This is a genomic window from Actinomadura mexicana (assembly GCF_900188105.1).
Classification (GTDB): domain Bacteria; phylum Actinomycetota; class Actinomycetes; order Streptosporangiales; family Streptosporangiaceae; genus Spirillospora; species Spirillospora mexicana.
In genome coordinates, this window is record NZ_FZNP01000011.1 from 55,980 (window position 1) to 276,092 (window position 220,113).

Sequence of the window (220,113 nt, forward strand, 5' to 3'; positions counted from 1 at the left end):
ACGGGCGGGCGTCCTCGGCGTCAGCGGTCACTGAACCTTCTGGACCGCGTCGCCGATCGCCTTGACGAACTCCGCCAGGCGCGGCCCCCAGCGGGAGGCGATGTCGTCGTCGAGCTCCACCACGCCGCCGTGCCCGACCGCGTCCAGGTCCGACCAGCCGGGGCGCTTGGTGAGGGCGGCGGCGTTCTGCCCGCAGCACTTGGTGTCGGCCAGGAAGATCAGGTCGGGGTCCTGCTTGAGGAGGTACTCGCGGGACAGCTGCGGGTAGTCGCCGGACGCCTTGTTCGCCTTGTCGGCGATGTTCTGCAGGCCGAAGAGCCCGTACACCTGGCCCACGAAGGTCTTGGACGTCACCGAGTGGAGCTGGTTGTCCAGCTCGTGGTAGTACGTGAGGCCCTTGCCCTTGGACGACGCGGCGACCGTCTTCCGGATGTCCGCGCGCATGCCGTCGGTGACCTTCTTGGCCTCGGCCTGGTGCCCGGTGGCCTGCCCGAGGTCGCCGATCTCGTCGTAGGCCTGGTCCAGGTTCGTCGCCGCCGGCTCCAGCAGGACGGGGACCTTCACCTTCTCCAGCGACTTGACGATGCCGTCCAGGTCGTCGGACAGCACGACGAGGTCCGGCTTGTAGGCGATGATCGCCTCGGCGTTCGGCTTGAAGCCCGACAGCTTCGTCCGCGGGGCGCCGGCCGGGTGGTTGGAGTAGTCGTCCACCGCGACCACCTGCGGCCCGGCGCCGATGGCGAAGAGCGTCTCGGTGTGCGTGGGGGACAGGGAGACGATGCGCTTCGGCTTGGCGGGGACGGACACGGCCCCGTTGGCGGCCTGGACGGTGACGGTCTTCCCGTCCGGCGTGCCGCCGGTCTTGCCGTCGTCGCCGCCGCCGCATGCGGCGGCCAACGTGACGATGCCGATCGCCATCACCGCGCCCAAGGTGCGTACGGGTCTCACAGGAGCCTCCTGGCTGCAGGGAAGCCGCGGCCCGTCATGACGGATCGCCCTTCCACGAGGTCGACAAGCGTCGGCGCGCGAGGAGGCGACCTGGCTCGGCCACTTCGAGAGAGGCACCACAGTTGCGGGACAGCGCCGGATTTTCCACCGGACTTCGCTCCTGGCGCGCAGCATCGCAACGGTATCAGCCACCGAATGCTGATCTGTCGGTTTGTGCGGAGTGAGTACTCACTTCGGTCTTGACGGAGTGAGTACTCACTCCGTATCGTGGCGGGCATGGAGGAGAAGAGCCGCCGGCGCGCCCCGGGAATGAGCCCGGAGCAGCGCCGCGAAATGATCATCCGGACCGCGCTTCCGCTCGTCGCCGAGCACGGCATGGCCGTCACCACCGCGCAGATCGCCCGCGCCGCCGGCATCGGCGAGGCGACGATCTTCCGTGTGTTCGCCGACAAGGACGAGCTGCTGGACGCCTGCGTCGCCGAGGCGCTGCGGACCGACCACGTCCTCGCCGAGATCGGCGCGATCCCGCTCGACCAGCCGCTGCCCGCGCGGCTCGCCGAGGCCGCCGCCGCGATCGACGCCTACCTCGCCCGCATGGGCCTGGTGATCGGGGCTCTGCACGCCACCGGCCGGCGCGAGCGCCGCGTGCCCGGCGACGGCGAGCCCGGCCCCGACCGCGCCGCCGCGATGACCCGCACCCGCGAGGCGCTCGCCGAGCTGTTCGAACCCGAACGGGACCGGCTGCGCCTGCCCGTCGAGCAGATCGCGAGCCTGTTCATGGGCTTCGTGTTCAGCCGCGCCCGGCCCGCCGCCGGCCCCGACGCGCAGCCCCTCTCCGTCGAGGAGTACCTGGACGTCTTCCTGCACGGCGCTCTCAAGGAAGGAACCGCCGCATGACGATCACCCTGAACCACGCGATCGTGACGGCCGCCGACAACGACGAGGCCGCCCGGTTCTTCGCCGCCGTCATGGGCCTGGAGTACACGGGCCCGCACCCGCACGCGCGGCACTTCGTCCCGATCCGCGTGAACGAGCGCCTCACCCTCGACTTCCTGACCGTCGCCTACCCGCAGGGCCACCACCTGGCCTTCGACGTGGACGCGGTCACCTTCGACACGGTCGTGGACCGCCTCGACGCCCGCGAGATCCCCTACGGCGACGACCCCGCCCACGCCGACAACGGCCGCGTCGACGACGACCACCCGCTCGGCGGCCGCGGGCTCTACTTCTCCGACTCCAGCGGCAACCTCTACGAGCTCATTTCGCCGTGACCGTCTTCAGGAACTCCCGGGTGCGCCGGTCGCCCGGCATGTACTCGGCGGCGACGAAGTCGGTGACGCCCGCCTCGGCCAGCTCCTCCAGCTTCGCCGCGACCGCGTCCTCGTCCCCGACGAGGGCCAGGTCCTTCGGCCCGTCCACGCCTTCCCGGTCCATCATCGCCCGGTAGGACGGCAGCATCCCGTACACCTCGAACGTCTTCCCGGCCTGCTCCCGCGCGCGCTCCACGTCACCGGTGACGCACACGGGCAGGACGCACACGACGCGCGGCGCGTCCCGCCCGGCCGCCTCGGCCGCCGCCGCGATGGTCGGCGTGATGTGCTCGCGGACGGTGACGGGACCGGTCATCCACAGCACGGTCCCGTCCGCCCGTTCCGCCGCCAGCTTCAGCATCTTCGGGCCGAGCGCCGCCAGCAGCAGCGGCACCCGCCCCTCGTTCGGCACGCTCAACCCGATGGCGCCCCGAAGCGTCTCGCCCGTGAAGGAGGCGTTCTCCCCTTCGAGCAGCGGTGCCAGCACCGACAGGTACTCGTCCATGTGCCGCAGCGGCCTGCCGAAGTCGTACCCGTACATGTCCTCGATGACGATCTTGTGGGACAGCCCGACGCCGAGTGTGAGCCGCCCTTGCAGCGCCAGCGCGGTCGTCCTCGCCTGCTGCGCCAGCACGGCCGGATGCCGCGGATAGGTGGGCACCACCGCCGTCCCCAGCTCGATGCCCGGGACCCCGCTGCCCGCCACGGCCAGCGCGGTCAGCGCGTCCACCCCGAAGATCTGCGACATCCACGCCGAGGAGAACCCGTCGTCGACCGCACGGCGCACATCGTCCGCCAGCTTCCCCAGCGCCTCGACACCGCCGCGCTCGTTGAGCAGAACCCCAACCCGCACTAGGACCTCCCAGATCGATAATCAGATGCTTACATGACCTCCCTACCTAAGCGCCCCGCCCCCGCCCGCCACAAGGCGGACCCCGGCGGGCCCGGCATCGCGGGAGATGCCGGGCCCGCCGCGTGCGGTCAGGACCGGGTGGGAAGACGGTCGGCGACCTCGACCTGGAGGACGGTGGTCTTCACCTCTCCCGCGCCGCTCTCGGCCGTGCCGATCCAGTCCCCGCCGTCGGGGCGGGGGGTCCGGTCGAGGCAGCGGCTGCCCAGGAAGCGGTAGGTGGAGCGGTCGAACATCAGCTCCAGCCGGCCGCCGTCGGAGTCCTGGGACAGGGCGACGGCGGGCCGGCCGATGGCGTCGGCGGCGTGCTCGTCCACCTTCACCCGAGGGACGTCGCTGAGGAACTCGAAGACCTGGGCGCGAACCTTGGGGGGGCAGGTAGCCACCGACGAGCTCGCCCACGCCGTACCAGTTCCACGCCCCGAAGGGCCTGTCGCGACCCGCGGTGGCGAAGGGGGTGGGTGTAGGCGCCGTGACCTGGGACTTCCAATGCTTGAGCAGGCCCGGCATCGTACGCACGAGCCAGAGCTGGCTGCCCGGGCGGGGGACGGGCGCGCTCTTGTCCTCGATGGGGACGGGGGAGTCGCAGACCTCGGCCCCCCCCGCCGGTGGCACGGGGCGCGCAGCAGCCCCGGCTTGGAGCCGTCGACCGACACCCAGCGCTCCCGCGTCTCCTGGCCCCGGGCCTTGTCCGGGGCGGACTTCCCCGGCCCCCACGCGACGACGGACCGGATGTAGAGGTACTGGCCGGGGCGTGGGTGCAGCTCGGGCTCCAGACGGGCGGCCGCCGCGGCCCGGGTCAGCACCTCGTGGGCGCTGACCGGCATCACCTCGCGGGGGCCGCCGTCCGAGCCCTGCGTAGCGACCACCACGGCGCCGGCGGCCGCCACCCCGCCGGCCAGCGCGACCGCCAGCATTCCCCGGTGGCGCCGGAGCCGCGGGTCGCGCCGCCCGCCGTCCCGGGCGAGGGCGACCAGCCGTGTCCGGCCCTCGGCCAGAACCTCCGGGCTGGGCGGGGGCACCTCGTCGTGCATGCGCTGAAGTTCACCCATCGAACTGTTCCTCTCCCATGTCAAGGGGGTCGGTTCCGCCGAGCGCCTCGCGCATTTCGGCGCGGGCGCGGCTGAGCCGGGAATGGACGGTGCCGGTGGCGATGCCGAGATCGCTTGGTCGCCCTCCTGGTAGACCTCGGCGGTCACCGTGGCGTCATCCTCGTCATCCTCTTCATCGCGGACCTTTCACAGCGTGGACATCGGTCACCCGTCTTTGACCGCATCCCCGCCCCTGCTTCCCCAGGTCACAAACCCAATGCAGCGGGACGACCCGCCCATCACCCCCAACGGCCCGGCCCTCCACCGCCCTCGCCGGCGAAAGGCGTGCTTCCGAGACCCTCCAGCGAGCCCTGCAGGTCGACCGGGGAGTTCGTGGCCGGGCGCCGCCGGGTGCGCTGGGTCGTGGTGCGCCCTACCGCGTCGGCGTCGTCCCGTTGCCCGGGTCTCGTCGGCGACGTCTGCCATCGCCCGGATCGGCGTGCCGTTGACCGGAGAGTTCGTGGTCAGGTGGTGTCGGGCTCGCCGCCGCGTGGTGCGTGTTGCCGGGCCAGTCTTCTGTCGTTGTCGGCCCATCGGCGGTGGCGTGCGGCGGACTGGAGGTGCAAGTCGGCCTCTTCGGGGTGGACTGTGGCCATCTCCTCCAGGAGCAACGCGGCGCGGTCGTGGGCTCGCGCCGATGAGACCATCGCTTGCCGCGCGTACTCTCCGGCCTCGGGCCTGCACTCCGAGGCCGTCGCAGGGGCCTCGGGACCGTCCGGCGGCCGCGCTGTCGCTCCGCGCTCGCCGGCTCGCCGCGCACGGCGTGCCTTTACCCGAAGCGCACGGTCTTCGCTGTCCATACCAGCCAATCCGACGCCAAAGCCCGTCGACCAACCAGCCCACCAGACATGTTCGACTTCTACCCAGCACCCTGTTCTTTCAGCCCACTCCGACGGACACATACCTAACCCGTCATTTCCCTATGGACTGCCATGGGGTCGCAGAGGCTCGGGACCCCGCGCCGGGCGCGAGACGGGACAGGACGCCGGTGAAAAGGGCGTTGGCGTTCGTGGCGTCCGGATGACCGTGGTTGGGGAAGAAAGAAATCGCGATGGGTCTTAGATGTCAGTGCCGGCCCAGGTAAAAGCGGCTTCCTTGGTCGTCGGTGCACTCGGAGGTGACTCCGTAGGGCTGTCGGGCCGGGTCGGTCGCGGTGCCGCCGGCCTCGCGGACGCGGGCGACGGCGGGCTCGTGGACAGTGGTCGGTGTAGGCGCGCCGGAAGGCCTTGCGAGCCCGTGTCAGCAGTGCCTCGGTCGCGTGAAGCGTCCGGCCCAGATGCTCGGCGACCTGCGGGACGGGCAGCCCGTCGAGGTAGCGCAGCGTCAGGGCGGCCCTGTGGTGAGGCGCCAGCGTGCCGAGGACGTCTCGGGCGACGAGCGCGTCGAGGCGTTCGTCCCACGGGTCCTCAGCGGGGTCCAGGACGCCCCCGCCCAGGGCCTGGAGACCGCGTTGCTCCCGCGCCGCCCGCCGCCAGCGGTCGGCCAGTTTGTGCCGCGCCACGCCGACGAGCCACGCGACCGACAGCACCGGGGGCGGTTCCTTGCGCAGCGCCTCCACGGCGGCCAGGAAGGTCTCGGCCGTAAGGTCCTCGGCCAGGGCGCGCCGACCGCACCGGGGCAGGAGGTAGCCGTAGACCTCGGGCAAGGCCGTGTCGTAGGGATCGAGCAGGGCCGGCCCCGGGTCGGGCTCCAGCTGTCCCGGGTGGTTCATACCCCTCCATCGCTCGGCGGGCCGCTCTTCCGACGCGCCCGGCCAGGTTTTTTCCGAGCCGCCGCAGCCGGTGCGCGATCTTCGTCCTGACGGGGTTCTCCGTGGGCGGTGCCATCGCCGTCAGGGCCGTGGCCCTGCATGGTCTCCGCCGCGTCGGCGCCACCGGCCTTCGACGAAGAGCCGCCAGGCCGCGAGGCCCCGCGGGTAACGCGCTGACCTGGGACGACTTGAAGTTATCCACATTCTCGCGGCTGCCTGTCCGGAACCGCCGGGCGAGGCAACATCAGTCCCATGGACGGAATCACCCTCACCTGGAAACGAACGGCCGCCGACTCGATCATCCCGATCGGTCCAGACGCCTGTGTCGTCCCCGTCAAAGGGGCCGGCCTCGCCGAACGCGCAGCATCGTTGAGCAGCCTCCTTCCCCAGAAGGTCGTCATCGCGCGCCGCACGGCTGCATGGATATGGGGCCTGGACGTATTACCTCCGGGAGTGAGCGAGCTCGACTGGGACGTCGAACTCGTCACCCCCCGAACCCCCGAGGCTCCACCAGACGCGGTCCCCATCACCGCCGACAACGTCGAATTGCCACCCGAACACGTAGTGGAGGAATCCGATGTACGCCTCACCTGCCCGACCCGCACCGCTCTTGACTGCGCCCGCTGGCTCCCTCGCTATGAGGCGGTCGCGGCCCTTGACCAGTTCCTGCGGCGAGGCGTCGACGTCGAGGAACTCACCGCGATGGCCCGGACGCTGCGGGGGTACCGCGGCAACGAACGGCTGCGCCGGATCCTCCGACTCGGTGACCGCGGCGCGGCCTCCCCCGGCGAGAGTTGGATTCGCGTCGCCGTTGTGAACACCGGCTTCCCGCTCCCCGAGACACAGATCCCGGTGCTGGGCGCGCAAGGTCGTTGGCTCTACATCGACCTCGGCTACCGCGAATTCCGCGTCGGCCTCGAATACGACGGCGAACGCCACCACACCGGTCGAGACGCCAGGACCCACGACGCGCGCCGCCGTGGCTGGCTCGCCAAGGAGATGGGCTGGGAGGTCATCCCGTCACCAAGAACTTCCTGACCCGCCCCGCCCCTTACCTGGGCGCTCTGCTGACAGCGCTGCTCCAGCGCGGCTGGCAACCCGACAACGCCACGATGGAGCACTCGCCTGCCTGGCGCACCTGGAACGCCGACCGCGCTGAACGTCAGGAGTTGCGGCGATCATGTCAGCGGAGGTGGGGGCTGTCCCTTGTCGAGGAGATCGGCCAGGCGCTTGGGGGCTATGAGGCGGTAACTGTCCTCGATCAGCTCGGCCACCTCGTCCCAGTCGTGCTCGACGTCGAGTCGTGCGCCGATCCAGCCCTTGGAGCCCACGTACTTCGGGACGAAGAAACGCTCGGGTGCCTCCGCGACCAGAGCTTCCTGCACACCGGGCCCGGCCTTGAACGTCAGAGACAGGCCGTCCTCGGAGGTCATCGCGAAGAGCTTGTCGCGAACCCGGTAGGAGGGTGCTGTGTGACCGCCGAAAGGTTTCTCTGTCACCTCTGGCAACGGCATACAGATTTCTCGGATCCGATTCAGGGCATCAAAGTCGTTCATCGTCATTTTCTCTTTCTGTGGGCGGAAAGCTATTCGATGAGGGAGGAGTGAGGCCGCAGCACGCAGAACTCGTTGTTTCCGGGATCCGCAAGCATGACCCACGGCACGTCGGCGGACCGGCCGGCGCCGGTGCGGCGAGCACCTAGGGAGAAGATGCGCCGTGCCTCGGCCCCTTGGCCGTCCTGGTCAAGGTCTGTGTGCAGCCGGTTCTTCGCGGTCTTCGTGCGGTCGTCAGGGATGAAGCACAGCCGGGGATAAGCGTCAGGGGCCGTGCCGACGAAGACCTCGTCGTCCGAGCGGTAGGGGACCGGCTGGTCAAGGACGGTCGGCCAGGATCCGGGGAGCGCGGACGTCTCCGGAGAGTCGATGACCAGGTGGTAGAGGCGCGATGCCATGCCCAGAGGCTAGCCGCAGGGTGCGACGCTGCGGGGTGAAGCAAGCGGCCGCGTCCCTCCCACGAGCCGGTACCAAAGCGCGGCCTCAAAGTCCCCGCGCCCCGCGCAACGGGCGACCAAACGCCATGCCTGTGTCTGCCGTGGGCATGTGGCCGGTTCAGGGGTGGGCCGGGTTTCGGGGGGCCGGGGATGGGCGCGGCCCTGGGAAGCGGAGGGCCGCGTCCATCCCGGGGTTCGGGGCGGGGCCTGGTACCTGTCGCGCTTGACGCTTTGTCGGAGGGGACGGGGCGTCCGCGGCGTGTTGCGGTGCGTGGATCGATTCGGGGTTCCGAAGGCTGAGCTTCGGCTGGGTGCGGTGCGGGGGGCGGAGTGTTAATCCTTGCGGGTTGGTCTGGCAGGAGAACTGGATTCTTCCGCTCATCGGAAGGTGGGGTGCCGGCCGGCCGGGGGGAGGAGTTCGTTGTCTCCGCACGCGTGTCGAGGGGGATGCGGCTTGTGGAGCGGGCCCCGAGGTGGGGCGCTTGGGAAGGGCGTATCTCGGCATGCCGGCGAACAAGTCCTTCTCCCGGCGGGTCTGCTCGATGTCGGCGATCGACAGGCGCGGGATCCGCGCGATCCACGGGAGGAGTTCCGGGTCGTGGGCGTAGGGCATCTCGGGTTTCTTTGAAGGGGTGTCGTTAGTGTCGGACGGTTGGTGGCATCTGCCCAGCTGCGTGATGGGGCTGGTTCTGCGGGGGGTCGGAGGGGAGAGCGCCCGGTGTGGACTGCCTGGTCCGGCTGGGTCTGGGGTCAGATCGTGCGCATCTCCTGATGCTCCCCGTCAACCGGGCCGGGCTGGCCGGAGGCCGGCGGATCGAAGGGCGGCCGGCGTAGCGCTCGCCGAGGGCGGTGGGGGCCGTCGATGGGCGGGTGCCGGGGTGGCAGAGCGTTCGGTCTCACCGATCTGTTATTGCCAGACTGATCATCCGTAGGCAGCCTCTGAGGTATGGGAGACGCGAAACCCGCCGTCCTTGCCCGGGCTCCCGCCGCCGCGCGCGGTGACGGGAGGCGGCGATGACCTTTTCCGAGTACCTCTCCGAACGCTGGCCCACGATCGCCCGGATGATGGGCGAGCACGCCGAGGTCGTCCTGATCGCCGTCGCGATCGCGGCCGTGGTCGGGATCGGGCTCGGCGTCGCCGTGGAAGGGCGGCCGAGGGCGAGGGGGCTGGCCCTCGGCGTCACCGGCACCATGCTGACCGTCCCGTCGCTCGCGCTGTTCGGCTTGCTCATCCCGCTGTTCGGGCTGGGCCTGGCCCCCACCATCACCGCCCTCGCGCTGTACGCGGTGTTCCCGATCCTGCGCAACACCATCACCGGGCTGGACGGCGTGCCGAGCGCGGTGGAGGAGGCGGCGCGGGGGATGGGGATGAGCCCGCTGAGCCGGATGCTGCGGGTCAGGCTGCCGCTGGCCTGGCCGGTCGTGCTCACCGGCGTCCGGGTCGCCACGATCATGACGGTGGCGATCGCGGCGATCGCCGCCGCCGTGGCCGGTCCGGGGCTGGGCGAGCTGATCTTCGGGGGGCTGTCCCGCATCGGCGGAGCCAACGCGCTGAACGACACCCTCGCCGGAACGCTCGGCGTCGCCGTCCTGGCACTCGTCCTGGACGCGCTGTTCGTCCTGCTGTCCCGGCTCACCACCTCCAGGGGGCTGAGATGACCGAATCCGCCGCGACCGAGACCACGCAGGCCGCCCCGCCCGGACGGGAGATGATCCGGCTGGAGGGCGTCACCAAGCGATATCCCGGGCAGGACGCCCCGGCCGTCGGCGATCTCACGCTCAGCGTCCGGGACGGGGAGATCGTCGTGCTGCTGGGCCCGTCGGGCTGCGGTAAGACGACCACGCTGCGCCTGGTCAACCGGCTGATCGAACCGACCTCGGGCCGTATCCTCCTCGACGGGGAGGACGTCACGCGGGTCGACGCCGACCGGCTGCGCCGCCGCATCGGCTACGTGATCCAGCAGGTCGGGCTGTTTCCGCACATGACGATCGCCGCGAACATCGGGCTCATCCCGCGGACGCTCGGCTGGAACGGCGAACGCGTCCGCGCCCGCGTCGACGAGCTGCTCGACATGGTCGGCCTCGACCCCGGCACGTACCGCGGCCGGTACCCGAAGGAGCTGTCCGGCGGGCAGCAGCAGCGCGTCGGGGTCGCCCGCGCCCTCGCCGCCGACCCGCCCGCGATGCTGATGGACGAGCCGTTCGGCGCACTCGACCCCATCACGCGCGAGCGGCTGCAGGACGCGTTCCTGGAGATCCAGGCCCGGATCGGCAAGACGATCGTTCTGGTCACCCACGACCTCACGGAGGCGCTGAAGCTCGGCGACCGGATCGCGATCCTCGGACAGGGCGCGAGGCTCGTGCAGTACGACACGCCCGCGGCGATCCTCGCCGAGCCGGCCGACGGGTTCGTCGCGGAGTTCGTCGGGGCGGGGGCCGCGATGCGGCGGCTGCGGCTCGTCGAGGTCGGCTCGATCGAGTTGCTGCCCGCCGCGGAAGGCGCTCCGGCCGCGACCGTCCGCGCGGACCAGTCCCTGTACGAGGCCCTCGACGCGATGCTCCGTGCCGGGGCGGAGACCGCCACGGTCCTGGACGAGAACGGACGCCCCGCGGGCGCGGTCTCGTGGTCGGCGATCGTCCGGCGGACGCCGGAGACGCGGTCATGACCGTCACGGCGGTGCCGGAGCGGACGAGGCCCGGCGACGAGGCCGCCGGGCGCTCCCTCCCCGGGCTCCTGGTCACCCCCGTCTTCCTCGTCGCCGTGTCGGCGGCCCTCTACCTGTACGTGCGCGGCCTGGACCTCGACGCGATCGAGCGCAGATCCCTCGACCGGTCCGAGATCGCCCACCAGTTCCTCCAGCACATCAGGCTGGTCGCGGTGTCCACGGCGCTCGTCCTCGCGATCGCGATCCCGCTCGGCGTGCTGCTGACCCGGCCGCGGCTGAGCCGGCTGTCGGCGCCGTTCCTCGCGCTCGCCAACGTGGGCCAGGCCGTCCCCTCCATCGGGGTGCTCGTCCTGCTCGCCGTCACGGTCGGCATCGGCTTCCAGAAGGCGGTGGTCGCGCTCATCCTCGTGTCGGCCCTGCCGGTGCTGCGCAACACGATGGTCGGCCTGCAGGGCGTCGACCGGTCGCTCATCGAGGCGGGGCGCGGTATCGGCCTGTCCAGGGCGGCGGTCCTGTTCCGCGTCGAGCTGCCGCTCGCCGTTCCGGTGATCCTCGCCAGCGTCCGGGTCGCGGTGATCCTCAACGTGGGCAGCGCGACGCTGGCCGCGTTCACCAACGCGGGCGGGCTCGGCGAGCTCATCAACACGGGCATCTCCCTCAACCGGACCCCGATCCTGCTCACCGGAAGCGTCCTGACCGCCGTGCTCGCGATGGCCGCCGACTGGCTGATCGGCATCGTCGAGTTCGTCCTGCGCCCCCGCGGCCTCTGAAAACCCCGAGGAGAGTCACCATGCGCAAGCTTCCCGCCGCCGCGTCCCTCGCCGCCGTCGCCCTGACCGCCGGATGCTTCAGCTCCACCGGCACCGACGCCAAGGCCGGGAGCCTGGCCGAGGGCAACTCGCTGAAGGGCGTCACCCTCACCGTCGGTTCCAAGGAGTTCACCGAGCAGCTCGTCCTCTGCCAGGTCACCGCCCTCGCGCTGCGCTCGGCGGGCGCGGCCGTCAAGGAGAAGTGCGGGCTCCAGGGCAGCAACACCACGCGGGCCGCGCTGACGTCCGGCAGCATCGACCTCTACTGGGAGTACACGGGCACCGCCTGGGTCAACTACCTCAAGCAGACCGAGCCGATCGGCGACCCGGGCCGGCAGTACGCGGCCGTCGCGGAGCAGGACCTCGCGAAGAACAAGGTGAAGTGGCTGGCCGCCGCGCCCGCCAACAACACCTACGCACTCGCGGTGAAGACGACGACCATGCGGCGGCTCGGCATCGCGGACCTGTCGGGCTACGCGCGGCTGGCGAAGAGCGACCCGTCGAAGGCGTCCACGTGCGTGGCGAGCGAGTTCGCGGGACGCAGCGACGGGTGGCCCGGCCTGCAGAAGGCCTACGGGTTCAGCCTGCCGAAGTCGGACGTGGCGACGCTGGCCGAGGGCGCCATCTACGACGCCGTCGGCAAGGGCGAGCCGTGCGCCTTCGGCGAGGTCGCCACCACCGACGGGCGCATCAAGGCGCTCGGCCTGACCCCGGTACCGGACGACAGGAAGTTCTTCCCCGTCTACAACCCCGCCCTGACCGTCCGCGAGTCCGTCTACAGGGACGATCCCGCCATCGGGAGGATCGCGAACCCGATCGCCGCGGCGCTCACCGACTCGGTCCTGCGGGAGCTCAACGGCGAGGTCGACATCAAGGGCAAGCAGCCCGAGGAGGTCGCCGAGACGTGGCTGAAGTCCAGGGGCTTCATCGGCGGGTAGCCGCCGGAGGAGCGCGGCGGGCGGACGGTCCGGGCGGTGCCCGAGCCGCCCGGACCGGCGTCACACCATGTACTGGTCGTGGCGCCGGTACAGGTCCGTCCACTCCTCGTCGGTGAGCCGCCGCCCGGTCGCGGCGATCTCGGCGAGCTCCTCGAAGTAGGCCTCGCGGGGAGCGCCCGGCGTGAAGAGCAGGAGCATCGCCGCCGGCTCTCCCGACTCGTTGCGGAATCCGTGGACGCCGCCCTCGGGGACGAAGAGGAAGTCGCCCGCCGAGGTGTCCTTCCAGCCCGTGCCGTCGTGCAGCCGGACCGTCCCGGACAGGATGTAGAACGACTCGGTGATCGTCCGGTGGAAGTGCGGCATCGGACCGGAGGGCTTCGGCCCCATCTCCCAGCGGTAGAGGCCGAACGCGCCGTTCGTCGAGCCGCCGGTGCCCAGGTAGTGCACCCGGGTCCCGCGGTGGACGCGGTCGCTGTCGGCCGCGCCGATGAGCAGGTCGGGCGCCGCCCCGGCGGGACGGAACGTCCCGCTGCTCTCGCCGCCGTCCCCGAAGTAGCGGGCGTCGGGATAGGTCATGGCTACACCACCAGGTTCAGAAGGAGGACGAACACCAGGCCGCACACCGAGATCACGGTCTCCATCAAAGACCATGTCCTGATGTTCTGCCCGACGCTGAGCCCGAAGTACTCCTTGACCAGCCAGAAGCCCGCGTCGTTGACATGGGAGAAGAACAGCGAGCCCGCCCCGATCGCGAGGACGAGCAGCGACGTCTGACCGCTGTCGAGCGTGGTGGCCACCGGCGCGAGGATCCCGGCCGCGGTGACCGTGGCGACGGTCGCCGAGCCGGTGGCGAGCCGGATGAGGACGGCGACCAGCCACGCCAGGAACAGCACCGACAGGTCGCTGTCCTTGACCCAGTCGGCGACCAGATCGCCGATCCCGGTGTCGACGAGCGTCTGCTTGAAGCCGCCGCCGGCGGCCACGATCAGCAGCGGGCCGGCGATGGGCGGCAGCGACCCGGCCAGCGAGGAGGCGATCGCCTCCCGGTCCATGCCGGAGCCGCGACCGAAGGTGAACATGGCGACGACGACCGCGATGATCAGCGCCACCAGCGGGGTGCCGAGGTTGTCCAGGACGGTGCGTACCCGGCCGCCCTCGTCCAGGGCGATGTCGGCGACGGCCTTGCCCAGCATCAGCGCGACCGGGAGCAGCACGGTGAACAGGGTGACGGGGAAGGACGGGCGCCGCCGCGGCTCGGCGTCCACGGCGGCGTCGTCCCCGCTGTCCCGCTCGTCCGCGCCGGTGACGTAGAGCTCCGGCGCCGGGACGTCCACCCAGCGGGACGCGAACCGGGCGAAGACCGGGCCGGACAGGGCGATCGTGGGGAGCGCGACGGCGATGCCGAGGGCGAGCGTGAGGCCGAGGTCGGCCTTGAGGTTGTCGATCGCGACGAGCGGCCCCGGGTGCGGCGGGACCAGCCCGTGCATCGCCGACAGGCCCGCCAGCGCGGGGATCCCGACCGCGATGATCGACATCTGGGCGCGGCGCGCCACCAGCAGGATGACCGGCACCAGCAGGACGAGCCCGATCTCGAAGAACATCGGCAGCCCGATCAGCGCCCCGACGAGGGCCATCGCCCACGGCAGGAACCGGCGCCCGGTGCGCCCGATGATCGTGTCGACGATCTGGTCGGCGCCGCCGGAGTCCGCCAGGAGCTTGCCGAACATCGCGCCGAACGCGATCAGCGCGCCGACCCCGGCGGCGGTGTCGCCGAACCCCTTGACGAAGGCGTCGACGGTGTCGGCGACCGGCAGCCCCGCGACGATCCCGACCAGCAGCGAGCCGAGGGTCAGGCTCAGGAACGGATGCACCTTGAAGTAGGTGATCAGTATGACGATCAGGGCGATGCCGGCGAGCGCGGCCGGCACGAGCCTCCCGCTCGACGCCGCCGGCGCCGCGGCCAGCACGATCGGGTGCATGCGTCATCCTCCTGGGAGCCGGAGCGAACGATGATGTCGCCCGAGTGTGGCCGCTATAACCTGCCGTTAACAAGGGATAGCTCCGTAAAATCATATCTTTGTCCGAAGTTGTCCGGCTTCGTGTGATGATTGGCGCATGGTGGGGACCTCCTCGGCGGGCCTGCACGGCAGCGTCCTCGATCGGCTCGGCATGCTGATCACGTCCGGCGCGCTGCCCGCGGGCGAGGTACTGCGGATCGAGCAGCTGGAGGCGCGGTTCGAGGTGTCCCGGTCGGTGATCCGGGAGGCGATCCGCGTCCTGGAGTCCATGGGCATGGTCAGGAGCCGGCGCAGGGTCGGCGTCACGGTCGCCGCCCGCCCGGACTGGAACGTCTTCGACCCGCAGATCATCGGCTGGCGGCTCGAGGGCGACGGCCGGGAGGAGCAGCTGCGCTCCCTCGGCGAGCTGCGCCGCGGGCTGGAGCCGGTGGCCGCCGCGCTGGCGGCCCGGAACGCGACGCCGGAGCAGTGCGGCGCGCTGACCGGCGCGGTCATGGAGATGGCGGTGCACGGCAGGTCCGGTGACCTGGAGGCCTACCTGGCCGCGGACATCCGCTTCCACCGGACGCTCCTGGAGGCGTCCGGCAACGAGATGATGGGCGCGCTGAGCGGCGTGGTCGCCGCCGTCCTGGCCGGCCGCACCCACCACGAGCTGATGCCGGCGCACCCCGAGCCGGCCGCGATCCGCTGGCACGCCGAGGTGGCGCAGGCCGTGCAGGCCGGCGACGCCGAGGCCGCCGAACGCGCCATGCGCGACATCGTCGAGGAGGCGACCCGGGCGATGCTGGAGCCAGGCTGACCGGTCAGAACAGCGTCGGGGGTTCCGCGGGGACGGGCTCCGGCAACGGCTCCAGCCCGGGCACGCGGGCCCTTACCTCGTCGTGGAAGCGCCGGGCGAGCCCGGGCGCGTCGGCGTTGTCCGGCGTGTGGACGAACACGGTCGGCGAGCGTCCCTCGGCCAGCCATCCGGCGACGCGGCCGACCCAGAACCCCCAGCCCTCGACGGTGCGCTCGGTGTCGTCCCGTCCGAGGTAGCGGACGATCGGCAGGTCCGTGAGCGCCTCCGCCCTGCGGGGCACCCGCGGCTTCTTCGTCCAGGCGTCCCGTTCGGCGTCGCTGGTCGGACGGCTCTGGAAGAACGCGGTCGTATCGAACGGGACCCACTCGGCCCCGGCGCGGGACAGGACCCGCTCAAGGTCGCGCACGGATCCCGCGTCCTCGAAGAACGCGCGGTGACGCACTTCGACGGCGTACCTGTGCGCCGCGGGCAGCCCGTGCAGGAACGCCGCCAGCGTCCCGAGGTCACCGGGGCCGAAGGAGCCGGGGAGCTGCACCCACAGCGCGTGCGCCCGCGACTGGAGCGGCTCGATCGCGCGCAGGAACGCCCGCAGTTCCTCCCCGCCCCCGGCGAGCCGCCGCTCGTGCGTGATCGTCTTCGGGAGCTTGGTCACGAACCGGAAGCCGGGCCCGGTCTGCTCCGCCCACGACTCCACGGTGCTCCGCGGGGGCGTCGCGTAGAAGGTGGTGTTGCCCTCGACCGCGTTGCACCAGCTCGCATAGGCCCGCAGCCGTTCGCCCGGAGGCAGCGCCGGAGGGACGAACCGCCCCTGCCACCGCGCGTGAGCCCACATCGCGCACCCCACGTGAAGCCGCATGCCCCGACGCTACCGGTGATCCGGTCCCCTCCGGGCCTGGCGGACCGGCAGGGCGGCGGCCGTCGCGATCAGGTCGTTCGGCAGGCCGTCGGAACGTTTTCCGATCGGCCTCGAACTGCGCGAAGCGGCTTCAGGCAGGGGCAGGCTGCCACCGGCAAACGGAGACCATCATTCCACTTAGTCTTGTGCGAACGCTCCTCGACATGCCATGATTAAACGGAGGAAATACCACCGGTTAGAGTCGAACGTGGAGGTGGGCGATGCGTGCGGAGACGGTGAGCCGCAGACCGAGCCGGGCGTCCCGGCGGAGCGGAGGGGCGCAGGGGCGGCCGGGCGGCGTCGCGGCGGCTCGGGAGCGATCATGACCGGCGCCGACCTTCCGCCGCGGCTGGCGCGGATGAACCGGGTGCCCTTCCGGCTGCTGACCTGGGGCCTTCCGATGGGCCCCCTCGTCCTGCTGCGCACTCGCGGCCGTCGCAGCGGCCTGTCTCGCACCGCTCCGGTGGCGCTTCTGGAACTCGACGGCCGGCAGTGGCTCGTCTCGCCCTTCGGCGAGACCCACTGGGTCCGCAACGCCCGCTCCGACGGCCGGGCCGAACTCGGCCGCGGGCGACGCTTCCGCCAGGTGCGCCTCACAGAGATCGACGACGACCGCAGGCACCGGATCGTCAGTGCCTACCGCCGCAAGTACCGGGTCGTGCCGTTCGTCCGCGCCGCCTTCGACACCGGCCCGAACGCGACCGCGCCCCCAGACTCCGACCGCCCGGTCTTCCTGGTCGAACCGGCCTGACTGCTCAGCCGTCTGCGGGCGCACGCCGGGTTCCGCGGATCGCCGTATGGATCAGCGAGCGGGAGCGGCGAACTCGTAGGATCCGACACGTGAGCGAGGAGGAGACCCCGGTGGCGTCGCCGGCCGCGGCCCACCCCCGGCCCGGCATCACCCCAGCGGAGTTCGAGGAGTTCGTCGCCGATCGGCTGCTCGGGTCGGCCGCCCCGCACGTGAGCGGGCTGAGCGTCACGCTGCATGAGAAGGTGGCCGGCTCCGACGGGACCTACGACCTCGACGCGACGGTCCGCTACCGGTTCGCTGGCATGGACTTCCTGGTCGTGGTCGAGGCCAAGCACCACCGGAACCCGATCAAGCGCGAGCTGGTGCAGGTGCTCCACCAGAAGGTCCAGAGCGTCGGCGCGCACAAGGGCGTCATGGTGTCCACCGCCACGTACCAGAGCGGTGCCGTGGCCTTCGCGCGAGCGCACGGCATCGCTCTCGTGACGGTCACGGACGGCCGGTTCCTCTTCGAGACGAGGGATGCCGTGCCGGTCGAGGGGGGCGCCGGTACCGGCCCGTCGCCTTTCATCGCCCACTGCCATGGCCTTCCCGGCAGAAGACCGGGCACGTCACGTGACCTGCTCCTGGTGCCGGACGACGACGACTACCCGCGGCAGGCGGCGGAGATCCTGCTGGGCTGCCCCTTCGAGAGGCTCACTCCGTAGTACGGGCGGCCCGGTCAGGCACCGACGTGGACGTGCGACGCCCACACCGAGGGGTAGCCCGGCCACCGGTCCCGCATCCGGCGGGTCGCGGCGTGGACCGCGCCGGCGACGTCTCCGCCGTCGGCGACGGCCGTGTAGACGAGGTCGGCGATGTCGACGGCGTGCCGGTCCCCGATGGGCCACAGGGTGCCGATCACGTTCCGGTAGCCGGCGAGCTGGAACGCCGACGCCAGGTGGATCGCCTCGTCCGCGAGGCGTGCCCCCGGCCGGGCGGTCGAGCAGGCCGACAGGAAGGCGAGTTCGGCGCCGTCCATGCGCAGCCCGGCGAGGTCCGTCACCGCCAGCGGCCGGGTCTGGTGGTCGGCCAGCAGCAGGTGGCTGGACGACGGGTCGGCCAGGTCGCTGTGCCCATGGCAGGCGAAGTGCGCCCATCGGGCCTTCGGCAGCGCCGCGAGCACCGCCTCGCGGGTGGCGGACGAGCCGGTGAGGACGTCCACCGCGCCCGGGAAGCGCCGGCCGATCAGGGCCGCCTCGGCCTCCGCCCCCGGCAGGTCGGACCGGGCGCCGGGCGTGCGGGGCATCGCCACGGCGACCGCCGGGCCACCGCCGGGCCGCACCGCGTCCGCCGCGCCGCGGCGCGCGTGGGCCAGGGCCCGGACGGTCGGGGTCGTCGAGCACACGACCCGGTCGACGACCGTTTCCGGGGCCGCGTCGGCCATGGTGCCGTGGTACCCCGCCGCATGCACCGGGAGGAACGACATCAGCCCTGACAGGCACCACCACAGCCTCGGCCACGGGGCGCCGTCCTGGGGCGGCCCGCCGACACCGACGTGGTCGAGCACCGGACCGGCCACCGCGTCCCACAGCCATTCGAGCGTCCGCGACATCCGGCGCTGCCCGGCCGCCCACGACCTGGCCTCCTTGGCGCCGATCTCCTCGACCGCCGCCAGGAACGCGCCGACCTCCGCCACCACCGCGTCAGGGGTGAGCGCGGGCAGCGGCACGGCCGTGGCGCCGGCGTCGGCGTCCAGGACCAGCGCGTGCGACCCGAGGCCCGACACGTTGACGATCACGATGTGACCGCGGGCCGGCGCGAGGTCGCGGACGGCGGGCGGGCGCAGGAAGCGATCGAATCCGGGCAGTTCCCGGATCTCCGCGACGAGCCGGTCGAACGCCGCGGCCGTGGCGCGGCGCTCCACCGATGCCTGGGGTACCGGGACGGCGCCGCTGCCAGGGACTCCCGCCGCGGGCGCGGGACGGTCGAGCTCCGCGCAGAGGGCGGTGAACCGTCCGGCCTCGTCCGGGTGCCGCTCCGAGAGCGCGGTGAGGTCGGTGCGGGTGTCGAGCGCCTGGCCGAGCAGCAGCCCGCGTCCCTGCTCGAACAGCTCGACCCCGTACTCGACCTGCCCGGCGCGCACGCAGCAGGCGGCGGCGTCCGACCCGATCCCGCCCATGTCGCCGAGGAGGATCTCCTGGTCGCGGCGATCGAGGCCCCGCGGGACCGTGCGGCCCATCAGGTCCACGACCGCCGCGTAACCGCGCACGGCCTCCTCCCACCGCCCGGCCTCGGCGGCGAGCCTGGCCCAGCGGGCGGCCGCGACCGCGCGGACGCGGGGAGGGGCGGCTTCGGCCGCCGATCCCTCCCGGCACGCCGCGAGTGCCTCGTCCAGGTCCGGTCCGGCGCCCGTGCGGGTGAACCGGGCGCCGAGCGCCTGGCCCAGATTGGCCAGGTACCCGGCGCGGTCGGGATGGTCGGGGGTGATGGCGGCGACCGCGGCGCGGGCGGCGCCGACCGCGGCGTCCAGGTCCGCCGCCTCGCCGGTGTGCTCGTACCGCCGGAGCAGGACGAGGGCGCGGTTCGACAGGACCCCGGCACGGCGCGGGTGGCCGTGCGGGACGGCCGCGGCGGCGGCCTGGACGGACTCGGCCGCCTCGTCGATGTCGGCCCGCTCCCCGCCGAGCGAGAACCGGGACTGCAGGGCCGCGCCGAGGTTGGCCAGGCGCACGCCCCTGCTGGAGTGGTCCGCCGGGGTGGCGAGAACCGCCTCCCGGCAGGTGTCGATCGCCTCGTCGAGGTCCTCGCGGCGCTGCAGGGAGTCGAACCGGATCTGCAGCGCGCCGCCCAGGTTCGCCAGCATCGTCCCGCGGTGGGGGCTCGCGTCCGGCGCGGCGGCCACCGCCATCCGGAGCGCTTCGACCGCCTCGTCCAGGTCCGCCTGGCCGCCGGTGCCGCGGAACCGGGACAGCGAGGCCGCTCCGAGGTTGCCGAGATGGGCCGGGAGGTGCGGATGGCCGGGCGGCGCGGCGGCGACCCCGGCGCGGCCGGCCTCGACCGCGGCGTCGATGTCGGCCTCGTCCCCGGTGAGCTCGAACCGCATGCGGAGGATGTCGCACAGGTTCGACAGGCACGAGGGACGTTCGGGATCATCCGCCGGAGTGGCGGCCGCGGCCCGCCGGGCGAGCGCGACCGCCTCGTCCAGCTCCTTCCGGCCGCCGGTCCGCCGGTGCAGCTCGCACAGGGCGTTGGCGAGGTTGGACTGGCGTCCGCACAGATCGGGGTCGTCGGGGCGGGGCGCCGCCACCCCGGCTCGTCCCGCCTCGACCGCGTCGGCCAGGTCCAGCTCATCACCGGTCTGGACGAACCGGATCCGGAGGACGTCGCTGAGCTCGGACAGGTAGGCGTGACGCTCGGCGTCCTGCGGTGCGGCGACGGCCACCGCCTCCCGATGGGCCTCGACCGCCTCGTCCAGATCCGCCGGATCCCCGGCGCGTTCGAACCGGGCCAGCAGCGCGTGGCCGAGCTGCGAAAGCTGCCCGGCGTGCGCGGGGTGGTCGGGCGAGGTCGTGATCACCGCGTCCCGCGCCAGGTCGATCAGCTCGTCCATGCCGGTCACCCGGTGGAGCAGGGCCTCCCTGGTCCGTAAGGCGAGATCGAGGTTGGACGCCATGGCGGCGCGGTCAGGGTGGTCGGGCCAGTAGGTGACCGCGGCCCGTCCGGCCTCGATCGCGGCGTCGAGGTCGGGCTCACCGCCGAGGTACTCGAACCGGGTCAGCAGGGCGTTGCCGAGGTTGGAGAGGTAGAGGGCGCCGTCGGGCTCGCCCGCTACGGCGCACTCGGCCGCCGCCCGGCCGAACGCGATCGACTCCTCCAGGTCCTGCGGCGCACCCGTCCGCTCGAACCGGGTCAGCAGCGCGCTGCTGAGGTTGGTCCGGCAGCGGCCGTGCTCGGCGTGGTCCGGCCCGGTGGCCCCGGCCGCCAGCCGGAACAGCTCGACGGCCCGGTCCAGGGCGCCGGCGTCCTCCGAAGCGAGCGTGTCCCGGTAGAGCATGCGGCCGAGGCGGGCCAGCAGCCCGCCGCCGTCCGGGGCGGACGGGGGCTCGCCGTCGAACAGTTCGCCGATCAACGGGGGGATCCCGGCCGGAACCAGCCGGTACACCGGATTGAGCAGCTCCAGGGCGACGCTGAGGTCCGGCTCGCCCTCGGCCGAACCGCGGGCGGCGAAGCGCAGCCAGAACAGCCATCCCGCCGCCTGCGCGACCTCGACGTCGTCCACAGGGTCCGGGACCGAGCAGATCAGATCCACCGCGTCGGCGACCGCTCGGGGGGACAGGACCAGTGTCGCGTCACGTTCGGCGTTGAACCGGTTGACCCGATCCCGTACCTGGGCGAGCAGACGCGTTCGCACCAGCGATGCTCCAACCATCTCGACAGCCGGAAGTGCAGCGGTGAGGACCCTATCGTTCAGGCGACGGGAGGGCGGCGGCCAGGCGGGTGCGCAAGCCGGGCATGCGCTCGGAGGCGGTGGCGAGGGTCGTGGGCACATCCCGCTCGGCCAGGATTTCCAGAAGGATCGCGAGATCCCTCGGGTCCTCCTCCGCCAGGAGCTCGTCGGCGCGCGCCACGGTGAGGACGGGACGGTCGAGGTCGCGCAGGCAGTCCAGGAAAGCGTCCCAGTTGTGTCCGAAGTAGTCCGGGAAGCCGAGGGCCCGTGCCGCCTCGTGGAACAAGGCGGCGCGGGTCCGGCACGCGTGCCCGTCGACGGCCGCCCGCACCGGATCGCTGGTCAGCGTCAACCAGGGTGGCAGCGAGGTCATCGGACGGGTCCCGTCCCTAGGAGAGCTTGTAGAAGTTGGAGTAGTGGTCCGGCGAGAAGTAGACGGTGCCGGTGCTGCTGTGGACGATCCGGTAGGCGTCGCGCGAGGAGCCCCTCGTCCGCGAGTACACGTCGTACTCGTGGTAGGACGTTCCGGCCGGGAGCTGGCCGTCGTAGTTGTGGTAGACGCCGCCGGTGTAGTTGTACAGGCCGTCCGGCCAGGAGTACCAGCCTGAGCTGGACGGCCATCCCTTCCCACCCCACACCGAGGCGGCGTACCGGCCGTCGGAGCAGCGTGAGATCGTGCAGGAGCCGTAGACCGTCGCGCTCGCCGGGACGTTGGCGGTGACGCCCGTCGCGCATGTCGCGGCCACCGCGGTGACGGCGGCTCGTTTCGTCCAGGACGGCCGGGAGCGCTGCTTGAGCACAGGTACCTCCTACGAACGAATGCGTCCCGAAGGGGACGATTTCCCCCTGACCCGGACCGCGCCCGGATCGAGGGCGACCAGCCGCCATGATGACCTTGCGGATAGGCGTAGTCGATACAAAGCCGCCAAGTTTCTATGAACAGGCCTCAACCACCCGACTCGGACTCAGCACTGCCGAGCGCGCAGGAACTGCGCGGGACCGGACGACGCACCCGGTCCGAAGCCGCGAGCCCCCAGGGATCAGCGCAGTTCCTGGATGCGGATCAGGTTGCCCGCGGGATCGCGGAACGCGCAGTCGCGCACCCCGTACGGCTGCTCGATCGGCTCCTGGACGACCTCGGCCCCCGCGGCCTGCACCCTGTCGAAGGTGTCGTCGAGGTCGGGGGAGGCGAGCAGGATCCAGCCGTAGGTCCCCTTGGCCATCATCTCGGCGATGGTGCGGCGCTCGTCGTCGGTGATGCCGGGATCGGTGGCCGGCGGCGCCAGCAGGATCGCGGTGTCGGGCTGCTTGGGCGGACCGACCGTGATCCAGCGCATCCTGCCGCCGCCGACGTCGTTGCGGACCTCGAAGCCGAGCGTGTCGCGGTAGAAGGCCAGCGAGGCGTCCGGGTCGTCGTGCGGGAGGAAGCTCGTGTGAATGGTGATGTCCATGCCGATCACGCTAGCCGCGGCTTCTTCACCCGCGCTTCTCGATTCCTGACCGGTCTCGCCCACGGGCCGCAAGCACATCGCAATGCGCCGCGCGACGGCGCGGTCAAGCCGTCGAAGAACATCGGTGCGCACCACCCCCGCCGCGCCCCGCCGACCACCCGGCGGTGCGGCGACGGAGCGGGGGCGGGGTCAGTGGCGGGTGGGGAGGCGGACGACGGTGACGAAGAAGTCGTCGATCTGCCGGATGGCCTGGATGAACTGGTCGAAGTCGACGGGCTTGGTGACGTAGGCGTTGGCGTGCAGCTTGTAGCTGCGCAGGATGTCCTCCTCCGCCGACGACGTGGTCAGCACCACCACCGGGATGGAGGCCAGCTCCGGGTCGGACTTGATCTCCTCCAGGACCTCGCGGCCGTCGCGCTTTGGCAGGTTGAGGTCGAGGAGGACCAGGTCCGGGCGGGGCGCGCCGACGTGGTCCGCCCGCTTGTACAGGAAGTCCAGGGCCTCCGCGCCGTCGCGGACGACCTGCAGCGTGTTGCCGACCTTGTTGTGCTCGAAGGCTTCGCGGGTCATCAGCTCGTCACCGGGGTCGTCTTCGACCAGCAGGACGGTGATGGGCTGGACGGCAGTGCTGGTCACGAACTGGCTCCTTGGAGGTCGGTGGTCGAGGAGGGAACGTCGCCGTCGGGCGTGCCCGCGGCGGATGCGCCGGCGCCGTCCGAGATCGGGCCGGTCGGGGCTTCATCGGAGGCCGCCGCGCCGGCGGGCGTGGCGGACTGCTCTTCGGCCGAGAGGGTGAAGTGGAAGCGGGAGCCTTCCTCGCGGTCGGGGTCGAGCCAGATCCGGCCGCCGTGGTACTCGACGATCTTCTTGCACAGGGCCAGGCCGATGCCGGTGCCGGCGTAGGCGTCGCGGCTGTGCAGCCGCTGGAAGATGACGAAGATCTTGTCGGCGTACTCGGCGGGGATGCCGATCCCGTTGTCGGTGACGGTCAGGTGCCAGTGCCCGTCCTCCCGCTCGCAGGTGACGCGGACGACCACGTCGCGGTCGGGGGAGCGGAACTTGACCGCGTTGCCGATCAGGTTCTGCCACAGCATCACCATGAGCGTGGCGTCCGCGGTGAGCTCCGGCAGGTCGTCGGGCCGCTCGATGCGGGCGCCGGCCTCGGTGACGGCGTCGTCGAGGTTGGCCAGCGCCTGGTCCAGCGGCTCACCCAGCGAGAGCGTCCGCTGGTGCTGGTGCAGGCGGCCGACCCGGGAGAAGGTCAGCAGATCGTTGATCAGCACCTGCATGCGCTTGGCGCCGTCCACCGCGAAGGCGATGTACTGGCGGCCGCGGTCGTCGAGCTGGTCGGCGCAGCGGCGCTCCAGCATCTGGCAGAACGAGGCGACCTTGCGCAGCGGCTCCTGCAGGTCGTGGCTGGCGACGTAGGCGAACTGCTCCAGCTCGGCGTTGGAGCGGCGCAGCTCGACGGTCTGCGCGTCCAGCTCAGCGGTCTGGCTCTGGAGCAGGCGCTCGCGTTCGGTGGACTGCTCCAGCGCCATCGTGATCCGGCCGCGCATCGCCTCCACGGCGTGGGCCACGTCGCGCACGTCGGCGGGGCCGTGCGCACCGATGACATGGGTGAAGTCGCCGTCGGCGACCCGGCGTGAAGCGGAGCGGAGCATGCGCAGCGGCCGGTCCACGGTGTAGTGCAGCAGGATCGCCAGCAGCGCCGCGGTCACCAGCAGCGCGATGAAAAGGGCGGTCAGCGTCCAGTCCCGCATGGTGCGGGTGTGGCGCAGGTCGGCGCGGCTCTCGGCGCGGACCTCGGCCAGGTGGCGGTTCTGGATCGCCCAGGTGGCGCGGACCTGGTCGAAGGCGGGCTTGCCCCGGGCCGCGGTGGCGGCCGCCTCGCCGCCGGGCCCCTGCTCGCGGACCTTGTCGATGACGACTGCGCCGTAGTCGCGGCGCCACGCCCCGATCGTCCGCTGGATCGCGTCGAGGTCGGCCCGCAGTTCGGGCTCGTCGGCCAGCAGCCGCTGCAGCCGCGCGAAAGACTCCTGCTCGGTGGCCAGCCCGTCGGTGTAGGGCTGCAGGAACTGCCGGTCGCCCGCCAGGGCGTAGCCCCGCACGCCGGTCTCCTGGTTGAGCATGGCCATCTGCATCCGGCTCGCCTCGACCTGCACCGGCGCGATCCTGTCCACCAGCCGGTCCGAGGCCCGCGCGGTGTCCTCCAGCAGGCTCTGGACCGCCACCGCGCCGGTGACGGTGAGTACGACGATCAGCAGCGCGGCCAGCATGAACCAGGTCCGGACGGTCAGTCCCCGCCGTCGCGGGGGGCCGCTCGCCGGGGCCGGTGCGGGGAGACCGGCGGATTCGGCCGTCTCGGTGTCCCGCGCCGTCAGGGGCGGTGTGCTCATGTGGGGGTCCATCCAAGGTGAATGACGGCGACGTCGTCGTCCAGGCCGCCGTGCTGGAGCGAGGCCGCCTCGACGTCGGTGATGAGTGTGTCGACGAAGTCGTCGGGGGAGAGCGTGCGGTGCCCCTGGGCGAGCTGGAGCAGGCCGGTCAGGTCCAGGCGCCGGCCTTCGGCGTTGATCTGGCCCTCGAACAGGCCGTCGGTGAACAGGACGAGCGAGGCCCCCGCCGGCAGCGGGACGTCGTGCTCGCGCCAGCCGGCCAGCCCGGGCACCATGCCCACGCCCAGCCCGCCCGGCGGCTCGACCAGCCGGACCTCGCCGTTCCCGTGCAGCAGGAACCCGGGGTGCCCGGCGCGCACGACCCGCGCCACGGGCCGGTCGGGGAACAGCGTCGCCGTGATGAGGGTGACGAACATCTCGGAGCCGCCGTGCTCCCCGGCCAGCAGCTCCTCCAGGAGTTCGACCACCCGCGCTCCACGGGCTCCGGCCAGCACGAACGATCGCCACGCCACCCGCAGGCTGACGCCGAGGGCCGCCGAGGCGGGACCGTGCCCGGCCACGTCCCCGATCACCGCGTGCACCAGCCCGTCGCCGGTCTCCACCACGTCGTAGAAGTCCCCGCCCAGCAGGGAGTGCGCCCGGCCCGGCCGGTACCGCGAGACGACCCGCAGGCGCGGATTGGACACCCTCGGGCGCGGCAGCAGCCCGCGCTCCAGCCGGGCGTTCTCCTGGGCCCGCATCCGCTGGACCTGCAGCGCCGCGACCGCCTGCTGGACCTGGCGCCGCTGCACCGCGTACCGGATCGCCCGCCCGAGCCGATCCGCCTCCAGGTGGTCCTTGGACAGATAGTCCTGCGCGCCGGCGGCCATCGCCGCGGTGCCCGCCTGCGACTCGGCGAGCCCGGTCAGCACCACCACCGCGGCGCCCGGCGCCCACTCCAGCACCTGCCGGAGCACCGTCAGGCCCTGCGACTCGCCCAGGTGCAGGTCCAGCAGCACGCAGTCGGGCACGGGGTTCGCCGACAACGGGCCCCGCGCTTCGGGAAGCGAACGCACCCACTGCAGCGACGCGCGCAGCCCGGTGTCGGCGAGCGTGTCCTCCACCAGGAGCGCGTCGGCGGAATCGTCCTCCACCAGCAGCACCCGCAGCGGCCCGAGATCAGGCCCGCCGTCGGCGGCGCCGGTGATCGCGACCGGCATGCGCGGTCCGGGCGGCGCGGAAGAGGTCGCCTCGAGGCCGGTCGTCTCAAGACCGTGCGACATCAGTCCGTCCACCACCCTTCCCCCTCCGCCCCGCAGGTGCCGCGCCGATAGTAGTTGCCTTATGGCAACTATGCATCAGCGGCGCACTGCTCCGTGACGCATCCGAGTCCTGTGTGACCTGCCCGACCGCGACCGTAACGCACCGGCGCCCGTGGCCCGTCCGGCCGGCTCTCCCGCCGCGCCGCACCTTCTACCGGCCCCGCGCCGGCGCGGGAGCGCCGGTGGCGCCGGGCGCAGACCGGGCCGGGCCGGGCGGTGCGTCACGACCTGCGAACAGTTCGATGAGGGCCTGGACGTCGTGGTCGGCTTCGGCGGGGTGCCGGAAGGGGCGGTCGGCGTTGACGGTGTAGCGGTTGCGGCGTCCGATCCGGGTGCGGGTGAGGTAGCCCGCCTCCTCCAGATCCGTGATGATCAGCTGGGCCGCGCGCTCGGTGATCCCGGTGTCCTGGGCGACGTCGCGGACCCGCAGGTCGGGGTCGCGCGCGATGACGATCAGAACCCGCGCGTGGTTGGTCAGGAACTTCCACGGCTTGTCGTCGCGCCGTCTCGGTGCGCTCTCCATCCGCCCGCCTCGCCTTCCCGCGTCCGCCTTCCCCGCCGCGGGGGCGCGGTGACCGCCGGTCGGCGGGGTCCGCCGCCGGGTGGGAGGAGGCCGTGCTCAGAGCGTCATCATACGAGCATTCTTTGAGGAATAGTATTTCCTGTAACGACCTTGGTGCATGGCCGTTCCCGGCGTCCGAGTCGCGGACTCAGCCGTCCCGCGGCCCGGCGCCCGGCGGCGGCGACCCGGCCAGCGCGGCGTCGAGGGTCGGATGGATGGTCAGGCGCTCGTCGACGTGCGTGATCTGCAGGACGCGGCGCACCGCGTCCTGCAGCGGGCCGGCCAGCACGGCGCTGCCGCCGCGCCCCTCGGCCGCCAGGTAGAACCGCATCAGCAGGCTGAGGCCCACCGAGTCCAGGTACCGCAGGCCGCTCAGGTCGAGGACCAGGTGCTCGCCGTGCTCGCTGCGCAGCCGGCGCATCCGCTGCTCGACCTGCTGCGCGGTGTCCAGTGCCAGATCCCCGGTCATCGTGATCACTGTCCAGCCGTCCCGCGCGTGGCCGGTCACCTCGGCCATGGCGTTGCCTCCACGTCGTTCCGCTTCCTGTGGGTCGGGGCCCGGCGCCGCCGGTGCGCCGTGGACGTCAGTTGTGCTCGGTCCTGCGCGGTGCGGCGTCGGGCGGGGTGAGGTGGACGGTGGCCAGCTCCGGGAACCCGGAGAGGGTCAGCACCGGTTCCAGGAGCGGCGGAGCGACCAGTTCGAGATGGTCCGCATGGTCGAACAGGACGCTCAGGCCCGCGCTATCAAGGTACTCGACCGCGCTGAGGTCCAGGACGACTTTGCCCGCGTCCCCGTGCGCGGTGTCCAGTGCGGCGGCGAGGTTCCCGCTGTTGCTCATGTCGATCTCGCCGACGGCCGTCACGAGCGCCCTCCCGTCCGGGCGCCGGGCGGTCGTGAGGGTCAGGGGTGTGCTCATGAGCCAATCCTGGTGTGCATGTGAACGGTGGTGCCGTCCGGTCCGGGCGTGATCGTGAGCTTGTTCATCAGCGCGCGCATCAGCCCGGTGCCGCGCCCGCGGTTGTGGTCGGCGCCGGCGCGGGGCGGCTTCCACCGGCCGGTGTCGGCGATGGTCAGGTGCACCTGGTCGACGAAGGCCTCGGCCCGCAGCCGGACGGTGTGCACGCCGGCGGCGGGCCGGCCGTGCTCGACGGCGTTCGCGCAGGCCTCGCCGGCGGCCACCAGCACGCCCTGGGCGGTGCGGCGGGGGAGCTGGCACTGGGCGAGCCAGCCGCGCAGCGCCTCCCGGAGCGGGGCGAGTTGCGAGGACTCGGCGGGGAAGCTCACGTCCAGCGGCGCGGGATGCCGGTACAGCATCAGCGCGACGTCGTCGTCGTAGCCGTCCGGCGGGGCCAGGCTCGTCATGATGTGGGTGGCGAGCTCGTCCACTCCCCGCTTGCCGCCGTCCTGGACGGCGTGGCCGACCCGCTCGATGCCCTCGTGCAGGGAGCGGCGGCGGCGTTCGACGAGGCCGTCGGTGTACAGCAGCACGGTGCCCCGGGCGGGGACGACGGCCGCGGCGTCGGGCCGGGGCCGGGGCGAGCCGACGGCGATCGGGACGGACCTGCCGCCTTCCAGCAGCCGGGTGGTGCCGTCGGGTCCGGCGAGGATGGCGGGCGGGTGCCCGGCGCTCGAGTAGGTGAGGTCGCCGGTCGCGGGGTTCAGGACGCCGCAGAAGACGGTGGAGCACCGGGCTCCGGGAATGCCGGCGGCGAAGCGGTCGAGGGCCGTGAGGGTCCGCGCGGGGCCGGCGTCCTGGAGCAGGAGGGCCCGGCAGGCACTGCGCAGCTGGCCCATGACGGTGGCCGCCTCCAGTCCGCGGCCGACGCAGTCGCCCACGATGATGCCGATGCGGCCGTCGGGGAGAGCGAAGATGTCGTACCAGTCGCCGCCGACCTCCAGCGGCCGCGCCGCGGGCTCGTACCGGACGGCGAACCCGACGGGCAGCTCGGACGGGCCGAGGATGGAGCGCTGCAGGGCGAGGGCCGTCTCGCGCTGCTGGTCGATGAGGTTGGCGCGGGACAGCCCCTGGGCGAGGCGTCCGGCGAGCAGGGACAGCAGCAGCCGGTCCTGGTCGGTGAAGGGTCGCCGCTCGTTCAGGTCGATCCAGAGGACGAGGATGCCGTGGGGGTGTTCGAGCGTGATCGCGGCTGGGTGCTCGGCGACGGGGGTGAGGGTCGGGTGCTCGCGCAGCGCCGCCAGGTCCCGGCGGCGCTCCTCGGGCAGGTCCTGCCAGGTCAGCCCCGGCTCGGTGGAGGTCAGCGCGGGCGGTCCGCCGTCGAAGACGGCCGCCAGCACCCGCTCGGCGTACCAGAGGTCCCGCAGCTCCTCCAGTGCGCCGGCCAGGGTGTCGCGCAGGTTCACGGCCTCGGTGAGGCGCATGCTGAGGGCCGCGAGGGCGCTCTCGCGCTGGATGGCGTAGTGGTCGGCGGTGATGTCCCGGAAGGTGCCGACGATGACCCGGCGCCCGGTCTCGGGGTCGTGGACGTGGTTGAAGGCGACGCTGACCCAGACCCGGTGGCCGTCGCGGTGCCTGACGGGTACGTCGAAGGTGCCGCGCTCCCTCCCCAGCATGCCGCCGAAGGCTTTGGCGACCTCCCGGTGCGCTTCGAGGTCGGTCCTCCCGTCCGGCCACCAGGGAGGCCGCGGGGGGTAGGGGAGCCCGGCGGGACCGTAGCCGAGGATGTCGGTGAAGGCCGTGTTGAACTCGATGACGGCGCCGTCCTCGTCGCAGACGAAGAACGCCTCCTGCAGGGAGTCGACCAGCGCGCTGCGCCACCGGGCGTGGTGCCCGCGCAGCCGGGCCAGCTCCACGTTGGCCCGCACGCGGGCCAGGAGCTCGGCGGCGGCGAAGGGCTTGAGCAGGTAGTCGTCGGCGCCCGCCCGCAAACCCTCGATCGAGGCCTCCTGCCCCGCGCGGGCCGACAGCAGCAGCACCGGCAGGGCGGCGGTGCGCGGGTCGCCGCGCAGCGCGGCGACCAGCTCCAGCCCGTCCACGTACGGCATCATCACGTCGCTGACCACCATGTCGACCGCGGTCTCGCGGACCGCGTCGAGGGCGGCCCGGCCGTCGCCGACGGCGTCGACCTCGTAGCCGGCGCCGCGCAGCAGCCGGGTGAGGTACTCGCGCATGTCGGCGTTGTCGTCGGCGACCAGCACCCGCGCCGGCGCCTCGGGCGCGAGCGCCGCGACCGGCCCGGCCGGCGTCGGGTCGGTCGAGTTCGGGTCCCCGCCGCCGGGATGCTCGGCGGGGAGCCAGCGCAGCGCCTCCTGGACGTAGGGGTCGGCGGTGACCGACGCCGCCGTGGAGGGGCGCGCCGGGGCGACCGCGCCGGCGGGCAGGTGGTCGGCCCCGAACGGCAGCCGGACGGTGAAGCGGGTGCCCTCGCCCTCGCTGCTGGTGGCGGTGATGGTCCCGCCGTGCAGGCCGACGAGCTCCTTGACCAGGGCCAGACCGATGCCGCTGCCCTCGTTGGAGCGGGCCCGGGTGTTCTCGACCCGGTGGAAGCGCTCGAACAGCCGTGGCAGCTCGTCCTCGGCGACCCCGACCCCGGTGTCGGCCACCGTCACCTGCGCCAGCCCGTCCTCGACCCCCACCCGGACGTGGATCGCCCCGTCGAAGGTGAACTTCAGCGCGTTGCTGAGCAGGTTCAGGACCACCTTCTCCCACATGTCGCGGTCGACGTACACCGGCTCGGGGAGCGGGTCGCACTCGACGTCGAACTCCAGGCCCGCCCTGTCCACGGCGGAACGGAAGACGCTGGCCAGCTCGGCGGTGACCTCGGGCAGGTCGACCGGCTCGTAGCGCGCCTGCATCCGGCCGGCCTCGATGCGGGAGAAGTCCAGCAGGGAGTTGACGAGCCTGCCGAGGCGCAGCCCGTTGCGGTGGATGACGTCCAGCTCCTGCCGCGCCTGCTCGTCGGTGTCGTCCAGGCGGGCGCGCAGCTCCTGCACCGGACCCATGATCAGGGTCAGCGGGGTGCGGAACTCGTGGCTGATGTTGGAGAAGAACGTCGTCTTGGCGCGGTCGAGCTCGGCGAGCTCCTCGGCGCGCCGCCGCTGGGCCTGGTAACTGCGGGCGCTGCCGATCCCCGCCGCGATGTGCCCGGCGGTCAGTTCCACGAAGCCGCGGTAGGCCTCGTCCAGCTGGCGGTACGGGTTCAGGGCGGCCACCAGGAACCCGTACGGCGCGCGGCCCTGCCGCAGCAGCGGCACCGCCAGCGCCTGGGCCGCCGGCTGGGGCCAGTCCCCGGAGGGCAGGACCCCGAACTGAGGATCATCGAGCTGCATCAGCACCGATTCTCCCCGCGCAAGTGCCGCTGCGGGCCAGACTTCGTGTGGTTCGTCCACAGCCAGCTCGGCGGGCGCGGCCGGATGGTCGCGGGAGACCCCGGTCGCTCCCGCGAGCCGTGCCGTCCGGCCGTCCTCGAACAGGTAGGTCAGCGTGAAAGGAAGATCCTTCCGGTTGCGGTCGAGTTGCCGGTCGGCGAAGGCGAGCGTCTCCTCCTCCGTCCGGATCACGCTGGGGTCGGACCCCAGCTCCCGCAGGGTCGCCATCCGCCGCTCGCCGATGACCCGTTCGGTCTCCTCGTTGACCACGCAGAGCATGCCGACCACGTCGCCGGTGTCGTCGCGCAGCGGGCTGTAGGAGAAGGTGTGGTAGGTCTCCTCGGGATATCCCGATCGTTCGAGGAACAGAAGCAGCGCCTCGTCCCAGGTCGCCTTCCCCGTGCTGAGCACCGTGTCGATCCTCGGCCCGATGTCGTCCCAGATCTCGCTCCACACCTCGCCGGCCGGCCGGCCCAGCGCCCACGGGTACTTTCGCCCGAGGGTGTCGCGTCGGTAGGCGGCGTTGCAGAAGAACGTCAGCTCGGGCCCCCAGGCCATCCACATCGAGAACCTGGACGACAGCAGGATGTCGACCGCCGTCCGCAGGCTCTGCGGCCAGCCGTCCGGGGTCCCGAGCGGCGTCGCCGCCCAGTCGACCGCGGCGAGATCCGGGCCGATCTCCCCGTCGCCGGAGAACAGGCCGGCCCCCGCCCGCGGCTCGCGTCCGGCCTCCTCAGGACGCCCGGCGTCCTCCGAAAGCGCCACCACACCCCTCTTTCACTCAGGTGATCACCAACCGCGTCCCCCGGACCTCGCACGCGCCCGCACGCGGATGGCCAAGCCTTTACCCCGGAAAACGCGGAGGCAACAACCATTTCTCCGGCCCTGGACGCCCGTCGCGCCGCGCGGCCCGTGGCGTCCCGCCTCCCCCCGCACCGCGGGCCGTCCAGGTCATGACTGAAGTGATAAGCAGTACAAAGAGGGTAAAGCCCTTTTTCTGGCGGGACTGCCGCCGCCCGGTCCCGACCAGAGGAGGTGACGGTGACGGAGCCTGCCCGCCACCTCGTACCCGTGTCCGCCCCCGCCGCAGAACGGGAGCGGCTCGCGGCCGTCCGCCGCTACCGGATACTCGACACCCCGCCCGACGGCACGTTCGACACCATCGCCTCCCTCGCCGCTCGCAGCTGCGACGCGCCGATCGCCACGGTGGCCATCGTGGACAGCGACCGTATCTGGTTCAAGGCGGCCCACGGCCTGCACGCGGTGTCGCAGATCGACCGCGACCCCGGACTGTGCGCCTCCGCCATCCTGCACGACACCCCCTATGTCGTCACGGACGCGCTCACCGACCCGAGGACGGCCGCCAACCCGCTCGTCCACGGCGAGATGGGGGTGCGCTTCTACGCGGCCGCCCCCATCACCACCGCGGACGGCCACCGCCTCGGCACCGTCAACGTGCTGGACACCCGCCCCCGCGACGCGTCCGAGGGGCAACTGGCCATCCTGGGCGACCTCGCGGCCCTGGTCGCCCAGGAGCTGGAACGGCGGCTGTCGTCGATCTGCGCCATCACGGCCGAGCGGACCATGCGCACCAGAGCCGAGCGCCTGGTGCGCACCCTGCAGCGCACCCTTCTGCCGCCCGCCCTGCCCGAGGTGCCCGGCCTCGACGCCGCCGCCGCGTACCACCCGGTCTCCGAGGACGAGGTCGGCGGCGACTTCTACGACCTGTTCCCCCTGGACGACGGCCGCTGGGCGTTCTTCCTCGGCGACGTGTGCGGCAAGGGCGCCGAGGCCGCCGCCCTGACCTCCCTCACCCGCTACACCCTGCGCGCCGCCGCCGTATACGCGCCCGACCCCTGCGCCGCGCTCGGCAACCTCGACGCCGTCCTCAAGGGGGAGTACCAGAGCGACCCCCGCTACTGCACCGCGCTGTTCGGAGTCCTCGCCTCCGAACCGGACGGCTCCTTCGCCGTCACGCTGGCCGGGGGCGGCCATCCGCCCGCCCTGGCGGTCCGCGCGGACGGCACGGTCGAAACCGTCGAGATACCGGGCGGGCAGCTCATCGGGATACTGCCCGAACCGCGCTTCGCGCAGGCGGACGTGCGCCTCGCCCCCGGCGACGCCCTCCTGATGTACACCGACGGCCTCACCGAGGCCCGCGCCCCGGACGGGGCGATGCTCGGCGACGAGGGCCTCATCGCCCGTCTGACCAGCACGCCCTCTGATGGAGCGGATAATCTGCTGGCGAACGTCCATAAACTGCTCACGGAACTGGGCGCGGGAGTCAGCGACGACACGGCGCTGCTGGCTCTCTCCGTGCCCTGCCGTCTCGAACCGTCCGGACAGGAGCCTCTTCGGTGACCGACCACACCTTCACCGTCAACCTCCCGTCCGCGGGGGCGGAGGTCCCCGTCCTGCGCGTCGCGGGAGACCTCGACTACCACACGGCGCCCCGCCTGCGGGAGGCCCTGGAGGCCCTGCCGCTGGCCTCGGGCGGCGGCGCCGTGCTCGACGTGACGGACCTGAACTACTGCGACTCCACCGGCATCACCGTGCTCATCGCCGGCTACCGCCGGGCGCAGGCGGCCCAGAGCAGGATCGTGCTCGCCGGGCTGAACCCCGACCTCACCCGGGTCTTCGAGATCACCGGACTCGACCAGGTCTTCGTCTTCCACCCCACCGCCGAAGAGGCCGTCAGGTCCCTGCGCGGGGAATGAGGCCGCCGGGCGGGGTCAGCCGCGCCGCGGGCTGACGAGGCCGGACTCGTAGGCGAACACGACGAGCTGGGCGCGGTCCCTGACGTGCAGCTTGGCCAGCACCCTGCTGACGTGCGTCTTCACGGTGGCCGGGCTGATCACCATATGGGCGGCGATCTCGTCGTTGGACAGGCCCCGAGCCACCAGCAGGGTGACCTCGCGCTCCCTCCTGGTGAGCATGTCGAGCCCTTCGGGGGCGGGCTCGGGGCGGCGCGCGACGTACTCGCCGATCAGGCGGCGGGTGATCGCGGGGGACAGCAGCGCGTCGCCGCGGGCCGCGACCCGGACGCCCTGCACCAGGTCCTCGGGCTCGGTGTCCTTGACCATGAACCCGCAGGCGCCGGCGCGCAGCGCGTTGAAGACGTACTCGTCGAGGCCGTAGTTGGTGAGGATCACGACGTGGACCCCGGCCAGGCGGGGGTCGGCAGCGATCAGCCGGGTCGCCTCGATGCCGTCCATCACCGGCATCTGGACGTCGACGAGGGCGACGTCGGGCCGGTGCTCGGCGGCGAGCGCGACGCCCCGCTCGCCGTTCGCGGCCTCGGCCACCACCTCGATGTCGTCCTCGATCTCCAGCAGGGCCCGGAAGCCGCCGCGGATGAGCGCCTGGTCGTCCACGAGCAGCACCCGGATCACGAGCGATCTCCCAGGGGAAGCTCGGCGCGCACGGTGAAGCCTCCTTCGGGCCGGGGCCCGGCCCGCAGCCGCCCGCCGAGCGCGGCGACGCGCTCGCGCATGCCGAGCAGGCCCGTGCCGGGCACGGGCGGCGTGTCCGGGTCGGCCCCGCCGTCGTCGTCGACCTGCACGACCAGTTCCTCGCCCGCGTACTCGACGCGCACCGCCGCGGCCGCGCCGCCCGCGTGCCTGGAGACGTTCGTGAGCGCCTCCTGGACGATCCGGTACGCGGCCCGGTCCACTTCGGCGGGCAGGTCGCGCCGGGTGCCGGAGATCGCCATCGTGGCCGGCAGCCCGATCGAGCGGGCCCGCTCCACCAGGTCGTCGAGCCGGTCGAGGCCGCTGGCGAGGGACTCGCCGTCGGAGTCGCCTGCGTCGCGCAGCACCTCCAGGGTGGCGCGCAGCTCGCGCATGGCGTCGCCGCTGGCCTCCTGGATCGCGAGCAGGGCGGGCGGCACGTCCTCGCCGCGCCTGCGCGCCAGGTGGACGGCCACCCCCGCCTGGACCTTGATGATCGAGATGCTGTGCGTGAGGGAGTCGTGCAGCTCCCTGGCGATGCGCAGGCGCTCCTCGCCGGCGCGGCGCAGGGCCGCCTCCTCGCGGGTGCGCTCGGCCTCGGCGGCCCTCCGCTCGGCCTCTTCGAGGTAGGCCTGCCTGTGCCGGGTCACCGTCGCCGTCACGCCCGCCGCCACGAACCATCCGACCAGCAGCGAGAGGCTCTGGAGATCGCGCAGGGACCCGTCGGCGCTGGGCAGCCGCACCATCAGGCCGGCGCCCAGGAAGGCCGCGCCCACCAGCGCCGTGGCGAGCCGGTGGCCCGCCCTGAACGCGGCGAACACGGCCACGATGACGGGGAAGGCGGCGGCGGGGCCCGGCCGGACGTGCGCGGCGAGCGCGAGCATGCAGCCCGCGCTGACGACCAGTGTCACCAGGGGCGCCCGCCGCCAGGCGACGAGCGCGAGGGAGCCGGCCAGGGCGGCGGCGAGGTCGAGCGCGCCCGCGTGCGGGGTGATGGCCACGACGACCGACAGGAAGAGGGCCATCGCCACGGCGAGCAGGCCGTCCTGAGCGACCGGCCGCCACCGGTTCATGGAGCTCATTCGTGCAGATTAGGGCTGTTTCCGCCGAGATGCCTCGGCGGAACGGCGGAGAAATTTCTCCATCCTGCGGTGTAGTGGCACCGATCGTACGCCCCGGGCGTCAGGACAAAAGGCCATCTCCCGTGCGATGTGCGCTGACCTCCTCGAAGACCACGATGTCAGGCATGCACTCGATCGAAGACAAGGGCGGGATCCGCCCCGGGCTCACGCTCGCCGCGGTGGCCGTCGTGCAGTTCATGGTGTCGCTGGACCTGTCGGTGGTGAACGTCGGGCTCCCGCAGATCGCCGCCGGCCTCGGGTTCGGCGCGGTCGGCCTGACCTGGGTGATCCACGCCTATGCGCTCTCCTTCGGCGGGTTGCTCCTGCTGGGCGGCAAGGCCGCCGACCGGTACGGCCGCAGACCCGTCCTCCTGCTCGGGCTCGGCCTGTTCGGCCTGGCGTCCCTCGCCGGCGGGCTGGCCCAGGAACCGGGCCATCTCGTCGCCGCCCGCGCCGCCCAGGGCGTCGGCGCGGCGGCACTGGCGCCGGCCGCGCTGGCGCTGCTGACCGCGACGTTCCCCTCGGGCCGGGAGCGGGTCCGGGCCTTCGGGATCTGGAGCGCGGCGAACGCCGCCGGAGGCGCGCTCGGCGTCCTGATCGGCGGCGTGCTCACCGAGTACGCCGGCTGGCGCTGGGTGATGCTGGTGAACGTGCCGATGGCCGCGGGCGCGCTGGCACTGGCCTGGCGCGGGGTCGCCGCCGGTCCGCCCCCGGACCGCAGCGGGCGCCCGGACGTCCTCGGCGCCGTCCTGGCCACCGCGGGCATGAGCCTGCTGGTGTTCGGGATCGTGCGCACCGACCGGCACGGATGGACCTCGCCCGTCACCCTGACGACCCTGGCCGTCGCCGCCGCGCTGCTGGCCGCGTTCCTCCACCTGGAGCGGACCACCGCCCGCGACCCGCTGGTCAGGCTGGGCCTGTTCTCCAACCGCTCGGTGGCCGGAGCCAACGCCTTCAACCTCCTGGTCGGCGCCGCGATGGCCTCGTCCTTCTACTTCATGTCCCTCTACCTGCAACGCGTCCTCGGCCACGGAGCGGCGCTGACCGGCAGCATGTTCCTGCCGTTCGCGCTGGGAGTGCTCGCCGGATCGGTCCTGGCCGTCAAACTGGGCTACCGGTTGGCCCCCCGGACCCTGCTGGTCGCCGGCGGGCTGCTCACGGCGACGGGGTTCACCTGGTTCGGCATGATCAGCGCGGACGGCGCCTACGCCACCGACGTGCTGGGGCCCTCGATCGTCGCCAGCGTGGGCTTCGGGCTCTGCCTGGCGCCCGTCGTGTCCATCGCCACCGCCGGCGTCGCGGCCCGGGAGACCGGCACCGCCTCGGCGCTGCTCAACAGCTCGCGGCAGATCGGCGCCTCCCTCGGACTGGCCGCCCTCGGCACCGCCGCGCAGCACCGCACCAACGGCGTCGCCACACCCCAGGCCCTCAACGACGGTTACGCGCTCGGCCTCTCCCTCGGCGCCGCACTCCTGGCCGCCGCCGCCCTCATCGCCCTCACCGTGCTGCGCCGGACCGCGTCGCCGTCGCAGAGCGAGCAGACCGACGGCAGCGAGCTGGTGACCGTCCGGGACTGACCGGCGGTGCCCCCTCGCCCTCAGCAGACCGCCACGGAAAGGACGTCCCGGAATGACCGTCACTCCGATCGATCTCTTCTCCTGCTCCCTCCACCTCCACCGCGGCGGCGAGATCCAGGCCGGACCGCGCGCGCTCGATCCCGAGCGGGACGGATGGCGGCTGACGGCCTTCCACGCGAAGACCGACGCCGACGTCCACGCCGACCACTGGGAGGTCCACCCCGAGGCCGAGGAGGTCGTGTCCTGCCTCATCGGGATGATCCGCCTCTACCTCCGTCCGGAGGAACCTGGGCAGCGGGAGGAGGAGATCAGGCTGACGGCCGGGACCGCCGCCATCGTCCCGCGCGGACGCTGGCACCGCCTGGAGCTGGACACGCCGAGCAACGTCCTGGCCGTCACCCTGCCCCGCGGCAGCCGCCTGGAGAAGCGGACCGTCAGCCGGCCTCGTGGCCCGGTTCCAGGTCGGGCAGGCCCCGGAAGGTGAGCGGGGCCGCCTCGGCCCCGATCGTCACGTCGATCGGGGCCAGGAGGAACCCGACGTGGTCGCCGAGGTCGGCGCGCTCCACGATGCGGCCGACCATGCGGCGGGGGGCGCCGCTGAGCAGGGGCACGCCTTCGGGGCCCGGACGCCAGGAGCAGCGGGCGAACTTGTCGATCTCGTCGCCGGTCCGCTCTCCGAAGAGGGCCGCCAGCTCCTGCTGGTCCTCACCGCGTCCGAGGACGTGCACGGCGAGGACCGTCGCCGCCTCCGCCGTGCGGTAGGTCCGGTTGCGCCGGGAGAGGCACACCAGGAACCTGAACGGCTCGATGCTGGTCTGCGTGGTGAAACCGACCAGGCAGCCCGCCCGCGCCCCGGTGCCGGGATCGGCGGTGGTCACCACGAACATCGGGTAGTCGAATCCGGCGACGAACCTATCGCTGTCCACCGCGCCACCCTACGGTGATGAACCTGCACAAGGCGGGAAGGAGGCATCGCGATGGGCACGTACGTCGTCGTCGGGGCCGGCCTCGTCGGGGCCGCGACCGCCTGGCAGCTGGCCCGGCGCGGGTACGAGGTGATGGTGCTGGAGCGCGGCACGCCGGCCAACGCCGAGGGCAGCTCCCACGGATCCGCGCGGATCCTCCGGTACGGCTACGCCGACCCGTTCTACGTCCAGATGGTCGTCGACGCACGGCGCGAGTGGCGGGAGCTGGAGCGTCTGTCCGGCGAGCGGCTCGTCACCCGCACGGGCTCCCTGGACGCCGGGGCGGCCCGGGACCCGGCGGCGCTGGCCGCGGTGTTCGCGAGGCTCGGCGTCGATCATGAGCTGCTCACCGCCGCCGAGACGGCGGCGCGCTGGCCGCAGTTCCGCTTCGGCGACGGCGGGGGCGACGTGCTGTGGCACCCGGCCGCCGGGGTGGTCGACGCGGAGGCCGCGGTGGGGGCCATGCTCCGGCTGGCGCGGGCCGAAGGTGCCCGGGTCGAGACCGGCCGCCCGGTGGTGTCGGTCGAGCGGGTGGGCACCGGTCACCGGGTGGTGGGCTTGGACGGGCGGGCGGAGCAGGCCGAGAAGGTGGTCGTCGCCGCCGGCGGCTGGCTGCCCGACCTGCTCGGCGAGCTCGCGTTGCCGGACTCGCTGCTGGCGGCGTTCCCGCCACTCCAGGTGATGCAGGAGAACGCCTACCACTTCCCCTACCGCGACGTCCCAGGGGAACCGTGGCCGACGTTCATCCATAAGGAATCGGACCGGTTGGTCTACGGCCTGCCGGGTGGCCGCGACGCCGCCCTCCCGGACGGCCGGAGCGGCCAGAAGGTGGCCGAGTTCAACGGCGGACGGCCGATCCGGAGCGCGGCCGCCCAGACCGGTGCGATCGACCCGGCCAACCGTGAACGGATCGTCGACTACGTCCGGCGGGCCCTGCCCGGCGTCGTCCCCGAGCCGTACGCGGAGGCGACCTGCCTGTTCACCAACACCCCCACCGAGGACTTCGTGGTCGACGGCGCCGGCGGGATCACGGTCGCCTCGCCGTGCTCCGGGCACGGCGCCAAGTTCGCACCGCTCCTCGGCCGGATCATCGCCGAAGCGGCGTCGGGCGAGCGCCCGGCCCCGGAGCGGTTCCGGGCGCGTGCCGGCCGCGCGGCCCCGCCTTCCCGCTGACCCTCGGCTCCGGCCCCGCGGGCGGCGAGGATCGCCTAATCTGCCGGGGTGACGGACATGCCTGAGGACCTCGCGCTGCCCGCCGCCCTCGCCGAGGCGGCCGCGGTCGGCTTCGCATGGGAGTGGGACGAGGAGACCGACGAGGCGCGCGGCTGCGACTTCGAACCGTACGACCGCTTCGAGGACCCCGCGAAGACGGCGTGGTGGTTCCGCCTCTGGACCGGCAACCCGGACGCCGACGGCGGCGAGTTCCGCTTCTTCGGCTCGACCGGATCCGGCGACTACGCCGGGTTCTGGCTGGTGCGCCCCGGCGTTCCAATCGCCGGCCAGCCCGTGGTCCATCTCGGCTCCGAGGGCGACCGCGGCGTGATCGCGCGCGATCTCGGCGACCTGCTCTGGCTGTTCGCCGCCGGCCTCGGGCCGGCGGAGGCCTTCGACGACCCCGCCTCCCCGGGGGAGCCGAACGACGCCTTCCGCGCGATCGCCGAACGCCACGCCCCGGGGCGCCGTTCGCCCACCGAGATCGTGACCGCCGCGCGGGCGGAGTTCCCGCATTTCTCGGACCTCATCGACGCGATGTGCCGCTGAGCGATCGTCGCCGAGCGCGCCGCCGCGACGGCGGCCGCCGGAGACCTGCCCGCCCTGCGGCGCCCGCTCCACCAGTTCCACGCGCTGCCCGAGGCCATGGGGAAGGTCCAGCTGGGCTTGGGGCCCCGGCGCCGGACGCGCCGGGACGTTGGGCCCGCGCCCCGGGACGTTAGGCCCTGCCACCGCCGTCGCCCTCGTTCGACCCTGGTAGCGAACCTTGAGGACCGACGAGGGAGGCTCGCCATCCGAGCGCTGTCGCGCCGGCGCGCCCCGGCGGCCGGGTCGCCCGGCCCGCCGAACCCGTGCGGCCGTCCGCGGCCGCCGCGGCATTCGGGCGACCGGCGGGAAGAGCCGGAGGGGAAGGGCCATGCCGACCCAGATCATCGTTGGCATCGACGGCTCCGCCCACGCCTGGCGGGCCCTCGACTGGGCCGCCGACCACGCCGTCCGGCACCCCGCGCACTGCCCCGTGGTCGTGGTGCCCATCGACCGATGACCGGTGCCGCCCCGGCGGGACGTCCGCCGGGGGCAAGCGAGAGGAGTCCACCATGTCCGATCCGATCATCGTCGGAGCCGACGGCTCCGTCCCGTCCGACCGGGCCGTGGCCTGGGCCGCCGACGAGGCCGCCCGGTACGGGCGCCCCCTGAAGGTCTTGCACGCGGTGGAGCGGTGGGGATTCGACGTCCCGCTCAACACCGCCCCCGGCGAGGTGGTCTCGCTGTCGCGGGAGGGCGAGGAGGTGCTGACCGCCGCCGAGCGCGTCGCGCACGCCCGGCGCCCGGAGCTGCCGGTGCGCGCGGAACTGGCGTCCGCGCGCACCGTCCGGGCGCTGGCCGACCATTCCGAGGAGGCGTTCGAGCTGGTGGTGGGCTGCCGCGGTCTGGGCGGGTTCGCGGGCCTGGTCCTCGGCTCGGTCGGGCTGGGCGCGGTCCGCCACGCCGCCTGCCCGGTCGTGGTGGTGCGAGGCGAACCCGCCGCCGAGCGCCGCGAGATCGCCGTGGGCGTCGGCCTCGGCGACGACTCCGCAGCCCTGGAGTACGCGTTCCGGGCCGCCGCGGCGCGGGAGGCCAGGCTCCGCGTCGTGCACGCCTGGCCGTTCGGGGCGCGGCGGGACGAGCCCGGAGAGGGCCTCGACGCCCGCGGCGCCGAGGAGCGGGCCCGGTGGCGCGTCATCGATGCGCACGCGCCGATGCGCAAGCGCTTCCCCGGCGTGGAGGTGGTGGAGGACATCGTCCAGGACAACCCCGCCGCCGCGCTCGTCGCCACGTCCCGCGAGGTCGACCTGGTGGTCGCCGGCTCGCACCCGCGCGAGGGGCTGACCGTGCCGCGCAGGCGCGCGGTGACGCACGGGCTCCTCCACCATGCGCACTGCCCGGTCGCCGTCGTCCCCGCCGCAGGCGTCCCCGCACCATGAGCGGACACCGACATGGACCGACATAGACCGACATGAACCGACATGGACGCCGCATCGCCAGGGCCCGGCAGTCGCCGGGCCTTTCGCGCTAGTCGGGCGGGTGCCGGGCGATGGACGGGCGGCGAGGACCGCCCCCGGCGCTGTTCAGGCGGCGGTCTCGCGGTCGCCGGCAGGGACCGCCCCGACGCGCTGGCCGGTGACCCGCCGGCAGGAGACGAGGATGAACTCCGCCCCCGTTCCGGCCGTCCAGGACCGGAGGGCTTCGCGGGCGCGTTCTCCGGGGTCGCGGACGATCCGGGCCCGTCCGATGACGGTGACCGACCATCCGGTGCGGCCGGCGGCGTCCAGGTCGTCGGCCTGGAAGGCCACGATCGCGCCGCGGGTCGCGGTGACCAGCCCGGAACCGCGCGGCACCGGGATGACCACGTCCTCGCCGTCGACGACGAAACCGACCGGCGCCACGGCGGGCAGCGCCTGTTCGGTGAAGACGATCCGGCCGACGGCGGCCGTGCGCATGAGGCGCAGGCACTCCGCCCGGGTGAGGCCCGCCGCCCCGTCCGCGCTCCTCATGGCTTCCTCCCTCATGACTCCATGCTCCGCGCCGCCCGCGCCGGGCGGGAGAGGGCCAAGGTCACATCGCCGGGCGCCGTCCGTCCCGTCCGGGCAGGGCCCTTCGAACGGTCCGGCTCAGCGATCGCCGAGGGCGGGCGCGGCTCCAGCCGCGGCGCGCCGCCCAGCCCGGCAGTACCGGACGACCCGGCGCGGGGGGACCTTCGGCCCCTGCCCCGCGGGTTCCGACCGGCCGAAACTGAAGTCGGGACCTCTGTTCGAGGAAGGGGCCGGACGGATGGCGGCGCTGACGAGGGCTCAGAGGTCGAACGTCTTGTTCGGCTATGACGGGACCGAGGAGAACGAGCCCGCGCTGCGCTGGGCGGCGGAGGACGCGCGGCTGCGCGGGCTCGACCTGATGCTGTGCTACTGCTGGCACTGGCCGTACCCGAGCGGTCACGTGGACGCCGGCGTGCAGGCGGTGCTCCAGCGGGCGGGGGAGAACCTCCTGCGCAAGGGGGCGCGCCGCGCACGCGATCTGGGCGCGCGGGGGAAGGTGCGCACGCTGCTGAGGCGGGAGCCCGCCTGCGACACGCTGGTGGACGAGTCCAACGACGCGGAGCTGATCGTGGTCGGCTCGCCCGAGCGGCACCGGCTGCCCGCGGGCTCGACGGCGATGGAGCTCCCGGCGCGGACCCGCCGTCCCGTCGTCGCCGTCCGCGCCGCGGACGCCGGCCACGGCCTGGTGGTGGCCGGCGTCGACGCATCGGTGCACGCGGACGCGACGGTCGGCTTCGCCATCGAGGAGGCCGCGCTGCGCGAGTGCGACCTGCGCATCGTGCACGGGGCGTGGGAGCCGGGCGCCGTGCCCGAGAGCGACCTGCCCCTGTTCGCCGACAAGGCCAGGCTGTTCCAGGCGCGGGCCGCGATGCTGGAGCGGGTCGTCCATCCCTGGCGGCGGCGGTACCCCGAGGTCCATGTGGACGTCTCGCTGCTGCTGGAGCGTCCCCGCGAGACGCTGCTGACCGCCGCCGACGGCGCCGACCTGCTCGTGGTCGGCGACCGCGGCACCGGAAACCTGGATCCGCTGCTGCTGGGGGCGACCAGTTCGGCGCTGCTGCACCACGCCCCCTGCTCGGTCGCGATCGTCCCGTCGCCTGGGCACACCGCCCTGAGCGCCGCCTGAGGGGGTGCCCCCCACCGGCCGTTCGGGCGTCGCCCGCCAGGATCAGTCGGGGCCGATGTTGCTCCGGCCCGGGTGCGGTGGCGGCGTCTCGCGGGGGAGGACTGGCTCGATCCGGTACAGGGACGGCATGCCCCCGGTCCGCGCCGGGATCTCGCGGTGCACCCCGGCGAGGGCGCAGATCAGGTCCCGTGCGGTGACGAGGCCCGCCAGGGCGCCGTGCTCGTCCGTCACCGCCACGTAGTCCCTGTCGCACTCCAGCATGGCCAGGGCCGCCTCGGCGACGGTGGCCGACGGGCGGACCGTCGCGGGCGGCGGGGACGGCAGGAGGGTCGTGACGGGGCGGCGGGCCTCGCGGGGAACGGCGGCGTTCCAGGACGAGGTGAGGGTCTGGGCGTCCAGGACCCCGAGGAAGCCGCCCTCGACGTCCGCGACGGGCAGGTGGTGGATCTCGGCCCGGCACATCAGCTCCCAGGCCATGATCACCGACTCGTCCGCGGCGATGGTGAGCAGGTCGCGGCTCATCAGCTCGGCGACGGCGCGCTGCTCCAGCGGTGGGCTCGACGTCATGGCTCCTCCTCCGGGCCGGGCGGCCCGCCTTCGGCTCCGGACTCCTGCCGGGAGCCGGCCGCCGGCCGGGGCGAACGTCCCCCGCCTCCGTGCCGGAGGGCCGGATCGGCGCGCCGCTGGACGTACTTGAGAATTTCGATCACCACGTAGGAGACGGCGGCGATGACGACGATGCGCGCCCAGGCGCCGGCGCCGAGCGGGGCGGAGTGGAACAGCTCGTTCATGAACGGGGCGTAGGTGTAGAGCGCCTGGATGGCGATGAGGGCCAGGACGCCGGCGCCGACCCAGTGGTTGCGGCGGACGCCGTGCCACAGCAGCGGCCGGTCCAGCGACAGGCAGTTGAAGAGGTAGGTGAGCAGCGTCAGCGCGAAGACGTTGACGACGATCGTCTGCGCGACCTGCGGGGCGGCGCCGTGGGCGCGTTCCCAGTGCTGGAGGCCGAACGCGCCGGCGAGCAGGATCGCCGAGACCACCAGGATGCGCAGCGTCATCGCGCGGGTGAGCAGCGGCAGGGACGGGTCGCGGGGCGGGCGGCGCATGATGTGCTCGTCCTTCGGCTCGACGGAGAACGGCAGGCCGAGCACGAGCACCGCGGTCATGTTCAGCCAGAGGACCTGCAGCGGCAGGACGGGCAGCGCCGTGCCCGCGACGATCGCGGCGACCAGCACGAGCCCGAGCCCGATGTTGGACGGCAGCGCCCAGACGATGAACTTCACCAGGTTGTCGAAGACGCCGCGCCCCTCCTCGACGGCCTTCTCGATCGAGGCGAAGTCGTCGCCGGTGAGGACCATGTCGGCCGACTCCTTGGCGGCGTCGGTGCCGGAGCGCCCCATGGCGACGCCGATGTCGGCCTGCTTGAGGGCGGGCGCGTCGTTGACCCCGTCCCCGGTCATCGCGATGACGTGCCCGCGGTCCTGCAGGATCCGCACGAGGCGGAGCTTCTGCTCGGGGGAGACGCGGGCGAAGACGGTGGTGGCCTGGACGCGTTCGGCGGAGACGCCGCCGGTGAGCTCGGCTCCCGTCATCACCTCGCCGTGCAGCCCGACGCGGGTTCCGACGGCGCGCGCGGTGGCGGCGTGGTCACCCGTGATCATCTTGACGTTGACGCCGGCGTCGTGGCAGGTCCGGACGGCCCGGGCGGCGTCCTCGCGGGGAGGGTCGAGCATGGCCTGCAGGCCGAGGAAGGTCAGCGGGGGCGGCTCGTCCAGACCGGGGCCGCCGGCGCGTCCCCGGGCGAAGGCCAGCACGCGCAGCGCCTGGCCGCCGTAGTCCTCGGCGCGCGCGGTGACCGCCGCACGGTCGAGCGGGACGGGCGCGCCGTCCGGACCGGCGGCGTCCTCGCACAGCTCCAGGATCCGCTCGACGGGGCCCTTGACGTAGACGGCGCCGTCCTGGTGAAGGGTGGCCATGTAGCGGCGTTCGGCGGTGAACGGCAGCGTGGCCACGCGGTCCGAAACGCCGTCGAGGCCGGCCTTGGCCGCGCTGGTCAGCAGGGCTCCTTCGGTCGGGTCCCCGGTGATGTGCCAGCCGTCCCCCCGGTGCAGCTGCGCGTCGTTGCAGCCGAGGCCGGCCAGCAGCGTCTCCGTGAGCGCGGGGTGGGCCGCGGGGTCGACCTCCCGGCCGTCCTGCCGGATCGTCCCGGTGGGCGCGTAGCCGGTGCCGGTGACGGTGTAGTCGCGCCCGCCGGCGGTGACGGCGGTGACGGTCATCTGGTTCTGGGTGAGGGTGCCGGTCTTGTCGGTGCAGATGACGGTGGTGCTTCCCAGCGTCTCGACCGCGGGCAGGTGCCGGACGATCGCGCCGCGGCCGACCATGCGGGAGACGCCGAGCGCGAGGGTGATCGTGACGACCGCGGGCAGCCCCTCGGGGATCGCGCCGACCGCGAGGGCGACCGCCGCGGTGAGCATCTCGCTCGCGCCGCGCCCGCGGAGCACGCCGATGAGGAAGGTCAGCACGGCCAGCGCCAGGATCGCCACCGTCACGATCTTGCTGAAGTGGGTGATCTTGCGGGTGAGGGGCGTCTGGACCGTGCCGGTGCCCTGCACCAGCCGGTGGATGCCGCCGAGCTCGGTGTCCGCGCCGGTCGCCACCACCAGCCCCGCGGCGCTTCCGGCCGTCGCCAGCGTGCCGGAGAAGGCCATGCCGGTGCGGTCGGCGAGGGCGGCCTCGTCCTGCGCCGCGGTGTCCTTGGCGACGGGCACCGACTCGCCGGTGAGCGCCGACTCGTCCGCGGCGAACTCGTCGGCGCGCAGCAGCCGCAGGTCGGCCGGGACCTTGTCGCCGGCCTCCAGCCTGACCAGGTCGCCGCGCACCAGCCCGGCCGACGGCACGCGCCGGGCCGCGCCGTCCCGGACGACGAGCGCCGCGGTCTGGGCCATGGCGGCCAGGGCGCCCAGCGCCTTCTCCGCGCGCGACTCCTGCACGAATCCGACGACGGCGTTGACGACGACCACACCGAGGATCACCAGCGCGTCAACGTGCTCGCCGAGCAGTCCGGTCACCGCCGCCGACACCAGCAGCACGTAGATCAGCGGACTGTTGAACTGCAGGAGGAACCGCACGACGGGGCTGCGCCCGCGCGCGGCGGGCAGCGTGTTGGGCCCGTCCCGCTCCAGCCGTCGCGCCGCCTCGTCGGAGGCCAGTCCGTCGGCGGCGTCGCCGCCGAACTCGCGCACGACGTCCTCGGCCGTCCTGCGGTAGGGCGCCGGAGCCGTCGTCATCGCGGCCCGCGGCCCCGGCCGCCGGGGTCGGCGACCGCGGGGTCGGCGACCGCGGGGTCGCAGCGAACGTTCATCGTCGCACCTCCTGCCGCACCAGCTTGGCCGCACGCGGCGGTCGGGGTCAGGGCCGAAGGTCCCGGTGTCGGCGGACCCGCGCCTCTGACATCCCGGCCGTGGCGGACGCGAGCCCGTGGGCGCGGGTGGCCTCGTCCGTGGTGCGAGAAGCCTGGCCCGACCGCCCCCCCAGGGACCCGGCCGGGCCAGGGTTCAGTCGCGCCCTTGCCTGGACTGGGCGCCGTCGGCCTTGAGCTGCGCTGCCAGCGCGGCGGCCTGGGTGCGGCGGCTCATGCCGAGCTTGGCGAAGATGTTCGAGATGTAGTTCTTGACCGTCTTCTCGGCCAGGAAGAGGCGCTCACCGATCTGCCGGTTGGTCAGGCCCTCCCCGATGAGCTCCAGGATGTGGCGCTCCTGCTCGGTCAGGCCCTTGAGCGGGTCGCTCCTCTCCTGGCGGGTGCGGAGCCGCTGGAGCATGCGGGCCGTGCTGCGGGGATCGAGCAGGGACTGCCCGGTCGCGACGGTGCGGACGGCGCCGACGAGGTCCGAGCCGTGGATCTGCTTGAGGACGTAGCCGGCCGCTCCCGCCATGACCGCCTCGAACAGGGCGTCGTCATCGTCGAAGGAGGTCAGCATCAGGCAGGCCAGCTCCGGCAGCCGGGAGCGCAGTTCGCGGCAGACGCTCACACCGTCCCCGTCGGGCAGCCGGACGTCCAGGACGGCCACGTCGGGCCGGACTGCCGGGATCCGCGCCAGCGCCTCGGCCGCGGTGCCGGCCTCGCCGATGACGTCGATGTCGTCCTCGGCGGACAGCAGCGCGGCGACGCCGCGGCGGACGACCTCGTGGTCGTCCATCAGAAAGACCCGGATCGTCCCCGCGTTCCCTGGCGTCTGGGCGGTCATGGCTCTCGTTTCCTCGGTCCGGTGGCGACGGAATGGACGCTACCCCGCCGCGGGGCCTCCCCCCAGCCAGCGGACGTCCCCCGCGGGCGGGACCAACGTCCCGGACCGACGCGTCCCCGTGCCCCCAGGGACGGACCTTCGGCCCTGCCGCGGGTGCGGGGATCGCTGGTGGGGTGGAGGACGAGGGAAGGAGCGTTCATGCAAACCAGGTACAGGACTTCCGCGGACATCGCGGACGACATGCGGCGTGCCGTCGAGGACGCCCTGTGGGCGCCGTCGGTGCACAACACCCAGCCGTGGCGGTTCGGCGTGCGCGGCTCGCGCGTCAGCCTGCGCGCCGACCCGGACCGCCGCCTGGGCGTCGCGGACCCGATGGGCCGGGAGATGCTGATCAGCTGCGGCGCAGCGCTGTACAACCTCCGGCTGTCGCTGCGGGCGCAGGGCTACGACCCCGTCCTTCGGCTGCTGCCCGATCCGGACCGGCCGCACCTGCTCGCCGACGTGGTCCTGGAACCCGACGAGCCGGCGGACGGGCATACCCTGCGGGAGCACACGCAGATCCGGCGCCGGCGCAGCCATCGGGGCGCGTTCCGTCCCGAGACCGTCCCCGCCGGGGTCCTCACGGCCATGCGGTACGACGTCGAGCGCGAGGGGGCCCGGCTGATCGAGGCGGTCGACTCCCACGTCAAGGGCGCCCTGGCGGCCCTGACCGACGCGGCCGAGCACCTCCAGCGCCGCACCCCCGCGTACTCCACGGAGATCGGCCGCTGGGCGCCCTCGCCGAGGACGGCCCGGAAGGACGGCGTCCAGGAAGGCGCCTACCCCAGGCGGACTTCCGAGACCAGCCCGCACTTCCCCGCCCGCGACTTCGCGCGCGGCCAGGGCTGGGGCGCCGAGCCCGTGCACCCGGAGGGGACGGCGGCGGGGGTGGCGCTGCTCCTGGTCTCCGACGGCGACGGGCCCGCCGACTGGCTGCGCACGGGCCAGGCGCTGCAACGGGCGCTGCTGAGGGCGGCCGAGAGCGACCTGGCGGCCGCCTTCCACACCCAGGCGCTCGAAGTGCCGGAACTGCGCGCCTTCATCCGCACCCACTTCTGCCGGGACGCCTACCCGCAGATGCTCCTGCGCGTCGGCGCACCGGAGGGCGAGGGGCTGGACACGGTCCGCCGGGCCGTCGCCGACGTCATGATCGTGGAGCCCTGACCGGGACACGGTCGGGGATGCGGCGGCCGGTGACGAGCCGGGGCCGCACGACGATGAACTGGTCGTGCTCGCCCGGCGCCCAGCTGCGCAGCGGGAGCGCGGAGAGCCGGGCGATCTCGCCGGGCTCGGTGACACGGTGGGCGGGACCGACGGTGACCACCGACCAGCCCCGGCCGGCGTCCGCGTCGATGTCGTCGATCTCGAAGGCGACGATCGTGTCGGAGGCGGCGGTGGCCAGGCGCGAGGCCGATGAGGTCTTCACCACGATGAACTCGCCGTCGAAGACGAAGTTGACCGGTTGCACGGTGGGCAGCGCCTGAAGGGTGAACACGATCCGGCCGATCGTCGATCGGCGGAGCAGGGCCCGGCATTCCCCGTCGTCGAGGATCTCCATGCCGCTGTGATCGAGGTGCATGCCCCCCAGCGTGAGGCACAGGTGATCCGGCCCACAGGGTCTAAGGTCCCTGACCTGACTTCTCCCCCCGGGCAGGGGTAATACTGGGTCTGTGGCTCATGATTCGGGCGCCGGCCAAGACCGGGCACGGCTGATCCTGCCGCAGCTGCAGCTGGACGATCTGCTGTCGGAGCTGCAGTCGAGGCTGGAGGCGGCGCGGTCCACGCGCGACCGGGTCCACGCGCTGCTGGAGGCCGTGGTCTCGATCGGCAGCGAACTGGACCTGGAGTCGGTGCTGCGGCGGATCACCGAGGCGGCCACCACCCTCGTCGACGCCCGGTACGGCGCGCTCGGCGTCATCGGCGAGGAGGGCGAGCACCTGGCGCAGTTCGTCACCGTGGGCGTCGGCGACGAGGAGATCGAGGCGATCGGCCACTGGCCGCACGGGCACGGGATCCTGGGCCTGCTGATCCGGGATCCGCGCTCGCTGCGGCTCCCGGACCTCGGGGACCATCCCGCCTCCAGCGGCTTCCCCGCCAACCATCCGCCGATGCGGACGTTCCTGGGCGTCCCGATCCGCGTGCGGGACGAGGTGTTCGGCAACCTCTACCTGACCGAGAAGGCCGGCGGCGGCCAGTTCGAGGAGGAGGACGAGGTCGTGGTGATCGCGCTGGCCACGGCCGCCGGCGTCGCGATCGAGAACGCCCGCCTGTACCAGGAGGCGCGCCGGCGCGAGCGCTGGCTGGAGGCGTCGGCCGAGGTCTCCACCGCGCTGCTGTCGGGCACTGACCCGCACGAGGTGACCACGCTGGTGGCGCAGCGGGCGCAGGAGATCGCCGAGGCCGACCTGGCGACGGTCGCGCTGGTGGAGGAGGGCAGCCCGCACTTCGTGGTCGAGGCGGCCCGCGGGCAGGGCGCCGAGCAGTTGGAGGGGCTGCGGGTGCCGCTGGAGCACTCGGTGGCCGGGCCGGTGTTCGCCGACGGGGTCGCCCTGCGGCTGGCCGACGGGGAGAAGGCGGCGCGCGAGGCGGACGTGCCCGCGCGGCTGCCGATCGGTCCGCTGCTGATCGTCCCGCTGGGGCTCGGTTCGGCGGCGCGCGGTGTCATCGCGGTGGTCAACCGGCCCGAGGGCGCGCTTTTCTCGGAGGGGACGCAGCGGCTGCTGGAGGCGTTCGCGGGGCAGGCGGCGGTGGCCCTGGAACTGGCCGAGCGGCGCCGGGACGCCGAGCGGCTGGCGCTGCTGGAGGACCGCGACCGGATCGCCAAGGACCTGCACGACACCGTCATCCAGCGGCTGTTCGCGACCGCGATGGGGCTGATGGCGGCGATCAAGATCACGCAGAAGCGGGAGGTCGCCGTCCGGGTGCAGCGGGCGGTGGACGACCTGGACGACACCATCCGGCAGATCCGCTCGTCCATCTTCGCGCTGCAGGGCCCCGAGACCGACGAGACGTCGCTGCGCAGCCGGGTGCACGCCCTGGCCGACAGGGCGGCGGAGCACCTGGGGTTCGCTCCCTCGGTGCGGCTGGACGGGCTGCTGGACACCTCGGTCGACGAGGAGATCGGCGAGCAGCTCCTCGCGGTCGTGCGGGAGGCCCTGTCGAACGTCGCCCGGCACGCTCACGCCACCGAGGCGGCCCTGAACATCGAGGTCGGGGACGACGTCACGGTGCGGGTGGAGGACAACGGCGTCGGGATCGCCGAAGGCGGCCGCCGCAGCGGGCTCCGCAACATGGAGGCCCGCGCCGGGGGCCTGGGCGGCACGTGCACCGCCGGACGCCGTCCGGAGGGCGGCACGGTGCTGGTCTGGTGCGTTCCGCTCAAGCCCGTCTGACCTGCCGCCCGGCCCGGCCTCACCGAGGTCAGGGACCGATACGGTGGTTGTCGAGGCGTGCCCACTCGGCGTCCCACAGCCGGTAGCGGCGCCGGTCGTACCGCACCCGGACGAGCCAGTAGAGGCAGAGCACGGGCAGTCCCGTGGCAAGGGCCACGCCCGCCCCGGCCACCGTGGTGTGGATGACCGTCTGCGCGTGCCGGCGGGGCGGCGTGATCGAGACGCCGTCGGGTCCGGCCCACAGGAGGAGGCGCTCCCCGACGTCGGCTCCCCGCCACGTCGTGTAGTCGCCGGTCCGCCGCGTCCCGTCGGGGTCGGTCCAGGCGACCGTGACCGTGCGCCGGCCCCCCGGATCCCGCACCTTCACGATGGTGGCCTCGACGCGGTGCCTGGTGGCGGCCTGCTGGCGCTCGGCCCTCACCCCCGAGCCGTAGGCGGACTGGACGGCATGGGAGAGCAGCGGCGGTGTCGCGCTGAGGAAGACGACGAGCAGCAGCAGCCCGAGCCGCCACTGGACCCGGTCCACATCGCGCCGCAGGTCGTTGCGGTCGAAGCCGCAACTGCGACGTCGGCGGTCGATCCGTGCTGTCCAGCGGCCGGTCCGTGTTCGCATGGTCGTCGCTCCCATGACGCCGTCCCTTCACCTTCCTTCCATCACGACGCTACACATCGGGCCCCGGACGGACGCAGAGGCGGAAAGCCCCTCCCGGCAGGGACCTCCCGGGTCCTCCTGCCCGCCCCACGCGGGACCTTGGTCCCGCCGATCGTGCGCCGAACGTACCTACAGGCCAAGGGCGGTCCGGGATTGAGTCATGGGTGACGAGATCATCGATGCGATGGAAGGTGAGTGGCGATGGCACTCTCCGAGCACGAGCCCCGCGTGGGACGGAACACTCGGATTCGGGAGGTGACCCCCGAGCCGCTGACCGAGTCGCCCGCCGCCCGTTACACGTGGGCCGCCGCGCGCTTCGCGCTCGGCTGGGTCTTCCTGTGGGCGTTCCTGGACAAGACCTTCGGACTGGGCCACGAGACCCCCGCCGCCAAGGCGTGGATCGACGGCGGCAGCCCGACCGAGGGGTTCCTGGCGCACTCGCCCGCCGGCCCGTTCGCCGGGTTCTACCACGACATCGCGGGAGCGGGCTGGGCCGACTGGCTGTTCATGATCGGTCTGGGCGGCATCGGCGCCGCCCTCATCCTGGGCGTGGGCATGCGGATCGCCGTCGCAGCGGGAGCCGCCCTGCTGGTGATGATGTGGTCGGCGGTCCTGCCTCCGGAGAACAACCCCTTCATGGACGACCACCTGGTCTACGCCATCCTGATCGTCGGACTGGCCCTGGTCGGCGCCGGCGACACCCTGGGTCTCGGCCGCTGGTGGGGCGGAAGCCGCCTGGTCGAGCGCCTCCCCTTCCTCAAGTGACCTGATCCGCGACCACGAGGGGCGCTCCCCGCGAGCGCCCCTCGCAGGCATGTCGATGCATTGGGCGGCAAGGCGGGTCGGGAGGGGTGCGGCGCCGGAGATCGGTCCGGCGGCCCCACGGGCTGGATCGCGGCAAGGGCCTGTTCGACGGCGCGGTGAGTTTCGGCCCGCGGGCCTCAGAGGTTCTCGCCGGCGGCGGCCCTCTGGTCCGCGCAGATCACTACCTCGCACCGCGCCCGCTCCCGCACGACCGGGACGGTGTCGCCGCCGAGCGGGTTGCCGTGCTCGGAGTGCGCCCGGGCGCCGACCACCAGCAGTTCGGCGCGCCCGGCCGCTTCGGCCAGTACCACGCCCGGCTCCCCGTGCAGGACGCGCAGCCGGGTGGTCAGGTGCCGGGAGCGGGGGATCAGGCGGGCGACCAGGCGGCGCAGCCGCAGCCACTCCTTGACCGCGCGGAACGGGCGCCGCGCGGGGGCGTCGCCGGGCTCCATGACGCGGATGACGTCCAGGCGCGCGCGGCGTTCGGCGGCCTCGCGGGCGGCCCGGCGCAACGCGGCCATGGAGTTGGGGGAACCGTCCACCCCGACGACGACGGACCGTTGTTCCGGCACGACCCACATCAGCGACCTCCCTCAGTCATCCCCCACCCTGCCGTCCGGGACATTCCGCGAGTTAGTGCCGACCGTCCCACCAAATCGGGACTTTCGGCCCGATCCGGGCACCGCTCGGCGGGCGGCACGGCGGGATCTGGTGGCTCCCGGATGGAGGCACGTTGCAGGAGCCGGGGATGTGGCCGGTGTCGAACTCGCCTGGCGTCCGGACCTCACCCGTACCGGGGACTTCCGGCAGGACCTTTGGCTCTACCTGCGAAGACTTCCGAAATCGAGACTTGGGGTCCAATGCGAGGAACCGTCAGCAGAGGAGGTGGCACCGATGAGCGAGATGCTGGTCGTCCACCGGGAGGACGACGCCTTCGCGGTGATCGTCCGTGACCACGTGATCCACGTGGACCAGCCCTACACGGGGGGAGGGATGGACGCCGGGCCGACCCCGGTCGAGTTGTTCGTGGCGTCCCTGGCCGCGTGCACCGCGCACCACGCCCGGCTCTACCTGAAGGCGCGCTGCCTGCCCGCGAACGGGCTTGAGGTCGCCGCCGAGTACGCGATGACCCCGGAGGGTCCCGCCCGGGTGACGCGTGTCGAGCTGCGCCTGCGCCCTCCCGTCCGGCTGCCCGACCGGGACGTGGGGGGTCTGATGGCGGCCGTCATGGCCGGCACGGTCCACAACTCGATCTTTGACACCCCCCGTGTCGGCGTGCGCCTGGAGAGCGAGGTCACTGCCGCCTGAACGGGCGCCAGAGGTCCCGCCTCCGGGGGCCGTTCGACCCTGGAGAGGGGTTGCGACGGGCGCTGGAATGAAGGCGACCGATGAGGAGGGCGTCATGAGCCACGTGGTCGTCGGATACGACGCGACCAGTGCGAGCGGGCGTGCCCTGCGCTGGGCGGTGGAGGAGGCCCGGCTCCGGTGGGTGCCGCTCACGGTGTGCCACGCCTGGCAGCGGCCGTACTCGATCGGCTCCATCGACCACGAGGGCGTCGCCCTCGTCCGCCGGATGGGGGAGCACGTGCTCGACCAGGGCGTGGCGCTGGCGCATGAGCTGGCCCCCGGCCTGCAGGTGCGCAAGCGGCTGGAGACCGGGGGGCCTTACGAGGCGCTGCTGAACCAGGGGCCGGACGCCGAGCTCATCGTCGTCGGATCGCATCCGCCGGAGGAGACGCCCGTCGGGTCCACGGCGCTGCGGGTCCCGGCCCGGGCAGGTCGCCCCGTCGCGGTCGTGCGCTCGGCCGCCTCGCGCGACGGCCTGGTGGTCGTCGGCGTCGACGGTTCCTCGGGCGCCGACGCGGCACTGGCGTTCGGGTTCGAGGAGGCGGCCCTGCGCGGCTGGCGGCTGCGCGCGGTCTACGGCTGCTGGGAGCCCGGCGCCGCGCCCGACGGCGACCTGTCGCTGTTCGGCGATGAGGACAAGCTCCGCCACGCGTGCGGGGCGGTGCTGGAACGGGCGGTCGCGCCCTGGCTGGTCAAGTACTCCGCCGTCCAGGCGACGACGTCGCTGGTGCTCAGGCCGCCCCGCGAGGCCCTGCTGGAGGCGGCGGAGGGTGCGACGCTGACGGTGGTGGGCGCGCGCGGCACCGGCGCGGTCGAGCCTCTGACGCTCGGCGCGACGAGCGACGCGCTGCTCAAGCACGCGCCCCTCACGCTCACGATCGTCCCGCAGCGGGTCGGATGACGCCGGGCGGCGGAGAACACCGGAGGTAGGCGAGCCAAGTGAGCATGGTGACCGCGGCCGATCTGGCCGGCGAGCCGTTCTTCGACGGTATGCGGAGCCCGGATCTGACCAGGCTTGCGAAGGCGGCCCGGCACACCGACATCTCCGCGGGGCGGCGCATGTTCGCGGAGTCCGCCGCGGCGGAGCGGTTCTGGCTCCTCCTTGACGGGAGCGTGGCCGTCGACATGCGCGTCCCCGAAGGCGGGACGCTCGTCATCGACACCTTCGGGCCCGGATCGGTGGTGGGCTGGTCATGGCTGTTCCGTCCGCACCGCGGGCGGTTCGGCGCGTTCGCGAGCACGCCGGTCCAGGCGATCGAGTTCGACGGCCGGCTGGTCCGGACGCTGAGCGCGGTGGACCCCTCGCTCGGCTACGAGCTGACGCGCCGCTTCGCCGAGCAGGTCGTGGGCCGCCTGGAGGCGACCCAGACCCGGCTCGCCGAAGTCGCCCCCGAAACCCTGGGCCGGGCGGTGTAACCCCTCGCGGGCCGCCCCGCCCCTGCCGGTGGGGGCGTACGAGGGCCCGCGGACGACGATCACCGGGCCCGGGTCAAGCGCCCGGCGGCGGGCGTCAGCGGTGGGAGCAGGAGCAGTTCCTGCGCCCGCCGTGGGCCGGCGGCGCCGGTTCGCCGGGGTCGGGGGTGTCCGGGGAAGTGCTCTCCACGGCGGCGGCCAGCAGCCGGGCCGCTTCGGCGAGCGCGGCCACCTGCCGCTCCAGCACCGCGACGCGATGCTCCAGAGCCGGGACGGACGAACCATGGGAGATCTGCCTCGCCATCGCGAAGTTCCTTAAAGCTCGGGGAGCCGCCCCGGTGGCGGCCACGGTGCCGACTCCAGCGTCGGTCGCGCGCCCGCTCCACCGTAGGGACCTTCGTCCCCGTTTCGACGGCGACGGTCCTTTCGTCCCCGAACGTGAACCTCAAGCGCGATGGTGCCTCTCACCGGGGACGCCCGGCGCGCTTCGGCACTGGATCACCGCGGCGCGGGCTCAGCCGACGGCCAGGATCCGCGCCACCAGGCGAGCGGTCCGGCCGCCCTCCTGCTCCGCCACAGCGAGCGCCGTCCCGACGTCGAGTTCGTCGAGGAGGGCCCGCGTCACGGCGGTCTCCGCCGCGGGGGAGGAGCGGCCGCGGCCCGCCGCGCCGAGGAGGCGGTCCAGGCCGGCCGCGGCGCGGTCAAGGGCGTCGGGCGTGTAGTCGCACTCCTGCGCCCAGGGCTCGGCGAGGAGCATGAACCGGACGGCCGAGGACGGGTGGTCCTGGACGAGATCGGAGACCAGCACCAGGTTGCCGGTGGACTTGGCCATCTTGGTACCGTCCCGGCAGACCATCCCGACGTGCAGCCAGGCCCGGGAGAACGGCCGCACGCCGGTCAGCGCCTCGGCCATGGCGGCCTCGTAGGCGTGGTGGGGGAACCGCAGGTCGACGCCGCCGGCGTGCAGGTCCAGTGCCGGGCCGAAGGTCGTCATGGCCATCGCGGAGCACTCGGCGTGCCAGCCGGGCCGTCCCGCGCTCCAGGGACTGGGCCAGGCCGGCTCGCCCGACCGCGACGGCCGCCAGAGCGCGACGTCGAACGGGTCCGCCTTGCCGGGATCATCGGGCGCGTCGCCGTACTCGGCGAGGAGCTCGCGTGCTCGGCCGACGTCGAGGCCGGCCCGCCGCGGGACCTCGCCGCCGCGGAAGTAGACCGCGCCGTCGCGGAGGTAGGCGTGGCCGGAGGCGAGGAGGCCCTGGGCGAGCGCGACGACCTCGCTGACATGGTTGTGCGCGCGGGGCTGGTGGTCGACGGCGTGGACGCCGAGAGCCTCCAGGTCGCGTTCGAAGTAGAACTGCTGGACGGCGGCGAAGCTGTCGTACGGGCTGCCCGCACGGTGCGCGGCCTGGTCCAGCACGTCGTCGACATCGGTGACGTTGCGGCACACTCGCACCTCTCCGCCGGCGTGCCGCAGGACCCGCGCGGCGACGTCGGCCCAGACGAACGTGCGCGCATGGCCGAGGTGGGTCGCGTCGTACGGGGTGATCCCGCAGACGTACATGCGGGCGGGGCCGACGACGGGGATGGGACTGCCGCCGATCCGCAGCGTGCGGCCGGGCGAGTTGAGATCCACGTGAGCGCCGCTCCTCGGGGTGGAAGAACCGGTTCTTCCTCTCTGCCCTACCCGCCGGGCCCATCCGTTCCGGGGGACGAAGGTCCCGACGACCGGTGACCTTGGGTGCCCGTCCCGAAACCGCCCGGACCTGATCGGTGAACCGCCTCTCCTAGGGCGAGCGGGAGCGGCGGTCGAAGTCGGCCCATTCCTCGTCCCACCGCCGGTAGCGGCGCTTGTCGCAACCCCAGCGGACCACGAGGTAGACGGTGAGCAGCGGGAGGCCCGTCACCGCCACGACCGCCGCGGCGGCGGACACTTCGTCACCGACCGTCCGCGCGTGTTTCCGCGGGCCCATCTCTTCCAGGCTGTGGCGGGGGCTCGTCCAGAGCACGCGGTGCTCGCCGATCGCGGTCGCGCGCCAGCTGGTGTACCGGCCGGTGTGCGGAGCGCCGTCCGCACCGGACCAGATCACGGTGACCTCGCGCCCGGACTCCAGCGGCGTGACCCCGACCACCGTCGCGTCGACGCGGTGGCGTGTCGCGGCCTCGTACCGTTCGGCGCGGACCCCCGCGGCGTGGACGGACCAGACGACGTGGGCGGCGGCGACCGGGGCGACGACCAGGAAGAGCAGGAGCAGGAGCAGCCCGGCGCGCCACTGGGTCCGATCCACTCTCCGGCGCAGGACGTTGCCGTCGAACCCGCAGCGGCGCCGCAGGCGGTCCGCGCGTGCCATGGCGTCCGGCGCCTTCATGCCCTGCTCCCCGGGTCGATGACCGAACGACCTCGAAAGTCGCCCGGAACGGCTCATACCTGCAGCCTTCCCGGGGACGCGCCGCGAACCACGGACGGATGTCCTCGCCACCGCGATCCGAAGGTCCCTCTTCTCGGGTCCGGCGGCCGGTGCGCCCGGGGCTGAGGGACGAACGTCCCTGGCCGGCATGACGAAGGACTCTGGGGAGCCGGGCCGCCGCTCGCCAGCGTGGAACCGAGCGGCCATCGACAGGGGAGGCCACGTGATGAGCATGAGCGTTCGCGGTATCGCGCTCGCCTGCGGCGCGGCCGCCGCCTATGCGGCCGCGATCCGCCCCGCGCTGCTGTCCTGGGGGGCCACCGAAAGGGAGGCGGACACCTCCTATCCGAGCGACGAGCTGATCGGGAACGCGACGAGCGGGTCCACCATGGCGGCCTCGCTGCCCGCACCGCCGGAGGCGGTCTGGCCGTGGCTGGTGCAGATGGGATGCGGGCGGGCCGGCTGGTACGGCTGGGACCTGCTCGACAACGGCGGGCGGCCGAGCACGGACCTCATCGTCCCCGCGTGGCAGGACCTGGCGGTGGGCGACCGCGTGCCCACCGTCCCGAGCGGGACGACCTACTTCCGCGTCGAGGTCCTCGATCCGGGCAGGACCCTGGTGCTGCGGAGCGACTTGGAGCTGCCGTCCGGAAGGGCGTTCGACCCGCGCGGGCCGATGCCGCGGGCGTACGCGGACGGGATCTGGGCCTTCCACCTCCGCCGGCTGCCCGACGGGTGCACGCGCCTGATCGTCCGAACGCGCGGCCGGGGGTCGTCTTCGGTCGCGGAGCGCCTGTTCCACTGGGTCCTCGGCGAGCCGGCGCACTTCATCATGCAGCACAGGCAGTTCCATGGGCTTCGCCGGCGCGTCGCCGGCCACGGGCCTGGAGGGGTGGAAGGCGCGGAGGCCGACGAGGCCCCCCGAGGGGACCTTCGGCTCGTCCGGTGACCGGCCCGCCAGGGCGGCACGCCGCGCACACGTGCCGGACCTGAGGCGGACGAAGGACCTTCGTCCCTGGTCCGGACGCCGGCGGCGAGGTGGAATGTAATCGGGCGAGGGAAGTCGAGCAGAAAGGGACGGAGAAGTGGGAGACCACGCACCGTCCATCTCGAAACGCTGCCTAAGCGGCGGAGGGCTTCTCCCGCCCCTCTCACGTTGTCCGGACGCCGTGTCCCGGCCATTGGCCGGTGAACGCGTTCAGGGATGCAGCGGGACGGGACGGAGGCTCGCGATGTCCGACGGAAGCGGCGCACGCGAAGTGGTCGTCGGATTCGACGGATCGGTTCATGCCATGCAGGCGCTGGATTGGGCGCTGGACGAGGCGGAGCTGCGCGGATCGCCGTTGGTGCTGTGCCACGCGTGGCAGTGGCCGTACCAGGGGGTCAGGCCCGATCTGGAGGAGGCGGGCCGGCGGTCGCTGCGCGGGGCGGCGCAGCACGTGCTGGCCCACGGCGTCGAGTGCGCCAGGCAGCGCACGGCCGGGGTTGCGGTCAGGCCCGTGTCGGAGGAGGGGTCGGCGGCGGAGCGCCTCACGGAACTGTCGGCCGGCGCCGAGCTCCTGGTGCTCGGGTCCCGCGGCCTTGGGCGGCTCGCGCGCGTGCCGGTCGGCTCGGTCGCCGCGCACGTCGCCATGCACGCGCTATGCCCGGTCATCGTGGTCAGGGGCGTCGGCGCGCTGCCACGCCTTGGGGATCCGAGGCCGGTCGTGGTCGTGGTGGACGGTTCGCCCGCGGCGGACGGCGCGCTCTCGTTCGCCGCCCGCGAGGCGGAGTCGCGGCAGCTGCCCCTGAAGATCGTCTACTCGCCCGCCGGGGGTGAGGCGTCGCCGGCCGCCGCGCTCCGGCGCTCCTCGGCCCACGAGCCGATGGAGCGGGCCGTCGCCGTGATCAAGGAGCGGCACCCGGACGCCCGCACGCATCCGGAGAACCCCCTCGCGCCCCCGCCCGAAGCGCTGCGGGAGGCCGCGCAGGAGGCGCGCCTGCTGGTCGTCGGGGCCGCGCATCCCGCGTTCGGCTCGGTCGCGCAGTGGCTGCTGTACAACGCGGTCTGCCCGATCGCGGTGGTGCCGCCCGCCCGAACGTCCTGAGGAAACGCCCGCCGGCCAGCACGGCGACTTCGCGCGGGGGGCTGCTTCAGCGAGCGGACGCGAACCGGCGGTCGAGCCCGGTGAGCCGCAGGATCTTCGCCATCTGCGGGCGGGGTCCGATCAGGGTGACGGCGCCGCCGTGGCGGCGTGCCAGCTCGTCGGCGGCGACGAGCGCCGCCAGACCCCGGGCGTCGCAGAAGGTCAGGCCGGAGACGTCGACCACGACGTCGGGCCCGCGTTCGTCGACGAGCCCCGCCAGCTCGATCCCGAACGCGGCCGACGAGGCGATGTCCAGTTCGCCGCGGGCCGTCACGTGCGCCGTCCCGCCGTCGTCGTCGATCGACGTGACGAGCTCCCCGGACGCTTCCAGCTGGATCCCCTGCGTTTCCATGCCTTCCCCCTCGCCCCCAAGGCTCCTTCCCCGGACGGTCCGCCACCAGGGACCTAGGTCCCTGTGTCGCCCCGTGCCCCCGGTGGGGATCTCCCTGCCCGGGCGGAAGCCCGGGTCTCAGGCGGGGGCCGGGCTGCCTCGGCGGAGCCGGGTCTGGCGCATCATCCGCTGGAGGTCGTCGGTGGTGACGATCCCGAGCAGATGGTGGTCGGCGGCGACGGCCGCGACGAGGTCGCCCGCGACGGGGGCCATCTGGAGCAGGGCGTCCACGGGCTGCTCGGGGCCGACGATCCGGTCGGACCCGAGCGGGACGCTCAGATCGCCGAGGGTGACGCCGGTCTCCCGCTCCGGGACGCGGGCCAGCCGGTCGACCGTGACGGCGCCGACGGGGTCGCCGGACACGCTCACGACCGGGAACACCGTCTGGCGGGACCGTGCCGCCACGTCCTGGACGAACGCGGACGCGGGCTGCCAGGCCCAGCCGTGGTCGGGGTCGCGCGTCATGACGTCGGCGACCCGTAGATCCCGCGCGGCCTCGCGCAGGTCCGACCAGCGCGCCTCCGCCCGCGCCGAGCTGGAGATGAACCAGCCGACCACCGCCAGCCACAGCCCGTTGAACCAGCTCCACAGCAGCAGCATCAGCAGACCGACGCCGATCATGGTCTGGCCGAGCACCAGCCCGGCGCGCTGGGCGCTGCGGGTGGCGCTCGCCCGGTCCCCGCTCCGGCCCCACAGCAGCGCCCGCAGGATGCGCCCGCCGTCCAGCGGCGCTCCCGGTAGCAGGTTGAACACCGCGATCAGGATGTTGGTCGCCGCCAGCCAGCTCAGGGAGGCGGTGACGATGACGGGGGCGCCGAGCGCGTGCCCGGCGGCCCAGGCCCCCGCGAACACCGCTCCGGCCGCCGCGCTGGTCAGCGGGCCGACCCCGGCGATCTGGAGATCGGCGCGGGCGGTGGCGGGTTCGCCGTCCAGTTCCGCGAGGCCGCCCAGCGCCCACAGCGTGATCGAGCCGACCCGCACGTCGTGGCGGCGGGCGACCAGCGCGTGCCCGAACTCGTGCGCGGCCAGCGAGCCCATGAACAGCACGGCGGCCAGCACGGCCGCCGTCCAGCGCGCGCCGGGGGGCGCGCCGGGGTCGGCGGCGGGCAGCACCGAGCGCGCGAGGATCTCGGCGATCAACAGCATGATCACCAGAACCGACCAGTGCATCCCGACCGCGATCCCCCGGAAGGTGCCGAACCTGAACGTCTGCTTCATCGCGTGCCTCCTGCCGATGCCACCAGGCTCGCGCGAGGGTCCGTTCGAGGGCAGAGGCGAAATTCCCCTACTCATGGGTCTTTGGACCCCCTCAGGTCGGCGGTCGGCGCCCTTTCCTTCGGCCTCGCTGCGCAGCGCGATGAGCACGCGAACCCGGATCGCTGTCGCGCGCAGATCGGACAGGCGCGGACAGGCGCGGACCGGCGGCGCCGAAGGTCCCCGCCGCGGCGGACCTTGGTCCATGGCCCGCGCCGGCCCGGTCCGCGAAGGCTGGAGGGAGGCCGTGAGAGGAAGCGTGATCGTCGGAGGAGCCATGTCCGCACCGATCGTCGTGGGGACCGACGGGTCCGCCGCCGCGGGCCGGGCCGTCGACTGGGCGGCGGGCGAGGCGGCGCTGCGGCACCGGCCGCTGCACATCGTCCACGCGGCGGAGATCTGGCCGTACCAGGTCCGCCGGTTCGTTCCTCCGGACGCGGCCGAGCGCACCTCACCGGCCGGGCATGCCGTGCTGCTGGAAGCCGAGAGCCGCGTCCTGGAGCGCCGGCCGGGGCTGCGGGTGACGACCGCCCTGGTCGTCAACGCGACGCCGGACGCTCTGCGAGACGAAACGGAGAAGGCGTTCGAGCTGGTGCTCGGGCACCGCGGGCACGGCGGCTTCGCCGGGCTCCTGCTCGGCTCGGTCGGCCTGCGCATGGCGGGGCAGACCGCCGTCCCGCTGGTGATCGTGCGTGACGGCGCCGCCGGCCGCGGCGAGGTCGTGGTGGGTCACGACGTCGCCGAGGAGCCGGGGGAGGCGCTCAGGTACGCCTTCGAGGCGGCCGCCGTCCGCGGGGCGCGGCTGCGCGTCGTGCACGCGTGGCAGCTCTCCGTGGACATGGCCGAAGCCGGATACGCCCTCGACGAGGAGCGCCTGAACGACGAGCGGCGGGCGCGGGTCATCGAGGCCTACGCTCCACTCCACGAGAGGTATCCGCTGGTCGATGTGGCCAACGACGTCCTCGTCGGGCACCCGGTGTCCGAACTGACCAGGGTGTCGCGGACGGCGGACCTGGTCGTCGTCGGCGCGCACCCCCACCGCTGGGGCCTGTCCAGGCTCGGCTCGATCGGCCACGGGGTGATCCACCACGCCGAGTGCCCGGTCGCCGTCGTCGGCGGGCCACGGTAGGGCGCACGGAGCGGTGAACCTGCCGGTGGACGGAATCGCGAGCAGGGGCATCGCCCAGTTCGCGGGACCTTCGTGAACGTCGCGGGCACGCTCTTGCGCCGGGCGGGTCGGTCCCCCCACCGTCCGGACGGGCGCCCGGACGCCTGCCCTTGCTCAGCCCGTGCCGCCGCGCGCCGACGCCACCGCGGTTTCCGCGGTCCTCCGCCGCCCGGTTCCCTGGACGGGCACCACCGCCACCGGACAGGGCGCCTCCTGCAGCGCGGTCTGGGTCACCGGACCCAGCAGCGTCTGCGGTCCCGAGCCGATACCGCGCACGCCCATCACCAGCAGCGCCGCGCCGCGGGCGGCGCCGACCAGGGCCTGCCGCGGCGTGTCGACCAGGAACTCGGTCTCCAGCGGCACCTGCGGGTGCCGGCTCCGCCAGGCCGCGGCGTCCTCCTCGAACCGCTTCATCGCCTCGCGCCTGATCATCTGGGGGTCGCTGAAGGGGACGCGGTCCGGTCCGCGGAACGCGGCCGGGTCCCACCAGCTGCACACGGCCGTCACCGAGGCGCCGCGCAGCGCGGCCTCCTCGAAGGCGAAGCCGATGGCCGCCTCGCCGCCCGTCGAGCCGTCCACGCCCACCACCAGCCGCTCGCGGCCCCGCCGGGTGGGCGGCAGGCTCTGCCGCACGACGACGACCGGGCGGTCGGCATGGGACGCCACCTGGACCGCGGTGGAGCCGACCGTCAACCCCTCGAACCCGCCGTGCCCCCGCGAGCCGAGTGCGACCAGCGCGGCGTCGCGCGATGCCTCCAGCAGCACGGCCGAGGCCCACCCCCGCTCCAGGCGCCAGCGGACGTCCAGTCCCTCGGCGAGGCCGTGGGCCTTGCGCACGCCCTCGTCCGCCACGATCGCACCCGCGCCGCGCAGGACCTCCAGCGTGTCCCTGTCCGGCTGGCGCAGCGGATAGGGCCAGTGCCAGGCATGGCAGACCGTGAGGGGCAGATTGCGGAGCAGAGCCTCCCGCACTCCCCAGCGGATCGCCTCGTCCGCGGCGGGCGACCCGTCGTACCCGACCAGGACGGTGCCCGTCCTCTCGTGATCGTTCATGGCCGATCCCTCCCCTGTCGGTGTGTCCAGCCTTTCCCGGGACGCGAAGGCGCAGGCAGGGGCCGCTGTCCCGGGTACGAGGGACTTTCGGCCCTGAAATGGGGACAGAATCAACAAAATGCCCGCAAATCCCTACCTCGCGGGCGTGGTCAGGGGCATGGCCCCGGGAATGTTCCTGCGTGTATCGTTCGCTCCCCGTGCAGAGGGCAGAGGGATGACCTGTTCGTCACCTGCGCCCGGGCTCGCGTGCGGATCGCGTGACGGGCAGCGCATCGGCCACGACCTGGCCGACCAGATCACCTGCCGGTTGTTCGGCATCGGCCTTGAACTGAACGGTGCCCTGGCCCTCATCCAGGACCCTCAGGCCACCCGGCGCGTCCGGGCGGCTCTGACCGGACTGGACGACGCCATCGACGATCTGCGCCGTGTCGTCTTCGACCTCCACACCGCCCCCGGGGATCCGGGCGCCTTCGACCGCTGAGCCCGTCCTGGGGCGCCGGCCGGTGACGCTGATGACCGTGTCTTAACGCTCGACGCCCACCCGCCGGATCTAGGCGATGACGGCTGCGTTGGAGCCGTGCGCGCACGAGACCTCGCCGTCGGGTGTCCGACCGTCACGCCGGACGGCAGCGCGCTCGACGCGGCACCGGCTCGCCGCCGGTGTTCATCGCAGGGTGAGCGGGATCTCGGACTCGACGCGGGTCAGCTTCTCGGGATTGCGGACGTAGTAGAGGCCGGTGATGCGGTCGCCCTCGACGCGGGCCGCCAGGACGCCGTCGAGTTCGCCGTCCAGCCGCATGACGAGCGCCGGGCTGCCGTTGACCATGGCCTGGTCGACGGTGACCGAGCTCGGCACCCTGCCGATGCCGCCGACGATGTAGCGGGCCACCTTCTCGGCGCCGGTGACCGGCCGCAGCGCCGCCCGCTTGAGGCCGCCGCCGTCGCCCACCATCACGACGTCGGGGGCGAGCACGTCGAGCAGCCCTTGGAGGTCCCCGGTGTCGAGCGCGCGCTGGAAGGACTCCAGGACCGCCCTGCTCTCGGCCTGCGAGACCGCCTCGCGGGGACGGCGGGCGTCGACGTGCCGGCGGGCGCGGTGGGCGATCTGGCGGACGGCCGCGGGGCTCTTGCCGACCGCGGCCGCGATCTCCTCGTAGCCGACGTCGAAGACCTCGCGCAGCACGAAGACGGCGCGTTCGGTCGGCGCCAGCGTCTCCAGGACGAGCATCAGCGCCATCGACATGCTCTCGGCGAGCTCGACGTCCTCCGCCACGTCCGGCGAGGTGAGCAGCGGCTCGGGCAGCCAGGGGCCGACGTAGGCCTCCTTGCGGCGCGTCATCGTGCGCAACCGGTTGAGCGCCTGCCGGGTCGTGATCCGGACCAGGTAGGCGCGCCGGTCGCGCACCTGCCCCAGGTCGACCTTGACCCACCGCAGCCAGGTCTCCTGGAGGACGTCCTCGGCGTCGGCCGCGGAGCCGAGCATCTCGTAGGCCACGGTGAAGAGCAGGTTGCGGTGGGCGACGAAGGCCTCGGTCGCCGGGTCGGCGGCGTGGTCGCTCATGGGCTCATCCTCTCCTGCGCGCTCGGCGCCCGGCCGGGCGGCCGATCACTTCTTCTCGGGAAGGGCGCCGGCCATGGCGGTACGGGCGCTGAACCTGGCGCCCCGGACCACGCCCTCCTTGGTCATGGCCGCGGCGCGGCCGGCGAAGTACGCCCGCCGAGCGGTGTCGTCCCGCCGGACGATCTGGATCACGCCGTCGCGCCGCCCCAGGCTGAGACACGAGGCGACGTACTGCACCGAGTAGGGCTCGGGTGCGCGGCCACTGATCAGCCGGGCCACCGTGTCCGCCGCGTGCGCCCCCTGCGGCTCCGCCGTCTGGCACGACATCCGGGAGCCGGGGACGGCGGCGCAGTCGCCGGCGGCGATGACCCGCGGGTCGGTCACGCTGCGCAGGTACTCGTCCACGATGACGCGGCCCCGCTCGTCGACCTCCAGGCCGCTGCGCGCGGCGAGGTCGGGAACGCCGCCGATGACGGCCCACAGGGTGAGGTCGGAGCAGAACCGCTCACCCGACCGCAGCCGCACCGTTCCGGCGGCCCGCTCACCGGCCTCCACCCGCTCCACGGCGTCCTCCAGAATCGACACCTTCAATCGTTCCAAGCCGGCGCGCACCCGCTGTCGGGCCCCCTCCGAGAGGGTGGCCGCGAGGTCCCGCCCCACGAGCCGCACTGACAGGTCGGGACGGGCGTAGGCGACCTCGGCGGCGGTCTCGATGCCCGTCGGCCCGGCACCGGCGACGGTGACGGCGCCGCCCGCCGGCAGGGCCGCCAGTGCCTTCCGGGCCTGCTCCGCCCCTTCCCACGTCCCGATCGGGACGGTGCCGGGCAGGGGCGACAGCGTGCTCCCGACGGCCAGCACCAGGAAGTCGAAGTCGAGGGTCTCGCCGCCGTCCAGCGTCAGGCCGCCTTCGCCGATCTTCTCCACCGCCGCCCGCCGGGACCGGACGCCGTCGCGCAGCATCCGCGAAAGGGGGGTCGCAGCCCTTCCCGTCCCGGCCAGCTGCTGGTGCAGCCGCACCCGCTCGACGAAGTCGGGCCGCGGATTGACCACCGTGATCTCCGCGTCCGGAACCTTCTTCGCCAGCCGGTTCGCCGCGAGCGTTCCGGCGTACCCCGCGCCTGCCACGATCACCTTCATGTCCGCCTCCTCCATCAGGACGTGCCGTCCACAGGACACCGGAGGCGGCTTGTCCGTAACACCGGCGCGAGTGTGCTCCATCACAGCCGCGCTCGTCAGGGCGGGTTCAACGCACGTATGCGGCCCTCTCACGCCCACGGGGGAACTGCGCTCCGGTGTCGCCGCGCGGGCCGTGCCGTGTCAGCGGAGGCGGTGGTGGAGGGGCGCGGCCAGTTCGACGGTGCTCAGCATGAGCGCGACGGTGTAGTCGATCAGGTGGTCGCGATCGACCTCCAGGTCTCCCCGGAACCAGGTGGTGAACAGCTCCCAGAGGCCGGCCGTGAGGGTCAGGCCGGTCAGTTCCACGTCGACGTCGGGGAGCAGGACCTGGTCGAGGGTCTCGTGGGTCTGGGCGGCGAAGATCGCGGCCACGGTCCGGATGATCTCGATCCGCCGCCGCTGGAGCAGGGGGGAGGAGGGGAAGGCGTGGGTGAGGATGTGGGCCCGGCGCGGGTCCGTGGTCAGGAAGCCGAACACGGCGGTCACCACGGCGCGGGTACGGGCCTGCGGGTGGCGGGGAGCCCCGCGCGCGGCGGACAGGATCACGTCGGTGCCCTGGGCGACCTGCTCGTCGACGATCGCCAGGAGCAGGGCGTCGCGGTCCGGGAAGCTCTCGTAGAAGTAGCGGTCGTTGAGCCCGGCCTCGGCGCACACCTTCCGGACGGTCGTGGCGGCCAGCCCCTGGGTGCCCAGCAGTTCCAGCCCGGCCGCGAGCAGCGCGGCCCGGCGGCGGGCCCGGCGCTGGTCGGCGGGCACGCCGCGGTAGGGGCGCGCGCGGGGGTTCTGGGACGTCACAGCCCTGATTGTGCCGCATCCCTTGACTTCCTCCGCGAATCTGGAGACGGTAATCACCAGATATTTCTGGTGCGCTGCTTCACCAGAACTTCGGGCGCGACGAGACGGGAGCGTGAGGCCCGGTGGCCACGGAGATCCCCCCGCAGCTGACGCTGGCGGACATCGACCTGAGCGATCTGCGGTTCTGGGCCCGCCCGCTGGAGGAGCGGGCGCGGGCGTTCGCGCTGCTGCGCGCCCAGCCGGGTCCGGTGTTCTTCACCCTGCCGAAGCTCCCCTTCCTCGGGCAGAGCCCGGGGTCCTGGGCGCTGGTCCACCACGCGGACGTGACGGAGGCCAGCCGCCACCCGGAGGTGTTCAGCAGCGAGCCCAGTGCCACCAGCCCGGCCGACATGCCGCGCTGGATGGACGGCTACTTCAACTCTATGATCGACATGGACGATCCGCGGCACGCCAAGATCCGCCGGATCGTCTCGCGGGCGTTCAGCCCCAAGATGCTCGCCAAGGCCGAGGACGACATCGCGCGGCGGGCCGCCCGGATCGTGGACGAGCTGGTCGCGGCCGGCGGCGGCGACTTCGTCTCCGGGGCGGCGGCGCGGCTGCCGGTCGAGGTCATCTGCGACATGCTCGGCATCCCCGCCCGGCACCACCGGCGGGTGGTGGAGCTGACCAACATCATCGTCGGCTACAGCGACCCCGAGTACGTGGGCGCCACCGTGGAGTACAGGGACGGGACCCCGAAGCTCGGCCGGCTCGCCACGCTGCGCATGCTGGGCACGGTGGCGTCGGCGGGGTGGCGGCTGCACCGGCTGGCGGCCCGGCTCGGGCGGGAGCGCAGGTCCGCCCCCACCGGCGACCTGACCTCGGCGCTGGTCAACGCCAATGTCGACGGCGAACGGCTGACTCCGCGCGAGTTCGCCACGTTCTTCCTGCTGCTGGTGGTGGCCGGGAACGAGACCACCCGCAACGCGATCGCGCACGGATTGAAGCTGTTCACCGAGCACCCCGACCAGCGCGCACTGCTGCTGGCCGACTTCGACGGACGCATCGCCGGGGCCGTCGAGGAGATCGTCCGCTTCAGCAGCCCGGTCATCTTCATGCGGCGCAACCTCACCCGCGACCACGAGATGAGCGGCCACACCTTCCGCAAGGGCGACCGGGTGACGCTGTTCTACTGGTCCGCCAACCGCGACGAGGCGGTCTTCACCGACGCCGACCGCTTCGACATCACGCGCTCGCCGAACCCGCACGTCGGGTTCGGCGGTCCCGGCCCGCACTTCTGCCTGGGCGCCAACCTGGCACGGCGGGAGATCACCGTGATGTTCCGCGAGCTCTTCACCCGCCTGCCCGACATCGCCGCGGGAGAGCCCGACCGGCTCAGGTCCGGCTTCATCAACGGCTACAAGCGCCTGCCGTGCACCTTCACCCCTCCGCGACCCGGGCGCTGAAACGCCGGCTCGCGGTTCAGGGCCGGCCGGGCACCGGTGGCCGGCCCGCGGTCTCCACGTCCTCCCGCCCGTCGTCCCGCCCGTCGTCCCGGTCGTCGTCGGCGCCGTCGGCGGGCGGGGGGACGTCCTGCTTGCGGCGCGCGCCGCTCGGCCGGGTGCGGGACGGCCGGATGCCGCGCCAGCGGATGAAGGGCTCGACGCCGCGTGCGATCAGCGGCCCGGCGATGGCCAGCATCAGCACGTAGGCGGCGGCCAGCGGCCCGAGCCGGGGGTTGATCCCGTCCGACACGGCCAGTCCGGCGATGACGATGTTGAACTCTCCGCGCGGGACCAGCGCCGCTCCGGCGCGCAGCCGCCCGCGGGCGGCCACGCCCGCGCGGCGGGCGGCCAGCCAGCCGGAGGCGAGCTTGGTGGCGATCCCGGCCACGGCGAGAAGCGCGGCCACACCCAGCACGGGAGGCAGCTGGCCGGGGTCGGTGTGCAGGCCGAAGAACACGAAGAACACCGCGGCGAACAGGTCCCGCAGCGGAGCCAGCAGGTCGCGGGCGGTGTGGGCCAGCGGTCCCGACAGGGCGATGCCGACCAGGAACGCCCCGACCGCGGCCGACACCTGCAACTGCTGGGCCAGGCCGGCGACCAGCAGGGTCAGCCCCAGCACCTTCAGCAGCAGCACCTCGTCGGTGGGGCTGGCCACGAACCGTTCCACCAGCCGGCCGTGCCGCAGCGCGACGAACAGGATCGCTGTGATGGTGGCGGCGGCGATGCCGAGCGTGGTCGCCCCGGCGACCAGCGAGGCCCCGGCCAGCAGCGCGGTCAGGATCGGCAGGTAGGCGGCCATCGCCAGGTCCTCGAACACCAGGATCGACAGCACCGCCGGGGTCTCCCGGTTGCCCAGCCAGCCGAGGTCCCCCATGACCTTGGCGGTGATCCCGGACGAGGTGACGTAGGTGATGCCGCCGAGCGCCACCGCGGCCACCGGCCCCCAGCCCAGGATCAGCGCCACCGCCACCCCGGGGGCGGCGTTGAGCACCAGGTCGGCCAGTCCCGCCGGGGCCGAGGTGCGCAGCGTTCCGACCAGTTCCCCCGCGGTGTACTCCAGCCCGAGGGTGAACAGGAGGAGGATGACCCCCACCTCGGCGCCGAGCGAGACGAACTCCTCGCTGGCGCCGAACGGCAGGATGCCGCCCGAACCGAAGGCCAGCCCGGCCACCAGGTACAGCGGGATCGGGGAGATGGAGAACCGGACCGCCATCGCGCCCAGCAGGCCCAGCGCCAGGACGATCGCCCCTAGTTCGATCAGTTGTGTCGCGGCGTGCATGGTCCTGTCACCCGCCGTGCAGGATGGTCGCGACGGCGGCGGTGCCCTCGTCGGTGCCGACCACCACCACGACGTCCTCGGCGCGGAACTCGAAGTCCGGGCGCGGGCTGGCGATGACCTCGCCGTCGCGGACCACCGCCACGATCGAGGCTCCGGAGCGGGTGCGGGCCCGGGTGTCGCCCAGCCTGCGGCCCGCGTAGGGCGAGGCGGCCGTCAGCAGGATCTGCTCGGTCACCAGTCCCTCGACCTGCCGGTTCAGCTCGGCCAGCCGTTCCACCACCCGGCCGGTGCCCAGCAGTTCGGCCAGGGCGTTGGCCTCCTCGGCCGCCAGCGCCACCGACACCACGCAGGTGTCGGGGTCGTCCTTGTCGTAGATCACCAGATCGCGGCGGCCCGTGCGGTGCGACACCACTCCGATCTGGCGCCCCCGCCCGGTGGTGAACACATGCCGCAACCCGATGCCCGGCAGCGATGTCCGCTCGACGTCCATGACCCTCTCCCGCTTTCTCCGTGATCTCCGTGGCCGCCCGCAGGATGCCCCGGCACGCCCGTGTCCCGCCCCCGGCCGTCCTTGATCGCCGCCCATGGGGTTTTGGGCATGGTTTCAGAACCAGACGGAACATGACCCTAAGCGAAAACCGCCGGTGGAAGCGCTGTTCACGGCGCCCTTGGGAGCAAGTCCGCGCTCAGACTGACACGGTGTCGCCCGGCACGGTGTCGCCCGGCACGTGTCGCCCGGCACAGTGGACGGTCGCGCGTCCTGGTGCCCGTCCGCTGTCCGGTGCCGGAGCAGGGGAGGATCGGCGAGGCCGACGGAGACGACCGCGGGCGCCGTCGCCAGGCCGCCCGCCAGGAGGGCCAGCGGCGCGAAGGTGACGGACGCGAGCAGGCGGGGCCTGGATCGCGTGGCCTTCGCGCAAGGCCACGACTACCGCTCGGTCGGGGCGGGAGCCGCCGGGGGCGCGGGCTCGGGAGGCGCCGCGTCGAGGTGGGAGAGGATCCGGTCCTTCATCGGCCGCCGGGCCAGCGCGCGCTCCAGTTCGGTGACGACGGCGCTGAGCGCATGGGGGACCTCGTCGTCGAGTTCGGCGACCGCCGCCTCGGTCGCGCGCCACTCGGCCTCAAGGAACGGGACGAGGCCGCGGCCGCGGTCGGTCAGGGTGACGCGCCGCGTGCGGGCGTCCGTGCCGGGCTCGGAGTCGACCAGCCCCTCCCGGCGCATCGCCGCGATCGTCTGGCTCATCGCCGAGTGGGAGCGGTCCAGCGAGGCGGCCAGCTCCCGGATCGTCAGCGGGCCCGTGTGCGCGAGCCGGATCAGGGGGTAGGCGAAGCGGGGGCGGACCCCCCGGATGCCGCGGTCGGTGTACAGGGACTCGATCTGGGCGTCCAGGACGGTAAGCAGAGTGTGCAGCGCATGCCACCGCCCCGGCGCCGCGGTCGGGTCCGAAGATGTCACAGCGCTAATGTAACAGCGCTCATGTATAACCCCGTCCCCGAATGGCTCTCGGCGGGGCGGTGGAGGGGTAGAAAAGCAGGCAAGGAACCCGAGGACCAGGGGCCGTCTGCGATGAGCTCACAACCCGAGATCGACACCACCGTGCCGCATTCGGCCCGGATCTGGAACTTCCTGCTGGGCGGCACCGACAACTACCCCGTCGACCGGCAGGCCGGAGAAGCGATCTTCGCGGTCTTTCCGGGGATGGTCGCCATGGCCCGGCAGTCCAGGCGGATGCTGCGGCGGGTGGTGCGGCACCTGGCGGGGGAGGCGGGCGTCCGCCAGTTCCTGGACATCGGGACCGGGCTGCCCACCATGGACAACACCCACGAGATCGCCCAGCGGCTCGCTCCGGCCTCCCGCATCGTCTACGTCGACAACGACCCGCTGGTGCTGACGCACGCCCGGAAGCTGCTGACCAGCACGCCCGAGGGCGCCACCGACTACATCGAGGCCGACGTCCGCGATCCCGGCGCCATCCTCACCGAAGCCGCCCGCACCCTCGACTACGGCAGGCCCGTCGCGCTCATGCTCATGGGCATCCTGGGGCTGGTGGGCGACTACGACCAGGCGCGTTCGATCGCCGGCCGGCTCATGGCGGCACTGCCGTCCGGCAGCTACCTGGCCGTCTACGACGGCACCGACAGCGACCCCGCCTACACCGAGGCCATCCGGACCTACAACTCCGCCAGCGGCGCCGTTCCCTACAATCCCCGCGCGCAGGACCAGATCGCCGGCTACTTCGACGGCCTGGAACTGCTGGAACCCGGTGTCGTGCCGGTGACGCGATGGCGGCCCGACCCCGGCCAGGACGACGTCCCCGAGGTGTCCTGCTCAGGAGGACTGGCCCGCAAGCCCTGAACCACCGGGGGATGCCACGGACGGCCCTGCCCGCCGCTCCTCGTGGCGAAGATGTGGCCATCTCATGGGATGCCATGCATTTCATTAAAGAATGGCCTCGCATATCGCCGTAGTACCGGCAATGCGGGGATCTCGGCGTGATCATGTGTTCAGATGAACGCGGAAGAAGGATCGCTTCGGATCTCCGTGAGGGGTAAACGGCATGAGGCATCGGGGAGCTTGCATGACGGCGGCGGTCGGTGTCGTCGCGGCCGTCGCGTCATTCGGGCACGCGTCATTCGGGCACGCGTCGGCGGCGGACCGGCGGCCGGGATCGGTGCTGGTCCAGGAATCGTTCACCAGAGGCACCGCGGATTCGCGCTTCACCGGGTACGGGGCGGCCTGCCTGACGGGCGCGCCGCGGGGGACCGCCGCGGCGGAGGCCACGAACCATCCGCTGCGGGGGTGCCGCCGTGACCCGGTCGGTCCCGTGCCGCCGGGCAACGCCGCATCGCGCGGATACCTCCAGCTCACCGACGCCCACTCCGAAGAGACCGGCGCCGCGCTGTTCGACTCGCCGATTCCCACGCGGGACGGCCTGGAGGTCACCTTCGAACAATGGCAGTACGGCAACACCACCCGGGCCCCTGCCGACGGGATCTCGTTCTTCCTGACCGACGGCGCCCGAAGCCTCACCACGCCGGGCGCGTTCGGCGGGAGTCTCGGTTACGCCCAGAAACTGCCGGGCGGCAGGGCCGGCGAGCAGTTCGTCCCCGGAGTCGACGGCGGATACCTCGGCATCGGGCTCGATGTGCTCGGGGACTACTTCGGCGACGGAGAAGGGCGCGGGAACGGCTGCGAGCGGCGTTCCCCGGCCGGGACGGTGTTCCGTCCGCCCGCCCCCGGCCCCAACATCGTGACCGCGCGCGGCCCCGGGAACGGGGCCACCGGATACTGCCTGCTCGACGCGACCACCAAGAACAGGACGTCCAGGGGCCCCTGGCGATCGTCGCTTCCCGGGAGTCTCCACGGCGACCTGAAGACGATGCCCGCCCATGTCACGCCGAGCCGGGCCGAAAGGCTGCTGGAACCGGTGAAGCGAGTCGTCCGTGTGACAGTGCCGCCCGGCCCGAATCCGGTGGCGACGGTCGAAATCGACTTCCGGGACGGCGGCGGTTTCCAGCGGGTGCTGAGATTCGCCGCTCCGAGGCCCGTCCCGAACACCGTCAAGTTCGGCTTCGCCGCGTCCACGGGACCGCTCACCGACGTGCAGCTCATCCGCCGGGTCGCCGTGCGCTCCCAGCGCGGCTGAGCCGAGTCGCGAACTGCGGCTCGACGGCCTCGTTCGAAGCCCGTCGAGCCGCAGCATGTGGTCCGCCCTTCTTCCGTACTAGGCGAACGCTGCGGCTCCCTCGTATCGGCCTTGGAGCGCTTGGCCGGTCGTCTCGTATTCGAGGAGCAGCAGGCCCGCCGGAGTGGCCTCATGGCGGACGAGGCGCAGCCCGTTCGGGGTGCCCTGCGCGTTCAGAAGGCGCCGGCCGCTTCGCACCACGACGGGCGCGACCACGAGGCGGAGCGCGTCGATCAGGCCCGTCGGCAGCAGCGAATCCCCCAGGCGGGAGCTGCCGTGGATCTGGAGTTCGCGCCCCGGCCGCGCCTTGAGGTCGGCGACCGCCTGGACCGGATCGCCCGTGAGCACCGTGGTGGGGTGCCAGGTCCCCGCGGTGAGGGTGTCGGACACGACGTACTTCGGCAGCGTGTTCATCCGTCCGGCGAAGGGGTCGGCCGGGTCGGTGATCTTCGGCCAGTCGCGCGCGAACGCCTCGTAGGTGCGCCGGCCGAGGAGCAGGCCGTCGGCGAGGTCGAGCCACTCGGAGGCGCGCCGGACGAACGTCGCGTCCATGTGGGGCACGAGCCAGCCGCCGCGGGTGAAACCGTCCGTGGTGTCCTCGTCGGGCGAGCCGGGGCCCTGGCTGACCCCGTCGAGCGTGACGAACTCGGTGAGGGTGACCTTCATCGCGAGGTGATCCCTTCCGCGAACGCGGCCAGCTGGCCGGCGACCGTCGTCCAGCCGTCGGCGAAGCCGAGTTCGCTGTGGTGGGCGCGGGCCTCGGGGTCGCGGTGCTGGACGACCAGCCGGTAGTCCGTGCCGTCCGGATGGTCGTCCATCGTGATCGTGGCGGTCATCGCGACCGGCGCGGGGTGCGCCGGGCGCCACGTGCTGTCGATCGCGTTGGTGAACACGATCCGGTGTGCTTCCTCGACGGCGAGGAAGCACGCGTCCATGTGCGGGACGAACTCGGCCCCGTCGTCGCTCAGCCGCGTGACGAACGCGCCTCCGGGCCGCGGGTCCAAACGGACCACCTTGCAGCGGGAGGGGGCCGGGACCCACCACTGTTCGAACTGGGATGGATCGGTCCATGCGCGCCACACGGTCGCGCGCGGAGCACGGATGATCCGCTCCAGGCCGAGGTCGAGATCGGGGTTCATTGGGATTCCTCCTCAGGGTCGGTGACGAACTGTTCGAGGCGGTCGGTGCGCCCCTCCCAGATCCGGCGCTGCTCCGCGAGCCAGTCGTCGACGAGACCGAGCCGTTCGCGGTTGAGCGCGCAGGTGCGCACCCGGCCGGACTTGACGGTGCGGATCAGCCCGTTCGCTTCGAGGGTCCGCACGTGCTTCATGAACGAGGGGAGGGTCATGGGGAATTCACGGGCGAGGTCGCCGACGCTCGTGGGCCCGTGCCCGAGGCGCCGGACGACGGCGCGCCGGGTCGGATCGGCGAGGGCGACGAACACACCGTCCAGCTCCGGCAGATGCTGTGCCATGAGGCTAAGTATTGCATTCTGGCAATGGTTAGCGCAAGGGCTAAGTATGGCCGCCGAGCACGAGGCCGGCGATCACGAGCGCGTGCAGCGCCTGGCCGGTGACCAGCCAGGCCGTGCCCGTCCCGTGCACGCACATCGCCTGGCCGGGCCGGTGCGCGCCGAGCGCGACCATCGCCGCGTGCTGATCGCCCATGACCGACAGGATCGGCAGCCGCACCCCGAGGACGGACGGGTCGGTGAAGCCGAAGTCCCCGTCCTCGTCCACGACGGACAAGATGAACAGCACCGGCAGCGCGGCGGCCAGCGCGATCGGAAGCTGCTCGAAGGTCGCGCCCATGACCAGCAGCGCGACGAACACCACCGCGAACCCGGCCGCCGAGCTCACCCGCAGGCCGAGCCGGCGGCCGAAGTAGGCCGGACAGGCACCCGCCGGCGATGCCGACCGCGTTGAACGCCATGGAGCCCGCGGTCGCCTTCTCGAACTCCTTGCCGAACAGTGGCCGGGGCCATCGCGATGAGCACGCTGACCTGTGGGGGCGACAGGTCCAGTTGCTCGACCATGGGGGACAGCCCCGCGCCCGGCGCCGCGTTGGAGTAGGCGTCCAGGAACAGGCCCGACAGGGCCAGGAACCAGATCCAGTTCGCGCCAGGGGTGCTCGCTCGCGTTGCGATGAGTTCCCGCCGCGCCGCGAGTCCTCATTGCGGACCTGTTGGCGATCGGAGGAGAAGCCGTGAAGAACGATGTGTGGCCGATGGTGCATGCGGAGCGCGCGGCGCTGATCGACGACCTCGCGCACCTGGATGCCGAGCGGTGGGAGGAGCCCTCGCTCTGCGACGGGTGGACGGTGCACGACGTGGTGGCGCACCTGATCGACACGGCCCGCACGACCCGCCTCGGTTTCGTCCTCCGTCTCGCTCAGGCGCGGTTCGACTTCGACCGTCAGAACACCCAGGGGGTTCAGCGCGAGCGTGGTCCCTCACCCCGGGAGACGCTGGAGCGGCTCCGCCAGGTGGCCTCGCGCACGTCCACCCCTCCGGCAGCGCTCGACAGCCGCCTGGTGGAAGAGGTCGTCCACGGCGAGGACATCCGCCGTCCTCTGGTCATCGTCCACGCCTATCCGCAGGAGGCGGTCGTCAGATCACTCCGCTACCAGGCCCGCACACCGGCGTCCTTCGGAGGGGCCAGGGAGTTGGCGGCCCGCTTCCGCCTGAACGCGACGGACGCCGGCCTCGCGATCGGAGACGGCCCGGAGGTGAGCGGAACCGCACTCGCGCTGCTCTTGGCGATCTCCGGCCGGCGCGCGGCACTGCGCGATCTCACCGGGCCGGGCGTCCCCATCCTGGCAACGTCCGCCTGACGGTTCCGCTCTTCATGATCACGACTCGGTGACGGCCGTCAGAAATGGCGCTCTATCGCAATTTCCAGTTTTTAGGCTTCCGCCGTGACCGCGCCGCCTGCCTCTGACGACGTCCCGAACGATCCCGCGCCGGCCGACCCGGGCTCCGCTCGATGGCCCCGCACCCCCGGTCGTTCCACCGGCCCCTGCGGGGGATCCGGTCCCGCCCGTCCCCGCCGGGCGCCGCACGAACCGGTTCGCGGTCACCGCCATGCGGCCCGGTGACGCCGGTACGGCCCCGGTCTGAAGCTCCACGTCGCGCCACCGGACCGGGGTACACAATGCACGGTGACAAGTACCCGGGGGACGGGGGCATGGAAGAAAAGGTGATCGAAGGCTGCACCAAGCGTGCCGGCAAGGTCTGGGGGGCGAACCCACCCACCGATATCGACGACACCGCCTAAGTGGCCCCGACCGAGGAAGCCTGGAAAGTCGGACGCCGATTGGTCATCTGCCTGGTCGAGGGCAGCCATGGACCCCTGAAGCGGTCCGTGGTCCCGCACTGACCCGACTCCGCTGGCCGGTGCGCCGACTCCGCCCAGCGCCGCCGGTGGCCACTCCCTTGTCGCCGAGCGCGGAGCACAGGCACGTGCAGCTGGCCGGTCTCAGCGGCATGTAGAGCGGCGTCGTCCGGGATGAAGTGCAGGATCGCGAGGAGGCTCAGCGCCACGGGCCGGCTCAGGTCGGGGGGCTCGCGCAGGTGGCCGGAACCGAGGATCGCGCCGGGGTCGAGGATGTCGGCGTCCAGGCAGATGATCCTGCCCTCCCGGTGTGCTCGTGAGCGGGGCGCGGGCGTGCACCAGGACGATCGGGGCGTTGCCGGTGTGCCCGCGGCGCATTGGCCGATGCGGGCGGGAGGCGGTGTCCCGGCGTCGGAGTTCCGTTGCCGGTAAGGCCTGAACGTGTCGAATCAAGCGCTTCGTAAATGCGGGTGAAGTCGCCTTGGATCTTGTTTCGGAGCGTATCACTTTCGATTGTGCGACCCCTCGGGCTCTTTCTTCCGCGAGGGCTGACGGTCTTGGGAAGACGGCCGGTCGGCTGGTGCCTCACCTTGTCCTGCACGCCACCCCGCGTCCTCTCGCCAGGTCAGAGGCGATGATCCTCGCGTCGCGAGCGGCCGCGCCGGCGTCGCGTAACCGGCATAGTCGACTTATGTGGCGAGATACACAGTCGGGACATGTGAAGAAAATAGCCTAAAGTGAACACCCTTTTCGGGGGTGGGGTGTCTCGATGGCGCGCTCGGTCCGGATTTCCGAAGAACTGGGCCCCGAGGATCTCGCAACAATCTACCTATGCCTTGCCATTGATCGTTGGGAATTGGTTATAAGAAGAGAGTCCGCGCGGTTCTCTGAAAGGAGCGAAGCCGGATCGGGCGTACGTGCTTCCCCCAGGCGGGAGGGCCCCGACACGACGCTCAGCACCGATCTCCAGAGGCGTACCGGCCACTCTCGGCAGCCGAGCGAGGCGAGGGACGGCCGCCGCCCGCCAGGAAGGACGAAACCCCCGATGGCCCTCACCCCCATGCCCCTCGAAACGCGCGCCTTCGAGGAGCACGACGCCCCCGCCCGCGATCGGACGCGGGCCGAGTCGGTCGCGCCGCCCATCCCGGACGGTCCGGTACCGGCCGGAAAGCGGGGCCAGGGAACGTGACCGCTCTCGAAGCCGTCAAGGTCCGCGCCCGCGAGGTCGAACCGAACCAGCGGCTCGGCGGCACCATCCGGATGTTGCTGTCGCCTGGCACGGCCCGGACGACGGCGGGCCTCATGGCGCTGCTCGAACTCCAGCCGGGGGAGCGCGTCAGCGAGCATTACCACCCGTACACCGATGAGCACGTCTACGTCTCCGACGGGTGCCTCGTTCTTGCCGTCAACGGCGCCGAGCAGGTCGTGAACGCCCGGGAGGCGGTGCTGATCCGCCGCGGTGCCCGGCACCGCTACGAGAACAGAAGCGACCGGCCGGTGACGGCCGTGCTGTTTCTCGGGCCGCTGGCCCCGAGCCCCGACATGGGCCATGTCGAGACCGCGGAGCCGCACGGCGATGGGCCGCCGCCGTCGGTGGACACGCCGCCGTCCGCCGCGGCGGAGCCGGCATGAGCGGGCGGCCGGCCCGCCCTGTGGCGATCACCGGGATCGGGGTCCTGACGCCGGGCGCCCCGGGCACGAGCGGTTTCTGGGACACCGTCACCGGCGGCAGGCCCACCTTCCGCACGATCACCGTGTTCGATCCCGGGCCGTACCGGTCCCGGATGGCGGCGGAGATCGACTTCGACGCCGGAAGGCACGGGCTGACGCCCCGGCAGCGGCGCCGGATGGACCGCGCCGCCCAGTTCGCCCTGGTCACCGCGCGGGAGGCGCTGGCCGCCTGCGGGCTCCGGTCCGGCGACCTCGACCCGGCCCGCACCGGCGTCGTCGTCGGCAGCGCGGTCGGCTGCACCGTCTCGCTCGAACGCGAGTACAGCGTGGTCAGCGACAGCGGCCGCCTCGCGGTGGTGGATCCGTCCTACGGCTCGCCGCACCTGCCCGACTACCTCGTCCCGACGTCCCTGGTCCGCGAGGTCGCCTGGGACGTCGGCGCGGAGGGGCCCGCCTGCATGGTCTCGACCGGATGCACCTCCGGACTGGACGCCGTCGCGCACGGTGTGGAGATCATCCGCGAGGGCGCCGCGGACGTGGTGCTGGCGGGGGCGTGCGAGGCGCCCATCTCCCCGATCACGGTGGCCTGCTTCGACGCGATCCGGGCGACGTCCCCGGACAACGACGACCCCGAGCGCGCCTGCCGCCCCTTCGACGCCACCCGGGCGGGGTTCGTGCTCGGCGAGGGCGCGGCGATGCTGGTGCTGGAGGACGCCGCGGCGGCCCACGCGCGGGGCGCGCGCGTGCACGCGGAGATCCGCGGGTTCGCGTCCCGGAGCAACGCCTACCACATGACCGGGCTGCGGCCCGACGGTGCCGAGATGGCGGCGGCGATCAGAACGGCCCTGGACGAGGCGGACGTCCCCGCGGACGGTGTCGACTACATCAATGCGCACGGGTCGGGAACCAGGCAGAACGACCGGCACGAGACGGCCGCCTTCAAACTCGCGCTCGGCCCGGAGCACGCCTACCGGCTGCCGGTCAGCTCCATCAAGTCGGTGGTGGGCCACTCGCTCGGCGCGATCGGCGCGATCGAGGTGGCGGCGAGCGCGCTGGCGATCGAGCACGACATCGTCCCGCCCACCGCGAACCTCCGGCATCGCGATCCCGAATGCGACCTGGACTACGTTCCGGTGACGGCACGCGAGCAGCGGGTCGACACGGTGCTCACGGTCGGCAGCGGGTTCGGCGGTTTCCAGAGCGCCATGGTGCTCAGCGCCCCGGGAAGGTGGCCGGGATGACCGGGGCCCCGACGGCCGCCGAGGACGACCAGGCGGTCATCACCGGGCTCGGCGTGGTCTCCCCGAGCGGCCTGGGCGCCGAGCGGCACTGGGAGGCGACGCTCACCGGCCGCGTCGCGATCGGGCCCATCACCCGGTTCGACCCGAGCGGCTACCCGGCCCGGCTCTCCGGCGAGGTCCGCGGCTTCGTTCCGCGCGACCACCTCCCGGGACGGCTGCTGCCGCAGACCGACCGCCTCACCCAGCTGGCGCTGACCGCCGCCGAATGGGCGGTCAACGACGCCGGGCTGTCGCCGTCCCCCGAGGAGTCGCTGCTGTACGGCGTCGTGCTGGCCAACTCGGCAGGCGGGTTCGAGTTCGGTGAGAACGAACTGCGCAAGCTGTGGTCGATGGGGCCGAAGAAGGTCAGCGCCTACCAGTCGTACGCGTGGTTCTACGCGGTCAACACCGGTCAGATCTCCATCCGCCACGGGCTGCGCGGCCCCTGCGGCGTCCTCGTGAGCGGTCAGGCCGGCGGTCTGGACGCGATCGGGCAGGCGTGCCGTGTGCTGCGCAAGGGCGCCGTCGGCGTGCTGACCGGGGGATTCGAGGCCCCGGTGTGCTCGTGGGGGGTGACCGCGATGTCGGCCGGCCGGGACGCGCCGACCGCTCCGCAGGTGTCCGCGGGCGACGACCCGGCGACCGCCTACCGCCCCTTCGCCGCCGACGCCTCCGGGCATGTGATCGCCGAAGGCGGCGCGATCCTCGTCCTGGAACGCGAGCGCCATGCCCGCGCCCGCGGCGCCCGGCACCGGTACGGGCGGGTCGCCGGGTACGCCGCGACGATGGACCCGCCGCCGGGATCGAGCCGCCCGGCGACGCTGCGCAACGCCGCCGCGCTCGCCCTCGCCGAGGCCGGTGTCGCCCCGGAGCGGATCGACGTGGTGTTCGCGGACGCCGCGGGCAGCACGATGCGCGACCGCGCCGAGGCCGAGGCGCTCACCGGGCTGTTCGGCGCCGGCGGCGTGCCGGTGACGGCGCCCAAGGCGATGACCGGGCGGATGTCGGCGGGCGGCGCCGCCGTCGACGTCGCGACCTGCCTGCTGGCCATGCGCGACGGGATGATCCCGCCGACCGCGGACGTGCGGGCCGATCCGTCCTACGGACTCGACCTGGTCACCGGACGCCCCCGTCCCGCCCGCATCGACCACGCGCTGATCCTGGCGCGCGGCGAGGGCGGGTTCAACAGCGCACTCGTCCTGGCCGCGTGCCCGCGCCAAACCCCGCCCGCGGCCGAACCACGTGGTGAACGGGCTCCCCGCGCCCTTCCCGGAACCGAACCCAGGAGCTGACATGGCCCAAGAACGCCCGATAACCCTGACCGACCTGGTGCTCGTCCTCCGCGACTGCGCCGGGGAGGACGAAGGCGTCGACCTCGCCGGCGACATCGCCGACCGCGCGTTCACCGACCTCGGCTACGACTCCGTCGCGATGATGGAGGTCTCCGCGCGGATGGTCGAGCGCTTCGGCCTGGAACTCGACGAGGACAGGCTGTTCACCCTGGGGACGCCCGCCGAGATGCTCCGCTGCCTCAACCAGGCCGCGGCGGGGGACGGGGAGGCCCGGCGATGACCGTGAGCACCGACAACCAGGTCCTGGTGGACGCGCCCATGGAGATGGTGTGGGAGCACACCAACGACGTGGCGGGGTGGCCGGAGCTGTTCACCGAGTACGCCGCCGTGGAGATCATCGAGCGGGACGGCCCCTCGGTGATGTTCCGGCTCACCACCCACCCGGACGAGCAGGGCAACGTCTGGTCGTGGGTGTCGCGGCGCACCCCCGATCCCGAGACCCGCACCGTCCGCGCCCACCGGGTGGAGACCGGGCCGTTCGCGTTCATGAACATCTGCTGGGAGTACCGCCAGCAGGCGGCGGGCGTACTGATGCGGTGGACGCAGGAGTTCGCGATGAAGCCGGACTCTCCGATCGGCGACGACGCGATGCGCGACCGCATCAACCGCGGCACCGCCGAGCAGATGGCGCACATCAAGGCGGTCCTGGAGGATCGTGCCCGGAAGGCCCCCGGCAAGGACGGACCAGGCGCGTACGGGCCCGGCGACCTCCACGCGCAGCGCCTGCTGTATCTGACGTGCGGGATGCGGCTGGCCGCGGTGGTGAGCACGCTGGCGGAACTGGGCGTCGCGGATCTGACCGCGTCCGGGCCGCGTTCCGTCACCGAACTGGCCGCGGCCACCGGTACCGTCCCGGACGCGCTCTACCGCCTGCTGCGCTGCGCCGCCTCCGTCGGGATCCTGGAGGAGCAGCCGGACGGACGGTTCGCGGGCACACCGCTGGGCGACGGCCTGCGCGCCGACGACCCCTACAGCCTGCTGCCCCTGGTCCTGCACAGCACGCGGTCGTTCGTGACGAAGCCGTTCGGGGCGCTGGCGCACAGCATCCGCACCGGCGAACCGGCGACGGTCCCGACGCTGGGCACCGACATCTGGCGCTATTTCGCCGGCAACCCCGAGGACGGCGCCCGCTTCGACCACACCATGACCACGCTGGGCCGCTGGGAGACCGAACGGCACCTGGACGTCGTCGGGCCCGAGCGGTTCGGCCGGATCGCCGACCTCGGCGGCGGGCAGGGCCACTTCCTCGCGGCCGCGCTGCGGCGGGCGCCGGACGCGTCGGGCGTGCTGTTCGAACGGCCGGGCGCCGTCGAGGCCGCGGCGGAGGTGCTCGACGCCCAGGGGGTCGCCGAGCGCGTCACCCGGATCGCCGGCGACTTCTTCACCGACCCGCTGCCGGACGACTGCGACGCGTACGTGCTCAAGGCCGTCCTGCACAACTGGCCGGACGAGCGGGCCGTCGAGCTGCTGACCGCCGTCCGCGGGGCGATCGAGGACCGCCGCGCGGCGCGGCTGTTCATCGTCGAGCACGTGGTGGCGGAGGGGAACCGATGGGACCACGCCAAGTTCCTCGACCTCGACATGCTCGTGCTGTTCGGCGGCCGGGAGCGGAGGCACGGGGAGTGGCGGCGGCTGCTGGCACGGTGCGGTTTCGCGCTGGTCGCCCCTCCTCGGGAGGGGCACTGGACCGTTCTGGAATGCCGCCCCGTGGAGGCCGAGTGACCGGGCGCCGGTGACCCGGGCCCGCCGACCCCGACGTCAAGGAGGACGAGCATGCTTCCCCAAGCCCCGCCCCCGACCCACCGGGCGGTCATGATCCGGAAGATCGCGCCCGGTGACCGGGACGCGGTCGCGGCGGTGTTCCGCGAGCACGACCGCACCGACCTGCCCCGCCGCATCGGCGTCACCCGCCGCACTCTGCTGACCTTCCACGACCTGTACATCCACCTGGTCGAAGGAGACGCGTCGTTCGAGAAGGCCCTGTACGCCGCGGGCGACGACCCCGGATTCCGCGATATCAACGCCAGACTCGCCACGCTGCTGGTCCCTTACGACAGGGACCGCCCGGCCATGCGCCAGGCACAGGCCGAGGAGTTCTACCACTGGTCGGACGACCGGCCGCAGGCGACGTACCGGCTGCTGCTGGAGATCCGCGTGGACGAGGCGCGCAGCGCGGAGTTCGAATGGACCTGGCGCCGGATGGCCGCCGTCGCCGCCCGCGATCCGGGGTACATCACCCAGTCGCTGTCGCGCGACCTCACCGACCCCGGCACCTACCACCTGATCAGCGACTGGACCGACGAGGACGCCCACGAGCGCTTCCTCGCCTCACCCGGGCACCGGGCGCTCGCCGCCGCGCTCCGCGACCTTGACGCCAAGGTCCGCGCGACACGCACGCGCATCAGCGCCCACCGCCCCGGCCCGGCCGAGGACCACCGGACGGCCGGGGCGTCCCAGACCGGGCAGGAGGAGCGATGAGCGAGCCGACCGACTCGGGCGGGGCCGGCGACCACCCGCCGGTGCCGCTGATCAATGACGTCCGCGCGCCCGGCCCGCCCGCCCGCGTGCGGATGCTGTCGGGCGACATCGGATACGCGGTGACCCGGGCGGCCGAGGCCCAGCACGTGCTGTGCGACCCGGCCTTCAGCAGTGCCGCGACGTTCCTGCCCCGCACTCCCGCGGAGCCGCGGGGGCCGGTCGGCTCCAGCAGGGTCCTGTTCGAGATGGATCCGCCCGAGCACACCCGGCTCCGGCGGGCGGTCGCCCAGGCGTTCGGCCGCCGCCGCGTCGAGGCCATGCGGGCGGGCATCGCGGAGGTCGTCGACGGACTGCTGGACGAGATGGCCGCGGGCGGGCCGCCGGCCGACCTGGTCCGGTCCCTGTGCGCGCCGCTGCCGCTCACCGACATCTGCGAGCTGCTCGGCGTCCCGCGCGAGGACCGCGACTCCTTCCGCGGCTGGGCCGAGACGATCATGGCGCTGCGCGGCCACTCCCAGCAGGAGATCGACCGGGCCCGGGCCGCGATCCAGCGCTACTTCGTCGAACTGGTCGCGGCCAGGCGCGCCGAACCGGCCGACGACCTGGTCAGCGAACTGCTGACCGAGCCCGACCGCGAGGAGCGGATCACCGAGGCCGAGCTGGTCAGACTCGCGATCACCCTGCTGATCGCCGGGCACGGGCCCACGATGAACCAGCTCGCCCGGAGCGTGCACGCCCTGCTGACACGTCCCGAGATGTACGCCGCGCTGCGCCGGGATCCGGAGCTGGTGGCGACGGCGGTGGAGGAGCTGCTGCGGACGGTGCCGTCGGTGCCGGTCGGCACCCCGCGCCTGGCCCTGCGGGACGTGGAGATCGGCGGTGTGCCGATACCCGCCGGCAGCACGGTCGCGGTGTCCTCGCTCGCGGCCAACCGCGATCCCGCCCTGTTCGACGATCCGGAAGTGACGGACCTCGGCCGGACCGACAACAAGCACCTGACGTTCGGCCACGGCCCCCACTTCTGCATCGGCGCCCAACTCGCCCGGACCGAGATGCGGACGGCACTCGCCGCCCTGGTACGGCGCTTCCCCGACCTGTGCCTGGCCGTCCCCCCGGAGGCCGTCCAGTGGCGGACGGACTCCCTCTTCCACGGCCCCTTGGAGCTGCCCGTGACCTGGTGACCCGGCCGTCTGCTCGGGGTCCCCGTCGTCGCCGGCGTGCTCGGCGCGCCCGCGGCGAACTGGTGGGGACGTCGGGCGAACCCTCTGCGGAGGGTGTGTCGCGGCTCGTCCGCTCAGAGGCATCCGGGCGGTGTGATTTGCGTAACCGTGGAGTCGATCGGCGCGGAGGGCCGTCCCGGGCATATTCCCAGGTAAAACGGTAGGTTTTATCGGAAAACCGGTCCCGGGCCGACGTCTTCGCAGGTGAAGCCGGTTTCCCGAGGGCTTCACAGGGACGGATGCCGAGTGCATGCTGAGGGCATGAACGCAGCGAAGGTCCTGGTGGCGAGGCGCCACGTCGACCTCCTCCGCGTGTGCAGCGCGTCCTGTTGAGCCGCTCTTTCGTGCGCCGACGCCACTGACCGGCGAGCCCCCTCTTCCACCCGGCCGCCCCCTGCGCCGGGACCCTGCCGCCTTCCTTCCGTTCCCCTCTTCCGGAGGTGCCTCGTGTCCACCCACCTGCTCGATCCACCCCGCTCGGCGATTCCCGAAGCGGCGCGGCCCGCGGTCGCGGCCCGCTCCGGCGCCGTGCTGCTGTCCCTTCTGCGCCGGGCCCGCAAGGTCAGCGGGCTCGTCGTCATCCTCGCCCTGTGGGAGGCCGGCGCCCGTGCGGGCTGGCTCGGCAGCACGACCCCGCCGCTCAGCGACGTAGCCGTCCGCGGCTGGGAGATGGTGTCGTCGGGCGAGCTGTTCCAGAACCTCGGAGTCTCGCTGACGCGGGTTCTGAAGGGCCTGGCGATCGGGCTGCCGGCCGGCCTCGTCCTCGGCCTGCTCTCCGGGCTGTTCAGGATCAGCGAGGACGTCATCGACGCACCGGTCCAGGCGGTCCGGATGCTTCCGCACCTCGCGCTGGTCCCGCTGTTCATCATCTGGTTCGGGATCGGTGAGACGTCCAAGGTCGGCCTGATCGCGGTCGGCGTCGTGTTCCCGCTCTACATCAACGTGTTCCACGGCATCCGGGGCGTGGACGAGCGGCTGGTGGAGTCGGCCCGCACCTGCGGGCTCGGCCGGCTCGGCCTCGTCCGGAAGGTCATCCTGCCCGGCGCGCTCCCGCAGATCCTCGTCGGCCTGCGCCTGTCGCTCGGTGTCGCCTGGCTGACGCTCGTCGTCGTGGAGCAGTCCGCGACGGCCAGCGGCATCGGCTTCGTCATCAACCAGGCCACCCAGTTCCTGCAGATGGACACGGTCTTCCTGGTGCTCGTGGTCTACGCGCTGCTCGGCGTGTCGACGGACCTGCTGGTGCGGCTCGTCGAGCGGCGCGCCCTGGCGTGGCGGAAGGGGCTGGTGGCGCGATGACGACGACGGTTGCGAGCGGCGTGCGGGTCCGCGGCCTCAGGCGGGTGTTCGGCGAGCGCGCCGTCCTGGACGGCGTGGACCTCGACATCGAGCCCGGCGAGTTCGTCGCGCTGCTCGGCGCGAGCGGCTCCGGGAAGAGCACGCTGCTGCGCGCGCTGGCCGGACTGGACGGCGAGGGGAGCGGCGAGATCGGCGTCCCCGGCCAGCGGGCCGTCGTCTACCAGGAGCACCGCCTGCTGCCCTGGAGCCGGGTGTGGGACAACGTCGTCCTGGGGCTGCGAGGACGCGACCTGCGCGGGCGGGCCGAAGCGGCCCTGGCCGAGGTCGGGCTGACGGCCCGCGCCGACGCGTGGCCGCTCACCCTGTCCGGCGGCGAGTCGCAGCGCGTCGCGCTGGCCCGGGCGCTGGTGCGGACGCCCGACCTGCTCCTGCTCGACGAGCCGTTCGGGGCCCTGGACGCGCTCACCCGGCTCAACGCCCAGGCGCTCGTCGCCGACCTGTGGGCCGAGCACCGGCCGGCGGTCCTGCTGGTCACCCACGACGTCGAGGAGGCGCTCCTGCTCGCCGACCGCGCCCTGCTGCTCGCGGACGGCCGGATCGAACGGGAGTACTCCGTGGACCTTCCCCGGCCGCGGTCGCTGGACGATCCGAGGTTCATCGCGCTGCGGCGCGACCTGCTCGACGGGCTCGGAGTGCGAACCGTCCTCCAGCCCCCACCCACCGCCATTCAACCGACGAGTTCGGCTCGACGAACCGTCTGACTGCCAAGGAGGCATCATGACCGACCTGACCGCCGATGTGCTCGTCGCGGGCGGCGGCCCCGCCGGCGCCTGGGCCGCGATCAAGGCGGCGGAGGCCGGCGCCGACGTCGTCCTCGCCGACAAGGGCTATCTCGGGACGAGCGGCGCGACGGCGTCGGCGGGTACCGGGGTCTGGTACGTCGAGCCGGAGCCGGAGGCGCGGGAGGCGGCCATGGCCAGCCGCGAAGCCCTCGGCGGCTATCTCGCCGATCGGGGGTGGATGGCCCGCGTCCTCGACCAGACGTACGCGAACATGAACGAACTGGCCGAGGTCTCCAGGTACCCGTTCCCGGAGGACGGGAACGGCCGCCAGATCAGGCGCGGCCTGCAGGGCCCCGAGTACATGCGGCGGATGCGCGTGCGGGTCCGCCGGTCGGGGGTGCGGGTCCTCGACCACAGCCCGGTCACCGAGCTGCTCGCGGACGGCGGCGGGGCCGTCGCCGGCGCCGCCGGGTACCACCTGCGAGAGGACCGGCCGTTCCGGGTCCGGGCGGGCGCCGTCGTGCTCGCCACCGGCGGGTGCGCCTTCCTCAGCAAGGCGCTGGGCTGCGACGTCAACACCGGCGACGGCGCCCTGTTCGCTGCGGAGGCGGGCGCGGAGCTGTCCGGCATGGAGTTCTCCAACGCTTACGCGATCGCCCCGGCCTTCACGTCCGTGACCAAGACGGCGTTCTACTCGTTCGCCACCTTCTACCACGCGGACGGGACGGTGCTGGAAGGGGCGGGCAGCCAGCGGGGACGATCGGTGATCGCCCGGACGCTGCTCAGCGAACCCGTCCTGTGCCGCATCGACCGGGCCACGCCCGAGGACCAGCGGGCGATGCGGCTCGCGCAGGCGAACTTCTTCCTCCCGTTCGACCGGCAGGGGATCGACCCGTTCACGGACCTGTTCCCCGTCACGCTGCTCGCCGAGGGGACCGTCCGCGGCACCGGCGGCATCCGGATCACCGGCGCCGACTGCTCCACCACGGTGCCCGGACTGTACGCGGCGGGGGACGCCTCCACCCGTGAGCTGATCTGCGGCGGCTTCACCGGCGGCGGGAGCCACAACGCCGCGTGGGCGATGTCGTCCGGCACATGGGCCGGGAAGGGCGCCGCCGGGTACGCCGCCGGACTGGGCGCACGAGCCGGAGCGCGGACCGTGCACGCCCTCGGCGGGGCGGGCGTCCGCCCGGAGGGTCCGGCGGCCGGCGGCCACGCCGACTACGTCGCCGCCGTCCAGGCCGAGGTGCTGCCCTACGACAAGAACCTGCTGCGGCACGGCGGACGCCTCACCCCCGCACTGGACGTCCTGGACCGGACGTGGCGGCAACTGCGCGGCACGCTCCGCGAGGAGGGCGCCGGGATCGTCCGGGCGCGGTCGGCCGCCGCGATGACCGCGCACGCCCGCTGGATGTACCGCGCCGCGCTCACCCGCACCGAGACGAGGGGCATGCACAAGCGCCAGGACCTGCCCGACCAGGACCCGGCCCAGCACCGCCGGCTCGTCACCGGCGGCCTCGACGACATCTGGACGCGTCCGGAGGCCGAGGCGGTGGCGTCATGATCGAGATCGTCTCGCGGGAGCGGTGCATCGCCTGCGACAAGTGCGTGGACGTGTGCCCGACGAACGTCTTCGACCGCGGCGCGGACGGCATCCCGGTCATCGCCCGGCAGAGCGACTGCCAGACCTGCTTCATGTGCGAGGCGTACTGCCCGGTCGACGCCCTGTTCGTCGACCCGCGCTCGCACGCGCTTCCCGAACCTCCGGACGAGGCGGCACTCGCCGCGGACGGGTCGCTCGGCGCCTACCGCGCGCAGATCGGCTGGGGGCGCGGACGCACCCCCGGCGCCAGGCTCGCGATCGGCCCGTCGCTGAACCGGACGGGCGCCCCCCTCACCTCCTGATCCCCGACCCGACAGACACCCATGAAAGGCAACAACGTGAGATTCCCCCGAGTTCTGGCCGCCGGCCTCCTCGTCCTCGCCGCGACGGCGTGCGGCTCTTCCGAGGCCGACAGCGGCTCCGGGACGCTCCGCATCGGAGTGATCGGGTCGGGGGTCGGCAACAAGCTGACCCGCGCCGTCGGGTTCCTCGACCAGCGCGGCGAGCTGCTGCCGGCGCTGAAGGCCGCCGGCATCACCAAGATCAAGGTCGCGACGTTCCCGAACGGCCCGGACCTGAACCAGGCCCTCGCCGGCGGCTCCCTCGACATCGGCCAGTACGGGGACACCCCCGCCCTCATCGGCCGGGGGCAGGGCCTGCCGACCCGGCTGCTGTCGCTCAACTCCGTCCGCCTGGACGCCGCGATCGTCGCCAAGAAGGACGGCGGGCCCGCGTCCCTCAAGGACCTGGAGGGCAAGCGGATCGGCGTCCAGACCGGCTCCTACATCCACCGCTACCTGCTCGGCGCGCTGGAGCAGGCGGGGGTGAGGCCGAAGGAGATCATCCACATGTACACGCCGGCGATCATCGCGGCGCTGGAGAAGAACTCGATCGACGCGGGCGGCCTGGTATCCGCCGACCAGGCCGCGCAGGAGAAGAAGGGCTACAAGTCGATCGACATCGCGTCCCGGGACCATCCCGACCTGCTCGGCACGTCCGTGACCGTGGTGACGGAGAAGTACCTGGCAGGGCACAAGGACATCGTCCAGGTGTGGCAGAAGGCCGAGACCAAGGCGGTGCAGGTCGCCAAGGCCGACTGGCCCGGCTACACCGCGTACGTGGCCAGGACCGGCGGGTACGCCGCCGACATCTCGATCAAGACGACGCTGAAGGACCAGCTGCCCGACGAGCCCTTCCCCGCGGAGGGGCTGAAGCTGCTCGAAGGGACCAAGACCTTCCTCGTCCAGCAGACGCTCATCAAGAAGGACTACACGCTCGACTCGTGGCTGGCGCCCGAGGCCAGGCCGTGACCCGGCTGGACACCGACGTCCTCGTCCTCGGCGGCGGGCCCGCCGGGGCGTGGGCGGCGCTCGCCGCGGCCGGCGCCGGGGCCAGGGTCGTCCTCGCGGACAAGGGCTACTGCGGGACCAGCGGTCCGACCGCGTCGGGCGGCAACAACCTCTGGTACGTCCCGCCGGACGCGGAGGCGCGATCCCGGGCGGTCGACGAGCGCTTCGAGCAGAGCGGCCGGCTCGCCGACCGCCGCGTCATGGCGCGCGTCCTCGACGAGACCTACCGCCGTGTCGACGACCTCGCCTCCTTCGGATACCCGTTCCCCGTCGACGAGGACGGTGTCGAGCGGAGGGGCAGCCTCCAGGGGCCCGAGTACATGAAGCGGTTGCGGCGCCGGGTGCACAGATCGGGCGTGACGATCCTCGACCACCATCCCGCGCTGCGGCTGCTCGTGGACGACTGGGGCGTCGCGGCCGGCGCGTCCGGCATCGCCCGCCAGAAGGGCGGCGAGACCTGGACCGTCCGCGCGGGTGCGGTCGTCCTCGCCACCGGCGGCTGCGCGTTCCTTTCCGGCGCGTTCGGCACCAACGTCGACACCGGGGACGGGCACCTGATGGCCGCCGAACTGGGCGCCGAGCTGTCGGGCATGGAGTTCTCCAGCGCCTACGCGTTCTCCCCGGCGCACGGTTCGCACACCAAGGGGCTGATGATGCAGTTCGCGACGTACTACGCCGAAGACGGCTCCCCGATCGACGTGCCCGACCCGCTCGGCGCCAGGATCCGCGTCGCGGAGCGGCTCGCGGCGGGGGAGAAGGTGTACGCGCGTCTGGACAAGGCGCCCCCGCAACTGCACGAGGCGATGCGGCACGCCCAGCCGAACTACTTCCTGCCACTGGACAAGGCCGGGATCGACCCTTTCCGTGACCGGTACGAGCTGCGGATGGTCCTGGAGGGCACGGTCCGCGGGACGGGCGGCCTGCGGGTCGTCGGCGACGACTGCGCGACGACCGTCCCGGGCCTCTACGCCGCCGGTGACGTCGCGACGCGGGAACTGGTGTCCGGCGCCGTCAGCGGGGGCGGTGCCTACAACGGGGCGTGGGCGATCTCGTCGGGGACCTGGGCCGGCCGCGGTGCCGCCGGGTTCGCGGTGGGACGGGCGCGCCCCCACGCCGTCCCGGCCGGACGCGCGGGCCTGCGCCCCGGACGGCTCGACGCGGCGACGGTCGTCCGGTCCGTGCAGGACGAGATGCTGCCGCTCGACCGCAACCTCTTCCGCACACGTGACGGGCTTCGCGACTCCCTGGCCTCCCTCGACGCACTGTGGGAACGGATCACGTCCCAGGGCATCGCGGGAACCGGCCGCGAACGCCTCCGCGCGAGATCGGCCGCCGCGATGACGGCGCACGCCCGGTGGAGCTACCGCGCCGCCCTGGCCCGTCCCGAGTCGCGGGGCATGCACCGGCTGGAGAACCTTCCGCAACTGCCGCGCTACGAGCACCGGCGCCTCGTCGGCGGCCTGGACGAACCGTGGACGGCCGCCGAACCCCAGGAGACGCCGGCATGATCGAGGTGGTGAGCGCGGGCCGCTGCGTGCGGTGCGACGTGTGCGTGAAGGTCTGCCCGACGGACGTGTTCGACCGCGGCCCTGACGGCATCCCGGTCATCGCCCGGCAGAGCGACTGCCAGACGTGCTTCATGTGCGAGGCCCACTGCCCGACGGACGCCCTCTACGTCGCGCCTTTCGCCGGCCCGGCCCCGGCGGGCTCCCCGCACACCGACGAGGGCGCGTTGGCCGACGCGTTCGGCGACTACCGCCGCATCGTCGGCTGGGGCCACGGCCGCACCCCGGGCAGCCGCGCGGACCGCAACCACCTCTTCACCGAACGCCTCCGTTCCTCCCCCTGACCTCCGAGTACGGCCGCCGGTGGGAGGCCGATCGGCCACGGGGCCTCGCCGCTGGGCGCGAATCTCCGGGCCGGAGGTTCGCGGCCGGCGGCGTCTCAGCGGGCGGTGACCGGTCGGTCGTCCTTGGCGAGGGTGAGGAAGAAGTCCCGGACGTCCTCGGCGAACGGCTCCGGCACCTCCATCGCGGCGAAGTGGCCGCCGCGCTCGAACTCCGACCAGTGCCTGATGTCGTACAGCCGCTCGGCCAGCGGCCGCACCGACTGCGTGATGTCGTGCGGGAGGACCGCCACGCCGACGGGCACCCGGCACGGCTCGGTCCGGCGCGGAGCGTCGTGGTGGAGCCGCGCCGAGGAGGCGGCGGTGGCGGTCAGCCAGTACAGCGAGATGTCGGTGAGCATCCGGTCGTCGCTGATCTGCGAGTCAGGGTCCGTCCACTCCGCGAAGCGCTCGGCGATCCAGGCCAGCTGGCCGACCGGCGAGTCGGTGAGCGCGTAGCCGATGGTCTGCGGCGTGAGGGCCTGCAGAGCCTGGAAGGGCGGACGGTTCGCCATCAGCCGTCTGACCTTGTCCAGCCGGGCCTCGTCCGTCTCGGACAGTTCGATGCCGGCGTCGGGGTCCGGCCGGGTCGGCAGGTAGTTGACGTGCACTCCGATCACTTGTTCGGGCGCCACGGCGCCGAGTGCCAACGAGACGCCCGACCCGAAGTCGCCGCCCTGCGCGCCGTAGCGCTCGTATCCGAGGCGGCGCATCAGCTCGGCCCAGGCCCGCGCGATCCGGACGACGTCCCATCCGCGCTCGTGGGTCGGGCCGGAGAAGCCGTAGCCCGGGAGGGACGGGATCACCAGGTGGAAGTCGCGGGACAGCGGCTCGACCACGTCGAGGAACTCCAGGAACGAACCGGGCCAGCCGTGGGTGAGGACCAGCGCGAGCGCGTCCGGCCTCGGCGACCGGACGTGGACGAAGTGGATGTTCTGGCCCTCGATCTCGGTGGTGAAGTGCGGCAGCTCGTTGAGCCCGGCCTCGTGCCCGCGCCAGTCGTAGCCGGTGCGCCAGTACTCGGCCAGTTCCCTGAGCCGCGCCAGCGGGAAGCCGTAGTCCCACCCGGCGTCGGCGACCTCGTTGGGCCAGCGGGTGCGGGAGAGCCGGTCGGCCAGGTCGTCGAGGTCGGCCTGGGGGACATCGATGCGGAACGGCTTGATCATGCTCTGACTCCAGGGATCGCCACTTCATTGGCAAGGCCAACGTTGGTAGTGCCAACTGTACAGGGCATTGTTGGTCCCGCCAACAATGAATGGCGGCCGCCGTGGACGGGAGGCACCGCACGATCGACCGCGAAGCCGAGGTGAGAGGGGACGGTCCCTACGCGCGCCAGAACGAGGCGGGGAGTGCCTCGATCTCGGTCGCGGCCTGCTCCAGCTGTTCGGCGAACGGCCGCAGCGCGGTCTGGCCGGAATCGACCAGGCGGTGGATGATGCCTGCCTGACGGCGGGCCCGGCCGACGACAACGCCGGCGAAGGCCCCGCGGTCGCCGTCGTAGCCGTAACCGTCCAGCAGGAGGTGCAGGCGGCGGGACCTGTCCTCGAACGCCGTGAACCCCTGGAACTCGGCGACGTGCCGTGCCTGCAGCGGCACCCAGGTCAGTGCCAGGTGGGCCAGGTCGAACTCGGGTGAGGACGGTCCGGCAGTGTCCCAGTCGACGAACCCGACCAGACCGTCGCTCTCGGTCCAGACCACGTTGTACGGCGAGGCGTCATGATGGCCGATGACCAACCCGGGCTGCCAGCTCTGCCCTGCGAACCAGGTCGCGTCCGCCCGCGGGACGAAGGTCGCCGTCGCGTCGTGCAGCCGCCGCATCCACGCGGCCGCCTGCCGCAGCGCTCCGTCCGAATGAGGCCACGCCGGCCAGGGGTGGCGCTCACCGATGGTGTCGCCGTGCAGGAACGTCAGGACCTCGCGCCCCCGCTCGTCGTACCCCAGCACCCGGGGCGCGCCTTCGAACCCGACCGCTTCCAGGTGCCGCAGCACCGCGTGCACGGTGGACGTCCAAGGGTTCGCGGGGCGGTGCACGGTGTCATCGATACGGACTCCGCCCACGTGCCTGCCGCCCGGCAGCGGCTGCTCTTCCATGCCGGCTTTGTAACCCGCGGCCCCGGGCCCGCGCATCTGGTTTTCCAGGGTGCGATCTTCCGATGGTCGGCCCGGGTGCCGGGGAGGGCGGGGGCGGCGCGACGAGGGCGGCACGGAGGGAGCGGACGGTAGTACTCTCCGAATTCCAATTATGGTGCGAACATTTCCCCGCCGGGCGGCCGTCAGACAGACGCGTGTTCCTTCAGTGTCCGTCCGTTACCCCCTCTCTCCGGAGCTCCCCGTGACCAAGACGATCGCGATCCGCCTGGCCGTCAGCGGCCTGGTCCTCATCAGCGCCACCGCGTGCGACGGCGACGGCGGGAACGCCGGGGCCGGCTCATCGTCCGCGCCGCCCACCGTGAGCACCCCCTCCGCGAGCGCCACCGGGGCGGCGCCGCCCTCCGCGGCGCCGACCACGAGCGCTGCGCCGACCCCGCGGGCCACGCCCACCGATCCCAAGATCACCAACAGCGGGCAGATCGTGATGATCGATCCGGACGGCAAGCGCTACACGTTCACGACGATGGCGCAGATGGCCGCGGGCATGCGCGCCACCATGGGTGAGAACGCTCCGTCGGGCTTCTGCGAGAAGTCCTACCGGCAGGGCGTGGAGGGAGGCGGCTCGTTCCCGGCGGGACGCGACGCCTTCCTGGCCGCCTGCCGCGAGGGGTGGCGCAAGAGCGAACGCTGGATGCGGCAGCAGTAGCGACCCTACGAGACGCAGCGGAATTCGACGGAGGAAACGTGCGTCACCAGGTGTACGAACCATTGGCCCAGGGCGATCCCGCCGAGATCGGCGGGTACCGCATCCTCGCCCGGCTGGGCGCCGGCGGGATGGGGCGGGTCTACCTCGCCGGCACGCAGAGCGGGCGGAAGCTCGCCATCAAGGTCGTGCGCCCGGAGTTCGCCGACGACCGGGAGTTCCGCCGCCGGTTCGCCCAGGAGGTCACCGCCGCGCAGCGCGTGCAGAACCTCTACACGGCCGCGGTCATCGACGCCGACCCGGACGGCCCGATGCCCTGGCTGGCCACCGTGCACGTCCCCGGCCCCTCCCTCGCCGCGGCGGTCGCGGAGTCGGGGCCGCTGCCGCCGTCGGCGCTGCCCACGCTGGGGGCGGGGGTCGCCGAGGCGCTGCAGAGCATCCACCGGGCCGGGATCGTGCACCGGGACCTCAAGCCGTCCAACGTGCTGCTGGCCGACGACGGCCCGCGGGTCATCGACTTCGGCATCGCCCGCGCCGCCGACGCGACACCGCTCACCCGGACGGGCGGCGTCGTCGGATCGCCCCAGTTCATGGCGCCGGAGCAGGTGCGCGGCGACGCGGCCACCACCGCGGTCGACGTCTTCGCGTTCGGCACGCTGCTCCACTACGCGGCGACGGGGCTCAGCCCCTTCGGGGAGGGCGCCCCGCAGGCGGTCATGTTCCGCATCGTCCAGGAGGCGCCTCGGCTCGACCGGTGCCCCGAGGCGCTGCGGCCGATCATCGAGCGGTGCCTGGACAAGGACCCCGCGAACCGTCCGTCCGACGCCGAACTGCTGGACGAGCTCACCGCCATGCAGTCGTCGCAACCCGTGGTCTGGCCGCCCGAGCCCGTCACCGAACACCTTCGGGCCTACAGGGAGGTACCCGCCCCCACCCGGGCCCTGACCGAGCCGTACACCGGCACGCTGCCTGCCGGCGCGCCGGAACAGCCCCGGTACGGCGCGCCCGAACAGCCCCGGTACGGCGCGCCCGAACAACCTAGGTACGGCGCGCCCGAAGAGTCTCGGTACGGCGCGCCAGAACAACCCCGGTACGGCGCGCCCTCCAGCGTCTCGTACGGCGCGCCCACCCCGCCCCCGCACGGCGCGCCCACCCCGCCTCCGCACGGTGCGTCCACACTGCCCTTCCAGGGTGCGCTCCCTCGTCCCCCGCACGGCATGCCCGCACCGGCCCCGCCGGTTGTGCACGCTCCGCACCCGCGTTCAGGGTGCTCGGGCTGCGCGAAAACCCTGCTGCTGGTGTTCGGCGGCCTCGTCGCGCTGCTCCTCGTCCTCGGGCTCGTCGTCAAGGCCGGCCAGTCGGGCCGCGGCGGGAACGGCACCGGGGAGACGACCGCGTCACCGCGGTCGGGCGGTAAGGGTAAGGGCGGGGCCGCGAAGCCGGCCGGCACGCTCCTGGCCCATTACAGCAGGATTGACATATCCAGCGGCTACTTCGTCGATTTCGCCGACAACCCGAAGCGCCCCCGGAAGGGTGAGGGCGGCGATCTGGAGTTCCTGGCCGGGAACATCCGGGGTGACAGCAAGTTCGGGGCCATCCAACGCGGCCGGCCGGCGACCTACAAGACCTGTCACGACAACACCAAGTACCTGGAGGAAGAGATCTTCCAGCCCAACCGGGGGACGACCTGGTGCATCTACACCGAGTCCGACCTGCTCGGCATCGTCTACATCAAGGCCAAGAACTACGAGTTCATGACCATGGACCTGAAGGTCTGGCAGGGGCCCGCGGACTGACCTCCGCCCCGCCGGCCTGACCGGTGCCTCGGCCTGCGCCGCGCCGCGTGCCCGTCGGCGCGCTGCACCGCGCACCCGGTCACCGTGGTCGGCCCCCGGGTCCCAGGTCAGCGGCCATCGCGGATGTGATCTTCTCGAGCACGGTGGTGTAGAGGTGTCGCCTGTCCGGGCGTGCCCTTCCGGCGGCGTGCTTGAGGGCTGGGATCGCCGGCGCGCCGAGGAGAGCGAGCCCGTCCGAGGCGGCCCTCCGGACGGCGGGGTGGGAGTGCGTGAGCAGGTCGACCAGTGCCGGGACGGCCGGCTTCCACGCCGCGTGGCACAAGGTCTTGACCGCCGAGCGCACGATGTCGGGTTGCCGGTCGTCCAGCAGCAACACGGTCTGCGCCAGATACTCCTCGCGGTTCAGCACCTTGCGGGAGATCCGGTGGGCGTGCAGCCGGACTCTGGCCTCGGGATGGCCGAGCGATTCGGCGAGTAGCTCCTCGAGTTCGTGATCTTGATCAGCCGGTCGGTCCGCGCCGTGTCGGCCCGCGCGGGCGGGGTCGTCGTCGCGATGCTCGGCCAGCAGGGTCAGCGCCCGGCGGATCTGCTCGGGGCCGCCGGTACGGGCCAGGCGGAACAGTTCCGCTCGGGCCGGCCGTTGCTCCGCTGCCGGGACGCGGGTTCGGCTGCGGAGTGCCGAGAGCGCGGCGGAGTCCTGCCGGGCGGCGCTGGGATGGCGCAGCGGCCCGTCCACCAGCACGAGCTTGTCCGCGAGGTCATGACGTCCCTCCTCGCGGAGCCGCCGGTGAGCCCGCGCCAGGGTGGGGGTACGCAGCAACGTGACGCCGGAGATGAGATCGAGCAGGCCCCAGTCTCCAGTTTCGAGGCGGCGGGACAGGGTCTCGGCCAGGACGTCGGGATCCGCCTTGCGCAAGGCTCGTCCGGCCGATGTGTGCAGGGAGGGGCCACCGTTTTCCCACCATGCCGACAACAGGGGGATGAGTCGCTCCAGGTCCTGCGGGTCCAGATGGGCGGCGACGCGGGCGATCCGTTCGCGCACCGCCTCGCCGCCGGATTCGCGGTCACCGGACTGGCGCAGTTCGGTCTCGCTGAGAAGGGGCAGGGCCTGCGCGAGATCCGCGGAGACGGTGAGGCCGACCCGGCCGTCGAGGAAGGCGCGCAGCACCGTGAGCCGGAACTGGGGTTCGGGCCAGCCCAGCATGACGCGGGCCGCGGCCTCCCGTTGATCCCGCGCGGGATCGTCCAGCTGCTCCAGGAGGCGCTCGCGCAGAACCGCCGAACGGGGCTGGTCTCGATCACTGGGATGGGATGCGCGGTCGGTCGACGCGGAACGGCGGGCGTCCTCCGCGATGGTCCACGCCGGCGCGTCGGGCGGCTGCAGCTCGATCATCCAGTCGAGCAGGACGTCGCGCGTCCTGGTGTCGGCGTTGGCGAAGACGCCGATCAGCGCGTTGAGCAGGTCCCGCGAATCGGCCGGGCGACCGGCGGGATCGACGGGCCGGTCCGCGGTGCGGAATCGCCGGAGGGAGTCGGGCGTCCGGGCGGCCGCGGCGAGGGCGTCCCGCCACCGGCGTGCGGCGGGACGCTCGGACGTCTCAGCGCTACCACCCGCGCCGGCTGCGGTGACCGGTCCTGCCGGCCCGAACGCCTCCCGCAACACCTCCTCTTCCGCCAGCCACGGGTTCGCGCCCGCGCGGGCGGCGGCCAGCGCCCGCAGAAGGTCGGCGCGGGTCAGCACTGCGCCGCACCGGCGCAGCAGCACCAGCATGGATCGGCCTCCTGCGGCCTCCGGCGGCAACGCGCGGATGCGCGCGGCGACGTCGAACCTGCTGGTGGAGGGCAGCCGCACGACCGTGTCCTCAAGCAGCGCGAGGAGACGGTCGCGCTGAGCATCACCGACGTCGCCCAGCCCCGCGACCAGCGTCCGTACCGACCGGGCGAAGGCCCCCGTCTCACCGGCCGTCCACGGCGGGGGACAGAGCTTCAACGTGAGCCGCAGGACCTGGCCGCGCTGTTCGGGCCTTTCGGCGGCCAGTTCCAGCCAGCGTTCGAGCATCGGCCGTAGCCGGCCCAGCCGCTCGGCGGTCAGCTCGCCGGGATCCCGATCGCACCTTTCCGCAAGGCGCCGTGCGATCTCGGTGTTCCAGCCGCGGTCCGCCAGGGCGTCGAGTTCGGCGTCCGGCCGGGGGGCCGGGGGTCCTTGACGGCCTGGCGGCGTGATGCCGCGGGCCGCCATCCGGTCCCTCAGTTCCGCGGCCGTACCCGAACCAAGGCGGAGCCGGCCGGCGGCGACGAGTGAGAGAAGGGCCGCCCCGGCCGGCGACCCCTGGTCGGCCAGAGCGCCGACGGCACGGGCGGACAGTGAGCCGTCGAGTCCGGTCAGCAGCAGGGCACGGGTGCGGTCGTCGGCGGCGCGGTCGGCCGCGGCGACGACGGTGGCGGCGTAGGCGTCGCCGAGGATCGTCCGCAACGCCTCGATGAGCGCGTCGCGCAGGCCCGGGTTGTCGTGCCTGCCGAGCCAGAACAGCAGCTTCGGCACGGCCACGGGGGCTCCGGCGTGGATCAGTGCGTTCGCGGCGGTCTTCTTGACGTTCATGTTGGGGTGGTCGAGGCGGGCGGCGATCGCCGCCGCGGCCCAGCACGCGCGCGCGTGCCCGAGCGCGAGCAGTGCTTGGCGTGCGGTCTGCACGTCGGGGGCGGCGGTGAGCGGGATCAGGCTCGCCGACAGTGCCTGCGCGTCCTCGCCGTCGGCGTCGCGGGCGAGTAGCGCGATCGCGTGCTTGCGGACATGGCGGTCACGGTGGCGCAGCAGCGGATGCACCCGTGACCGGACTCCGCGATGGGAAGTCTGCAGGAGCAGGCTGAGCAGGATCATCTGTTCGGCCGCCATCAGCTCAGGGCGGTCCAGCAGATCGAGCGCGACGCCGGCGACGAGCGCGTCGCCGGCCTCCTGCGCGTCCGCCGCGTCCAGAAGACTGCGCGGCCTGATCCTTCCTCTTTCGTGCAGGCGGCCGCCGAGGTCGCGAAGGGCCGCGACGACCTCCTGCGGCACGGTCGGCTCGCCGGCATCTCCGGACGCGCCCGGCGCCCGGGACGCCGCGAGATCGGACACGACCCGCAGCAGGAGATCGGCGATGGTCGGCACGGTGCTGGAGCCGGCGTTGCGCGCCAGCCTGCACAGGGCGGCCACGGGCCTGCCCGGGTCCAGGCCCGTGCGGAGCAGCGCCAGTTCCCGTTCGTCCGGGCCGCCGAGATCGGCGGCGATCCGGCCGGGCAGATCCCGCGGGTCGAGCCGGGCCAGGATCGACCGCCGCCGGTCGGGGTCCTCGGTGAGATGCCACAGCACCTCCAGGGCCCGGTGGAGTACGGGCCGCAGGTGGGACACCACGGCGCCTCCACCGTCCGGTCCGCCCAGGCCCAGTGCGTCCCGCAGCGCTGTGACCGTCAGGGCCCCGCCCACGGCTTCGAGGGTCTCCACCGCCGCCGCAGGTGACCGTGGCAGCGCGGCGATGACGGCTTCCTCGGCGGCCGTGTGGCGCAGGGCGCGGATCGCTCGCAGGAACGGTCGCGGATCCGGCGCGGAGCGCAGCAGGTCGGTCACCTTCTCGCCCACGGGCAGGTCCCCGGCGCCCTGCGCGGCCAGAGCGACCAGGAGGTCCAGCCGCCGCGGCCAGTGCGGATCGTCCGCGGGCGCCCTCATCAGTTCCCGGAGAGTCTCGTGCCGGCACGTGAACAAGATGGTGGCGACCTCGTTCGCAGGCACCGATTGGTCGGCGACGGCCAGGCGCGCGATGGCTGGGACGGCGTCGCCTGCCGGGAAGTGCCCGCGCCGGTGCAGCCCGCGCAGGCACCGGGTGACCGGCCCGGCGAGCAGGAGCGGGTCGGTGGCGGCGAGGCTGACGAGGTCGCCGATGTCGTCCCGGCCCGCGAGGTCTCCGAGCAGCTCCAGCGCCCGTTGTCGGAGCCCCGGGGGCCGGCTTCGGTCGGCGGCCACGTCGCGGAGCACGTCCCGGTGCCCGTGGTGGGCCGCGGTTTCGATCGCCGCGGCGGCGACCGCGGAGGCGGTGCCTTTGGGCCCGGTGCCGAGGAACCGGTACAGGTGCTCTTGCGGGAGCGGATCCATCGCGGCCCAGGGCTCGGACAGCTCACGCAGCGCTGCCGCGGCGACGCCGGCCGCGGCTGCGCTCGTGGCGGGTTCCCCGGCGATCGACCCGGCGAGCCGCACCACGAGCGCCCGGGCTCGTTCCGGTGCCAGCACGCCGGCGCGCACGGCCTCGCGGGTGACCCGCAGGGCCTCCGCCCGCAGCACAGGATCGGGCCGGTCCATCGCCTCCTGGGCGAAGCTCGCGGGTTCGTCCACATCAGCCACGACGATCCTGCGGACGGCCTGGTAGAGCAGTTCGCCCGGGGGCTCGTCCCGCAGGGTCTCCGGCCGGTCGGCGATCTCGGCGCTCAGCCAGCCGATCTGGACCCGGGTCGGCAGCCCCGCCTCGCGCCACTTCGGCCAGGGCCGGGGCCGGACGTGGGCGCGCAGACGGAGATGAAGGTGCGCCAGGGCCAGCGCCGCTTCCGGCGAACCATCGAGCGAGCCCGGCAGCGACTCCGCGAACGCGGCCAGCTCGGAAGGGTCCTCGTCTCGTCTCGCCTCAAGGCGTTCGGCAAGGCCCACGAGGCCCGAGTCCCGCAGGCGCGGGTCCTCGTGCGTGATGAGCAGCCGCAGGACGGCGGGCGAACACCTCGACGGATCAAGGCCGGCTGGAAGCCGGTCCGCATCGGCGCAGCGTACGGCGGTGAGGACCGCATCGTCGTCCGACGTCATGCGCTATCAGCTCCAGCCAGATCACGGAATGGCGTTCAGCGTAGCGAGGTCCCGCGGGGCCCCTTCCCGGCGCCGCCGCCGGGGTGCCGGTCGCTCCACGCCGCATGGGGAGGACGGCCTACGGCGTCCGCGGCGCGGTGACGTCGAAAGCCACCGTCGGACAAAGACCTGCCCTAACGGCTGTGATCAACGAGTGCCGCCGCGCAGAATATGCCACGGCTCAGGCACGTGACCCAGTGATCGCGCGGCGACGCTCCAACTGGACGATCTCCCTAGCCGAGCTCGCTCTCAACAGACGCTGGTGTTCGACGAATCTGGAGCAGGTGAGATGTCCGGCACGGGACTCAGGGTGCTCACGACCGCCGATCCGGCGCGGGTCGGGCCGTACCGGCTGCTGGCACGGCTGGGAGCGGGCGGGATGGGGCAGGTCTACCTGGGCCGGTCCCAGGGCCGGCGGCTGGTGGCGGTCAAGCTCGTCCACCCTCACTTCGCCGACAACGCGGTGTTCCGGCGCCGGTTCACGAAGGAGATAGCGGCGGCGAGCCGCATCACCGGCTTCTACACGGCGCAGGTGATAGACGCCGATGCCGACGCCGACCCGCCGTGGCTGGCCACGGAGTACATCGCCGGGCCCTCGCTGCAGGACGCTGTCGAGGAGAACGGCGCGCTGCCCGAGATCCCGGTGGCGGCGCTCGGTGCGGGGCTCGCCGAAGGGCTGCGGGCGGTCCACGCCCAGAACGTGATCCACCGGGACCTCAAGCCGGGAAACGTGCTGCTGGCCCAGGACGGGCCGCGGATCATCGACTTCGGCATAGCGCGCGCGATGGACGCGCCCACCCAGAGCCTGACCCTGATGGGCACGCCCGGGTACATGTCGCCCGAACAGTATCTGGGTGGTGACCTCGAACCGGCCAGCGACGTCTTCTGCCTGGCCGCCGTGCTGACCTTCGCCGCGACCGGCCGCCATCCCTTCGGAGAGGGACCGGCGGAAGCCCTCGGCTACCGGGTCCGCCATCAGAACCCCGATCTGACGGACGTCCCGGCATCGCTGCGGCCGCTGATCGCGGCCGGTCTGGAGAAGAACCCGGGCGACCGCCCGGCGACAGAAGACTTCCTGGACCGCTGTTCCGCGCTCGTTGCGGACGAGGGCATGGCCCTGCCGGAGACCTTCACCACCATGATCGCCAAACGGGTGGCCCAGACCGAGGTCTTCACGGGGAAGGCCGGCACAGACGACCACGGGGCGCGCCCTCCGCGGGACGAAGGGGAGCGGCCACCCGCGGCCCGGCCTCAGCCGTTGCCGCGACCGGTGCGGAGGAAGCGTCCACCGGCCAGACCGGCCGCCGCGGTCATGGCCGGGGTCGTGGGCGTCGTGCTCGTCGCCCTGCTCATCGCCGTCGTCGGCAACAGAGACTCCGAAGGATCGAACAACGACGACGCCGCGTCGACGTCGGCAGCGAGCCGCTCGACCGGCCGCGCGGGCGACGGAGGCAGTACCCGGCCGAGCCCGACCCCCGACAGGACCTGGAAGGCGTTCGACGACACCTCGGTCAATGACTGTTTGGACGCGTCCGGGGACCCCTGGAACCCAGGCGGGTGGCTCGGGGACATGCCCCGCGCGGTCTCCTGTGGGGAGAGCGACGCCTACCTGAGGGTCACCGGCGTGGGGAAGACGAGCAGTGCGTGCGACTCCAAGCCGCTGGACGGAGAATCGTATTGGGAGTCCCCCACCTACGATGGAGGCAGAATCTACCTCTGCGTAGAACGGCAGTTCCGGGACGGTGAGTGCTTTCTGGGCAAGAAGGGCCGCAAGACGGGCTCGGCGGCCATCAGCGGGTACGGTCTGATGACCTCGTGGAGATGTAACAAGAGCGACCTACCGAGGGAATACTCCTACGTCCTCCAGTACACCGGCTACTACAAGAGCCGGTGCCCGAGAGGCTCAATGACATGGGACTTCCGACAAGGCGTCCTCTGCGCCAGGATCGTTAAGGCGAAAGGGCCTGCGGCCCGAGAGGAGTAACGGAGCAGACGGAGAAGCTGCGGCCGGTGCCCGACGCGGCCGGGCCCGGTGAGCAGGTTCAGGGATCGTGGCTCATCGCGACGATTCGCGATCGCACCGCTCGGCCCCCGGTTTGTGATCTTGTTGCCGTAGCCTCCTCCCGTGACGATTCCACCTGACACTGACGGCGGTTCCGAGTCCGCGGATCCCGCCCGGCCCGCCGCCCGCGCCCGGACGAACCGGCTGGCGGTCATGGCGATCGTCACCGGTGCCATCGGCCTGGTGGTCCTCGCGGTCGGCTTCGCGGTCGCGGCGCTGGTCCAGACGGGTCGGCGCGGCGAGAAGGGACGAGGGCTCGCGGTCGCGGCGCTGATCGTGTCCGGTGTCTGGCTCGCCGCGGCAACGGTTCTGCTGGTCGCCGCCGTGGGCGACGAGGACGGGGACGCCGCGGTGCGTGGGGCGGAGGGGCCGCGGGCTTCGGCGCTGGGGGAGCAGGACTGCTTCACGGACTTCCGGCAGGCGGGCGCGAGGTTCTTCGCGCGGGCCGCCCCATGCACGAGTTCTCACCAGGGAGAGATCGTCGCCAGGCCGGTCCTCCCCATCCTGGATTATCCGGGTGATCGGCGGCTGGCCGCCGAGGGGGAGAAGGCGTGCCGGGTCCAGGCGTCGTCGCTGTACGCCGCCGGTCGTGGCGACGAGTTCACGATGTTCGTCGCCCGTCCGGACGAGAAGGAGTGGGCGAGCGGAGAACGGGCCGTGACGTGCCTCCTCCGCTACACCGGTGGCCCGAAGAACTTCCGGCTGGAGAAGCATTGGAGCCCGCTGTCCTTGCTGGCCGCCGGCGATTGTGTCGGGACCTGGAGCGATACGGGGGAAGTGGACGTCGTCGATTGCACTATGAAGCACGAGGTCCAGGTGGTCGCGAAGCTCACGCTGGAGAATGACAAGGGCCCGGACGAGGAGAAGGTGTACGCCCGCTGCGCCGAGCGTGCACGGAAGACCCTCGGCTCGAAGCCGCCGGCGCATCTGGTTCTTCGACTCGGAGGGCCGAACCAGCGTGAATGGGCGAGCGGGGAGAAGTACGCCCTCTGCCTGGTCGCGGGTAAGGACGGCCTGCTCACCCGCTCGATGATCCCGAAGTGAGGGTTCCAGGGGCGCGGAGGACGCTCGACCGGGAGTGGATGTCGGTGGCGTCGCGTTTAATCGAGGGGTGGACGTTGGAGAGCGCATCGCCGAGCTGGCCGCTCAGGTCAAGAGGCTGAACGATCTGTACTACGGCGCCGGCGACAGCCCGCTGCCGGACGCCGACTACGACGCGTTGAAGGACGAGCTGGCGGCGCTCGTCGCCGAGCACCCGGAGCTCGAACCGGCCGACAGCCCGCTCGGCAAGGTCAACGCGCCGGCGGAGCTGACCGGCCCGACCGTGCGCCATGCGCGCCCGATGCTCTCGCTGGCCAAGGCGACCAGCGAGGAGCAGATCCGCACGTTCTGCGAGCGGTTCGGCGGCCAGGTCTTCCGCGTGTCGGAGAAGCTCGACGGGCTCTCCCTCAGCGTCGTCTACACCGACGGAAGGCTCGACTACGTCGCCACGCGCGGCACCGGCACGGTCGGCGAGCTGGTGACCGAGAAGGTGCGCCACGTCATCCCGGGTCTGCCGACCGAGATCGACGCACCCGGGCGTATCGAGGTCCGCGGCGAGGCGGTGATGCTGCGGTCGGTCTGGACGGCCTACAACGAGGCGCACCCGGACCGGATACTGACCAACCCACGGTCGGGAGCCGCCGGGACGCTGGTGCTGAAGGACCCCGAGGCGGCCGCCGAGGCCAAGCGGGTGCTGCGGTTCTTCGCGTTCGGCGCCGATCGCGGCGGCGACGCCGTGGAGGTCCCGGCGGGGTTCGAGTCGGTCGCCCAGTATGTGGGCGCCGGCGCCGAGGAGGTCATGGACGCGATCCAGGAGATCGCCGACCGCCGCGACGGTCTGGACTACGACATCGACGGCGCGGTCGTCCGGCTGCACGAGCCGGCGGCGTTCGACGCGGCGGGCTTCAACAGCGCCGAGCCGCGCGGAGCGATCGCGTTCAAGTACCCGCCGGAGGAGAAGCTGACGACGCTGCTGGCGGTCCAGTGGCCGGTCGGCAAGATCGGCCGCGTCCCGCCGCGCGCGAAGGTCGCGCCGGTGTTCGTCGGCGGTGTGACGGTGGAGAACATCACCCTGCACAACCCCCGGCTGATCCGCGAGCGCGATCTGCGGATCGGCGACACGGTGGCGGTCGTGCGGCGCGGCGATGTGATCCCGTTCGCGGGCCGCTCGCTGCCGGAGCGGCGCGACGGGAGCGAGGTCGAGATCGTCCCGCCGACGCACTGCCCGTCGTGCGACTCCGAACTGGAGGTCCGCGGCACCGGCGAGGAGCGCTGGTGCGTGAACCTGCAGTGCCCGGCGCAGGCGACGCGCCGCCTCATGCACTGGGCCTCGCGCCAGGCGGCCGACATGGAGGGCGTCGGCGACGTCTGGATCGAGAAGCTCGCCGAGGACGGCGTGCTCAAACGCCGCAGCGACTTCTACGACCTCACGACCGAGCAGCTCCTCGGCTATGAGCGGATGGGCGAGGTCAGCGCCAGGAACATGGTCGACTCGATCGCGTCCTCCAAGAAGGTGGGACTGCGGCGCGCGCTGATCGGGCTGGCGATCCCGATGGCGTCCGAGGGCACGGCCAAGCGCCTGTGCCTGGCCGGCTACGAGCGCATCGAGGACGTCGCCGCGGCGACGGCCGAGGACCTGGTGGCGATCCGCGACATCGGGCCGAAGGCCGCCGAGAGCATCGTGGCCTTCTTCGCCCGCGCGGAGGTCCGGGAGGAGATCACCGCGCTGCGCGAGCGCGGTGTGGACCTCGACGTGCTGGCCGAGGACAGGCCGCTCGACGCGGCGGCCGCGGGCGACTCGCCGCTGAAGGGCAGGTCGGTCGTCATCACCGGCGCGTTCACCGACCCGCGCTCGGGCGCGAAGATCAGCCGACCCGACGTCACGCGCCTGGTGGAGCAGGCGGCCGCGACGACCGCCTCGTCCGTTTCGAGCAACACCGACTACCTGCTCACAGGAGACAACGTCGGGGCCGCCAAGACCGGCAAGGCCGAGAAACTCGGAGTCACCGTCGTCCACCAGGACGAACTGTGGCGCTGGCTGGCCGAAGCCGGCGTCGTCTAACCCCGTCGGGTTCCTCAGCACCACCCCACCGGGGGGAACAGGTGTGCGCGGGTCTGCCGGCGCGAGGGTGGATGGAAGGACTCAGGCATGCAGGGTGGGCCGGTAGATGAGCTCCTGCGTGTGGCCGTCGAGGATCCGGCTCCCGATCAGTACGAGGTCGAAGTCGGCCGCGCCCCCGAAGACCGGGTCCACTCCGGTCTGACCGGTGATCGCAGGGAAGAGCGTCACCTGGACGCGGTCGACCAGACCGGCGGCCATCAGCGCCCGGTTCATCGACAGGCTGCCGTGCGAGCGCAGAGGTACGTCGGACTCCTCCTTGAGCCAGGCGACGACGTCGACGGCGTCGCCGCTCGCGCATGGCGGCCGCGTCCCGCACAGCCTCCTCGGCCAGCCCCATGTCACCCGGCAGCCGCATCCGCCGAGCTCGCTCATGTCCACCGAGAGCACACGGCCGGCGGCCCTCCGAGCGGAGAGGTGCCCGGCGCTCCCGTGACTCGCGAGGGCGCCGGGCCCCTCATCGCCGTTCGGGTGCGCTGGTCATGGAGAAGGCACCTTCCTCGGCCCGCTCCGCGCCGTCGCGTCCTCCCGCATGCCGCCCGCCCTCCGTGCCGGACCCAGGGTGTCCAACACCGTAAGCCGGCCGAAGCGCCACGCGGCAGTCCCCAAGGCGGAAAGAAAGGAAGCCGAGCGCGCTGCTTCACATGACGCATGTGCCCGGCGTTCGCGACAGTACGTGGGCCGGCAACGATTGGGCACCGGCCGAGAGCCTGCGCTCGCCCGCCTTCCTCCTCAGCCGGCTTTCTCGCAGATCTGTCGGACGCTATCTGTACTGTCGGCGACATCCGAGTCAACGGGTTCGCGACATCAGGTGATCGAGAGGCTGGAATGGCGGAGCACCGCACGTACCTTGAGTTGTCCGAAGACAACGCCACCGCTCACAAGTTCTACGAGGTGGTACGTTCCGGCACTCGGGTCACCATTACCTACGGAAGGATCGGTACTTCCGGCCAGACGAAGGTGTCCGACTTCGCGACCGCGGCCAAGGCCGAGGCGGCGGCCGCCAAGAAGATCGCGGAGAAGACCAGGAAGGGCTACGCGCCGGCGGTGCGGGGCGTACGGCGGGCCCGCCCGGTCAGCAGGCGCTCCATGGTCAGCAGCAGGTCGACCGCCCACCAGGCGCCGGTGCTGTGGCGGTTCGCCACCGGCGCCGCCGCGTTCGGCATCTTCGTCGACCAGGACCGGTGCTGGGTCGGCAACCAGAACGGCGACGTGTACACCGTCACCACCCACGGCACCGTTACCGGCCATTACCGGCTGCCCGACGGGGTGAAGTGCATCGTCGCCGACGACTTCTGGATCTACGCCGGCTGCGACGACGGCAGCGTGTACGACATGAGCGGCAAGGTCCCGCACGTGGCCTACGAGATCTCCGCCGATGTCGACATCTACTGGCTGGACATCGACGACGCCATCCTCGGAGTGTCCGACCGCAACGGCCGCGTCACCGCCGTCGACCACGAAGACGAATTCCAATGGTCACGCGACGTCGACGGCGACTCGGCGTGGATGGTGCGCTGCGACGCCGAGAGCAACACCGTCTTTCACGGCCATTCGCGTGGTGTCGCCTGCTATTCGGCGGCCGACGGCAAGCCGATCTGGCAGACGCCGGTCGGCGGCGGCGTGCTGTTCGGCTGGCAGGAGAATCGTTCGGTGTACGCCGCCACCAGCAATGACGACGTCTACCGGCTGGCCAAGGGCAACGGTGAGGTCGAAGCGGTGTACCGCTGCGACGCCGCCGTCTTCTCCTGCGCGGCCTCGCCTGACGGGCGCTATGTGTTCGCCGGCGACAACCACTCCTCCATCTACTGCTTCGACGAGGTCGGCACCCGTCTGTGGAAACTCGGTACGGGTCACGGCTCGGCATATTCGATGCAGTTTTTGGACGAGCGGGTTTACATCGTCACCACCGACGGTTCGCTGGTCTGCATCGACGCCTCCGAGACGGCCATCCATGCTGCCCATCAAGGATCTGTCCCCAAACCCGTTGATGTGAAGGCCGCCGCGTCGCTGCCGACGGCCCAGCCGGTGACGGTGCTCGAAACCACCTCCCAGCCCGGTGACGCCGTCATTCTGGAGTGCTACCAGGATGGTTCCCGGCACCGCGTGCGAGTCATCAGCGAGGGCTACGAGCGGAATTGGAACGTGCAGTTCCCCAAAGAGATCCGCCAACCCGGCGCCCGCTACGCCGTCGAAGGCGTCCGCACCTCCGGTCGGGGCGGCTTCTACCGTGCCTACGGCGAGATCAGGCGCCTCCTCTGACGGGGGCGGTCCTCGGGATCAGGTTCCCGATGGGCGAGGGCCGATTCCGCGTCCCCGAAGCCGAGTGAAACCGTCCGGGACGGTAATACCGGAGGACACGTCCCCCCGGAGGTGCGCATGGTATGGCTCGGACTCGTCCTTGTCGTCGCGGGTGCCGTCCCGGCTCTCACCGCGGACGGTGATCTGGGCGGTGTCGACATCACCGTGGCGGGGGCCGCGGTCATGGCCCTTGGCGCGGTGCTGACGGTCGCAGGCATCGTGCGACTCCGCGGGCGCCGCCGTGCCGGCCCGGCCGGCAGTGCCGCGCAGGCCTATTACCGGACCTCCACCGGGAAGATCGTCGCGATGGTGATCGCGGTGGTCTACATCGTCTCTCCGGTCGACCTGATCCCGGACGTCTTCCTGCCGTTCGGAATCGTCGACGACGCCACCGCCCTCACGTGGCTGCTGTTCGCGCTCGGCCAGGAGTACACGCGGCGGTCCCGGAGGGAGCGCCGTGCCCCCTGAACCGCGTGCCCCCTGAACCGCGTGCCCCCTGAACCGCGTGCCCCCTGAACCGCGTGCCGCCGGCTCCAACTCGCGCGGTGCCCACGATCAGGGGCGCCGGTGTCGAGCATGCCAGCCACGGCCGGCGGCTCGCTCAGGAGACGTGGGCCGCGTCCACTACCCCGTACCGTTCCTGTTCACCTCCTGGACGAAGGTCAGCAGCGCTGCGGCGAAGCGGCCGGGGGCCCGGAGATGCGGCTGTCCGGGCAGGTCCGGCAGGACGACGAGGCGGGCGTCGCGCGCCAGTTCGCGGGCGACGGCGTCCTTGGCCGCGAGCCCGTCCGATTCGGCGTTGAGCAGGAGGATCGGTACGTCCGCCGCCGCGAGCGCCTCGGACGGGTCGTACCGGAACGCGGCCTGGTAGCCCCAGTCGTAGCGGTCCGCGACGCGCATCAGCTCGACCACCGCCAGGTGGAGCGGCTCGCGGGGGAGGTCGGGGCCCCAGGCGCGCCGGTAGCGTTCGATGGCCAGGCGAACTGGGAGCCGTGGTCGTCCAAGGGCGCCTCGGGCGTCCAGCCGGCGATGAAGCGGGCCCGCTCCTCGGCGTCGAAAAGCGGGACGCCGCTCAGCATCAGGCCCGCCACGGGGAGGTGGGCCGCGGCCGCGATCGCGAGGGACGCGCCGCTGTGCACGCCGCCGAGTACCGGCTTCTCCATTCCCATCCCGGCCGCCGCCTCCGCCAGCACGCGGCCGTAGTCGGGGATCTCGAATCCGGGTCCGGGCGGCGGGTCGGACGCGCCGTAGCCGGGGGTAGACCACAGCCGCCGGATTCCTCGGCGGTCTCCCGACCCGCTCTCGCAGAGGTGGGGCGGTCCAATGGGCCAATCCCCCTCAGGGGCCTGGTCGGTCTCGGTCGAGCCGTTGTTGGAGTTGGGTGTTGATGTGCTGGGCTTGGGCGAGTTGGTCTTCCAGGATGATGATGCGGCAGGCCGCGTCCAGGGCGGTGCCCTGGTCGACCAGGTCTCGGGCGCGGTGGGCAAGGCGCAGCTGGTAGCGGGAGTAGCGGCGGTGGCCGCCGGCCGAGCGTTGCGGGACGAACAGTCTGGCGGCGTCCAGGCTGCGCAGGAACCCGGGGGTGACACCGAGGATCTCGGCGGCCCGGCCCATGCTGTAGGCCGGGTAGTCCTCATCGTCCAGCTTGTCGTCGAGATCGGTGTCGGGCTCGGAGCCGGGAGCGTCCTGCACCGGACGGGGCTGGGCGGGGTGCGGGTCATGGTGTGCTGGGTGGGTGCCGGTCTGGACCGGCTGGGGTGCTCTCACAGAACCTTCCGTACTGTCTTGGCCGTCCGTGTGCTGGATGTGGGTGCCGGATGCGTTGCGGGGAATGACTGGGCCCCGGCGCCGAAAGGCGGCGCCGGGGCCATGAGGTACAACACCATCTTTCCGGCGCTGCGGCCGGTTGTTCGTCCGCGCCAACCGCCTGGGGCGGAGGCGCGGGGATCGCGGATGCGTGACCGTCAACCACCGTCCAATCCGTGGGGCTGCGGTACCCGTGCGGCAAGACTGGAGCTGCCTGCGACGGGCGATCCCGATGGTGCCGAGACTCTCCTTCCGTGTTATCTCTTCCTGCGTTCCCTGTGTTGCTGCCACTTGCCTTCGTACTGCCGGCGGCCCGTTGGCCGCCGTGCGCGAGGCCGGCTGCCGGGGTCCCTTCCACTGCGTCGACCCCGGCACGCCCGGCCCGCGTCATCCATCTGTGCGGGCAGTTCGTCCTCTGCCGCGCCTGCTGGACTTGTTCCGCTTCGATGACAGGAACAGTACCCCACATCGCCGCGAATATCTACCTCGATCACTGGAGGTTTCGGGGACCGATGGTGCGGTATCTGCGCGAGCGGTGCGGCGGGGGTCCCCGCCTGTGCGGGGGGCGGCTTCACCGGGGAGGCGGGCCGACGGCGCGGTCGAGGGTGGCGGGTGATGGGGATGCCGTGCCTGCCGAAGACCACGTCCGTGCAGGGGAGGAGGCCAGGAGGGCGGGCATCGACGCGGAGCTTGATCACGAAGGGCCGATGCAAGCGGGTCGCCGGCGGACCGGGTCCTTCCGGCGGCGTTGCCGCACCGGTCGCCCCCGAGGCGCTGCGGCGGATTCGGTCGCTGGTGCGGCCTGACACGGCATCACGCCGGCACGGCGACTTGACCGCCCACCGCACGCCCAAAGCCGTGAACGAGCCAGGTCGCCCGACGCCCCGGCTTCATCGAGGATCCTGTTCGAGGGCCTGCCCTCGCGCGGCAAGTGCGGCCGTGGTCTGCGCTTTCATCCGCTTGCACGCTCGCTTGTAGAACCTGACCTGCGTGGCGCGGCCGAACAAGATGAAGCCCAGGCGCACGATGGGACTCTTGATGGGAGCTCGTTGCGAGAAGCCGTGGACGTGGAATTCGACTTCGCCCGTGTCCAGCCATTTACGGACCTCCTGGTCCATCTGGCCGCGTTCGAGGTGTCCCTCCAGAGTCCGGTAGTTCCAGCCCCAGACCCGCATCTGACGTCCGTCCTGCTCGACGACTCCGTCGACGACGCCTCCCACACGGAGGCCGAGGTAGAAACGCAGTCCGTAGAACCGGCCTTCGAGCAGCATGTTCCGGCCCGTCTCCGGCGGTCCCGAACGGCAGATCTGCCGGATGATGGCCGGGTCGGCGTACTCGTAGTCCCGCACAAGGTGCCGGGCGATCTCCCAGCTGCCTCCGGGGACCGGCGGGCCGGGCGGCTCCGCCGGCAGCGGCTGCCGGTAGTCATCGACATTCCAGCCGCTCTCCGGGCGCCTGATGTCGTGCTGGTCCGGATCGAAGTTGAGGGGCAGTTCGTTCAAGCCGGCGTACAGCCGCCGCATTCGACGCTGGACGCGTGAGCTCCTTCTCATAGAAACGTTCTCTCCGGCCTCCGGCGCCGTTCGAGGCGCGCGGCTCCGGCGCGGCGGGCCATGCGCTGCACGGTGGTGTAGGTCGGGCCGCGCACCTGCTGCAGCAGCCCGGCGGGGGCGAGTCCTTCGATGGGGTGGCGATCAGGGTTGAACCGCGCCACGGACCTTCCCTCGTGTCTTGCGGGCAGGCGAAGGCGCAGTTCCCCGAACCGCTCCCATGCGCCGAACTCGGTCGCCACCACCAGGTCGAGCAGCAGTGGTCGCCGCTCTACGGCGCGCACGAGCGCCGAAAGGCCGGCCGGGATGTCCGGGGAATGCCGCGCGACCGCGCCTAGCAGAACCCGGCGGTCACCGGTCCGGTATGCCAGCAGGGAACCGTAGAAGGCCGGGCTCCACCTGGCCGCGGGCCGCAGCAGATGGCGGCCGAGAGGGCTGCTCCCGGTCGTGGCCAGCAGCAGTTCCGCGGTGGTCGCCGGCTTCGCATCACCGGCCCGCGACTGTCGCCAGCGCAGTGCCAGGCCGAGTATGTCCGGTAGCGCGGGCGGCAGGCCCACCGCGCGGGAAAGCCGCACCTGACCCTGCAACTCGGCGCGGTCGTCCAGGAATGGAACCCCCCAGTAACTAGGCGTCCCGTGCAGAACCAGGGTGGCGTCCAGCACCAGTCCCCTGGGGTGCAGGGGGCGGTCGCGCAGCCGTGCGGCCAGAGCGAAGGTCCGCACGAACACCGCGGTGACCGCGCGGCCGGCGAGCCCTCGCCGCCCTGGTTCGGAGGCGGCCGTCCGCTCGGTCTGGACGTCCACGTCACCGATCATGCAGCCACCGGACATCTCGGCGATCCGGCCGCAGAAATGCGTCCACATGTGAAGCTGCATTTCCTTCGCGATGCCGATCTTGTCGTAAAGGATCGCCGCCAGCCGGTCGCCGCTTCGCGCCCTGGACTCGATCGTGAACACCAGGCCGCCTTCCTCGGTGTCCCTGGCCTGGAACTCGATCTCGCCGGCCTCCATATGCCCGCTCAGGGTGGCGAACCGAAACGACACCGGTGTTTGATCCACCACCCGGACCGGGCAGTTCCACGGTCCCGGCATGTGGACGACGTATTCGTCCCCTACTGCCAGAGTTCGGGAGGCCCCCGAGGTCTTGTCGAAGACGGCGACCTCCACCGGCGAGGCGGCGTTGAGATCGCCGCTCAGGCGCTCCATCAGCTGAGCTGCGTTCAGCGGGCTGCCGGAGATATGGACCGTGTAACGACGTCGATAGGCGGGTCCGACGCCCTGTTGAGACTTCTGCAGCGGATTCCCGCCGTGACGTGGCATCCGGCCGACCTCCGAGGCCGGCTTCGGAGGCAGCCTGCGCCGCGACACCCGGCGAGAACGCCGCAACCACCGCCACGCGGCGAGGCCCATGCCCACCGGCCAGCGCACCGCACGCGCGCGGCGCCGCCAACGTACTCGCACCGCCACCCCCGGTGTCGCCTCCTCATTCCTGACGCCCCGGCGGGCTGAAGGAGCCGACGCGCAGCCCCTACCCCCTCTGGCCAGGACAAACCTCCGCACCATGAATGACATCCGCACCGTGTGCGCGCCCGCCGGGAGACCCGTACGCGGCCGCGCGCATCGAGTGTCATCGACTCCGGTGGAGCGCCCGCCGGCGCGGGCAGCGGTCAGGCCCTCGCGGATGCCGACCGCGACGAGGGACGAACTAGGCCATCGAGAGAATGCAAGTCCAGGCGGCCGCCGGGGTGACGAGGCCGAGGTGCTCGTGCAGGGAGGTGAACCGCCTCTCCCGGCGGCGCGATTCGGCGACCATGACGAGGTCGTGTACTCATCGGAGCAACCGAACAAATCAGAAATGCAAGCCTCCCACCATGGTGGCTGCGAGCGTCACCCGGCACCGGGGGATGCCATTTCGGCGTGTGCGGTGCGTGCCGAAGGCGGCTTATGGGGCGTTGGTGAGCCAGTCGTGGAAGCCGGAGGGCCGGTGGACGCCGATGACGCCGTGCTCGTACAAGCCCCAGCCCTCGAGTGGTGCTCTGCCTTCTTCGTGCCAGACCGCTCGTCCGACGCTGTCGGTCAGGCCGAAGGGGATACGTCCGACGACCTGTGGGTCGGTCATGTCGTAGGTGACGCGCTCGCTCCATCCTTCGCCCCGCCACTGGCCGTGCGCCCAGTCGGAGTCGCCGCCGTATCCTCCGCCGACGTGGATGGCGGTGGGCAGGAGAGATTCGAGTTCGACGCGGACGTCGGTCCCGTCGGGGAGGCGAAGACCGATCGTGCCGGTCAGCGGCGTGCGAGTGCCGGGGCGGTATCTCGTGGTGACGAGCGGCCAACCGAGCTGCTCGATCCTTCCGTCCGGCCAGACGCGGTTGCAGTCGTTGAGGATGCGGCGCCCGTCGGGCTCCTCCTGGATGATGATCACCATGGCGAAGTCGTCGAAGGCGATGGGGACGTAGAGCCACCACATCCCGTCGAACGGCGGTCGCCCGGGCGCGCCCGCCGGTTCGCCCTCACCGACCGGCCGGATGCCCCAGGAGCGGTCCCGGGTGCCGCGCCAGGTGTCCGGAGTGACGTCGTACTCCCGGCCGTCGATGATGAGGCTGCCCTCCCAGGATCCGACCTGGGCGAAACGCTGCGCGTCGAGCGTCGCGCGGTGACCGCCCGCCCGCATGACGTGCCGCTGCTCGGGAATCGCCGGGAAGAGCCCGCGCCAGGTCAGGTCGAGCGAGATGCCCTCGGTCTCCTCGATGACCAGCCGGGACGTCGCGAGCGGCTCGATGACCTCGATCCGGTAGTTGCCGCAGTGCTGGTTGAGCCGGTCGCTGTCCAGCCGGTCGCCGAAATGCAGTGCCGTCTGCCGGTCGCCGCGTCGGACCAGGAGGAACGCGTCCTTGGTGCCGAGGTTCGGGTAGTAGCCGATCCCGGTGATCATCATGATGTCGCCGGTGCGGTCGTGGGCGTTCCAGTACGACCGGTCGTAGAAGTTCCGGTCGCTGCCGACCCACTCGATGGGGGCGGGGATCTGGTGGATCGGAAACTCGTCGAGCGGGAACACGCCAGGTACCTCGGGCACGGTGAGACCTCCGGGTCGCTTCATGCGCTGGTGGGAGAGGACGGGACGGAGGCGTGGTCCAGCAGCGTCACGGTGCCGCGGTCGCCGTCGACCCGGACCCGGTCGCCGGTGCAGAGCACGCGGGTGGCGCCCTGGGTGTTGACCACGCAGGGAAGCCCGTACTCGCGGGCGACGACCGCGCCATGGGAGACCGAGCTGCCGATGTCGGTGACGAGCGCGGCGATCAGGGTGAAGTAGGGGGTCCACCCGACGTCCGTCACGGGGGCGACCAGGACCTCACCGGGGCGCAGATCCCGGGCTTGCGCGATCGTGGTCGCGACCCGGACCGTCCCCTCGACGACACCGCCGCACGCGGAACGGCCGGAGATCACACCGCCCTCGACGGGTTCCGGGGGCTTCGGCCGCGTCGGGACGGGCTTGCCGACGCTGACGTCCGGGAATTCCAGCCGGGCCTGGAACGCGAGCGCCGCCCGGCGCGCCTCGGCGCGGTCGACCAGGTCCCCGGCGTCGTCGGTGCCCAGCAGGTCCGGCAGCTCCGACCGGTCGAAGAAGAACACCAGGTCCGCGTCGGGCAGCCGCCCCGTCGCGGCCAGCTGCTCGCCCAGCAGGCGATAGCCGCGGCCGAGCCGGTGGGCGACCAGGACCATGCGCGACTTGGTGGCCTCGCGCCCGCGTGCCCCGGCCCGCGCAAGCCGGGCCAGCACCCGCACCGCCCGGGAAACGCCTTCCGGCACGGACGGGGCCGCACGGACCTCGTCGCCGGTGAGAAGACGGGCCCGGAGCATGGCCTGCATGATCGTGCCCAGACCCTCCGGGTCGTCCCCCCACGACGGATCGCGCATGCACAACTCCCGGTAGCCCCGATGGCCATGGCGCCGCAGGAAGCCGTTGAACGCGCGGCTGATCGGACCACCTGCTCCGGTCAGCCGGCTCACGGCCTCGGCGGCGTCCCGTTCGAGGAACGCCTCGGCCTCCGTCCCGTCCGCGGCCAGCCGGGCCACCACGTCGTCCAGGTGCTCCAGCATGACGGCGCTCTCGATGTTGGTGGCGCCGACCAGCAGTAGGGCGGCCCGGGAGCGGCCCTCGTCTTCGCTTCGGCCCGCGCGGACCGCTTCGCGCACCACCGTCTGCTCGAGCACGTTCGCGGCGACGGCGGAGCGCGCGGAGGACCGGACGTGGGTGAGGGTGGCCTCGTCGTACAGCGCGACCGCGGCGTCGAGCTCGGTGAGCAGGGCCGTCGGCTCCGCCGCGGACGGCGCCTCGAACCGCGCCAGGTCGCGGTCCAGGCGGCGGATCGCCCGTCCCGCCGAGAGCGTGAACGTGGTCAGCCGGACGGTGTTGACCAGGCGGCGGACGAACGGCTTCGGCGGCTTCGGCACCAGCTCGTCCACCACCCTGCCGGCTATCGAGAGCGAGTACTGCTCGAGCGAGTTGCCCAGGATGCCCGAGCTCAGGGCCGTGCCCTCGGTCATGTTGAGGAACAGGTGACCGGAGAAGTAGCCGAGCTGCAGCCAGTGGTCCTTCTGGTAGGTGTCCTGGAAACCGGCGGTGACCTGGACCATCTGCATCGCGTACTCGATCGCCCGCCCGCTCACGGACGCCGTGAGCGGGCAGAAGGCGCCGGGCATCATCTCGCCGATGTTGCACCGGGTGTAGACGTGGTCCTCGCCGGCCACCGTGCTGTCCATCTCGCTCAGGTCCCCGGGCAGGGTGGTGATCGGCCGCGCCTGAAGCCAGCGGATCTCGCCGGTCCGGTCGATCGCCCATTCGAGGTCCAGGGGCGCCCCCCAGCGCGCCTCCGCGGCCCGGGCGCCGGCCGCGACGGCCATGACCTCGTCATCGACGAGCGCCGGACTCGACGCGATCTGGCGGTCCACGATCCGCCCGGAGCGGTCGACCTCGTAGTGGTCGGAGCTCGCGGAGCCGTCGACCAGCGACTCCGCCAGGCCGGGGACCGCGTCGACCACGCAGAGGTCGCGCCGACCGCTCGCCGGATCCGCGGTGAACACGACCCCGGCGGCGCGCGCGTCGACCATCTCCTGGACCACCAGGTGCATCGCGCCGGTGATGCCGGCGGCCGACCGGTAGGCGGTCGCACGCTCCGAAGACGCGGAGGCCGCGCAGTGCCGGATCGCGGCGAGGAGTTCGTCGTATCCGTCGACCCCCAGAACCGACTCGTACTGACCGGCGAAGGAGCTCTCGGCACCGTCCTCGCCCGAGGCCGAGGAGCGCACCGCGACCGCCTTTCCCGAGGCGGCCATCCGGGCGTAGCGCGCTTCGAGCCCGGTGGGAAGGGCGGCGGCGTCGGCGTTCGCGAGGACGAACGCGGCCGGCACCGAGAATCCGGCGGCGGCGAGCGTCGCGAGGCCGAGGGCCTTGCCGCCGTACCGCGCATCGATGACGTCCGACAACTCGACGAGCTCGCTCCCGGGCTGCTGCACGGCAGTTACGTTACACTCTGCTCGAAAATGAACAACCCCTCAGGAAGACCCCGTGACGCCCGCATCGACGACGCCGTTCTGAGCGCCGCCGCCGAGCTGCTGGCAGAGGTCGGCTACGCCGAACTGACCGTGGCCGCCATCGCCGACCGCGCCGGAACATCCCGGCCCGCGGTCTACCGACGCTGGCCCAGCAAGGCCCACCTCGTCCACGAGGCGACCTTCCGGGACGGCGTCACCGCCGCCGCGCCCCGGACAGGCTCATTCGCCGAAGATCTGCACGAACTGGTGAGACGGACTGCGGAACTCCTGACCACTCCCTTGGCCCGGATCGCCGTACCCGGCCTGATAGCCGAAGCCGCGACCGACCCGGTCATCCACCAACGCCTCCTCGAACGATTCTCCGCGGGGGGATGGCGCGGGCTCGACACCACCCTCGCCGCGGCCGTCAGAAGCGGAGAGCTCGACGCCGAGGTCGACGCGCTCGTGATGCTGGAGATGGTCATCGGCTCCGCCCTGGCCGCAACGCTGACCAGGGGCCCGGACGGCCTCACACCGGACTGGGTCGCCAAGACGGCCCGCATCCTCCTCAACGGCGTGAGGCCGGCGAATTACGGGCGAGATTCCGACGACTCCTGATCGCGGGCATCACGCAAGGGAGACCGCCAGGGCGGCGATCGTCTCTTCCGGATGCGTCGATCCGGGGAAATAGGCGCAGACCCGCTCGGCCACGTCGCCGAACCGGTCTTTGATCTCGCCGGCGCACTCGGCCGGCGTCCCGACCACCGCCAGGGTCCGCATCATCGTGTCGTCGATCAGACCGATCATCTTCATGATGTCGCCGGTCTTGGACAGCGCGTTCAGATCGGGTTGCAGGTCGCCCCACCCCTCGATGTCCAGGACCGGCCTGTACGCCGGGGTCGAACCGTAGAACGCCAGCAGTGCCTTCACTCCGAAGCTCGCGGCCTCGATCTCCTCGCGGGTGTCGCCCATCGCGACGATCGCCTGCGGGTACAGGTCGATCCGGTCGCGACCCGCCAGTTCCAGGCCTTCGGCCACAGCCGGGAGAGTGCGCTCGCGGAAATGCCGACGGCTGTGGAACGGCATCACCAGCAGTCCGTCGGCGACCTCGGCCGCGGTCCGGGTCATCACCGGGCCCAGCGCGCCGAGCAGGACCGGCGGAACGCCGTACGGGTTCGGTCCGGGGACGAACGTCGCGGGCATCAGGGTGTGCCTGGTGAACTCGCCGCGGAAATCGAGCGGGGTGCCGTCCTGCCACGAGTTCAGGATCGCCTTCACCGCGAGCACCGCCTCGCGCATCCGGGCGGCCGGCCTGCTCCAGGTCGAGCCGTACCGCTTCTCGATGTGCGGCCTGATCTGCGAGCCCAGTCCGAGCCGGAACCGGCCCTTGCTGAGCAGTTGCAGGTCGTAGGCCATGTTGGCCAGGTTCATCGGGCTGCGGGGGATCGCGATCGCGACGTTGGTCATCAGGTCGGTCGGCGGTACGTCCGACGAGCCGGCCGCGACGATCAGTGGCAGGAACACATCGTGCGGGCCCTCGAACGTGAACAGGCCGTCCACCCCGGCGGCGATCAGCGCGCGGGCGCGCTGGGCCGCCTCGTCCGGCCGCCCGTCCAGTTGCACATCCAGCTTCACTGGCCGATCTCCATTCCGCGCAGGGCCGAGCGTTCGCCGGCGAGGGGCGAGGGCGCCGCAACGAGCTTCGCATCTCAAGGGAGCCGGCGGAAGATCCTGACCCTCGGCTCTACGGAGCGCGGCGGCGGCACACCAAGGATGAGAACGCTGTGACCAGGACGCGCAGCCACGCCGACCGACCCTGGTGATGAGTTCTCGCGCCCGCACCCGTCACACCTGTGACGGGACACGACGAGAGGGAAGGACGACGTGATGAGTGCGGACACGCGGCTGGAGGAACTGGGCGTGAGCGGTCCGGGCGAGGTCGACGAGCCGGCGTTCTCGGGGCTGGCGGAGCGGCACCGGCGGGAGCTGCACGTGCACTGCTACCGGATGCTCGGGTCGTTCGAGGACGCCGAGGACACCGTGCAGGAGACGTTCCTGCGCGCCTGGCGGCGGCGGGAGACCTTCGAGGGGCGGTCGACCTTCCGGGCCTGGCTGTACCGGATCGCCACCAACGCCTGCCTGGACCTGCTCGCCAAGCGCCGCCCGGAGCCCGCGACCGGCGGCGAGGTGCCGTGGCTGCAGCCCTACCCGGACCGGCTGCTCGACGAGCTGCCCGCGGGCGGCGCGGACGAGCCGGAGACCGTCGCCGTCGCGCGGGAGACGATCGAGCTGGCGTACCTGGTCGCGGTCCAGCACCTCGCGCCGCGCCCGCGGGCCGTGCTGATCCTGCGGGACGTGCTCGGTTGGCCGGCCAAGGAGGTCGCGGAGCTTCTCGGGGCCTCCGTCAACTCCGTGAACAGCGCGCTGCAGCGGGCCCGCGCCGGCATGCGTGAGCACCTGCCCGCCGAGCGGCAGGACTGGACCGGCGGCGAGGAGGACGCCGGGACGCGCGAGGTGGTGCGCCGCTTCACCGAGGCCAGCGTGGCCACGGACGTCGACGGGCTCGCCGCACTGCTGCGGGACGACGTCCGGTGCTCGATGCCGCCCACGCCGGGCCTGCACGTCGGCCGCGACGCGGTGGTGCACGACTGGGTCGAGGACGGCTTCGAGGGCATGAAGGGCCTGCGCGCCGTCGCCACCTCCGTGAACCGTCAGCCCGCCGTCGCCTTCTACCTCTGGCGGGAGCGGGAGGGCGCCTACCTGCCGCTGACGATCGACGTCCTGCGCGTCAGCGGCGGGGCGATCACCGAGATCGTCACCTTCCACGACGACCGGTTCCCGCGGCTCGGGCTGCCGGAGCGCCTGCCGGCGGACGGCACGGAGTAGTCCCGGTGCGGACGCTCGCGCTGCGCGGGGGCGCGCGTGTCGCGGTGGTCGCGGCGGAGTGGCGCGACGCGTTCGGCGTCGTCACCCGCGGGCGGGTGCAGCTGGAGTTGCGCGACGGCGAGCCCGGGCCGGTCCTCGGACGCGACGCCGGGTTCTGGCTCCGCGGCACCGGCGTCCGCGCCCTGCGGAACCCGGGCCGCCGCACGGCGAGGGTGCGCATTGTCACCCCGAGGCCAGGACCGTCACATGCCGGCCGAAACACCCCGTACGCCAGTCACCGAATGTGGAGGAACGACGTGAACAGCATGAACGACACCGGGGTCGTCGCAGGCCCGGCATCGGGCCGGACCAGCCACACCCACCGGTTCCGCAGGCTCGCTGGCACCGGCTTCGTTGCCACGCTCGCAGCGATGGCGGCCACCACCCTCGCCGCTGCGCTTGCCCAGGCCGTGGGCGTCGCCTTCGAGGTCCCCGATGGTGGCGAGACCATCCCGTTGCCCGGGTTCGCCGTGGTGACCGGCTTCTTCTCGGGCGCTGGCGTCGTCATCGCCGCCGCTCTTCTTCGCTGGAGCGCGCGCCCCGCCGAACGATTCATGTGGACGGCAGTGTCACTGACCGCGATCTCACTGATACCGCCCCTTCTGTCCGGGGCGGACACCGCCACCACCGCCGCCCTCCTCGGCCTACACCTCGTCCCCGCGACGGTGATGATCCCCACCCTGGCCCGGAGGCTCCGCGGCGCAAGGACACACCCGAAGAAACCAACGTGACCCCCGATACCGCCACCCTCCCGGCTGGGCATGGGGCGCTGTTTGTGACGTGGGGGGCTTGGAGGCTGAGGTCGTCGGTGGCCGGCACGGCGGGAGCGGGGAGCGCGGGTGGCAGGTCGGTGCCGGCCTGGACCACGGGCGTGGTCGCGCAGAACCATGAGGGGATCAGGCGCAGGCCCCGACCGCCAGTTGGGGGCGCTGCGGGAGATTATGATTGAATCATGCCTTTGACGAGGGATGACGTCGATCGGTTCGAGCTGTCGAGGCCCCGTCTGGAGGCCATCGCCTACCGTCTCCTCGGCTCCGCGGACGAGGCGGAGGACGTCGTGCAGGAGACGTTCTTGCGCTGGCAGGCCGCCGACGTCGACCGCGTCGAGGTCCCCGAGGCATGGCTGACGAAGGTACTCACCAACCTGTGTCTCAACCAGATCGCCTCCGCGCGGGCACGCCGCGAGACCTACGTGGGCCGATGGCTTCCCGAGCCGCTGCTCGCGGGGGACCCGATGCTCGGCCCGGCCGACACCGCTGAGCAGCGCGAGTCGGTCTCCTACGCGGTCCTCACCCTCATGGAGCGCCTGTCTCCCAACGAACGGGCCGTGTACGTGCTGCGGGAGGCCTTCGACTACCCGCACCGAGAGATCGCCGAGATCCTCGGCATCACCGAGGCCGCCAGCCAGCAGATCTTTCACCGTGCCAAGAAGCATGTCGCTTACGGCAAGGCCCGCAGCGAAGTCGACGAGGCCGCCGCCTGTCGGATCGTCGAGGGGTTCCTTGCGGCCGCCACCAGTGGCCGGACCGATGAGCTCGTACGCCTGCTCACCAAGGACGCCATCTCCATCGGCGATGGCGGAGGGAAGGTCCCGGCCCGCACCAGGGCGTTCGAGGGAGCCGTCGCGGTCGCGGGGTTCGTGCGGGCCCTGTTGGAGCCCACGGAGGCCAAGCGCGCCATCGTCGGCGGCTCGTCCGAGATATACGCCTGGGCCGCCAATGGCGAACCCGCCGTTGTGGCCGTCGTTCAAGGCCGGGTCGTCGCCATCATGTGCCTGGAGGTCACCGGCGAGGGCATCATCGCCTGCCGTACCCAGGCGAACCCCGACAAGCTCGAACGCGCGACCGAGCAATGGGCGGCGGCCGACCATGGGGAGCCCGTGCTCACGGTGTGACGTGTATCACTTCGGTTCCTGTCAGGAATCGGCGGGCCATCCGGTTCAAGTGACGAATCCGAACCGGACAGCGAGGAGCCGACGATGAGAGTGCTGGTGGCAGGAGCGACCGGGGCGATAGGCAAGGAACTGGTGCCGCGTCTGGTCGATGCGGGACACGAGGTGTTCGCCATGATGCGCAGCGAATCCGGCAAGGCCAGGGCAGCACAGCTGGGCGCGGTACCGGTCATCGCCGACGCGCTCGATCGCGCCCAGGTCGAGGCGGCCGTGCGCCAGGCGGCCCCGGAGGTGATCGTTCACCAGTTGACCGCCATCGGGCACATCGACACCCGCCGCTTCGAGCGCAGCTTCGCCGCCACCAACCGGCTGCGGATCGAGGGCACCGACAACCTGCTCGCGGCCGCACGCGCCACAGGAGTACGGCGGTTCGTCGCCCAGAGCAACGGCGCGTTCACCTACGCCCGGACCGGCGGGCCGGTCAAGAACGAACAGGACCCCCTGGATCGCTCACCGATCGGCTCGATGACCCAGATGATGGCCGCGATCGAGCATCTGGAGAAGGCCGTGCTGGGCGCCGCCTGGACCGAAGGGATCGTGCTGCGCTACGGCGCGTTCTACGGACCCGGCACCTCGATGGCCCCAGGCTCCGAGCAGTTCGACATGATCCGCAAACGCAAGTTCCCGGTCGTCGGCGACGGCGGCGGGGTGTGGTCGTTCGTCCACATCGCCGACGCCGCCGAGGCCACGGTCGCAGCGGTGGAGACCGGCGGACGCGGTGTCTACAACATCGTCGATGACGACCCCGCCCCGGTCGCCGAATGGCTTCCCGAACTGGCGGCGATGCTGGGTGCCAAGAAGCCGATGCGCGTTCCGCGGTTCATCGGACGGCTGGCCGCCGGACAGGCCGGCGTCGTGCTCATGACCGAACTGCGCGGCGCATCCAACGCCAAGGCCAAGCGCGAACTGGGCTGGCACCCGACACACCCCACCTGGCGCCAAGGCCTCCGAGTTGTGAAGTGACTTGCTGAGCTCCGTTCTTCCTGCCCCGGTAGGCATCCGGGAGCCGAACGCCTGTCGAAGGGCGGCCATCCGGCAGGGATGGCCGCCCTTCGACCAACCGAACTCGGGTCCTGGCTGAGAGAGTGGGTCAAGCTACGTGGCGCCGACATCAACAAGGCGCTCTTCCTCAACGTGCACGGCCGCCGCCTGTCCACACGGTCCGCGACTGAACCAGTGCCGTCTCTCCCATTCCGACGCTGATGCCGGTCTGAAGACCACCACAACGCGTTGCGCCGTCCTTCACAGAGCGTCCACAGGATCCGGACGGACGGCTGCGCCGCCACTTCGCCGACGATCTGTGGTCAGGACGGGCAACGCAATGGCGGCGGAAGCCGGTCGGCAGCGACGCATCGACACGCGGTGTCGTGCGGGCCAGCCTGTCGGCCGCCTTCCATCGCGGGTCGCCGTTCGATCCTGCGCGGCCCCTCCTTTCCCCGATCAGGAGGGTGGGCGGCCTTCGAGTGGGTTGGCGGCGATTCGCGCGGCGACGCCTTTGCCGACCGATGCAGCGGCGGCGCTGTCCGGCTTGCGCCTCGCCTGATCCTCGAAGCACGCCAGGAACTCCGCACCGAATCCCAGCCGGGGATAGCGGGCGAGCGTCTCCGCCCTCGCATCGGTCGGGAACTCCTCCGGCCGCCGGCCGACCACCTCCCAGCTTGTGGCGATCTGCAGCAGGTGGGACTCGGGATCGGCCGCGGGGGACACGTCGTCGCGCATGTGCAGCACGATGATCTCCGACACCCTGGCGGCGCGCTCCGCCGGCCAGCCGGCCGCCACACCGAAGACCCAGGCCAGGTGCCCTCCCGCGTCCTCGAACGGCAGCCTGTGGCTGTCGAACGCCTCCGTCAGCCCGATGTCGTGGAGCAGCGCCGAGACGTAGTACAGCTCGTCGTCGAAGGCGATCCCGTGCGCTGCGCCGTACATCGCTCCCCAGAGGTAGGAGCGGACGGAGTGGTTGAGCAGCGCGGGCGAGCAGAAACGGGTGGCCACGGACAGCGCGGCGGCGGTGGCGGGCGTCTCCGGAAACATGGGCCCAATCTTTCACGTGGTCGTCCTGCCTCGTCGAACGGTCCTGGGCGCATGCCACCCGAGAAAGCGGCGGTGACTTGACGAGATCACCGGGAGTTCGACAGATCCGCGGTGCTGGTCGGTCGTTCCGTTCCGCCGCGCGCCGGAGCCGGTGAACACCGATCCGCGCCGAGCGTGCCCGGACATGAGCTGTCGGGTGTCGTCGCCGCGCTGGGTTACGGAACCACCGGCCTCACCGTCGGCCGGCGGGTGTTCGGACTGGCCGACTGGACCCGCAACGGCTCACTGGCCGAGTACGCCGCGGTGGAGGCCCGCAACCTCGCTCCGCTTCCGGCGGACGTCGACCACACCGCGGCCGCCGCACTGCCGATCTCGGGTTTGACTGCATGGCAGGGGCTGTTCGACCACGGCCGGCCAGACCGTCGTCGTCCACGGCGCCGCAGGCGGTGTCGGCTCGATCGCGGTACAACTCGCGCGCGAGGTGGGAGCCCGAGTGATCGGCACCGGCCGGGCCGCCGACAGGGACGTCGCGCTCGGTCTCGGCGTGCACGCCTTCCTGGACCTGCAGGCCGATCGGCTGGAAGACGCCGGTGACGCCGACCTGGTGTTCGACGTGATCGGCGGCGACGTCCTTGACCGTTCGGCCGTGCTCGTGCGCGCCGGCGGCACGCTCGTGACCATCGCCATGCCACCCAAGGTCCAGCCCAGGGACGGGCGGGCTGTCTTCTTCGTCGTCGAGCCCGATCGCGCCCGGCTCGCGGACCTGGCCCAGCGGCTCCGGGACGGACGGCTCAAGCCGATCGTGGGGGCCGTCCGGACGCGCCCCGACGCGCCCTCCGCGTTCACCGCGGGGACCGGCGAGTCCCCGGCAAGACGATCATCAGGATCACGGCCGACGGAGGAGGCGGGCCGTGAGGCGGTTCAGAACCTGAGGCCGCTGGTCACGGGCTGGTTGCGGCGTGCGCGGCGTGAGCGGCGGTGGTGAGCAACGGAGGGCCCCGGCCGTCGATCGGAAGCCTCAAAGCCCAGATGCTGGCGGTGAGGCCGGATCAGAAGCCGCACCCTGGGCACGCCCGTGTCAGGAGCCGACCGCCGCGCGTTTGCGGGCGCCCCGGACCGCCGCGGAGAGGGTGGCGATGTCGTAGGCGCCGACGTGGCGCCGTCCGTTGACGAAGAAGGTCGGGGTTCCGGAGACGCCGCTCAGGTCGGCCGAGTCGACGTCTTCGGCGATCCGTCCGGCACCGGTGTGCCGGCGCAGGTCGGCACGGAAACGGTCGACGTCGAGGCCGATGTCGCCGGCGTGGCGGAGCAGGTCCCGGGGTCGCAGCGCGTCCTGGCGGTCGAGCAGCAGGTCGTGCATCTCCCAGAACCGGCCCTGCGCGGCGGCCGCCTCGGCGGCCTCGGCCGCGAGTTGCGCCTGGGGGTGGATGTCGTTGAGCGGCAGGTGGCGCCACACGTACCGGACGTCCCCGTAGTCGGCGAGCAGTTCCCGGACGACGGGCTCCGCCTGCCCGCAGTACGGGCATTCGAAGTCGCCGTACTCCACCACGGTGACCGGCGCGTTCGCGGGGCCGCGGACATGGTCGCGATCGGGCTCGACCGGTGCGGCCAGGTCGATGATGCTCTCCGCCGTCCCGAGGAGCGCGCGCAACCGCCTGCGCGGCGGCAGCAGCGCGGCCGCGCGGACGACGACCCACGTCACGACCGTGGCGCACAGTGCCGCGGACAGCACGCCGATCTTGGCCTCCTCCAGCCGCGCACCGGTGAAGGAGAGCGTCGCGATCAGCAGGGCCACGGTGAAGCCGATGCCGGCGATCGCGCCGCCGCCACCGACCGCGGCCCATCCGACCGGTGGACGCAGTCGGCCCCGGCTCACCCGGGTCACCAGCCATGAGGACCCGAGGATCCCGAGCGGCTTCCCGACCACGTAGCCGATCACGATGCCGAGCGTCACCGCCGAGGTGAAGGCGCGGCCGAGGAACCCGGCGGTGATGGTGACTCCCGCGTTGGCCAGCGCGAACAGCGGCACGACCGCGTAGCTCGCCCACGGGTGGATGAGCAGTTGGAGCCGCTCGTTCGGGGAGATCGCCGCGGCCACCCCGGTCCGCGCCGACCGGGCGAACTCGGGGGTGGGCTGTTCCCGGAACAGCCTGAAGACCTCGGTGGCGCGTTCCAGGTCGTCGCGCGCCGCCGGGTGGGCGTACGTCAGCAGTCCCATGACCAGGCCGACGACCACCGGCTCCACCCCGGCGGACTGGACCGCCGCCCACGCGGCGACGCCCAGCACGACGTACACCGGGATCTGCCGCACCCCGAGGGCGCGCACCAGCACGGTCACCGCGAAGATGCCGACCGCCAGCAGCAGCGGAGGCAGCGCGACGTCGCCGCTGTACACGATCGCGATCACCGCGAGCGCGATGACGTCGTCCACGACGGTGGCCGTGAGCAGGTACGTGCGCAGCCGTGCGGGGAAGGTCCGTCCGACCAGCGCGAGCACGCCCAGCGCGAACGCGGTGTCGGTCGACATCGCGATGCCCCAGCCGTGGGCGGCCGGACCGCCGGCGTTGAAGGCGAGGTAGATGGCCACCGGCACGGCCATCCCGCCGACACCGGCGGCCAGCGGCAGCGCGAACCTCCGCCGGTCGCGGAGCTCTCCCATGTCGAACTCGCGGCGCGCTTCGAGACCGACGACGAAGAAGAACACCGTCATCAGGCCGCTGTTGACCCACTCCCGCAGATCCTGCGAGAGGCCGGTGTCACCGATCCGGACGGACACCTGCGTCTCCCACACCCGCTCGTAGGAGGACGCGTCCGCGTTCGCCCAGACCAGTGCGGCGAGCGTCGCGGCCAGCAGGACCACGGCGCCGCCCGTCTCGGTGTGCAGGAACTCCCGCAGCGGGGTCCGCAGGTTGCGTGCCCACGCGGTCCGGTCGGCGAACGATCCGGAGGGCGGGCCCGCTCGGCGTTCCGTCATCGCTGGACGCTCATCCGCGCCCCTCCTCGTCCGCGTCCGGTAGCCGGACGCGCAGGGAGACGGTCCCGGTCAGGTCGATCCAGGCCGAGTCCGGTGTCCGGACGTAGCGCAGGAGGACGTGGCCGCATCCGGGGCAGCGGGCGACCAGGCCGGGCGCCCGGTCGTAGACCCGCAGCTCGGCGATCGGGCCGGTGAGCCCGCAGTTGACGCAGCGGCCGGTGGCCGCCGTGACGTCCACGGCGAACAGCTCGCTCAGCGGGCCGGCCAGGGCGTTGCCGTCCACATGATCCATGGGACGGCGACCCGGGGTCTCCTCCCCGCGGGGCGCGTTCATCTCGCTCAGCCTCCGTTCAGCCGAATCGTTCGGTCTTGATCCGCCGCGGGTCGTGACCGCGGGCGAGCAGCATGTCGGCCGCCGACTCCACGAATCCCGTCGGCCCGCAGACGAAGCAGTCACGGTCGGGCGGGCCGTCCCCGAGATCGGCCGCCATCAGCCGGCCGGGCGGGCGGGGCCAGCCGTCGGGGGCCACCCGGGTGTAGACACGCGTGACATCCAGGCCGGGCTCGGGACGCCGCAGCTCGTCGGCATAGAACACGTCCCCGGGCGTGCGCGTGGAGTACACCAGCCGGAACCGCGTGCTCCTCCCGGCCAGGCGGCGGGCACGGACCATGGCCATCAGCGGCGCGATGCCGGAACCGCCCGCGATCAGCAGGACGTCCTGTCCCGCACCGGGCCGCCACACGAACCAGCCGCCCACCGGGCCCCGGATCTCGACTGGATCGCCGACGCCGAGCACATCGGTGAGATACGGGGAGACCTCACCGTCCGGGATCCGCTGCACGGTGAGCTCGACCCGGTCGGGCGCGGAGAGCGAGTAGCTGCGCTGCGCGGCATAGCCGTCCGCCGCGGTCAGCCGCACGTCGACATGCTGACCGGCCAGATGCCCCGGCCAGCCCGGCACATCGAAGATGAGCGTGCGGGCCGTACCCGTCTCCTGGCGCGTTCCGGCCAGCCGCGCCACGCGCCACGTCAGTCGCCCTGGTACCGCTGCTCGCGCCATGGATCCCCGTAGTCGTGATAGCCGGCGCTCTCCCAGAAGCCCGGCTCGTTCTCGGTCAGCAAGTCGATGCCCTGCAACCATTTCGCCGACTTCCAGAAGTACAGGTGCGGTACCAGCAGCCGCACCGGGCCCCCGTGCTCCGGCTCCAGTTCCTCACCGTCATAGCGGTAGGCGATCCACGCCTGGCCGTCGAGCAGATCCTCAAGCGGCAGGTTGGTGGTGTACCCGCCGTAGGAGGACACGAGCGCGAAATCGGCCGCGGTGTCCACGCCGGCCAGCAGCACGTCCAGCGACACCCCCTGCCAGTCCGTGCCCAGCTTGGACCACTTGGTGACGCAGTGGATGTCCACCCTCGGCGTCTCGAACGGCAGATCCAGCAGCTCCCGCCACGTCCACCGGTGCTGCCGCCCGGTCTCCGTGGTCACCGTGAGCTCCCACTCCTCCATCGGGATCCGCGGGGTCGGACCGGCCGACAGCACGGGAAAATCCTCGGTCAGGTACTGCCCGGGCGGCAGCTGGACCGCGGACTCGCGCCGCCGTCTGTGGAACCCGGGCGAAACGACCCCCATCACAGCCTCCTCTCGTCAGGCCGAACGGACCCCGTCCTCTGGGACTACCTTCCCCAACACGACGAACCCGATGCGATTCCCACCCCACGACGCCCTCGCCACCGTCGCCTCAGCGTCCCCATGACTCGGCTCCCGGCCCTCTTCACCCTGGTCACCGCCGGCCTTGCCATGAAGCGCATCCTCCCTGCCCGCAAAGGCCGACGGCACGGTCCGGGGAACCGAAGGACAGCGCCGCACTCGTTGCGATTCTCACTGGCGGCACCGTGAAGTGCGTGGCTCTCAGGTCAACGCGAGGTCACTCACGCCCAGGGAACAGCGGACAGGGCATTTGTGGGTAGGACTGGTTAGAGCGGTGTCCGGCCGGACCAACTTTGGGACTTGTGTGATGGAGGATGCCAGCGGGCATGAGCCGGGACGGCTTGCGTTGGAGTTGTTCGACCCGGCGCCGATCGCGGTCGCCTTGACGATCGGGCCGGAGCACCGGCTGGTGTACACCAATCCCACGTATCGTGCGTTCGTCGGGAACCGTCCGCTCGGCGAGCCGATAGGGGCCGCATTCGGCGATGAGGTGCGGCGCGACTATCGCGGTCTGTTCGACGGTGTACTGGCCACCGGGGAGCCGGTCACCCTGGTCGAGGCGCCGGTGAGGCTGGCCTCCGCGGACCACGGCGGCGAGGAGCGGTTCTTCTCCTTCAGCATCTCCCGTTTCGTCCACGAGCGTCCCGGGCTGCTGGTGGTCGCGGTGGACGTCACCGAGGAGGTCGCCGCAGTAGGGCGGGCCGCGCGGGCGACCGACGAGCAGCGGCGGTTGCGGCGCCGGTTCGAGAGCCTGGTGTGGCTGAGCGCGCAGCTCGTGTGGGTAGCGGACCCAGCCGGCCAGGTGATCGAGTCGAGCGGGGCATGGGAGCGGGTGACGGGGCAGCGCTGGGAGGACTATCGCGGCGAAGGTTGGTTGCAGGTGCTGCACCCCGAGGACCGCGAAGCGGCGATGCGGTCGTGGGAGGAGACGCGCCGGCACGCTCGCCCCTGGCAGTACACCTACCGGGTGCGCACGCGGGAGGGCGAGTACCGGCATTTCGACATGCGCGCGGCGCCGGTGTTCGAGGACGGCGCCGTCGTGGAATGGGTCGGTACCGGCATCGATGTCGAGCAGCTGTGGCAGGAGCGGCAGCGCCAGGCGTTGCTCGACCGTGCCGCGGTGACGGCCGCTGAGCAGACCGGACTGGCCGAGACGTTCACCGCGCTCGCCGACGTGCTCGTTCCCGCCCTCGCCGACGGGTGCGGCGTGCATCTACTTCCCGATCTCCTCAACCGGCCGTCAGGAGCCCCGATCATCGCCTGGCGCGTCGCGACCGCTGCCGGCGGCGGCCTGAGCCGCCAACCGCCTGCCGGGGAGGAGCGGTTCGCTCCTGACAGCGGGTTCGCTCGTGCGCTGCTGGAGCACCGTGCGGTGCATCGCACCTTCCCGCAGGGCCGGCCGCCGGCCGATCTGCTGCCCCAGAGCACCGCGACCTGGCTGACCGAGGCAAGGGCCACCAGTGTCGTGCTGGTGCCGGTCATCGTCGACGGTGTCGTGGCGGCAGCGGTCACCGCCGCCCGACGCGACGACCGCGCTCCCTTGGGACCGGACGACATCGCGCTCATGAGGCAGATCTTCGAGCACACCCACGACGCGCTCAGCAGGGCCATCCAGTTCAACCGCACCCAGCAGGTGGCCCTGGCACTGCAGCACGGCCAGCTCGCCGACCCGCCCGAACTCCCCGCCCTGGAGATCGTCGCCCGCTACGTGGCCAGCCCCACGGCGGGCGAGGTGGGCGGCGACTGGTACGACTCGTTCGTCCTCCCCGACGGTGCGACCGTGCTGACCATCGGCGACGTCTCGGGCCACGACCTGGCCGCCGCCGTCGGAATGAGCCAGCTCCGCAACATGCTGCGGGCCCTGATCGCCGACCACATCGCCCCACCCTCCGAGATCCTCCGCCGGCTCAACCTCGCGATGGAAACGGTGGCCCCGAACGCCACGGCGACCTGCGTGCTGGCCCGTGTCGAAGAACCCGAACCCGGCCTATGGCGGCTCCATCACTCCGTCGCAGGGCACCCGCCGCCGCTCCTCGTCGCACCCGACACCGGCGGCCGCTTCCTCGACGGCGCCGCCAACCCCTTGCTGGGCGTCCCGTTCGACCAGCCCTACCGCGGCTCGACCGAACCGCTGCCTCCCGGCTCCACCCTGCTGCTGTACACCGACGGCCTTGTCGAACACCCCGGAGAAGTCCTCGACGACGGCCTCAACCGGCTCCGCCAGCAGGCATCCACACTTGCGCACAGCCCCTTGGCAGACTTCTGCGACGGCCTCCTGGGCAACCTCCCCACAACCGGCACGGACGACATCGCCCTCCTCGCCCTCCGCATCAAGTCATAGGAGCCGGGCAGGACTCGGACACGGCCGATACGACAAGCTCGGCGACGCCAGCATGCTGGTCAACCTGCGGCGGCGCTCGGTTACCCCGCCACCCAACAGTTGCAGTTCATGCCCATGGACTGCTGCGGGTGCGGGCGCCGACGCGCTCGACGGCGCTGGGCGCCAAGTCGGGTTCTGCTGTCTGGTGACCTGCGGTAGCGCCGCCGCGTATGGGCCGGTGAAGCCCATGTACGGGTGGGAAGCATGGCAAAGGTCCAGCAGAACTTCATCGGCTACTCGACCATGCGGCCCGTGTCTCCCGTCTGGGCGGGCGGCGCGCTTATGAGCTGGGGCCGTGTTCCTACGGAACGCGTGGCGATCAGGTCGCCGACGGCCTGGCCGAACAGATACGGCGATGGGAACGCGAGAGCGGCTCAGCTTACGAGATTTGGATCGAGGTCCGCCCAGCTGGGGCGGCGCAGGAGGCGAAGAGTGTCTTAGGGCCGACAAGCGGCACACCCACGCCGTCGTCCGAACTGACACCTTCGGGGGTGCTCGGCGCGGTGGTCGGGATCGGCGGTCTGGTGTTGGCGGTGTACGGGGCTGCCAACGCCCACCGCAACAGCACCGCACGGACCGGACAACGAGGGGCGTTCTCGTCCCTCATGACCCTGTTTCATCCTGGCCAGTGACCGGACGGCCACGCCGAGCGACAGTGGCCGTACCGGACCAAGCCGCGGGAATCGAAACCTGGCCCGGCTTCGACGACAAGCCCGCCGGCACTGTGACGGATGCCGACGCCAACTTTGAACCCGACTTCTCCGCATGCCTGGCTGCACCGTCCCGACAGGGGCTTGGCGCTATCGATCGCGCACAAGTGCTCGGCAGGACACCCTGAACAATCTGTCCACATGCGGTCAAATGGCCGAGCGAGGCGCGCAGGACTCCTATCCGGATCTTGAGATGCCCGCTTCCAGCCACTTCAACCGTTTGTCATGTCGGGCGGTTATCCTGCAAGTATGGATGCGCCTGTGGCTCTCAGTCTCATCTCCCCGACGGTCGCCCTGCTTGTCGCGGTCTGGGGGTTTCGGCGCTCGCGGCGTTCAGACAAACTCCGCGCGTTCTTCGAGATTCAAGATCGTTATTTATCGCCCGAAGTGCGCGACGGCAGGAGAATCGTGCACCGGTCGTTAGCGGGGTTGTCGGCGAGCGAAATGGATGCGGTGGACAAGGATGAACGCGACCGGGCGAGCTATGCACTGGCTGTAATGAACTCGATCGCTATCGGCTGCCAGGGCGGCTACGTCGACAGATCCATGGTCAAGGAGAACATGGGCCGGTCCTTCGTCACGACGGTCAGGGCTGCGCGTGAGTTTATCGACTATCTGGAGAAGACTCGAGGGTTCCGACCTTACGGGGCTGCGGAGAAGCTCGCGGTCAGCCTCGACTCTGGTGCTGGAGGCCGCACGTGACCGAGTGCTGTACCCACCGTCTCGACAGGCTCCACGGCGGATAGAATAGATGGAAGGAGAAGTGATGACAGAATCGACCGAGCAAGCTCCGGCGACTAGCGACCACCTCCTTCGCTTGGCAGCCGTGCAGCTGGATTACATCCCGAACATGCGCACCCGTCAGGCTGACTATTGGCTGCCCGACGAACCGTTGATAGGGATTAAGTCCATACCTGTAGAATCAGACGACACTGCACTTAATGATCTCGACCTCGGGGACGAGTTCGAGGATCAGACGGATACGGCGGTATCCGTAATCAGAAGAGCCAGGCATCGCTCATCCGAGCTGAAACTCAAGCAGATCCTGGAATTTTGCTCCGACCACCAGGTCGACGTTGTGGTTTTTCCCGAATGCTCGGTATCCGCGGAACTCATCCACGTTCTGACCGGCTACCGGAACGAGTTGACGATTTTCGCCGGCGTCGGCCAACTCCGCGAGATGGACGCGGCCATCCTGGCCGACCAGGGGTTCTCAGCGGCTACCGAGGCGCTCGGCTGCAACTCGGCGGTATTCGTCTCTAAGGATCGACTTGCCCTCGTCACCAAGGCGGACCACGCTCAGGGCGAGTACATCGAGCGCGGCGAGGGGCCCGTGCGGGTGTCCCTGTCCAAAGGCGAACGGAGGTATGACGTCGGCCTGGCCATCTGCATGGACTACGTCAACATCCGACGTGACTTCGACGGGCAAGACCGGCCACCCGACCTGGTCCTCACCACCGCCCTGTCCAGCCCCACTGAGGATTTTCTAAAACGGCCGCGTAACTTCGCGACCGTCTTCTCTAACCATGCGCAGTTCGGTGGCAGCGCCGTTCTCGCCCCAGACGTCGCCGGCATCTTCGTGGACAGGACGCTGGGAACCGAGCCGCTCCCGCCCGGCGAATCGATCGTCGTGGCGGACTTCACCGGATTTCAGCAGCGACCCAAACGCACCAAGACGCCTCAGAACCGTATTCATCTGCGCGCGGCAATCCTTTACGAGGACGCCGAAACCAGCGACGCCTCGGGAACCATCAGCGGTCTCGCTAGGCCGATGCACAACTGGTCCCTGGAACAGTACAACGCTGGCCGGTATAGGGAGTTCCTCAGCACCGCCGAAGAGCGCCTCGAAGAGATGAGACCACCGGCCGTCCTGCTTGAGGCGGTCAAAAGATTGCGCAGGCGACAGAAGCGGCAGGTGTTCCTCGAATCGGATCTTCTGCTGCTGACCACGCACCTCATCCTGTCCAACGTAAAGTCGGAGCCGGAGCTACGCTACGCTGCCCTGACTACGCTGCATGAGCACTGGCACCCGTTGCTCGGAAAAATCGAAACGGCTGGCTTGGGCGGCCTCACCGATAAGTTGAACGTGGCACGCCGACAGCTGGAATCACAGATTCGCCCGGAGTACCAGCAGATTACTCCGCCGACCCGAAGACCCTTGCGGAACTCCGAAGCTGAAACGGAGTTCACCGTCTTCTACGCCGCTCGGCTCGGGCAGTACAATGTCGATCGTGCTGTGCAGAGCCTTCCTAGGCAACTCGGAGTACTGCGGACCTTGTCCCTCCTGAACGATGAAAGCGTACGGCTCCTCTATCGGGTGTCCACCGCCCGCCAGACCACGGGAAATCTCGCGCCCTTTTTTGACATCGTCGCGCTCACTGAATCCAACGATCCCGATGTGATCGACGATTTGGCCGAAGGCATCGGTCAGCAACTCGGGGTGGCCTTCAGTAACGGCTGGGACATCCTGGCTACGACCGCCTCCAGTTCGCTGAACACGCCCTTCCTGGTCGAGTTGAGACCCAGAGCGAACACCGTCCCGCTCATCCAGGAGGACTGGGGCGGCCTGATCGACTACCTACGCGCCCTCAAACCGCAGATCTCCGTTCAGTTGGTCTGCCGCAGGGCGCCCGAGGCCGCGCGCGAGCCAACCGGCGGGCCGAGCCCCTCGCTTACCCTCAGCGGCACCGGGTTCGTAGGAGACCATGACGGGGTCGTCGCGCCGTTCCTGAGTCGAGCCAGCAACGAGGAAGCCGACCCGGCCAATCTGGCCTTGCAAATCCACGTGGGCGCGGACGAGACGCTCGGTGACTCTGTGCTGCGGAGTATCGGTCTCTGGCTATTCCGTGGCGTCCCCTTCGACATCGTCTCTGATGAGTCAGCGCGCTCGGCCCTACTGCCGAACGGGCCACTCCCGGACTCGACGACGCCGCTTACCCCAGCCGAAGCGTTGCGGATTTTCCACCCCCCGCACGGCCGCATGGAGGGCCGTGGGCTCTCCCATGGCGTACCCAGGGCGATCTCCCTACCGGACGTCGCCGTCCTAGCCGAGGGCATCAGCCTCGGGACGGCTCGGTCGAGTCAGGCCCGCCACGACCAGCGCGTCGATGTGCGGTTCGCCGAGGAAGCCCGTCTCCGCCACACCTACATCGTCGGCCGCACCGGCTCCGGCAAGACGAACATGTTGAAGCTGATGGCCATGCAGGACATCAGGGAGGGCCGCGCCGTCGCGGTCATCGACCCGCATGGCGACCTAGTCGACTTCCTCCTCGGCCACACCGCCGGTCGAGACGACGAGGTCCTCTTCCTCGACTTCGGTGATCCGGACTACCTGCCCGTGCTCAACCCGCTCGACCTTGACGTTCACGGCATGGCGGACCTCGAACTGGCGATCGAGGAGTTCATCCAGCTCATCGAGCGGCAGTCCTTCCACGAGTTCTATGGGCCGCGCTTCGAGGAGATAGTCCGTCTCGCACTCGAATCCATCACCAACGATGACTACCCGATCAAGCCTCCCAGCGTCATCGACCTAGTCCGCGTCCTGCGCAGTAAGGAGCGGCGCACCTGGATCAGGAACATTCTCACCGACCCGGACCTGAAGGAACGCTGGGGGGTCTTCGAGCAACAACGCGATGATGCGATCGGAGAGGTCCTGCACTGGACGCTTTCCAAGTTCAGCGAGATGCAACAGGACGGCGTGCTCGGCCAAGTGCTCACGGGCGGAAGTTCCACAGTGTCGATCGAGGATTGCGTTGGTCGCGGCGGAATCCTGTTGGTCAAGATTCCCGAATGGGAGATGAGTAAATCCGCGGCGAGAATGCTCGGATCGTTCATTCAGGAACGCATTCGAAAGGCCGTTTACGGACGCTGGCGGCAGAATAGGAACAAGTCGGATCCGATTTATATGTACGTGGACGAGTTTCAAGCGTTCGCTGTGACCGGATTCGACGAGATTGTTGCCGAAGCCAGGAAGTTCGGCCTTGGCTTGATCTTGGCGCACCAGAACGTGGGCCAGCTCAAATCGTTTTCACGTTTCACTGGGGCCGTCGCTGACAATTTAATGTCCGCGATTCTCGGCAATGTGGCCAACCGTATTCTCTTCGGTGTCTCCAACCATGATGCTAACCTGCTGGCTGCGGAGTTCGATGTGGAGCCGCAGGTGTTGCGGAGTCCGGGAAACTACCAGGCGATCACCCAACTTCTTTACAACGGGGAAGCGCACACCTTTACTCTTCAGCCCCCGAAGGCGGACGCCGACGCCGGACTGCCCGCCGGCCGTGCCACCGTTCGGCGACGGATGATCGAGGGCGGCGCCTGGAGGTCACGCGACGGATTGCGTGCCGAGGACGAGGAACGCGAGAAAAGGACCAGGGCCGCGGTGCGCGACTCGAAACCCACCCCAAAGGAACGCGATAAATCTGAGAATTCATTTTTGGACGAATGGTTGGAGAAACGCAAGAATGTGCAGGACCAGGAGGAATTGGTAGGCGAGGAGGACGGTGATGCGGGAGGGGAAGTAATTTCTTCCGATTGATGCTGCTGAAACTGATCAGGCATCGTCGTCCACGGCAAAGGGACATGCGAAGTACATGGCGCTTTTGAGTCAAGTATGGGCGGTCCGGGCAGTGTGACGCGCTGGTTCTTGATTATTTATCTCGACGGATCTACGCACTGGCCGTCTCGTTTCACAATGCGACGTCGGCGACTAATGCTCACTCGTCCGCTCGTGCCTCGACGCCTTGTGTGAGGGCCGTAGCGCTCTGTGGAACGCCGTGGTGGGCGCCGATCCGTGACGTTTGCGAGGTCGCGGTAGCGCTGGGCATCGCCGAGTCGTTCCTGTACCGGTGGCGTTCACGCGATCTCGTCGAGTGAAGACTCAGAGCTCCCAGCGCCGGAGCGGTGGAGTCGGCAGTCCTGGCCGCGGCCAACCAGCGGATCCGAGAGCCGGAGAACGAGGTCAAGATCCTTCGCAAGGCGGCCGCCGCGGTCGAGGAGGTGGTGCCCCCAAAACGGCGGTTCGAGCTCGTGACCGAGCTCGCCGGTGAAGGCGTTCCGGTCAGGCAGTCCTGCCTGGCCCTGGGCGTCCTCCGCTCGGGATACTCCAACGCCCGGTCCCGGCCGCCCTCGGCGCGAGCGATCAGGCATGCCTGGCTCGCAGACCTGATCGGCACCGTCCACCAGGCCTCACGCCGAACCTACGGGTCACCGCGCGTCCACGCCGAACTGGTGCAAGCCCACCAGATCACGGTGGGGCGCAACACCGTGGCCATGCTGATGCGGCGCCGCGGCCTGTCCGGCCTGCCGCTACGGCGCTGAGCCAAGCAGGTCCCGGCATCGACCACCGTCACCGACCTGGTCAAACGCAACGTCCACCGCGACGGCCCGAGCCGGCTGTGGGTCATCGACATCATCGAACACCCCACCCGCGAAGGCAAGATCTACTGCTGCGTGGTCATCGACGCCTTCTCCCTGCGGGGCGTCGGCTGGGCCATCGACTCGCGCCGGCGAAGCGACCTGGCCACCAGCGCCCTGGGGATGGCTCTGGTGGCGGGTGCCGTGGCCGTCCGGGAAGCACCAGCCTCGGCCGAAATTCCGTGGAGAGTAATACGACGGGTCGGTAGGGTCTCACGATGATGATCTTCGGTCGGACCATCGACGTTCGTCCCCTGTTCCCACGCGAACGGCAGGCCATGCTCGACCTGCTCAGCGCTCTGAGCCCCGCCGAGTGGGCCGTGCCCACGGTCTGCCCCGGTTGGGACGTGCACGACGTCGTCGGTCATGTGCTCAATGACTACATGCGGCGCTTGTCGGGCAGCCGCGACGGCTACGGCGGCGGGATATTCGCCGATGATGAGACGCTTCCCGCCCATCTGGCACGTACCAATGAGGAATTCGTCCGGGCGTCCCGCCAGCTCAGCCCGCAACTGATGATCGAACTGCTGGGTCACCTGGGACCGCGGCTCGACGCCCTGTGGGCGGCACGAGACCTCCAGGCCGCCGCCGACCTGAACGTCTCCTGGGCGGCCACCGACATCGACAGCCCCGTTTGGCTGGACATCGGCCGCGAGTACACCGAGTTCTGGGTTCACCAGCAGCAGGTGCGTGACGCCGTCTCCATTCCGGGCGCCCAGGAACCCGAGCTCATGGCTCCGGTGCTGGACATCTTCGCGCGCGGCCTGCCGTACGCCCTGCGGATGCACGACCGCCCCGAAGGCACGACGGCTCACCTGGAAGTACTCGGCCCGGCGGGCGGACGGTGGGGGGTGGTCCGGCAGGAGGCACGATGGCGGATGACCCAACCCCTGGGGGAGCCGTCTGCACGCGTCTCGATGGACCAGGACACCTTCTGGCGGCTGGCGACCAGAGGCATCACCGTGGAGCAGGCCCGTCAGCGATCGACGGCGAGCGGCGACGCCGAGCTCACCGGGTCCATTACAGAACTACTCGCAGTCATCGCTTAGAAGCCTGTTGAAGATCTTGGTGTTCCGGCCCCACGGCGGATGCGGCGGGGCCGGGCTGGTTCCCGCTCGCCTAGCGAGAACGGCAAGCGGACTCGATGACTGCTTTGCGCGACAACGGCGAGGTCACGCGTCTCGTCGTGCCCTTTGAATGGTCCGGGTTCATGCCGTCAACCTGACCTACCGCACCGATGATTCGAGCGGTACAGGGTGCACATTTTGGGCGTCACCACCAACCCGGCCGGCCCTTGGACCGCGCAGCATCCCTTACCTGTTGGGCGGTCCAGGGGGAGCGGGCCGACCGGTCCGGGACCGCGACGCCGCGTTCACCGCGGTGTTCGACGTGGTGTGCGCCGCGGACAGCATCCGGGTGGAGAGGACACCGCTGCGCTCGCTGCACGCGAACGCCGAACGGTTCGTCGGCAATCAAATCGGTAACCATCTAGCCTGAAGCCCGCGTTGGAAGAAAGATAGGCCTGGTGAAACATCAGGAGTTCTATACGACCCTTGCCCAGGTCTACCCTGTGCTTCTGCTCGCGTTGCTGTGGGACTCCCGCTACCTGGAGAACCTGCGCGTCCGGGAAAGGCGGCACCGCCGCGACGATCCGGTTGACGGCGTGTGGTTCTGGACGAAGGGGCGGGTACGGGCCTACACCATCGTGCTCACCGTGCTGATCCTCGGCGGGCTCGGTACCGTGGTACTCGGCCTGGCCGGGCTCTTCGAGGACAGCGTCGTTCTGCGGACCTCCCTCGGCGGGACCTTTGTGCTGACCCTGGTGACGCTCCTGGTACGGGTCTGGGGCCAGGTCGTCGTTGCCACCCGGAGTTGACGCCCTGAGCACCGCCGCGGGTCATTCTGCGTCCGCCAGCGGAAGGATGAGGTCGAAGTGGGCGCCGACGTAGACGGGGTGGCCGTCGGTCGCGGAGGCGAGCAGCAACTCGCCCCCGAACTCGCCGGCGAGCCGCCGGGCCAGGTAGAGCCCCTCCCCGTCGGCTGCCGGGCGGTTGCCCTCCCCGCGCCGGAAGATCAGGTGCTCGCTGCCGGGGTAATCGACGCCGGGTCCGGTGTCCTGGACGGAGATGATCACGTCCTTCCGGACCGTTCGGGCGGCGAACCGGACGGTTCCCCCGCCCTCGCCCAGGGCGTCGAACGCGTTGCGGAGCAGTTCGCGCAGTGTGGCCCGCAGCGGTAGATCGCTCGCGGCGACGAGGATGCCGGATCCGACCTCCACCTCGATCATCACCTTGGAGTTGAGGGACGCGGCCTCGGCGGCCAACCTCTTGACGAGCTCGCCGATGTCGGTGACGCCGTGGGGGTCGGCGGCGAGCGCGGCGTTGGTCTCCTCGCGCCATGTTCCCATCGGGTCGGGTGCGGCCTCCCCGGCCTCACTCAGCCGGTCGAGGGCCGCGGTGAGCAGGTCGTCGGACTGCTCGGCCAGCAGGATCAGTGCCCCGCACTCGCGAAATTGCAGGCTCGTGCCGGTTCGCTCGACGAGCGGGACCGTGGAGAGTTCGGCGAGCCCCGCCGGGAAGAACCGTTCCAGCTCCGAGTCGTCGCAGGCCAGCGCCATTTCCAGGACGAGGTCCTCCTCGTTCACCGGGTCGCCGGGCGGCGCGGCGGCCAGCAACGCCCAGAAGGCCGCCTCCCCGGCGGCCGAACCGGCGAGCGGTTCCAGGAGGGCACTCGCAACGGCCGCCGCCAACTGGGGCCGCAACACGTTGTCCATTGAGGGTGTGCGCATCCGGGACTCAGCGAGGAACTCCAGGTAGAGGTGCACGAGCGCCGGTTCGAGTGCGGTCTCGAAGGCCAGCGCCGCGGTGAGCGCGAGATCGCCGAGCCCGGTCAGGTCGACGATCCAGGAAAGGCGCGCCCACCGCTCGCCGGGCGCGCCGAGCCGCTCGGCGAGTTCGGCCGGTGATCCACCGGTGAACGCGGCCAGCGGCCACCACTCACCGACGGTGCGCAGCAGCACGGCGGACCGCTTCGAGCGCAGCCGGCCGAGCCCGATCAGATCGTCAAGGGTGATGAGGGCGCAGTCGGCACGGCCGGCGCGGGCCTCTGGCCCCAGCGCCGGCCCGACGGCGACGTGCGGGCCCAGCTTCTGCAGCTCGGGAAGGGTGCGCCGCTCGGGCTCGCCGACGAACAGGTCCACCGTGCCCGTGGGCCGGAAGATCTCGGTCCCCGGTTCGCCGAACAGCCCGTTGAGGGTCGTGAGGTAGCCGCCCTCGACCGGGTGCACCGTCCGTGCCCCGGGCTCCAGGCCGAGGAACCTTTCGAGCGCGTCGGCGAAGGCCGCGGCCGACTCGTTTCCTCCCTCGCGGAGCCGGTCGTAGGCGAGGAACAGTTCGTTCTCGGGGCTGCCGGGTTGGGAGGCCCAGGACTGGAAGGCCGGGAGAGCGTCGCCGGCCGCGGTCAGGTGCCACCGCAGCAGGGTCTCGGCGGACTCCTTGCCCGCCCAGTGCGGCAGCCGCGGCACGGTGGCAGGCCCCGAGAGCCGGTCCTCGGGATGGGCGAGAAGCTGCTCCACTGACTGCCATTGGCCGTTCTCGACCAGTGCGGAGCACGCCGCCGCCCAGTCTCCGTCCGCCGTTCCGAAAGCGTCGATCCGCTTGCGGAGGTCGCTTCGCTTCGCCTCGACCCGCTCGCCGAGATCCTGGGCGAGCTCGGCCAGCCGGCGCTCGGCGTCGGGCCAGGAACGGTCGGCGAGCGCGACGAGCGCCTGCCGATCGTAGGTGAGGTCGAGGCCCGCGCGCTCGGCGGAGCCGGCCAGCTCGTCCAGGCGTTGCAGGAGCTGCTGGCGGCGTCCGGCGCGGGCCGATTCCACCAGTTTGGCCGGCGACGCGAGCGCTTGGGACTTCAGCGTGTCGGACGCGTCGAGCATCACCGCTTCGGCGACGTGGAACCGGCCCGCCTTGACGATCGCCTCGAACGCCCCGCGCTCGCCGAGTCCTCGGGCGAGTCCCATGAGCGCGGCCCTGGCCAGTTCCGCGTGCTCCGGAGGATCGGCGTCGCCGGCGAGCCTCTCCATGAGGTCGGGCAGCCGGAACCGGAGGGGCCATCGCTCCAGCAGCCGCACCAGCGGATCCGATCGTTCGGTCACGAGAGCTCCTTCGCCCACTCGGACAAGGGGCCGAGCTTCTCCAGCAGGGCGATGAACGGCATGTTGTACGGATGCGGCATCGCCTCGGCCTCCGTGAACAGATCGTCCCAGCGGCGGGCCATCTCGCGGCCGAACCTCCGGCTGGCGTCGAGGACCCGTTCGCGGTCGACGGCATGCCCGGCGGCCGGTTCCGCCGGACACAGGTTCCTGGCCGTACTGACGATGGCCTCCGTCTTCTTCAGGAAGCCGCGCTGCCGCCCCCACTGCACCGAGTCCATTCCCGCCTCGCGGACCAGCCCGTCCAGGAACTCGATCACCCGGACCGGGAGGGCGCCGCGCAGTTCAGGCCGGAGCCCCGGGGTGTCGCAGGCGGCACGGATCCGGGTGAACAGCCCGTCGGGGGCGAAGAGCCGGTCATGGATCTCCCGACCCGAGACGAAGGAGAAGCGCTGCCGCAGCCGGCCCAGCTGGTCGATCGCCGCCGCCAGTTCGCGCCAGGTCTCCTCGGCCGCGAGCCGGTCGTTGAGGTCGGTCAACTCCATGCTGATCACCGACAGCGGCAGGGCCGCGCCGACCCGGTCGTGGAAGCCCAGCGCCTCGTCGCCGAGCTCCCGCCACGCGCACGGGAGCACCTGGGCGGTTTCGCGCAGCATGTAGTCGCCCTCGTCGCTGCCCCACAGCAGCAACTCGGCGAGTGCCGAGAGCGCGCCGGTCTGGCCGGCCGGCCCCGGCGCATTGGCGAGCTCGGTGACCTCGTCGAAGATCAAGGCTCCGAGCGGGCCGACCTCCAGTGCCGCGGCCGCGATGCAGGCGTGGGCGCGGGGCCCTGCGGGCAGGAGCGTTCCGGCCAGGGCGGCCTCGACGAACGACCGGCGACCCCAGGCATCGTCGGCCAGCCACTCGGCCCATCGTGCCCGCGGCCCGGGCGGGGCCCACGCCTCCCGGGAGAGGAGGACCGCGACCCCCTTGCGCATCTCGGCAGCCGGGATCTCTGCCCGTTCCCAGCGGTCGAGGACCTCCCACGGGTCGGCGAGCCGCGCGAACCCGTCCACGACCACCGCGGCGAAGCCGCCGGGGGCGCGGGCGCCGCGGGCCTCGATCAGCAACGGCAGCGCGGTCGCGGCGGCGGCGGGCTGTTGCCGGACCTCGGCCGGTTCGGTGCGCGCCGGCGCGGTGGGAAGGGCGATGGCGGCCGCGACGCTGTCGGCGAAGACCGCGCTGTGGATCTTCAGCCCGACCTGGGTGCGCCGGCTCCGGCCGATGCCCTCCCCCTCGGCCAGCGGCGAGAAGCACCCCATCAGGACCTGGTCGTCGGACAGGACCGCGCGAATCCCGGCCCGCCCATGCCGGACGTGGATCGGGCCGGCACCGAGCCGGTCGAAGGCCTCGTCCAGCTTCGCCCCCGCGGGGCCGGGATGGAGGAGGCAGGTCAGGACCCCGGCCTCCGCACGTGCGGTCAGGACACGGGCGAGCCTGTCGTTGGCCACCCGCGGGTCGATCCGGTCGTCGGTGACCGCCAGCCGCCGCGCGGCGTCGGAGACCGCATCGGACACGACCTTGCGGTGCGCGTTGTCGCGGACCAGTTCCACGCTCGGCACCGCGTTGGTCATCCGTCGCGCCACATCCACCAGCGCCGCGTGATGCTCTGTCCAGCTCTCGGCCCACAGCCGCACGGTGGAGGCGTCGGCGCCCTCCGCGTCCCACTCGGGCAGGAGCGGAGCAGAGGTCTCCACCGGCTCGGCGACGTCACTGCGGGGGGTGTCGCTCAGCAGGTCGATACGCTGCCCCTTCCCCCAGGTCGGGTAGCTGTCCCGAGCCCAGACCAGCAGATCGGTGACGCATCGGGGCGTCGCCGGGCCGTCCGCGGCCGGCTCGACCAGAACGGCGATACGGGACGAGTCGCGTTCGTGACCGCGCGCCAGCGGGCCGGTGGACCCCACCAGTGCCCGCAGGTTGTCCTGGATCACCACGCAGGCGTTCGTCTGCGCGCTGAGCGTGTCGATCGAGACCTGCGCCGGGTACCTGGCCAGCATCTCGCTCAGGGCCGCGTCGACCCGCTGCGGCAACGTCTCTTCCGGCTGGCGGCCCCAGAGCAGCGCGAGCTGAACGCCCCGCCGGAGCGCCTCGTCGAGGACGGGGAGGAATCGGTGCAGGACCTCGTATTCGATCTGGGGACTGGAAATCACTATCTGCCGCTCGGCCCGTTTGATCAGGTCCGTTGTGGCCCACAGCTGACCGGACGAGCGTTCCACGATGTGCGCCGAGGCGCGGGAGTCGGCCAGCTCGTCCAGCCGCTCCTCCAGGGCGAACGCCAGTTCCTGGAGCTCCTCCTGGTCAGCGGCGATCTCACTTGCGGGCGACCGGGAAAGACCGGCGACCTTGCGTTCCAGCCGCGCCAGCTGCGCGCCCAGTCCCACCGGCTCCGGCGGGGTGGGGCCGGCGATCTTGGTCAGCGTCCGGGTCAGGACGTGCTCGGGATACCGCTCGACGAAGTCGGCCAGGTGATCGGTCAACCGCCTGCTCGCTCGCGCGCCCCACTTGTGCCCCTCCCGCACGGTGAAGGCCATGCGGCCGGTGGCCGGCTCGGTGTGCGCGCTCACCCTCGTCCGGAGATAGCGCAGCTCCGTCGGCGGACGCAGCAGCGGGTTGCCGAAGCTCACGTCGCGGACGTTGGACCGTTTCCCGGCCGCGCGCTCGCGCTCCAACACTCGCCGGACCGCGACGAGAAGGTCCCCATGCGGCAGGTCCGACGCATCGGTGTCGCTCTGCAGCGGAACGCCGAGCAGCCCTTCGTGGATGCTCGGAACACCGTCGTCCTCCGCGAAGAACTGGCCTGATATCGGTTCGAGGAGGAATTTCTGCCAGGTCCGCTTGTCGGACTCCAGCCTCTTCTCCTCGTCGACGAGCGCGGCCTGGGCGCTCTCGGTCAGCTCGAGGAGGCTGGAGTCGAAATCGATGCTCACGTGCCCGGCGCTCCACAGGTCCCGCACGACGTCCAGGACGATCCGGTCGGGCAGCACGAAGAGCTCGCCCAGCTCCTCGATGGTGTCGATGCCGCCGCTGATCGCCCGGGCCACCAGTTCGGTGAGCGTCGTCATGCCGCGCTCCGGCCCGAGCATGACTTGCAGTGTGACGAAGCGGCAGGGGAGGGCGAGCGTGATTATCCGGTCCACGGCTCCTCCAACGCGGTGGCCTTGACGACCCTGCCGTAGAGGTTGACCGTCTCGGCGACGTTCTGCCAGGACTCCCCGCCGTGCCGGCCGAACAGGTCAAGGTTGCCCACCAAGACGAGCAGGCGCTTGGCCCGGGACAGCAGAACGTTGGCGACCTCGTCCCTTCCCACGTGACCGACGTTGCTCTGGACGGTGTCGCCGAAGGGGGTCGAGCGGACCAGGGACACGATGACGCGATCGGCCTCTCTCCCTTGGAAGGAGTGGACCGTGTGCACCCGGTCCTTGAGCAGTGGCCGCTTCGCGAGCCGCAGGCGCTGCATCCGGTACGGGGTGAGCACGACAAGGCCGCCCTTGTCCTCTGGAGGCTGTGCCGACGGCAGGGGCGCGGGCGTCATCAGGGCGACCAGGCGTTCGACGAGCTCGACCTCGCCTTCGTTGAACCAGCACCGCGTGTCGCGGAAGCCGGCGCAGCCGGCGGTGTCGATCCAGACCAGCGGGGCCCCGGCGATGCACTCCGGCACGGTCACCCCGTGGTCCTTGTCGGTCTCCGGCCGCTGGGTGTCGAGGAAGCTCAGCGAGAGGCCGGTGCCGTCCACTTTCTCCGGGACGACGGGGTAGAACGTCCGGCCGACCGGCTCCGCGATGGTCGAGTGCATGCGGAACTGGAGCTTCAGCCGATCCAGTGGGACCGCTGGGGTGTCGGAGCCGGAGTCGTCCCGCCGGGTCTCGAAGATCGAGCCGAAGAGCCTGAGCGCCTTCATGCGCTCCTTCCGCAGCTTGTAGTGCCGCATGATACGAGGATCGCGGTTGCCGTCGAGGCTCTCCAGGAACTGCTCCAGCTCCAGCTCGCGGTGGGCGCCGAGCTGACGGTGGTCGCCGATCAGCGACCACCGGAAGCCCAGGACCAATGGCACGATCAGCTCGGTGGGCCATGCCTTGGCGGCCTCCTCCACGATGATCCAGTCGAAGACGTCGCTGTGCCCGTCCTCGCCGTGCCCGAGCATGGCGGCCTGGGAGGTGGTGGCCAGGATGACGCTCGCGCCGGCGTTGATCCGGTCGGCCAGCTCGATCTGGTTCGTGCGGACCAGTCCAAGCCAGCGTTCGGCGATCTCGCTATGGACGCCGTTCAGCGGAGTGGGCAGGCGGGACGGGGGATTCTTCTGGAACCTCCGCCGGGTGTCCTCATCGAGCTGATCGGGGTGGAGCAGCCAGGTCAGCGTGTCGGTTATCTTCGTCGTCAGCTGCTCGGTCAGTTCGACCAGCGTGTGCTTCTTGACGGCGTCCACGGCGATCTTCTCGGGGTTCGACGTCTCCCGCAGGATCAGGGTCGTGTCCGGGAGGATCTGGATGAGGTTCTTGGCCAAATGGTCGAGCGCGTAGTTCGACTGGGCACTCACCAGGACCCGCGCACCTCTCTCATGCTCCAGGAACCGGCGGATCGCGACGGCGGCCACGAGGGTCTTGCCCGTTCCCGGTGGGCCTTGGAGAGCGTAGAAGGGCTGCAGCGAGAGCATGTTCTGGATCACGGATGGAGCTTCGCCCTGCAGCTTCTTGTGGAGTCCGGGCTTGATCTCATCGCTGAACTCCCACCGTCCTCGTCCGAGGTCGATCGCCCAGGGAGTGCGCAGCATCCGCAACAGGCCGGATTGGAACTTCAGGAGGCTCACCGCTCGCTCTTGGCGAAGAAGGCTGACGAAGCTGCCCCCGTCGTCGGAGGGCCGGATCCACCCGGAATCCGGGACGGCGACGACCTTGTCGCGGGGACGGACGACAGCCGTAAGGTCGTCCTTGCGCCGTACGAAGTCGACCACCATCGAGCTGCGCGAGAAGCGTGGTCCGGACGTTTGCGCCTCCTCGATCTGGAAAGCGTCCTCCTTGTCGGTCTCCATTTCTTCGAGGAACAGGCCCAGGGGCGGTCGCCGCCGCTTTTCGCTGGTGTAGGCGGACAGTAAGGGGTTGTCGTGTTTCCACGTGTCGTCGCGGGCCTTGTCGAACTGGATGGTGGCGTCGCCCAGGGCGCCCGATGCGCCGTCGACGCGTTTGAAGGCGTACTTGCGGGCGTCCAGTTCCGCACGCTGGTAGGAGAGGAGGAAGTCGATCGACTCGGCGAAGTCCCGGTCCTCGTCGCGCTGGCGCTCGGCCGCCTCCAGCTCTTCGGTCAGCGGGCTCCAGCTCGGCCGCCCGCTGCGTTCGGCGGTGAGGTCCTGCCCTTTTCGGAACGCCACCAGCTTGAGCGGGCTGACCTTCTTGAACACTTTTGAGTTGACCAGGTTCTTCGCGCGCGAGTGCTCGCTCAGGTACTTGATGATAAGAGTGTCCTTGTGGGTCTCACCTCGCCCTCTGGCTCGCTGGTACTCGTCGTAGTAGAAGGCGCAGAACCATACGGCGCGTGCTCCGACGAGAACCCATCTGGCCTCCCGGAGGCGTTGCTCGTCGTCGATGGCGTAGCCGAGGGCGCCGTCGGGGGAGTAGACCAGCTTTGCGTCTCCCAGTTCCTTGGTAAGGAAATCTCTGAGCTCGTCCCTGCCGATCGGATCGGCCGGACTGTGCGAAAGCCATTTTCGTTCCTGGTAGAGCGGGGTGACCGATTCTTTCGGCATGAACGCGACCAGCCGGGGCGTCTCATCGGTCTCCTTCTCCCAGTAGGCGCGAATACCCTGCCAGTGCCTGTCCAGGTGCGAGAGAACCTGGAACGCGGTGTCGCGCACCTGGTTCGAGTGGCGCATCATGCGTAGCAGCACCTGGATCAATGGTCTTGGCAGGTGGTTGTGCTGCCTCCCGAGGTGTCGCCGCATCTCGGCGTGGAGTTCGTTGAGTGCGGCGGCCTTGGCGGGCCCGTCGGGCGCCTCCTCCACTTTCTCGTACGCCTCCGGCAGCACCTCCGGAATAGCGCCGCAGAACCACTCCCAGCCGAGGACGCCCAAGCCGAACACGTCGGTGGTGAAATACTCGCGGCGAACTCCGGGCCGATTGTTGAAGAGCAGCTCGTGGGTTTCCGGGGCCAGAAAGGCCAGGTGCCGGCTCAGTTCGACGTTCGGCGGCGGCACCAGGTACAGTTCGCGGATCACACTCCAATGGCGGGACGAGTCGCCGATCGGTCCTCGCCGGACCAGGTTCCCGATGAGCGTGCTCATCTCGAACCGGCTGATGACGATCTCGTCGTTCTCCCCCTCGCGGAGCGCGCCCAGGCTCAGATTGCGGTGCATCATGCGGGCGTCGTTGATTCTGGACAGCCCGTCGATCAGCATGGTGAGCCGGTCGAGCGCCTCCAGGGGATCCGCTGCGGCGAGCTCGATCCATTTTCCGGCGTCGAGAGGGCGGCCGGGAATCCTGGTGAGGGTGAACGCGATTCTCTCCGCCGCCTCGAAGCTGCCCGTGACGATCTCGGGTAACGCTGGATGGCGCAGTGCCTGGAAGCGCAGCAGGCTCCGGACCTCCTGCTCCCAGAGCTGACCCGCGAAACCGCGGATCTGGTGGAAGATGGTCAGCTCGAAGGTGTCGGTCTGGTCTCCGGGCCGTTCGAGTTCCGCGCGCGACAGAATGCCCGGCACGACGTACTCCGGACCGGAACGGAGCTCGTACGGGCCGTGGATGGCCGTCGGCCGGCAGAACAGGCGCTGCACCAGATCGGTGAGCTCGCTAAGGTCCATCCCCACCTCTCGATTATGGCTTTCCGTAGTGGCCCTTCCTTCGATCCGGGGATCAGTGTCCGCGTATGGCCAGGTTGCCGAGCGGCCGGAGGGCGAAGAGACCTTCGTCGGTACCGACGATGAGGTCCTCACCGTTCACGGCCAGCGCTTCGCAGCGGAGACCGATCGGGATCCGGTGCAGCAGCCTCGCCGCGACCGGGTCCCAGAAGCAGATCGCGCGGTCATGGCCGGTGGTCGCCAGGAGAGGCCGCCGACCCGGTCCCTGGTACGCCGCGATGGCCACGATCGAGTCCTCGTGGCCGACGAGCGGTGTGCCCCAAGGACCTCCGGTGAACCGCCAGAACCGCACCTCGGGCGCGTGGGCCGTGGACGCCAGGACGGGGGAGCCGTCGGCGAGGCGAAACGCGGCGACGGCCCGCGGGATCCCGTGCTCGCCGGCGTCGATCTCGTGCTCCAGTGCGAGATTCTTCGTATCCCAGATCCGCAGGCGCCTTTCCAGGTCGCCGGTCAGCAGCAGCGCGCCGCCGGGAGCGTCGAGCGCGCCGATCGCCCGGACGGCGTTGACGCGCAGGCGGTTGACGGCGGTCCCGGCGGCGGGGTTCCACAACCGGACCTCTGCGGCGTTCGCATCGGCCAGGGCCAGCAGCGACGAGCCGTCCGAAGTGCCGAACGCCGTGCAGGCCGTCACGGTCCCCGCCGCCTCCAGCCGGGCCGGTGAACCCTCGTCGCCGGCCTCCCAGAGATGCAGGGCCCCTTCCGAGCAGAACGCGAGGCACCCGCCGTTGAGAGCGGCGATCGCCCCGGTCCGTTCCCCGACGGCCCCCGCGGCGGGCGCGGCCGGGCTCCCCACCGTGGGGTACCAGATCTTCACGGTCTCATCGGTCCCGCAGGTCGCGAGATAGTCGGCGCCGTCCGCAGCGGGGAAGGCGGCAAGGGCCCTCACGGGGCCGCGGTGCCCGGTGAGCGGCTCCCGGAGTTGCCTGCCCAGGTGCGGGTCCCAGAGCGACACCGCCCCGGAGGCGTGCCCGCCGGCCAGGTACCGGCGCCCTGCCGTACCGCTGAAGACCGTGAGCGCACGGACCGCGCCGAGGCGCGACGTCATCCGCCGCAGCAGCAGGCCCTCCTCGGGGTCCCACACGCAGACGGCTCCTTCCTCTCCGCCGGTGGCGAGGAGGCCGTCGAGCATGGTGATCGACTCGATGCCGCCCGTGTTCGCGGCGGGCAGGCTGCGGTCGTACCGCGCGGTGCCCAGGTTCCATATGTGGACGCTTCCGTCGTGCCCAGCGCCGGCCAGCAGGGGAGCGTCGTCGCGGGACCGGAAGACCGCCAGTCCCGTGACGCCGCCCTGGGGGCACGGCAGCGTCCGTAACCGCGCCGGGGACGTGGGGGACGAGGCCGGATCGATGAGGTGGACGTCCCCGTCGATGGTGGCGAGTGCGAGGGAGGCCGGGCCGGTCGGGGTGCCTGCGAGGTACAAGTGGTGCTGCCCGTCAGGCAGCGGGATCTCCTGCCGCGATCGAACGTCCCACATGCGCAGTGTCGGTCCCCCATGGCCCGCCTTCTGCTCGGTGGAGGTGACGAGCAGGGGGCGCCCGCCGACGCCCTCAAGAGCGGTGACGGTGAGGACCGGCCCCCGGTGCCCGTCGAGCAGGAGGCCGGCCGGCAGGCCGGTGGCCGGGTCCCAGAGACGTACGGTGGAGTCGCCGCCGCCCGTGGCGAGCAGGTGCGTCCCGCCGGCCCCCGGCACGACGGCGATTCCCGTGACCGGGCCGCGATGGCCCGCCAGGGTCAGGTGCGGGGGATGGGATCGCAACCGCGACCAGCGGATCTCCCAGGCCGCGGCGTCCTGTGACGCCGCCTCGGGGGGCCCGCCGGTCTGGGCGCTTCCCAGCTGGCGCAGCCCCGGCCGGTCACCGGGTGTGGCACGTTCCGCCAGGTGCGCGGTGTGCAGGGTACCGAGGACACCGGCGGGAAGCCGGCTCAGCCCGGCGCCGGCGCGCATGGCGTCGGACGCGACGGCCCGCGGGTCGAGGAGGTCGAGCACGTGCGGGCGGGCGGCGAGCAGGTCCCATTCGCCTATCGCGGCAAGATGGCCGGACAGGTGCCGGACGAGGTACGGGTTCAGCGGGCCCGGCCGTTCGCCGTCGGCCGCCGCGGTGGCCAGCTCGAACAGGGCCAACCCGACCTCCCGCCGGCGCTCCCGGTCGCCCTGCTCGGCGAAGGACTCCTGGAACAGCCGGTGCGCCAGCCGGTACACGCCCTGACCGTCGGCGGCGTCGAGCATGATGTACGGACCGGCCGCCTTCAGCACGGCGGCCACGTCGCGGTCGTCGAGCGCCGCCGCGCCCAGCGCGGTGGCGGCCCGAGCCCAGATGCGGTCGGCGCGTGGCAGGCCGCGGCCCTGGGCGGCCGACAGGGCGGCCAATGCCTGCCGGGTGGCCGGTACTTCCCGTTCCAGGCGAGCGAGCGCGGTACGGAACAGGGCCCGGCGGTCGGAGCCGAGGAGCGCCGCGCGCTCAGCCGCCCGGTCCGGTGCGAGCAGCCCGGGGTCGGCGAGTATCTCGTGGACGGCCAGGGAGGCGTCGAAGAACTCGCGCTCGTCCGCGGTGACCAGCCGGACGACGTCGGCGACGGCCTCATCGAAGGCAGGGGAGGGCTGCCCGAGCGGAGCCAGGCTCAGCCGGACGAACTCCGCGATGTCTTCGGGGACGCGCTCGATCCACGTGACCTGGGTGTTCCGGCCGAGTCTGTCGAGTAGACCGGTGCCGTCCGGGTTCGCGGGATCCGCGCTTGGCCGGGTGCCAAGGACGATCCGGACGCCCGGCAGCTCAGCCAGCCGCCGGAACAGGTCCGCCATGGCCGTCGGCTCTTGCGCCTCGTCCAGTGCGTCGGCGAGGACGGTGAGACCGTTGCCCTCCCGGGACGCCAGCGTTTCGACCAGCTGGTCGGTCAGCTGACTCGGCGACAGCGCGGCCGCGGGCGCCTCCGTCCCGAACGCTTGCGCCAGCGAGGTGGCGAGAGCGTCGATGGTGGAGCCGGTCAGGTGCAGTGAGAGATCGAACGCGGGAACGGGGTCCGGCGCCCAGGGGACGACCTCGAGCTCGGCGACGAGGTCCGCCAGCTCGGGGGTGCTGTGGAGGAGCACGTTGCCGAGGACGGCCGACTTGCCGGACCCGGGCCTCCCGGTGACCGCGAGCAGGCCGTTGCGGCGGCCGTCCAGCCAGGAGGTGATGGCCGAGCGCTCGTCCCGGCGGCCGACGAAGTTCCAGGCGAGCTCGCCGGTGAGGGTCCCGGCGGCTTTGCGCGCGAAGTGCCCTCGTTCGTGCTCGGGGCGTCGTTCGAGCAGTTCGGTGAGCCGTTCGTAGACGTCCATCGAAGCCGTGATGGGTTCAGTGACCTTGGGTGTGCGGGAGATGGGGCGGACCCCCCGGATGTCGAGATCGTGGACGCGGCCGAGGTCGGGTTGGAGGCCGTCGTGGATTCGGCCGAGCAGATCGTGCAGTCGGATCTCGGTGTGGTTGGCGAAGCCGTCGAGTACGTCAGCGAGGACGCGGCGGAACGTCGCGAGGTAGCCGCGGCCCTGGTCCCGGCCGGACGCGATCAGGGAGACGCCCGTCCTGGTGCGCTTGTCGAGGAGCTCGTTGCTGAGGCGATCCAGGAACATCTTGGCGCCGCACGCCTCGACGACGATCAGGGTCCAGTCGGGGTCGTCTCCCCGATTGAGAAGATGGGTACTGACATACTCGGCCAGTTCGCCCGGCCGGTACCACTTGACCGGGTTCTGGCCAGGGATGGCGAGGGCCGCGTCGGTCCGGTTGGACCGGCCGTGTCCCAGCCACAGCAGGACGCTCCGTTTGCTCGATGAAGCCCGCGCCCATTCGCTGAGCCGGGTGTGGACCGCGTTGAGGTGGCGCCCGTCCTCCGGCGCCCACGGGACCGCCGTGCCGCCGAACTCGGCCAGCAGGTCCCCGATGGCCGCGGCCTCGGACGTGCAGTCGATCTTCCCGTGCTCCGTGCAGGTGTCGCCCGAGAGGCAGGTGTCGAAGCCCTCGCACGTGTCGAAGGGGAGAGGGACGATGTCGAAGCCGGCGGCGTCTCGTGCACCCACGTGCTCAGGCCGCCGATGCCGGTGGGACCGCGAGGACGAGCCTGGTGACGGGATCGACGCCCGCCGCCACGGCCACTCGGTACAGTCCGGCGTCATGGACCGTGGCCGTCCCGGCGACGGTCTCCGCGTCACCCGTCCGCAGGAGCCGTGGCGTGTCGACCGGCGGCCTCCTCTCGTGCCGGGCGTCCTCGACGGTGCAGGTGACCGCGAGCGGGTCCTGCACCGAGTCGACGGAGATCTCGAAGGGCTCGCCTACCGTCACGAGGTCGGGAACGCGCACGCGCACGCCCGTTCCGTCGAGCGCCGAACCCCGTGGGATCTCCTCCAGGACGCCGCGGACGATGTCCAGAGCCGAACCGGTGGCGGCCAGCGCGCCGTGGTCCTGGACGATCGGGACGGCTTTGCGGCCTGGCGGGGTGGCCGAGTAGCGGAAGACGGTGCCGTCGCCGGTGTGGTCCACGGGAACCGGACGGCCGTCTTCGCCGCGGTGGACGCGGTCGGCGCCGTCCCGGCGGAAGCCGTGGAAGAGCGCTTCCACCGTCCCGTTGCGCAGCCGCAGCGACTGTGCGGTCTCCTGCCCATATCCGACCACCGCGGTGTGCTCGGGCAGTGCCGCGGCGTCCAGGTGCCGGTGGAAAACCGCCGACCGCTCGGCGAGGTCGGGATCGGCGCCCAGCGCGGCCAGGTCGCCCCGGCTCAGCGCCACGACGTCGTCATCGGTGACCAGGCATCGGTAGGTGGGCAGCAGGTCGTGCAGCCCGGGAAGGGTCCTGGCCAACTCCTGCATGTGCTTCTTGTCGAGCCGGACGGGCAGGCCGCGCCCCGCGTTGAGTATGACCGTCGCCTTCACCGCGCCCTCGAACGGTGTGCCGAGCGTCACCGACGCCCTGACCTGCGCGGCGAGGTCCGGACGCCGCGCGCACATCGACGCTGCCACGAGCCCGCCCATCGAGTGCGCCACCAGGACGACCCGGGCGTCGCCCTCGTCCGGAGCGCTCCGCCGCGCCGCCATCTGAGCGGGGTGCTCCCGCCATCGTTCAAGGTGCCGTGACAGACGTTCTGCGAGCAACCCGGCGTTGAACTCGACCGAGAGCCGCCAGTCGTAGTCGAAGGGCAGCACCGCGTCCGGATGCACCACACACGCGCGGATCTCCCGCATCAGGTTCGAGTACGGTTCAAGTCCCAGCGAGGGCGCCCATTCCGGCGTGGACAGCAGTCCGTCCGGCCTGATCCTCCCGACCTTCCCGTCCCGCTCGTCCTCCGTGACGGCGAGCGTCGCCAGATCTCGTCCGTCCCGCCAGCGCGCTGTGAGCCGGGCAATCTCCAGGACACCCCACAGTCGTCGCCCGGTGGCGTCCTCCACGAGGTTGCTCCCCATGACCCCTGGGAGCACCACGACCGCGTCCCGCGTTGCGTGCCGCCGTGCCGCCGATGACTGCGCAAGCCGGTCTTCCCCCATGGGAGATCAGCCTAGGCGGGCGAATACTGACAGAGGCTGGTCTTCCTGGAGTTGTCTGACATCGGCCACTGATGTGCACGACTCGGCTGATGTACCCCGCGTTTCGCGGTGTCGGGAACGGCGATGGTGCCTGTGACACCGGGCTAATACGCAAGCCGCATCTAGAGGTCTTAACAGAATCAGCGGACGAGGCGGCGCCGGCAGATGATGGCTGCGGCCAGGGTCATGAATGCTTCGTGGATGTTGTCGCGCGTCTCCCAGCGGATGCGCAGGCGGCGGAACCATTGCTGGCCGCCGTTACCTGGCCACCGTGCCAACATCCACGCTCTCGGAGGCTTAGGGGCGGCGGAGTTTCGCCGCGTGCGATCGGGCGGTGGTCGCGGTGGCCGCGTCGCCGAGGGCTTCGGCCACGTCGGCGTGCTTGAGCCAGTTGAACGGGCTGGACGGTCGAACGCTGATCCGCTCGCTGACCAGGACGCGGGCCAGATCGAGGCGGCCGGAGCGGAGTGCGGCCTCCAGCAGGGTCTTCTGCACCGCGTCGCGCTGCGCGTGACTGCCGCCGAATTCGTTGACGTGGTGCCTGATGGGGGCGAGGAGGTCGACGGCGGTGGTGTGGTCGCCGCGGCCGAAGGCCACCAGAGCGCGGCAGACCGGAAGGCCGACGCGTGCGGTCGTCGCCTGGTTGGTGACGTCGGGCAGGGGAGCGGCCAGGTAGGCCTCGCGGTCGGCGATCAGCCGGTCGGCGTCGCTGAAGCGGCCGGCGCCCACGAAGGACATCACCGCGTGCATGTCATTGAACGCGTAGAAAGGCTCCGGGGTTTTGGACGCCCAGGCGTCGGCCAAGGCGTTCCACCTCGCGGTCTGGTCATCGCCTTCGAGAAGCAGGCGCCAGAGCAGGGCGGCGGCGTCCAGCAGTTCCATCGCGGTGCCTGTCGACTCCGGGCCGTGGAGTACGGCGTCGTAGATCTCCAGTGCCCGGGCCGCGTCTCCGGCCTCCAGTGCGTAGAGCGCGTAGTGCCACCATGCGTGCACTTTGAAGAATGTGCCGGTCGACCAGTCGGTCAGACGTTCGTCCATGTAGGCGATTCCTCGCCGGAATCGGCCTTGCATCTCGTAGGTGTGGACGACCGCGTGGATGCCCCACACGTCCTTGGGGTTGAGCTCGACCGCGCGCAGGCCGACCTCTTCCGATCGGTCGTAGTGCCCCGCCTCCTCCAGCCCGAAGGCGTACATGCCGAGCAGGTGACCGAAATGCCGGTCGGTCTCGCTCCATGCCGTCAGTGCACCGCCGACCCGGTCGCGCAACGCGCGGGCGTCCCCGGTGAAGTAGTCGATCTGATGGCCGGCGAACAGCGCGAGGACGTCGCGCGGGTACTCCTCGCTGATCTTGCCGAGCAGGCGGCCGCAGCCGGGGAAGTCGCCCTCCACCAGGCGTTCGAGCGCCGCGACGTGTGCCCGCTCCCTGGGGAGGAGCCCGGAGTCGTCCACGCGCGAACGGAAGCGCCGGAACCGCTCCGCCGCGGCCCGTGCGCCCTCGGGCTCGGTGCTCAGCAGTTCGAGGTATACCGACAGGACGTTGCCCAGCGGGAAGTCGGGATCCGCTTCGAGTGCCCGCTTCGCTTCGGCATCGACCTCCGGCCGGAAGTGCAGCAGCTCATGGATGGCGTTGTCGTAGTGTTCGACTGCGGTGCGGCTGCCCGCCTCGACGGCCAGCCCGTGCTCGTCGGTCTTCATGGCCATCAGGTGTTCGTCGGGCGCTCGACGCCCGCCCACAGACTGGGAAGGTTGACCACGATTCCCTCCTGCGTGCTGCGGGCGATGACCACGACCGCCTCCTCGTCGGGGGAGGGGTTCTCCTCACGGTGCGGGACATAGGGCGGGACGAAGATGTAGTCGCCAGGCTCGGTTTCGACGCGGACCTCCTCGGCGCCTTCGGCGAAGACGAAGACCGGGCGGCCGGAGACGATGTAGATCGCCGTTTCCGCCGCGCCGTGGTGATGGTCGCCGGAGCTGGTCGCGGGCTCGACGTGGGTACGGCCCATCCAGAGCCGTTGCGAGCCCACGCTCCTGCCCGAGATCGCCTCGTACCTTCGCATTCCCGAGGTCTGTGCGGTGTCGGGGTCCATGTCGGCGCCGCGGACATGCTCGATGCGGCCATGCCAGGCGGCCGTCCCCCGTGCGTGATCAGTCACTTGTGTCTCTCGTCGGTCATTTCGGTGGGGAGGGACCCCGGCGTGTCCCGGTTCCTCGTGCCTTGCTCGTGGTCGTCGCCGGCGGCACAAGCGGCAGCGATCTTCGCGTGCTTGTGCGCCGTCCCGTCTGAGAGGGCGCGGGGTGGAGGCGGAAGAGATTCTTTCGAGAACGATTCAGCCTTGCATGCGGTACTCCGTTCGGGCAACGGGCTCCGCCGGCTGGTACGGCCTCGTTTCCGTACCGGCGTGCCGCGGCAGCCCCTCTTCGAGGATCGACGATAACGCCGGTTGGCCGGTGCCTCCCTGAGGCGCCGGCCCGGCGTGGACGAAAAAGGGGGACGCGCGTCGCCGATGGGCTCCTGCGGGCGCTCGTTGAGCCGGAGCGCATATGGATACTGACTGTCCAGTTGGTCGTCTACGGAGATACGACTGGGGAGTGACGGCCTGTGGATGCGGGGCCACTTCCGGATCGAAAGGCCTCGCGTCCGGGCGAAGGCGCGAGTGCAGCGGCGCGGAGGATCCCTCTGGAAATCGCTGGAGTGGAGCAGAGCCCACCAGCTGGTCGGTACACTCAGGTCGGTTTGATCTCGCAATGGCGGGTCGTGAGGTCCGCCCGGACGCCGGCGTGCACAGGCGCATGGTGGAGCGAAGCGGGGCATCCTCGCGGGAAGGACGAGAGAGTGATCGGCAGCAGTTCGGAGCGGAGGCGGGTGCGGTATGCCTAGGCCGTCGCGCCGCGTCGACGTGCGCGCCACAGCCGCGCGCATCTTCCGCGAACACGGATACCTCGCCGCGACCATGGACCAGATCGCCGACGAGGTGGGGCTCAACAAGGGGACCCTGTACCACTACTACCCTTCCAAGAGCGCGATCCTGTACGAACTGCTGTCCGAGCAGGTCGACGCGACCCTGGACATGCTGGCGCGGGTGCCGCTGACGGGCAGCAGCACCGAGCGCATGCGCTTCTTCGTCCGCGAGCAGGTGGCACATGTCGCTACCAGCGATGACGAACTGGTCGTGTTCTTCCAAGAGGTCCCGTGGATGGACCAACGGCTGTCCGCCGAGGACGCGCGGTCGATCCGGCAGCGGATCTACCGCTACGAGGAGTTCGTGAAGTCGCTCCTGGCCGAGGGGGTGCGCACCGACGAGTTCCGGCCGCTCGCGCCGTCGACGACCCTGTATTCGATCATCGGGATCCTCGCCTATGTGCCCAACTGGTATCGCCGTCCGGAGGACGGTACGGACGACCTGCTGGTCGAGGAGGTCACCGACTTCGTGATGGGCGGCATCTGCGCCGGACGGCCCGAGAAGCCGGCCATCGGCGCCCCCCGCGGCTCGGGGAACTGACGTCCGGTTCCGCGGCGGGGCACCTCGCTCATCGGCGGAGCATCTTCGTCTCCGGGATTGCAAACCGACTGGCTGGTTGGTTAACTTTGGGGAGCCGAGGGACCGTCACCGTCCCGACGGCCGCCCGCTCGGGACGACGAGCGCCGGAGCGAGAGTGAGGAGCCAGAGCCCATGGACGCCGAGATCGAAGCGCTGCGCCGCGAAGTGCGGTGGCTACGCGATCACGAGGAGATCCGCCGGCTGCTCTACCGGTACGCCCGCGGGGTGGATCGGGCGGACCTCGACCTGATCAGGTCCGTGTACGCCCCCGGCGGGACGGACCGGCACGGTCCGTTCGACGGCCCGGGAGAGGAGTTCGCGCAGGTCGTCGTGAGCGGCGCCGAGAAGGCGTGGGATCACGTGGGCAACCACAACATCACCAACACCGTGATCGAGCTCGACGGCGACCGGGCCCGTGCCGAGGTCTACTTCCTCGCCTTCCATCCGCACGCCGACAACGGGTCCCCCGAGTTGGGGGTCATCTCCGGGCGGTACCTCGACCACCTCGAACGGCGCGACGGCCGGTGGGGCATCGTGCGGCGGGTCGTCGTCTCGGACTGGACGCGCACCGACCTGCCCGGGGCCGAATGGGAGCGCACCACCGAACGAGGCGGCTACATCGGCGGTCGCCGGGGGAGTACCGACGCGTCCTATGAGTTCTTCGGCTGAGCACGGCGGCGCCGCCTCCGGGCGCGCCGCCGCGGACGTCCCGGCCGGCGGGCCCGCGCTGAGCCCGCACTGGGCCGCGTGGAGCAGGGAGGCGGCCGAACGGGCCGCGGACGGCTGGCCCGCGATGATCGAGGAGCTGCGCGCGCTCCAGGACGCCGCCGCCGGAACCGTCCCCCCGGCGGACGCCGTGCGGGAGGCGAGCGCGCTGCTCGCACGGGTCCGAGAGCTGCTGGAACCGTACCGGGTCGCCGCGGCGGACCAGATCTTCGGCCGCCTGCTGGAACTGCCCGGACGCGGACAGACCCTCAGCCCGCCGCTGTGGATCACCCGCCATGCCGACGACGAGATCACCGCCACCACCTGGTTCGGGCCCTTCCACGAGGGCAGCCACGGCGCGGCGCATGGTGGCGCGGTCTCCCTGATGTTCGACGACGCGCTCGGCCGAGTCGCGGACCTGGGCGGAAGGCCGAGATCGCGCACCGCGAACCTGCACGTCGACTTCCGCAGCATCACCCCGCTGCGGCGCCGGTTGGCGGTCCGGGTGCGGATGACCGAGCAGGCGGGACGCAAGCGGTACCTGCAAGGCACGCTGCAAGACGGCCCGCGCCTGTGCGCGGAGGCCACCGGACTGTTCGTGGAGATGCGCCCGGGCCACCAGTGAGCGACGCCCGCCGCGGGGCCGATGCCAGTCCCCCGAGGGGTGAGACCCCACCCCCGGGGGAGTGGGGCTAGGACTGGTCGGTCGGCACCTCTTGGACGGGGACCGGGGCCGAGGGGGGCTCGGGGAGCCGGGTGGGTGTGCGGGAGAAGCGGGGCGCGGGAGCGGCCTGGGTGAGCCCATCGCGGGTGACGGTCGTGGCGCGCGCGGCGACGTGCGGATGGCCGGGTACCTCGGAGAAGGAGAGGACCGGCGTGACGCACGCGTCGGTGTCGGCGAAGGTCTTCGCCCAGTCGTCCCGCGTCCGGGTCGCGAACACCGCGGCGAGGGCGGCCTTGAGCTCCGGCCAGCGCTCCCGGTCGTCCTGCGCCGGGAGTTCGGTTTCCGCGAGGCCGAGCCCCTCCAGGAGCGCGGCGTAGAACTGCGGTTCGATCGCGCCGACGGCGACATGGCGCCCGTCCGCGCAGGTGTAGGTGTCGTAGAACGGGGCGGCCCCGTCGAGCAGATTGACTTCGCGCTCATCGGCCCAGGCGTCCTGGGCGAGCAGGTTCCAGACCATCTGTGAGAGCAGGGCGGCCCCGTCGATCATCGCCGCGTCGACCACCTGCCCCTGCCCGGACCGCTGGGCCTCCCACACTCCGGCCAGGACGCCGATCACCAGGAGCATGGACCCGCCACCGAAGTCCCCGACGAGGTTGAGCGGGGGCACGGGACGTTCCCCGGCGCGCCCGATCGCGTGCAGCACACCGGTCAGCGAGATGTAGTTGATGTCGTGGCCGGCGCGCTGCGCCAGCGGACCGTCCTGACCCCACCCCGTCATCCGCGCGTACACCAGCCGGGGGTTGCGGGCGTGGCACTGCTCCGGGCCGACCCCGAGGCGTTCGGTCACTCCAGGGCGATAGCCCTCGAGCAGGACGTCGGCCCATTCGGCCAGCCGCAGCACGTTCTCCCGATCAGAGGGGTCCTTGAGGTCGGCCGCGACGCGCCGGCGGCCGCGCAGCGTCGGATCCCGGTCCTCGGCTCCGATCTGGAAGCCGCTCGACGGCCGATCCACCCGGACGACGTCGGCTCCCAGATCGGCCAGGATCATCGCGGCGTGCGGCCCGGGACCGATGCCGGCGAGCTCCACGACCTTGAGTCCGCTGAGGGGTCCTTCTCGATGCACCTTGGCCTCCTGGCCATCTGTGAGTTGGTGGGAGAGCGGTCCGGCACGGACCTGGGGGCGGAGCGGTCAGGTCTGGTCGAAGTGCGATCGGGCCAGGTCGGTCCAGTGGTCGGTGGTCGAGGCGAACCGGCGCGGATCCTCCCCGTCGTCCATCGCGCCGGAACCGAACCGCATCGCCGTGCGCAGGCACAGGCACGCCAGCCGCCAGGCGGCCAGTGAGCGGTACAGGTTCAGGTGGCCGAGGTCGGCCTGTGACGTCCGGGCGTAGACCGCGATCGCCTCCTCCTCGGTGACGGAACCGGGCGCCGCGGTCGGCACCGTCACACCGAGCATCGCGCCGGGCGGCGGGTTCCAGTAGTTCAGGAGCATCCCGAGGTCCGCCAGCGGCTCACCGAGCGTGACCAGCTCCCAGTCCAGGACGGCCCGGACGGAGCCGTCCGCGCCGATGATCGCGTTGCCCAGCCGGTAGTCACCGTGGACGATCCGGCCGCCCGCGTCCCGCGGCAGCCGGTCCGCGAGCTCGGCCCCCAGCCGGTCGAGGCGTGCGGTGCGGCCGCCGTCGAGTGGGGAGTCCAGTGCCTCCAGATCGGCGAGGACCGCACGGAAACGGCGCAGCTGCCTGCCGTTGTAGTCGGCGCGCGGGCCGAGGTCCCCCAGCCCGACCGCGTCCGGATTCACCGCGTGGAGCTCGGCGAGCACCGAGACGATCTCGATGGACGCGCGCCGCAGGCCGGCGGCGGTGAGCACCCGCCGCGCCTGCTCGGCGCGGTCGAGCACGAAGCCTTCGACGAAGTCGGTGACGTGGCAGGGCACACCGAGGGGGTCTGCCGCGCCGCCGGTCATCCGGACACGGGGCACGGGCACGACGGTGTCCCGCAGAGCCGCCATGGCGCGGGCCTCGCGCGCGGCGTCGTGGGCGCGGCCGCCGGAGTGACCGGCGGGGGCGTGGCGGAGTGCCCACGCGTGCCCGGCCCGGTCGGTCATGCGGTAGGTGAGCATGCTGTAGCCGCCGGTGATCCTGTCGAAGGCGAACGGAGGGTCCGCCTCGGGCAGGCCGGCGCGGAGCCAGTCCGCGACGTCTCGGGGGACGTGGTCGGCCAGCGGGGGAGGGGGCGCCGTCATGCGGGCTCGGTGGTCTGCCGCATGCCGAGCGGGAGCCCATCGACCAGCTGGTCGAGGATCTCGACGACGCCGAGTCCGGTCCGCCCGTCGTCGGTCCTGAACTCGTACACCGAGTAGCCGATCCGCGTGTCCAGCGCCGCTCCGTCATCGTCCCGGCGGTGGTGGCGCAGGGGAAAGAAGCGGTGGGGCGTCGCGGCCGTCGCGGTCAGGGTCAACGGGCCGTCCGGGGTCGAGAGCACGATCACGACCTCTTCGCCGAAGCCGTCCCCGGTCCAGCGGACGCGGACGTCCTCGAGCCCGGCTTCGGTGAGCGCGCCGCCCTTGACGAGGGCGGCCTCCCTGATCGTCTCACCGGTGCGGCGCGCCACGAAGAGCCCCATGACCTGCGTCCCGTCGTCCAGGTTCGCGATGGCCCAGCGGTACCAGCACGGTCCGGCCCAGTCGCGAGGCCCCCACGAGTGGTCGCGCAGTCCGCGCCCGTTGACCTCGATGCCGCGACCGTCCACGGTGATGGTCCCCCGCACCGCGATGAACTGCTCGAAGTGCCCGAGCGCCATCGACTCCTCGACGTAGTTGGCCGGGTCGTCCCCGTTCGTGCCGAACGCCGGGCCCTGGCCGCGGACGTCGAGTTCGATTCGCACGGTGCGGCGCGGCGCCTCGCGGAACGCCGACGAGGGGGTGGTGAGCACGCGCGGGTCGGCGAACGACGCGAGCCGTCCGTCGAAGGTCAGTCGCTGCCGCCGGAGCGGCTCGACGATCTCGAAGGTGAGGTCGCCGGCCGTGAGCCCGCCGGGTGCGGCCGCGGAGAGGCGCCGGTAGTCGAAGAGCGCCTCGCCGGGCAGGAACAGCATCACTCCCGCCTGGGCCGCCAGCCGGTTCTCCTGGATGGCGACGCGCAGCCAGCCGACCGCACCGCTCTCCGGACAGGCGAAGTTGTAGTAGGTGCTTTCGTTGTACGCCGGATCGTCGTCGGCGCGGTGCCGGTACTCGTGGTGCGGTTCGATCTGCTCGGCGAACATCGACACGGCAGGCCTCCTAAACCAACTGCTTGGTTGATGACCTAAGAAGGGTGGGCGACGGTCGAGGCCATCAGCGGCGGCGGCCACGGGCTCGCCGACTTCGCCGCCTCACTGGACCGCTGCGGCGTGCCGGCGGAACTGGTCGAGCGTCACCTGAGCGCCCGAGGTGATCCGTCCCTGTACGACCCGGGGGATATGACGAGCGGGGCACCTCCGAAGGGATGCTCCGCTCGCCGGGGTGCCGCGGGCTCAGCCGGGCGGGACCACCATGCCGTTCTTGACCGGGCTGTACGGCACGAAGACGAAGTCCTTGGGCGTCACGTCGGGGAAGTGGTTCTCGCTGGAGAAGCCGACCGGCATGACGTAGTTCGGCATGTCCTCGGGCTTGGCGTTCTCCACCGCCTTGGCCATCTGCTTGGGGTCGAAGCCTCCCGCCAGGTCGGCGGCGTACGCGGCGAGCAACACGTCGTTGTACGCGACGAGGTAGGTGTTGATCGGGAACGGCAGCTTGCCGCCCCCCTCCTTGAGCACCGCTTGGTAGAAGGTCTTGAACGCCTTCGACTCCGTCTGCGGCGTGCCCTTCACGTTCGCGGCCAGCTGCTGGAACTCGATGCCCTCGAACGCCGACGGGTCGGCGATGTCGGCCAGGTTGTTGGCCGAGAAGGTCTGGGCCGAGTACGTCGGGAGGGTGAGGCCGAGCTTGGTCCGCGCCGAGACCACCGCGGCGGCGCCCGGGAAGTAACCGGCGAAGACGAGCGCGTCCGGCTTGCCGGCCAAGGCCTGCTGCAGTTGCGCCGTGGCGTCCACCGCGCTCGGCGGGACGCTCACGAAGGTGGCCTTGATGCCGGCGTCCTCGAAGGCCGACTTCGCCACCGCCTCGAACGCCTGGCCCGAGGAGTCGTCGGAGTCGACCACGCCGACGCTGGCGTGGCCCTTCTCCTTGAGCTTCTCCACGAGGCTCTCGGTGTAGTCGGGGATCGTGTGCGCGTTGCCGAACACGAGCGGGTACTTCTTCGGATCGTTGAAGGTGTTCGCCGTGAAGTGCTGGGACACGAACACGCCGGTGTTGGAGAGGATCGGGATGCCCGCGGGGATCTCGGCTGCGCTGCCGGGAAGGACCGCGTGGGGCTTCCCGCCGCTCAGCCGCTCCTGGAGCTTGGCGGCCAGCTGGTCCGGGCTGCCGGCATCGTCGGTGATGTTGACTTCGAGGTCCTTGCCGAGCACGCCGCCGTTGGCGTTGACGACCGCCACGGCGGCCTTGTTGCCGACGGACATGGCCTGGCCCACGGGCGCCACGGGGCCGCTCAGCGCCTGGAAGATCTCGATCTTCATCGGGCCCGCCGACCTTGATGACGCGCCGCCGTCACCGCCCTCGCCGGAGCTCCCGCACCCGGAGGCGGCGAGCGTCGCGACGGCGGCGGCCGCCGCCAGTCGAGTCCAGTTCGACCTCATGGGCCAACCCCTTCTGATTCATACAAATGATCATATACCTCTATATGATTCGGTGTGACCGTAGCCACATCGCGGAAGCCGAGTCAAGGTCTGCAGCCCTGTGAGCAGCTGCGGACGGTGTCCCCGCCAGGGCCGGCGCCGCGCGGCCGGCGCCCGGCTCCCCCGCAGGGGAGGGGGCCGTCCGCCGGCATCAAGTTAATGATTTAGTTGATTTAGATGTGATGTGCGGCATATGGTGCCGCCACCAGCGCGGTCCGGGCGACCGCGGAACCGTCGTACGGCAGGGGCACTCATGACGATCGTGTGGGCGGGGCTGTCGTTGGGCGCGGTCTACGCGCTCATCGCCATCGGCTACAACATCACGATGACGTTCGGGGGCGTCTTCAACCTCGCCCACGGCGCCTTCGTGGTCCTCAGCGCCTTCTTCTCGTGGTTCATCATCGTCGACCAGGGCTGGCCGTGGTGGACTGCGGCGCTCCTCGGGTTGGCGGGCGGCGCCCTCCTGGCGGGGATCGAGGAACTGGTCGCGGTGCGCCCGGTGCTCCGGCGGGAGAACGGGCACGCGCTGCTCGTCACGACGGTGGGCGCTTTCGTGGTGATCGAAGGGATCCTGATGGCGACCTGGGGCGAGGAGCCCAAGTCGATCCCGTTCTTCGGAGGTCAGGAGGCGCTGACCCTGCTCGGCGGCCGGGTCGCACGGGTGGACCTCTGGCTGATCGCCGTCGCGGTGGCGGCCGGAGTCGGGCTGCACCTGTTCTCCCGCCGCAGCCTCTGGGGGCTGGCCGCGCGCGGCGCGACCACCGACCCCGAAGCCGCCAAGCTGCGCGGCATCGACGTCGCCGCGTTGCGCACCGGCTCCTTCGGCCTCGCCGGGGCGCTCGCGGGGCTGCTCGGCCCGCTCATGACGCCGAAGACGGGCGCCAGCGTGAGCATCGCGATCACCCTTACGGTGTTCGGCTTCGTGGCGCTCGCCGTGGGCGGCTTCGGCAACTTCCTCGGCTCGATCGTCGGCGGTCTCGTCATCGGGCTGGTGCAGAGCTACAGCAGCCGGTATCTCGGGGTGGAGTACCCGCCGCTGCTCCTGTTCGCGCTCCTGCTCGCCGTGCTCGTCGTGCGGCCCACGGGCCTGTTCGGCCAGCGCGGCCTGAGGGCGGTGTGACCATGGCGGACAGGCTTCGTTCACTGGTGACCGGGACGCCCCTCCTCGCGGTCCTCGGCTTCCTCGTCGTCCTCATGCTCCCGGCGATGGGACTCGACTTCTACTGGCAGCGCCAGGTCATGCTGATCGCCGTCTTCACCCTGATCTGCAGCGGGCTCAATCTCAGCTTCGGGTACGCCGGCGAGCTCGCCCTGGGGCAGGTCGCCGTGTTCGCGTCCGGTGCGTACGTCGCCGCGGTGCTCTACAACCACGGCCACACCGACATCCTGCTCGCCTTCCTCGCGGCGGTCGCGGTCGCCGCCGTCGCGGGCCTGGTCTCGGGGATCCCGGGCCTGCGGCTGAGTCACTGGTCGCTGGCGCTCGTCTCCTTCTTCTTCATCCTGCTGATCCCCAGCCTGGTGTCGATCTTCGAGGAGCAGACCGGCGGCAGTGCCGGGCTGCCCGGGGTGATCGGCCCCACGATCTTCGGTCACCAGCTCCTGGGCCCGGACTTCTACCGGCTCGCGATCGCGGTCACGTTCGTCTGGATGCTGGTCTTCCGGAACATGGTCGTGTCACGGTTCGGCGCCATGCTCCGTGTCCTCGCGTCCAGCACCACCCTTGCGGAGACCATGGGCGGCTCGGTCTACCGGCTGCGCCTGCAGGCCTACGTCCTCGGCGCACTGCCCGCGGGAATCGCCGGCGTCCTCTACACGTACATGACGGGCTTCATCAGCCCGGAGGCCTTCACCATGACGCTGACCATCGCGTTGCTGGCCGCCACCGTGCTGGGAGGCGCGGACAGCGTGTGGGGGGCACCCGTCGGGGCGGCCGTCCTGGTGCTGGGGCCGCTGCAGGCGGCGTCCTTCGAGCAGTACTCGACCGCGGTCTACGGCGGCTTCCTGGTCGTCGTCGGCGTCGCGTTCTCGGCGGGCCTGGCGGGCATCAGCCGGCGGCTGCTCCGGGGGGTCGACGTGCGCCGGCCCAAGCGGTACGCGGCCGCGGACGCCCCCGAGGCCGGGGCGGAGAAGGGCGAGCTCACGATTCCGGGCGAGCAGCTCCAGATCACCGGCGTCACCAAGGCCTTCGCCGGCCTCAAGGCGCTGAACGGGGTCGACCTCACCGTCGAGCCCGGGACCATCACCGCCATCATCGGCGCCAACGGCGCAGGTAAGACGACACTGCTGAACGCGGTGTCCGGGGTCCTCCGCCCGGACACCGGAAGCATCGCCCTCGCCGGCCGGGAACTGACCGGGCTGCGGGCCAACAAGGTCGCGCGCGTGGGGGTGGGGCGCACCTTCCAGACACCGCTCATCCCCTCCGGCATGTCGGTACTGGAGGTCGTCGAGACCGGACGGCTCCGGCACGGCGGGCTCGGGCTGATCGGCGCCATCCTGCGGTCGCCGCTCTTCCGCCGGGTCCGCAGGCACGACCGGGAGGCGACCCTGGCCGCACTGTCGTTCGCCGGGCTGGAGCAGCGTGCCCACGAAAGTGCCCACTCGCTGCCGCTGGGCACGCGCAGGCTCCTCGAGGTCGTCCGCGCGGTGGCCGGCGAACCGCACGTCCTGCTGCTCGACGAGCCGGCGGCGGGACTCGACGACGACGGCCTGAACGAACTGGCGACGCTGATGCGGCGCACCCGGGACGCGGGCGGGACGGTGGTCCTGGTCGAGCACAACGTGCCGTTCGTCATGGACATCGCCGATCACGTCTTCGCCATGGAGCTGGGCGAGGTCATCGCGTCGGGGGCGCCGGAGGCGGTGCGCCGCGACCGGCGGGTCATCGACAGTTACCTCGGCCGCCGGGGCGAGGGCCACGGGCCGCCCGGGGCGGCGGGAGCCCCACCCCCGTCCGCCGGCGAGCCGGCATCCAGCGGGACGGAGGTCGGGTCATGAGCCGCCCGGTCGAGAACGGACCGAAGCTCGAGGTCTCGGGCCTGTCGGTCGCCCATGGCGACCTGGTCGCCGTCTGGGACGCGTCGTTGACACTCCGCCCCGGGAGCGTGACGGCTCTTGTCGGGCGCAACGGAGCGGGCAAGACCACCCTGCTGTCGGGGATCTGCGGGCTGCTGCCCATCCGGTCGGGGACCCTGACGCTCGACGGCGAGGACATCGGCTCCCTGCCACCGTGGCGGCGGGTCGCCAAGGGACTGTCGGCGGTCCAGGAGGGCAAGCGGGTCTTCCGCGACCTCAGCGTGCGGGAGAACCTGGTGCTCGGCCTGCGCGGCGGCGGCGTCCGCCGCGCCGCCCTGGAGGCCGAACTGGACGCCCTCTACGAGCGGTTCCCGATCCTGGGGGAGCGGCGCGCACAGCGTGCGGCCGACCTCTCGGGCGGGCAGCAACAGATGCTCGCGATCGCCACCGCCCTCGCCGCCAGGCCCGCCGTCCTGCTGGTCGACGAGCCGTCGTCGGGCCTGGCCCCCGTGTTCGTCGACCTGGTGTTCGAATGCCTGGAGCGGCTGCGGGACGACGGCCTCGCCATCCTGCTCGTCGAACAACTCGTCGAAGAGGTCCTGGGCGGGATCGCCGACGAGGTCATCGTGCTGGAGCGCGGGCGCGTCACCCTGCGCGACTCGGCGGCGAACCTGACGGTCGAGGACGTGGCCGAGAGCATCTATTCGTCGGGCTGACGCCCCGGGGCGCCCGGTCCCGGATCGAAGGACCGGGCGGGAGGCGGGCAGTCGCCCGGCCGCAGCTTGGAGAGGAGGGACGATGCCGCGAGACGACGGGAAGCCGCGCCAGGTGCGCAACGCTCCACCAAGGCTGAACACCATGAGCGTGTCCGAGGCCGTCGCGTCCCAGTTCCGTGCGCGGATCCTCGACGACTACGGCGGGCGGCGGCAGTCCAGGGCGGTCTGACCGTGCGGGGGCCCGACCGTGCAGGACAGGCACCGTCAGCAAAATATCTATATGATTAATAGATTAACATCCAGCGAAGAAGGAGCAGGGGCGTGGACGTGGAGATGGACGAGCGGGCCGAGGAGCTCCGCGCACGACTGCGCGCGATCCTCCGCGAGCTCCTTCCGGACGACTGGTCGGGCCCGTTCTCCGAGGATCCGCGCGTCCGGCTCGTCACCCGCCGGGTCATCGACCGGCTGGTCGCGGAGCGCCTGCTGACCATCGACTGGCCGGAGGAGTACGGCGGCGCGGGAGCCACGCTGTGGGAGTCAGCGGTGCTTCGCGAGGAGATGTGGGCCCATCTGGAGCCCCGCGGAGCGCAGTACATGGGACTCAGCTGGGTCGGCCCGACCATCATGGAGTTCGGCACAGGGCCGCAGAAGGCCAGGCACCTGCGCCCGATCGCCGCCGGTGAGGTGGTCTGGTGCCAGGGGTTCAGCGAGCCGGAGGCCGGGAGCGACCTCGGGTCGCTGTCGCTGCCGGCGGTCCCGGACGGCGACGGCTGGCTCGTCCGGGGCCAGAAGATCTGGACGTCGTACGCGACGCTCGCCGACTGGTGCTTCCTGGCCGCCCGCACCACGAGCCGCGAGCGCTCGAAGACCGGCGGCATCACGATCTTCCTGGTCCCGATGGACCGTGCCGGGGTGAGCGTGCGCCCGATCGCGTCGATCATGGGTCCGCAGCACCTGAACGAAGTGTTCTTCGAAGACGTCCGGGTCGCCCCGGACGACGTGCTCGGGCAGGTCGACAACGGCTGGGCGGTGATCCGGTTCGTCCTCGGCCACGAGCGCATCGGCATCCCGAGGTACGCGCGGGACGAGCGGCTGCTCGCCGAGCTGGGAGCGGTGGAGGCCACCGCTGCCGGCGGCCTGGGCGAGGACTTCGTCACCGCCCTGGTGCACGCCCGCACGGCGCGGCTGCTGAACCACCGGGCCATCGCCCGGCGGGAGGCCGGCGGGCTCACCGACCGGATCGCGTCAGGTGCGCGGATCGCCTCCATCGAACTCGACCAGGAGGTCGCCGGGCTCGTCCTGGACGCCCTCGGCGCACCGGGGCTGCGGCCGCATGGGGGCGGGGTGCTCGGCCACGCCGAGGACGTCTACCGGTATGCGCGCTCGGCCACGATCGCCTCGGGCACCATCGAGATCCAGCGCATGCTGGTCGCTCGCTCCCTGATGCAGGACGCTTCGTGAAGCGGGAATGGGCACCGGCGGCGCTCGCCCTGCGGGACGCGGTGCGCGCGGTGCTGGCCGATCGCGGCGGGGTCGAGATCGCGCGCTCGGCCGAGGAGCGGCCGCGGGTTCGCGGCGATGACCTGCGGCCGGCGCTGGAGTCGGTCGGGGTGCTGGACCTCGATCCGCTCGGTGACGCCGAGGAGTCGGAGGCGGCGATGCTCGCCGTCAGGGCGTGCGGCGCGGTCGTCGCGCCATGGCCGGTGGCCCGCGCCCTCACCGTTCCCGTGAAGTGGCGGGCGCGCTGGCAGGCGCTGTACGTCGTCGACGGCCCGGTCTCGCACCTGGAGCATGCCGACCTGTTCGAGAACGCCGGGGCGGTGCCGCTGGGCGGTGACCCGCTGCCCCGGGCCGCGTCGCCCACGGGTTCCCGAGGCCGGGCGCCCCTCGACCCCTTCGGAGTCCCGGTCGAGATCCGCGGACCGGTCGGCGCTGCCGCGCTGCCCGACCGCGCGCTGCTGATGTCGTTCGTCCTCGACGGTTTCTGGATGGCGGGTGCGCTGGAGACGGTCGCGCTCCAGGCGGCGGGCTACGCGGGGACGCGGCGCCAGTTCGGCAAGCCGATCGGACGGTTCGGGGAGATCCGGTGGCGGCTGGCCGACATCGCCGTCGCGACGGACGGTCTCGATGAGCTCGCGACCTACACCTGGTTCCAGGTGCATCGGGGCCGCGCGACCCTCGCGGACGCCTTCGCGTTGCGGCTCGGGATGCTGGAGGCCGCGGACTCCGTGCTGCGGCACGCGCACCAGGTGTTCGGTGCGATCGGGCTCTGCGAGGAGCACGACCTCACCCTCCTGGACCGGCACCTGACCCCGGCGCTGCTGCGTCCGGCGAGCCTGAGCCGCACCCGCGCGCTCCTCCTGGAGGCGGTCAACCGGCACGGTTTCCGCGGCACGTTCGACGTGCCTCACCGGTGACCGGGGAGCGGGCGGCCCCGCAGCTCACCTGGGGGATGCGCAACTACGCCGCCACGCGACCGGAGAGCTGGCGCCATTTGCTGGACCAGGCCCGTGCCGCGGAGGACGCCGGGCTGGACCGGGTCTTCGTGAGCGACCACATCGTGTTCGGTTCCGACCTCAGCGCGTACGGAGACCCCGGCAGCGGAGGCAGGGCGGGCGGCCGCCAGCCGACCGGCCCCGACGGCGACTGGCTGGAGTCGCTGACCGTGCTGGCCTCCCTCGCGGCGGTCACCTCCCGCATCCGGCTCGCCACCAACGTCCTGGTGGCGCCGCTCCGGCCGCCGGTCCTGCTCGCCAAGGTGGCCGCCACGATCGACGCGCTCAGCGGGGGACGGCTCGAACTCGGCGTCGGCGTCGGCTGGCAGGAGGCCGAGTACCGTGCCCTCGGCGTCGACTTCTCGAAGCGGGGGCAGGCGCTCGACGAGCTGCTCGCCGCCTGCCGGGAGTTGTGGACCAGCCCGGTGGCCGCCTTCGAGGGCCGGCACGTGCGTTTCGCGGAGGTGCACATGATGCCAAAGCCGGTGCGGGCGGCCGGTGTGCCGGTGTGGATCGGCGGCTCCGCCAAGCCGGTCGTGGCGCGCCGGATCGTCCGCCACGGCGTCGGCTGGATTCCGTGGGGGGTCACCGCCGGGACCTTCACCGGCGCCCTCGGTGAGATGCGGAGGCTGGTCGAGGCGGAGGGCGGGGACTTCGGCGACGTCCAGGTCGCCTACCCGCTCGCCAACGCCTTCACGTCCCGCGGCCGGGTCGACTACCCGGCAATGTTCGCCGAGACCGGTGCGCTGGCGGAGCAGGGCGTCACCGACTTCCGGACCTTGCTGCGGGTCCCCCACCGGTACGACGAGGCGCGCCCGATGCTCGACGAGATGGTCCGCGAATTCGCCGGCGCGGTCGGTTGACCTCTTGTCAACCAACCGTACGGTTGGGTATACAGAACGGGACGCACTCCACCGTGCGCTGCGAGAAGACCGAGGCAGGGAGGGCCGGGTGGACCTGGAGCCGACTCCGGAGCAACGTGACGTCGCCGCGACCTTCGAACGCCTACTCGCGCGCGAGTCGTCCGCGGAGCGGGTGCGCGCCGTCGAGGACGCGGGCTTCGACCCGGCGCTCTGGACGGTCCTCGTGGAGACGGGCGCCGTCGGGATCGCCGTACCCGAGCCGGCCGGCGGTACCGGCGGCGGCGTCGTCGAACTCGGCCTCGTGACCGAGGCCGCCGGGCGTCACCTGGCGTGCGCGCCGCTCGTCGAGGCGGCCTCCGCGGCGATGCTCCTCGCCGCGGTGGACGGTCAGGAGGCGAGGTCCGCGCAGGCCCTGGCGGGAGGACCCCCGGTGGTCCTCTGCCCGCGGCCGGCGGCCGCCGGCACCGCGGTGCTGGTGCCGGGCGGCGGAGCGGCGCGAGGCGTGATCGCGCTCGACGGCGTCGACCTCGTCCTCGCGCAGGGCCCACCGGCCGCGCCGCCCGGTGATCTCGGCTTCCTGGCCTGTGCCGACCGGCCGCTCGGCGGTGGCGCCGTCGAGCGGACCGTGCTCGCCCGCGGCGACGAGGCGCGGGACCTCTTCCGCGCGGGGCTCGGCTGGTGGCGGCTGGGCACCGCTTCGGTGCTGGTCGGGGTGGCGGATCAGGCGCTCGCCGTCGCCGTGGACTACGTCATGGCGCGCGAGCAGTTCGGGGTCAGGATCGGAAGCTTCCAGGCGATCCAGCACCTGCTCGCGGAGGTGGTGATGGCCGTGGACGGCGCGCGGCTGCTCGTGCGCGAGACCGGGTGGCGCCACGACGAGGGCGACGCGGGGTGGCGCGATGCCGCCGACATCGCCTTCGCCCACGCGGCCGAGACCGCCGTCCGGTCCGCGGAGGCGTGTCTCCACGTGCACGGCGGCTACGGCTACACGCTGGAGTACGACGCGCAGCTCTACCTGCGGCGGGCGAAGGCGCTCCAGCTCCAGGGCGGCGACCCCGAGGCGATCTGGGAGTCGATCGGCGCCGCGACCATGAGGGGGGCGGGCTGATGGACTTCGCCAACGGCACCGAGGCGGAAGGGCTCCGGGAGGAGGTGCGCGCCTTCGTCCGCGAGCACCTCACCGCCGACGTACTCGGACGCGTCGCGGCCACGGGCGACTACCACGACCGCGAGTTCCACTCGGGGCTCGCCGGCCGGGGCTGGGTGGGCGCGCACTGGCACGTCGAGGAGGGCGGTCGCGGCTGGGACCGCGCCAGGACCGACATCATCTACGAGGAACTCGCCTCGGCCGGTGCGCCGACCGAGGGCCTCGCGATCACGCAGATCGTGGGGGAGGCCATCCGGCGCGTCGGCACCGCGGAGCAGCGGCGTCGGCTGCTCGCGCCGATCTGCCGGGGAGAGCTGCTGCTCGCCCTCGGCTACACCGAGCCCGGCTCGGGGTCCGACCTGGCCTCGGTCCGGACCCGGGCGACCCGTGACGGCGCCGGATGGATGATCAACGGCCAGAAGATCTTCACGACGCTCGCCGGTGAGGCCGACCACGTCTTCCTCCTGGCCCGCACCGACCCCGACGCGCCCAAGCACGCCGGTCTCACGATCTTCCTGGTCCCGACCACCGCCGAGGGCTTCTCGGTGGCACCGATCTTCACGCTGAGCGGCCAGCGCACCAATGTCACCTACTACTCCGATGTCCGCGTCGGCGACGAGGCGCGCGTCGGCGCGGAAGGGCAGGGCTGGGAGATCGTCAACGTCGCCCTCGCCTTCGAGCGCGGCGGTGAGTTCGCGGCACAGCTGCGCCGGCTGGTGACGGCGGCGGTGAACTGGGGCCGCGACCGGGAAGCCGTCGCCGGGGCCGGGTTCAACGCCCGGCTCGGCCGCGCCGTCGCCTCCGCCGAGGTCGCCCGCCTGCTGGGTCTGCGGGCGTCCTGGTCCCGCTCCAGTGCCGCGGCGGGAGCCGTCGAGGGGACGATGGCCAAGGTCTACGGCACCGAGGCGCTGCTCCGCGAGAGCCGTGCGCTGCTGGACGCGACCGGCGTCCAGGGGCTGCTGAACCGAGGCGCCGCCGGAGCGGCGGCCGCCGGCGAGCTCCAGCATCTGTACCGCGAATCCCAGATCGCCACGATCTACGGCGGCACCTCAGAGGTGCTGCTCGACCTCATCGCCCAGCAGCGGCTCGGGCTGCCGCGCGGGCGGCGCTCCACCGGGGCGTAGCGGCCGGGCACCTCAGCGCGGCCACGTTTGTGCAGAGTCACGTCAACTCACGAGGAGGCTCAGGTGGGTACGTCGAAGTTCGACTGGAACCCGGCCACGGTCTGGGAGACCATCGCCGGTCAGATTCCTGAGGCGCCGGCCCAGGTGCACGGCGATCGCACCTTCTCGTGGGCCGCGTTCGACCGCCGGGCGAACGGGCTGGCCGCCGCCCTGCTCGACGCCGACGCGAGCAGGGACGACCGGGTGGCCCTCTACCTGCGTAACAGCCCGGAGTACATGGAGGTCCAGCACGCCGCGTTCAAGATCGGAATCCCGGCCGTCAACACCAACTACCGTTACCGGGACGAGGAGCTCCGCTACCTCTTCGACGACGCGGACGTGACCTCCGTGGTCTTCCACGGGTCCTTCACCGAGAGGCTGGAGGCGATCCGCGGGGGCTCGTCGCGGCTGCGCCGGTTCTTCCATGTCGACGACGGAACCGATCCATGTCCGGAGTGGGCGGTCCCGTACGAGGAGGCGGCGGGGTCCGGGGGAGGGGCCGTGCGCTCGTCATGGGGGCGCGGCGGCGACGACCTGTTCCTGCTCTACACCGGCGGGACGACCGGGATGCCCAAGGGCGTGATGTGGCGCGTCGAGGACATGCTCCGCCAGATCAACGATGTCGCGGAGCTGTCGTTCGACCTGGACGACGCGGACGCCTCCATCCGGGCCGCCGTCAACGGCCCGGGCCCGGTCCACGTCTCCTGCAGCCCGATGATGCACGGCAGCGGCTGGTTCGGGGCCGCCATCGCGATGCACCAGGGCGGAAGCGTCGGCTCGCTCGTCCAGCCGAACCTGGACGCCGGGGAACTGCTCGACCTCGTCGACCGGCTCGGCGTGGCCAGCCTCACGATCGCGGGCGAGGTCTTCGCCCACAAGATCCTCGCGACGCTGGACGAGCAGCCGGGCCGCTGGGACAGCACCTCCGTCCGCCACGTCCTCACCTCGGGCGGGATGCTGAGCGAGGCCAGCAAGCGGGCCCTCCTGGAGCACTGGCCGCATGCCTCGATCCTGGACGGCTTCTCCTCCTCGGAGGGGTTCGGCATGGGCTGGTCGGTGGCCACGCGGGGGAACGTCCCGCCGACCGGGAGGTTCACCCCGGGGGCGAACCTTCGCGTGCTGGATCCGGACGGCCGGCCGGTCGCCCCCGGCTCCGGGGTGGTCGGGAAGCTGGTCGTGAGCAACCGCCTGCCCCTCGGTTACCACAAGGACCCCGGCAAGACCGAGCGCACCTTCCCGGTCATCGACGGCGTCCGCTCGGCGATCCCCGGTGACCATGCGCTCGTGCTGGAGGACGGCACCATCCAGCTGATGGGCCGGGACTCCCTCTGCATCAACTCCGGCGGTGAGAAGATCTTCACCGAGGAGGTCGAGGGCGTCATCCTCGACCACGAGGCGGTCGCCGACGTGCTGGTCGCGGGCATCCCCCACCCGACGTGGGGGCAGGTCGTGGCGGCGATCGTCAGTCTGGAGCCGGGCCGGTCACTCGGTGCGGACGACGTGGTCGCGCACGTCAAGGCGCGGCTCGCCGGTTACAAGGCGCCGAAGGTCGTGGTCTTCGTCGACGTCGTCCCGCGCGGGCCCAACGGCAAGGCCGACTACGGCGCCGCGCGGGGCTTGGCCGAGGCCCACCGCCGGAAGGCGTCTTGACGCCGGTCGCCGGGACCCGGCTTCGCGTCCCGGCGACCCGCGTGGACGGCCGGTGCACGGCCCGCCGGCGCTGCGCCGCGCGTCGGCTCACACCCTCTCGATGATGGTGGCCGTTCCCATGCCCCCGCCGGTGCACATGGTGACCAGTCCGGTGGACAGATCACGCCGCTCCAGCTCGTCGAGCAGGGTGGCGAGCAGGATCGGGCCGCTGGCGCCGATCGGGTGACCCAGCGCGATGGCGCCCCCGTTGACGTTGATCCGGTCGGGGCCGACACCGGTCTCCCGCGCGAACCGGAGCACGACCGACGCGAACGCCTCGTTGACCTCGAAGAGGTCGATGTCGTCCAGCGACATCCCGGCGCGCCGGGCGCACAGCTCGGCCGCGGGGCCGGGCGCGGTGAGCATGATGACCGGCTCCGCGCCGGCCGTCGCCGTCGCGACGACACGCGCCCGCGGCCGCAGGCCCCGCTCGCGTGCGTACCGCTCGCCGGTCACCAGTACGGCGCCCGCCCCGTCGGCCAGCCCCGACGAGTTGCCGGCATGGTGGACGTGCGTGATCTCGCCGGCGCGCGGATAGACCTCGCGCGCCATCGCGTCGAAGCTGCGCTCATAGCCCTCGACGGCGGCGCCGCCGAGCCGCTCGAAGGATGGGGGCAGGGCCGCGAGCGCCTCCTGCGTCGTGTCACGCGGCAGTTCCTCGCGGTCGAGGACGACCCGGCCGCCGGCGTCCGTGACCGGGACCGTCGAGGCGGCGAAACGCCCCTCGGCGATCGCGGTGGCCGCCCTGCGCTGCGACTCCGCGGCGAACCGGTCGACGGCGGTGCGGCCGAACCCCTCGACGGCGGCGATCAGATCGGCCGAGATCCCCTGGGGGATGATGGGGTAGCGCTCGCGAAGGCGCTCGTTGCCCCCGTCGAGGGTCATCCGCGAGGGGGGCGGGTAATGCGACATCATCTCGACGCCCGACGCCACGACGGCATCGGCCTGCCCGGCCTCGACCATCATGGCGGCCGAGTTGACGGCCTGCTGGCCCGAGCCGCACGCGCGGTTGAACGTCACGCCGGGCACCTCGACCGGCCATCCGGCCGCGAGCACGGCGAGCCGGCCGATGTTGTCGCCGTGGACGCCCACCGCGTTCGCGCACCCCGTGAGCACGTCCGCGACCTCCGCGGGGTCGAGCCCGGTCCGCTTCCGCAGTTCCACCAGCACTCCGGCGAGGAGCTCCTGCGGGTGGAGCGAAGAGAGCGCCCCTCCGGGCCTGCCCTTGCCCCGGGGCGTCCTGACGATGTCGACGATCACGGCGTTCCTCATGCCCGCGACTGTACCCACCCGACCAGTCGGTTGGCTATACTCCCCGCTACCAGCGGTCGTCCGGCCGTGGCACGCGAGGGGTGAGTGATGACGGAACTGCGGTTCGACGACCGCGTGGCGGTCGTGACGGGTGCCGGGGGCGGTCTCGGCCGGGCGCACGCGCGGCTGCTCGCGGCGCGCGGAGCCAAGGTCGTGGTGAACGACATCGACCGCGCGGACGGCGCCGGCCGGACCCCCGCCGCGGTCCTGGCCGAGGAGATCGAGTCCGCGGGTGGCACGGCGGTCGCCCACAACGCGTCCGTGGGCGGGCCCGGAGCCGCCGCCGGCGCGGTCACGACGGCACTCCAAGCGTTCGGCCGCCTCGATATCGTGGTGAACAACGCCGGCGTCGTCCGCGACCGCTCCTTCCTCAAGATGAACGACCAGGAGCTCAAGGACGTCCTCGACGTGCACTTCCACGGAACCTTCGACCTCACCCAGGCGGCGTGGGGTCTCTTCCGCGACCAGGGGTACGGTCGTGTCGTCATGACGACCTCGGTGGCGGGGCTGTTCGGCAACCTTGGCCAGGCCAACTACGCCTCGGCCAAAGCGGCCGTGGTGGGCTTGGGGCGCACGCTCGCCGTGGAGGGCGCGCGCTACGGGATCAAGGTGAACCTCGTCTCCCCCGGGGCCGCGACCGCCATGACGGCCAAGATGCTGCCCGCGGACCTCCACGAGGAGATGTCGCCGGACCGGGTCGCTCCGATGGTCGCCTACCTGTGCCACGAGTCGTGCGCCGTGACCGGTGAGATCTTCCACGCGGTCGCGGGCCGGTTCGCCCGCAACTTCGTCGCGGTGACCGACGGCTACACCAACCCCGGCGCCACGGTCGAGGACGTGGCCGAGAACCTCGGGGCGATCATGGACACGACGTCGTGGAGCATCCCCTCGCAGGCAGTCGAGTTGCCCCGATGACCGAGCGGACGCCCGCCGGGACGACGACCGAGCAAGGAGGTCCCCGCATGACCATCGACCACGAAGCGACGTCCCGGGCCCGCGGCGGTGCGGCATGAGCGTGGACGTCGATCGCGACAGGGGCCTGGTCCGCATCGTCCTCAACTCGCCCGAGCGGCGCAACGCCCTGACCTGCGAGGAATTCGAGCGGCTCGGCGCCGAGCTGACCCGGATCGCCCGGACGCCGTCGGATCGCGCGGTGCTCCTGACGGGCGCGGGCTCCGCGTTCTGCGCCGGCGCCCAGCTGGCCGAGGCCGTGCCGGAGGAGCCGACCCTGGCGATCATGGGACGGATCAACGAGGCCGCCCGCGCGCTGCACCGGCTGCCGCAGCCGATCGTGGCGGCGGTCAACGGGCCCGCGTACGGCGCGGGGATGAGCATCGCGCTGGGCTGCGACATCGTGCTGGCCGCGGACAGCGCCACCTTCTGCCAGGTCTTCGTGAAGCGCGGCCTGGTGCCGGATTTCGGGAGTTCCTGGTTGCTGCCCCGCATCGTCGGGCGGCAGGCCGCGAAGCGGCTGGTGCTCACCGGTGAGCCGGTCGGCGCCGCCGAGGCGCTCGCACTGGGGATCGCCGCCCAGGTCGTGCCCGCCGGCGATCTCCCGGGCACGGCGGAGTCGCTGGCCCGCAGCCTCGCCGACGGCCCGCCCATCGCCCAGCGGCTGGCCAAGAGACTCCTCGACGCCTCGTCCACGAACGGGTTCGACGACCAACTCGACGCGGAGGCGGCCGGAGCCGCCGTCGCGTCGGCGTCCGAGGACGTCGCGGAGGCCTTCGCGGCCTTCGCCGCCAGGCGGCCGCCCGTCTTCCGCGGCCGCTGAGCCTGAGCGGGTCGCGGAAGGCCCGGCGGGCGGGTCAGGCGGGCGCGCGGAAGCCTCGCTTGCGGTAGCCCTCCGGGTCGATGACGCGCCGGATGAGGTCCACCTGCCGGACGGTCGGCACCGCAGTCGTGGTGACCTCCGCCGGGAGGACCGGTTCGAACCCGGTGGCGGCGAGTACCCGCTCGACGGTCACGCCGGGATGCACCGAGCGCAGCCGCATCCGCTCGGAGACCGGCGCGAAGTCGAGCACCGCCAGGTTCGTGACCACCAGCTCCGGGCCACCGCCGAGCCCGAGCCGCCCGCGTTCGCCCCCGCCGCCCAGGTAGCCGGCCGCGGAGCGGAAGTCCACCCGCTCGACGAGCGTGCGGGGAGAGTGGTCGGTCACCCAGTAGACGATCCGCTTCGAGAGGGACCCCATGTCGCCCAGGCCCGCGGTGCCGGGCAGCCGCACCCGCGGCCGGTCGAAGGACCCGATGACGCTGTTGTTCGCGTTGCCGTAGGCGTCGATCTGGGCGGCGCCCGCGCAGAACGTCCGCAGCAGCCGCTCGTCGGCCACCCAGTCCCACAGCTCGGTGGCGACGTCGACGTACATCACCGAGTCCTGCCACAGCGGCCACTCGAAGGTGGAGGCCGTCAGGCGCGGCGAGCGCGGGGAGACCCCGGAGCCGCCGGCGATCCACACCAGGTCCGGCGCGTGGGTCCGGCGCGCCAGCTCGATCGCGCAGACCGGGATGAACGACGAGATGCCGTTGAGCACCTGCTCGCCGTCCTGGAAGCAGGCGGCGAGCACGCACACCATCAGCTCGTCGACCGTGTGGTCCTCCGAAGGGCGGTCGGCCGGGGCGGCGCGGCGGTCCGCCCGGTCGCTCATCGCGCGCCGCCCGGGGTGAGACCGGCGAGGCGCTCGAGCCCGATGAGCGTGACGTAGTCGCCGTGCGTCGCCGCGCCGTGGACGACGCGGTCGAGGAACCGCGCGGCGCCCGCCTCGTCTCCGGCGGCGGCCACCCAGGACCGGATGAACTCCGCGTCGTAGTCGTACACCGGGAAGAGCGAGTTCGGATGGGCGCCGTACGGCGCCTCGACGACGGCGTCCACCAGGAAGGCGGGGAGGACGGTCCGCTCAGGGGCTCTCCGGAGCACGTCGGTGTCGACGATCTCCTCGACGGTCACGACCACGCGCCGCGCCGCCCGGGGGAGGAGCGCCGTCATGGGGTGGCGGGGGCCCGGGTCCACGGCGACGTTGCCGAACCGGTCGGCGCGGTGCGCGTGGAGGAGCGCGACGTCGGGGTGCAGGGCGGCGCACGCCACCACCGGCGGCCCGCCGAACGGATCGAGGACGACCTTCACCGCGGGGTTGCCCACGCTCAGCAGGTCGGTTCCGATCATCCCGGCGGTGGGCAGGAACGGCAGCCCCCGGGCGGCGGCGCCCAGCCGGGCCAGGAAGGCGGTCTCCGAGAGCTCCTCCACGCCGACGGCACCGGCTTCGACCGCCCGGCGGAACCGCCGGCACATGCCGAAGTGCTCCATCGTGGCGGCCGCGAACGTGACCCGGCCGACGCCGCCCGCCGCGACCAGCCAGTCCAGGGCGATGCCACCGCTCAGGCTCACGATGTGCAGGTCGCGGGTTCCGCGGCGGATCAGCTCCCGCACCAGGGTCATCGGTGCGCACTGCGTCGGCCCCGACTGGAGGCCGACGACGTCCCCGTCCCGCACGAGACGCATCGCCTGCTCGGCCGAGGTGAGTTTCTCGATCACCCGCCGTCCTCCGCGCCGGGCGGTCGTGCGCTCCGTGGGGGGATGTCGTACGGGGACATCAACCTCACCTCTTCCCAACCAACTGGTTGGGTGGCAAAGTAATCCCGAAGCTGCACACCGGTCAACAGGGGCGGGCGATGGACTTCCAGGAGACGGCGGAGCATTCGGCGATGCGCGAGGCGGTGGCCTCGATCGGCGCTGGGTTCGGGCACGGGTACTTCGCCGACTGCGCGCGGGAGAAGCGGTTCGCCGGCGAGCTGTGGGCCGCGATCTTCGACAACGGGTTCGGCGCCGTCAACCTGCCCGAAAGGTACGGCGGGGGCGGCGGCGGCATCCACGAGATGGCGATCGTGATCGAGGAGCTGGCCGCCCAGGGGTGCCCGCTGATCCACCTGATCGTCGCCGGCATGTGCGGACCGATCATCGAGGAGTTCGGCACCGACGAGCAGAAGGAGCGCTGGCTCCCCGGCCTCGCCGCCGGCACCGTCAAGGTGGCCTTCGCCATCACCGAGTCCGGGGCCGGCTCGAACGCGCCGAACCTCTCGACCACGGCCCGGCGGGACGGTGCCGGCTGGGTGCTCAAGGGTGCCAAGCAGTACATCACGAACATGGACGTCGCCGACGCGGTCCTCGTGGTGGCCCGTACCGGCACCGACGACCGCGGCCGCGGCCTGCTGACGATGTTCATCGTCGACACGGACGCCGAGGGGCTGGAGTACCGGCCGATCCCCATGGAGATCAAGGAGCCGGACCAGCAGTTCTCGGTCTACCTCGACGACGTTGCGGTGCCGCGCGAACGGCTGGTCGGCGGCGTGCCCGACCAGGGGCTGCGGCAGGTGTTCTCGGGACTCAACCCGGAGCGGGTGAACGTCGCGGCCCAGGCCAACGGGCTCAGCCGCTACTTCATCGGCAAGGCGGTCGGCTACGCGCGGGAGCGGAACGTCTGGGGCCGGCCCATCGGCGCGCACCAGGGGGTCGCCCATCCGCTGGCGGAGGTGAAGATCCGGCTCGAGCTCGCCCGCCTGATGACCCACAAGGCGGCCTGGCTGTTCGACCGTCGGCTGCCCGAGGTCGGCGAAGCGGCCGCCGTGGCCAAGCTGGCCGCCGCCGACACGGCGCTCGCCGCCTTCGACCAGGCCATCCAGGTCCACGGCGGAAACGCCTTCGCCAGCGAATACGGAATCGGCGACCTGTGGGGACTGACCCGGCTGATGAGGTCGGCCCCGGTGAGCCGGGAGATGGTGCTCAACTACGTCACCCGGCACTCGCTGGGCCTGCCGCGCTCGTACTGATGCCCGGGCCTGGCCGGGCCCCGCGTCAGCGGATCCGTTCCGGCACGGCGCGCGGCCGGCGCGCGAGCGGATCGGGAACCGCGCGCAGGTCTGGCGGCGAGGGCCGCCTCCCCGCGCCTGGTGATCATCACGCGGACGCCGGCGGCCACCAGCTCGCGGGCGATGGCGCGGCCGATGCCCCGGGAGCCGCCGGTGACCAGGGCGACCTTGCCGTCGTGTGAGGCGTCCACGCGGCGGAAGATATCAGCCAACTGGTCGGTTGAATATAAGGATGGACGATTCGAGGCAATGCTGATCTCGCAGGTGAAGAGGAAGTGGGTCCGGCCGACTCTTGGCGGGACCCGGTATTTGGGTTAAGGTAACCCAACCAACCGGTTGGCAGAGGAGGATGCGGTGGCTGACGAAGTCACGACGATCCCCGCACGGCTGGCCGCGCGTGTCGCGGCGGACCCGGACGCCCATCTGGCCGCGGCCGGTGGCGACTGGATGACGGTCGCCGAGGTCCAGGACCGCGCCCGCCGCCTGGCCACGGGCTTGCACGGACTCGGCGTCTCGCACGGTGACCGGGTCGCGTCGATCATGCCGAACCGGCCGGAGGCGATCGACCTGTTCTTCGCGTGCGCCGAGCTCGGTGCGGTCCAGGTACCGCTGAACGTGTTCCTGAAGGGCGAGTTCCTCCGCTACCAGCTGGCCGATGCCGACCCGAGCGTCCTGGTCGTGGACGCCGCCGCGTTCGACATGGCGACCCGGCTGGTGTCGGGCTCGGGGATGGACATCCGCGTCGTGGCACTCGACGACACCGACGGCGACCCCGGCGCCGGCGTCGTCGCGTTCCAGGACCTCGCCCTGCCCCCGGAGCGGACGTGGCCCGACCCGGGCCCGGACTCGCTGCTCAGCATCCTGTACACGTCGGGGACGACGGGACTGCCCAAGGGCTGCATGATCAACCAGGGCTACTTCCTGCACATGCCCAAGGCGCACATGAGGTTCGGGTGGTTCAAGCCGTCGGACACCTCGATCACCACCCTGCCGCTCTACCACGGCTTCGGCCTGAGCGCCCTCATGGACGCGCTCGTGGCGGGGTGCCGGGTGGCCTTCGAGCCCGAGTTCAGTGCCTCGACCCTGATCGCCCGCGCCCGGGAGGTCGGCGCCACCCAGCTGTGGGCCGTCGGGGCCATCGGGGCGGCCCTCCTGGCCACACCCGCCGGTGACGCGGACAGGGACCACGAGCTGGAGCGGGCCGTCTTCATCCCGATGGCGCCCGTACCCCAGCACGAATTCGAACGCCGCTTCGGCGTCCACGTGCTGGCCGAGGGCTACGGCCAGACCGAGGTCCTGCCCGCCACGATGGACGGCGTCCGGGAGGGCCGCGACCGCCCCAGCTGCGGCAAGGCGCTGCCCTGGCTGGACGTCCAGGTCGTCGACGACGGCGACAGAGTGCGGCCGGCCGGCGAGGTGGGGGAGATCGTCGTCCGGCCGCTCGAACCGTACTCGATCTTCTCCGGGTACTGGCGCAACGAGGCCGCCACGATGGACGCCTGGCGGAACCTGTGGCACCACACAGGCGACCTCGGCAGCTTCGACGAGGAGGGCACGCTCCACTTCGTCGACCGGAAGAAGGACGCCCTCCGCAGGCGGGGGGAGAACGTGTCCTCGGTCGAACTGGAGGCGGCGATCGTCCGGCACCCCGGCATCGTCCAGGCGGCGGTCCACGCGGCGCCGTCCGAACTGTCCGAGGACGAGATCAAGGCGTGCCTGGTGTTCGAGCCGGGCGCCGACCCCGCTCCGGAGGAGCTGTTCGAGTACTTCCGCGAGAACCTCCCGTACTACGCCGTGCCGCGGTACGTCGAGGTGATGGACGAGCTGCCCGTCAACGCCATGGGCCGTGTCCAGAAGCACAAGCTCCGCGAGGCGTGGAACACGCCCGGCACGCTGGACTTCCAGGACTTGGGGCTGACCATCGAGAAGAGCTCGCGCCGGTGAGCGGTCGGGCTGGAGACCAGGGAGTGACCGTGGACGACTACGGTGCGGCGGCCTTGACGCAGACCACGGTCGACGCGGAGTTCCGGCGGCGGCTCGAAGCGGAACCGGACAGCCCGTTCGTCCGCTGCGGCCCCGACCGGCGCACCTTCGCCGACCTCGACGACCGCACCGACCGGCTGGCGGCGGGCTTCCTTCGCCTGGGCATCGGTCCGGGAGACATGGTCGCCACCCTCCTTCCCAACTGCATCGAGACCGTCGAGATCATGCTGGCCGCCGCCAAGCTCGGCGTGGTCCAGGTGCCGCTCAACTACTACCTGAAGGGCGACTTCCTCACCTATCAGCTCAACGACTGCGGTGCGTCGGTCCTGGTGACGGACGAGGGGGGCTACGACGCCGCACGCGGCCTGCTCGGCGCGACCGGCATCCGGCACACCCTGCTGGTGGACGAGCCGCAGGCGGGGACGCTGCCGTACGGCGAGCTGCTGGCCGGACGCGGCAGGCCGGAGCACGTGTCCGCGCCGGGCGACATGCTCGCGATCATGTACACGTCCGGGACCACCGCCGCCGCGAAGGGCTGCATGCTCGGCTCCGGCTACTACGTGGCGGTCGGGAGGGCCTACGGGGTGCGCGGATGGGTCGTCCCGGGGGACCGGATGTTCACCGGCTTCCCGATGTTCCACACCAGCGGGCAGATGGTCGCGTTCATGTCGGCGCTGGTGAACGACGCGACCATCAGCATCGCACCGGAGTTCCATGCCTCGACGTTCATCGCCGACGCGGCGGCCGACGGCGCCAGCCTGCTCGTGGGGGTCGGGCCGATGGCCCACATGCTGCTGGCGCAGTCGCCGCGGCCCGACGACGCCGCCCACCGGTTCCGTCTCGCCGTGTGGGTCCCGCTGGGGGAGCCCGAGCAGCGCGCCTTCGAAGAGCGATTCGGCACACCCGTGATGTCCGAGGGCTACGGGCAGACCGAGTGCGTGCCGATCACCAACAGCGCGCCCGGCGGCTTCCGGGACCGGGCGACGTCGGGAATCGTCTCGCCGCTCCTTGAGGTGCGCATCGTGGACGACGCCGACGACGAGGTGCCGCTCGGCGAGGCCGGGGAGATCGTCGTCCGGCCCAAGGTGCCCAACGCGATGTACGCGGGCTACTGGAAGAAGCCCGAGATCACCACCGCGACCTGGCGGAACCTCTGGCACCACACGGGCGACCACGGGCGGATGGACGCCAACGGCTGTGTGACGTTCGTGGACCGGAAGAAGGACGTCCTGCGCCGTCGCGGCGAGAACGTCTCCGCGCTCGCCCTTGAGAACACCATCCGGCGGCACCCCGCCGTCAGGGACGTCGCCGTGTCCGGAGTCCCGGCGGACGTGGGCGACGAGGAGATCAAGGCGAGCATCGTCCTGGCGGAAGGTTCGGAGCTCACGCCCGAGGGCTTCTTCGAGTTCATCCGCTGGGAGGTCCCGTACTTCGCCGTGCCCCGGTACGTCGACATCCGGGCCGAGCTCCCGGTGAACGCGCTCAGCCGCGTGATGAAGCACGTCCTGCGGGACGAGGGCGTCACCGGTGCCATGTGGGACCTCCCCGGGCTCGGGCTCGTCGCGAGCCGCCATGACCGGCGGCCCGAGGGGGCCTCGGCGTGACCGCGCGGGACGGGGACGTGCTCGTCGAGCGGCAGGGCCACGTGATGCTGGTGCGGCTGAACCGCCCGCACCGCCACAACGCCATCGGCGGGACGATCCTCCGCGACCTCGCCGCCGCCTTCGGCGAGGCGGCGGACGACGACGACGTTCACGTGGTCGTCACGACCGGTGCCGGCGACAGCTTCTGCGTGGGGGCCGACGCCGCGGAGCTGGCGGGCGGCCCGCGGCCGCCCGCCCGCGAGTTGCTGTCCGGTGACCGCATCGGAGGCGAGACGGGACTGGCGCCGCTCACCGAACGGCAGCGGAGCGCCGACCGGCTCGGGAACGCCGGGCGCTGGACGGAGCGGATGTGGGCCCTGGAGAAGCCGACGATCGCGGCGGTCAACGGGCCCGCCGTCGGTGGCGGCTTCGGCGTGGCGCTGCTCCACGACGTGCTGATCGCCGGGGCCTCGGCGCGGCTGGGCACCGGGTTCGCCCCGATCGGGCTCTCGCCCGAGCTCGGCATCAGCCTGTTGCTCCCGCGCGTCGTCGGCCTGTCGGCCGCCGCGGAGCTGCTGTTCACCGGGCGCCTGCTCGACGCGTCCGAGGCGCGGGAGCTGAGGCTGGTCTCCCGGGTGGTGCCCGACGAGGAACTGCTGGAGCACGCCATGGAGCTGGCGGCCCGGATCGCCGCCATGCCGCCGCTCGGCGTCCTGGCCACCAAGCGGCTGCTCCGCGCCTCGTTCGCCGACGGCATGGCGGACCAGTTGCGGGCCGAGTACGCGAGCCACCTCGTGCTGTTCGACCATCCGGACACCCATGCCGCCATGGACGCCCTGGCCGAGCGGCTCGCGAGCGGACGCCGCGACCGGCCCGGCGCCACTTCCGAGGTGCGTCCGTGAGCCCGGCGGAGGAGCGGTGGCCGGGGAGCGTGCTCGAATCCTGGCGTGACCTGGTCCTCACCGACGAGCGTCGTGAGCTGACCGAGACGGTGCGCCGCCATCTCGGGGGCGGATTCCCGCTGGAGGCCGTCCGTGCGTGCTTCGCCGGCTCGCAGCCCGAGGGTGCCTGGGCCGCGGTGTCCGGTGCCGAGTACACGTCCATCGGACTGCCCGAGTGGGCGGGCGGCCTCGGGACGCTCGTGGACGCGGCCGCGCTGCTCGAGGCCGCGGGGGAGGTGCTCGTCCCCGCACCGCTGCTGGCCACGGCGATGTCGCTGCAGACACTGTCGCAGGCCGGCGGGGTGCTTCCGCTCGACCCCGCGCGTCCGGCGGCGCTCGCGGTGGCGGACGGCGTCAGCGGACCGGGACGCCCCGCCATCGGGCGCCTGGTCGTCCTCGACGGCGTCCTCGCCGAGCGGCTCACCGTCGTGGTGCCGCGAGAGCAGGGGGTGACCGTCGCGCAGTTCGACGCCGCGGCCCTCGGCCCGGCCGAGGTCCACCGGCACGTGGACCCGAGCCGGCCCGTGGCCGTCTTCGACGCGGGAGAAACGCCGCCGCTGTCGCACGCGGACGACCCGCGGCCGCTCGACGCCGTGCTGGCGCCCGCGCGCACGGCCGTCGCGGCGGACCTGACCGGCACGGCGGCGGGGGCGCTGGACCGGGCCGTGCGCCATGCGCTCGACCGCGAGCAGTTCGGGCGGAAGATCGGCGCTTTCCAGGCGGTGAAGCATCGGCTCGCCGACGTGTACGTCGCGGTGGAGCGCGCTCGGTCGCTCACCCGGGCGGCGGCCGTCGCCCTCGCGGGGGCGTCCGCGCCCTCGGGGGCCGAGCTGTCGCTCCTGGCGAAGGCGGCGGCGTCGGAGGCGGCGGTCGACGCCTCCCGCGCGCTCGTGCAGGTGCTCGGCGCGATGGGGATGACCTTCGAGTCGGACGCGCACCTGTTCTTCCGGCGGGCTCAGCAGACCGCGCCGTTCCTGGGCTCGGCGGCCGTCTGCTACCGGCGGGCCGTGGCGGCGCGGCGGGGGGTGCCCGCATGAGCGACGTCCTGGCCGAGTACGCCGCCTTCCTCGCCGGCGTGCTGCCCGATGACTACGCCGAGCGCGTGGACCACTACCGTCACGACGACCGGCTCCGTACCGACTTCCAGGTCGCCCAGTTCGAAGCGGGCTGGCTGGTGCCGGACTGGGAGCCGGGCCTCGGTGGCCGCTCCCTCGCGCCGGGCGATGCCCTCTCGGTGCGGATCGAGGGCGCCCGGCGCCGGGTGCCGCGGCTCCACAACGTCCAGGGCGTCGGCGTGGTCGCGCCCGGCCTGCGCCGATTCGGCACGCCGCAGCAGCAGGACCGGCTCCTGCGGCCGGTCCTGCGAGGCGACGAATGGTGGGCGCTCGGGATGTCCGAGCCCGGCTCCGGCTCGGACCTGGCCTCCATGCGAACTCAGGCGTGGCGGGAGGGCGCGGACTTCGTCGTCACGGGCGCCAAGATCTGGACGACTCAGGCCCACCAGTCCCGCTGGGCCACGCTCTACGCGCGGACCGACCCCGACGCCCGCCGGCACGCGGGCATCTCGTGCCTCATCCTCGACCTCCACTCCCCGGGCGTCGACATCCGGCCGATCCCGCGGGCGGCCGACTCGGTCGACGCGTTCTGCGAGGTGTTCCTGGACGAGGTACGGATTCCGGCGGAGGGTCTCCTAGGTCCGCTCAACGAGGGCTGGCGCGTCGCGTCGGAGAGCCTGGAGCACGAGCGCGACATGATCTGGGTCGGCAACTGGCTGGAGATCGAGCAGGCCGTGGACCCCTTGCTCAGGAGCGGCACTCTCGACGACGAGCAGCTCACCGGGCTCGGCCGCCTCCTTGCGGACTCCGAGGCGATCCGGTTCACCGGGCTCCGCAGCGTCTTCGAGCGGATGGCCGGCCGGGAGGCCCCGGAGTTCCTCGTCCTCAAGGCGTTCGGGTCGGAGACCGCGCAGCGGGCCACGCGGTTCGCGATGGAGGCGGCGGGTCCCGACGGGCTCACCGACCCGCAGCTGATCGAGGACCGCATCGAGTCGCTCGGCGCCACGATCTACGGCGGGACGTCGGAGATCCAGCGCGACATCATCGGCGAGCGCGTGCTGGGGCTGCCGCGGAACCGCTGAAGGGGCACGACATGAGCTACGAGACCATCGCGGTGCACGCCGACGGGCCCGTCCTGCACGTGGCACTGCACCGCCCGGACCGGCTGAACGCGTTCGATCGGACGATGACCGGTGAGCTGACCGAGCTGTGGCGCGGCACGGCGCGGGACCGGTCGGTACGCGTCGTGGTCCTCACCGGCACCGGGCGCGCGTTCTGCTCCGGAGCGGACATGGGGGACCTGGCGGGCGAGCGCGGCCCCCGCGGGGCCGGCGTGGACGACGAGCTGGCGTTCCTGCCCGGACCGCACCTGGACGTGCCGGTGATCGTGGCCGTCAACGGGATCTGCGCCGGAGGCGGCCTGCACTTCGTGGCGGACGCGGACATCGTGATCGCCTCCGAGTCCGCGGCTTTCGTCGACCCGCACGTGTCGGTGGGGCAGGTGAGCGCGCTCGAGCCGGTTTCGCTGGCGCTCCGCGTCCCGATCCCCCGGCTGCTGCGCCTGGCCCTCCTCGGCCGGGGCGAGCGGCTCGACGCCGCCGCGGCGCTGGCGTGCGACCTGGTCAGCGAGGTCGTCCCCGGCGTGGACCTGCTCCAGCGTGCACGCGAGCTGGCCGCTCTGGTGGCGGCGAACTCACCGGCGGCCGTCGCGGCCACCCGTGGAGCGCTGCGGTCGCTGGAGGGGAGGCTCCTGCGGTCGTCGATGGAGGAGGGCTGGCAGACGATCATGGACCACTGGCGGCACCCGGACTCGGCCGAAGGCCCCCGCGCCTTCGCCGAGCGGCGGGCGCCCCGCTGGGCGGGGGACTGAGCGAGTGGTGGCCGGACCATGAGGCGGATCGGGCTCACCCTGCCGATCGGCGAGGAGCCCCTCGGCGAGCTGCCCGGAATCCTGGCGGACGTGGCCGCGGCGGGGTACACCGACGTCTGGACGAGCGAGCTGACCGCCGCGGACGCGTTCGCCCCGCTGACGGTGGCGGCCCTGTCCCAGCCCGGGCTCCGGGTCGGGACGTCGATCGCCGGCGTCTTCACCCGAAGCCCCGCGCTGCTGGCGATGCAGGCGCTCGGCCTCGCCGAGCTGAGCACCGCGCCGATCCGCCTCGGCATCGGCACCTCGAGCGAGAACATGGTCACCCGGTGGCACGGCGCGGAGTTCGAGCGGCCCTATGGCCGGATGCGCGACACGATCCGGTTCCTGCGGCGGGCCTTCGAGGGCGAGCGGGTCGCGTTCGAGTCGGACACCATCCGCATCGACGGCTTCCGCCTGGGGAGGACGCCCCCGCACCGGCCCCGGATCCTGGTCGCCGCGCTCCGGGAGCGCATGCTGCGGCTGGCGGGTGCGGAGGGCGACGGCGTGATCCTCAACTGGCTGAGCGCCGACGACGTGCGCACCGTGCTCCCCTTCGTGCTCGACGCGAATCCCGGCGCCGAGGTCGTGGCGCGGCTGTTCACCGTCTGCGCCGAGGACCTCGGCGCGGCCCGCGACCTGGCGCGGCCGCTCGTGGCGGCCTACCTGAGCACCGGTGTCTACGGCGCCTACCACCGCTGGCTCGGCCGCGGGCCGGCGCTGGAGCCGATGTGGCGGTCCTGGCGGGCGGGGGACCGGCGCGCCGCCGTGGCCGCCGTGCCGGACTCGGTGATCGACGAGCTGTTCCTCACCGGCACCGAGGAGGACGTCCGGGCCGGGCTCGCGGCTTACGTGGCCGCCGGCGTCACGGTGCCGGTGGTGTCGGTGATCGGCACGGATCCGGCCGCCGTGCGGCGCCGGGCACTCGCGCTCGGTGCCCCGTGCGGGGCCTAGATCCTGATCTTGCGGATGTCCCAGGAGAACGGCTCCCGCAGCGGCACCACGCGCAGCACGCGCGGCAGCGCACGCGGCCGGCGGTCCAGCGGTGGCGCGTGTCCGTGGGCAGTGTAGCCAGCCGACTGGTTAGTTGGTAACCTGCCCGCATGCTGCGTGATGTTCCTGTCGAGCAACCGGAGTCCGCCGCCCCGCACTGCGACTGGGTGTTCGTGTGCGCGCACCCGGGGGCGGTGATCTCGGTGTCCGTCCGCGGGGAGGGGCGGACGCGGGCGGCCCGGGTGGTGGCCTTCCTGGACTCCGGCCAGACCCTGTGGTCCGAATCGGGACCGGGCGGCGGCCGGAAGGACTTCGACATGGTGGTCGCGGAGGCCGCCGGGCGCTCCGCGCTGCGGATCGCGGTCGGCGCCCGGGAAGCGGGAGAGCCCGTGGAACTGGGTGGGGACGCGCGGCCTCGGCGGGCGGGCCGGATCCCCCTGCTCCTCGACGTCGCGCTGGCGCCGCTGGCGCCGCCGGCCCGGCTCGGGGACGCGACCGGAGGCGGGGTGGCGGTGACCGCCCAGGCGCACCGCCTCACCGGCACTCTCGCGGTGGGCAGTGTGATCCACCGGGTCTCCGGTCAGGCGTGGTCGAGCCGGAGCCCGTTCGCGAGCACCGCCGTCCGCGCCGGATCGCGCGTCCACGCGGTATTCCAGGACGATTCCGGTCTGTACGCGGCCCGCACCGATGCGGTGGCCGGCGGCCGGCTGGCGGCGCTCCAGCTTCACAACGCGATGAAGCGCCTGGACGTCCCGGCGATCCGGGTCGCGGGCCCCGAGCGCGGCGTCCCGTGGGGCGTGACATGTGAGCTGGGAACGGCGACCGTGGTCACCGGTGCGCCGCGGCACTCCGAGGGCTACCAGCACGTGGCGTTCCTGCGTCCCGACGGCGGCTCGGACACGTGGGTCAGGGCCGGGTACACGCCGTTCGACTTCGTGCGGGCCGGGAGGACCGGCCTCGGGCTGCTCGAGCACGTGACCCGCGTGCCGGGGCCCGAGCGGCCGGAGCCCGGGCCCCGGCTGCCCGACCCCTGGGACTGAGCGCGGTCCGCGCCCGGCGGAGCGGGACGGCGCTCGGCCGGACCGCCGTGCCGCTTGACTTGCCGCCCCCTGTCTTGGTTCACTTAACCAACTAGTCAGTTGGTATCGATCTGATCGGAGCCCGTTGATGAAGGATTGGCCCTACGACGTCTTCCCGACCGGGTGGTACCAGATCGGATACTCCGAGGAACTGGCGCCGGGCGATGTGCGTCCGGTCAAGTACTTCGACAAGGACCTCGTCCTCTTCCGTACCGAGGGCGGTGAGGTCTCGCTGCTCGACGCGTACTGCCCGCACCTGGGCGCCCACCTGGGCCACGGCGGCAGAGTCCGCGGTGAGTGCATCGCCTGCCCGTTCCACGACTGGCGGTTCACCGCCGGCGGCGAGCTGCACGAGATCCCCTACGCGCCCGCGGCGACCCGCCGGGTCGGACTCGACCGGTGGCAGACGCGCGAGGTGCAGGGGATCATCCTGACCTGGTACGACGCGTTCGGCCGCGAGCCGTTCTGGGAGTGGCCGGGCATCCCGGAGTTCGGCGACCAGGTGAACAACTACCCGATCTATCCCTACGGCGCCGACCACGTCGGCATCCGCAGGATCGTCGTGCAGTCGCCGGTCGAGAACACCCCCGACTACTTCCACTTCCCCGTCGTGCACGGCGCCGGCCAGCCCGGCCGACCGCTCCTCTGGAAGGAGGAGAAGCACTACCTGCACACCCGCATCGGCTACTGGTTCGGGTACGGACGGCCCGCGACCTGGCTGACCCCGGACGGCCCGGTCGACGGCGAGACGGAGACGGAGGCCTGGGGACTGGGCCTGTCCAACGCCCGGTTCCACATCGACGACATGGTCAACAACCAGCTGACCGCGACGACCCCCGTCGACGGGGAGCACTCCCAGATCTTCTGCACCATCTCGGTGACCCGCGAGCCGGGCAGCGACTCGGACGAGCCGACGGGACGGGCGAAGAAGATGATCGAGTTTCAGAACGTCCAGATCCGCCGGGACTTCGCGATCTGGGAGAACCAGCGCTACGTGGAGCACCCCCCGTTCGCCGGCGGGGAGGACCTGTACTACGGGCGGTTCCGGCGGTGGTCGAAGCAGTTCTACTCCGACGAGCCGTACGTCGACGGGAAGACGATCGAAGGGGACGTCCGCAAGCCCGACTCGTTCGTCGTCCCCGAGTACGAGCACAACCTCACCTGACGGACCAGCACCCACGAAGGCGTGGCCCCGGGCGAAGCCCGGGGCCACGCCTCACTGCCGCGTGGACCGGTCCCCGGCCCGGTACTCCTCGCGCAGCTCGCGCTTGAGCACCTTGAGCGCCGCCGACATCGGCAGCGGCTCGGTGCGCAGCTCCACGGACTTGGGCACCTTGTAGCCGGCCAGCCGCTCGCGCGCATGCCCGATCAGCTCCTCCTCGGTCACCTCGTGGCCGTCCCGCACGACCACCACGGCATGGACCGCCTCCCCCCATGCCTCCGACGGAACGCCGATCACGGCCGCCTGCTGCACGGCGGGATGGCTCGACAGGACGTTCTCGACCTCCGTCGAGTACACGTTCTCGCCGCCCGAGATGATCATGTCCTTGAGCCGGTCGGTGAGGAACAGGTAGCCGTCGTCGTCCAGGTAGCCCATGTCGCCGGTGCGGTACCAGCCGTCCCGCAACGCGTGGCCGGTCTCGTCCGGCCTCTCCCAGTAACCGAGCATGGCGCTGCCGGAGCGGGCGACCACCTCGCCGACCCCGCCCCGCGGCACCGGGCGCCCCGAAGCGGGGTCGTGCACCTCGACGCGCACGCCCGGAAGCGCCCGCCCGGCGGAGCGGGCGCGCTCACCGCGGTGCTCCGCGGTGCGCAGGCACGTCAGGACGGCCGCCATCTCCGTCATCCCGTACACCTGGAAGAGCTCGCAGCCCGGGAAGACCTCCAGCACCCGCTGGATCAGCGCCTCGGGCATCGGGGATCCGCCGTAGGCGAGGCCACGCACGGTGCGGAACTTCTCGGGCGTGAAGTCCGGGTGGGCGAGCAGCATGGAGATCATGGTGGGGACGAGGCCGAGGAGGGTGACTTCGTGCTCCTCCACCGCGGCGATGGTGCTCGCCGGGTCGAACGACCTCTGGATGACGGCCACGTTCCCCGCCGCCGGGGTGCCCATGGTCCCGAGGCAGCCGGCGACGTGGAACATGGGGGTGTTGAGCAGGCACACGTCGTCGTGGCTGAAGTATCGGTACATGAAGTCCATGTGGTAGATCGTCGAGACCTGGGCCCTCTGCTGGAGGAGCACCCCCTTGGGGGTCCCGGTCGTGCCGCCGGTGTACATGAGCACGACCACGTCGTCCTCGTCCGGCTCGTCGGCGGCGGCCGGCGCGTGCGCGGAGACGAGGTCCTCGTAGCGGATGTCGTGCGGGAGGTCGCCGTCGTCGAGCAGGACGACCTTCTCGATGCCGGTGGTCGACCGGAGACGGTCCGCCACCGGTGCGTGCTCGCTGTCGACGAAGATCACCCGCGTGCGCGAGTCCCGCAGGATGAACTCCAGTTCCGATGCGGCCAGCCTGGGGTTCAGGGGATTGATCACCCCGGCGCCGAACAGCGCCGCGTGCCAGAGTTCGAGGAAGCGGTGGCTGTTGCCGGCGAGGACGGCGAAGCGGTCCTGCTCGGCGAGCGAGAGCTCGCGGCCGAAGGCCGCCTTGAGCCGCAGGACCCGGTCGAGGTGCTCCGCGTAGGTGGCCCGGTAGCCGCCGTCGTACGCCCCGATCACCGCGAGGTGGTCGGGCTGGCGCTCGACGACGGGGATCAGGAGCCGGGGAAAGTTCGCTTCTTGCACGGGCGATTCCTCAATGTCGGTGCCGAAGCCGGTGGCACGCGGCCGCGGTGCTCTCGCGCGGTCCATGTCGTGGTGCGGGCTGGAAGGTGTCAGAGGTCGGGGAAGCGGGGATCCGTACGGGACGTGAACGCGGCCTGTCCGATCTTCATGTCGGGCCGATGCCGGTGCTCCTGGAGAAGCCGCCCTTCCAGATCGAGCCCCGCGCCGAGGGCGGCCCCGTCGGATCCGGCCCGGACCGCCTGTTTCATGGACGCGACGGCCGCCGGGCTTCGGGCGGCGATCGTGCGGGCCATGTCCCGTACGTGATCGAGCAGCTCTTCCGGAGGGACGACGGCGTTCACGAGACCGATGGCCAGCGCCTCCCGGGCGTCGACGAGCTCGCCGCTGAAGAGCAGCCACGAGGCGTGCCGCTTCCCCGTGGTCCGGGGCAGCCGCTGGGTCACTCCTCCGGAGGGGAACAGGCCCCACTTCGCGTGGCCGTCGCCGATCCTCGCGTCGGCGGCCATGGCGACCATGTCGCACGCCAGCGTCAACTCGAGGCCGCCGGCGACCGCGACGCCGTGCACGGCCGCGATGGAGGGGACGGGCGACGATTCGAGCCGTTGGAGGACGCGTCGCCAGATCGCGGCGTGCCCCGCGAGTTCGTCCGCGTCGTCGAGCCGCAACCCGGCCGCCGCCAGGTCGGCGCCGGCGCAGAAGGCGCGGCCCTCGCCCCGGACGACGAGGGCCCTGACCGACCGCCGTGCCTCGATGAGGTCGATGCCGTCCTCGATGGCCAGCAGCATCTCTTCGGTGATCGCGTTCAGCCTGCGGGGCCGGTTGAGGATCAGCTCCGCCACCGCACCGTCGATGCCGACGACGGCCTGTGGTTCCGCGCTCACCAGCCACCCCGCCCCCGTCGCTGCCACCGACGGTTCCTGTATATCCAACCATTCGGTTGGTTGACAAGTCTTTGCAGGTAATGGGCCCTCGCGTGTCACCGGTCGGCGGCTCGCCGTGTGGCCTGCGAGGCGCCGGTGGGGCAGATCAGGTGCGCGTACCCGCTCCGGTCGCCGAGTCGGCGGCCGGTTCGCCGCTTGTGGAGGTGAGTATCGATTTAACCGACCATACGGTTGACTAAGGGTGGAGTGCGCCCTAGCCTCTCCTGCATGCGAGAAGTGGTGGGCCCCGAGCACCTGGACTTCCTGGCGGAGTTGCGCACTTACCTCGACGGCCTCGACCCGGAGCTCGTCGAGGCGACCCGCGCGGAGAACATCGAGGATCCGATGCAGCCCCGGGAGAACGGCCGCCGGTTCCTGAAACGGCTCGCCGCCGACGGGTGGCTGGGCGTCTCCTGGCCAGTGGAGTACGGCGGCCGCGGGCTCGGGTGGATCGAGCAGTGGCTGTTCTGCGAGGAACTCTACGACCGCCGGCTCCCCAACGGCCTGCTCACGCTCAACTCGATCGGCCCAACGATCGCGCTGATGGGCAACGAGAAGCAGAAACGCGAGCTCCTCCCCCCGATCCTGGCCGCGGAGCGCGAGTTCGCGATCGGCTACAGCGAGCCCGACGCGGGCAGCGATCTCGGGGCGCTGCGCACGCGGGCCGTGAAGGACGGCGACGAGTACGTCGTCAACGGCCAGAAGATCTGGACGACCGGGGCGTCGGTCGCCACCCACCTGTGGCTGGCCGCGCGCACCGGGGCGCAGGAGGACAGGCACCGGGGGATCACCCTGTTCGTCCTCCCGATGGACGCGCCGGGCATCACGGTCCAGCCGATCCTCACGCAGGGCGGGGAGCGCACCAACGCGGTGTTCCTCGACGACGTGCGCGTCCACGAGGACTGGCGGATCGGCGAGGAGAACGAGGGCTGGGCCGTCGTGGTCTGCGTGCTCAACTTCGAGCGGATGTTCTTTCACAACGAACCGCGCTGGGAGCTGCGCCAGCTCCGCGGCTGGGCCGAGGAGTGCGGCCTGCTGGACGGCCACACGCCCGAGGCCCACGCGCTCCAGGTGGCGATGGGCGAACTCGCCGTCGACGTCGAGATCTGCCGGCTGTTCGCCCTGCGGGGGGCCCGGATCCTCGCCGAGGACCGCGTGCCGCGGGCCGAGGCGTCGGCCAACAAGATCTGGTGGGGCGAGCTCAGGCAGCGCATCTGCGACACCGGGCTCGACCTGATCGGCGAGCTCGGGACGATCGCCCACGGTTCCGAGCACGCCCCGGCGCACGGCCATCTCGAACACGGCCTCCAGTCGTCGCCGGTATGGCGGTTCGGTGGCGGCGCCAACGAGATCCAGCTCGACATCATCGCCACACAGAGCCTGGGGTTGCCGCGATGACCGACAGCATGCTCACCCGGGACGAGGCCGAACTCGCCTCGACCGCGCGGTCCTTCCTGTCCGGCTTCGTGGGCAATTCCTACCTCAACGAGCAGGAGGAGTCCGAGGACGGTCACGAGCAGGCCCGGTGGAAGCAGATGACCGGCCTCGGGTGGACGGCGGTGAACCTTCCCGAGAGGGTCGGCGGCGGCGACGGCAGCCTCGCCGCGGCGGCGATGGTGGCCCGTGAGATCGGCCGCGCGGCGTACGCCTCGCCGCTGCTGCAGACCATGCGGACCGGAACGCTGCTCGCCTCGCTGGGGTCGGACGAGCGGGCCGACGAGCTGATGGCGCGCATCGCCGGCGGGAGTCCCGCGGCGGTGGTGGCGTCCGCGGACCGGACCGTGCGCGCGCGGGCCGTCGGCGGGGGAGCGTTCCTGCTCTCCGGATCCGCCGCGGTCGTGGAGTGGCTCACCGCGGCCGGCACCGCGGTCGTGCTGGTACCCCGCGCCGACTCGGACGGCTGGCTGCTCGCGACGCTGCCGCCGGAGGTCGTGGGCGAGCGGGGCGTCGCCGTCCCCAGCGTCGACAACGAGCGTGAGTCCCTGCTCGACCTGGACGGAGTCGGGTTGCCCGCGGCCACCGCGCTGCGGGACGACGTACCCGCCGCCGACGCGGAGTACGCGCTGGCACGGGCGAACCTGCTGCGGGCGAGCGCCATGGTCGGCGGAGCCGAGGAGGTTCTCGCGCAGAGCACGCGGTACGCCAAGACGCGGCACCAGTTCGGCCGGCCGATCGGCGCTTTCCAGGCGGTCCGCCATCACCTGGCCCGGATGTCCATCGCCGTCGACGGCGCCCGGCTCCTGACCGACGAGGCGCTGACACGGGCGGAGCCCTCAGCCCACGAGACGGCGATCGCCGGCGCGGCGCTCTTCGCCGCGGCCAGGTCCTACGTCGAGGCCGTGCTCACCGGAGCGCAGGTGCACGGCGGAGTGGGCACGACCGTGGAGCACATTCTCCACCACCACTTCCGCCGGGCGAAGTCGATGCAGCTTCGCTGCGGCAAGCGCGCGAACAGGCTGCGCGAACTGCACGGGGCGCTCGTGGTACGCCGCGAGGGCGGCCTGTGGTGAGGCGGCCATGACGGACACCGGACGGACCGCCGTCGTCACGGGCGCCGGCCGCGGCCTGGGGCGCGCGATCTGCCTGCGCCTGGCGTCCCAGGGCACCGGCATCGTCGCGCTGGCGCGCACCGAAGCCGAGGTCCTCGAGACGGCGGAACTGGCCGCGGCCGAAGGCGTCGGTGCCGTCGGCCTGGTCGTCGACGTCACCTCGTCCGAACAGGTCGATCGCGCGCGAGCCGAGGTCCAGGCACGGTTCGGGCACGTGGACATCGTGGTCAACAACGCCGGTGTGCTCCTCTACAAGCCGTTCGTGCCGCTCCCGGGCCTCACCGGACACCCGGGCTTCGACGAGCCGGTGAGCGACGAGGAGTGGGCCGGGGTGCTCGACGTGCACCTCACCGGAGCCGTGCGGGTGCTGCGCGCGTTCGGGCCCGGCATGATCGAGCGCCGGTACGGGCGCGTGGTGAACGTCGTCTCGAACGTCGTGCGCCGTACCGTGCCCTTCACTTCGGCGTACGACACCGCGAAGGGCGGGCTCGTGCAGCTCACGCGGTCCCTGGCGCGCGAGTGGGGAAGGTACGGCGTGACGGTGAACGCCGTCGCCGCGGGCCACTTCCCGACCGAGATGAGCAGGGCGCAGTTCGAGAACGAGGAGAGTGTCAGGAGGATGCTGCGCCGTGTTCCGGCGGGCCGCGCCGGTGAGGCCGGGGAACTCGCCTCCCTTGTGGCGTACCTCAGCGGCGAGGAGGCCGGCTTCGTCACCGGTGAGACGGTCGCCATCGACGGCGGCGAGACACTCTGAACCGCCCGCGGATCACAGGGGTGACCGCGGGTTCGAGGGCGAGCCGCATCGCCCGCCTGGTGAGTTCGAGCGACATCGGCGCCGCGGCGAGGAGCGTGTCGAGCACCTCGTCGACCCGGTCGCCGAGCGCGCCGGGTTCGGTGACCTCGGCCAGCAGCCCGATGCGCAGCGCCTCCCCGGCGTCGACGCGGGGGCCCGGCAGCGGGGGTCCCTCTCGGCCTCGTCGAGGGCGGCTCCTCCTGGGTTCGCCGGACCGGTTTACGGCCAACCGACTGGTCGGGAACAGTATGACCGCTAGGGCGCCCCGCCGGCCACTCCCCCCCGTTTGCCTACCATCGGTAAATGATTACAATCTTATGTTGCTGGTACGACAGGCGACAGGCGAAAGGCAGTGTGGACAGTGGCACCGCAGCGTGAAGTCCTCCGCATCGGCGGTGGGCCGCCCCCGCTGACGAGCCTCAGTGTCGCCGAGGCCGTCGCGGCGCAGTTGCGCGCGCGCATCCTCGACGAGGAGCTCGCCGACGGCTCCGAGCTCCCGACCGAGGCGGTGCTGCTCGAGGAGTTCCAGGTCAGCAGGCCCAGCCTCCGCGAGGCGTTCCGGATCCTCGAGACGGAAGGACTGGTCAAGGTCCGGCGGGGGAAGCGCGGCGGCATGGTCGTGCTGCATCCGACGCACGATTCCGCCGCCTACCACGTGGGTCTCCTCCTGCACTCCCGCAAGATCCCCCTGGCGGACCTCGCCGCGGCGCGCAACATGCTCGAACCGCTCTGCGCCGAAGAGGCGGCGCGGCGTCGCAGCCATGTGTCGATCGGCAGGAAGCTCGCGTCGCTGTGCACCCCGGACGAGGGGCAGCTCGAGGACGGCGTCGCCTTCACCGCCATGGCGACCAGGTTTCACGAGGAGCTCGTGGTCGCCGCGGGCAACAGCACCCTCGACGTGCTCGCCGGCATCCTGGAGAGCCTCTGGAGCACGCAGGAGATCACCTGGGCGCGGTCGGCGGTGGACGAGGGCGACTACCCCGCGCTCAAGCTCCGCCGCGAAGTGATCAACGCCCATCTGCGCATCAGCCGGGCGATCGAGAACGGTGACCATGTGGAGGCGGTACGGCTCACCCGGGGCCATCTCCGGGCGGCCACGCCGTTCGTCGTCTCCAGGGGCGGCCAGGTGCGCGCCATCGACCGGAGAGGGCGACGCGCGACGCCGCGCGGCTGAGCGGACCCGAACGCGCCGCGCCGCAGAGCAGCCCAGTTACGCATCGTAGATCCTCTGGGCAAGGCGGTGCAGTCGGTGGCGTTGCCGGCGGTGACCACGAACGTCAGCGGCGTTCCGCGCCCCGTCGACGGCCGAGCTGACCTTGGTGGTCAACCCGCCCGCGTCGGGGCGCTCCCTGCGCGGGTTCCCAGCCGAGGGTGAAGACGAGACGCTTTACGGTACGAGCTCAACGAATCGTCCGCGCATCACCGGACGTGGGCCCCCGCGCATCGCGACCCGCAGAGTGCCGCCGGGGGCGCGCGTCCAGCTCGGCCGCTCCCCACCATTGCGCCAGGCGTGCCGGGTCGGTGAAATACCGCCAGACCGTCTCAGGACGCGCACGGATGTGCGACGTCTGCTCAATCGTCCTGCTCCCAAAGATCCCTTCGCGTCCTGGTCGCGGGTGTGCGCGTTCTTCTTGCCCGGCTTCGTGCTGGAGGCGGCCGAGCGAGGACCCCATCGTTTCCAGGAACGTCACCGCCTCGGGCAACCCCTCGGGACGCAGCCGGTGGAAGTGGCGGTCGCCGGCGAGACGGAGCGGGCGACGCTGGTGATCGCCGAAGACGGCGAGTCCATGACGGCCGAATGGGAGCGCACTGACGACGGCTCGAACTGGCGGCACTGGACGGACATGAGCTTCGTGAGGCCGGGGCGGCGCCCTCCGGTTCCACCGTGCGGGTGATCGGGCGCAATGATCACCTCGGTGGCTGGGCCGGGGGGTGCGGCGTCTCTTGCATATGCCTGCTCAGGCGTCGTAGCTCCGTGCCGCGGTGGCGATCGGCTCGAGTTCCGCGACGAGCTCGTGGAGTTCGGCCGCGTTGAGCACGTTGTACGGCGGTGCCGCCAGCTCGTCGGTGAGGGTCTCGATCCGCTTCTTGGTCTCCCGGCCGGCGTCGGTGAACCCGCCGGTGGCGTTGACGAGGCCGCGGCCGCGTAGCCCGTCGATGACGGCGGCCAGTCGCGCCTTGGGCAGGTGGTGCAGGCGGCCGAACTCCTCGGCTCTCATGCCGAGGGAGAGGGCCATGAGGACGTGGGCTTGGGTGCCCCCGATGCCGTGGGCGACGAGGGCGGCGTTGTGGCCGTCCCCGCGGTGCTCGCGCAGCAGCGTCGCCGCATGCCAGAGCCTGGCCACCGGCTCCTTGGGAACGTCGAGCGCCCGGAGGGCGGCGTACAGCGCTCGGCCCTCGGTCGGCGCGCTGACCGCTGCCCGGGTGGCGAGGTCGGCGGCCCGCACCAGACCGGGGGAGTCGGCGAGTTGCCCGATCAGCTGCCGGAGCGCGGCGGCGCTGCTCCGCTCGCGCACGGCGATCGCCTCCTGCGGGCTGATCTTTCCCCATACCCACGGGATGTGGCGTGCCACCTCGCCGTCGGCGAAGTTGTAGAAGACCGCGTGCACCACCTCGGCCGGCGCCGGCCCCAGCGGCGCGGCCCGGCCGGCGAAGTATCCGTCCCAGTAGTCGCGCATGCCGAGGGCCAGGAACGCCTCGTTCGGGATATCGGAAAAGGTGACGGTGGCGATCGGCTCGAGGAGCTCGAACATCCGGTGGACCTTGGCTTGTGTGTGCGACATCGGCCGGCATCTCCTGTGGTTGTCACAGCCGCCCCCGTGGACGGCGTCTCAACCCGGCTACGAACAGCGCGGCCCGGATCCGACAACTTCGGCTGATCCGGCCGGACAACGTCGGGATGTCAGACGCGTTCGGGGATGGTGGCACCGAACCGACGACGTCGCACCACACCACCGACGCTTCTCCGTGCACCGCGGCGTCGGTGATCGTGACCCCGAGTTCGACGGTGCGGACGATCGTGTCGGGGGGACCGAGGCGGCAGAGACCGAAGGCTCGGGCACGAGGCGCCCGGGTGGCGTTGATCAAAACTGGGAAATCTGCGTCATCAGCCTCCCAGGCCCGGCGTGACGCAGAACCGACTTCGGGCGCGGTCGCACTGTCGACGGTGGCTGAGCCGCACGCTCCGCGTGGAGATAACCTCGACCACAGGCGGACGGTGATCGGTTCAGGGGGTGGACGATGCCGATCGAGAGTGACCATCGCGGATCGGACTCGCCCTACGTGGCACGGATCTGGCGCGGCCGCACCTCCGAGGTGGCCAAGATGACCTCGATCGCCACGTCGACCTGGGAACTGGTCTTCTGGGAGCAGCAAGGCGTCATGCACGCCGCCGTCCGCGGACCGGAGACGACAGCGTCGAGTGCCGAGACGGTGGGCGACTCGGAGTCGTTCGGGATCACCTTCGCGCATGGCACCTCGATGCCCCACCTCCCGATCGGCGCGCTCGTCGACGGCGGCTGTGGCAGTCCGCACGTGACCGAACGTACGTTCCTCCTCCGCGACGAGGAGTGGGAGATCCCCGACTTCGACGACGCGGAAATGCTCGTGGAGAAGCTCGTGCGCGCCGGCGTTCTGGTCCGTGACCCGCTCGTGAACGAGGTGGTGTGGGGCGGCGCAGCACGGATCGGGGCGCGAGCGGTGCAACGCCGCGTGGCCGCGGCCACCGGACTCACCCAGGGCGCGATCCGTCAGATCGAACGGGCGCGGGAGGCTGCGGCACTGCTCGGGGCGGGGGTCCCCGCCCTGGATGTCGTGCACCGGCTCGGCTACTACGACCAGCCGCACCTGGCCCGCTCCCTGCAACGGTTCATCGGCCGAACCGCCACGCAACTGCGGCAGCCAGATCCCACTGCGGATCCACTGTCGCTTCTGTACAAGCCCGAGAATCCGGTCGGCTCATAGTGTCGCGCAAGCGGTGACCGTAACCGCTTGCACACGACACAAAGAGAGGCCACTCCGATGCCAGAAGGAACCGTCACTTCTGCCGACGGCACTACCATCGCCTACACGGCGTGGGGCGCCGGCGACCCGATCGTCATCATCGACGGCGCGACCGCCTATCGCGCCACGAACCCAGTGAACCAGGAGACGGCGGAACTGCTCGCCGACGAGTTTCTGGTCATCAACTACGACCGGCGCGGTCGCGGCGAGAGCGGCGACACCCCGCCCTACGTCGTCGAGCGCGAGTTCGAGGACCTTGAGGCGATCATCGAGCAGGCCGGCCGGGGGCGGCCGGTGACCGTGTTCGGCTGGTCCTCCGGCGGCAATCTCGCGCTCAACGCCGCCCAGGACGGCGTGTCGATCGCGCGTCTCGCGCTGTTCGAGCCGAACGCCGCCGTCGACGGCGCCCGCCCCCCGCTGCCCGACGACTACGTCGAACGCCTCGACGCGGCCATCGCCGGCGGCCGACCGGGCGATGCGGTCGCCCTGTTCATGACCGCCGCAGTCCTGATGCCCGAAGAGGCAGTCGCCGGGATGCGCGAGCAGGACTTCTGGGCAGGACTCGAGGCCGTCGCCCCCACGATCGCCTACGACGCCCGCCAGCTCGGCGACACCCTCTCCGGCAAGCCGCTGCGCCCCGAGCTGTGGAAGCACATCGACATCCCGGTCCTGGTGATGCACGGGATCGACACATGGCCGGCCCTGGCAGCAGGCTCCCGCGCCATCGCCGCGCACCTGCCCACCTCCACCCTCGCGCCCGTCACGGGTGAGGAGCACTCGACCACCGCCGACGTGCTGGCCGCCGCGCTGCGCGCCTTCATCAAGGAGAACTGACATGGGAAAGATCGTGCTCACCGAGTTCACCTCCATCGACGGCGTCGTGGAAGCTCCCGGCGGAGAGGACTTCAAGTACCAGAACTGGACCTTCGAGTTCGACCGCGGACCCGACGGCGAACGATACAAAGAGACCGAATCGCTCCAGGCCGCGGCGCTTCTCCTGGGACGCAAGACCTACGAGGGTTTCGCCGCAGCCTGGCCCCAAGCCGAGGGCGAGCTCGCCGACAAGTACAACACCATGCCCAAATACGTCGTCTCCCGCACCCTCACCCACCCCGAGTGGGCAGGCACGACCGTGCTGAGCGGCGACCTGGCACAGGACGTGACCCGGCTCAAGCAAGAGGTCGACGGTGAGATCTCCGTGGCCGGAAGCATCCGACTCGCCCAGAGCCTCCTCGCTCTCGACCTGGTCGATGAGATCCACCTCATGACCTCACCGCTCATCCTCGGCCACGGCCGCCGGCTCTGGGCACAGACGCCGGACAAGACCGCGTGGACGCTCAGCGAAGCGACGGTGTACGGCGACAGCACCCTGCTCACCATCTACCGACGCCGCACCGTGTCGACCTGAGGCATGCCCGTCGGCTCTCACGGTCGCCATCGGACTGAGCACCCCGTCAGCGGTGCGCAGGGCGCCCGGCTCGCCGCCGTCACCCTCGCCGCCTCGCCCCCACATTCCCGGTGCGGAAGCACCCGCCCCCCGCAGGGGCGCCCCCCATCAGGCCCCTGACCAGCGCGGGCGTCAAGTTTCGACCGAGCCCGAGGCGCGCTCGGCCGACTAACCGGCCGCGACCGGGCCATTGGTCCCGGGCTTATCTCGTACCCGTCCCGCCGGCGATGCAGGGTCTGGTCGCTGCCGCGCATGGCATCGGCGAAGTCCGGCCTGTTCTCCCAGTAGCCGCGGAAGTCATCTCGGCGACGCGGGAGTGGTCGTGGAGCGATGAAGGCGTCGGTACGCAGGAGGCCGGGGGTCCAGTCGTCCGTGTCGCCGAAGGCCCTGGCATACGCGTGGTGTCGACGCTGCGTGTGCTCTGGCTCCGGGTCGCGCACGGCGGTGGCCGCGCACCTGACCCCGTACCTCGATCCACAAGGGTGCTTCGGCCCGAGTCATCGCGCCTCGCTCTCTGCGAGATCGACTGGCTTGTCTGAGAAGGGTGCCGCGTTGTTCTGGCCCGGTCGGGGGAGCCAGCGGGAGGCAAGCACGCCGAGTGCGACGTGCAGGAGGCCGGCCACGGCGACCGACGCGTGCAGTCCGAGCACGAAGGCGGACTTTGCTTCATCTACGAAAGTGGTGGTCAGTTTCGGAATCTGGAGTGTCTCGTCGAGGGTCGGGGCGAAGGCTGGGCCCTGGAGCCGGAAGAGGAGTGCGGCGAGCGAGCCGAGGAGTGCGATGCCGAGGGCGTTTCCGATCTCGTTGCTGGTCTCGGCGATGGCTCCGGCCGCCCCGGCGCGTTCCGGGGGGACCGCGCCGACGGCGGTGTCCGCGACGAGTGCGAAGGAGAGGCCGTAGCCGACGCCCGCGACGACCGTGGAGGCGACGTACCAGCCGACGCCACCGTGGACGGTGGTGGGGAGCAGAAGCAGCAGCCCGGCAGCGATGGAGAAGTGGCAGATGAGCAGGGCGGTGCGCTTGCCGACGCGGTCGACTACGGCCGGCGTGATGATGCAGGTGATGGTGAGCACCGCGGCTCCAGGGAGTGCGAGGAGGGCCGCTTGCAGGACCGCGAGTCCCAGCACCGACTGGAGATAGATGCCCGCCAGGTAGGCGGTCGCAGACCATGCCGCCAAGGGCAGCAGGCCGGTGACGATCGCGACGGTGAAGGTGCGGTCACCGAACAGGGAGAGATCCATCAGTGGATGGTGCAGATGCCGCTGCCGGGTCGCGAACCACGCCAGCAGCACCGCCCCGGTCAGTCCTGCCAGGACGGGGAGGGGCGAGAGGCCTTCGGCCGCGATGCGCTTCAGAGAGTAGATCGCCAGCAGGAGGCCGGTAGCAGAGGTGACGACGCTGGTGACGTCGACGCGGCCGGGGCGAGTCGCGCGAACCTCACCGAGCAGGACTGGTGCGAAGACCAGGAACAGGCCGACGACGGGGAGGTTGATCAGAAAGACCGATCCCCACCAGAACCTCTCCAGCAGCACGCCACCGATGACCGGGCCGATCGCGAAGCCGGTGGCGAATGCGGCTGCGAAGATACCGATGGCCTGTGCGCGGCGCCGTGGGTCGACGAACAGCTCGCTCAACAGCGCCAAGGCGGAGGGGAGCAGGGTGGCCCCTGCGACGCCCATCAGCGCACGAGCGGCGATGAGCAGTTCCGGACTGGGAGCGAACGCCGCCGCCGCGGATGCCAGGCCGAAGATCGTCGTGCCGATCATGAGGAGCTTCAGCCTGCCGTATCGATCGCCGAGGCTGCCGAACACGATGAGCAGCGATCCGACGGCGAAACCGTAGATGTCCAGGACCCACAGGGCCTGCTCGGCTGTCGGCGCCAGTGCTTGGCTGATCCGGGGCATTGCCAGAAACAGGATCGACCCGTCCATCGAGACCAGCAGTACCGGCCCCAGGACGACGAAGAGACCAAGCCAGGCCCGTACACCCGGCGCACTCGTGTGCTGTTGATTCATGTCGTCCACGCTCAGGGCCGCCAAGTCGGACGGCCATCCCCTTGCTATGGGTACACCCAGCAGGTGCACCCATGCTCACCGCGGCGTGCATACCCTCGATGCCATGGAGAGCCTGGGAACGTTCTTGAAAGGTCGCCGGGATCGGATCACGCCCGCCGAGATCGGACTGCGCACCTACGGCACCGCTCGACGAGTCCCGGGGTTGCGTCGCGAAGAACTGGCCCAGCTTGCCGGAGTCAGTCCCGGGTACTACACCCGGTTGGAGCAGGGGCAGGCGGAAACCGCCTCTGAGCAGGTACTCAAGGCCCTGGCAAGGGTGCTGCAGCTCGACGACGTAGAGACCGCGCACCTGCACAATCTCGCTCGCCAGTCCGCCGCCCCTGGACTGTCGGACCCCGGCCCAGAGGAGTCCCACAAGCGCGTTCTGGCTCTCCTCGCCACCCTCGGCGACGCGACCCCAGCGCTCCTGCTGGGTCGGCGAGGAGACGTGCTCGCGTGGAACCGCACCGGCCACGCGCTGTTCGCCGAGCACATCGACTTCGATGCGCCGAACGCTCCGGACCGGCGTCCCTCGATCCCACGGATGTTCTTCCTCGACCCGCTCACCCGGAACCTCCATCGCAACTGGGAGGAGCTCGCACGCGTCCACGTGGCTTACCTGCGGCTCACCGCAGGCCGTTTCCCGACTGACGCTCGACTGGCCGAACTGATCGGAGAACTCACCATGCGCAGCGACGAGTTCGCGACCATGTGGGCGACCGGAGAGGTCGCCGACTGCACCGTCGGGGACATGCACCTGCAACACCCCACCATCGGAGCCGCGAGCATCGCCTACCAGGTCTGGCTCCAGCCCGACAGCCCCGACCATCGGCTCGAGATCTACACCCCGAACAACGCCGCCTCCGCCGACGCATTGCGAATCCTCGCCCAGGATGCCTCGCACGAAGCGTCTTTCGACGTGCCCGACCGCCGCGACCACGCTGGTTCGAGCCCGGGCGCGGAGTGTTGGGCGGTACCCGTTGACTGGAATTCAGTTTCGGCGCTCCCGTCCGGCTCGGCGAGCGGATCGCCACTCGCGCACCGCTGACGTTGACCGCGCCGCTCCCCGCCGCAACCGGTGCTTACGGAGGAAGAACTTCCCTCCTCTCCGGACCCCGGGGTAGCCGGCGAACCAGGTACGCCCAGGCGGACTCCAGTTGCGAGGGTCCGTAGCAGCGGGCTCGCCTGGCGAGGGCCTCGGCCTCGTCCGAGTGGTCGTAGGTGCCGGTGGCCGCGGCGACCTGAAGCTGGAGCCGGCAGGCCTTCTCCAGGAATATCGCGGTCATGACGGCGGTGGGTACGTCGGGTCCGGTCGTGACCAGGCCGTGCCTGTGGAGGAGGAGGGCGTTGCGGTCGCCGATGGCCTCGGCGACCATGCCGTAGCCGGCGGCCTTGAGCCAGACGCCCGCACGTCCGGGTCGCGGAGGGAGAGGTGTCCCCGGACGAGGTCGGCGTTGCCGTGCGTCGCCAGTACATGGCAGCCGACGGAAACCTGTTCGGCGGGCGTCACCGGGAGTCGTCGGCGAGGAAGGCGCCGACGATGCGGTTGAACTGGGCGGGCTGCTCGAACATGGGCCCGTGCCCGGCGCCGGTGATCATGTCGAAGGCGGCGTCGGGCAGGATCTCGCTGGCGCGGCGGCCGACCTCGGCGGGGGTGGTGGGGTTGTGGTCGCTCCACAGCAGGAGGGTCTCGTGGTCGATGCGGGCGAGGTCGTCCTCGCCGAGCACGTGGGCCTGGTTGGCCTCGCCGGGCTGCTCGGCGACGAGCTTGCCGAGGGCCTTCTCCGTGCCGGGCAGCGTGTAGTGGCGGTAGCGGCATTCGACGAGTTCGTCGGTGACGGTGGCGGGGTCGAGCATCAGCCATTCCAGCCGTTCGCGGACGCTTTCGCGGGTCGGCGTCGAGACGGCCCTGGCGGTGACGGCCTTGACCTGGGCGTGCACCCGTTCGCTCTCGGCGGCGCGTCCGGGGTCAAACAGCAGTAGCCCGGCGCCGGTGACGGACACGAACGTCGATCGCGTAGACGCGCAGGCCGCGCTCGGACAGCGGGACGACGTTGCGCAGGAAGCCCTCGGCATGGCCGGTGAGGCCGCCCATGAGGATGACGGCGTCGCCCTCTCCGGCCTCGATCGATCGGGTGCGCCAGCCGGCGGCGTCGCGGAAGCGGGTCTCGGTGCCGAGGGAGTCGGTCCACAGGCTCATGCGCGGTCCTCCTTGCTGAGGAAGTCGATGAGGGAGGCGTTGACGAGGTCGGGCCGCTCGTACTGAGGCCATTGCTTGGCTTCGGGGACGGTCGGGAGGCGGGCATGGGGGACCGCGGAGACGGCTGCCTCGACGGCGGCGGGGGTGTGCCCGTGCTCGCCGCGGATGAAGAGGGTGGGTGCCTCCACGGCGGAGAGCCGCTGCGGTGTGAGGAGCGAGCGGCCGTTGTCGGCCGCCCGGACCTGCCGGTGGACTCGCCGGGCCTCCACGCCAGGCGTCCAGGACCGTACGTGCCGGGCCCGCACCCGGTGCCGAGGGCATCGCCTGATCGCGATGAACCGACCTCGGGAAACGGGCCAGCCCATGGGACGCTGGTCCGAGCCAAAGTGGACATGACACGGCTCGCACGCAGGTCCGTGCGGTGCCTCCGGTTATCCCGTGAGCATCCTGCCTACGAAGTGCTCATCAGCGGCCAACCTCTACGCCATAGCCGAACCAGTACCCGCACGGCTTCCATTCAGGGCCCGGGATGGAGGTATCCCCTTCCGAGATGGGAGGGAAGTACGCGATATCCACCCATGGTTGGAGCCACACCCCAGGCCGCCCGGAGGCGATGAGCGCGTCGGCGTCGACGACCACACGCCAGGCAAAACTCCCGTCCCAAGGGGGCGGTGGCCCAAAAGGCCCAGGATTGTCATTCGCAGGCTGCACGCTGAACCAGCCGGCCGATTCCGGGTCCGGTGCTCCGATGTTGAAGCGTAGAGACGCATCGATGCCAGGACCACGGAACTTGAACAAGATCTCGCGGCCACCGTGGGAGAGGTCGAGGTAGGTATCCGGATATGAGGTCCCTCCCCATCCCGGCGGGAGTGGCCGGGAGAAACGACCCTGTTCGCTGACGGCCGGTGTGAGACCAGGTGATCGCACGCGTCCCCGTAGGTGGTGGCGCTCGTACCCGCCCTCGGCCGGCATGGCGATCTGCACGCCGGCTTGGACGTACGCGTCCGCGGGCACCGTGAACTGGTCGGTCTCGGCCCGGAACCACGAAGCCGGGGTCCCTTCGTCCGGCACGACGTCGAATGTCACGGTGACGGCGTCCGTGCCCGTGTTGTGGATGAGGAAGGTGATCGTGCCGCGCAGCATCCCCGCCCCGTCGTCGGCGACGCTCACATCGATCGGCGGGGTCTGGATCAGTCCGCCGGTGTACACCGAGATCTCCAGCTCACCCATTGTCGTCCCCTTCCGGCAGCCATCCGCCTGGGATCGGGATGTGGTCGATCAACACCGTGCGTTCGGTAAGCTCCGGCGGCTGCGCGCCGAGGCCCTCCTGCGGGGCCGCAAGATCGCCGAGTGGAGCCAGGTCTTCGACCTCCCGCACCCGCAGCCGCAGCGGCCGGCCTCCGGGCGGGAGCGGCAGCTCGATCGGCGTGCCGGACGCGTCACCGGTCCGCGTGAACGTCGGCAGCGGGCGCCACGCGGGCAGGCCGGGGTCGGTGGCGGGGTCGACCGCGATCACCTCCGGTGCCGGGCCGCTGTCCGGGGCCTCGTCGATGCCGACCTCGACTCGGTTCGGCGGCTGCGGCCCGACGCCGTGCACCCGTACGAGCAGCCGTCCCCCGGCGCGCTCGACGACGATCTCCCGATCGGGCAGCAGCGGCACTCGCTCCGTCGTGACCACCGGCGACAGTTCCAGCGCCGGCAGGCTGTACGGCTGGTAGCGGGCCACGGCCAGCCGTACGAAGGGCCGGTACGCGCGCATGTCGGCGGGCGGGGTCAGCACCACCTCGGCGCGCCACGCGTCGCCCTTGAGGGTGACCGGGCACGCGATCACCGATGCGGTCGGCTCACCGCCGGGCAGCCGCAGGGAACGAGCCTCGCCGCCGAACCACTCGGCCCCCGGGTACCGGCCGACGCGCGGCGATGCGTAGACGGGGTCCCCGGCCAGCTCGGTGACCAAATGCGCGGCATCTCCGGGGCTCTCGGACGCGACCACGCCCAGGCACTCGCCTGCACCGGTCGCGTACCAGGGGCGGGCCAGCTCGACCACTAACCGGTTGCCGGAGCGGCGGCGTACGATCCGGTCCGGCCCGGTCTCCGCCGACCAACGGAAACCGGGCAGCACCGCAAGCACCTCGAGTTTCGGCGGCCGGGCGGACGACGGCACCACCACGGTGCGCGGCTCGCCCATGAGCTCGAACGCCCCCGGCGGGTCCTCCGGGGCGAAGTACGGCCGGTAGCGGCTCACCGCCTTCGCGGAATAGGTGACGTCGCGATGCCGGGTATCACCGAACTGGTGCGCGAAGCGCAGTCGCGGCGCCTGGTCACGGTCCACGTCCCGGTCGTGCACGTGGCCTGCGGTCATCGGCCGCACGGAGTCATCCGACCATTCCTCCCAGGCGGCGGCGACCTCCACCCTGCCCGTGCTGGCGGTGTGCAGCCCGTCCTCGGCGAACTCCGCCGTGACGATGGCCGCCGTGTCGCCCTCGCCACGAGCCGCCTGAAGCTCCTGCCATACCGGAGCGATCCTGGGCCGGCGTACCGCGTGCACGGCGTGCACGGTCACCGGGGGCGAGAGCAACGGGTGCCGCCCCCGAAGCGCGTTCCCACTGGTGACACCGCCGGGGGCGGCGCGCGGCCCGAGCCACTCGTGGACGGCGAAGTGCGGGAGGAAGCCCGGTGTGATCGTGGAGGAGAGCTCGACGTCGGCGCTCTCCCCGGGGGCCAGGTCGATCCGCAGCCGATCGGCGTTCTCCCAGCTGAGCACGACCGCGGTGCTCTCGGGCACATGATCCCCGACTACGACGGTCTTGGTGTCGGTGCCCGGCCAGGGGCTCCAGTCCGCCGCCGACCACGGCCCGCCGGCGTACGCGGCCACGCCGGCCGCCGCCGGATCCGGCAGAGAGAGCGCGGGCTGGTCGCCGGGTTCAACCCGCAACGCCTGCGCGGCGAGCCGCCAACTCTCGGCATCGGTCATCGAGTCGAGTACGCCGTGCTGCTCGATCAGCGCGAACGCGACCGCCGGGGGATGCAGCGTGCAGGCGTCCCGGGCGGCGTAGCGGGGTTCGGCGGCGGCGAACTCCTCGGCGGTCATGCCCTGGTCGCTGCGGATCACCAGGCGGTCGACGGCCGCGCCGGGCAGCGGTGCGGAGTCCACGTGCAGGCGGGGCGGCGCCACCGGCTCGGCCCGGCGGTAGGCGATCTCGTCGCTGGCGCAGTCGTCGGTGACGGCGTCCAGATCAGGGCCGCCGCCGGCGATGTCCGCCACGCGTACGCGCAGGCGGTAGCGCCGGCCGAAACGGAGCCGGGGGAGCGCTCCCTCCGGCACGTCGAAGCTCCAGTCCAGGTTGTACGGGGCGGCCATGCGCGGGGCGGCGGCCTGCCAGGTCCGGTCGGGACGGTGGGCGAGTTCGGGCGGCGGCACCGCGAGGCTCCAGCCGTCCCACCGCACCACGATCTCGTCCGCGCGTATCACGCCGTCCTCGCCGCGCACGGCGGCCAGGTGCTTGACGTGGCCCTCCTCCCGGCGGCCCCGCCCGGTCCCGATCTCGATACGGTCGCCCGCCGCGTCGAGCACCGAGTAGACGGCCTCGCGTGCGCACAGCGACCGCCACTGGGGGTCGTCGGCGTCGAACACGTCCACTCGATAGCCGAGCACCAGCTCGGTGGCGTCCAATTCGTCCTCGGCGTTGCCGTCGGTGGCGTTGATGCGGTTGTGGGCGCGCAGGGAGGCCCGGTCGAGTCGGTCGTCGAACTGGCGTTGCCGGTCAGGGCGGATCAGCATCAGCCCGGCCGACCGTAGCGCGGGCAGCTGTGCGCCCGGCCCGTTCGGCGCGGGGGGCCCGGTCGGATCGATGCCGGTGCCGGAGGCGAGCAGCCGTGCGGCCGCCCGCAGTCCGATCACCCCGCCGTCCACGTCGAAGGTCGCGATCGCCCATGGTGGCGTGTCGCGCGTCTCGTCCACCAGGTCGATCCGCGGTGCGTCCGACAGGTCGATGACCCCCCGCCGTACGTCACTGGCCCGTTCGGGGTCGGCACCCGGCCAGAACCCCTCCGTGTCGAGGCTGTACCACGTCCACGGCGAGGTGAGCACGAGGTCGGTGCCGTACGCGCGCACCGACAGCCGATCGCCGTCGTCCAGCTCGTCGGCGTTGATCAGCAGCTCGAATACCAGCCCGAGGTCACGCAGCACCTCTGGATGCTCGCGGATCAGCCCGAACGTGCGCCGGAAGTCCATGGCCGAGTCCAGCAGCGGCGAGTCCCGCGGCGGTTCCGGCGGAGGGACGGCGGCCCACGGCCGCAGATACTGCGCCAGGTCGGGGGTGCCGTCGGGCTCGGCCAGAACCTCGCTCACCTCGCGGTAGGTCAGGCCGATCCGCTGGGCGTCGCCGTACCGAGGCGTCACCAGGGCGCTGTCCGGCTCACGCAGTCCCGCGAACAGCCTGGCCGCGTCGCCCCGGAACACGGCGTCCCAAACGTCCTGGCTGGCCACGGAGTCGTACAGCACCGGGCGGGACCGTGTCGCCTGTACGCCTGCGGGATTCTTGACGTACAGCCGGAAGTCCAGGTCGTCGAGCAGGATCCTCGGCCACGAGTCCAGCCCTTCGGTCGTCAGGGAGCCGCCGTCAAGCCTGGGAACCACGACGACCCGCAGGACGGCGGGCCGGCCGATCTCGTGGCCGGGCACGTCGGCGGGGTCGAGCAGGCGGTTCGGGACCGCGATCAGCACCAGGTCACTCATCGCCCCGGCCTCGGTAGAAATGGATTCCGTCTTCGCAGGCGACGGCGAGCACCCTGCCGTCGGCGGTGAACCCCAGGTCGTGGGGAACGCCGGCCGCCGGACCCCACCAGAACGCGTCCGCGTCGTCGCGATCCCCGCGCCCGACCGCCTCGCCGTCAAGGTCGAACATGTACAGGTACGGCTGCTCGGTCGCCACGAGCAGGGCGCGTCCCTTCGGATAGAACGCCAGCCCGGTGACCGGGTACGGCAGCCGCCACACCGTGTGCGCGTCACCGGGGGAGGAGGCCGAGGTCACCCGCACGTCGTTGCCCGCCGCGGTCGCGAGCAGCCGGCCATCCGGGCTCACCACGACCTGGTCGATCCCCGTGTGATGGGGGATCGTCTCGGTGAGGCCGGTAGGGATGTCCACGAGCACCAGCGCGGCGTCGGCGTTGCTGCTGGTGATCACCAGCTTGGTGCTCCCTTCGCCGGGCACGGCGAACGCCAGAGAGGTGATCTTGCCGTCGACGTCGATCGGCTTCTCGATGATCTGCCCGCCGTCGTGGCGCAGCAGGCGGCAGTGGCTCCGGCTCGCCACCGCGATCACCGCGTCGTCGGGTGGTTCGGCCGGAAGCACCGCGACCCGCTCGAGCGGTTCGTTGAACTGCACGCTCGTCGGGTCCTCCTCGTTGACGTCGTAGAACCGCAACCACGTGTCGCCGCGTACGTCGACGAGCCGCCGGTCGTCGACGAATGCTGCGTCGCGCGGGGCCCGGATGGCGGCGGAGGGTTGCCGCGGCCAGGACTGCAACGGCGTGCCGAGCAACGTACGGGCCACGAGCCTTGTGTCGGCCAGCCACACCGCGCAGTGGTCCCCGCTCGGGCTCACGGCCAGGCCGAGCACCCGCGCGTCCGGCTCGCTCTTGTACAGGGGCGCGGCGTCGCCGAGCCTGCGGAAGTACTCGAACCCGCCGGCCCCTTCGCCCGCACCGACCACGCCGATCCAGGTCCGCTCCCGCTCCGGCGCCTGGGAGTCCGGGATCGTGGCGAGCACCATCCGGTACGGGGTGCCGCGCCGCTCCCACTGCTGCCGGTGGGTCCACGCGGCCGCCGCGACGTCGTCGATGTCGTAGCAGGTGACCCGGTTGCCGCCGCACAGGGCGATCCGGGTGCCGGAGGGGCTGAACTCGATCCGGCCGGCCTCGCCGTCATGCCGCCAAAGGCAGGCGCCGGTGCCGGCCTCGAGCAGCGTCACCCCTGGGCCGGACGGGGTGGCGTTCACGGCCAACAGCCCGCCGTCGGGGCTGTATCGGACGCAGCGCGGCCTGCCCGTTGCCGGGTCCAGCCGCAGCGTACGGAAATCCTCCGACGGGGCCAGCCCGGGCAGCGTCCGGACCGTGAGCTCGGAGCCCGAGGCGTAGGCCACCAACTTCCCAGACGGACTGGTGGCGATGCTGTGGTAGCCGACCGAGTCTCCGGCCGGGAGCCGGAACTCGACGTACCCGTCGCCCTCGAACTCCACGATCCAGCCGGAGGTGCCGGGTTCGCCATCCGCTTCGTCCACCCAGAAGTACTCGCCCACCGCGAGGAGGCGCTCACCGGCGGCCCACTTCAGCTGCTGGCACTCGCCGAGGAGGAGCCGCGTCTGCTTCGAAGGTCGCGGCTCGCCGGTAGCGCAGTCGACGATCGAGGGTGGCGAGCCGTACGCGAGCAACGAGGGTGAGCCGTCGGGTCCCAGGCACCACGGCTGGCTAAGCAACAGCGACACGGACCGGGTCCACCCTGCGGGATCGCCCGGCTCCATCGCGTAGGCGAGGAACCCGTCATCGGTCCACGCCAACAGGAACGGATCTCCGACGTCGCCGAAGGCGAGGTCCCTCGCGCCTTGGTACTGCCGCTGCCAGAACCGTTCACCCGTGTGCACGTTGAGCCCCACCAGCCGCTGGAACGGCTCGGTGTCGTGCGGAACCTGCATCCGTTCGGCGTACGCGCAGACCCCGTACCCGGCCTGGACCGTGATCGCGGTGAGGGTGCCGCGGTGCAGGCCGCTCGGATCCTCTCCCCACGCGGGCTGAACCTGCCCGCCGGGCACCGACAGCTTCAGCGGGGGATCCGTGGTGCCGGTACGGGCGGCCACCAGATGATCGCCGTCCGTCCAGAACAGCCGGTCGGGGGCGAACGGCAGGTCGAACTCGGCGACCGGGGGGACGCTGCTCACGGATCCTCCTCCGAAGGCGCGACCGCGAAGCGACTGCGGTACCGCCGCCAGTTCTCCAGCCCCGGGTCGTGGTCGCCGCCGGCGGCGAAGGCCGCGAAGGCTGCGGGCCGGGTCAGTGCCGGCGCGTCCCCGCCGACCAGGCGCCATTCGCCGCTGTCCAGTTCGACACGCTCGGACCAGAACAGGACCTCGATCTCGAGGATCACGGTGGCGCGGCCCACCAAGTCGTTCGTCACCGACCGGTATGTCAGCTCCAGCCTCAGCTCCACCGAGACCGAGACCAGCCCCAGCACGTCCAGGGTGCCGCCGATCCGCAGGTAGCCGCTGACCTCCAGTTCGCCGGAGTCCCAGACGAACCGCACCCCGCCGAGTATGTGGGCCTCGCCGCGTGCGACGTAGAACTCGACCGCCACCAGCGCCCCGAACTCCAGCGCTGCCTCCAGCCGCCGCAGCCCGTTCTGGTCGGCGGCGAGCTCCAGGTAGCCGCCGCCGCCGAACGCCATCACGGTCAGCACGAACGGGTTCGTCCGGCCGGAGAAACCGAGCACGACCTCGGGTGGTGCGCCGGTGAAGGACACGTCGACGCCGGCCCTGAACAGCATGTTGCGCATCACGAAGACGCCGCATGTCACGGCGGGTAGCGGCAGCGCGTAGTCGACCGCGACCCCGCTGGTGGACGGTGTGATCTTCGGTCCGGCGTCGCCGATCGCGACGTTGTCGCCCAGCTCCTCGAGCAGCTTCAGGCTGCCCAGCAGCTTCGCCCCGAGGCCTTCGACGGTGAGCCCGTCGGGAGGTGCGCCCCGGCCCGGCGGCTCGGGCCCGGTCCGCCGGACGTACGTCACCTTCGCGAACGACAGCTCGAGCAGCGGGTTGGACGTGGGCAGCCGAAGCCCGAAGTCATGCAGTGTGCAGGTCACGCTTGTGCCGGTGTCGGACGCGACCACGTTCAGCTCGAGGCGGGTGGTGTCCTTGGCGACGAATCCCGGGAGGTCCTTCCTGAACGTGACGGCGCCCGGCTGTGACCAGCTCATCGTGACGACGGGGGCGCGGCCTGGCCGCATCTCCGAGGTGATCATCGGAGGCACGTCGATCCGTTCGATGATCTCACGCAGCGGATAGCCGAGCAGGCCGGCCCCGACGTCGAACAGGCCGGCGGGGGAGGACACCAGGGCGCCGGCGGCGGCCTTGACGGGGCCGTAGTTCCGGGAGATCGCATTGACCCGGTACGCCAGCGCCGCCAGCCCGCCGGAACGCTCCGCCCGCCCCGCGAAGTCGATCGGTATCGCCTCGCCTGCGGCGAGCTCGAGCATCGCGTACGCCGACTCGCCCTGCTCGGCGAAGGCGTCGGTGTACCGGAACGGGTGGTAGGCGTCGGCCTGGTCCAGCAGCCGTCCCAGGGCCGGCAGCGTCATCTCCAGCTCCTCGAGGACGGCCCCCGGATCGGCATGGCCGAACCGGCCGCCGAGCGTGAAGCCGCGGACCAGGTGGACGTCCGCCGGTGCGGCCTCGGGCGCCCGAACGAGGTCGAGCGGGGTGGGCGGAATCGCGACCGTGACCCGGCCGTAGAACCTCCCGAGTTCCTCGGCGAGCCGCGAGGTCGCCGCGGGGCCCAGCGACCGGTCCGCGACGAACACGAGCGGGACCTCGAACCGGACGGGGCCGTTCGGCGCGTGGCACACCACCGGGAACAGGAGGGGCTGCCCGGCCGAGGCCATGGGCCGGAAGTACGTGTCCCTGCGTTGGCCGTCCCCGGCATCGAAGCTCTGCCAGTCGGGGTGCTCGAGCTCGGTGAAGACGGTTCGGGAGATCTCCACCTCGTCGAAGGGGAACCGGCGGCGGATGGCCGGGTCCTGAGACCGGTCGCGTACCGGCTCGACGACTGTGAGCTGGTACGCGTGGCGAAGCACCGCGACCTGCTCGGCCGCATCGAAGGCGCGCACCACCGACTTCTCGTAGATGGCCCGGTGCCCGAACGGGTAGAGGTAGCCGCGGGCGAGGAAGCGGACGGACATGTCCCGGCCGAGTACGGTGCTGTGGTCCCATTCCGCCTCCGGCCAGCGTCCGGAGGCCACGAGGGAGCCCCCGAGCGCGCTCAGCTCGAACAGGCGTGACCGCGCCGGCGCCTTGCCCGTCAGCTCGGCAAGGGACTGCCGGGCGAACCGGTCGAGCGCCGGCACGAAGTCCGGAGGGTCGCCGATGCCCGCCGCCGTCTCGTCCACCACCACGAGCTCCACCCCCGAGCCGGGCTCGGAACCGTGCAACCGGGTACGCCACAGCGGGTTGGTCTCATCCGGGATCGTGCCGACAGGGTGGCCGGCCCGCAGCGGGTGTTCGCCCTGGGCCTGGGGGCGTACCTTCAGCCGCCACGGCAGCTCGACCACGCTACCGGCGTCGACGGCGAGTTCGCCGGCGGCCCGGACCAGCCCTTCCACGGTGAGGTCGATGCTGTTCCCGGCCGGCACGACGAACCGCAGCGCGCTCGACCCGGACAGCCGCGCCCGCCGCCGCCCGGCGGCCCCGGCGGTCTCGGCGATCGTCTCCTCGGCCAGGTGCTGTGGCGGAAACCAGAGCGTAAGAACCCCGCCAACCGGGTCGGCCACCAGTGCCGCACCTCCGCCGGTGACGGTCATGCCGGACCACTCCACCCCCAGCAGCAGGTGGTCCGCCGGTCGCGCCACCAACGCCCTGATCATCGCCCCGTCCCCGTCACTTCACCCTCATCTCACAAATCGCTCCGAGCGCGGCCGCCACCGCCGGGAAGTCACAGGCGTAACCGGTGGTGCCATCGCCCGCGTGGTGCAGGCCGATGATCTTGTGGTCCGCGTTGACCACCACTGAGCCGGAGTCGCCGGAGTTCGACCAGACGCCGTCGGGGTCCTCGCCGGGAGACCAAATGTCGACGTCGACAGCGATCTGTCCGAACGTCCACCACAGCAGGTCGCCCGCGCCGTCGTACGCCCCCGAGATTCCGCTGACCCTGCCCGCGGTCTCAGCGTTCGCGCCCCGCGCTTGTGCACCCGCTCCCCGAGCCGGACCGAGGCGAATCCGGCGACCGTGCCCAGCCCCTCGATCTCACCGACCTTCGCGCCACGGTCGGTGATCGAGCAGACCGCCGCGTCGAAGGCCCCACCAAGACCGTCCAACTGCGGAACGATGGAGAACGCGGGTTCGACCGACGCCTCCCACCGCAACAGCTCACCCAGCCGCTCCAGACTGCTCGGCGTCGGCTGCTGGATCACATCGCCGACGGCATTCGGGAGCGGGCCGGGCGTACCGCCCAGGACGTGCGCGTTGCTGATCGCGACGGGCCGGCCGGTACCGCTGTCGCGCAGTACACAGCCCAGCGTGCCGGTACCGGCGAGACCGCCATGGGTGTCGTGGCGGCCGACCTGGTGGCCGCCGAGCACGGGATCGTGCCGGGCGGCGTCCGGGATCACTGGTGTGGTCTCCAGGTACGGGCTGCCGTAGACCACGATCAACGGCAAGCCGCCGAGAGACTCCGGCAGCCCTGCGAGCGGCTCCTCGGGATGCGATACCAGGATGCGTACGGCCAAGACACCGGCTTCATCCAGGCCGATATCGAGTCCGTTCACCTCATTGAGGGGGGACAGGCCGGCACCGCCGTCGGCAAGCACGCGCAGCATCTCGGCGGACGACTCCATGGGCCACCTCCTGGAGGAGCTTGCCACTCAGCCGCACGGACGGCCGCATCGCGGACGACATACTGCGCGTGGGCGGGAAACCCAACTCGTACAGGCCAGACTCCGGAGTGGCGATCCTGGAGTCAAGACGCGCAAAGCGCGTCATGGCTTTTAGGCCACACATGGCCTCACGTCGGGCGCCCCACGGTCCGGGCGGCACGATAAAGGCGTGCGTAGCGAAGGGAGTCCGCCTTGCAGGTCGTACTGTGTCATGACGCGTGGCGGGCGCAGGTGGCCGAACGGCTCGGGGACGAGGGCGGGGTGCCGGTGGTCGACGACACCGGGTGCCTGCCCGAGCTGGTGCTGGTGGCCGGATCCCGATGGAGCGTCGAGGAATGCTTCCAAGCGACCAGGAACGAGGGTCGGCCTGGACCACTACGAGGTCCGCAAGCACACCGCCTGGTGCTGGCACATCACCTTGGCCATGGTCGCCCACGCCCACCTGGCCTTCCTGGCCGCCGGTTCACTTCCAGACCAAGGCGATGACGGCGACGGCGAGGTAGACGACCTCGCCCGACAGGGGGCCCGACCGGCGAGGACGATCGCATTCCAACAGCGCGGACAGGGACGAACCCGACGAGCCGGTCCCGCTCACCGTCAACGAGATCCGCCGCTGCACGCCCAACTCCACCAGCCCCGGCACCGACCCCAACCCAGTGGTCACACTGGCGCCGCCGCCACCAAGCCGGCGCCCGCCGCTGCCACTACCAACGACAGCGACGCCTCATCGATCACTAAATGCGGCTGGAGTACTAGGGGAAGCGGTTGATCAGCGTCGACCTGCACCGGGCGCTCGGCGGGCGTCCCGGCCGCCTCGGCGAATGCCGGCCTGGACGGGGCGTGCGCCGGTTGGCTACCGGCCTTCGGCCACCGCAGCCTCGCGGTTTCGGCTCGCCGAGCTCGACGGACGGCTGCCCGCATCGGCGCTGGCCCTGAGGTGGGCTGGCCTGAACTGTGGGAAGACTGGGGCGCCATGGTGGCGGCGTGCACGCTGCGGCCAGGCGACTCCCTGGACCACTTGCCGGCAGTCATCCAGCAGATCGCCCGATGGGAGTGTGCCGGAGCGGCGCCGAAGCAGGTCGACCAGCTGGTTGCTGACTTGATGGCCCAGCCGCCGTCGAATTCGTCATGCACACCACCGCATACGGGGAGCGGAGCCTAACCTCGGGCTTTCACCGGACGGCGGGTCGGGAGTGACCATTTAGACAAGAAAAGTGCCTCTGCGCTGGGAGGATAGGGCTTGTCGAAGGTCCTGTCCGCGCCAGTTCAGAAGGCACTTTTCACGTGAAGACTACAGGTCGCCCTGCCAAGCTCGTGGTGTCTTGTGACGGGGCCGGGATCGTCGGTCATGCTGGCGGGGTGCTGCTGGCCCAGACGCTCCGGGTCACCGGGCTCGACCAGGCACTTTCGGTTGGGTTGGAGCGGTGCCGCAAACCGCGGGCGACCCACGATCCGGGCAAGGTCGTCGCGGACCTGGCGGTGATGCTGGCGCTGGGCGGGGACTGCCTGTCCGACATCGCGGTCCTGCGGGCCGAGCCGGAGCTGTTCGGGCCGGTGCCGTCCGATCCGACGGTGTCGCGGCTGGTCACCACCCTGGCCCAGGCCGGCCCGCAGGCGTTGCGGGCGATCCGCAAGGCCCGGGCGGCGGCTCGGGCGCGGGCCTGGGAATTGGCCGGCGAGCGCGCCCCGGGCGCTGTGGGTGACCTGATCGCGGTGGATCTGGACGCCACGATCGTGCTCGCGCACTCGGAAAAGGAGAATGCGGCCCCGACGTGGAAGCGCACCTTCGGGTTCCATCCGATGACCGCGTTCATCGACCACGGCCCCGGCGGGACCGGGGAGGCCGCCGCGCTGGTGCTGCG

The 220,113-nt window shown here is 71.8% G+C and carries 199 protein-coding genes and 1 pseudogene; 105 read left to right on the plus strand and 95 right to left on the minus strand.

Going from position 1 to position 220,113, the window contains the following annotated elements:
- Positions 1–27: 27 nt before the first annotated feature.
- Entirely contained in the window at positions 28–948 is a 921-nt protein-coding gene (locus tag CHC11_RS26695) for an ABC transporter substrate-binding protein (RefSeq protein WP_245919814.1), read from the minus strand.
- A gap of 276 nt (positions 949–1,224) precedes the next feature.
- Between CHC11_RS26695 and CHC11_RS26700 the strand changes: the two genes are divergently transcribed.
- Positions 1,225–1,845, plus strand: coding sequence for a TetR/AcrR family transcriptional regulator (locus tag CHC11_RS26700; protein WP_245919816.1), 621 nt, complete (start codon positions 1,225–1,227; stop codon positions 1,843–1,845).
- Positions 1,842–2,219, plus strand: coding sequence for a VOC family protein (locus CHC11_RS26705; protein WP_089314583.1), 378 nt, complete (start codon positions 1,842–1,844; stop codon positions 2,217–2,219). Before CHC11_RS26700 ends, CHC11_RS26705 begins: the two co-directional genes overlap by 4 nt.
- Here CHC11_RS26705 and CHC11_RS26710 read toward each other — a convergent pair.
- From CHC11_RS26710 to CHC11_RS43700, 3 genes are all read right to left on the minus strand, one after another.
- The gene (locus CHC11_RS26710) at positions 2,206–3,111 is read right to left on the minus strand and encodes an LLM class F420-dependent oxidoreductase (protein WP_089314584.1); all 906 of its coding nucleotides are present in this window, start codon (positions 3,109–3,111) and stop codon (positions 2,206–2,208) included. The genes CHC11_RS26705 and CHC11_RS26710 overlap by 14 nt on opposite strands.
- A 128-nt stretch (positions 3,112–3,239) precedes the next feature.
- Positions 3,240–4,220, minus strand: a complete 981-nt coding sequence (locus CHC11_RS41615; RefSeq protein WP_179279013.1) for a CU044_5270 family protein — start codon at positions 4,218–4,220, stop codon at positions 3,240–3,242.
- Positions 4,221–5,163: 943 nt separating this feature from the next.
- Entirely contained in the window at positions 5,164–5,970 is an 807-nt protein-coding gene (locus tag CHC11_RS43700) for an RNA polymerase sigma factor (protein WP_089314587.1), read from the minus strand.
- A gap of 291 nt (positions 5,971–6,261) precedes the next feature.
- On the opposite strand from CHC11_RS43700, the gene CHC11_RS26735 reads away from it, so the two are divergent.
- Positions 6,262–7,047, plus strand: a complete 786-nt coding sequence (locus CHC11_RS26735; protein ID WP_143227330.1) for a hypothetical protein — start codon at positions 6,262–6,264, stop codon at positions 7,045–7,047.
- A 140-nt stretch (positions 7,048–7,187) separates the two neighbouring features.
- On the opposite strand, the gene CHC11_RS26740 is transcribed toward CHC11_RS26735, so the two are convergent.
- Both CHC11_RS26740 and CHC11_RS26745 read right to left on the minus strand, forming a co-directional pair.
- Positions 7,188–7,571 (minus strand): MmcQ/YjbR family DNA-binding protein, encoded by a 384-nt coding sequence (locus CHC11_RS26740; protein ID WP_089314589.1) that lies wholly within the window; start codon positions 7,569–7,571, stop codon positions 7,188–7,190.
- Positions 7,572–7,594: 23 nt separating this feature from the next.
- Positions 7,595–7,960 (minus strand): VOC family protein, encoded by a 366-nt coding sequence (locus CHC11_RS26745; RefSeq protein ID WP_089314590.1) that lies wholly within the window; start codon positions 7,958–7,960, stop codon positions 7,595–7,597.
- 1,053 nt (positions 7,961–9,013) lie between these two features.
- Here CHC11_RS26745 and CHC11_RS26750 point away from each other — a divergent pair.
- Genes CHC11_RS26750 through CHC11_RS26765 form a run of 4 tightly spaced genes read left to right on the plus strand, consistent with a single transcriptional unit; the run spans position 9,014 to position 12,412 of the window.
- Positions 9,014–9,658, plus strand: a complete 645-nt coding sequence (locus CHC11_RS26750; protein WP_089314591.1) for an ABC transporter permease — start codon at positions 9,014–9,016, stop codon at positions 9,656–9,658.
- On the plus strand, positions 9,655–10,665 hold the full coding sequence (locus CHC11_RS26755) for an ABC transporter ATP-binding protein (RefSeq protein ID WP_218826262.1): 1,011 nt from the start codon (positions 9,655–9,657) through the stop codon (positions 10,663–10,665). The genes CHC11_RS26750 and CHC11_RS26755 overlap by 4 nt, the downstream gene beginning before the upstream one ends.
- Entirely contained in the window at positions 10,662–11,435 is a 774-nt protein-coding gene (locus CHC11_RS26760; protein WP_143227331.1) for an ABC transporter permease, read from the plus strand. The genes CHC11_RS26755 and CHC11_RS26760 overlap by 4 nt, the downstream gene beginning before the upstream one ends.
- A 20-nt stretch (positions 11,436–11,455) precedes the next feature.
- Positions 11,456–12,412 (plus strand): glycine betaine ABC transporter substrate-binding protein, encoded by a 957-nt coding sequence (locus tag CHC11_RS26765; protein ID WP_089314592.1) that lies wholly within the window; start codon positions 11,456–11,458, stop codon positions 12,410–12,412.
- A gap of 60 nt (positions 12,413–12,472) precedes the next feature.
- On the opposite strand, the gene CHC11_RS26770 is transcribed toward CHC11_RS26765, so the two are convergent.
- Positions 12,473–12,988, minus strand: a complete 516-nt coding sequence (locus CHC11_RS26770) for a cupin domain-containing protein (protein WP_089314593.1) — start codon at positions 12,986–12,988, stop codon at positions 12,473–12,475.
- Positions 12,989–12,990: 2 nt separating this feature from the next.
- Positions 12,991–14,391, minus strand: a complete 1,401-nt coding sequence (locus CHC11_RS26775) for a GntP family permease (protein WP_089314594.1) — start codon at positions 14,389–14,391, stop codon at positions 12,991–12,993.
- Between the two features lie 136 nt (positions 14,392–14,527).
- Between CHC11_RS26775 and CHC11_RS26780 the strand changes: the two genes are divergently transcribed.
- A complete protein-coding gene (locus CHC11_RS26780) occupies positions 14,528–15,229 on the plus strand; it encodes a FadR/GntR family transcriptional regulator (protein WP_089314595.1) in 702 nt (233 codons plus the stop codon).
- 4 nt (positions 15,230–15,233) lie between these two features.
- Here the strand turns inward: CHC11_RS26780 and CHC11_RS26785 are convergent, their stop codons facing one another.
- Entirely contained in the window at positions 15,234–16,085 is an 852-nt protein-coding gene (locus tag CHC11_RS26785; RefSeq protein WP_089314596.1) for a DUF72 domain-containing protein, read from the minus strand.
- Between the two features lie 361 nt (positions 16,086–16,446).
- On the opposite strand from CHC11_RS26785, the gene CHC11_RS26790 reads away from it, so the two are divergent.
- Positions 16,447–16,875, plus strand: a complete 429-nt coding sequence (locus CHC11_RS26790) for a nitroreductase family deazaflavin-dependent oxidoreductase (RefSeq protein ID WP_179279014.1) — start codon at positions 16,447–16,449, stop codon at positions 16,873–16,875.
- Between the two features lie 89 nt (positions 16,876–16,964).
- A complete protein-coding gene (locus tag CHC11_RS41620) occupies positions 16,965–17,579 on the plus strand; it encodes a restriction endonuclease (RefSeq protein ID WP_179279015.1) in 615 nt (204 codons plus the stop codon).
- 14 nt (positions 17,580–17,593) lie between these two features.
- Here CHC11_RS41620 and CHC11_RS26800 read toward each other — a convergent pair whose 3' ends face one another.
- From CHC11_RS26800 to CHC11_RS26850, 11 genes are all read right to left on the minus strand, one after another.
- The gene (locus tag CHC11_RS26800) at positions 17,594–21,265 is read right to left on the minus strand and encodes a CHAT domain-containing tetratricopeptide repeat protein (protein WP_218826263.1); all 3,672 of its coding nucleotides are present in this window, start codon (positions 21,263–21,265) and stop codon (positions 17,594–17,596) included.
- Positions 21,266–21,314: 49 nt separating this feature from the next.
- Positions 21,315–21,674 (minus strand): barstar family protein, encoded by a 360-nt coding sequence (locus CHC11_RS26805; protein WP_089314600.1) that lies wholly within the window; start codon positions 21,672–21,674, stop codon positions 21,315–21,317.
- A gap of 16 nt (positions 21,675–21,690) precedes the next feature.
- Positions 21,691–22,101, minus strand: a complete 411-nt coding sequence (locus CHC11_RS26810) for a ribonuclease domain-containing protein (protein WP_089314601.1) — start codon at positions 22,099–22,101, stop codon at positions 21,691–21,693.
- Between the two features lie 240 nt (positions 22,102–22,341).
- A complete protein-coding gene (locus CHC11_RS26815) occupies positions 22,342–22,752 on the minus strand; it encodes a VOC family protein (RefSeq protein ID WP_089314760.1) in 411 nt (136 codons plus the stop codon).
- Between the two features lie 189 nt (positions 22,753–22,941).
- Entirely contained in the window at positions 22,942–23,388 is a 447-nt protein-coding gene (locus CHC11_RS26820; RefSeq protein ID WP_089314602.1) for a response regulator, read from the minus strand.
- A complete protein-coding gene (locus CHC11_RS26825; protein ID WP_089314603.1) occupies positions 23,385–25,151 on the minus strand; it encodes a sensor histidine kinase in 1,767 nt (588 codons plus the stop codon). The genes CHC11_RS26820 and CHC11_RS26825 overlap by 4 nt, the downstream gene beginning before the upstream one ends.
- Positions 25,148–26,413: a PP2C family protein-serine/threonine phosphatase gene (locus tag CHC11_RS26830; protein ID WP_245919819.1), complete on the minus strand. Its 1,266-nt coding sequence runs from the start codon at positions 26,411–26,413 to the stop codon at positions 25,148–25,150. Before CHC11_RS26830 ends, CHC11_RS26825 begins: the two co-directional genes overlap by 4 nt.
- Positions 26,414–26,603: 190 nt before the next feature.
- The gene (locus tag CHC11_RS26835) at positions 26,604–26,975 is read right to left on the minus strand and encodes a helix-turn-helix transcriptional regulator (RefSeq protein WP_143227332.1); all 372 of its coding nucleotides are present in this window, start codon (positions 26,973–26,975) and stop codon (positions 26,604–26,606) included.
- A 187-nt stretch (positions 26,976–27,162) separates the two neighbouring features.
- On the minus strand, positions 27,163–27,531 hold the full coding sequence (locus CHC11_RS26840) for an STAS domain-containing protein (protein WP_089314604.1): 369 nt from the start codon (positions 27,529–27,531) through the stop codon (positions 27,163–27,165).
- 67 nt (positions 27,532–27,598) lie between these two features.
- Positions 27,599–27,931 carry an STAS domain-containing protein gene (locus CHC11_RS26845; protein ID WP_089314605.1) on the minus strand — a complete coding sequence of 111 codons (333 nt, stop codon included), beginning with the start codon at positions 27,929–27,931 and terminating at the stop codon, positions 27,599–27,601.
- Positions 27,928–32,106: a SpoIIE family protein phosphatase gene (locus tag CHC11_RS26850; RefSeq protein WP_218826264.1), complete on the minus strand. Its 4,179-nt coding sequence runs from the start codon at positions 32,104–32,106 to the stop codon at positions 27,928–27,930. The genes CHC11_RS26845 and CHC11_RS26850 overlap by 4 nt, the downstream gene beginning before the upstream one ends.
- 276 nt (positions 32,107–32,382) lie before the next feature.
- Between CHC11_RS26850 and CHC11_RS26855 the strand changes: the two genes are divergently transcribed.
- A complete protein-coding gene (locus tag CHC11_RS26855) occupies positions 32,383–33,702 on the plus strand; it encodes a PP2C family protein-serine/threonine phosphatase (protein WP_089314606.1) in 1,320 nt (439 codons plus the stop codon).
- Complete coding sequence (locus CHC11_RS26860; protein WP_089314607.1) at positions 33,699–34,058, plus strand: STAS domain-containing protein; 360 nt, start codon at positions 33,699–33,701, stop codon at positions 34,056–34,058. The genes CHC11_RS26855 and CHC11_RS26860 overlap by 4 nt, the downstream gene beginning before the upstream one ends.
- Positions 34,059–34,073: 15 nt before the next feature.
- On the opposite strand, the gene CHC11_RS26865 is transcribed toward CHC11_RS26860, so the two are convergent.
- Together CHC11_RS26865 and CHC11_RS26870 are read right to left on the minus strand one after the other, a co-directional pair.
- Positions 34,074–34,733, minus strand: coding sequence for a response regulator (locus CHC11_RS26865; protein ID WP_089314608.1), 660 nt, complete (start codon positions 34,731–34,733; stop codon positions 34,074–34,076).
- Positions 34,730–35,872: a sensor histidine kinase gene (locus tag CHC11_RS26870; RefSeq protein WP_089314609.1), complete on the minus strand. Its 1,143-nt coding sequence runs from the start codon at positions 35,870–35,872 to the stop codon at positions 34,730–34,732. Before CHC11_RS26870 ends, CHC11_RS26865 begins: the two co-directional genes overlap by 4 nt.
- 164 nt (positions 35,873–36,036) lie before the next feature.
- On the opposite strand from CHC11_RS26870, the gene CHC11_RS26875 reads away from it, so the two are divergent.
- Positions 36,037–37,488, plus strand: coding sequence for an MFS transporter (locus CHC11_RS26875; RefSeq protein WP_089314610.1), 1,452 nt, complete (start codon positions 36,037–36,039; stop codon positions 37,486–37,488).
- A 52-nt stretch (positions 37,489–37,540) separates the two neighbouring features.
- Entirely contained in the window at positions 37,541–37,972 is a 432-nt protein-coding gene (locus CHC11_RS26880; RefSeq protein ID WP_089314611.1) for a cupin, read from the plus strand.
- Here the strand turns inward: CHC11_RS26880 and CHC11_RS26885 are convergent.
- Positions 37,923–38,414 carry a flavin reductase family protein gene (locus CHC11_RS26885; protein WP_218826266.1) on the minus strand — a complete coding sequence of 164 codons (492 nt, stop codon included), beginning with the start codon at positions 38,412–38,414 and terminating at the stop codon, positions 37,923–37,925. The genes CHC11_RS26880 and CHC11_RS26885 overlap by 50 nt on opposite strands.
- A 51-nt stretch (positions 38,415–38,465) precedes the next feature.
- On the opposite strand from CHC11_RS26885, the gene CHC11_RS26890 reads away from it, so the two are divergent.
- The 4 genes from CHC11_RS26890 to CHC11_RS26900 all read left to right on the plus strand — a co-directional run bounded on the left by CHC11_RS26890 (position 38,466) and on the right by CHC11_RS26900 (position 41,629).
- The gene (locus CHC11_RS26890; protein ID WP_089314612.1) at positions 38,466–39,626 is read left to right on the plus strand and encodes an FAD-dependent oxidoreductase; all 1,161 of its coding nucleotides are present in this window, start codon (positions 38,466–38,468) and stop codon (positions 39,624–39,626) included.
- Positions 39,627–39,683: 57 nt separating this feature from the next.
- Positions 39,684–40,214, plus strand: a complete 531-nt coding sequence (locus CHC11_RS26895) for a hypothetical protein (RefSeq protein ID WP_089314764.1) — start codon at positions 39,684–39,686, stop codon at positions 40,212–40,214.
- A gap of 367 nt (positions 40,215–40,581) precedes the next feature.
- Positions 40,582–40,710 carry an adenine nucleotide alpha hydrolase family protein gene (locus tag CHC11_RS43555; protein WP_281258372.1) on the plus strand — a complete coding sequence of 43 codons (129 nt, stop codon included), beginning with the start codon at positions 40,582–40,584 and terminating at the stop codon, positions 40,708–40,710.
- A gap of 52 nt (positions 40,711–40,762) precedes the next feature.
- Positions 40,763–41,629 (plus strand): universal stress protein, encoded by an 867-nt coding sequence (locus tag CHC11_RS26900; protein ID WP_089314613.1) that lies wholly within the window; start codon positions 40,763–40,765, stop codon positions 41,627–41,629.
- Positions 41,630–41,773: 144 nt separating this feature from the next.
- On the opposite strand, the gene CHC11_RS26905 is transcribed toward CHC11_RS26900, so the two are convergent.
- The gene (locus CHC11_RS26905) at positions 41,774–42,199 is read right to left on the minus strand and encodes a pyridoxamine 5'-phosphate oxidase family protein (RefSeq protein ID WP_089314614.1); all 426 of its coding nucleotides are present in this window, start codon (positions 42,197–42,199) and stop codon (positions 41,774–41,776) included.
- Positions 42,200–42,512: 313 nt separating this feature from the next.
- Between CHC11_RS26905 and CHC11_RS26910 the strand changes: the two genes are divergently transcribed.
- Positions 42,513–43,364: a universal stress protein gene (locus CHC11_RS26910; protein WP_245919821.1), complete on the plus strand. Its 852-nt coding sequence runs from the start codon at positions 42,513–42,515 to the stop codon at positions 43,362–43,364.
- 42 nt (positions 43,365–43,406) lie between these two features.
- Here the strand turns inward: CHC11_RS26910 and CHC11_RS26915 are convergent, their stop codons facing one another.
- The 3 genes from CHC11_RS26915 to CHC11_RS26925 all read right to left on the minus strand — a co-directional run bounded on the left by CHC11_RS26915 (position 43,407) and on the right by CHC11_RS26925 (position 47,608).
- Positions 43,407–43,931, minus strand: a complete 525-nt coding sequence (locus CHC11_RS26915) for a CBS domain-containing protein (protein WP_089314616.1) — start codon at positions 43,929–43,931, stop codon at positions 43,407–43,409.
- Positions 43,928–46,651: a cation-translocating P-type ATPase gene (locus tag CHC11_RS26920; RefSeq protein ID WP_089314617.1), complete on the minus strand. Its 2,724-nt coding sequence runs from the start codon at positions 46,649–46,651 to the stop codon at positions 43,928–43,930. The genes CHC11_RS26915 and CHC11_RS26920 overlap by 4 nt, the downstream gene beginning before the upstream one ends.
- Positions 46,652–46,918: 267 nt before the next feature.
- The gene (locus CHC11_RS26925) at positions 46,919–47,608 is read right to left on the minus strand and encodes a response regulator transcription factor (RefSeq protein WP_089314618.1); all 690 of its coding nucleotides are present in this window, start codon (positions 47,606–47,608) and stop codon (positions 46,919–46,921) included.
- A gap of 198 nt (positions 47,609–47,806) precedes the next feature.
- Between CHC11_RS26925 and CHC11_RS26930 the strand changes: the two genes are divergently transcribed.
- On the plus strand, positions 47,807–48,811 hold the full coding sequence (locus CHC11_RS26930) for an Acg family FMN-binding oxidoreductase (protein ID WP_245919823.1): 1,005 nt from the start codon (positions 47,807–47,809) through the stop codon (positions 48,809–48,811).
- Here CHC11_RS26930 and CHC11_RS26935 read toward each other — a convergent pair.
- The gene (locus tag CHC11_RS26935) at positions 48,792–49,226 is read right to left on the minus strand and encodes a pyridoxamine 5'-phosphate oxidase family protein (protein ID WP_089314619.1); all 435 of its coding nucleotides are present in this window, start codon (positions 49,224–49,226) and stop codon (positions 48,792–48,794) included. The two genes, CHC11_RS26930 and CHC11_RS26935, sit on opposite strands and share 20 nt — an antisense overlap.
- Before the next feature lie 91 nt (positions 49,227–49,317).
- On the opposite strand from CHC11_RS26935, the gene CHC11_RS26940 reads away from it, so the two are divergent.
- Positions 49,318–51,039 carry a sensor histidine kinase gene (locus CHC11_RS26940; protein WP_089314620.1) on the plus strand — a complete coding sequence of 574 codons (1,722 nt, stop codon included), beginning with the start codon at positions 49,318–49,320 and terminating at the stop codon, positions 51,037–51,039.
- A gap of 28 nt (positions 51,040–51,067) precedes the next feature.
- Here CHC11_RS26940 and CHC11_RS26945 read toward each other — a convergent pair whose 3' ends face one another.
- The gene (locus CHC11_RS26945) at positions 51,068–51,652 is read right to left on the minus strand and encodes an Rv1733c family protein (protein WP_143227333.1); all 585 of its coding nucleotides are present in this window, start codon (positions 51,650–51,652) and stop codon (positions 51,068–51,070) included.
- A 240-nt stretch (positions 51,653–51,892) separates the two neighbouring features.
- Here CHC11_RS26945 and CHC11_RS26950 point away from each other — a divergent pair, with 240 nt between their 5' ends.
- The gene (locus tag CHC11_RS26950) at positions 51,893–52,456 is read left to right on the plus strand and encodes a hypothetical protein (protein ID WP_245919825.1); all 564 of its coding nucleotides are present in this window, start codon (positions 51,893–51,895) and stop codon (positions 52,454–52,456) included.
- A gap of 176 nt (positions 52,457–52,632) precedes the next feature.
- Here CHC11_RS26950 and CHC11_RS26955 read toward each other — a convergent pair whose 3' ends face one another.
- On the minus strand, positions 52,633–53,076 hold the full coding sequence (locus CHC11_RS26955; protein WP_089314622.1) for a universal stress protein: 444 nt from the start codon (positions 53,074–53,076) through the stop codon (positions 52,633–52,635).
- Positions 53,077–53,389: 313 nt separating this feature from the next.
- Between CHC11_RS26955 and CHC11_RS26960 the strand changes: the two genes are divergently transcribed.
- The 3 genes from CHC11_RS26960 (at position 53,390) to CHC11_RS26970 (ending at position 55,258) form a co-directional block, all read left to right on the plus strand.
- Positions 53,390–53,803 carry an OsmC family protein gene (locus tag CHC11_RS26960; protein ID WP_089314623.1) on the plus strand — a complete coding sequence of 138 codons (414 nt, stop codon included), beginning with the start codon at positions 53,390–53,392 and terminating at the stop codon, positions 53,801–53,803.
- Positions 53,804–53,897: 94 nt separating this feature from the next.
- Positions 53,898–54,743: a universal stress protein gene (locus tag CHC11_RS26965; RefSeq protein WP_089314767.1), complete on the plus strand. Its 846-nt coding sequence runs from the start codon at positions 53,898–53,900 to the stop codon at positions 54,741–54,743.
- Between the two features lie 44 nt (positions 54,744–54,787).
- The gene (locus CHC11_RS26970; protein ID WP_089314624.1) at positions 54,788–55,258 is read left to right on the plus strand and encodes a Crp/Fnr family transcriptional regulator; all 471 of its coding nucleotides are present in this window, start codon (positions 54,788–54,790) and stop codon (positions 55,256–55,258) included.
- A 94-nt stretch (positions 55,259–55,352) separates the two neighbouring features.
- Here the strand turns inward: CHC11_RS26970 and CHC11_RS26975 are convergent, their stop codons facing one another.
- The 3 genes from CHC11_RS26975 to CHC11_RS26985 all read right to left on the minus strand — a co-directional run bounded on the left by CHC11_RS26975 (position 55,353) and on the right by CHC11_RS26985 (position 57,621).
- Positions 55,353–55,559 carry a hypothetical protein gene (locus CHC11_RS26975; protein WP_089314625.1) on the minus strand — a complete coding sequence of 69 codons (207 nt, stop codon included), beginning with the start codon at positions 55,557–55,559 and terminating at the stop codon, positions 55,353–55,355.
- A 210-nt stretch (positions 55,560–55,769) separates the two neighbouring features.
- The gene (locus CHC11_RS26980; protein ID WP_245919827.1) at positions 55,770–56,888 is read right to left on the minus strand and encodes a class I tRNA ligase family protein; all 1,119 of its coding nucleotides are present in this window, start codon (positions 56,886–56,888) and stop codon (positions 55,770–55,772) included.
- 151 nt (positions 56,889–57,039) lie between these two features.
- The gene (locus CHC11_RS26985) at positions 57,040–57,621 is read right to left on the minus strand and encodes an Rv1733c family protein (protein WP_089314626.1); all 582 of its coding nucleotides are present in this window, start codon (positions 57,619–57,621) and stop codon (positions 57,040–57,042) included.
- A gap of 265 nt (positions 57,622–57,886) precedes the next feature.
- On the opposite strand from CHC11_RS26985, the gene CHC11_RS26990 reads away from it, so the two are divergent.
- Positions 57,887–58,609: a hypothetical protein gene (locus CHC11_RS26990; protein WP_089314627.1), complete on the plus strand. Its 723-nt coding sequence runs from the start codon at positions 57,887–57,889 to the stop codon at positions 58,607–58,609.
- A 283-nt stretch (positions 58,610–58,892) separates the two neighbouring features.
- Positions 58,893–59,747, plus strand: a complete 855-nt coding sequence (locus tag CHC11_RS26995; protein WP_089314628.1) for a universal stress protein — start codon at positions 58,893–58,895, stop codon at positions 59,745–59,747.
- 46 nt (positions 59,748–59,793) lie between these two features.
- Here the strand turns inward: CHC11_RS26995 and CHC11_RS27000 are convergent, their stop codons facing one another.
- Positions 59,794–60,138 (minus strand): STAS domain-containing protein, encoded by a 345-nt coding sequence (locus tag CHC11_RS27000; RefSeq protein ID WP_089314629.1) that lies wholly within the window; start codon positions 60,136–60,138, stop codon positions 59,794–59,796.
- 117 nt (positions 60,139–60,255) lie between these two features.
- Positions 60,256–61,395 (minus strand): site-2 protease family protein, encoded by a 1,140-nt coding sequence (locus CHC11_RS27005; RefSeq protein ID WP_179279016.1) that lies wholly within the window; start codon positions 61,393–61,395, stop codon positions 60,256–60,258.
- 313 nt (positions 61,396–61,708) lie between these two features.
- Here CHC11_RS27005 and CHC11_RS27010 point away from each other — a divergent pair, with 313 nt between their 5' ends.
- Positions 61,709–62,560 (plus strand): universal stress protein, encoded by an 852-nt coding sequence (locus CHC11_RS27010; RefSeq protein WP_089314769.1) that lies wholly within the window; start codon positions 61,709–61,711, stop codon positions 62,558–62,560.
- A gap of 153 nt (positions 62,561–62,713) precedes the next feature.
- Here CHC11_RS27010 and CHC11_RS27015 read toward each other — a convergent pair whose 3' ends face one another.
- Positions 62,714–63,652 carry a universal stress protein gene (locus tag CHC11_RS27015; protein ID WP_089314631.1) on the minus strand — a complete coding sequence of 313 codons (939 nt, stop codon included), beginning with the start codon at positions 63,650–63,652 and terminating at the stop codon, positions 62,714–62,716.
- Positions 63,653–63,866: 214 nt separating this feature from the next.
- Between CHC11_RS27015 and CHC11_RS27020 the strand changes: the two genes are divergently transcribed.
- Positions 63,867–64,133, plus strand: a complete 267-nt coding sequence (locus tag CHC11_RS27020; protein WP_179279017.1) for a histidine kinase — start codon at positions 63,867–63,869, stop codon at positions 64,131–64,133.
- A 183-nt stretch (positions 64,134–64,316) separates the two neighbouring features.
- Here CHC11_RS27020 and CHC11_RS27025 read toward each other — a convergent pair whose 3' ends face one another.
- The 3 genes from CHC11_RS27025 to CHC11_RS27035 all read right to left on the minus strand — a co-directional run bounded on the left by CHC11_RS27025 (position 64,317) and on the right by CHC11_RS27035 (position 67,184).
- Positions 64,317–65,213 (minus strand): RNA polymerase sigma-70 factor, encoded by an 897-nt coding sequence (locus CHC11_RS27025; protein WP_089314633.1) that lies wholly within the window; start codon positions 65,211–65,213, stop codon positions 64,317–64,319.
- Between the two features lie 45 nt (positions 65,214–65,258).
- Positions 65,259–66,350 carry an NAD(P)/FAD-dependent oxidoreductase gene (locus tag CHC11_RS27030; protein WP_089314770.1) on the minus strand — a complete coding sequence of 364 codons (1,092 nt, stop codon included), beginning with the start codon at positions 66,348–66,350 and terminating at the stop codon, positions 65,259–65,261.
- Between the two features lie 180 nt (positions 66,351–66,530).
- A complete protein-coding gene (locus tag CHC11_RS27035; RefSeq protein WP_179279018.1) occupies positions 66,531–67,184 on the minus strand; it encodes a TetR/AcrR family transcriptional regulator in 654 nt (217 codons plus the stop codon).
- A gap of 122 nt (positions 67,185–67,306) precedes the next feature.
- On the opposite strand from CHC11_RS27035, the gene CHC11_RS27040 reads away from it, so the two are divergent.
- Positions 67,307–68,629 (plus strand): cytochrome P450, encoded by a 1,323-nt coding sequence (locus CHC11_RS27040; RefSeq protein WP_245919829.1) that lies wholly within the window; start codon positions 67,307–67,309, stop codon positions 68,627–68,629.
- Positions 68,630–68,645: 16 nt separating this feature from the next.
- Here the strand turns inward: CHC11_RS27040 and CHC11_RS27045 are convergent, their stop codons facing one another.
- The 3 genes from CHC11_RS27045 to CHC11_RS27055 form a co-directional block, all read right to left on the minus strand.
- Positions 68,646–69,947, minus strand: coding sequence for a cation:proton antiporter (locus CHC11_RS27045; protein ID WP_089314635.1), 1,302 nt, complete (start codon positions 69,945–69,947; stop codon positions 68,646–68,648).
- Between the two features lie 7 nt (positions 69,948–69,954).
- Entirely contained in the window at positions 69,955–70,437 is a 483-nt protein-coding gene (locus CHC11_RS27050; protein WP_089314636.1) for a cation:proton antiporter regulatory subunit, read from the minus strand.
- Positions 70,438–70,875: 438 nt separating this feature from the next.
- Positions 70,876–71,403, minus strand: coding sequence for a MarR family winged helix-turn-helix transcriptional regulator (locus CHC11_RS27055; RefSeq protein WP_089314637.1), 528 nt, complete (start codon positions 71,401–71,403; stop codon positions 70,876–70,878).
- A gap of 111 nt (positions 71,404–71,514) precedes the next feature.
- On the opposite strand from CHC11_RS27055, the gene CHC11_RS27060 reads away from it, so the two are divergent.
- Both CHC11_RS27060 and CHC11_RS27065 read left to right on the plus strand, forming a co-directional pair.
- Complete coding sequence (locus CHC11_RS27060) at positions 71,515–72,303, plus strand: SAM-dependent methyltransferase (protein WP_089314638.1); 789 nt, start codon at positions 71,515–71,517, stop codon at positions 72,301–72,303.
- Between the two features lie 223 nt (positions 72,304–72,526).
- Positions 72,527–73,594 (plus strand): L-type lectin family protein, encoded by a 1,068-nt coding sequence (locus CHC11_RS27065; RefSeq protein WP_089314639.1) that lies wholly within the window; start codon positions 72,527–72,529, stop codon positions 73,592–73,594.
- 78 nt (positions 73,595–73,672) lie between these two features.
- On the opposite strand, the gene CHC11_RS27070 is transcribed toward CHC11_RS27065, so the two are convergent.
- Genes CHC11_RS27070 through CHC11_RS42180 form a run of 4 tightly spaced genes read right to left on the minus strand, consistent with a single transcriptional unit; the run spans position 73,673 to position 75,492 of the window.
- Positions 73,673–74,299 (minus strand): dihydrofolate reductase family protein, encoded by a 627-nt coding sequence (locus CHC11_RS27070; protein ID WP_089314640.1) that lies wholly within the window; start codon positions 74,297–74,299, stop codon positions 73,673–73,675.
- Positions 74,296–74,772, minus strand: coding sequence for an SRPBCC domain-containing protein (locus CHC11_RS27075; protein WP_089314641.1), 477 nt, complete (start codon positions 74,770–74,772; stop codon positions 74,296–74,298). The genes CHC11_RS27070 and CHC11_RS27075 overlap by 4 nt, the downstream gene beginning before the upstream one ends.
- Positions 74,769–75,107, minus strand: a complete 339-nt coding sequence (locus CHC11_RS27080) for an ArsR/SmtB family transcription factor (RefSeq protein WP_089314642.1) — start codon at positions 75,105–75,107, stop codon at positions 74,769–74,771. The genes CHC11_RS27075 and CHC11_RS27080 overlap by 4 nt, the downstream gene beginning before the upstream one ends.
- A gap of 40 nt (positions 75,108–75,147) precedes the next feature.
- Positions 75,148–75,492 carry a hypothetical protein gene (locus tag CHC11_RS42180; RefSeq protein WP_218826267.1) on the minus strand — a complete coding sequence of 115 codons (345 nt, stop codon included), beginning with the start codon at positions 75,490–75,492 and terminating at the stop codon, positions 75,148–75,150.
- 346 nt (positions 75,493–75,838) lie between these two features.
- Here CHC11_RS42180 and CHC11_RS27090 point away from each other — a divergent pair, with 346 nt between their 5' ends.
- The gene (locus CHC11_RS27090) at positions 75,839–76,465 is read left to right on the plus strand and encodes a maleylpyruvate isomerase family mycothiol-dependent enzyme (RefSeq protein ID WP_218826268.1); all 627 of its coding nucleotides are present in this window, start codon (positions 75,839–75,841) and stop codon (positions 76,463–76,465) included.
- Between the two features lie 439 nt (positions 76,466–76,904).
- Here CHC11_RS27090 and CHC11_RS43940 read toward each other — a convergent pair whose 3' ends face one another.
- On the minus strand, positions 76,905–77,351 hold the full coding sequence (locus CHC11_RS43940; RefSeq protein WP_218826277.1) for an SAM-dependent methyltransferase: 447 nt from the start codon (positions 77,349–77,351) through the stop codon (positions 76,905–76,907).
- A 659-nt stretch (positions 77,352–78,010) separates the two neighbouring features.
- Here CHC11_RS43940 and CHC11_RS41625 point away from each other — a divergent pair.
- From CHC11_RS41625 to CHC11_RS27165, 15 genes are all read left to right on the plus strand, one after another.
- The gene (locus tag CHC11_RS41625; protein WP_179279019.1) at positions 78,011–78,154 is read left to right on the plus strand and encodes a hypothetical protein; all 144 of its coding nucleotides are present in this window, start codon (positions 78,011–78,013) and stop codon (positions 78,152–78,154) included.
- Positions 78,151–78,597, plus strand: a complete 447-nt coding sequence (locus CHC11_RS27100) for a cupin domain-containing protein (protein WP_218826269.1) — start codon at positions 78,151–78,153, stop codon at positions 78,595–78,597. The genes CHC11_RS41625 and CHC11_RS27100 overlap by 4 nt, the downstream gene beginning before the upstream one ends.
- Positions 78,594–79,877: a beta-ketoacyl-[acyl-carrier-protein] synthase family protein gene (locus CHC11_RS27105; RefSeq protein WP_089314644.1), complete on the plus strand. Its 1,284-nt coding sequence runs from the start codon at positions 78,594–78,596 to the stop codon at positions 79,875–79,877. Before CHC11_RS27100 ends, CHC11_RS27105 begins: the two co-directional genes overlap by 4 nt.
- Positions 79,874–81,208 carry a ketosynthase chain-length factor gene (locus CHC11_RS27110; protein WP_089314773.1) on the plus strand — a complete coding sequence of 445 codons (1,335 nt, stop codon included), beginning with the start codon at positions 79,874–79,876 and terminating at the stop codon, positions 81,206–81,208. The genes CHC11_RS27105 and CHC11_RS27110 overlap by 4 nt, the downstream gene beginning before the upstream one ends.
- 1 nt (position 81,209) lies before the next feature.
- Positions 81,210–81,488, plus strand: coding sequence for an acyl carrier protein (locus tag CHC11_RS27115; RefSeq protein ID WP_089314645.1), 279 nt, complete (start codon positions 81,210–81,212; stop codon positions 81,486–81,488).
- Complete coding sequence (locus tag CHC11_RS41630; protein ID WP_089314646.1) at positions 81,485–82,990, plus strand: methyltransferase; 1,506 nt, start codon at positions 81,485–81,487, stop codon at positions 82,988–82,990. Before CHC11_RS27115 ends, CHC11_RS41630 begins: the two co-directional genes overlap by 4 nt.
- A 51-nt stretch (positions 82,991–83,041) precedes the next feature.
- Positions 83,042–83,746 carry a TcmI family type II polyketide cyclase gene (locus CHC11_RS27125; protein ID WP_089314647.1) on the plus strand — a complete coding sequence of 235 codons (705 nt, stop codon included), beginning with the start codon at positions 83,042–83,044 and terminating at the stop codon, positions 83,744–83,746.
- Positions 83,743–84,927, plus strand: coding sequence for a cytochrome P450 (locus CHC11_RS27130; protein ID WP_089314648.1), 1,185 nt, complete (start codon positions 83,743–83,745; stop codon positions 84,925–84,927). Before CHC11_RS27125 ends, CHC11_RS27130 begins: the two co-directional genes overlap by 4 nt.
- 486 nt (positions 84,928–85,413) lie before the next feature.
- Entirely contained in the window at positions 85,414–86,262 is an 849-nt protein-coding gene (locus CHC11_RS27135) for an ABC transporter permease (RefSeq protein ID WP_245919832.1), read from the plus strand.
- Complete coding sequence (locus CHC11_RS27140; protein ID WP_089314649.1) at positions 86,259–87,023, plus strand: ABC transporter ATP-binding protein; 765 nt, start codon at positions 86,259–86,261, stop codon at positions 87,021–87,023. Before CHC11_RS27135 ends, CHC11_RS27140 begins: the two co-directional genes overlap by 4 nt.
- Positions 87,024–87,039: 16 nt before the next feature.
- Complete coding sequence (locus CHC11_RS27145; RefSeq protein ID WP_089314650.1) at positions 87,040–88,608, plus strand: FAD-dependent oxidoreductase; 1,569 nt, start codon at positions 87,040–87,042, stop codon at positions 88,606–88,608.
- Positions 88,605–88,949 carry a 4Fe-4S dicluster domain-containing protein gene (locus CHC11_RS27150; protein WP_089314651.1) on the plus strand — a complete coding sequence of 115 codons (345 nt, stop codon included), beginning with the start codon at positions 88,605–88,607 and terminating at the stop codon, positions 88,947–88,949. Before CHC11_RS27145 ends, CHC11_RS27150 begins: the two co-directional genes overlap by 4 nt.
- A 36-nt stretch (positions 88,950–88,985) precedes the next feature.
- Entirely contained in the window at positions 88,986–89,957 is a 972-nt protein-coding gene (locus CHC11_RS27155) for an ABC transporter substrate-binding protein (RefSeq protein ID WP_179279020.1), read from the plus strand.
- Positions 89,930–91,504 (plus strand): FAD-dependent oxidoreductase, encoded by a 1,575-nt coding sequence (locus CHC11_RS27160; protein ID WP_245919833.1) that lies wholly within the window; start codon positions 89,930–89,932, stop codon positions 91,502–91,504. The genes CHC11_RS27155 and CHC11_RS27160 overlap by 28 nt, the downstream gene beginning before the upstream one ends.
- The gene (locus CHC11_RS27165) at positions 91,501–91,845 is read left to right on the plus strand and encodes a 4Fe-4S dicluster domain-containing protein (protein WP_089314654.1); all 345 of its coding nucleotides are present in this window, start codon (positions 91,501–91,503) and stop codon (positions 91,843–91,845) included. Before CHC11_RS27160 ends, CHC11_RS27165 begins: the two co-directional genes overlap by 4 nt.
- 95 nt (positions 91,846–91,940) lie before the next feature.
- Here CHC11_RS27165 and CHC11_RS27170 read toward each other — a convergent pair whose 3' ends face one another.
- The gene (locus tag CHC11_RS27170; protein ID WP_089314655.1) at positions 91,941–93,047 is read right to left on the minus strand and encodes an epoxide hydrolase family protein; all 1,107 of its coding nucleotides are present in this window, start codon (positions 93,045–93,047) and stop codon (positions 91,941–91,943) included.
- A 157-nt stretch (positions 93,048–93,204) separates the two neighbouring features.
- Positions 93,205–93,972, minus strand: a complete 768-nt coding sequence (locus CHC11_RS27175) for a phosphotransferase (protein WP_089314775.1) — start codon at positions 93,970–93,972, stop codon at positions 93,205–93,207.
- A gap of 241 nt (positions 93,973–94,213) precedes the next feature.
- Between CHC11_RS27175 and CHC11_RS27180 the strand changes: the two genes are divergently transcribed.
- Both CHC11_RS27180 and CHC11_RS40595 read left to right on the plus strand, forming a co-directional pair.
- Positions 94,214–94,678, plus strand: coding sequence for a hypothetical protein (locus tag CHC11_RS27180; RefSeq protein WP_089314656.1), 465 nt, complete (start codon positions 94,214–94,216; stop codon positions 94,676–94,678).
- Positions 94,679–94,716: 38 nt separating this feature from the next.
- On the plus strand, positions 94,717–96,471 hold the full coding sequence (locus tag CHC11_RS40595; protein WP_245919836.1) for a serine/threonine-protein kinase: 1,755 nt from the start codon (positions 94,717–94,719) through the stop codon (positions 96,469–96,471).
- 79 nt (positions 96,472–96,550) lie between these two features.
- Here CHC11_RS40595 and CHC11_RS27190 read toward each other — a convergent pair whose 3' ends face one another.
- The gene (locus tag CHC11_RS27190; RefSeq protein WP_089314657.1) at positions 96,551–101,293 is read right to left on the minus strand and encodes a HEAT repeat domain-containing protein; all 4,743 of its coding nucleotides are present in this window, start codon (positions 101,291–101,293) and stop codon (positions 96,551–96,553) included.
- A 328-nt stretch (positions 101,294–101,621) separates the two neighbouring features.
- On the opposite strand from CHC11_RS27190, the gene CHC11_RS27195 reads away from it, so the two are divergent.
- From CHC11_RS27195 to ligA, 3 genes are all read left to right on the plus strand, one after another.
- Positions 101,622–103,316 (plus strand): serine/threonine-protein kinase, encoded by a 1,695-nt coding sequence (locus CHC11_RS27195; protein ID WP_089314658.1) that lies wholly within the window; start codon positions 101,622–101,624, stop codon positions 103,314–103,316.
- A 141-nt stretch (positions 103,317–103,457) separates the two neighbouring features.
- Positions 103,458–104,438 carry a DUF4190 domain-containing protein gene (locus CHC11_RS27200; RefSeq protein WP_143227335.1) on the plus strand — a complete coding sequence of 327 codons (981 nt, stop codon included), beginning with the start codon at positions 103,458–103,460 and terminating at the stop codon, positions 104,436–104,438.
- A gap of 67 nt (positions 104,439–104,505) precedes the next feature.
- Positions 104,506–106,497 carry an NAD-dependent DNA ligase LigA gene (gene ligA / locus CHC11_RS27205; protein ID WP_089314660.1) on the plus strand — a complete coding sequence of 664 codons (1,992 nt, stop codon included), beginning with the start codon at positions 104,506–104,508 and terminating at the stop codon, positions 106,495–106,497.
- Between the two features lie 81 nt (positions 106,498–106,578).
- Here ligA and CHC11_RS27210 read toward each other — a convergent pair whose 3' ends face one another.
- Positions 106,579–106,929: a dihydrofolate reductase family protein gene (locus tag CHC11_RS27210; protein WP_245919838.1), complete on the minus strand. Its 351-nt coding sequence runs from the start codon at positions 106,927–106,929 to the stop codon at positions 106,579–106,581.
- A 453-nt stretch (positions 106,930–107,382) separates the two neighbouring features.
- On the opposite strand from CHC11_RS27210, the gene CHC11_RS27215 reads away from it, so the two are divergent.
- Complete coding sequence (locus CHC11_RS27215) at positions 107,383–108,816, plus strand: WGR domain-containing protein (protein ID WP_089314661.1); 1,434 nt, start codon at positions 107,383–107,385, stop codon at positions 108,814–108,816.
- Between the two features lie 117 nt (positions 108,817–108,933).
- Positions 108,934–109,323: a YkvA family protein gene (locus CHC11_RS27220; protein WP_089314662.1), complete on the plus strand. Its 390-nt coding sequence runs from the start codon at positions 108,934–108,936 to the stop codon at positions 109,321–109,323.
- 156 nt (positions 109,324–109,479) lie between these two features.
- Here CHC11_RS27220 and CHC11_RS27225 read toward each other — a convergent pair whose 3' ends face one another.
- The 7 genes from CHC11_RS27225 to CHC11_RS27255 all read right to left on the minus strand — a co-directional run bounded on the left by CHC11_RS27225 (position 109,480) and on the right by CHC11_RS27255 (position 117,724).
- Positions 109,480–109,755: an alpha/beta fold hydrolase gene (locus tag CHC11_RS27225; protein ID WP_143227336.1), complete on the minus strand. Its 276-nt coding sequence runs from the start codon at positions 109,753–109,755 to the stop codon at positions 109,480–109,482.
- Positions 109,755–110,018, minus strand: coding sequence for a hypothetical protein (locus tag CHC11_RS27230; RefSeq protein ID WP_143227337.1), 264 nt, complete (start codon positions 110,016–110,018; stop codon positions 109,755–109,757). The genes CHC11_RS27225 and CHC11_RS27230 overlap by 1 nt, the downstream gene beginning before the upstream one ends.
- A 175-nt stretch (positions 110,019–110,193) precedes the next feature.
- The gene (locus CHC11_RS27235; RefSeq protein ID WP_425427344.1) at positions 110,194–110,547 is read right to left on the minus strand and encodes a MerR family transcriptional regulator; all 354 of its coding nucleotides are present in this window, start codon (positions 110,545–110,547) and stop codon (positions 110,194–110,196) included.
- Between the two features lie 1,004 nt (positions 110,548–111,551).
- The gene (locus CHC11_RS27240) at positions 111,552–112,184 is read right to left on the minus strand and encodes a DUF1990 family protein (RefSeq protein ID WP_179279021.1); all 633 of its coding nucleotides are present in this window, start codon (positions 112,182–112,184) and stop codon (positions 111,552–111,554) included.
- Positions 112,185–112,210: 26 nt separating this feature from the next.
- Positions 112,211–113,677 carry a DUF1990 family protein gene (locus CHC11_RS27245; protein ID WP_179279022.1) on the minus strand — a complete coding sequence of 489 codons (1,467 nt, stop codon included), beginning with the start codon at positions 113,675–113,677 and terminating at the stop codon, positions 112,211–112,213.
- Positions 113,678–114,152: 475 nt separating this feature from the next.
- Positions 114,153–115,283 carry an Rv3169 family protein gene (locus tag CHC11_RS27250; protein WP_218826270.1) on the minus strand — a complete coding sequence of 377 codons (1,131 nt, stop codon included), beginning with the start codon at positions 115,281–115,283 and terminating at the stop codon, positions 114,153–114,155.
- Between the two features lie 20 nt (positions 115,284–115,303).
- A complete protein-coding gene (locus tag CHC11_RS27255) occupies positions 115,304–117,724 on the minus strand; it encodes a PEP/pyruvate-binding domain-containing protein (RefSeq protein WP_089314668.1) in 2,421 nt (806 codons plus the stop codon).
- Between the two features lie 27 nt (positions 117,725–117,751).
- On the opposite strand from CHC11_RS27255, the gene CHC11_RS27260 reads away from it, so the two are divergent.
- A complete protein-coding gene (locus CHC11_RS27260) occupies positions 117,752–118,360 on the plus strand; it encodes a TetR/AcrR family transcriptional regulator (protein WP_089314669.1) in 609 nt (202 codons plus the stop codon).
- A gap of 9 nt (positions 118,361–118,369) precedes the next feature.
- Here the strand turns inward: CHC11_RS27260 and CHC11_RS27265 are convergent, their stop codons facing one another.
- Complete coding sequence (locus tag CHC11_RS27265) at positions 118,370–119,377, minus strand: TIGR03617 family F420-dependent LLM class oxidoreductase (RefSeq protein WP_089314670.1); 1,008 nt, start codon at positions 119,375–119,377, stop codon at positions 118,370–118,372.
- 252 nt (positions 119,378–119,629) lie between these two features.
- On the opposite strand from CHC11_RS27265, the gene CHC11_RS27270 reads away from it, so the two are divergent.
- The 4 genes from CHC11_RS27270 to CHC11_RS27285 all read left to right on the plus strand — a co-directional run bounded on the left by CHC11_RS27270 (position 119,630) and on the right by CHC11_RS27285 (position 123,581).
- Positions 119,630–120,628, plus strand: a complete 999-nt coding sequence (locus CHC11_RS27270) for an RNA polymerase subunit sigma-70 (RefSeq protein ID WP_089314671.1) — start codon at positions 119,630–119,632, stop codon at positions 120,626–120,628.
- A gap of 305 nt (positions 120,629–120,933) precedes the next feature.
- The gene (locus CHC11_RS41635; protein ID WP_245919852.1) at positions 120,934–121,398 is read left to right on the plus strand and encodes a DUF6069 family protein; all 465 of its coding nucleotides are present in this window, start codon (positions 120,934–120,936) and stop codon (positions 121,396–121,398) included.
- 221 nt (positions 121,399–121,619) lie between these two features.
- The gene (gene sigJ / locus CHC11_RS27280; RefSeq protein WP_089314673.1) at positions 121,620–122,561 is read left to right on the plus strand and encodes an RNA polymerase sigma factor SigJ; all 942 of its coding nucleotides are present in this window, start codon (positions 121,620–121,622) and stop codon (positions 122,559–122,561) included.
- 96 nt (positions 122,562–122,657) lie between these two features.
- Positions 122,658–123,581, plus strand: coding sequence for an NAD-dependent epimerase/dehydratase family protein (locus tag CHC11_RS27285; RefSeq protein WP_245919840.1), 924 nt, complete (start codon positions 122,658–122,660; stop codon positions 123,579–123,581).
- 477 nt (positions 123,582–124,058) lie between these two features.
- Here CHC11_RS27285 and CHC11_RS27290 read toward each other — a convergent pair whose 3' ends face one another.
- Positions 124,059–124,649, minus strand: coding sequence for an HD domain-containing protein (locus tag CHC11_RS27290; protein ID WP_089314675.1), 591 nt, complete (start codon positions 124,647–124,649; stop codon positions 124,059–124,061).
- A 174-nt stretch (positions 124,650–124,823) separates the two neighbouring features.
- On the opposite strand from CHC11_RS27290, the gene CHC11_RS43945 reads away from it, so the two are divergent.
- Together CHC11_RS43945 and CHC11_RS42190 are read left to right on the plus strand one after the other, a co-directional pair.
- A complete protein-coding gene (locus tag CHC11_RS43945; RefSeq protein ID WP_425427345.1) occupies positions 124,824–125,243 on the plus strand; it encodes an alcohol dehydrogenase catalytic domain-containing protein in 420 nt (139 codons plus the stop codon).
- Positions 125,143–125,634: a zinc-binding dehydrogenase gene (locus CHC11_RS42190; protein WP_218826272.1), complete on the plus strand. Its 492-nt coding sequence runs from the start codon at positions 125,143–125,145 to the stop codon at positions 125,632–125,634. The genes CHC11_RS43945 and CHC11_RS42190 overlap by 101 nt, the downstream gene beginning before the upstream one ends.
- 93 nt (positions 125,635–125,727) lie before the next feature.
- Here CHC11_RS42190 and nhaA read toward each other — a convergent pair whose 3' ends face one another.
- From nhaA to CHC11_RS27315, 4 genes are read right to left on the minus strand one after another with little or no spacing between them, the layout of a single operon-like run.
- A complete protein-coding gene (gene nhaA, locus CHC11_RS27300) occupies positions 125,728–127,623 on the minus strand; it encodes a Na+/H+ antiporter NhaA (RefSeq protein WP_089314676.1) in 1,896 nt (631 codons plus the stop codon).
- A gap of 10 nt (positions 127,624–127,633) precedes the next feature.
- Complete coding sequence (locus CHC11_RS27305; RefSeq protein WP_089314677.1) at positions 127,634–127,915, minus strand: DUF6510 family protein; 282 nt, start codon at positions 127,913–127,915, stop codon at positions 127,634–127,636.
- A gap of 58 nt (positions 127,916–127,973) precedes the next feature.
- On the minus strand, positions 127,974–128,645 hold the full coding sequence (locus tag CHC11_RS27310) for a ferredoxin reductase (protein ID WP_245919842.1): 672 nt from the start codon (positions 128,643–128,645) through the stop codon (positions 127,974–127,976).
- An 8-nt stretch (positions 128,646–128,653) separates the two neighbouring features.
- Positions 128,654–129,253: a sulfite oxidase-like oxidoreductase gene (locus tag CHC11_RS27315; protein WP_089314679.1), complete on the minus strand. Its 600-nt coding sequence runs from the start codon at positions 129,251–129,253 to the stop codon at positions 128,654–128,656.
- A gap of 385 nt (positions 129,254–129,638) precedes the next feature.
- On the opposite strand from CHC11_RS27315, the gene CHC11_RS27320 reads away from it, so the two are divergent.
- The 7 genes from CHC11_RS27320 (at position 129,639) to CHC11_RS27345 (ending at position 139,709) form a co-directional block, all read left to right on the plus strand.
- Positions 129,639–131,672 carry a SpoIIE family protein phosphatase gene (locus CHC11_RS27320; protein ID WP_089314680.1) on the plus strand — a complete coding sequence of 678 codons (2,034 nt, stop codon included), beginning with the start codon at positions 129,639–129,641 and terminating at the stop codon, positions 131,670–131,672.
- A gap of 998 nt (positions 131,673–132,670) precedes the next feature.
- Positions 132,671–133,123 (plus strand): DUF4760 domain-containing protein, encoded by a 453-nt coding sequence (locus CHC11_RS27325; protein ID WP_143227339.1) that lies wholly within the window; start codon positions 132,671–132,673, stop codon positions 133,121–133,123.
- A 64-nt stretch (positions 133,124–133,187) separates the two neighbouring features.
- Positions 133,188–136,955: a type IV secretory system conjugative DNA transfer family protein gene (locus tag CHC11_RS27330; RefSeq protein WP_089314682.1), complete on the plus strand. Its 3,768-nt coding sequence runs from the start codon at positions 133,188–133,190 to the stop codon at positions 136,953–136,955.
- A gap of 365 nt (positions 136,956–137,320) precedes the next feature.
- Positions 137,321–137,737 carry an IS3 family transposase gene (locus tag CHC11_RS27335; protein ID WP_089314683.1) on the plus strand — a complete coding sequence of 139 codons (417 nt, stop codon included), beginning with the start codon at positions 137,321–137,323 and terminating at the stop codon, positions 137,735–137,737.
- Positions 137,738–137,812: 75 nt separating this feature from the next.
- Positions 137,813–138,055: a DDE-type integrase/transposase/recombinase gene (locus CHC11_RS43950; protein ID WP_425427346.1), complete on the plus strand. Its 243-nt coding sequence runs from the start codon at positions 137,813–137,815 to the stop codon at positions 138,053–138,055.
- A complete protein-coding gene (locus tag CHC11_RS27340) occupies positions 138,052–138,882 on the plus strand; it encodes a maleylpyruvate isomerase family mycothiol-dependent enzyme (protein WP_089314684.1) in 831 nt (276 codons plus the stop codon). The genes CHC11_RS43950 and CHC11_RS27340 overlap by 4 nt, the downstream gene beginning before the upstream one ends.
- A 476-nt stretch (positions 138,883–139,358) precedes the next feature.
- Positions 139,359–139,709, plus strand: a complete 351-nt coding sequence (locus tag CHC11_RS27345) for a hypothetical protein (RefSeq protein WP_089314685.1) — start codon at positions 139,359–139,361, stop codon at positions 139,707–139,709.
- A 21-nt stretch (positions 139,710–139,730) separates the two neighbouring features.
- Here the strand turns inward: CHC11_RS27345 and CHC11_RS27350 are convergent, their stop codons facing one another.
- From CHC11_RS27350 to CHC11_RS27380, 7 genes are all read right to left on the minus strand, one after another.
- Positions 139,731–141,980: an ATP-binding protein gene (locus tag CHC11_RS27350; RefSeq protein WP_089314686.1), complete on the minus strand. Its 2,250-nt coding sequence runs from the start codon at positions 141,978–141,980 to the stop codon at positions 139,731–139,733.
- Positions 141,977–145,153, minus strand: a complete 3,177-nt coding sequence (locus CHC11_RS27355; protein ID WP_089314687.1) for a phospholipase D-like domain-containing protein — start codon at positions 145,151–145,153, stop codon at positions 141,977–141,979. Before CHC11_RS27355 ends, CHC11_RS27350 begins: the two co-directional genes overlap by 4 nt.
- On the minus strand, positions 145,141–148,803 hold the full coding sequence (locus CHC11_RS27360; RefSeq protein WP_089314688.1) for an AAA domain-containing protein: 3,663 nt from the start codon (positions 148,801–148,803) through the stop codon (positions 145,141–145,143). The genes CHC11_RS27355 and CHC11_RS27360 overlap by 13 nt, the downstream gene beginning before the upstream one ends.
- A gap of 52 nt (positions 148,804–148,855) precedes the next feature.
- Entirely contained in the window at positions 148,856–152,911 is a 4,056-nt protein-coding gene (locus CHC11_RS27365; RefSeq protein ID WP_089314689.1) for an AAA family ATPase, read from the minus strand.
- Between the two features lie 4 nt (positions 152,912–152,915).
- Positions 152,916–154,289, minus strand: coding sequence for an esterase/lipase family protein (locus tag CHC11_RS27370; RefSeq protein WP_179279024.1), 1,374 nt, complete (start codon positions 154,287–154,289; stop codon positions 152,916–152,918).
- Positions 154,290–154,706: 417 nt separating this feature from the next.
- Positions 154,707–156,110: a tetratricopeptide repeat protein gene (locus CHC11_RS27375; RefSeq protein ID WP_245919844.1), complete on the minus strand. Its 1,404-nt coding sequence runs from the start codon at positions 156,108–156,110 to the stop codon at positions 154,707–154,709.
- Complete coding sequence (locus CHC11_RS27380) at positions 156,110–156,562, minus strand: cupin domain-containing protein (protein WP_089314691.1); 453 nt, start codon at positions 156,560–156,562, stop codon at positions 156,110–156,112. The genes CHC11_RS27375 and CHC11_RS27380 overlap by 1 nt, the downstream gene beginning before the upstream one ends.
- A 717-nt stretch (positions 156,563–157,279) precedes the next feature.
- Here CHC11_RS27380 and CHC11_RS27385 point away from each other — a divergent pair.
- From CHC11_RS27385 to CHC11_RS27395, 3 genes are all read left to right on the plus strand, one after another.
- Positions 157,280–157,909, plus strand: a complete 630-nt coding sequence (locus CHC11_RS27385; RefSeq protein ID WP_089314692.1) for a TetR/AcrR family transcriptional regulator — start codon at positions 157,280–157,282, stop codon at positions 157,907–157,909.
- Positions 157,910–158,080: 171 nt separating this feature from the next.
- On the plus strand, positions 158,081–158,617 hold the full coding sequence (locus CHC11_RS27390; protein WP_089314693.1) for a nuclear transport factor 2 family protein: 537 nt from the start codon (positions 158,081–158,083) through the stop codon (positions 158,615–158,617).
- Positions 158,601–159,278: a PaaI family thioesterase gene (locus tag CHC11_RS27395; RefSeq protein WP_089314694.1), complete on the plus strand. Its 678-nt coding sequence runs from the start codon at positions 158,601–158,603 to the stop codon at positions 159,276–159,278. The genes CHC11_RS27390 and CHC11_RS27395 overlap by 17 nt, the downstream gene beginning before the upstream one ends.
- Positions 159,279–159,345: 67 nt before the next feature.
- Here the strand turns inward: CHC11_RS27395 and CHC11_RS27400 are convergent, their stop codons facing one another.
- From CHC11_RS27400 to CHC11_RS27415, 4 genes are all read right to left on the minus strand, one after another.
- Complete coding sequence (locus CHC11_RS27400) at positions 159,346–160,440, minus strand: CaiB/BaiF CoA transferase family protein (protein WP_089314695.1); 1,095 nt, start codon at positions 160,438–160,440, stop codon at positions 159,346–159,348.
- Between the two features lie 66 nt (positions 160,441–160,506).
- Entirely contained in the window at positions 160,507–161,562 is a 1,056-nt protein-coding gene (locus CHC11_RS27405) for a phosphotransferase family protein (protein WP_089314696.1), read from the minus strand.
- A complete protein-coding gene (locus CHC11_RS27410; RefSeq protein ID WP_425427347.1) occupies positions 161,559–162,581 on the minus strand; it encodes a DUF7064 domain-containing protein in 1,023 nt (340 codons plus the stop codon). Before CHC11_RS27410 ends, CHC11_RS27405 begins: the two co-directional genes overlap by 4 nt.
- Positions 162,582–162,830: 249 nt before the next feature.
- Entirely contained in the window at positions 162,831–164,033 is a 1,203-nt protein-coding gene (locus CHC11_RS27415) for an ABC transporter substrate-binding protein (protein ID WP_089314698.1), read from the minus strand.
- 292 nt (positions 164,034–164,325) lie between these two features.
- Here CHC11_RS27415 and CHC11_RS27420 point away from each other — a divergent pair, with 292 nt between their 5' ends.
- The 10 genes from CHC11_RS27420 (at position 164,326) to CHC11_RS27460 (ending at position 175,118) form a co-directional block, all read left to right on the plus strand.
- Entirely contained in the window at positions 164,326–165,192 is an 867-nt protein-coding gene (locus CHC11_RS27420; protein WP_179279025.1) for a branched-chain amino acid ABC transporter permease, read from the plus strand.
- A gap of 2 nt (positions 165,193–165,194) precedes the next feature.
- The gene (locus CHC11_RS27425; RefSeq protein ID WP_089314700.1) at positions 165,195–167,066 is read left to right on the plus strand and encodes a branched-chain amino acid ABC transporter ATP-binding protein/permease; all 1,872 of its coding nucleotides are present in this window, start codon (positions 165,195–165,197) and stop codon (positions 167,064–167,066) included.
- The gene (locus CHC11_RS27430) at positions 167,063–167,800 is read left to right on the plus strand and encodes an ABC transporter ATP-binding protein (protein ID WP_089314701.1); all 738 of its coding nucleotides are present in this window, start codon (positions 167,063–167,065) and stop codon (positions 167,798–167,800) included. The genes CHC11_RS27425 and CHC11_RS27430 overlap by 4 nt, the downstream gene beginning before the upstream one ends.
- Before the next feature lie 82 nt (positions 167,801–167,882).
- Positions 167,883–168,029 carry a hypothetical protein gene (locus tag CHC11_RS41640; protein ID WP_179279026.1) on the plus strand — a complete coding sequence of 49 codons (147 nt, stop codon included), beginning with the start codon at positions 167,883–167,885 and terminating at the stop codon, positions 168,027–168,029.
- Between the two features lie 92 nt (positions 168,030–168,121).
- A complete protein-coding gene (locus CHC11_RS27435; RefSeq protein ID WP_089314702.1) occupies positions 168,122–169,261 on the plus strand; it encodes an acyl-CoA dehydrogenase family protein in 1,140 nt (379 codons plus the stop codon).
- Positions 169,258–170,217: an acyl-CoA dehydrogenase family protein gene (locus tag CHC11_RS27440; RefSeq protein WP_089314703.1), complete on the plus strand. Its 960-nt coding sequence runs from the start codon at positions 169,258–169,260 to the stop codon at positions 170,215–170,217. The genes CHC11_RS27435 and CHC11_RS27440 overlap by 4 nt, the downstream gene beginning before the upstream one ends.
- Positions 170,214–171,158, plus strand: a complete 945-nt coding sequence (locus CHC11_RS27445) for a TIGR03619 family F420-dependent LLM class oxidoreductase (RefSeq protein ID WP_089314704.1) — start codon at positions 170,214–170,216, stop codon at positions 171,156–171,158. The genes CHC11_RS27440 and CHC11_RS27445 overlap by 4 nt, the downstream gene beginning before the upstream one ends.
- Before the next feature lie 88 nt (positions 171,159–171,246).
- Complete coding sequence (locus CHC11_RS27450; protein WP_179279027.1) at positions 171,247–172,266, plus strand: acyl-CoA dehydrogenase family protein; 1,020 nt, start codon at positions 171,247–171,249, stop codon at positions 172,264–172,266.
- A complete protein-coding gene (locus CHC11_RS27455; protein ID WP_089314706.1) occupies positions 172,266–173,429 on the plus strand; it encodes an acyl-CoA dehydrogenase family protein in 1,164 nt (387 codons plus the stop codon). The genes CHC11_RS27450 and CHC11_RS27455 overlap by 1 nt, the downstream gene beginning before the upstream one ends.
- Positions 173,430–173,492: 63 nt before the next feature.
- On the plus strand, positions 173,493–175,118 hold the full coding sequence (locus tag CHC11_RS27460; protein ID WP_179279028.1) for an AMP-binding protein: 1,626 nt from the start codon (positions 173,493–173,495) through the stop codon (positions 175,116–175,118).
- An 87-nt stretch (positions 175,119–175,205) separates the two neighbouring features.
- Here CHC11_RS27460 and CHC11_RS27465 read toward each other — a convergent pair whose 3' ends face one another.
- The gene (locus CHC11_RS27465; protein ID WP_089314708.1) at positions 175,206–176,429 is read right to left on the minus strand and encodes an acetyl-CoA C-acyltransferase; all 1,224 of its coding nucleotides are present in this window, start codon (positions 176,427–176,429) and stop codon (positions 175,206–175,208) included.
- A gap of 87 nt (positions 176,430–176,516) precedes the next feature.
- Between CHC11_RS27465 and CHC11_RS27470 the strand changes: the two genes are divergently transcribed.
- Entirely contained in the window at positions 176,517–177,383 is an 867-nt protein-coding gene (locus CHC11_RS27470; RefSeq protein ID WP_089314709.1) for an SDR family NAD(P)-dependent oxidoreductase, read from the plus strand.
- Positions 177,384–177,477: 94 nt separating this feature from the next.
- Complete coding sequence (locus CHC11_RS27475) at positions 177,478–178,242, plus strand: enoyl-CoA hydratase/isomerase family protein (protein WP_089314710.1); 765 nt, start codon at positions 177,478–177,480, stop codon at positions 178,240–178,242.
- 34 nt (positions 178,243–178,276) lie between these two features.
- On the opposite strand, the gene CHC11_RS27480 is transcribed toward CHC11_RS27475, so the two are convergent.
- Positions 178,277–179,113 (minus strand): CoA-transferase subunit beta, encoded by an 837-nt coding sequence (locus CHC11_RS27480; RefSeq protein WP_089314711.1) that lies wholly within the window; start codon positions 179,111–179,113, stop codon positions 178,277–178,279.
- Positions 179,110–179,997, minus strand: coding sequence for a CoA transferase subunit A (locus CHC11_RS27485; RefSeq protein ID WP_089314712.1), 888 nt, complete (start codon positions 179,995–179,997; stop codon positions 179,110–179,112). Before CHC11_RS27485 ends, CHC11_RS27480 begins: the two co-directional genes overlap by 4 nt.
- 137 nt (positions 179,998–180,134) lie before the next feature.
- On the opposite strand from CHC11_RS27485, the gene CHC11_RS27490 reads away from it, so the two are divergent.
- Positions 180,135–181,289, plus strand: a complete 1,155-nt coding sequence (locus CHC11_RS27490) for an acyl-CoA dehydrogenase family protein (protein ID WP_089314713.1) — start codon at positions 180,135–180,137, stop codon at positions 181,287–181,289.
- Here the strand turns inward: CHC11_RS27490 and CHC11_RS43560 are convergent.
- Positions 181,247–181,519, minus strand: coding sequence for an SDR family NAD(P)-dependent oxidoreductase (locus CHC11_RS43560; RefSeq protein WP_089314714.1), 273 nt, complete (start codon positions 181,517–181,519; stop codon positions 181,247–181,249). The two genes, CHC11_RS27490 and CHC11_RS43560, sit on opposite strands and share 43 nt — an antisense overlap.
- A gap of 163 nt (positions 181,520–181,682) precedes the next feature.
- Here CHC11_RS43560 and CHC11_RS27500 point away from each other — a divergent pair, with 163 nt between their 5' ends.
- The 9 genes from CHC11_RS27500 (at position 181,683) to CHC11_RS27540 (ending at position 192,033) form a co-directional block, all read left to right on the plus strand.
- A complete protein-coding gene (locus CHC11_RS27500) occupies positions 181,683–183,272 on the plus strand; it encodes an AMP-binding protein (RefSeq protein ID WP_179279029.1) in 1,590 nt (529 codons plus the stop codon).
- A gap of 29 nt (positions 183,273–183,301) precedes the next feature.
- The gene (locus CHC11_RS27505; RefSeq protein WP_179279030.1) at positions 183,302–184,915 is read left to right on the plus strand and encodes an AMP-binding protein; all 1,614 of its coding nucleotides are present in this window, start codon (positions 183,302–183,304) and stop codon (positions 184,913–184,915) included.
- Complete coding sequence (locus CHC11_RS27510; protein ID WP_089314717.1) at positions 184,912–185,796, plus strand: enoyl-CoA hydratase/isomerase family protein; 885 nt, start codon at positions 184,912–184,914, stop codon at positions 185,794–185,796. The genes CHC11_RS27505 and CHC11_RS27510 overlap by 4 nt, the downstream gene beginning before the upstream one ends.
- Positions 185,793–186,872, plus strand: coding sequence for an acyl-CoA dehydrogenase family protein (locus tag CHC11_RS27515; protein ID WP_089314718.1), 1,080 nt, complete (start codon positions 185,793–185,795; stop codon positions 186,870–186,872). Before CHC11_RS27510 ends, CHC11_RS27515 begins: the two co-directional genes overlap by 4 nt.
- Positions 186,869–187,972, plus strand: a complete 1,104-nt coding sequence (locus CHC11_RS27520; RefSeq protein WP_089314719.1) for an acyl-CoA dehydrogenase family protein — start codon at positions 186,869–186,871, stop codon at positions 187,970–187,972. The genes CHC11_RS27515 and CHC11_RS27520 overlap by 4 nt, the downstream gene beginning before the upstream one ends.
- Before the next feature lie 11 nt (positions 187,973–187,983).
- Positions 187,984–188,760: an enoyl-CoA hydratase/isomerase family protein gene (locus CHC11_RS27525; protein WP_089314720.1), complete on the plus strand. Its 777-nt coding sequence runs from the start codon at positions 187,984–187,986 to the stop codon at positions 188,758–188,760.
- An 18-nt stretch (positions 188,761–188,778) separates the two neighbouring features.
- Positions 188,779–189,750 (plus strand): LLM class F420-dependent oxidoreductase, encoded by a 972-nt coding sequence (locus CHC11_RS27530; RefSeq protein ID WP_089314721.1) that lies wholly within the window; start codon positions 188,779–188,781, stop codon positions 189,748–189,750.
- A 149-nt stretch (positions 189,751–189,899) separates the two neighbouring features.
- On the plus strand, positions 189,900–190,829 hold the full coding sequence (locus tag CHC11_RS27535; RefSeq protein WP_089314722.1) for a hypothetical protein: 930 nt from the start codon (positions 189,900–189,902) through the stop codon (positions 190,827–190,829).
- A gap of 127 nt (positions 190,830–190,956) precedes the next feature.
- The gene (locus CHC11_RS27540; RefSeq protein WP_089314723.1) at positions 190,957–192,033 is read left to right on the plus strand and encodes an aromatic ring-hydroxylating oxygenase subunit alpha; all 1,077 of its coding nucleotides are present in this window, start codon (positions 190,957–190,959) and stop codon (positions 192,031–192,033) included.
- 51 nt (positions 192,034–192,084) lie between these two features.
- On the opposite strand, the gene CHC11_RS27545 is transcribed toward CHC11_RS27540, so the two are convergent.
- Both CHC11_RS27545 and CHC11_RS27550 read right to left on the minus strand, forming a co-directional pair.
- Entirely contained in the window at positions 192,085–193,650 is a 1,566-nt protein-coding gene (locus tag CHC11_RS27545; protein WP_089314724.1) for a long-chain-fatty-acid--CoA ligase, read from the minus strand.
- An 89-nt stretch (positions 193,651–193,739) separates the two neighbouring features.
- Complete coding sequence (locus tag CHC11_RS27550) at positions 193,740–194,558, minus strand: enoyl-CoA hydratase/isomerase family protein (protein ID WP_179279031.1); 819 nt, start codon at positions 194,556–194,558, stop codon at positions 193,740–193,742.
- Between the two features lie 240 nt (positions 194,559–194,798).
- On the opposite strand from CHC11_RS27550, the gene CHC11_RS27555 reads away from it, so the two are divergent.
- The 3 genes from CHC11_RS27555 to CHC11_RS27565 are packed head-to-tail and all read left to right on the plus strand — an operon-like array spanning position 194,799 to position 197,873.
- Entirely contained in the window at positions 194,799–195,968 is a 1,170-nt protein-coding gene (locus CHC11_RS27555; RefSeq protein WP_089314725.1) for an acyl-CoA dehydrogenase family protein, read from the plus strand.
- Positions 195,965–197,080: an acyl-CoA dehydrogenase family protein gene (locus CHC11_RS27560; RefSeq protein ID WP_179279032.1), complete on the plus strand. Its 1,116-nt coding sequence runs from the start codon at positions 195,965–195,967 to the stop codon at positions 197,078–197,080. The genes CHC11_RS27555 and CHC11_RS27560 overlap by 4 nt, the downstream gene beginning before the upstream one ends.
- 7 nt (positions 197,081–197,087) lie before the next feature.
- Entirely contained in the window at positions 197,088–197,873 is a 786-nt protein-coding gene (locus CHC11_RS27565) for an SDR family NAD(P)-dependent oxidoreductase (RefSeq protein WP_089314727.1), read from the plus strand.
- Here CHC11_RS27565 and CHC11_RS40600 read toward each other — a convergent pair.
- Positions 197,830–198,141, minus strand: coding sequence for a Clp protease/crotonase-like domain-containing protein (locus CHC11_RS40600; RefSeq protein WP_143227342.1), 312 nt, complete (start codon positions 198,139–198,141; stop codon positions 197,830–197,832). The genes CHC11_RS27565 and CHC11_RS40600 overlap by 44 nt on opposite strands.
- A gap of 132 nt (positions 198,142–198,273) precedes the next feature.
- Between CHC11_RS40600 and CHC11_RS27570 the strand changes: the two genes are divergently transcribed.
- The gene (locus tag CHC11_RS27570) at positions 198,274–199,086 is read left to right on the plus strand and encodes a FadR/GntR family transcriptional regulator (protein ID WP_179279033.1); all 813 of its coding nucleotides are present in this window, start codon (positions 198,274–198,276) and stop codon (positions 199,084–199,086) included.
- Between the two features lie 226 nt (positions 199,087–199,312).
- On the opposite strand, the gene CHC11_RS43955 is transcribed toward CHC11_RS27570, so the two are convergent.
- A complete protein-coding gene (locus CHC11_RS43955) occupies positions 199,313–199,585 on the minus strand; it encodes an SRPBCC family protein (protein WP_425427348.1) in 273 nt (90 codons plus the stop codon).
- Here CHC11_RS43955 and CHC11_RS42910 point away from each other — a divergent pair.
- Positions 199,472–199,807, plus strand: a complete 336-nt coding sequence (locus tag CHC11_RS42910; protein ID WP_245919846.1) for a hypothetical protein — start codon at positions 199,472–199,474, stop codon at positions 199,805–199,807. The genes CHC11_RS43955 and CHC11_RS42910 overlap by 114 nt on opposite strands.
- A gap of 63 nt (positions 199,808–199,870) precedes the next feature.
- On the opposite strand, the gene CHC11_RS27580 is transcribed toward CHC11_RS42910, so the two are convergent.
- The gene (locus tag CHC11_RS27580; RefSeq protein WP_089314730.1) at positions 199,871–200,695 is read right to left on the minus strand and encodes an SCO6745 family protein; all 825 of its coding nucleotides are present in this window, start codon (positions 200,693–200,695) and stop codon (positions 199,871–199,873) included.
- 457 nt (positions 200,696–201,152) lie between these two features.
- Between CHC11_RS27580 and CHC11_RS27585 the strand changes: the two genes are divergently transcribed.
- From CHC11_RS27585 to CHC11_RS27595, 3 genes are read left to right on the plus strand one after another with little or no spacing between them, the layout of a single operon-like run.
- Positions 201,153–201,875: an AraC family transcriptional regulator gene (locus CHC11_RS27585; RefSeq protein ID WP_089314731.1), complete on the plus strand. Its 723-nt coding sequence runs from the start codon at positions 201,153–201,155 to the stop codon at positions 201,873–201,875.
- Between the two features lie 57 nt (positions 201,876–201,932).
- Entirely contained in the window at positions 201,933–202,748 is an 816-nt protein-coding gene (locus CHC11_RS27590) for an alpha/beta fold hydrolase (RefSeq protein WP_089314732.1), read from the plus strand.
- 1 nt (position 202,749) lies between these two features.
- Positions 202,750–203,322 carry a dihydrofolate reductase family protein gene (locus CHC11_RS27595; RefSeq protein ID WP_089314733.1) on the plus strand — a complete coding sequence of 191 codons (573 nt, stop codon included), beginning with the start codon at positions 202,750–202,752 and terminating at the stop codon, positions 203,320–203,322.
- Between the two features lie 536 nt (positions 203,323–203,858).
- On the opposite strand, the gene CHC11_RS27600 is transcribed toward CHC11_RS27595, so the two are convergent.
- The gene (locus CHC11_RS27600; RefSeq protein ID WP_089314779.1) at positions 203,859–205,376 is read right to left on the minus strand and encodes an MFS transporter; all 1,518 of its coding nucleotides are present in this window, start codon (positions 205,374–205,376) and stop codon (positions 203,859–203,861) included.
- 103 nt (positions 205,377–205,479) lie between these two features.
- Here CHC11_RS27600 and CHC11_RS27605 point away from each other — a divergent pair, with 103 nt between their 5' ends.
- The gene (locus CHC11_RS27605; protein ID WP_089314734.1) at positions 205,480–206,463 is read left to right on the plus strand and encodes a helix-turn-helix transcriptional regulator; all 984 of its coding nucleotides are present in this window, start codon (positions 205,480–205,482) and stop codon (positions 206,461–206,463) included.
- 34 nt (positions 206,464–206,497) lie between these two features.
- Here CHC11_RS27605 and CHC11_RS27610 read toward each other — a convergent pair whose 3' ends face one another.
- The 9 genes from CHC11_RS27610 to CHC11_RS27650 all read right to left on the minus strand — a co-directional run bounded on the left by CHC11_RS27610 (position 206,498) and on the right by CHC11_RS27650 (position 218,212).
- Positions 206,498–206,791, minus strand: coding sequence for a class II aldolase/adducin family protein (locus CHC11_RS27610; protein ID WP_089314735.1), 294 nt, complete (start codon positions 206,789–206,791; stop codon positions 206,498–206,500).
- 130 nt (positions 206,792–206,921) lie between these two features.
- Positions 206,922–207,419 (minus strand): alpha/beta fold hydrolase, encoded by a 498-nt coding sequence (locus CHC11_RS27615; protein WP_089314736.1) that lies wholly within the window; start codon positions 207,417–207,419, stop codon positions 206,922–206,924.
- Complete coding sequence (locus CHC11_RS27620; protein WP_089314737.1) at positions 207,385–207,615, minus strand: hypothetical protein; 231 nt, start codon at positions 207,613–207,615, stop codon at positions 207,385–207,387. Before CHC11_RS27620 ends, CHC11_RS27615 begins: the two co-directional genes overlap by 35 nt.
- Positions 207,612–207,884, minus strand: a complete 273-nt coding sequence (locus CHC11_RS27625; protein ID WP_089314738.1) for an alpha/beta fold hydrolase — start codon at positions 207,882–207,884, stop codon at positions 207,612–207,614. The genes CHC11_RS27620 and CHC11_RS27625 overlap by 4 nt, the downstream gene beginning before the upstream one ends.
- Positions 207,885–208,080: 196 nt before the next feature.
- Positions 208,081–208,845 (minus strand): hypothetical protein, encoded by a 765-nt coding sequence (locus CHC11_RS27630; protein ID WP_089314739.1) that lies wholly within the window; start codon positions 208,843–208,845, stop codon positions 208,081–208,083.
- Positions 208,838–212,353 (minus strand): hypothetical protein, encoded by a 3,516-nt coding sequence (locus CHC11_RS27635; protein WP_089314740.1) that lies wholly within the window; start codon positions 212,351–212,353, stop codon positions 208,838–208,840. Before CHC11_RS27635 ends, CHC11_RS27630 begins: the two co-directional genes overlap by 8 nt.
- Positions 212,346–214,550, minus strand: a complete 2,205-nt coding sequence (locus tag CHC11_RS27640; protein WP_089314741.1) for a WD40 repeat domain-containing protein — start codon at positions 214,548–214,550, stop codon at positions 212,346–212,348. The genes CHC11_RS27635 and CHC11_RS27640 overlap by 8 nt, the downstream gene beginning before the upstream one ends.
- On the minus strand, positions 214,547–217,243 hold the full coding sequence (locus tag CHC11_RS27645) for a hypothetical protein (RefSeq protein WP_089314742.1): 2,697 nt from the start codon (positions 217,241–217,243) through the stop codon (positions 214,547–214,549). Before CHC11_RS27645 ends, CHC11_RS27640 begins: the two co-directional genes overlap by 4 nt.
- A 24-nt stretch (positions 217,244–217,267) precedes the next feature.
- Entirely contained in the window at positions 217,268–218,212 is a 945-nt protein-coding gene (locus CHC11_RS27650) for a hypothetical protein (protein ID WP_089314743.1), read from the minus strand.
- A 327-nt stretch (positions 218,213–218,539) separates the two neighbouring features.
- Here CHC11_RS27650 and CHC11_RS42915 point away from each other — a divergent pair.
- A pseudogene (locus CHC11_RS42915) lies at positions 218,540–218,708 on the plus strand (IS701 family transposase); the annotation flags it as partial.
- A 6-nt stretch (positions 218,709–218,714) separates the two neighbouring features.
- Here the strand turns inward: CHC11_RS42915 and CHC11_RS27655 are convergent.
- A complete protein-coding gene (locus tag CHC11_RS27655; RefSeq protein WP_089314744.1) occupies positions 218,715–218,915 on the minus strand; it encodes a hypothetical protein in 201 nt (66 codons plus the stop codon).
- A gap of 695 nt (positions 218,916–219,610) precedes the next feature.
- Here CHC11_RS27655 and CHC11_RS27660 point away from each other — a divergent pair.
- Positions 219,611–220,113, plus strand: a 503-nt coding sequence (locus tag CHC11_RS27660; RefSeq protein ID WP_425427343.1) for a transposase, incomplete at its 3' end; no start/stop codon positions are given.

What these genes read in the sequence shown, in the direction of transcription:
- CHC11_RS26700 (WP_245919816.1), top strand. Translation starts at nt 1,225, where the DNA reads ATGGAGGAGAAGAGCCGCCGGCGCGCCCCGGGAATGAGCCCGGAGCAG.
- CHC11_RS26705 (WP_089314583.1), top strand. Translation starts at nt 1,842, where the DNA reads ATGACGATCACCCTGAACCACGCGATCGTGACGGCCGCCGACAACGAC.
- CHC11_RS41615 (WP_179279013.1), bottom strand. Translation starts at nt 4,220, where the DNA reads ATGGGTGAACTTCAGCGCATGCACGACGAGGTGCCCCCGCCCAGCCCG.
- CHC11_RS43700 (WP_089314587.1), bottom strand. Translation starts at nt 5,970, where the DNA reads ATGAACCACCCGGGACAGCTGGAGCCCGACCCGGGGCCGGCCCTGCTC.
- CHC11_RS26735 (WP_143227330.1), top strand. Translation starts at nt 6,262, where the DNA reads ATGGACGGAATCACCCTCACCTGGAAACGAACGGCCGCCGACTCGATC.
- CHC11_RS26740 (WP_089314589.1), bottom strand. Translation starts at nt 7,571, where the DNA reads ATGACGATGAACGACTTTGATGCCCTGAATCGGATCCGAGAAATCTGT.
- CHC11_RS26745 (WP_089314590.1), bottom strand. Translation starts at nt 7,960, where the DNA reads ATGGCATCGCGCCTCTACCACCTGGTCATCGACTCTCCGGAGACGTCC.
- CHC11_RS26750 (WP_089314591.1), top strand. Translation starts at nt 9,014, where the DNA reads ATGACCTTTTCCGAGTACCTCTCCGAACGCTGGCCCACGATCGCCCGG.
- CHC11_RS26755 (WP_218826262.1), top strand. Translation starts at nt 9,655, where the DNA reads ATGACCGAATCCGCCGCGACCGAGACCACGCAGGCCGCCCCGCCCGGA.
- CHC11_RS26760 (WP_143227331.1), top strand. Translation starts at nt 10,662, where the DNA reads ATGACCGTCACGGCGGTGCCGGAGCGGACGAGGCCCGGCGACGAGGCC.
- CHC11_RS26765 (WP_089314592.1), top strand. Translation starts at nt 11,456, where the DNA reads ATGCGCAAGCTTCCCGCCGCCGCGTCCCTCGCCGCCGTCGCCCTGACC.
- CHC11_RS26770 (WP_089314593.1), bottom strand. Translation starts at nt 12,988, where the DNA reads ATGACCTATCCCGACGCCCGCTACTTCGGGGACGGCGGCGAGAGCAGC.
- CHC11_RS26775 (WP_089314594.1), bottom strand. Translation starts at nt 14,391, where the DNA reads ATGCACCCGATCGTGCTGGCCGCGGCGCCGGCGGCGTCGAGCGGGAGG.
- CHC11_RS26780 (WP_089314595.1), top strand. Translation starts at nt 14,528, where the DNA reads ATGGTGGGGACCTCCTCGGCGGGCCTGCACGGCAGCGTCCTCGATCGG.
- CHC11_RS26785 (WP_089314596.1), bottom strand. Translation starts at nt 16,085, where the DNA reads ATGCGGCTTCACGTGGGGTGCGCGATGTGGGCTCACGCGCGGTGGCAG.
- CHC11_RS26790 (WP_179279014.1), top strand. Translation starts at nt 16,447, where the DNA reads ATGACCGGCGCCGACCTTCCGCCGCGGCTGGCGCGGATGAACCGGGTG.
- CHC11_RS26805 (WP_089314600.1), bottom strand. Translation starts at nt 21,674, where the DNA reads ATGACCTCGCTGCCACCCTGGTTGACGCTGACCAGCGATCCGGTGCGG.
- CHC11_RS26815 (WP_089314760.1), bottom strand. Translation starts at nt 22,752, where the DNA reads ATGGACATCACCATTCACACGAGCTTCCTCCCGCACGACGACCCGGAC.
- CHC11_RS26825 (WP_089314603.1), bottom strand. Translation starts at nt 25,151, where the DNA reads ATGAGCACACCGCCCCTGACGGCGCGGGACACCGAGACGGCCGAATCC.
- CHC11_RS26830 (WP_245919819.1), bottom strand. Translation starts at nt 26,413, where the DNA reads ATGTCGCACGGTCTTGAGACGACCGGCCTCGAGGCGACCTCTTCCGCG.
- CHC11_RS26835 (WP_143227332.1), bottom strand. Translation starts at nt 26,975, where the DNA reads ATGGAGAGCGCACCGAGACGGCGCGACGACAAGCCGTGGAAGTTCCTG.
- CHC11_RS26840 (WP_089314604.1), bottom strand. Translation starts at nt 27,531, where the DNA reads ATGGCCGAGGTGACCGGCCACGCGCGGGACGGCTGGACAGTGATCACG.
- CHC11_RS26845 (WP_089314605.1), bottom strand. Translation starts at nt 27,931, where the DNA reads ATGAGCACACCCCTGACCCTCACGACCGCCCGGCGCCCGGACGGGAGG.
- CHC11_RS26870 (WP_089314609.1), bottom strand. Translation starts at nt 35,872, where the DNA reads ATGAGCTCCATGAACCGGTGGCGGCCGGTCGCTCAGGACGGCCTGCTC.
- CHC11_RS26875 (WP_089314610.1), top strand. Translation starts at nt 36,037, where the DNA reads ATGCACTCGATCGAAGACAAGGGCGGGATCCGCCCCGGGCTCACGCTC.
- CHC11_RS26880 (WP_089314611.1), top strand. Translation starts at nt 37,541, where the DNA reads ATGACCGTCACTCCGATCGATCTCTTCTCCTGCTCCCTCCACCTCCAC.
- CHC11_RS26890 (WP_089314612.1), top strand. Translation starts at nt 38,466, where the DNA reads ATGGGCACGTACGTCGTCGTCGGGGCCGGCCTCGTCGGGGCCGCGACC.
- CHC11_RS26895 (WP_089314764.1), top strand. Translation starts at nt 39,684, where the DNA reads ATGCCTGAGGACCTCGCGCTGCCCGCCGCCCTCGCCGAGGCGGCCGCG.
- CHC11_RS43555 (WP_281258372.1), top strand. Translation starts at nt 40,582, where the DNA reads ATGCCGACCCAGATCATCGTTGGCATCGACGGCTCCGCCCACGCCTGG.
- CHC11_RS26900 (WP_089314613.1), top strand. Translation starts at nt 40,763, where the DNA reads ATGTCCGATCCGATCATCGTCGGAGCCGACGGCTCCGTCCCGTCCGAC.
- CHC11_RS26905 (WP_089314614.1), bottom strand. Translation starts at nt 42,199, where the DNA reads ATGAGGAGCGCGGACGGGGCGGCGGGCCTCACCCGGGCGGAGTGCCTG.
- CHC11_RS26915 (WP_089314616.1), bottom strand. Translation starts at nt 43,931, where the DNA reads ATGACGTCGAGCCCACCGCTGGAGCAGCGCGCCGTCGCCGAGCTGATG.
- CHC11_RS26920 (WP_089314617.1), bottom strand. Translation starts at nt 46,651, where the DNA reads ATGACGACGGCTCCGGCGCCCTACCGCAGGACGGCCGAGGACGTCGTG.
- CHC11_RS26925 (WP_089314618.1), bottom strand. Translation starts at nt 47,608, where the DNA reads ATGACCGCCCAGACGCCAGGGAACGCGGGGACGATCCGGGTCTTTCTG.
- CHC11_RS26930 (WP_245919823.1), top strand. Translation starts at nt 47,807, where the DNA reads ATGCAAACCAGGTACAGGACTTCCGCGGACATCGCGGACGACATGCGG.
- CHC11_RS26935 (WP_089314619.1), bottom strand. Translation starts at nt 49,226, where the DNA reads ATGCACCTCGATCACAGCGGCATGGAGATCCTCGACGACGGGGAATGC.
- CHC11_RS26945 (WP_143227333.1), bottom strand. Translation starts at nt 51,652, where the DNA reads ATGCGAACACGGACCGGCCGCTGGACAGCACGGATCGACCGCCGACGT.
- CHC11_RS26950 (WP_245919825.1), top strand. Translation starts at nt 51,893, where the DNA reads ATGGCACTCTCCGAGCACGAGCCCCGCGTGGGACGGAACACTCGGATT.
- CHC11_RS26955 (WP_089314622.1), bottom strand. Translation starts at nt 53,076, where the DNA reads ATGTGGGTCGTGCCGGAACAACGGTCCGTCGTCGTCGGGGTGGACGGT.
- CHC11_RS26960 (WP_089314623.1), top strand. Translation starts at nt 53,390, where the DNA reads ATGAGCGAGATGCTGGTCGTCCACCGGGAGGACGACGCCTTCGCGGTG.
- CHC11_RS26965 (WP_089314767.1), top strand. Translation starts at nt 53,898, where the DNA reads ATGAGCCACGTGGTCGTCGGATACGACGCGACCAGTGCGAGCGGGCGT.
- CHC11_RS26970 (WP_089314624.1), top strand. Translation starts at nt 54,788, where the DNA reads ATGGTGACCGCGGCCGATCTGGCCGGCGAGCCGTTCTTCGACGGTATG.
- CHC11_RS26975 (WP_089314625.1), bottom strand. Translation starts at nt 55,559, where the DNA reads ATGGCGAGGCAGATCTCCCATGGTTCGTCCGTCCCGGCTCTGGAGCAT.
- CHC11_RS26985 (WP_089314626.1), bottom strand. Translation starts at nt 57,621, where the DNA reads ATGAAGGCGCCGGACGCCATGGCACGCGCGGACCGCCTGCGGCGCCGC.
- CHC11_RS26990 (WP_089314627.1), top strand. Translation starts at nt 57,887, where the DNA reads ATGAGCATGAGCGTTCGCGGTATCGCGCTCGCCTGCGGCGCGGCCGCC.
- CHC11_RS26995 (WP_089314628.1), top strand. Translation starts at nt 58,893, where the DNA reads ATGTCCGACGGAAGCGGCGCACGCGAAGTGGTCGTCGGATTCGACGGA.
- CHC11_RS27000 (WP_089314629.1), bottom strand. Translation starts at nt 60,138, where the DNA reads ATGGAAACGCAGGGGATCCAGCTGGAAGCGTCCGGGGAGCTCGTCACG.
- CHC11_RS27005 (WP_179279016.1), bottom strand. Translation starts at nt 61,395, where the DNA reads ATGAAGCAGACGTTCAGGTTCGGCACCTTCCGGGGGATCGCGGTCGGG.
- CHC11_RS27010 (WP_089314769.1), top strand. Translation starts at nt 61,709, where the DNA reads ATGTCCGCACCGATCGTCGTGGGGACCGACGGGTCCGCCGCCGCGGGC.
- CHC11_RS27015 (WP_089314631.1), bottom strand. Translation starts at nt 63,652, where the DNA reads ATGAACGATCACGAGAGGACGGGCACCGTCCTGGTCGGGTACGACGGG.
- CHC11_RS27020 (WP_179279017.1), top strand. Translation starts at nt 63,867, where the DNA reads ATGACCTGTTCGTCACCTGCGCCCGGGCTCGCGTGCGGATCGCGTGAC.
- CHC11_RS27025 (WP_089314633.1), bottom strand. Translation starts at nt 65,213, where the DNA reads ATGAGCGACCACGCCGCCGACCCGGCGACCGAGGCCTTCGTCGCCCAC.
- CHC11_RS27030 (WP_089314770.1), bottom strand. Translation starts at nt 66,350, where the DNA reads ATGAAGGTGATCGTGGCAGGCGCGGGGTACGCCGGAACGCTCGCGGCG.
- CHC11_RS27045 (WP_089314635.1), bottom strand. Translation starts at nt 69,947, where the DNA reads ATGCACGCCGCGACACAACTGATCGAACTAGGGGCGATCGTCCTGGCG.
- CHC11_RS27050 (WP_089314636.1), bottom strand. Translation starts at nt 70,437, where the DNA reads ATGGACGTCGAGCGGACATCGCTGCCGGGCATCGGGTTGCGGCATGTG.
- CHC11_RS27060 (WP_089314638.1), top strand. Translation starts at nt 71,515, where the DNA reads ATGAGCTCACAACCCGAGATCGACACCACCGTGCCGCATTCGGCCCGG.
- CHC11_RS27065 (WP_089314639.1), top strand. Translation starts at nt 72,527, where the DNA reads ATGACGGCGGCGGTCGGTGTCGTCGCGGCCGTCGCGTCATTCGGGCAC.
- CHC11_RS27070 (WP_089314640.1), bottom strand. Translation starts at nt 74,299, where the DNA reads ATGAAGGTCACCCTCACCGAGTTCGTCACGCTCGACGGGGTCAGCCAG.
- CHC11_RS27075 (WP_089314641.1), bottom strand. Translation starts at nt 74,772, where the DNA reads ATGAACCCCGATCTCGACCTCGGCCTGGAGCGGATCATCCGTGCTCCG.
- CHC11_RS27080 (WP_089314642.1), bottom strand. Translation starts at nt 75,107, where the DNA reads ATGGCACAGCATCTGCCGGAGCTGGACGGTGTGTTCGTCGCCCTCGCC.
- CHC11_RS41625 (WP_179279019.1), top strand. Translation starts at nt 78,011, where the DNA reads ATGGCCCTCACCCCCATGCCCCTCGAAACGCGCGCCTTCGAGGAGCAC.
- CHC11_RS27105 (WP_089314644.1), top strand. Translation starts at nt 78,594, where the DNA reads ATGAGCGGGCGGCCGGCCCGCCCTGTGGCGATCACCGGGATCGGGGTC.
- CHC11_RS27110 (WP_089314773.1), top strand. Translation starts at nt 79,874, where the DNA reads ATGACCGGGGCCCCGACGGCCGCCGAGGACGACCAGGCGGTCATCACC.
- CHC11_RS27115 (WP_089314645.1), top strand. Translation starts at nt 81,210, where the DNA reads ATGGCCCAAGAACGCCCGATAACCCTGACCGACCTGGTGCTCGTCCTC.
- CHC11_RS41630 (WP_089314646.1), top strand. Translation starts at nt 81,485, where the DNA reads ATGACCGTGAGCACCGACAACCAGGTCCTGGTGGACGCGCCCATGGAG.
- CHC11_RS27125 (WP_089314647.1), top strand. Translation starts at nt 83,042, where the DNA reads ATGCTTCCCCAAGCCCCGCCCCCGACCCACCGGGCGGTCATGATCCGG.
- CHC11_RS27130 (WP_089314648.1), top strand. Translation starts at nt 83,743, where the DNA reads ATGAGCGAGCCGACCGACTCGGGCGGGGCCGGCGACCACCCGCCGGTG.
- CHC11_RS27140 (WP_089314649.1), top strand. Translation starts at nt 86,259, where the DNA reads ATGACGACGACGGTTGCGAGCGGCGTGCGGGTCCGCGGCCTCAGGCGG.
- CHC11_RS27145 (WP_089314650.1), top strand. Translation starts at nt 87,040, where the DNA reads ATGACCGACCTGACCGCCGATGTGCTCGTCGCGGGCGGCGGCCCCGCC.
- CHC11_RS27150 (WP_089314651.1), top strand. Translation starts at nt 88,605, where the DNA reads ATGATCGAGATCGTCTCGCGGGAGCGGTGCATCGCCTGCGACAAGTGC.
- CHC11_RS27165 (WP_089314654.1), top strand. Translation starts at nt 91,501, where the DNA reads ATGATCGAGGTGGTGAGCGCGGGCCGCTGCGTGCGGTGCGACGTGTGC.
- CHC11_RS27170 (WP_089314655.1), bottom strand. Translation starts at nt 93,047, where the DNA reads ATGATCAAGCCGTTCCGCATCGATGTCCCCCAGGCCGACCTCGACGAC.
- CHC11_RS27175 (WP_089314775.1), bottom strand. Translation starts at nt 93,972, where the DNA reads ATGGAAGAGCAGCCGCTGCCGGGCGGCAGGCACGTGGGCGGAGTCCGT.
- CHC11_RS27190 (WP_089314657.1), bottom strand. Translation starts at nt 101,293, where the DNA reads ATGACGTCGGACGACGATGCGGTCCTCACCGCCGTACGCTGCGCCGAT.
- CHC11_RS27195 (WP_089314658.1), top strand. Translation starts at nt 101,622, where the DNA reads ATGTCCGGCACGGGACTCAGGGTGCTCACGACCGCCGATCCGGCGCGG.
- CHC11_RS27210 (WP_245919838.1), bottom strand. Translation starts at nt 106,929, where the DNA reads ATGAGCGAGCTCGGCGGATGCGGCTGCCGGGTGACATGGGGCTGGCCG.
- CHC11_RS27215 (WP_089314661.1), top strand. Translation starts at nt 107,383, where the DNA reads ATGGCGGAGCACCGCACGTACCTTGAGTTGTCCGAAGACAACGCCACC.
- CHC11_RS27220 (WP_089314662.1), top strand. Translation starts at nt 108,934, where the DNA reads ATGGTATGGCTCGGACTCGTCCTTGTCGTCGCGGGTGCCGTCCCGGCT.
- CHC11_RS27225 (WP_143227336.1), bottom strand. Translation starts at nt 109,755, where the DNA reads ATGCGCGTCGCGGACCGCTACGACTGGGGCTACCAGGCCGCGTTCCGG.
- CHC11_RS27230 (WP_143227337.1), bottom strand. Translation starts at nt 110,018, where the DNA reads ATGGAGAAGCCGGTACTCGGCGGCGTGCACAGCGGCGCGTCCCTCGCG.
- CHC11_RS27240 (WP_179279021.1), bottom strand. Translation starts at nt 112,184, where the DNA reads ATGCGGCGGCTGTACGCCGGCTTGAACGAACTGCCCCTCAACTTCGAT.
- CHC11_RS27260 (WP_089314669.1), top strand. Translation starts at nt 117,752, where the DNA reads ATGAACAACCCCTCAGGAAGACCCCGTGACGCCCGCATCGACGACGCC.
- CHC11_RS27270 (WP_089314671.1), top strand. Translation starts at nt 119,630, where the DNA reads ATGAGTGCGGACACGCGGCTGGAGGAACTGGGCGTGAGCGGTCCGGGC.
- CHC11_RS41635 (WP_245919852.1), top strand. Translation starts at nt 120,934, where the DNA reads ATGAACGACACCGGGGTCGTCGCAGGCCCGGCATCGGGCCGGACCAGC.
- sigJ (WP_089314673.1), top strand. Translation starts at nt 121,620, where the DNA reads ATGCCTTTGACGAGGGATGACGTCGATCGGTTCGAGCTGTCGAGGCCC.
- CHC11_RS27290 (WP_089314675.1), bottom strand. Translation starts at nt 124,649, where the DNA reads ATGTTTCCGGAGACGCCCGCCACCGCCGCCGCGCTGTCCGTGGCCACC.
- nhaA (WP_089314676.1), bottom strand. Translation starts at nt 127,623, where the DNA reads ATGACGGAACGCCGAGCGGGCCCGCCCTCCGGATCGTTCGCCGACCGG.
- CHC11_RS27305 (WP_089314677.1), bottom strand. Translation starts at nt 127,915, where the DNA reads ATGGATCATGTGGACGGCAACGCCCTGGCCGGCCCGCTGAGCGAGCTG.
- CHC11_RS27315 (WP_089314679.1), bottom strand. Translation starts at nt 129,253, where the DNA reads ATGGGGGTCGTTTCGCCCGGGTTCCACAGACGGCGGCGCGAGTCCGCG.
- CHC11_RS27320 (WP_089314680.1), top strand. Translation starts at nt 129,639, where the DNA reads ATGGAGGATGCCAGCGGGCATGAGCCGGGACGGCTTGCGTTGGAGTTG.
- CHC11_RS27325 (WP_143227339.1), top strand. Translation starts at nt 132,671, where the DNA reads ATGGATGCGCCTGTGGCTCTCAGTCTCATCTCCCCGACGGTCGCCCTG.
- CHC11_RS27330 (WP_089314682.1), top strand. Translation starts at nt 133,188, where the DNA reads ATGACAGAATCGACCGAGCAAGCTCCGGCGACTAGCGACCACCTCCTT.
- CHC11_RS27340 (WP_089314684.1), top strand. Translation starts at nt 138,052, where the DNA reads ATGATGATCTTCGGTCGGACCATCGACGTTCGTCCCCTGTTCCCACGC.
- CHC11_RS27360 (WP_089314688.1), bottom strand. Translation starts at nt 148,803, where the DNA reads ATGGACCTTAGCGAGCTCACCGATCTGGTGCAGCGCCTGTTCTGCCGG.
- CHC11_RS27370 (WP_179279024.1), bottom strand. Translation starts at nt 154,289, where the DNA reads ATGGGGAGCAACCTCGTGGAGGACGCCACCGGGCGACGACTGTGGGGT.
- CHC11_RS27375 (WP_245919844.1), bottom strand. Translation starts at nt 156,110, where the DNA reads ATGGCCATGAAGACCGACGAGCACGGGCTGGCCGTCGAGGCGGGCAGC.
- CHC11_RS27385 (WP_089314692.1), top strand. Translation starts at nt 157,280, where the DNA reads ATGCCTAGGCCGTCGCGCCGCGTCGACGTGCGCGCCACAGCCGCGCGC.
- CHC11_RS27390 (WP_089314693.1), top strand. Translation starts at nt 158,081, where the DNA reads ATGGACGCCGAGATCGAAGCGCTGCGCCGCGAAGTGCGGTGGCTACGC.
- CHC11_RS27395 (WP_089314694.1), top strand. Translation starts at nt 158,601, where the DNA reads ATGAGTTCTTCGGCTGAGCACGGCGGCGCCGCCTCCGGGCGCGCCGCC.
- CHC11_RS27405 (WP_089314696.1), bottom strand. Translation starts at nt 161,562, where the DNA reads ATGACGGCGCCCCCTCCCCCGCTGGCCGACCACGTCCCCCGAGACGTC.
- CHC11_RS27410 (WP_425427347.1), bottom strand. Translation starts at nt 162,581, where the DNA reads ATGTTCGCCGAGCAGATCGAACCGCACCACGAGTACCGGCACCGCGCC.
- CHC11_RS27415 (WP_089314698.1), bottom strand. Translation starts at nt 164,033, where the DNA reads ATGAGGTCGAACTGGACTCGACTGGCGGCGGCCGCCGCCGTCGCGACG.
- CHC11_RS27420 (WP_179279025.1), top strand. Translation starts at nt 164,326, where the DNA reads ATGACGATCGTGTGGGCGGGGCTGTCGTTGGGCGCGGTCTACGCGCTC.
- CHC11_RS27425 (WP_089314700.1), top strand. Translation starts at nt 165,195, where the DNA reads ATGGCGGACAGGCTTCGTTCACTGGTGACCGGGACGCCCCTCCTCGCG.
- CHC11_RS27430 (WP_089314701.1), top strand. Translation starts at nt 167,063, where the DNA reads ATGAGCCGCCCGGTCGAGAACGGACCGAAGCTCGAGGTCTCGGGCCTG.
- CHC11_RS41640 (WP_179279026.1), top strand. Translation starts at nt 167,883, where the DNA reads ATGCCGCGAGACGACGGGAAGCCGCGCCAGGTGCGCAACGCTCCACCA.
- CHC11_RS27455 (WP_089314706.1), top strand. Translation starts at nt 172,266, where the DNA reads ATGGACTTCGCCAACGGCACCGAGGCGGAAGGGCTCCGGGAGGAGGTG.
- CHC11_RS27465 (WP_089314708.1), bottom strand. Translation starts at nt 176,429, where the DNA reads ATGAGGAACGCCGTGATCGTCGACATCGTCAGGACGCCCCGGGGCAAG.
- CHC11_RS27470 (WP_089314709.1), top strand. Translation starts at nt 176,517, where the DNA reads ATGACGGAACTGCGGTTCGACGACCGCGTGGCGGTCGTGACGGGTGCC.
- CHC11_RS27475 (WP_089314710.1), top strand. Translation starts at nt 177,478, where the DNA reads ATGAGCGTGGACGTCGATCGCGACAGGGGCCTGGTCCGCATCGTCCTC.
- CHC11_RS27480 (WP_089314711.1), bottom strand. Translation starts at nt 179,113, where the DNA reads ATGAGCGACCGGGCGGACCGCCGCGCCGCCCCGGCCGACCGCCCTTCG.
- CHC11_RS27490 (WP_089314713.1), top strand. Translation starts at nt 180,135, where the DNA reads ATGGACTTCCAGGAGACGGCGGAGCATTCGGCGATGCGCGAGGCGGTG.
- CHC11_RS27520 (WP_089314719.1), top strand. Translation starts at nt 186,869, where the DNA reads ATGAGCGACGTCCTGGCCGAGTACGCCGCCTTCCTCGCCGGCGTGCTG.
- CHC11_RS27525 (WP_089314720.1), top strand. Translation starts at nt 187,984, where the DNA reads ATGAGCTACGAGACCATCGCGGTGCACGCCGACGGGCCCGTCCTGCAC.
- CHC11_RS27530 (WP_089314721.1), top strand. Translation starts at nt 188,779, where the DNA reads ATGAGGCGGATCGGGCTCACCCTGCCGATCGGCGAGGAGCCCCTCGGC.
- CHC11_RS27535 (WP_089314722.1), top strand. Translation starts at nt 189,900, where the DNA reads ATGCTGCGTGATGTTCCTGTCGAGCAACCGGAGTCCGCCGCCCCGCAC.
- CHC11_RS27540 (WP_089314723.1), top strand. Translation starts at nt 190,957, where the DNA reads ATGAAGGATTGGCCCTACGACGTCTTCCCGACCGGGTGGTACCAGATC.
- CHC11_RS27555 (WP_089314725.1), top strand. Translation starts at nt 194,799, where the DNA reads ATGCGAGAAGTGGTGGGCCCCGAGCACCTGGACTTCCTGGCGGAGTTG.
- CHC11_RS27560 (WP_179279032.1), top strand. Translation starts at nt 195,965, where the DNA reads ATGACCGACAGCATGCTCACCCGGGACGAGGCCGAACTCGCCTCGACC.
- CHC11_RS27565 (WP_089314727.1), top strand. Translation starts at nt 197,088, where the DNA reads ATGACGGACACCGGACGGACCGCCGTCGTCACGGGCGCCGGCCGCGGC.
- CHC11_RS43955 (WP_425427348.1), bottom strand. Translation starts at nt 199,585, where the DNA reads ATGGGGTCCTCGCTCGGCCGCCTCCAGCACGAAGCCGGGCAAGAAGAA.
- CHC11_RS27580 (WP_089314730.1), bottom strand. Translation starts at nt 200,695, where the DNA reads ATGTCGCACACACAAGCCAAGGTCCACCGGATGTTCGAGCTCCTCGAG.
- CHC11_RS27585 (WP_089314731.1), top strand. Translation starts at nt 201,153, where the DNA reads ATGCCGATCGAGAGTGACCATCGCGGATCGGACTCGCCCTACGTGGCA.
- CHC11_RS27590 (WP_089314732.1), top strand. Translation starts at nt 201,933, where the DNA reads ATGCCAGAAGGAACCGTCACTTCTGCCGACGGCACTACCATCGCCTAC.
- CHC11_RS27595 (WP_089314733.1), top strand. Translation starts at nt 202,750, where the DNA reads ATGGGAAAGATCGTGCTCACCGAGTTCACCTCCATCGACGGCGTCGTG.
- CHC11_RS27600 (WP_089314779.1), bottom strand. Translation starts at nt 205,376, where the DNA reads ATGAATCAACAGCACACGAGTGCGCCGGGTGTACGGGCCTGGCTTGGT.
- CHC11_RS27605 (WP_089314734.1), top strand. Translation starts at nt 205,480, where the DNA reads ATGGAGAGCCTGGGAACGTTCTTGAAAGGTCGCCGGGATCGGATCACG.
- CHC11_RS27610 (WP_089314735.1), bottom strand. Translation starts at nt 206,791, where the DNA reads ATGGTCGCCGAGGCCATCGGCGACCGCAACGCCCTCCTCCTCCACAGG.
- CHC11_RS27620 (WP_089314737.1), bottom strand. Translation starts at nt 207,615, where the DNA reads ATGAGCCTGTGGACCGACTCCCTCGGCACCGAGACCCGCTTCCGCGAC.
- CHC11_RS27630 (WP_089314739.1), bottom strand. Translation starts at nt 208,845, where the DNA reads ATGGGTGAGCTGGAGATCTCGGTGTACACCGGCGGACTGATCCAGACC.
- CHC11_RS27635 (WP_089314740.1), bottom strand. Translation starts at nt 212,353, where the DNA reads ATGAGTGACCTGGTGCTGATCGCGGTCCCGAACCGCCTGCTCGACCCC.
- CHC11_RS27645 (WP_089314742.1), bottom strand. Translation starts at nt 217,243, where the DNA reads ATGATCAGGGCGTTGGTGGCGCGACCGGCGGACCACCTGCTGCTGGGG.
- CHC11_RS27650 (WP_089314743.1), bottom strand. Translation starts at nt 218,212, where the DNA reads ATGGAGTCGTCCGCCGAGATGCTGCGCGTGCTTGCCGACGGCGGTGCC.